Source organism: Galbitalea soli (genome assembly GCF_010686725.1).
In the GTDB taxonomy this organism is placed as follows: domain Bacteria; phylum Actinomycetota; class Actinomycetes; order Actinomycetales; family Microbacteriaceae; genus Galbitalea; species Galbitalea soli.
On record NZ_JAAGWZ010000005.1, the window covers coordinates 1 to 190,208 of the forward strand.

The window sequence follows — 190,208 nt, forward strand, 5'->3', positions numbered from 1 at the left end:
CTGGGTGCGGCCCTCGAGGATAACGGCGGTGATAACCAGTCGGGCGATCGTCATCCGTCATCGTGACCGGTGCAGGGTTTCCTATGTCCTGACACACCGGTTTCCTATGTCCTGAACCCAGACACCCCCTCGCGCACCGCATCCTTCTAGGGAAGTCAGGCTCCAACCTAAGGTTGGGGCCTTTCCTCTTTCTCAGAGCGGGTGGTGCAAGCGGGCCGCCGGCCTAGGCCTCGGGGACGAGCTTGCCGCCGGCGACAACGACCACCTCGTCGCTGAGTCGATCAACGTGGGACCGGTCGTGGCTGGTGAAGATGATGGTGGTGCCCGATCGTTTCTGATCGAGGAGTAGATCCATCGCCCGATCGACGCTGGGCGTGTCGAGTGCGTTGAAGGGTTCGTCGAGAAGCAGCACCTTTGGACGCTCCATCAGCGCCTGAGCGAGTGCGAGCTTCTGTTTCATGCCGAGCGAGTATCGACGCACGCGCTCGCGCAGATCGGGGTCGAGACCGACGGCGCGCATCGTCTCGCGCACGTCGATGTCGCTCACCAACTTCCTGATGGCAGTGAGCCGCAGCAGATTCTCCAGCCCGGTCTCGAAAGGAAGATAGGCGGGTCCATCGATGATGACGCCGAAATCGGCTGGGAAGGTGCGTTTCTCGGAGAGGAATCGGCGATCGATTCGTATTTCTCCGAGGTCCGGCCGCTGGAACCCGCAGATCATCTTGAAAAGGACGGATTTGCCCGATCCGTTCGGTCCGACGATCGCGTACGTGCGCCCCTCGGCGATGCTGAGAGAGGCGGAGTCGAAGAGCACGTTCCCGTGGAACCGCTTCGATACGTCGATAAGTTCAACGACTGCCATTGGCATTCCTTTCAGAGGGCCGTCCGCACAAGACGGGTGTGGGCCGCGAAGACAGCGGTGATCGCGGCGGCGCAGAGCACCAGACCGATGGTGACGGCAAGGACGTCGTCGATGCCCCCTGCGGCGACCGACAGTCCCGCGTGTCCAAAGGGAACGACGGGCGGAAGCGGAGTGGCGTCACACAGCACCAGCACCCCGAGGGTGATGAGGCCCCCGAGGCTCGATCCCACGATCCACACGACAGCTCCACACAGCATGATCACGACGAGCGATTGCAGAAACCCGTTCACGAGCAAGTGGTAGATGATGAGCAAGGGCTCGGCTCGCGCGGGGCCCGGGCCAGAACGCCCGACGACAGCCATTGTGGTGACGCTCGCGCTGAGAACGACGACGAAGAGGGCCGTCGCCCGGGCGGCGTGCCGTACCTGCGCGATGGCCCAGCGGCCGGTCGAACCATGTCGCACCAGTTCCAGCAGGGCGACACCACTTCTTGTGCCTCCGTCTAGCTGCCAGGAGAGCGCGAACCCGAGGAAGACCGTCGAGATCACGGCGCTCTGCAGGGCGGTTCCCCCGCTTCCCCAGAGCACGAACGAGACGACATCACTCACAGCCGCTCGCGGTGCCATCGCACAGCTGAGGACGAGGGCCCCCGCGGACACTGCGATGTACCAATACCAATGCGGTGCGAGTTTCGGTCCCCGGAACCCTCCATCGCGTCCGAGGGCGACGAGAGCCGCGATGAGCAGCGTGAATGCGTTGGCAAGGAGCGCTGCGGCACCGGCGCCGGGGCTCTCGGCGATGAATGCGATGTTGAGGAATGCGCCCGCGCTCAGTGGGTCACCGGCCGGCATCAGCCCGAGACACGAGACCTCGGCGTACAGCCAGATCGCGCAGACGACGGTGGCGACGACCCACCGCCGCCCCGTCAGCATCTCCACCGCGACGGCAAGGGCGTTCAGGGCCGTGAAGGTGAAGACGAGGAGCGCGAGCTGAGCGAGTAGTGCAACACCGGGCATCCACCCCGCAGCAGTCAGCGCGGAGATCCCCTCGGGCATGTGCGGCCCAGGTGTCGAGGGCAGGCCGACCGCAGTCGCGACGCTGGCGAGAAGCGTGACGACCGCGCCGACTCCGCTCCACTGCAGGCCCCCAGCCAGAGAGTGGCGGAGAGTGGCGCGGTAGCTGCCGTGCCTCAGCAGCGCCGCCAGGTCGGCCGTGAGAGGGCGGCGGGCGACGAGGTACAGGCTCCACAGAGTCAGCAGGGTGAAGCTGACAAAGTACGGATCGCAGAGGTCGACGAGTACGACCTGCCAGAAGGATGGCGTTAGGCGACTGCGCTGCAACTCGAGGGATCGGGTCTGCCAGCCGTATCCGACCTCGATCGCTGCGAGCAACACCATTTGCGGCGTCGCGAAGCGGGCGAGCAACGCGCTCACGACAACCTCTCCAGCGTCGGCGCTCGCACGAGGAGGATGGCGACGGCTCCGGCCGTGGCGAGGGTGAAGAGACCCATCGGAGCAAGTCCGACGAGGGGGAGTTGAGTCGCCAGACCAGTTGGGAAGAACGAGTATTGGAGGCCGTACTCGGGGTGGCCAGCCAGCGCCGCCACCAGCGTCTCGAGAAAGCTGATGAGGAATGGAGCCGCGAGCGCAAGAATCCGGTTGCGCACCACGAGAAGGGCCGTGACCCCGGCGACCGCGAATGCCGCACCGCCGACTCCCGTTCCGATCGCAAGCGCGCCCACGAAGGCCGGCCAGCCGTAACGGAGCAGGAAAGAGTAGGTCAGCTGATGGTAGGAGTACTCGGCGACTGCGGCCGCTGTGACAGGGGTGTCGCTCGGGAAGTAGGTGGCGAAATCGACACCCGGGTCGCCAACGAGCGGCCAGAGCCAGAACGCGACGATGCCGCTGACCGCGACCAGAAGAAAACCGGTGACAAAGGCCGCTCCCGCGGCACGCACGAGGGTGCGCGCGAGGTAGGAGCGCGCACCCTCGCGGATGCGGATGGTGGAGGAGTACCGGTGTGACAACTCCTGATCGAACCGAAGGCAGCTCAGGAGCACGAGAACGACCGGGGTGAGGATCAGTGCTGGCGAGGAGAATCCGAGCGCGAAGACGCTCGCGTTGTTCTCGAACTGGACGCTGCCGCGCGCACCCACCATCGCCGCGACCGGAATGCCCACCAGCGCCGAGGCGAGCAGGTACTGGTAAGGGCGGGTTGCTCTTCTCAGTTGCTTCGCCACTTGCCGATGGCTTCGACGCGGACGAGCGTCCAGATCGATGTGTGGAGTTGCAGGTGAACGCTCGTCCCGGCCAGGAATCCCGCGCTCAGCGACCCCGACCAGCCATCCCCGAGCCCGGTCTTCTCAGCCGCGCACGTTTCGGCCTGATTGCAGATGCGTGCGTTCACTTTGTAGGTCGACCCCACGTTCGAGAGCACCAGATTTGCAGCGGCGTTCGTCCCCGACTTGGACTGGTTCGAGGAATCCCACTGCTGTTGCGCACCGGGCACGATGGCGTCGAACGAGGAGTAGCTGGTTCCTGCGAACGCGGCGCCGCCGACGAAACACAGACCGGCGGTCAGGGCGGTCGCTGATGCGACCTTCGTGATCAACTTCATGAAATCTTCCTTCATAGAGTGAATATGTCTTGTTGGGCAGAGACACGCTAACCGGAGCCGGGTATCGAAGTCGAGTAATAATTTGCAAATTCTCTGCGAGAGCGACACTCCCGTGACTGGATACGCTGGCCGGGTGCCTCACACCGTCGTCATCGCGCCCGATTCGTTCAAGGGATCACTCGCCGCGGGGGAGGTGGCAGAGGCGCTCGCCGACGGGTGGCGTTCGGTGCGGTCATCCGACCGGCTCGTTCTGCTGCCGCAGGCGGATGGCGGCGAGGGCACCCTCGACGCGGTCGAGGCGTCGTCGCCGGGTGCCGAGCGGGTCGCGGTCGGGCTGGTGACCGGGCCGGACGGACGCCCGACGCAGGGGGAGTGGCTGCGACTGGCGGACGGCACCGCGGTGGTGGAGCTCGCGCAGATGAGCGGCCTCCCGCTCATGCAGCGCCTGGACGCGGCGGGCGCGACGACCGTCGGACTCGGGCAGGTGCTGCGCGCAGCGGTCGCGGCCGGCGCGCCCCGCGTGGTGGTCGCGCTCGGTGGCTCCGCCTCGACCGACGGTGGCGCGGGAGCACTCGTGGCACTCGGCGCGCGGCTGCTCGATGCGCGCCACGCCGAGCTCGATCGCGGGGGCGCCTCCCTCGCGCGGCTGGCCAGCATCGACCTGACCGCGCTCGTCGCCGCGCCCGCGGGGGGCGTCGTGCTGCTCACCGACGTGACCTCGCCGCTCCTCGGACCGGACGGCGCGGCGGCCGTCTTCGGGCCCCAGAAGGGCGCCTCCCCCGACGACGTCGATCGGCTCGACGCGGCACTCGGCCGCTTCGCGACGGTGTTGGGCGGTCATCCGGAGGCGCCGGGTGCGGGAGCCGCGGGAGGGACCGCCTTCGGTCTGGCCTCTGCCTGGGGAGCCGGGATGCGGGCCGGGGCAGACTATGTCGCCGAGCTCACCGGGCTCCCCGCGGCACTGCACGACGCATCGATCGTGATCACCGGGGAGGGCCGCTTCGACAGCCAGTCCTTCGCGGGGAAGGTCGTCGGTCGCGTGCTCGCCCGGGCGGCCGAGCGGGCTGTCCCCGTGGCGGTCGTCGCGGGTCAGGACTCGGTGCGTGACTGGCCCTCGGCGCTCCCGATCGCGGCGCGACTCGACCTCGTCACGCTCGCCGGCAGCACAGAGGCGGCGATGGCGGATGCCCGCCGCTGGCTGCACGCAGCCGGCGCCCGCCTCGCACGCGAGCACACCCCCGACTGACGACGATGCGGCAGGCTGGACCCATGCAGATCATCGGGGTTCACCACATCGCCGTCATCGCGAGCGACTACGAGCGGTCGAAGGCGTTCTACACGGGAATCCTCGGGTTCGCGCTCGACGCCGAGTACTACCGGGCGGAGCGGCTCTCGTGGATGGGCAAGCTGTCGCTGGGCGGGCAGTACATCCTCGAGCTGTTCACGTTCCCCGACACGCCGCCCCGTGCATCCGGCCCGGAGGCGCTGGGTCTCCGCCACCTCGCGTTCGCCGTCGCGGACGTGCCCGCCGCGCGGGATGAGCTCATCGCCCGCGGGGTTCCCTGCGAGGAGCTGCGCACCGACCCCAACACCCACAAGGCGATGTTCTTCTTCCGCGACCCCGATGGCCTCCCGCTCGAGGTCTACGAGGCCTGAGGCCACGACGGCACACGGTGCGGAACGGGCGACGCCGACCCGGGCGTGAACCCGGGCCGGCGTCGATGGGACAGGATGATCAGCTCTCGAGTGCCGCATCCAGCGTGATCGTCACACCGGTGAGCGCCTTGCTGATCGGGCAGCCGGCCTTCGCCTCGTTGGCCGCCGCGAGGAAGCCCTCGCTGTCGACGCCATCGACCTCGCCGCGCACGGTGAGGAGGATCCCGGTGAGGTGGAAGCCACCGGCCGGGTCGGGACCGAGGGTCACGTCGGCCTGCACGTCCAGCGCGTGGATCGTGCCGCCCGCGGCGCCGAGCAGAGCCGAGAGCTGCATGGCGTAGCAGGACGAGTGCGCGGCACCGAGCAGTTCCTCGGGGCTCGTGAATCCGTCGGCGGAGTCCGCCGCGCGACGGGGGAAGGAGACGTCATAGGTGCCGAGCTGCGAGCTGGTGAGCTCGACTTGGCCGGAGCCGGTCTCGAGCGATCCGGCCCAGGCGGTGCGAGAGGTACGTGTTGGCATGGTGCTTCACTTTCTGTCGTTCGGAGGCAGCGGAGTGCCGTCTCTCTGGGGAGGGGTAAGCGGAGTGGGGGTCAGGAGGCGGCGCGCACCGCGCCGGCGAGCAGGGAGAGTTCGTCGCGCAGACGCACGATCGCGTCGAGATCGAGCCCGGTGGATGCGCACAGCAGTTCGGGAATCCCCGTCGCCTTCTCGCGGAGCGCGCCGCCCGCCGCGGTGAGCGAGATCTCCACCGAGCGCTCGTCACTCGGCACGCGGTGGCGGTCGACGAGGCCCGCGAGCTCCAGTCGCTTGAGCAGCGGCGACAGCGTGCCCGAGTCGAGGTGCAGGCGGTCGCCCAGCTCCGACACGGTGACGGGCTCGCGCTCCCAGAGCGCGAGCATCACGAGATATTGCGGGTAGGTCAGCTGCAGCGGCTCCAGCAGGGCGCGGTACCGGCCGGTGATCGCGCGCGACGCGGAGTAGAGCGCGAAGCAGATCTGCTCGTCGAGCAGCGGCGCGGGGGCGTCGATCGTGGGCATGGGATCACGCTATCACAGTGTGCGCGATTGAATTGTGTGCAATTTATCTGACAGCCCTCGCGCGCCGGGCTCACGAGTGCGTCGGCCCCAGGTGCAGCGGGTGAGCGCGGTAGTCGACGATCGTGTAGCGACCGCACGAGATCGTCGGTGGGCGAATGGGTGCCAGGTCGAGGGGGTGCGGGATGGTCGACTGCGCGTCGATGACCAGGAAGGAGATCGCCCCGGCGGGGTAGTCGGCGCGGTCGACGAGCCAGGCATAGCCATTGAGGTCGGCATCGATCTGCACGAGCATCCTCGGGTCGCTCGCGTAGGCCTTGGGGGCGCGCACCGTCCAGTAGGTGCCGGCCCCGCGCACCCCGGCCTGGTTCACCCAGTCGTCGACGCACCGCACGGAGGAATCCGCGTCGCGCACCGATGCGACGATGCGGGGCACTGCTCCGCTGCCGGCGCCGAGTGCCGCGACGGCAGCGACCGAGGCGAGGGCGGCGACAGCGACGCGAAGAGCGCGGGCACCCGCCCCGCCGGCACGCCCGACGCGGCGCCGGGTCGAGTGACGACGAGCTGAACCGAGCGCGGGGAGGGCCGCAATCAGCAGCACGGGCGCGGCGACCACCGGCTGCAGGTAGCGCGCGGCCAGAGTGCCGAGCAGGATCGCCCCCACGATCGATCCGAGCGGCGCGATGACGCCGAGGCCCGCGACGAGGGCGAGTTCGGAGCGAGTGCCTGCCGCGGTCATCCCCCCGCCCCGGCGGAGGGCGATCACGAACACCACCGCGCACGTCGCGACGAGGCCCGCGACGATCGCCGCCTCCACCGCCCCGGCGGGAGTGGCGAACCTGGCCGCGAGCAGCGCGCCGTAGTAGGCCGCCGACTCGCCGGCGTGGCCCCAGCGCACGGCGTCGGAGGCACTCTCGGTGATGTAGTGCGCGAGCGGGATCCGCAGCAGCAGCCCCGAGGCGACCCCCGAGGCGAGCCCCGCGAGCGCGCGGCCGAGGGATTCCCAGCGCACGATGCGCGCCGCCCCGAGAATCCCCAGCACGACCACCACGGGCACGACCGCCCACGCGATCACGATCGGATTGCTGAGCGTGGCGAATCCGGTGACCGCCGCGAGTGCTCCGGTCACGGCGGAGCGATGTCGGCGGCCCCCGCCGCGCAGGGTGCGGAGCACGAGCCCGACGATGACGACGAGAGCGATCACGGTGGCGCTGTAGTACGTGGAGGTGGTGAGGAGTGAGGCGAGTTCGAGGGCGTTGCGATCGGCGCTCGTCTCGGTGAGCGCGAGGCCGGCGAAGACCGCGAAGGCGGCGAGGGTGGCAGCGATGCGGGGGAGGCGCCGCGCGAGGCCGTGGGTCGCGGCGGCGAGGGTGTGACCGCCCGCACCCGCGGCGAACCGCGCGCGTGGCAAGTGGGGAGTGCCACTCTCCATGTAGCGGAGCGCCGCATACAGCGCGGCGAGGTTCACGACCGCACCCGCGGCGAAGGCCGCCTTCACGCCCAGCCCGACGGCCGACAGCGCGAGGTACACGGTGAGCTCCGGCAGGAACAGCACCGTCGACATCGCCCAGTCCTGCGGCTGCCCCGCCGCCAGAGAACCGCGCACGAGAGCCGGGAGCACCGAGTCGCCGTCGTAATAGAGGAGAAACGCGCGCGGCGAGTCGGCGACGTTCGCCACGACCACCGCCGCGATCGCGAGGGCGACCAGCAGGCCCGCGGCCTCGGCGAGGATCACCGGCAGCCGTCGCGCAAACGCCCGGGCACGGGCATCCGCCCCCCGCGCCCGCGATGTCGGCCCCATGGTGTCCGATGCTAGGCGACGCGGGGGCGATCAGAGATCGCTGCCGTCGTACCGCATCCAGTCGACATCGAGCGTGGCGGGGGAGTCGCTCCCGTTGCCGCTCGCGAATGCCCCCATCCACACCCCCAGAAAGCCCCCGGCGTGCTCGGAGGACAGGGCCAGGGTCGAGCAGCGCGCGAGGTCGACGCCGTCGACGACGAAGGTCGCGTCGAAACCATCGAGGCGAATCGAGAGCGTCGCCGCGAAGCTCGCGTCGAGTCGGTCGGCGCGCACACTGCCCAGTAGCGTGTCGCGGTCGTCGGCACGGATGACCGCCCGCACGCTGCCCCTGGCATCGAGCTCGAGGCGCAGCTGCGCGCTCTCTGACTGGCGAACGGCGAGCCCGGCGGTCGCGCCCGCCCCCGCATCCGCTCCGGCTCCCGCCCCCGCGCCGCCCGGGGCGAACTCGACGCGCGCCGTGAGGGTTGCGCGAAGGTGCTGCTGGCGGCGACCCACGAACGCCGGCGCGCCGACCGCGGTGAGTGTCGCGGCGCGCGCGGGCAATCGCAGGAAGCCGGGCCGCGCGCCGAGGTCGTAGCGGGACTCGGTGCTCGTGCGCACGAGGGTCCACTCGGGGGCGAGCGTCGCGTCATCGAAGTCGTCGTGCACCGCGACGTCGGGCGAGGGCTCGGCCACGACGAGGCCGACGCCGGGGGCGAACACCGGCCAGCCGTCTTCCCAGGCGACCGCGACGCGGACGGTCTCGCGGCCGAGCGTGGAGCCCGTGCGCTCGGCGGGTGAGCCCTGCACAACGGCCGCGCCCCTCGGTGCCGGGGCAGCGACCTCCGGCGCAGGCGCAGCGTCCCCGGGCGCGACCCGCGCATCGCTCGTCGGTACCGCCCGTGTCGCGAGCAGGAACGCCGCCCACCCTCCGGCGGGCGTCTCCACGAGCTCGGCGTGACCGACCCCGACGATTCCTGCGGAGCGGCCCAGGTGGCGGTGGGTGAGCACCGGGTTCGCCGGGTCGCCGCGGTAGGGGCCGGTGACCGTCTCGGCGACGGCGATGCAGACGGCGTGGTTGCGCTCGGTGCCGCCCTCGGCGGCGAGCAGGTAGTAGCGGTCATCCACACGGTAGAGGTGAGGCCCCTCGGCCCAGACCGCACCGTGCAGCGCGCCGTGCCAGATGGGGTGCCGGGGCCCGATGAGCCGGAGAGCCACGGGGTCGAACTCGCTCAGCCAGACCTCGGTCTGGCCCTCCCAGAGACCGGGGCTCGCGAGCTCCGTGCCGCAGATCCAGGCTCGCCCGTCGTCGTCGAAGAACAGCGAGGGGTCGATGCCGGGTGCGTCGTCGAGCCAGACCGGATCCGACCAGTCGCCCGCGGGGTCGGTCGCCGTGATGACAAAAGTGCCCTGGCGACCGCTGCCCGCCACCAGTGTGTTCACGATGAAGAAGGTGCCGTCGTGGTGACGGATGGTCGGCGCGAACAGCCCACCGGAGGCGGGAACGGTCGACAGGTCGAGCTGGTCGGCCCGGTCGATGGCGTGGCCGATCGGCGCCCACCGCTCGAGGTCGGTGCTGTGGAAGAGTGGCAGGCCCGGGAAGTACTCGAACGTCGAGGTGACGAGGTAGTAATCCGCGCCCACGCGCACGACACTCGGATCCGGGTGGCAGCCCGGCAGCACCGGGTTCACTCGAATCGCGCGTGCAGCTCGCGGCGGTGGTCGACCACACGCTCCGCACCGGTCAGGATGACCCGCGCCTCCCACTCGATCGCCGCACTCGACCGCCCGAACCCCAGCACGACCGCGCCCGGCTCCACGACGCGGCGCCCGTCGCGCCCGGTGAAGGCCGCGAGGTCTGCGGCGACGGTGACGCGGATCCGCCGACGCTCCCCGGCGGCCAGCTCCACCCGCTGGTACCCGATGAGACGTCGGACGGGGCGCACCACGCTCGCCACCGGGTCGGAGAGGTACAGCTGCACGACCTCCACCGTGGCACGATCGCTCTCGTTGCGCACGGTGAGGGCGAGCTCGACCCGTCCGTCCGTTGCGATCTCCTCGGCGGAGACCGCGAGATCCGACCACTCGACCGCGCTGTACGACAGCCCGTGGCCGAAGGCGAAGGCGGCCGTCGGATCGATGTTGGAGACGCCGCTGCGCGAGGCGAGCGGGGAGGCCAGGTAGGTGGAGGGCTGAGCACCGGGATGACCCGGAACGCTGACCGGGAGCCGGCCGCTCGGGTTCACCCGTCCGCTCAGCACGCCGGCGATCGCTCCGGTACCCTCCTCGCCGGGGAAGAAGGTCTGCACGATCGCGGCCGCATCGCTGGCGGCACGGCCCAGGGCGTAGGGGCGGCCGGAGAGCAGGGTCACGATCACGGGCGTGGGGGTGGTGAGGAGGGCATCCAGCAGCTGCTGCTGCGCACCGGGCAGGGCCAGCGACTCGGCGTCGCAGCCCTCTCCGCTCGTTCCGCGCCCGAAGAGTCCCGCGCGGTCGCCGAGCGCGAGGAGCACGACGTCGGCCGCGGCTGCCGCGGCACGGGCCGGCCCGAAGTCGGTCTCGCCCCCGTCCACAGTCGTGCCCTGCTCGACGGTGACGGTCGCGTGGGGGAATTCGGCGCGCACGGCGTCCGCAAGAGTGGGCAGCACGATCCCCAGCGGAACTCCCGGATGCTGCACGCCGACGTGCGCCGGAAACGAGTAGCAGCCCAGCACGGCCATCGGCTCGTCCGCGTTGGGGCCGATGAGGGCGATGCGCAGTGCGCGCTCGGGAGCGAGCGGAAGGGTGCCATCGTTCGACAGCAGCACGATCGACTGCTCGGCGAGCGTGCGGGCGATGGCGCGTCCGGCGGCACTGTCGAGGTCGACGCTGCCGCGCACGCTCTCATCGTCGCTGGCCTCGCCCAGCGCGGCCGGCCGCGGGCTCCAGTCCGGATCGAGCAGCCCGAGCTCCACCTTCTGTGCCAGCACGCGGCGAAGTGCGCGATCCACGAGGGCCTCGTCGAGGCGACCGTCGCGCACCGCCGCCAGGAGCGGAGCGCCGAAGGTCTTGACCGTCGGCAGCTCGACGTCGACGCCGGCGCCGAGCGCCGCCGCGGCCGCGCCTCCCCAGTCCTCGGCGATGCGGTGCAGGGTGTGCAGGAAGGCGATCCCGAAGTAGTCGGCGACGACCGTGCCCTCGAAGCCCCAGGTGTCGCGCAGCAGCGTGGTCAGCAGCGAGGCATCCGCCGCGGAGGGCACGCCATCCAGGTCGGTGTACGCGTGCATGACCGAGCGGACGCCGCTCTCGCGCACCGCCATCTCGAAGGGCGGGAGGATGACGTCGGCCAGCTCGCGCGGCCCGATCGAGACCGGGGCGAGATTGCGACCCGCGCGGGAGGCCGAGTATCCGGCGAAGTGCTTGAGGGTGGCGACGATTCCGGCCTCCTCGAGGCCCTGGACATAGGCGGTCGCGACAGTTCCGACGAGATAGGGGTCCTCGCCGATGGTCTCCTCCACCCGTCCCCAGCGCGCGTCGCGCACGACGTCGAGCACGGGTGCGAGTCCCTGATGCACGCCCACCGCCCGCATGTCCTCGCCGATCAGCTGCGCCATGCGTTTCACGAGCGTGGGGTTGAAGGACGCTCCCCAGGCGAGCGGAACGGGGTACGCGGTCGCGCCCCAGGCCGCGAAACCCGCGAGGCACTCCTCATGAGCGATCGCGGGGATTCCGAATCGGCTGCCGGCCACGATCCGCTCCTGCGTGCGCATGAGGGAGAGCGCACCCAGCGCAGGGTCGACGGGCGCGCTGCCGAAGGGGCGGGTCAGCTGGCCCAGACCCCTCGGCAGCAGTTCGTCGAGGTCGATCTCGTCGTCCATCTCGTGCTGGTGCGGGGCGACCTCGCCGCCGTCGCCATCGGCGCCCACCCACACTCCGTAGAGCTGGGCGACCTTCTCCTCGAGTGTCATCGCGGCAACGAGAGCGTCGACTCGCGTCGCGACCGGGAGGGCGGGGTCACGCCAGGGGAGCACGCGGACGGGTTCTGTGGTGGTCATGGATCACTTGCCTCCGACGCCCATGAGGCCCTGCACCAGCGACCGTCGGGCGAATAGGTAGACCAGGAGCACGGGCACCATGGACATCACGACCGCGGCCAGCAGGCCGGGGATGTTGACGCCGTACTGCGTCTGGAAGTTGAAGAGCCCGAGCGTGATGACACGGTTCGAGTCGGACTGCGTGAGGATGAGCGGGAAGAGGAAGCCGTTCCAGGCCTGCAGCGCCGAGAACACGATGATGGTCGACAGGCCGCCCTTCGACAGCGGGATGGCGAGGCGGAAGAACGCCCGCGCGGGGCTCGCGCCATCCACCGCCATCGCCTCGTACAGCTCCGGGGTGATGTCGCGCATGGATCCGCTGAGGATCAGCGTGCAGATCGGGAGCGCGAAGGCCGCGGTCGGCAGGATCACCCCGATGAGGTTGTCGTAGAGACCCGCAAGGCTGATCAGATAGAAGATCGGCACGATGACCGCCTGCGCCGGGATCGCGAGTCCGAGCAGGAACAGCCGGAACACGAGCGATGTCGCCCGGTTCTGGTTGCGCACGACCGCGTAGCTCAGTGGTGGCACGAGCACCACGACGATCGCGACCACGCTGACCGTGACGATCACGGTGTTCACGAAGTAGTGCCCGAATCCGACCGAGAAGGCGTTCACGTAGTTCTCGAACGTGAAGGTGTTCGGGATGCCCAGGGCGCCGGTCTTCCCATACCCGGCCTGTGTCTCGAAGGTGGCCTGGAGCATGACGTAGAGCGGGATGGCGATGATGGCCAGCCAGATGACCGCGCCGACGCCCGCCGCGTAGTTGGGACGTGCCTTCATCACAGGCCTTCCTGGGTGCTGCGCATCTTGTCGTACCCCGTGGCGCGCACGACGACGAGCGAGATCGTGGTCGCGACGACCGCGAGCACGAGGGCGATCGCGCTGGCCGTTCCGAAGTCGAACCCGAGGAACGCCTTCTGATACATGTAATAGGCGGTGTTGGTGCTCGCGGTGCCCGGTCCGCCGGCGGTGAGGATCAGCACCGTGTCGAACGCGGTCAGCCCGCCCACGAGCATGAGCACGAGCGAGGTGATCATGCTGTTGCGCAGCTGCGGGATCGTGACGTTGAAGAAGCTGCGCACGGTTCCCGCCCCGTCGATCTGGGCCGCCTGATAGAGCACGGGTGGGATCGCCCGGGCGGCGCCCTGATAGATGAGCGTGTGGAACGGGATGAACTGCCATCCGCCCACGAAGGTGAGAACCCCGATCGCCCCCGCCTGGCTGCCCAGCAGGTTGCCGTTGCCGAAGAGCCATGGCAGCTCGCCCGGGATGCCGAAGTTCGGGTCGATGAGCGCCCGCCAGAGCACCGAGATGGCGGCGCTCGACAGGAGGAGCGGCACGAAGCAGATCGCCGACAGCACCGCGCGGTTCTTCTGGTGCCCGGCTGCCCAGACCCCGAGCAGGATGCTGAGCGGGGTCTGGGTGACGATGCCGAGCACCACGAGCACGACCGTGATCCCCAGGCTCTGAATCATCACCGGGTCTTTGGCGAGCGCGACCCAGTTATCCACCCCGTTGAACTGCGGCGTGCCGAGCCCGTTCCAACTGGTGAAGGAGAGGATCGCGACGAAGACGAGCGGAACGATGGCGAAGAGCCCGAAGAAGACGGTGGCGGGCACGGCCCAGGCGAATCCCGGGCGACCCACGGAGGGGCCGCCCGGGCGACGCGAGGTCCGCTTGCCCTGAGCAAGCGTGGTCATGGCGTGTCGTTTCTGTTGCGGTGGGGCGAGCTACTTGATGGGCAGGGCCTGCATGGCCGCGGCGAATCCCGCGGCATCCAGCCGTCCCGCGAAGTAGCCCTCGACCGCGGTGTGCATCGCGGTGGATGCGGTCTGCGGGTAGGCCTGATCCCACGACAGCTGGAACGAGTTGGCGTCCTTCACCAGGTTGTACTGGAAGGTCGCGTAGTCGGGGCTGGCCGCCGTGCTGAGGAAGTTCACGGTGTTGGTCGTGGTCGGCAGGTTGCCGATCGCGAGCTGCGCCTTCACGAACTCGTCGGAGTACATGAGCTTCAGGAAGTCGCGCACCGTGTTCGGGTACCGGGTCGCCTTGATCACCGAGTAGAAGTTGTTCGTGTTGCCCGCGAGGTCGGTCTGGTTGCCCGCGCCGCCGGCGATGGACGGGAAGGCGCTGTAGCCCAGGTCCTTGGCGGCGAAGGCGGGGTCGGCCGCCTGCTGGGTGGAGTAGTTCCACGAGCCCATCAGCTCGAACGCGGCCTTGCCGGTGCGCAGGAGCTTGGGGCTGCCGCCATCGGTGAACTTGACGGAATCGAAGTTGGTGCCGAAGGCGCCCGCGTCGATGAGCTGCTTGATGTCTTTGAGCGCGGTCATGCTCGCGTCGCTCGTCCACTGCGACTTGTCGCCCGCGAGGGCCTTGTCGAACAGCTGGGGGCCGGCGACGCGGTCGTAGACGTACTCGTACCACATGAGGGTCGGCCACTGGTCGGCGCCACCGAGGGCGATCGGGGTGATGCCCGCGGCCTTCAGCGTCGTCACATCGGCGAGCAGTTCATCCCAGGTGGTGGGCGGGGTGATGTTGTACTTCGCGAGCACCTGCTTGTTGCTGAAGAGCATGACCGGCTGGGTTCCGCGCATCGGGATGCCGTAGTCGTGACCGCCCATCGAGGCGGAGTTGAAGACCGAGGGCAGGAAGGAGCTCTTGAGCTTCGGGTCCTGCGCGATGAAGCCGTCGAGCGGCAGGAGCAGTCCCGCGTTCACGAACTGGGCGATGCTGCCGCCGCCCCAGTTGAAGAACACATCGGGAGCCGACTTGGTGCTGATGATCGTCTGGAGCTTCTGCTGGTAGTTCGCGCCGGGGATCTTGTCGAGGACGACCTTGATCTTCGAGGTCTTGTTGAAGGTGTCGGCGATCTGCTGCTCGACCTTGTTGGCGGTGTCACCGTAGATCGCGACGTGGATGACGCCGGCCGGGCGGTCGGATGCGGCGCCCGCTCCGCTCGACGAGCATCCGCTCAGGGCGACTCCCACCGCCAGAATCGCGGTCGCAGCGAGGGCTCGGGTGAGCCGTGCGCTTCGTTTGTTCATCTTTGAACGCCTCTCGAAAGTTTCGACGTCATCGCCGAAAGTGATTAGGATGGTTGGAGCTTACGTTCTCCCCTATTTGGTGTCAAGAACAACAAATAGAACTTTCCCGTGCAAGGATTGGCGATCATGACCGACGTGACCCGCAGCGCCGACCCCGCGGACCGGGTCACCCTCTCCGCTGTGGCTGAGGAGGCTGGAGTCTCCATCGCGACCATCTCCAAGGTGCTCAACGGCAGGCGGGATGTGGCCTCGGGCACGCGGGCGCGCGTGGAGGGCATCCTCGAGAAGAACGGATACCGACGGCGCGGAACCGAGCGGCGCACCTCCACGCTCATCGAGGTCGTGTTCCACGAGCTCGACAGCGCCTGGTCGATGGAGATCATCAAGGGCGTCGAAAATATCGCTCGGGCGAACGACATGAGCGTCGTCCTGACGGAGAGCGGCAGCCGTCACGCTCCCGGCCCGGAGTGGATCGCCGGGGTTCTCCAGCGCCGCCCCGCCGGCGTGGTCCTCGTCTTCTCCGACCTCGCCCCCGCGCACAAGGAGCAGCTGCGCTCCCGCGACATCCCGTTCGTGATCGTCGATCCCGCGGGCGACCCCTCGCCGGGCGTGCCCTCGGTGGGCTCGGCCAACTGGGCGGGCGGCCTCGCGGCGACCCGGCACCTTCTCGAACTCGGTCACACCCGCATCGCGGCGATCACCGGGCCCGACGACATGATGTGCTCGCTGGCCCGCCTCGACGGCTTCCGCTCCGCGATGAACTCGGCGGGCGTCGCGGTCGACCCCGCGTTCGTCCGCTTCGGCGACTTCCACGTCGAGGGCGGCCGACAGCAGGCGGATGACCTCCTCGACCTCCCCGAGCGGCCGACCGCGATCTTCGCCGGCAGCGACCTGCAGGCCCTGGGCGTGCTGGAGGCGGCTCGGGCACGCGGAATCCGCGTGCCCGAGGACCTCTCGGTCGTGGGCTACGACGACGTGCCGCTCGCGCGGTGGTCGAGCCCGAGCCTCACGACCATCCACCAGCCGCTGCAGAAGATGGCCGAGGAGGCCGCGCGACTCGTGCTGCGCCTGCGTGAGGGCGCCGACGTGCTCGACCGCCGGATCGATCTCGCCACGCACCTCGTGGTGCGGGGCAGCACGTCCCGACTGGCCGGGCCCGCCGCCTGACCGCTACGCGGCGTACTGCGCGCGGATGACCGGCCGATAGTCGACCGGGGGCTGAGCCACGACCCCCACCGGCCACTCCGGACGCGCACCCGTCAGTGCCCACGCGGCCTGCACGGCGGCTCCGGCGGCCACGAACTCGCCGGGCTCCGGAACCACCACGGGGATATCGAACACCTGCGCCGCGATCGCGGACACGGCCTCGTTCTGGGCCGCGCCGCCGATCAGCAGCAGTCGGTCGGCGCGGACGCCGAGCCGGGTGACGGCGTCGAGTCCGTCGGCGAGGGCGCAGAGCATCCCCTCGATCGCCGCCCGGGCGAGGCGTGGCCGGGTGGTCGAGGCGAGCGTCATACCCGTGAGCGTCGCCGTCGCGTCGGGCAGGTTGGGGGTGCGCTCGCCTTCGAAGTAGGGGTGCAGCACGAGGCCGCCGGAGCCGGGCTCCGCCTGGAGCGCGAGCCGCCCCAGCTCCTCGTGGTCGACCCCGAGCAGACCGGCGATCGAGTCGAGGATCCGCGCCGCGTTGAGGGTGGCGACGAGCGGCAGGTAGAGGCCTGAGGCGTCGGCGAAGCCCGCGACGGTGCCCGACTCGTCGGCGATCGGGGCGTCGGTCACGGCGAACACAGTGCCGCTCGTGCCGATCGAGATCACGACGTCGCCCTGGGCCGCGCCGAGCCCGAGCGCGCCGCCCGCGTTGTCACCCGCGCCGGCGGCCACCGGGGTTCCCACGGGGATCAGCGGTGTGTCGGCGACGACGGGGCGAGACTCCCCGGGCGCGAGGATGACCGGCAGCACGATGCCCGCCACGTCCTCCGCCGTGCGGCGCAGGCCGATCGCGAGCAGCTCCCGGTCGTACTCGTTCGTCGCGGGGTTGAAGTACACCGTGCCGCTCGCGTCGGAGCGGTCGGTGAACAATTCGTCGAGCGCGGGGTTCTCGGGCCCGAATCCGCGCAGTCGCCAGCTCAGCCAGTCGTGCGGGAGCGCGACCGCCGCGATGCGCGCCGCGTTGTCGGGCTCCGTGTCGGCGAGCCAGCGCAGCTTCGTCAGTGTGAAGGAGGCGACCGGCACCGAACCGGTGCGTCGCGCGAACTCGCCCGCGCCCACCTCCTCGATCAGCTGCTGCGCCGCGGCCGCCGAGCGTGTGTCGTTCCAGAGCAGGGCATCCCGGATCACCGTGCCGGCGGAGTCGAGCACCACCATGCCGTGCTGCTGGCCCGCGATCGACACCGCGGCGACGTCGTCGAAGCCCCCCGCGTCGGTGATCGCGGTCTGGAGCGCGCTCCACCAGGCCTCGGGATCGACGGCGGTGCCCGTGGGGTGGGTGGCGCGGCCGGTGCGCACGGTGGCCCCGGTGTGCGCATCCCGGATGACGACCTTGCAGCTCTGGGTGGACGAGTCGACGCCGGCGACGAGGGTCATCGAGCGATCAGCCCCGAGCGCCCATGAGGTGCTCCGTGGCCAGCTGCTGGAGCCGCACGAAGCCGAAACCGCGGCCGTTGAAGTAGGCGCCGGAGTCGAATTCCTCGTAGGAGGCGGGGTCGGCGAGGAGGGCGTCGTAGCTCTCGCCCTCGCCCAGGGTCGGCTGCGCGAGCTCGAACACACGGGAGGCCTCGAGCGCCTCCTGCACCTCCGGGTCGGCGCGGAAGGCCGCGGTCCGCTCCTTGAGCAGCAGGTAGGTGCTCATGTTGGCGGAGGCGGAGTCCCACACGCCCGTCTCGTCCTCGGTGCGCGACGGCTTGTAGTCGAAGTGGCGCGGTCCGTCATAGCTCGGGCCGCCCGCCGGGCCGCCGTTCTCGAGCAGGTCGACGAGCGCGAAGGCGTTGTGCAGGTCACCGTGACCGAAGACGAGGTCCTGGTCGTACTTGATGCCGCGCTGCCCGTTGAGGTCGATGTGGTAGAGCTTGCCCTGGTAGAGCGCCTGCGCGATGCCGGAGGCGAAGTTGAGCCCGGCCATCTGCTCGTGCCCGACCTCGGGGTTGACGCCGACCAGCTCGGGGCGCTCGAGGGTCTCGATGAAGGCCATCGCGTGGCCGACCGTGGGGAGCAGGATGTCACCGCGCGGCTCGTTGGGCTTCGGCTCGATGGCGAAGCGGATGTCATAGCCCTTGTCGGTCACGTAGTCGCCCAGCAGGTTGACCGCCTCGCGGTAGCGCTCGAGCGCCTGGCGGATGTCCTTCGCGGCGTCGTACTCGGCGCCCTCGCGGCCGCCCCACATGACGAAGGTCTTCGCGCCCAGCTCGGCGGCGAGGTCGAGGTTGCGCAGCACCTTGCGCAGCGCGAAGCGGCGCACCCCGCGGTCGTTGGAGGTGAAGCCGCCGTCTTTGAAGACGGGCGCGCTGAACAGGTTCGTCGTGACCATCGGGATGATGAGACCCGTGTCGGCGAGCGCCTGCTTCAGGCGGTCGATCTGGGTCTGGCGCTCCGCATCCGTCGATCCGAAGGCGAACAGGTCGTCATCATGGAAGGTGAGGCCGTAGGCGCCGAGCTCGGAGAGCTTCTCCACCGCGTGCACCACGTCGAGGGGAGCGCGGGTGGGTCCGCCGAAGGGGTCGGCCCCGTTGTAGCCGATCGTCCAGAGTCCGAACGAGAACTTGTCCGCGCGAGTGGGGGTGGGAGCCATGGGAGTCATCCTTCAGCGTCATTGATGATTTGTTGTTCCGACAAACATATCACTCGAAATCCTCCCGCGCACCCCCTCGTGTCGGGTAACCTCGGCAGCTATGACGTCTGGAAGCCGCGACCGAGCGAGTCGCCCGTGACCCCGGCAGAGGCGGCGAAGACGCTCGGCAACAGCAACGATCGCGTGCGCGTGCATAATCTGTCGGTCGTGCTGCGGCTCGTGCACCGCACCGGCGGCGTGCCGCGCTCCTCGCTCACCCGGCAGACGGGGCTCAACCGCTCGACCGTCGCCGCCCTGGTGGGCGAGCTCGTCGAGCGCCAGCTCGTCGTCGAGGGCGAGCCGGATGCCCGCAATCAGGTGGGGCGCCCCAGCCCGATGACCCTCCCCGGCGACCGCCCCGTCGGCATCGCGGTGAACCCCGAGATCGATGCGATCACGGTCGGCGTGGTCGGCCTCGGTGGTCGCGTCCTCCGACGGGTGCGACGCGCGACCGCGGTGATCCCCACCGCCGAACAGGCCGCCGAGATCACGGCTGACATCGTCGCGGAGCTGCGGGCCGAACTGGAGCCGGCCCACCGCGTGTTCGGCATCGGGGTCGCCGTTCCCGGGCTCGTGCGCGTCGCCGACGGGCTCGTGCGCCTGGCCCCGCACCTCGGCTGGGAGAACCAGCCCTTCGCCGCGATGCTCGCCCGGGCGACGGGCCTGCCCGTGCGCGCGGCCAATGACGCGAATCTCGGCACGCTCGCCGAGAGCACCTTCGGGGCGGGGCGGGGCGTCTCCGACTTCATCTACCTCAACGGCGGCGCGAGCGGCATCGGTGGCGGAATCCTCGCGGGCGGGGAGCTTCTCTTCGGCGCGGACGGCTACGCGGGCGAGCTCGGCCACACGATCGTGACGCGCAACGGCATCCGCTGTCACTGCGGCGGCGCCGGCTGTCTGGAGACGGAGGTTCGGCGGGAGCCGCTCCTCGAGCTGCTGGGTCTCGACGATGCCGACGCGGATGAGCTCGAAGCCGCGCTGCTCGCCTCCGACGACCGCGCCGTGCTCGCGGAGGTGCATCGCCAGCTCGACCACCTCGGATTCGCGCTCGGCAACGCCATCAACGCGCTCAACCCGCGACTCATCGTGCTCGGCGGCTTCCTCGGATCGATCTCGGCGGCCGAGCCAGACCACCTCGACCGCGTCGTCGCCGCGGGACCGCTCAGCGCCGCGCGGGGCCAGCCGTCGATCGTGCCGACCGAGCTCGGAGCCTCGCTCCTCATGATCGGCGCCGCCGAGCTCGCGCTGGAAGCCGTATTGGAAGATCCGACCCTGGGCTGAGGCCGCGTACAGGAACGGCGGCACGGCCCTGCCGCACGCCTCGGCCTCGGTAGCCTGCTGGGATGACCACACCCCTGAGCTATCCCGAGGCCATCATCATGGGGGCCGTGCAGGGCATCAGCGAGCTCTTCCCCATCTCCAGCCTCGGCCACGCGGTGATCATCCCCGCCCTCGTCGGCGGACAGTGGGCGAGCGACCTCTCCGTGTCGGCGCCCGAGTCGCCCTATCTCGCCTTCATCGTCGGCCTGCACGTGGCCACCGCCCTCGCGCTGCTCCTCTTCTTCTGGCGCGACTGGGTGCGGATCATCGGCGGATTCGTGACGTCGATCCGGTACCGGAGGCTGTCGAACAGCTCGGAGCGGCTCGCCTGGCTGATCATCCTCGCCACCATCCCGGTGGGAATCATCGGGCTTCTTCTCGAGCACACCTTCCGGACGGTACTCGGCACGCCGCTGCCCGCCGCCGCGTTCCTCGCCGCCAACGGCGTCGTGCTCCTCGTGGGCGAGCTGGTGCGCCGCCGCGGACTGCGCACCGCGGAGATCGCTGAGCGAACCCGCGCCGAGAGCGGCGACGAGCGGGACGAAGACGTGATCCTCGGCACGATGAGCATCCGGCGCGGTGTGCTGATCGGAACGGTGCAGAGCGTGGCACTCCTCCCCGGCATCAGCCGCTCGGGCGTGACGATGGTCGCCGGCATGGCGGCCGGCCTCACGCACCGGGAGGCGGCCCGCTTCTCCTTCCTGCTCGCGACCCCGGTCATCTTCGCCGCCGGACTGCTCAAGCTGCCCGACCTGTTCGGGCCGCTCGGTGCGGGCATTCACGGTCAGGTGCTCGCTGGGAGCGCCGCCGCCTTCGTCTGCGCCCTGTTCGCGGTCGCCTTCCTCGACCGCTACTTCCGCACGCGCACGCTCATCCCCTTCGCCGTCTACTCCCTCGTCGCGGGCGTCGCGTCGTTCCTGGTGCTGCTGTTCCGCTGACTCCGCGGGGGCGGGTGGTGTGACCCGCCCGCGGGCTCGTGTCGCTCCGCGGGCGTGATTCGTTTCGCGCCGCGAGCGTGGTTCGTTGTGGAACCGTTGTGGCAGCGGGCCTGGGCGTCGCACGGCTCGCAGTAGGTTGGGGTGCATGGTGGTTTTCGCGTGAGGCGTGCGTTCCTCAGGCGCTTCCGACAGATCACCCGGGCGCTGCAGTACGAGCTCGTCGCGGTCACCCGGCGGGGCGCCCTCCGACCGCGCGCGGTGCTGTACGAGTCGTTCGCCGGCAACGGCGCCCTGTGCAATCCCGAGGCGATCTTCCGCGAGTTGCTGCGCGCCCCCGACCTCGACGACCTCCTGCACATCTGGGCGCTCGACCCCGCCTCCAGCCATGACCCGATCCTGCGCGAGTTCGCCGACGATCCGCGGGTGCGATTCGTGCGGCGGCGCTCCGTCGCCTACTTCCGCGCGCTCTCCACGAGCGGCTACCTGATCAACAACGCGACCTTCCCGCCCGAGTTCGGCAAGCGGCCGGGCCAGGTCTACCTCAACACCTGGCACGGCACCCCGCTCAAGCTCATGGGCTACGACATGCCCAACGGCGCGATGGAGGCGGCCAACACGCTCCGCAACTTCGTCGCGGCCGACTACCTGCTGTCGCAGAACCCGTGGATGACCGACACCATGTACGCCTCGGCCTACAAGCTCGACGGCCTCTACCGCGGGCTCGTCATCGAGGAGGGCTACCCCCGCGTGGACCGGCAGGTCATGGACGATGGGGGCGTCGCCGCCGCCCGCGCCGCGCTCGAGGCCCGCGGACTCAGCATCGGCGACCGCCGCATCGTGCTCTACGCGCCCACCTGGCGCGGCACGACCTTCAACCGGGCCGCCGACAACGTCGAGGAGCTGCTCTCGACGGTGCGCGAGGTGCAGGGTCGGCTGGGATCCGATCGCCACGTCGTGCTGCTCAAGACCCACCAGATCGTGAGCCGGTTCGCGGGCCGGATCCCCGAGCTCGCGCGAATCCTCGTTCCCAACGACATCCCCACCAACGTCGTGCTCGGTCTGACCGACACCCTCGTGACCGACTACTCCTCCATCTTCTTCGACTTCCTCGGCACCGGTCGCCGGATCCTGTTCTACGCGCCCGACATGGGCGACTACTCCGATGTGCGCGGCACCTACTTCCCGCCGCAGGAGTGGCCGGGCGAGGTGTGCACGACGGCGGCGCAACTGGCCGACGGGGTGCTGGCCGAGGCGGAGGACGCCGCCGTCGCCGCGCGGCGGGCGGACTGGTCATCCCGGTTCGAGGACGGCTCGCGCAGCGACAGCGCCCGACGAGTCGTCGACATCGTCTTCCGCGGGCAGCGAGACGGCTACCGGGTGCGATCCCTCGCCTCGGATGACCGGCCCTCCGTGCTCATCCACCTGGGCGGCATGCGTTCCAACGGCATCACCTCCTCCGCCCTCAACCTGCTGTCCGCACTCGGCGAGGAGAACGTCGACGTCTCCGCCACCTTCGCCTCCCCGCGCAGCGCGCAGCAGATCGCGAACCAGGCGCTCATCCCCGCTCATGTGCGGCAGTTCCCGCGCCAGGGCGGAATGAACGGCAGCAAGCTGACGGCCGTGCGGCGCAAGGCGGGGGAGTGGTCGGCGGGGACGAGCATCCATCGCACGATCCCGGCGCAGAGCGCGATGTGGGACGCCGAGTGGATGCGCTGCTACGGCGACTCGCACTTCGACGCCGTCGTCGACTTCTCGGGGTACTCGCCCTTCTGGGCGACCCTGCTGCTGCACTCCCCGGACGCGGTGCACGCGATCTGGCTGCACAACGACATGTCGGCGGAGGTGGGCCGGGCGCGCGCGATGAAGCGCAACCTCCCCGCGGTGTTCGGCTTGTACCCCGACTTCGACGCGCTGGTCTCCGTCTCCCCCTCCCTCTCCGACATCAACCGTGAGGCGCTCGCCGGCTCGCACATTCCGGCCAGCCACTTCCGATCGGCGCGCAACCCGCTCGACGCGAGCCGCGTGCTCGCGGGGGCGGGGGAGCGGATCATCGACTTCCCCGAGTTCGTCGAGCCGGCGCTGGGTGCTGCGGCCGCGTCGGGCGCGGGAGCCGGGACGGCGACCGGGACCGGGTCAGGCGTCGCGGCGGCAGGCGTGTCGGAGCCCGACGCCGGCGTGCGGGTCGTGCCGGCGTGGGCGCACGAGCTCTCCGACCCCGCCCGCGAGACTGTCTGGTTCGTCACCGTCGGGCGTTACTCGCCCGAGAAGAACCAGGCTCGCCTGCTTCGAGCCTTCGCCGCGGTGCACGCCGAGCAACCGCACACGCGCCTGCTGCTCGTCGGCTACGGGCCGCTCGAGGCGGAGCTCGACGCGCTCATCGAGAGCCTCGGCATCGAGAACGCGGCCTGGACGGTGGGGCCGTTCGCCAACCCGTTCGCGATCATGGCCGCGGCCGACTGCTTCGTGATGTCGAGTGATTACGAGGGGCAGCCGATGGTCATTCTCGAGGCGGCCGCCCTCGGCAAACCGATCGTCTCGGTCGAGTTCGCCTCGGTGCGCGATGCCCTTCCCGACTCCGACGGCGCACCGCCCTGGGTCGTGGAGCAGACGGATGCGGCGCTCGCCGACGGCCTGCGGGCCTACCTTCGCGGCGAGGTGCTGCCCACCCATCTCGACCCGGCCACCTACAACCACACCGTGATGGGCGAGTTCCTGCGCGCGGTCGGGGCGCTCGGCGAGCGGTGACGCGTGGCGCCCGCGAGGGCGCGCTGCGGGCGTCTCGGCCGGAACCCCGCTGCCGCACCTGCCGCCGCACTCCCAGCGGGCTCACATACCCCCTGGGGTATCCTGAAGGTATGAACGTGCCCCTCACCGTCGTCATCGTCGGGGGTGTTGCGGGCGGGATGTCCGCCGCGACCCGCCTCCGACGCCTCGACGAGAACGCCCACATCATCGTCGTCGAACGCGGCGACTACGTGTCGTACGCCAACTGCGGCCTGCCGTACTACGTCGGCGGTGTCATCGAGGATCGCGACTCCCTCCTCCTGCAGACCCCGGAGGGGCTCGCGGCGCGCTTCCGCCTCGACGTGCGCACCGGCCACGAGGTCGTCGCGATCGACCGCGACGCGCAGACGGTCACCATCCGCCCCACCGGCACGTCGCAGACCGCGGAGCAGCACTACGACCGGCTCATCCTCGCCGGAGGGGCGACCAGTACCGAGCCCCGCACGGGCGGCATCCCCTCGTTCTCGCTCCGCACCGTCGACGACGTCGACCACATCACCCGCGTGCTCGGGTCGCTCCCCACCGCTCCCTCCGCGGTCGTCATCGGCGGCGGCTTCATCGGGGTCGAGGCGGTGGAGAACCTCGTGCGGCGCGGCGTGAGCGTCACCGTCGTGCAGCGCGGGCCGCATATCCTCTCGCCGCTCGACGTCGAGCTCGCCGCTCTCGTGCAGGAGCGCGTGGCCGCGGCCGGGGTCGAGATCCGCACGTCCACGACCGTGACCGGGGTCGAGGATGACCGGCTGCAGCTGAGCGATGGCACGAGCATCCGCGCCGACGTCGTCATCGACGCGACCGGCGTGCACCCCGACACCTCCCTCGCCCGCGCCGCCGGCCTGCGGATCGGCGAGAGCGGCGGCATCTGGGTCGATGCTCAGCAGCGCACGAGCGACCCGCTCATCTACGCCGTCGGCGACGGCACCGAGAAGACCGATGCGGTCGGCGGCGGGGGCAGCCTCATCGCCATGGCGGGGCTCGCCAACCGCCACGGACGCGCCGCAGCGGACAGCATCGCCGGCACCGCGACCCCGGCTGCGCCCGCGCTCGGAACCGCGATCGTGGGACTCTTCGGCCAGACCATCGCGAGCGTCGGCTGGAGCGAGTCGCGCCTCGTGGCCGCGGGCCGAGCGCACCGAGTCGTGCACACGCATCCCGCGTCGCACGCCACGTACTACCCCGACGCCGAGACCATGCACATGAAACTTCTCGTCGACCCCGGCACCGACGCCATCCTGGGCGCGCAGATCGTGGGCGGGGAGGGTGTCGACAAGCGCATCGACGTGATCGCGACCGCCATGTCGGCGGGACTCACCGCCTCCGCGCTCAGTCGGCTGGAACTCGCCTACGCTCCCCAGTACGGCTCGGCGAAGGACGCGATCAACCAGCTGGGGTACGTGGCCGAGAACGTGGCGACCGGCGTGACGGAGACCGTGCAGTGGCACGAGGTCGACCTCGCCCAGGAGCTCGGCGAGCTGATCGTGGATGTCCGGCGCGAGGACGAGTACGACGCCGGGCACATCCCCGGCGCGCTGAACATCCCGCTCGACGAGCTGCGCGACCGCCTCTTCGAACTGCCCGACACGCCGTTCATCGTGCACTGCCAGGTCGGGCAGCGCGGCCACACGGCGGCCCGGCTTCTCACCCAGCACGGCTTCAGCGTGCGCAACCTCGACGGCGGCTACCTCACGTGGCGCGCCGGCACCTCCCTCACCCATCCCCACCCCCGCATCCAGAGGAGCACCGTATGAACCAGATCACCGTCACCGAGCTCGCCGCAGCGCCCGGCGCGACCGTCATCGACGTGCGCGAGCCGTTCGAGTTCGTGAGCGGCCACGTGCCGCAGGCCGTCAACATCCCGCTCGGCAGCCTCATCGAGCGCATCGGCGAGCTTCCCGCCGATGAGACCCTGTACATCATCTGCGAGGCGGGCGGGCGCAGCGCGCAGGCGGCGCAGTACCTCGGCGGACTCGACTACGACGCCGTGAACGTCGTGGGCGGCACGGGCGCGTGGCGAGCCGCGCAGCTGCCGGTGTCGACGGAGGCCTGAGCCATGGGCATCCTGAATCGCCTCTTCGGTTCGCGCCCGGCCTCCATCGATGGTGCCCGTGCGCGCAGCATCGTCGACGCCGGGGGCATCCTGGTGGATGTCCGTACCGACGCCGAGTGGGCCGCGGGCCACGCGCCCGGCGCCCGGCACATTCCGCTCGACCAGGTCGACCGCGCGGCCAGCAGCCTGCCCGACGGTGTGCGGATCGTCACCATCTGCAAGTCGGGAGTGCGGTCGGCGTTCGCCGCGCGCACCCTCGCCGCGAAGGGCTTCGACGTGTCGTCGGTGCGCGGCGGAATGCGTGCGTGGAGCGCCGCCGGTGGCCCGGTCGTGACGGGTCGGGCGCGCGGGGTGGCGGCCGGCGCGCCGCGACGGGAGCGGTCGTGAGCGGCGAGGGGCCGGCGGCTGCGGCGGGCTCGACTGCGGGATCGACTGCGGTGGGCGCGGTGGCGGGCTCGACTGCGGGCTCGACTGCGGTGGGCTCGGCGGCGGCCACGCCGGATCGCGCGGCGGAACAGCGCGTGGTTCTCAACCGCCTGAGGCGTGCCCAGGGGCAACTCGCGGCCGTGATCGCGGCGGTCGAGTCGGGCGCCGGGTGCAAGGATGTCGTCACCCAGCTCTCCGCGGTGTCGAGTGCCGTCGACCGTGCCGGCTTCGTCATCGTGTCGAGCGCCATGAAGCGGTGCCTCGGCGACGGCGACGAGGAGCTCACCGTCGACGAGCTCGAAAAGCTGTTCATGTCGCTCGCGTAGGGGCGCGCCCATTCTTGTCCCCGCGAGTTGGCACTTTTTGTCCAACTTGCGGCGCCCGCAGGGGAAAATCGCCAACTCATCGCGCCCCGCGCGACGAGTTGCGCCCCTTTGTGCAGCGAAACGAGGGTGCTGGCGGTAGTCGAGCCGCGCGGCGGAGTGCCGAGCGGCCACGGCCGCGCGGTCTCCGCAGTGGCCTGCGCGCGATCATCCGACCGGTCGCCTGCCTCCGCCGCGCACGCCTGCACCGGCCGCGCGGCCCTCCCAGCGGGACAAATTTGTGCAACATGCGGCGGAGGCGGGCTCTGGTTGCCGATTTGGCTGCTCGCGCACACGTTGTGCGACAAAAAGTGCCAACTCGCGGGGTCTCGCTGAGTGCCAACTCGCGGGGTCGCACGAGGGACCAATGGCACTGTCCGCGCCCGCGCGGGGCGGGCAGGCTCGCACCGTGAACACTTCGAGTGACATCTTCCTGACCTGGGGCGTATTCGGCATCCAACTCGGCAACCTGATCGTGATCGTCGCGATGCTCGCCGTCTTCGTGCTCGCCCTCGTGCTGCCGTTCCCGGGAAGCCGGGGCCGTAAGTGACCGCCGTAACGCCGGGCCAGGAGCGCGCCGCCGCGCCGACCGCGACCTCAGCCGCGACCGCCACCCCAACCCCAACCGCCACCGCCACCGCAACCCCAAGCCCAACCGCAACCCCGACCCAGCCCCCCGCCGCCGAGGAAGACCGCACCTGGACCGGCCGCACCCGCCGCTGGCTGCTCGGCAAGCTGCCGCCCGACAAGCTGCTGCCCAACACGCAGCCGAGCTACGTCGCCTCCTGGATCTACGTGCTCGGCATGGGCGCGATCGGCTCGCTGCTCTTCATCATCGCCTCCGGCGTCGTGCTCTCCTTCAACGGGCCCACCTGGTACCACGTCTCGGCACTCGGTCACTTCGTGAACAGCGTGCACCTCTGGTCGGTCGAGCTGTTCTTCTTCTTCATGGTCGTGCACCTGTGGGGCAAGTTCTGGATGGCCGCCTGGCGCGGCAAGCGCGTGCTCACCTGGATCACCGGCGTCGTCTCCTTCGCGGTTTCCATCGTGGCGGGCTTCACCGGGTACCTCGTGCAGACCAACTTCGACTCCGAGTGGATCTCCTTCCAGGCCAAGGATGCCCTCAACGCGACCGGCATCGGTGCGTGGTTCAACGTCACCAACTTCGGCCAGATGTTCATGTGGCACATCCTGATCCTGCCGATCGGCGTTCTGGCGATCGTCGCCTTCCACGTGGTGCTCGTGCGCGTGCACGGCGTCGTTCCGCCACTCGAGGCGAGCGAGACGGATGCCCAGCTCACCCACCCCGACACGACCGGAGAGTGACATGACCAAGCACGACAGCACGCACCGCGACGACCTCGACGCTCGCCCCTGGGCCGGCCGGGTGCGCGAGTACGACCTCTTCAAGGAGCTCGCCATCGGCGTCGGCGTGGTGGGAGTGCTCGTCCTCGCGCTCGCCGCGATCGTGGGATCCCCCGACGACAAGACGATCACCCTCAAGACGTGGGCGACGGCGGCCCCCGCCGACTTCATCGCGACCGCGACCGGTGAGCTCGCCGGCACGACCGACACCGCGGGCTACGGGCCGCCCTACACGACGACCGCGGGCGCGACCCAGACGCTCGGGCCGATCGACCTCCAGTCGATGTCGGGTACCCGCCTGCCCATCGACACGGCGAAGGATCTCGTGATCACGCCGCTCACCACGCTGGGCGCTGCAGCGGATGCGCGGGCCACCTGGGCCGCGGCATCCGACACCCAGCGCACCGACTGGGCCACCGCGTACGGCGAGGCGCTCGCGAAGGCCCCGAAGGGCGACCCCGCGAAGGTCGCCGCGGGCGACTACGGGCCGGTGCCCGAGTTGACCGCGACCCTCCAGGCGGAGGCGGTCACGGGCGGCGTCGACGGCGCGATCCAGCAGGAGGGCGGCGTATTCAACTTCGACTACACGCGCACGATCCTGTTCCTCGGCGACGGGCAGTACTTCCCGGGCCTGGCCGCGGGGATGCACCTGACGGGCGACCAGTGGGGGATGATGAACGAAACGGGCAACTACCCCGGGCAGTCCTGGCTCTGGTTGTTCTCGTTCTGGTACCAGCTGCCGGTCATCGGCGACCTGCCGAATGCCGACCTGGTCGTGGTGGGGCTGATGGGGCTGCTGACTCTCGCGCTCGCGCTCGTGTCGGTCATCCCGGGTCTGCGCGACCTGCCGCGGCTCATTCCGCTGCACCGGCTCGTCTGGCGGAGCTACTACCGCCAGCGCTAGCGGGCGGGCGCCGGCTCACTCACGGTCGGCGAGCAACGAGGAGGGTGTCCACCGAGGCGCCCTCCTCGTCCGGCTTCTCGGGGTCGGCGGCGGCGTCGCGGAGCAGCGACTCGCAGCGCTCCACCACGAGCCCCGCGCCGAGGGCCGCGTCGCGCAGCAGCGCCGGCGTCCAGAGCACGGCGGGATCGGCGGGGCCGTGCCCGCCCGCGGCGACGTTGTCGACGTCGTGGCCGATCATGACCACCGTGCCACCGGGCGCCAACCAGCCCGCGATTCGCTGCAGCAGGGCGCGGATCGGCTCGTCCCCGAGGTGCAGGTAGGTGACGGTCACGAGGTCGAAGCGGTCATCGGTCGCCCAGTCGAGGATGCTCGCGCACACGAACTCGGGCGCGACACCCGCCTCCTCCGCATGCTCGCGCGCGATGGCGAGCGCCTGCGCCGAGAAGTCGACCGCGGTGGTCTGCCACCCGTGCCGCGCGAGCCAGATGGCGTTGCGTCCGTCACCGGTCGCGATGTCGAGGGCGCGCCGCGGCGCCGCTCCCGCGGGCGGCAGGCCGGTCACGATCGCGCGCAACTCGGCGTGCGGGTGGCTGACCCAGAGCGAGCCGTGGTGGCCGCCGTGCGCCTCGCGGTACCGTTCATCCCACTCGGCACGGACGTCGCTCACCGGCACTCCCTCGTCAACACTCGCAGTCTCGCCAATCTACGCGGTCTCGCGGCGGGTGGTCGCGCGGTCGGTCGCGGGGTCGGTCGTCTCGCGATCAGGGGCATCGCGCATGACGCCCCCTGCGGTCGCGGCGCGTTCCCGCAGGTACGACTCGACGATGAGGTCGCCGGCGATCTCGCGCATTCGATCGATCACCTCCTCGATCACCCGCTTCGTCACCCCCGACGCCAGCACGTCGTACGGCCCCAGCGCCTGCAGCTTGCCGCAGCGCACCCGGATGACCTCCCACCCGGCCGCGCGCAGCAACCTGTCTTTGCGCCGGTCCGTCTCCTCGCGCCGCCCTACGTGTTCGAGTCCGTGCCGACCCGTCGTGTCGTATTCGATCGCGATCCGAAGCTCGGGAAACACGATGTCGGGCCACACCTCGAGATGCTCGAAGAAGGGCCGGGCGACGCGCACCGCGTTGACCTCTGAGGGAATGGGGAGGCGCTCGCCGAGGCGCTGCCGAAGCTCGCCCTCGGCCGCCGACGCCGGCTTCGGCGCCCAGACGCTCTCGAAGGCCTCCCCGACGGCGACCCGGTCGGCGCCCGCGCGCGCGTGGCGGCAGATCGGGCACCCGCCGGCCCGCCGACGCCCGCTGCCCCGCGGGTGACCGCAGGGGTAGGGCGCCACCCGGTCGCGCGCGACCGCCGCCGGCCCCGCCGGCGACGCCTGCCCCGCCGTCGCCGTCCGCTCCGCCGCGCCACCTGCGGGCGTCACTGCGACCGCCGCCCCGCCCGCAGCACCGTCGCCGCCGGTCTCGACGCCGGCCGCCGGTCGCCGGATCCGCGGCGGCGACGCCAGGATCGCGCACTCCGGGCACCAGGTCGAGCGCCGCCGCTCGCCGCCGGGTCGCCCGCGCTGCTCCTCCGGCGTCGCCACGAACAGGTGCCCCACATCGCACTGCCAGGTGAGATACACGTCGGCGGCGGGCGGCACCTGCGTGAGGGTGATGCCGCGGTTGAACTCGGGGTGGTACTGCCTGATGAGCACGGGGTAGCGCTGCCAGTCGTCGCGGTACCGGCCGACGGGGTAGGGCACGAGCATCCCCTTCGATCGCTGGCGGCGCGCCCACCATCGCTCGACGTTCTCGGTCACGGCCCCTCCCTCGCCCCGCAGGCTACGCCGCGCCACCGTCACGCGCGGCACCCTCCCATCCGGCGGTCGTAGGCTGGCGGCGATGCGACTGCTACTGATCAGACACGGCCAGACGATCGACAACGTGCGCGGGGAGCTCGGCACGGTCATCCCCGGGCCGCCCCTCACCGATCTCGGCCACGCGCAGGCGGAGGCCCTGCCCGCGGCGCTCGCCGAGGAGCGCATCGAGGCGATCTACACCTCCGTGATGCAGCGCACCCAGCTGACCGCGCGCCCGCTCTCGCGGGCCACCGGCGTGCCCACGACCGTCATCGAGGGCATCCACGAGATCTCGGCGGGGGAGTACGAGGCGCGGGCCGACCGCGAGGCGATCCACGCCTATCTCGCGACGATCTTCTCCTGGTGGGAGAGCCTCGAGGGGCGGCTCCCTGGCGGTGAGAGCGGCGCCGAGTTCTCCGAGCGGTACACCCGCGCGATCGACACCATCGCGTCGCGCCACAGCGGCACGGTCGCCGTCGTCAGCCATGGTGCCGCGATCCGCACCTGGGCCTCGTGGATCGCCCACAACGTCGACGCCGAGTTCAGCCGCGCCCACGACCTCGCCAACACGGGCGTCGTCGCCCTCGAGGGATCGCCCGCCGCCGGCTGGGTCGTCACCGAGTGGGCCGGCGAGCCGGTGGGCGGCCCGCAGTGGGATGACCGTCTCGCCGCCGACCCGATCGGCCACTGATCCCCGGCCGAGCTAGGTCTACTTTTCGGTCTACCCCTCTTGTGGTGACAATGTCTCGGGGTTAGCGTCGAGGAAGTGCGGCCACGACGCCGCATTTCTCCGTTCGGAAGGGTCATCACATGACAACTGCTCCACGCCGCACGCGGGCCACACGACGGGCCGCCGCGGTCATCGCGATCGCGGCCTCCGTCGTGGGCCTCTCTCTGACGGGGGCGTTGCCCGCCTCCGCCGCCTCCTCGCGCGTCTCGTATCACGACTCGGTTCCGAGCTGGGCGAAGAGCGCGAACGACTCCGGCACCCCGGCCGCCGACACCTCCGTCGAGGGCGAGATCTACCTCCCCCTGCGCAAGGCGACCGTCGCCAAGGCCCTCGCGATCGCGATCTCCACGCCGGGCACGAGCAGCTACCGCAAGACGCTGAGCCCCTCCGACTTCTTCTCCCGCTTCTCGCCGAGGCAGTCCGATCTGGATGCCGTGGTCACCTACCTGAAGAACGCGGGCCTCACGATCACCGCCGTGCCGAAGAGCCGGCTGTACGTCGTGTTCCGTGGCTCCGCGGATGCGGTGAACGCCGCCCTGGCGACCTCCCTGCACAACTACCGCTACGCCGGCCACACCCTCCTCGGACCGTCGAAGGCCCCGTCGCTGCCCGCCTCCGTGGCGAGCAAGGTCTCGGGCATCAGCGTGGACCAGTCCCGCCTGCTCACGCGGCCCGATCTGGTGAAGCGCGGTGGATCGGCGAGCGCGACGGCGAGTTCCGTTCAGGCGAAGACCGCGGCTCCGAAGGCGACGCCGGTGGTGGATGCCCCCTGCTCGACGTACATCGGTGAGCACACGGTGACCGTCCCCGAGGCCTACGGCTCGACCTCGTTCCCCACCTTCAACTGCGGCTACACGCCCGCGCAGCTGCGCTCGGCCTACGGCCTGAAGGCGCTCAGCGCGGCCGGAGTCAACGGCACGGGACAGACCGTCGCGATCACCGACGCCTACGCGTCGCCCTCGATCGTGCGCGACGTGAACACCTACTCGAAGGCGCTCGGCGAGCCAACCCTCCGCCCGGGTCAGTACACGCAGATCGTGCCGAAGTCGAGCGACTTCAAGGACCAGGCGGCCTGCGGGTTCCCGAGCGGATGGCAGGGTGAGCAGACGCTGGATGTGGAGGCCGTGCACGGACTCGCACCGGGGGCGAACATCCTCTATGTCGGCGGCTTCAACTGCGGCGGCGGCCTCGATGTCGCCACCTCGACGATCCTCGACAACAAGCTCGCCACCATCGTGAGCAACAGCTGGGGCAACATCGGCGAGGCCGTTCCGCAGGACGTGCTGGAGGGCGAGACCAACCTGCACATCCAGGCGGCCGCGGAGGGCATCGGCCTCTACTTCTCGAGCGGTGACAACGGCGACGAGGTGGCCGATCTCGGCATCGTGTCGCCCGACTACCCGGCCTCCTCGCCCTTCGTCACCTCGGTGGGCGGCACGAGCCTCGGCATCGACAAGAACGGCAAGATCTCCTTCGAGACCGGCTGGGGCGACGCGCTCGACAAGATCGTGAAGGACAGCACGGGTGCCCTGAGCTACTCGACCCCGCTGCCCGGAGCCCTGTTCGGCGGCGGCGCGGGTGGCGGTGCGAGTGCCTACTTCACCGAGCCCACCTACCAGAAGGGCGTCGTTCCCTCGTCGCTCTCGGGCGGGTTCCGGGTGTCGCCCGACATCTCAGCGCTCGCCGACCCGTACACCGGCTTCTCGATCGGGATCCGGCCCATCGTCGACGACACGACGCTGCGCACGGGTGCGTTCGAGAACGACACCTACGGCGGCACCTCGCTCGCCTCGCCGCTCGTCGCGGCGCAGATGGCGATCGTGCAGCAGGCGACGCACCACACGATCGGGTTCGCCAACCCGACGCTGTACGGGCTCGACAAGGTGGCGCCGTCACTGTTCCGCGACGTGGTTCCGAACACGCAGGCCCTCGTCTACACGAGCGCCTACAGCGGTAACAGCTACCTGGTGAGCCTCGGCAACGATACGAGTCTCACGACGACGAAGGGGTACGACGATGTCACCGGCATCGGCGGCCTGACCTTCGGTGCGCTCACGGCGATGGCGACCGGCAGGCACTGATCGACGCGCGGGTGGGGTCGTCCGCGACCCCGCCCCCGCTCACTCCGCGGCGGCGCCCGTTCCTCTGGTTCGGGTGCCGCCGTTCGTCGTCTGCACGGGGATCCGCCGGGGCAGCACGAGGATGCTCGTCGCAAGGGTGACCGCCGACGCCACGATCACGACCAGCGGCAGCGCGCCGACCCCCGCGGCTCCGACCACGAGCCCCGCGAGGGCGGTCCCGCTCGCGATGCCGACGTTGATGGCGCTGATCGCCCACGCGTTCGCCTCGGTGAGGTGCCGCGGATCACTCGCCGCCTGCACCCAGCCGAACACGCGACCGAGCGCGGGAGGCAGCAGGAGGCCGGCGACGAGGGCCGCGACGAGCACCACGGCCGCGGGCATCCCGGTGGCCGCGAGCGGCAGGTAGAGCACGCCGAGCAACCCCGCGAGGAGGGCGATGCGGCGCTCGGGCGACGCGGTGCCCGGGCGCAGGGCGCTGACGGTCGCGCCGATGAGGGCGCCGAGCGCGTTGGCGGCGAGGGCCCAGCCGGCGAAGTCGGGGAGCCCCGCGCGCTCGCCGTAGGCGGTGACGACGATGGTGAGCACGCCGACCGGCAGCCCGATGCCCACGAGCACGGCGACGACGCGCCGGAAGCGGGCGTCCCGCAGGGGCGAGCGGCGGGGGATCGCCGCGAGGGCCGGTCGCTCGGGGCGGTACTCGCGCGACAGCCGGTGCGCCGCGAAAGCGACCGTGCCGAGGAGCCCGAGCGCGGCGGCGAAGAACACGTTCCCCGTCGACCCGAAGGCGGCGATGCCCGCGACCGTGAGCAGCGGACCCGCGATGAAGACGAGTTCCTGTGCGCCGGCATCCAGGCTGAACGCGGAGGCGAGCGCTCGCGGCTCGCGCACCATCACCGGCCAGAGCGTGCGCAGGGCGGGTTCGAGCGGCGGGGTGAACGCCCCCGCGAGCACGGCGCCCACGACGGCGACGGCGGGAGCCGCCGGCGTGGCGACGGCCATGACGACGAAGCCGCCGGTGGCCACCACCGCGGCGGTCGCGAGCACGACGGTCTGCCCGGACCGGTCGATCCAGCGGCCGAGCGCGGGCTGGCCGACCGCACCCGCCACGATGTACGCGGCGGTGAGGATGCCCGCCAGCCCGAACGCGCCCTCCTGAAGCCGCACGAGCTGCACGATCGCGAGCGCCGCCATCGCGGTCGGCAGGCGCCCGACGAGCGAGCTCAGCAGCAGAGGGACCGCACCGCGGGCGCGCAGCACGGAGGCGAGCGGACTCACGCGGTCAGCTGACGTGCACGGAGGGTCGGCGCTTCACGTCGCGCTCCGACTCGCGCAGCACCTCGCGGGTCACGGGGGCGACCTCGCCGCCGCCGGTCACGAGGAAGCGCAGCATGTTGGAGATCGGGTTGCCCTCGGTCCACTCGAAGTAGATGGTCGGCACGACCCCGGTCTCGTCGCGGATCGCCAGCAGTACGGCGGCCAGGGTGTTGGGGATGTTGCCGCTGCGCACCTTGAGAATGCGGTAGCCGTGCTTCTCCACACCGTGCACCAGCAGGTCCTCCTCGAAGTCGGAGGAGTCGGCGGGCCAGACCTCGAGGAAGATGGTGCGCGACTTCTGCGGGATGTGGCTGTAGCGCCGTTCATCCATGTTCTTCTTGCGGTACTCCTCCAGGGTGCCGTCGTCGGGCTCATTGGCGATCAGCCGGATCGCGCCGTGGGCGGCGTCGGAGTGGATGAACTCGAGCGCCTTCTCGTCGAGCTCGACGGATGTCGCCCGCAGCTGGAACGAGCGCTGCACCCGCGAGATGAGCGAGACGCCGACGATGCCGATGATGAACAGCGTCGCGATGCGGATGCCCTCGGGCTTCTCGTAGATGTTGACGACCGTCGTATAGATGAACACGAGCGAGACGGCGGCGAAGGCGATCATGAGGCCGCGCTGGCGTCGGCGGCGGGCCGACAGCGTCACGGCGACGGAGGCCGAGGTGATGAGCACGAGCACGCCGGTGGCGTAGGCACCGCCCTGAGCATCCACGCTGGCCCGGAAGGCGAGGGTCACGATGAAGGCGATGGCGGTGAAGACGAGCACGAGCGGTCGCACCGCGCGCACCCAGTTGGGCGCCATGCCGTAGCGCGGAAGGTAGCGGGGCACCAGGTTGAGCAGCCCGGCCATCGCGGAGGCGCCCGCGAACCAGAGGATCGCGATCGTGCTCACGTCATACGCGGTGCCGAACGCCGGGCCGAGGTACTGGTGGGCGAGGTAGGCGAGGGCGCGGCCGTTCGCCTGACCGCCCGCACGGAACTCGGACTGCGGGATGACGAACGTCGTCACCAGGCTCGAGGTCACCAGGAACACGCTCATGATGATGGCCGCCGTGGTGAGGAGCTTCTTCGCGCCCCGGATGCGGCCGGTCGGGTTGTCGTCGGTGTCGCCCGGCTTGCCCGTGATCTGCGGCATGACCGCGACACCCGTCTCGAAGCCGGAGAGGCCGAGGGCGAGTTTCGGGAAGACGAGCAGCGCGAACCCGACCACGAGCAGGGGATTGGAGTGGTTCGCGCTGAGGGCGGACCACCAGTCGGTGACCACCACCGGGTGCTGGAACACCTGCACGAAGGAGACGGCGATGACCACCACGTTGAGGGCCAGGTAGAGGCCCACGAGCACGATCGCGATGCCGACCGCCTCGCGGAACCCGCGCAGGAACACAGCGCCGAGCAGCGCGATGAGAAAGAGGGTGATGCCGATCTCGTTGCCGTGGAACCAGCTCGGCGCGAAGGGATTCTCGATCGCGTGCGCGGAGGCGTCCGCCGCCGACAGCGTGATCGTGATCATGTAGTCGGTGGCCGCGAAGCCCAGCAGCACGAGCACGAACAGCTTGCCCGCCCACCACGGCAGCAGGCGCTCCAGCATCGCGATCGAGCCGGACCCCTTGAAGCTCTCGGCGGCCACGCGGCGGTAGACCGGCAGGGCGCCGATGAGGGTGAGGATGACCAGCACGATGGTCGCGAACGGCGAGAGCAGCCCCGCCGCCAGCGCCGCGATCGCCGGCTGGTAGCCGAGGGTGGAGAAGTAGTCCACGCCCGTCAGGCACATGACCTGCCACCACGACGAGGTCTTCTCGGTCTCCTTCACGTGCGGGCCGGAGTGCACCCCCGTGCTGTGCACGAGTCCCTCGAGCAGCCAGCTCCGTACGCGGCCGGCCTTCGTCGACGCCATTCGAGTCCCTTGTTCCGTGCGCCTGGGCGCGTTCACGACTTCCATTGTGGCTGCTCGCGCTGTGAGTGGTGTACCGGCGGGGCGGCGAGGCACGGGTATCCACCCCGTCGACCGCCCACCGCGCACCCCCGAACGGGCGACTTGTTCGCGAGGGACCCTCGGCTAGTGTGAGGGGAACATGCGCGCGACGCCTGTGCGCGCCACTCGAGGGGACCAGACCGTGACCGACTCCTACGCTCCCGTGCACCAGTCCGACACGGTCGTGCGCGGCGCGCTGTTCGCCGCCATCATCATCCCCGTCGGGGTCGTGGTCTGGACCATCGTCTGGAGCTGGGGCATCGTCGCGTCGATCGTCGCGCTCGGCATCGCCGTCGCGGCCGGCTGGCTCTACCGCAAGGGGGCGGGTCGGATGACCACCGCCGGTGCCGCCGTCATCGCTGGTGTCGTCATCGTCACGCTCCTCCTCTCCTTCTTCGCCGGCGTCGTCTGGGATTTCGCGGGGGCGGTCGCCCGCGAGACGGGCACCTCCACCTGGGCCGCCTTCACCTCCCCGCAGTTCTGGCCGCTCTTCTCCCTCAACCTGCCGCTCGTGCTCAAGGCGGATGGCACGAGCCTGCTGCTGGCCGCCGCCTTCGGCGCCCTCGGATCGTTCCGCACGATCAGCGCCGGGTTCAAGGCGGCGCGCGCCGAGGCCACCTCGACCGCGATGTTCGGCGAGGCCCCCGCGGCCCCGCAGCCGACCGGCTCCGAGGACGTTCCGCCGTCCGCCTCGCACTGACCGCGGGCGCGTCACCCCGTGCTACGTTCGGGAAATGACGCGCATCGCAGCGGTCGCACCGGCGCTGCCGGTGCATCGCTACACCCAGGCGGAGATCACCGCCGAACTCACCCCGCTGCTCGCGCACAGTGACGGCCACCGCGCCGTGCTGGCGCGGACGCACGGCAACACCCGCATCGACACGCGTCACACCGCGCTCCCGCTGGAGCGCTACCGCGGCCTCGGATCGTTCGGCGAGACGAACGCGCTGTTCATCCAGCTCGCGACCGAGCTGTGTGCGGAGGCGCTGACCACGGCCCTCGACTCGGCGGGGATCGCGCCCGCCGAGGTCGACTTCATCCTCTTCACCTCGGTCACCGGCATCTCGGCGCCGTCCATCGACGCACTGCTGGTGGCGCGGCTGGGGCTGCGTCCCGACGTGAAGCGCCTGCCGTCGTACGGGCTCGGCTGCGTGGCGGGGGCGGCGGGCATCGCCCGCGTGAGCGACTACCTGGTCGGGCATCCCACGGAGGTCGGCGTTCTGGTGGCGGTCGAGCTCTGCTCGCTCACGCTGCAGCGCGGCGACGCGAGCATGGCGAACTTCGTGGCGACGGGGCTCTTCGGCGACGGGGCCGCCGCCGTCGTGCTGGTCGGGGATGACCGTCCCGAGCCCGGCCCGACCGTGCGCGACACCCGCAGCGTCACCTATCCCGACAGCGAGGGGGTGATCGGCTTCGTCGTGGGCGAGACGGGGTTCGAGATCATCCTCACCGCGGAGGTCGCGGAGGTGATCGGGCGGCACTTCCCGAGTAACGTGGCCTCGTTCCTCGCCGACAACGGTCTCGGCATCCACGACGTCGACGAGTGGTTCGCGCATCCCGGCGGACCGCGCGTGCTGGAGGCCTTCGCCGACGCGCTGCGGCTCGGCGACGACGCCCTCGCGCGCAGCTACCGCTCGCTCGCCGCGGTCGGCAACCTCTCCTCGGTCGCCGTGCTGCACGTGCTCGCCGACGGCTTCGCCGAGCCCCCGGGCACGACCGGCCTGCTCTTCGCCGTCGGCCCCGGTGTGAGCGCGGAGTTCGTGCTGCTGGAGTGGCCGCGGTGATCGCCTTTCTCGTGCTCATCCTGGCGACGGGCGCGGAGCGGATCGTCGAGATGGCGGTGTCGGCCCGCAACGCGCGCTGGGCCTTCGCGCACGGGGGTCGTGAGTACGGTCAGCGGCACTTCCCGTGGATGGTCGCTCTTCACACCGGGATGCTCGTGGGCGCGCTCGCCGAGGTGTTCGGGTTGCACCGGCCGTTCATCCCGGTTCTGGGCTGGCCCATGCTCGCGATCGCTCTCGCCTGTCAGGCCGCCCGCTGGTGGATCATCGGCACCCTCGGCCGCCAGTGGAACACGCGGGTGATCGTCGTGCCCGGGCTCGGTCGTGTCACGCGCGGACCGTACCGCTGGCCGTGGCTGCGCCACCCCAACTACATCGTCGTCGCGGTGGAGGGGGTGGCCCTTCCCCTCGTTCACGGCGCGTGGATGACCGCCCTCAGCTTCACCATCCTCAACGCGGTGCTCCTGCTCGCGTTCCGCATCCCCACCGAGGAGCGCGCGCTCGCGGCGCTCACGCTGCCCCCGGCGGGATCCGCCGGCCCCACGCGACTCGTGGTCATCGGTGCCGGTCCGGTCGGACTCGCGGCGGCGATCGAGGCGCGGCTCGCGGGCCTCGACGTCGTGGTCGTCGACCCGCGCCGGGACGCGATCGACAAGGCCTGCGGCGAGGGGCTCATGCCGGGGGCGCTGCCGCTGCTGGAGCGGCTGGGGGTGCGGGTGGGCGGTCATCCGCTCGCCGGGATCACCTATCGGCAGGGCGCGCGCTCGGTCGTGCACCGATTCGCGGGGGCGGGCGGCAGGGGTGTGCGACGCACCGAGCTGCAGTCCGCGCTGGCCGCGCGCGCCGACGCGCTGGGCGCGGAGCGGGTGACGGCGACGGTCACGACAGTCGAGCAGACGGTGAACGGTGTGGAGCTGGGGCTGCGGGTCGGCGCGACGGTGCTGAGTCACCTCGCGGACGGCACCGCAGTGCGCACCGACCCGCCGGCCGTGCTGCACGCCGACTACGTGCTCGCCTGCGACGGTCTGCACTCGCCCACGGCGCGGATCCTCGGCCTCACCCTCCCGAACGAGCGCGGCGGCGGTGCGTTCGGTCGCTACGGCATCCGTGAGCACTATGCGATGCCCCCGTGGGGTGACACCGTCGAGGTGTACTGGGGCGCCGACGCGGAGTTCTACGTGACTCCGGTCGACGACAGCACGGTCGGGGTCGCGATGCTGGGGGCGCGCGGCATCGAGTTCGAGGAGGCTCTCGCGGGCATCCCGGAACTGGCCGATCGGCTGCGCGGCGCACTGGTGGCGAGCACGCGACGCGGTGCCGGACCGTTCCGCCAGCGCACCCGGGCTCGCACGGCCGGGCGGGTGCTGCTCGTCGGGGATGCCGCCGGGTACGTCGACGCGATCACGGGGGAGGGGCTCCGGCTCGGCTTCGCCCAGGCGGGGGCCGCGGTGCGGTGCGTCGCGGCGGGTCGACCCCGCGATTACGAGCGGGAGTGGCGGGCGGCGACGCGCGACTTCCGGGTGCTCACGAGCGCCCTCGTCGCGCTGGCCTCCGGCCCGCTCCGGGGGATGATCGTGCCGCTCGCCGAGCGACTACCCCGCGTCTTCGGAGCCGTCGTCGAGCGTCTCGCTCGCTGACACCTCGCGCTGTTCCGGCCCCACGTACTCGCTGAGGGGGCGGATGAGCGCGTTCGACTCGAGCTGCTCCATGATGTGCGCGGTCCAGCCGGTGATGCGGGCGGCCACGAACAGCGGCGTGAAGAACTGCGTGTCGAAGCCCATCAGGTGATAGGCGGGGCCGCTCGGGTAGTCGAGGTTCGGTTTGAGGTTCTTGGCGGCGAGCATCCCTGCCTCGAGCCGGTCGTAGATCGCGAGGAGGTCCGGTCGGTCGTACTCGGTGATGAGGGTGTCGAGTGCCGCCTTCATGGTGGGCACGCGTGAGTCGCCGTTCTTGTAGACGCGGTGGCCGAAGCCCATGATCTTTCGCTTCTGGCCGAGTGCGACCTCGAGCCAGGGGTCGACCGCGTCGACGCCGCCGATCTCGTCGAAAATGTGCATGACCGCCTCGTTCGCACCGCCGTGGAGGGGGCCTTTCAGCGCGCCGATCGCTCCGGTGACGGCCGAGTACAGGTCGCTGAGCGTGCTCGTGATCACGCGCGCGGTGAAGGTGGAGGCGTTGAAGGAGTGCTCGGCGTACAGGATCATCGACACGTCGAAGGCGTTCACGACGACCAGGTCGGGCAGCTCGCCGAAGGTCATGTGCAGGAAGTTGGCCGAGTAGCCGAGGTCGTCGCGGGGTTCGACGAGGTCTTCGTCGCGGCGACGCCGCTGGTCGTAGGCGATGATCGACGGGATCTGCGCGAGAAGCGCGGTCGACTTGCGCAGGTTGCCGTCGCGGCTGGAGTCGTCGGCGTGCGGGTCGGCCGCGCCGATCGCGCTGACGGCGGTTCGCAGCACGTCCATGGGGTGCGCGGTGGTCGGCAGCTCGTCGACGATTCGCTTGACGACGGGGTCGAGGTGGCGCAGCGAGCGCTCGAGCGTCTCGAACTCGGCACGCTGCTCGGGCGTCGGCAGCTCCCCGTACCAGAGGAGGTACGCGACCTCCTCGAACGAGCATCGCGCCGCCAGCTCCTGCACGGGATACCCCCGGTAGAGCAGGGAGTTGGTCTCGGGATTGACCTTGGATATCGTCGTCGTGTCGACGACCACACCAGCAAGGCCCTTGTGGATTTCGCTCATGTCGCTCCTCATCGTGCGCGCGGGATTGCCGCGACTCTCACCGTAGCGCGCGGGTGCGTCGGGGCGTACCCCGGGGCCGGCCGCGCCGCGCGCCCCCGCCCGGCCCGCGCCGCCCCTCCCTCGCGCCGCCCTCACCCCGCGCGCCCTTACCCCGCGAGTTGGCACTTTTTGTGCAACTTCGCGCGGCTCGGGCCGCTAATCGACAACCGAACGGGCTCGGCCCGTTTCCTTGCACGTTTTCGTCGCACAAAACGAGGGTGCTGGCAAAGCGCGGGCCGCGCGGGCGCGGGCGCGCGGCGGCGGGCCGTTCGCTCAGCGGGGGCAGTGCATCCGACTGGGTGCGTGGCCCTGCAGGCGGTCGAAAGTGTGCGCATCCATCGGATTCCCGCACACCGGACACGGCTTCGCACCCGTCGGCGGCAAGGGCGCTTCGTCGTAGGGCCCGAGCGGCGGCGGGCCGATGTAGGGCAGCAGCCTCGCGTTCAGCTTGTCGATGAGCTGGGCCCAGCTGGTCACGATCACTCCAATGGTTAGTGTACTAACTATTAGTGTAAGCGATAAAGTCGACGGATGACCGACCCTCTCGCCCTCGACCGCCAGGTGTGCTTCGCGCTCGCGGCGGCATCCCGCAGCGTGATCGGCGTGTATCGTCCGGTACTCGCGCCGCTGGGACTGACGCACCCGCAGTACCTCGTAATGCTCGCGCTCTGGGAGCGCAGCCCGCGAACAGTCCGGGACATCGGCGAGGCGCTCGCGCTGGAGCCCGCGACCCTGTCGCCGCTGCTCAAGCGGCTCGAGGCCATCGGGTACGTGACGCGAACCCGGCAGCGCGGGAACGAGCGCGCGCTCGACGTCGAGCTGACCGACTCGGGACGCGCGTTGCGCGCGGAGGCCGAGCGGGTGCCGGGCCAAGTGGTCGAGCGACTCGGGATGGACGTGGCCGAGTTGGAGGGCATCCGCGACTCGCTCACCCGGCTACTCGAGGCGGCGCGGGGGTAGGCCGGGCGCGCCCCGCACGGGCCGCGCTATGCCAGCGCCCTCGTTTTGTGCGACAAAAACGTGCAAGGAAACGGGCCGAGCCCGTTCGGTTGCCGATTAGCGGCCCGAGCCGCGCGAAGTTGCACAAAAAGTGCCAACTCGCGGGTTAGAGGAGCCGCGGGGAGAGGAGCCGCGCGCCCCCGCCCCTAGCCGAGCAGCAGCCGCTCGAGCTCCGCGGGGGTCGACGCCACGTCGACCGCGCCGAGGGTCTCGGCGGGGGCGCCATAGCCCCACTCGACGAAGATCGTGGGGACCCCGTTGGTCGCGGCCCCGTGCACGTCGTGCTCGCGGTCGCCCACCATGATCGGCGTGGCCAGGTCGGCGCCGATGCCCTTGAGGCGCACCAGGGCCTCGGCCACGACATCCGCCTTCGCACTGCGCACCTCGTCGTCGGAGGCGCCCGTGATCACATCGAAGAGCTCGAGAATTCCGAAGTGCTGAAGCACGACCGTCGCCGGGGTCTCGGGCTTCGAGGTCGCGAGCGAGAGCGGCAACCCCGCGGTGCGGATCGCCTGCAGCACCTCGGGCACGCCCGCGTAGAGGGTGGCGTTGAAGACGCCCTCCTCCAGGTACTTGGGCCGGTAGATCGCGAGGGCCTCGGCCGCCTCGCCCAGGCTGAGCCCCGCCAGGTCGCGGAACGAGTCCAGGATGGGCGGCCCCACGTAGGCGAGCAGCTCCTGCTGTGTCGGCACAGGCCGACCCATCTGCGCGAAGGTCCACGCGAGGGTCGCGGTGATGCCGGGCGCGGAGTCGACGATCGTGCCGTCGAGGTCGAAGAGCACCGCCGTGTAGTGGTCAGTCATTTGGCTCAAGCCTATTTACTGCGGGGGATGCCCGGCGCCAGGCTCTCAGAACAGCCGCTGGTGAGCGTCGTCCATGCCCCGCATCGCGTCGTAGTCGAGCACGACGCAGCGGATGCCGCGGTCGGTCGCGAGCGTGCGCGCCTGCGGCTTGATCTCCTGCGCGGCGAACACCCCGGAGACCGGTGCCAGCCGGGGGTCGCGGTTCATGAGTTCGAGGTAGCGGGTCAGCTGCTCCACCCCGTCGATGTCGCCACGGCGTTTGATCTCGACGGCGACCGAGCCCCCCGCCGCGTCGGTCGCGAGGATATCCACCGGTCCGATCGCCGTCATGTACTCGCGGCGCACCAGCCGATAGCCCTCGCCGAGCAGTTCGATCTGTTCGGCCAGCAGCTTCTGCAGGTCGGCCTCCACCCCGTCCTTCTGCAGCCCCGGATCGTGCCCGAGCTCGTGGCTGCTGTCGTGAAGCACCTCGTGGATCGAGATGACCAGCAGGTCGGCGGTCTTCGCCTGCGCGACCTTCCAGAGCTCGGTGACCCCCGCATCCCGCTGGGCCTCATCCGGTTCGAGCACCGTGAGCACGCAGGGCGGGCTCATCCAATTGAGCGGCTTGTAGGAGAGGGAGTCGGAGTGCACGAGCACGCTGCCGTCGCTCTTGAGCAGGAGCAGCCGGTTGGCGAGGGGGAGGTGGGCACTGAGCCTGCCGGCATAGTCGACGGAGCACCGGGCAACAACGAGACGCACGAGGGAGAGGTTAGCGCGGCCCGAGCTCGGCGACGCGCCGCAGGTCATCGGCGTCGAGGGCGATCCAGGGGCCGGCCGGGTTGATGACGAGCCCGGCGTAGGGCTCGGCGAGGGCGTCCTTGATCACCTCGCTCACGGGCACCGCCGCGAAGCCGTCGGTCGAGTTGCGCGCGGTCACCTCGAGGCCGGAGGTGAAGGCGAGCAGCACGGGGTCGCCCGCCGGGCTGACCGTCGTGCGCACGTTGACGCCGCCGCCCGCGGGCCGGGCTGCCGCCCCCTCGCTCGCCCCCTCGCCCTCCGGGGCGGCAGAAGCGCGATCTCCAACCGGCTCCCCCGCCGGTGCGCCGCCGGGCAGCGAGTCCGGGCTGATGGCGAGCAGGAGCGACCCGCCTTGGGCGAGGGCGAGGAGCACGGCATCGCGGCGCGCGGCGTCGACGTCGGTGACGGTCGTCGCGGAGTCGTCGTCGGGGGCGAGGTCGTCGGGCGCGGTCATCCGGGTCTCGAGCGCTTCCTTGACCGCGTCGTTGCGCTCGCCGTGGAGGGCGAAGTCGATGTCGGCGCGGGAGATCGCGCAGCTCGGGCCGACCGGGTCGATGTACAGCCAGGCGTAGTCGCCGGTCTGCACGAGGCCCAGCAGCTCGACCGAGCGCTGCACGAGCGACTGCACGTCGTCGGGAGTCGCCGGGTGCATCCGCACGATCTCCTCCTGTCGCGTGTAGGCGAAGAGCGCGGGCTGGCCGTCCGGCCCGGCACCCGAGCCGACGGTGAGCGTGGCGCCCTCCGCGAAGACGGCGCCCGACTCCCGCAGCTCGGGCCGGTCGGAGCCGGTCAGGTCGAGGAGCAGATCGCCCTGCAGGCAGTGCCGCAGCACCTCGACGTAACCGGACTGGTCGGGGGCGTCGGCGAACGCCGCGACGGCGCTGCGGAGGGCATGGTGGTCGACGGGGTCAGTCATCCTTCGACACTACGACGGGTTCCGCCGCGGGGGGATGCCCGGCGGAGGTGATTGCCACCCCCGGCGCGCCCGCCCCGGCCCCGGCAGCGCCGTTGCCGACCGGTGCCCCGGGCGCCCTGGCCGCCGACGACACCGCCCCCGCGACGCCGGTGAGCACGAGCACGAGCAGCAGGCCGTTCAGGATGCCGAACTGGTTGCCGAGGAATCCGATCGCGGGCGGACCCACGAGGAACGCGAGATAGCCGATGGTCGCCACCGCGCTCACCCGCGCGGCCGCGGTGCGGGGGTCGTCGGCGGCGGCCGACATTCCGACGGGGAAGCCGAGCGAGGCGCCGAGGCCCCACAGCACCGTGCCGATCACGCTCACCCAGACGTTCGGCACGACGATCACGAGCAGCAGTCCGACCGCCGCGAGCACAGCCGTCGCGCGCAGTACCGGCACCCGTCCGAAGCGGTCGAGGAGGCGCACCCCGGCGAGCCGGCCGACCGTCATCGCGGTCACGAAGAGGGCGAAGACGGCGGCGCCGGTCGGGCGGTCCGTGCCGTGCCCGTGCACCATCGCGTACGACAGCCAGTCGTTGGCAGACCCCTCGGCGAACGCCATGCCGAGCACGATGAGTCCGATCAGCAGGGTGCGCGGGTCGCGCCAGATGCTGAGGCGGGATCGCCAGGTGCTCGGCTCGGCGGCGGCGTGGTCATCCGCGGGGTCGTCGTCGACCTCGGGGAGCAGGAACCGCACGACGATCTGCGTCACCACGAGCGACAGCACGGCGAGGACGCCGATGTGAATCACCAGCGGCACCCTGAGCGCCTCGGCGAGGGCCCCGAGGCCCGCGCCGATGATCGTTCCGAAGCTGAAGAACGCGTGGAACACCGGCATGATGCTGCGGCCGAGCGCGCGCTCGTTGGCCGCACCGGAGACGTTCATCGCCACATCGCAGGTGCCCATTGCGGCGCCGAAGAGAATCAGGCTGCCGAAACTGAAGGCGAACGACGACAGCACCGTGACACCGAACGCCGTGCCCGTGACGGCGACCGCGCCGAGGGTCAGCGCCCAGCGCATGATGGCGCGAGCCCCGAAGGTGGCGACGAGGTGGCCGGAGGCGATGAGCCCCGCGATCGAGCCGATGGCGGCCGCGAACAGCAGCACGCCGACCTGCGCGGTCGAGAGCTGCAGGGTCTGGCTCACCGCGGGGATGCGGGCGGCCCAGCTCGCCATGCTGATGCCGCACAGGGCGAAGACGGCGAAGAGGGCGTTGCGCCAGGCGCGCAGCGATCCCGGCGTGGAGCTCAGGTGCGTGCGCGGGAGGGTGGTGTGGGTCATGGTGGTGTCCTGGTTGTGCGGCGGTGGGAGGGATCCCCGCCGTCCGAGCGCGTAGTCGAATCGATTCGACACGGGCAGTTCGCCTAAGCTATCAACTCGTGACTTCCGAGGCAAGCACCGGCGAGAAGGGCGGCGTGCGCCCGCGCCCGACTCTCGCCGCAGTCGCTCGGCTCGCCGGGGTCTCGGTCTCGACCGCATCCCTCGCCTTCAGCGGCGCCGGGCCCGTCTCCGACGCGACCAAGGCCCGCGTCGCGGCCGCCGCCGACGAACTCGGTTACGCCGGACCCGACCCCCGCGCCCAGTCGCTGCGGCGCGGTCGCTCGGGCATCATCGGCGTCGTCATCGAGGAGCGCCTGAGCGATGCCTTCCGCGATCCCATGAACATCGCCCTCCTCGACGGCATCGCCGACGTGACCGGGGCGGCGGGCAGCGGGCTCCTGCTGCTGACCGAGACGGGGGATGACCGTGCCGGGATCTCGTCCGCGCCGATGGACGCGATCATCCTCATCGGGTGCAGCACGAGCCTGGAGGAGGCCGTGGCGATCGTGCGCCAGCGCGGCCTCCCGATCGTCGCGGTCGAGGCTCGCGAGCTCGAGGGCGTGCTCCCGATCGGCCTCGACAATCGCGCGGCCTCGGCGACGGGGGCGCGGCACCTCCGCTCGCTCGGGCACAGCGACATCGGCGTCGTCACGCTGCCCCTCGAACGCTCGCACGTGCCCCGACCGCTGCCCGCGGACTGGGAGCGCGTCGCCACCGCGCACACCTCCGCGGAGCGACTGCGCGGTGTGCTCGACGTCTACCCCGAGGCGCGCGGATTCGCGGCCTCGGCCAGCACGATCGAGGCGGGCCGTGAGGCCGGGCTCGCGCTGCTGGCGGGCGACCGCGCGACCGTTCCGACCGCGATCGTGGCGCAGAGCGACCTCCTCGCGATCGGCGTCATCCGCGCCGCCGACGAGGTGGGGATGATCGTGCCCGGCGACCTCAGCGTCGTGGGCTTCGACGGCATCCGCGGCGAAGTGCTCGGCGGCATCGATCTCACCACCCTCGTTCAGCCGGCGGTCGAGAAGGGGCGCGCAGCGGGGCGGGCGGCGCTCCAGCTCCTCGACGGCGGACCCGCCGAGCCCGCCGACTTCACGAGCGTGTTCCATCCCGGCGGCACGACCGCGCCGCCGCGCACGCGCTGAGCCGCACTCCGTCGCCCCTGAGCGCGGGCCGTACCCGAATCCGCGCGCGCTGACCCGCACAGCGTCACCGGCGCTGACCCGCACCAGCGCCGGGGTCCGCGCCTACGCCCCCGGTGCGCGACGCGCCCAGGCGACGAGCCCGTCGATCGCGGCGTCGACGTCGGCGTCGACCACCCGGCGCGAGGCATCCTCGTCGTACCACTCCACGATCTCCCGGGCCCCGGCCGCGAACGGGATCGACGCGACGTAGTCGGGCACCAGGCGCTTCACCTTGCTGTTGTCGAAGACGACCGAGTGCGCCTTGTCGCCGAGCAGGCCCGGGCCCCAGTCCGGGATCGCGGCGGCGATCGTCTCCGAGGCGACGTGCACGAGCTCCGGTTCGGCCACTCCGGCCGCGCGCGCCATCGTCCGGTAGATGGCATCCCAGGTGAGCACGTCATCGGAGGTGATCTGGAAGGTGTCGCCGACGGCGGCCGGATGCCCGAGCAGTCCGATGAACGCCTTCGCGAAGTCGCGCGTGTGGGTGAGCGTCCAGAGTGACGTTCCGTCGCCGTGCACGACGACGGGCAGCCCCCGCCGCATGCGGTCGATGATCGTCCACCCGCCGTCCATGGGGATGAGCGTGCGGTCGTAGGTGTGCGAGGGGCGCACGATCGTCGCGGGGAAGCCGCGCTCGCGATAGGCCTGAACGAGCAGGTCCTCGCTCGCGATCTTGTCGCGCGAGTACTGCCACCACGGATTCCTGAGCGGCGTCGACTCGGTGATCGGGAGGTGCGCGACCGGCTTCTGGTAGGCCGAGGCGGAGGAGATGAACACGTACTGACCGACCCGGCCGGAGAAGAGATCGATGTCGGCGACCGTCTGCGAGGGCAGGAAGTTGCGGAAGTTGACGACGACGTCGTACTCGGCGCTCCCGATCGCGGCGGCGAGCGATTCCGCGTCGCCGGCGTCACCGACGAGCGATCGCGCGCCGTCGATGGGCGGGCGGGAGCTCTCCACCCCGCGATTGAGCAGGGTGAGGTCGACGCCGCGTTCCACCGCCAATCGGCTGATCGATGAGCTGATGATGCCGTTGCCGCCGATAAATAGCGCCCGGAGTGAGTTCACACGGAAAGCCTAGGCTCGCATCCGCCCGTGCCGCCTTAGGCTGAAGCCCTATGAGTGATTCGACCCCCTCGGTTTCCGGTATCGACCTCGACGAACTCGACCCGAGCATCCGTCCGCAGGACGACCTCTTCCGCCACGTCAACGGCAAGTGGATCGCACGCACCGAGATCCCCTCCGACAAGGCCCGTTACGGCTCGTTCTATGTGCTCGCGGAGGAGGCCGAGAAGGCGGTCCGCGAGATCATCGAGGAGGCGCAGTCGGCCGAACCCGGTTCCGAGGAGCGCAAGTTCGGCGACGTCTACGCGAGCTTCATGGACGAGAAGCGCATCGAGGAGCTGGGCGCCGCACCGCTCCAGCCGCTGCTCGCCGAGGTCGCGGCCATCGACTCGATCCCCGAGCTGCTCGAGACCCTCGGCGGACTCGAGCGCAAGGGCACGAGCGGCTTCTTCCAGCTCTTCGTCGACAACGACCCGGGCGACCCCGAGCGCTACCTCGTCTTCGTCGAACAGGGCGGCATCGGACTCCCCGACGAGTCCTACTTCCGCGAGGAGAAGTTCGCCGAGATCCGCACGAAGTACGTCGAGTACCTGGAGCGCATCCTCGCGCTCGCGGGTCTCGACGCCGCCGCCGCGCGCGCCGCCCGCATCTTCGCGCTCGAGACCCGGCTCGCCTCGCACCACTGGGACAACGTGCGCTCCCGCGACAGCGAGGCCACCTACAACCTGCAGTCCTGGGCCGAATTCACGGAGGTGGTCTCCGGCCCCGAGATCGACCTCAACGTCTGGCTGCACGCGGTCGACGCGCCCCACCACGCGTTCGACAGTCTGGTCGTCCGCCAGCCGAGCTTCGCGGCGGCCCTGCCCTCGCTGCTGACGGCCGAGCAGCTGGACTCGTGGAAGGACTGGCTGGCCTGGCAGGTCATCCGGTCGAACGCCGGTTATCTCAGCAGCGACTTCGTCGACGCCAACTTCGACTTCTACGGCAAGACGCTCACCGGAACCCCCGAGCTGCGCGCCCGCTGGAAGCGCGGCGTCTCGATGGTGGAGGGATCGCTGGGCGAAGCGGTCGGTCGCGTGTACGTCGAACGGCACTTCCTGCCCGAGGCGAAGACCGCGATGGACGACCTCGTCGCCAACCTCATCGAGGCTTACCGTCAGTCGATCACGAGCCTCGACTGGATGACCGACGAGACCCGCGCGCGGGCCCTCGAAAAGCTGCAGCGCTTCACCCCCAAGATCGGCTACCCGGCGAAGTGGCGCGACTACTCGGCGCTGCTGGTCTCCGCCGACGACCTGCTCGGCAACGTCGCCGCCGTGAACGAGTTCGAGTTCCAGCGCGAGCTCGGCAAGATCGGCAAGCCCCTCGACCGCGACGAGTGGTTCATGACTCCGCAGACGATCAACGCCTACTACAACCCGGGCTTCAACGAGATCGTGTTCCCGGCGGCGATCCTGCAGTACCCCTTCTTCGACGCGCACCGCGACGCCGCGGCCAACTACGGCGCGATCGGCGCCGTGATCGGCCACGAGATCGGTCACGGCTTCGACGATCAGGGCTCCAAGTTCGACGGCGACGGCCGGCTCACCGACTGGTGGACCGCCGAGGACCGCGCCGCCTTCGAGCAGCGCACCGCCTCGCTCATCGCCCAGTACGACGCGCTCGCGCCGCGCCAGGTTCCCGAGCACCACGTCAACGGCGCCCTCACCATCGGCGAGAACATCGGTGACCTCGGCGGGCTCAGCATCGCCTGGAAGGCCTACCTGATCTCGCTCGACGGCGCCGAGCCGCCCGTCATCGACGGATTGACCGGTGCCGAACGATTCTTCCTCTCCTGGGCCCAGGCCTGGCAGATGAAGGGCCGTGACGAGGAGGTCATCCGCCTCCTCTCGATCGACCCGCACTCCCCGAACGAGTTCCGCTGCAACCAGATCGTGCGCAACATCGACGATTTCTACACCACATTCGGAGTCACCCCCTCCGACGAGCTCTGGCTCGACCCGAAGGACCGCGTCACCATCTGGTGACACCCCACCCGCAACGCTCACCGAGGACCCGTCTTGGTCGACATCGCACAGAACCGGGAAGCCGCCCCCTCCCGTGAACGCTGGGATCGCATGCACGATCCCCGCGTGCCCCGTCACCGCAGCCTGGAGACGGTCGAGAACTTCGCCGGAACCTTCACGGCGCTCGGCCAGCTCGCCTACGACGGCGCTCAGGTCTCCGCCAATGTCATCGACCTGCGCACGAGCCGGGTTCTCGTCTCCATCGACGACCGCATCGTGCTGCCCACCGCGAGCGTCGGCAAGATCCTGCTGCTCATCGAGGTGTCGGCACGGCTCACCGCCCGCGAGTTCTCCGGCTACGGCATCCTCGACAAGACGCCGAGGGATGCGGTCGGCGACTCGGGCGTGTGGCAGCACCTTCAGGCACCGGCCCTGCCCGTCTCCGACCTTGCCACGATGGTCGGCGCGACGAGCGACAACCTCGCCACGAACGTGCTGCTCCGTCAGGTCGGACTCGCGGCCGTGCGCGCGCGCACCGAGTCGCTCGGCCTCATGCGCACCGCACTGCTCGACCTCGTGCGCGACACCCGCGGGCCGGATGACGCACCGCAGCTCTCCGTCGGATCCACCGCCGAGCTCGCCTGGCTCTTCGGCGCCCTCGCCCGCAGCGAGATCGTCGACCCGCTCACCAGCCAGCGCGTGATGGGCTGGCTGTCGCTCAACTCCGACCTCTCCATGGTCGCGAGCGCGTTCGGGCTCGACCCCCTGTCGCACCGCGGCGTGGACCACGGCACTCTGCTCGTCAACAAGACGGGCAGCGACGTCGGGGTGCGATCGGAGGCGGGGGCGCTCAGGGGCACCCGGTCATCCCTCGCCTACGCCGTCTCGGTGCAGTTCGACGACGACAGCCTCTCGAAGCGGCTGCGGGTCATGGATGCGATGCGCACCATCGGCCTCGACCTCCTGGAGTACGTGCACTAGGCCCGGGCGGCCCACTCCGAGTCGAGGATCGCGTACATGCCGGTGTCGGCCCAGGCGCCCTTGAACCAGAGATCCTTCGCGAAGAACGCCTCCTCTCGCATGCCGAGCCGACGGCAGAGCGCGATGGAGGCGTCATTGCGGGGGTCGAGCTCGGCCACCACCCGGTGCAGGCGCATCCGGCCGAACGCGAGGTCGAGCACCGCGCGCGCCGCCTCGGCGGCGTAGCCCTGGCCGTGGAAGTCCGGGTGGAGGGTCCAGCCGATCTCGGCCTTCGAGTTCTCCACCGAGGCGATCGTGAAGTAGAGGTCGCCGATGACGCGCGGCCGCTGGGGGTCGCCGAGCGAGGGCGTGCCCGGCAGCTCCATGGCGAGCTGCACGTAGTCGCCGTCGACGGCGAGGATGACCGACGCCTCGTGCGCGGTCAGCTTCTCTGTGAGCTGCTCACGCGTGCGCGGCTCGTAGAGCAGGTAGCGACAGACGTCGTCGCGCGACTGGTAGGCATGGACATCCTCGAGGTCGCCCGGGTTCTGCGGCCGCAGGCGCAACCGCTCGGTCACGAGTGGAGCGGCGAACTCGTAGGGCAGGGCGAGGTCGGTGGGGAGTGCCATGTCCTGCACAGTAGCGCGCGGATCAGGCGCTGTGCAGGCCCGGTTCCTCGGTGCCGAGCTCCGCGGGGGTCGCCGCTTCGACGCCGTACACGGCCTCGATGCCCGCCGTGAACTCGTCGCCGCGCCCCTCGAGGGCGAGTTCCCGTGCCCGCACGGAGGGGCCGTGCAGCAGCACGCTCGCCAGGTGGCGGAGCGCCGCCTGCGTCTCCTCGCTCGCGCCGCGATCGCGCGCGCGGCCGAGCTCCGCGTCGAGCACCTGGAAGATGTGACCGCGCAGGGCGACGATCGCGGGCTCGACACTGCGTTCCGCGACGAATCGGGCGGCCGCGTCGCCCACGAGTGCGCGCGCATCGGAGGCCGCGTTGAGCTCCTCGATGGGGGCGTGCAGCGAGATCGTCTCGAGGTCGAGGAGTTCGACGCCGGCGAGCGAGCCGACCACGGGGTCGACGTTGCGGGGCAGCCCCAGGTCGATCACCATCCGGCGCTGCGCGTCGCGGAACGCGCTCGCGTCCACCGCCATCGCCGAGGTGCAGGTGATGAGCAGGTCGGCGTCGGTCACGCCATCGGCGAGATGAGTCTCGAGCCGGAGTCCGTACTTGGCGGCGAAGGCTTCGCCGCGGCCGGACGGGGAGTAGACCCGAAGGTCGACCGCGCCGCGATCCCGCAGGGCGGCCACGGTCGTCGCCGCGTACTGCCCGGTGCCGACGATGAGCACGCGCGTCGCGCTCCAGTCGAGGATCCGGCTCGCCGCCATCTCGAGGGCCAGACGCACGAGCGAGCGGCCCGCACCCCCGAGCGCCGTTCCCGCCTTGACTCCGCGGCTCGTCTGGGTGGCCCGCTGGAAGAGCCGCTCGAGGTCGGACGAGCTGGTGCCGACCGCACGGGCGTGCTCGAGCGAGCGCCGCACCTGGCCGGAGATCTCGTCCTCGCCGACGACCACGGACTCGAGCCCGCTGGTCACGGCGAAGAGGTGGCCGACGACATCCTCGCCGGTGAGGAGGGTGACCGCGGAGCGGAGCTCGGTCGCGTCCACACCACTCGCCGCCGACATGGAAGCGACCGTGGCATCCACGGCACCGGAGGCGGAGGAGGCGTCGACGTCGAGGTAGGCCTCGAAGCGATTGCAGGTCGCGAGGACGACGGCCCCGTCGATCAGGGTGTTCTCGCTGACGAGTGCGCTGGCCGCCTGAGGTGCGCCGAAGGAGAGCTTCTCGAGGAGATCGAAGCTCGCATTCTGATGGTTGGCGGTGAGGCACAGGAGCACCTTCTAATGTTAGGTGCGTGCCCCTCCCCGATTCTCATCCTTTGCTGAGCGCCGATACAGCGAACTCCCCCCTGATCCGGGCCTACCGCGGTCAGCGCGGCGACCGGCTCCCGATCTGGTTCATGCGCCAGGCCGGCCGCTCCCTGCCCGAGTACCGCGAGCTGCGCGTCGGCAACGCGATGCTCGACGCCTGCCTCACCCCGGAGCTGGCGAGCGAGATCACCCTGCAGCCCGTGCGCCGGCACGCGGTGGATGCTGCGATCTTCTTCAGCGACATCGTGATCCCGGTCAAGCTCGCGGGCGTGGGAGTGGAGATCGTTCCGGGCCGCGGGCCGGTGATCGAGCACCCGATCCGCACCGCCGCCGACGTGGCGGCGCTTCGCCCGCTCGACCCCGCGGCGCTCGCGCCCATCCGGGAGGCTGTCGCCGCGACGGTCGCGCAGCTCGGCAGCACTCCGCTCATCGGCTTCGCCGGTGCTCCGTTCACTCTCGCCTCCTACCTCGTGGAGGGCGGTCCGTCGAAGGACCAGATCCGCGCGCGCACCCTCGTGTACTCGGATCCGCACACCTGGGCGGCGCTGCTCAACTGGTGCGCCGACGTGACCGGCGAGTTCCTGCGGGCGCAGGTCGAGGCCGGTGCCTCCGCGGCCCAGCTGTTCGACTCCTGGGTCGGTTCGCTCAGCGAGGCGAACTACGTGCGCCGCGTGGCTCCCCACTCGAAGCGCGCGCTCGATCACCTCCGCGGCTACGACGTGCCGAAGGTGCACTTCGGAGTCGGCTCGGGCGAGGTGCTGCGGGCGATGCACTCGATCGGCGCCGACGCGATGGGCGTCGACTGGCGGATCCCCCTCGACGAGGCGGATCGCCGACTCGGCGGCGGCGTTCCCCTGCAGGGCAACATCGACCCCGCGCTGCTCGCCGCGCCGTGGTCGGTGCTCGAGTCGCACGTGCGCGATGTCGTCGACCGCGGGCGTGCCGCCCCGGCCCACGTCGTGAACCTGGGCCACGGTGTGCCGCCCGAGACGGATCCTGACGTGCTCACCCGAATCGTGGAGCTCGTCCACTCCCTTGGCTGATTTCGTCGTCATCGGTGGGGGGATCGGCGGCCTCGTGCTCGCCCGGCGCCTCGCGCTGAACGGCGCGACGGTCACCCTTGTGGAGGCGTCTGACCGGCTCGGCGGCTCGGTCTCCCGCCACGAGGTCGCCGGAATCGTGCTCGACGCCGGCGCGGAGAGCTTCGCCACCAGAGGTGGGACCGTGGCCGCGCTCGCGACCTCGCTCGGCCTGGGCGAGGATCTGGTCGAACCCAATCCTGACGGCGGCTGGGTGCAGCCCGTCGACCGCCCGGCCTTCCGGCTGCCCGAGCTGAGCCTGCTCGGCATTCCCGGCGCGCCGCTCGCCCGCGACGTCATCGCCGTCATCGGCGTTCGGGCCGCGCTGCGCGCCTTCGCCGACACGGTGCTCCCGGCCACCTACGGCACGAAGGCGGAGACGGTCGGCGAGCTCGTGCGCCGGCGCATGGGCGACGCGGTCGTGGAGCAACTGGTGACCCCGATCGTTCGCGGCGTCTACACGCAGTCGCCCGACGAGCTGCTCCTCACGAAGGCGGCACCCGAGCTGCGCAATCGCATGGCGCGACTCGGCTCACTCGCCGGCGCGGTGCGCGCGCTGCGCGGCGGCTCCGCCCGCGCGGGATCGGCGGTCGGCGGAATCCGTGGCGGCGTCGCGCGACTCGTGGACGCCCTCGCCGCGGAGCTCGACCGCTTCGGCGTCGAGATTCACCTGAACACCCGGGTCGACTCCTTCGACGAGCACCGCGCGATCGCGGGCGGGCAGCGCTTGGACGGGCGCGTCATCGTGGCGGCCCCCGGGATGCTCGGCGACAGCGATCCCGGTCGCCGCGTGGTGCTCGCCACCCTCGTCGTCGACGTGCCCGCACTGGATGCGGCGCCGCGGGGCACCGGCGTGCTCGTCGCGCCCGGTGCGCCGGGCATCCACGCGAAGGCGCTCACCCACGCGAGCGCCAAGTGGGACTGGGTGCGGGAGGCGGCCGGCGGTCGCCACGTGCTGCGGCTCTCGTACGACGACGATCGCGACGATCTGGCCGAGATCGCCCGCGCCGACGCGGAAGCCCTGACCGGCGTCGCCATTCCCGCCTCTGCGGTACTCGGCTTCGATCGCGTGGCATGGTATCGCCCGACCACGCACTCGCATACCCCTGACGGAATACTCGCCGTCGGTGAGACCATTGCGGGGACGGGTCTTGCGGCGATCATCGCGCAGGCGGAGGAGACGGCGAGTCAGTTGGCCCTCCGCCCGTAACAGCCCGAGGGCTACGCTGGACCCAGCACGAACCGCGAACGATAGGGAGAAACCATGAAAGGCAAGATCCTTCTGGTGGTCGGTCTGGGAGTCGGCTACGTTCTCGGCGCCCGCGCCGGACGCGAACGGTACGAGGACATCAAGCGCATGACCGAGAGGTTCTGGGGTGACCCGCGCGTGCAGAAGCAGGTGCATCACGCCGAGGACTTCGTGAAGGACAAGGCGCCTGATGTTGCCGAGTTCCTGGTCGACGGCGCCAAGAAGGTGGTCTCGCAGGTCTCGGGCAGCAAGCCCGCCGCGAAGCGCACCACCCGCACGACCAAGGCTTCGGGATCCGCCGCATCAGGGAGCTAGTCATGACCGACACCCGGCGTGAGAAGAAGCCGTCGCTGCTGAAGCTGGTGAGCGACGTTCCCCAGCTCGTCCGCGAGTTGGTGATGGGCGAGATCGAGCTCCTCAAGAGCGAGATGATCACCAAGATCAAGGCGCTGGGGATCGGTGCCGGACTCATCGCGGCGGCGGCGGTCATCCTGCTGTTCATGGTCGGGGTGCTGCTCACCGCGGCGATCCTCGCGCTCGCGCTCGTGATGCCCGGCTGGCTCGCGGCGCTGCTCGTGGCGCTCCTGCTCCTCATCGTCGCGGCCATCATCGGGCTCATCGGGTACCGGCATCTGAAGAAGGGCATCCCGCCCGTGCCGACCGACACCATTGCCAGCCTTCAGAAAGACCTCGACACCATCAAGGGTGTCGGAAAGCGAGAGACGCCATGAGCGAATCAGAGATCCAGGCCCGCGTCGCGCACACCCGCGCGACCCTCGAGAACACGCTCGACGCGATCGAGGACAAGCTCAACCTGCCCAAGCGCGCGGCCGAGCTCGGGCAGCGCGCCCAGGCCTCCTACGAGAAGAACCCGACACCGTGGCTGGTGGGCGCGATCGGCGTCGTCGGGGCGGCGGTCGGCCTGGTCATCTGGGCCCTCAGCAACGACGACTGACGCCAAGCTGAGAGAGGGATGCATGCCACCCCTCTGAATTAGACGCACGGTCTCCCGCGGGGGAGGATAGTCACATGAATTCCAGCGCCGACACGAGCGCCGAAGCACCCGAGACCGAAGAGCTGGGCTACACGCTCTGGACCGTGCTTCGCCGCGACCCCACCCACCCCGTCTCCGGCGGAAATCTGGCTCCCGCGATCGCGGCGGTCGAGGCCGCGGGCGTGACCATCCGGGGCTTCTACGACGTGTCGGCCATGAGGGCCGACGCCGACCTGCTCATCTGGCTGCACGGGCCGGATCCGGCCAAGCTGCAGCACGCCCTGCGCGACCTGCGCCGCAATCACCTGCTCAAGTTCCTGCTGCCCACCTGGAGCGCGATGGGCGTGCACCGCGACGCCGAGTTCTCCAAAGACCACCTGCCCTCCTTCATGCGCGGCAAGGCGCCCGAGAAGTGGCTGACCGTCTACCCCTTCGTGCGCAGCTACGAGTGGTACCTCCTGCCCGACGAGGAGCGGCGCGAGATGCTCGCGAACCACGGCCGCAAGGGCTCCAAGTTCCGTCAGGTGCTCCCCAACACGGTCGCCTCCTTCGCGCTGGGCGACTACGAGTGGATCCTCGCCCTCGAGGCCCCCGAGCTCGTCGACCTGGTCGACCTCATGCGCGACCTGCGACAGACGGATGCCCGGCGCCACGTGCGCGAAGAGGTGCCGTTCTTCACCGGTCGCCGCATCGAGGTGGACGAGATCGAAGAGGTTCTGTCGTGACCATCACCAACGGAGCGATGGTTCGCGGCGCGACCCCCGCTGCGGCTGCGGGACCGGAGCACGTCGAGGAGCCCGTCGCCTATGACGCGATCCTCCTCGCGAGCTTCGGTGGGCCGGAGGGTCAGGACGACGTGATCCCGTTCCTCCGCAACGTCACGCGCGGGCGCGGCATCCCGGATGAGCGGCTCGAGGAGGTTGCGCACCACTACCGTGCCTTCGGCGGGGTGAGCCCCATCAACCAGCAGAACCGCGAGCTGAAGGTCGCGCTCGAGGCCGAGCTCGCCCGGCGGGGAATCGAGCTGCCGGTGCTCTGGGGCAACCGCAACTGGGCCCCCTTCATCAGCGACGCGGTCGCGGAGGCGGGAGAGCGCGGGTACACCTCGCTCATCGCGATCGGCACGAGCGCCTACAGCTCCTACTCCAGCTGCCGCCAGTACCGCGAGGACTACGCGGCCGCCCTCGAGACCACCGGCCTCGAGGGAACAGTGCGAATCGACAAGGTCCGCCAGTTCTTCGACCACCCCGGGTTCGTGGAACCGTTCATCGAGGGCGTGCGGGCGGGACTCGCGGAGGCCGTCGCCGCCGGCCACGCGCCCGCGGCCACCCGCGTGCTGTTCTCCACCCACAGCATCCCCTCGACGGATGCGGCCAAGAGCGGACCGGCCGCGCGCGGTTTCGGCGAGGATGGCGCCTACGCCGCGCAGCACCGCGCCGTCGCGGAGGTCGTCATGGCGGCGGCGTCCGACTCGGAGGTCTCCGTGCCGTGGGAGCTGGTGTTCCAGTCGCGCTCCGGCCCGCCCACGCAGCCGTGGCTCGAACCGGACGTGAACGACCGGATGCGCGAACTCGCCGCCGAGGGAGTCACGGCCTTCGTGATCGTGCCGCTCGGTTTCGTGAGCGACCACATGGAGGTCAAGTGGGACCTCGACACGGAGGCGATGGAGACGGCGGAGGAGCTCGGCGTGTTCGCCGTGCGCACACCGACGCCGGGCATCCACCCCGCCTACGTGACCGGCCTCGTCGACCTCGTCATGGAGCGCGTGCTCGGCCTGCCGACCGCGGAGCGACCCGCGCTCACCGAGCTCGGCCCGTGGTACGACGTGTGCCGCTCCGGCTGTTGCGAGAACGTGCGCCTCGGGTTCAAACCAGCGCTCGCGGGGCTGCTCCCGTGAGGATCGGCACGCGCGGCAGCGCCCTCGCCCTCGCCCAGACCCGCGTGGTCGCGGCGGCGCTCGAGAAGTCGGGCGTGCCGGTCGAACTCGTCACCATCAGCACCGAGGGCGATCGCTCCACGGAGTCCCTCGCGAGCCTCGGCGGAACGGGCGTCTTCGCGAGCGCCCTGCGCGAGGCGCTCGTGCAGGGCAAGTGCGACGCGATCGTGCACTCGCTCAAAGACCTGCCGACGCAGCCGCACCCCGGGCTCGTGATCGCGGCCACGCCCAAGCGCGAGGACGTGCGCGACGCGCTCTGCGCCCGCGACGGCCTGACCCTGGACTCGCTTCCGGAGGGAGCGCGGATCGGGACCGGGTCCCCGCGCAGGCGCGCCCAGCTCTCGGCGCGGCGACCCGACGTGGAGGTCGTGGACATCCGCGGGAACGTGGACACGCGACTGGGGAGGGTCGGGGTCGACCTGGACGCGGTCATCCTCGCCGCCGCCGGCCTCAGCCGACTCGGCCGTCTGGACGCGATCACGGAGTACTTAGGCATCGACGGTTGGCCGACGGCGCCTGGTCAGGGTGCGGTCGCCATCGAGGTGCGCGCGGGCGAGGAGAAGAGCGTGTCGTCGCTCGACCATCGCCCGACCCGGGTGACCGTCGACGCCGAGCGCCAGGTTCTCGCCCTGCTCGAAGCCGGCTGCGCCGCTCCGATCGGTGCGCACGCCCTCATCGACGACGGGCTGCTGTTTCTGAGCGCGCGGGTGTACTCGGCCGACGGGGCCGAGCGACTCACCAGCTCGCACGCCCTGTATCTTTCAGACGTGACGAATCCGGCGACCGAGCTCGCAACCCGCGTCGCCCGCGAACTCCTCGACGCCGGCGCGGCGACCCTCGCGCCGCTCGGAGGTGGCGTGTGACGGTGGAGAAGCCCCTCGCCGGCTGGCGCGTGCTCGTGCCGCGCGGCGGCAAGTGGGGCGACGGCGTGGCGGCGATCCTGCGCGGGTACGGCGCGACGCCCGTGATCGCGCCGATGATCAACTTCGCGGCCACCGACGATCAGGCCGCCCTCGGCACCGCCCTGCACGAGCTGCAGGAGGGGGCGTACGACTGGATCGTCATCACCTCGGCGACGACCGTCGACGTGCTGATGAGCCAGTGGGTGAGCATTCCCGAGACGACCAAGATCGCCGCCGTCGGCGAGACGACCGCGGCGGCGCTGAGCCTCGCCGGCTACCGGGTCGACTACGTTCCGGAGCTCGACAACTCGGCACGCGGACTCGTGAAGGAGTGGCCGCAGGCCGCGATCAGCGGGCGCGTGCTTATTCCCCAGTCCGACATCGCCGAACCGACCCTCGTGAGCGGGCTGACCGCGCTCGGTCTCACCGCGGAGTTCGTCGCCGCGTACCGCACCGTCGGGGTGCCGGTCGCCGAGCACATCCAGGCCGACGTCGCCTCCGGCCGCATCGGCGCGATCCTCGTCACCTCGGGCAGTGTGGCCCGGCAGATCGCCGCGCAGCTCGCGCCGCTGCCCGCCACCACCCTCGTCGCCTGCATCGGCCCGCGCACCGCGTACGACGCGCGCGCGGCCGGCCTCGCGGTCGACATCATCGCGGAGTCCCGCTCCGCAGCCGCCCTCGTCGAGGCCCTCGCCGAGCACGTGGCCAGCCCCACCGAACCCTCCGCGGAGAACTAGTGTCAGACCTGCTCCACCCCGTCATCCGTCCGCGCCGCCTTCGGGCGACCCCCGCCCTGCGGGCGCTCACCGCCGAGACCCGACTGCACCCCTCGCAGCTCGTGCTGCCGATGTTCGTGCGCGAGGGCGCGAGCGAGCCGGTCGCCATCGAGTCGATGCCGGGCGTCGTGCAGCACAGCCTCGAGAGCCTCCGGGTCGCGGTCGCGGAGGCGGCCGAGGTCGGCGTCGGAGGAGTCATGCTCTTCGGCGTGCCGGAGCACAAGGATGCGCGCGGCAGCGGCGCGGTCGATCCCGACGGCATCCTCAATGTCGCCACGCGTGTCGCGGTGGAGGCCGCGGGTGACTCCCTCATCGTGCAGACCGACCTCTGTCTCGACGAGTTCACCGACCACGGCCACTGCGGGGTTCTGGATGACCGGGGCCGCGTCGACAACGACGCGACGCTGCTCGTCTACCGCGAGATGGCGCTCGCCCAGGCCGCCGCCGGCTCCCAACTGATCGGACTGAGCGGCATGATGGACGGCCAGACCGCCGCCGTGCGCGAGGCGCTCGACGAGGCCGGTTACCACGACGTTCCGCTTCTCGCCTACTCGGCCAAGTACGCCTCCGCCTTCTACGGGCCGTTCCGTGAGGCGGTGCAGTCCTCCCTCGTCGGCGACCGGCGCAGCTATCAGCTGGAGCCGGGCAACCGACGCGAGGGGCTGCGCGAGGTCGAACTCGACATCGCCGAGGGCGCCGACATCGTCATGGTCAAGCCGGCGATGAGCTACCTCGACGTGCTGGCCGACACCGCCGCCGTCTCCTCCGTTCCCGTCTGGGCGTACCAGGTGAGCGGGGAGTACGCGATGATCGAGGCCGCGGCCGCGAACGGCTGGATCGACCGCGACCGCGCCATTCTCGAGAGCGTCATCAGCATCCGGCGCGCGGGTGCCGACGTCGTGCTCAGCTACTTCGCCATCGAACTCGCGCGCTCGCTGCGGGTCGGCCGCCGATCCGGGCGGCGGGCGAAGTGATCGGCAACGACCGCCAGTTCGCGCGGGCGCGACAGTCCATCCCGGGCGGCGTGAACTCGCCGGTGCGAGCCTACGGTTCGGTCGGCGGCACCCCGCGCTTCCTCGTCTCGGCGAAGGGCGCCTTCGTCACCGACGTGGAGGGGCGCGAGTACGTCGATCTGGTCAGCTCGTGGGGTCCCGCGATCCTGGGGCACGCGCATCCGGCCGTCGTGACCGCGGTGCAGCAGGCGGCGGCCCGCGGGCTCTCGTTCGGCGCCTCGACCCCGGGCGAGACCGAGCTGGCCGAGCTGGTGCGCGAGCGCGTGTCGGTCGCCGGCCGGCGGGAGGGCGAGCAGTCGAGGGCGCCGATCGAGAAGATCCGCATGGTCTCGACGGGCACCGAGGCCACGATGACCGCCATCCGGCTCGCGCGCGGGTTCACCGGCCGGGAACTGCTGGTGAAGTTCGCGGGGCACTACCACGGGCACTCCGACGGATTGCTCGCCGAGGCGGGCTCCGGCGTCGCGACCCTGGCCATGCCCGGTTCGGCGGGGGTCACCGCGGCGACCGCCGCCCAGACCCTCGTGCTCCCCTACAACGATCTCGACGCGGTGCGTGCCGTGTTCAACGCGCGCGGTCGCAGCATCGCCGCCGTCATCGTCGAGGCCGCATCGGCCAATATGGGCGTCGTCGCGCCGCAGCGCGGATTCAACCGGGAGCTCTCTCGGATCGCGCGCGAGAACGGCGCGCTGCTCATCCTCGACGAGGTGCTCACGGGCTTCCGCGTGGGGCCGGCCGGCTGGTGGGGGCTCGAAGCGGGTCTCGTCGTGCCCGATGGAGCCGGGTGGATGCCCGACCTCGTGACCTTCGGAAAAGTCATCGGCGGCGGCCTCCCGCTCGCCGCCCTCGGTGGTCGCGCCGACGTCATGGACTACCTCGCCCCGCTCGGCCCCGTCTACCAGGCGGGCACCCTCAGCGGCAACCCGGTCGCGGTCGCGGCCGGCATCGCGACGCTGCGTGCTGCCGACGCCGCGGTGTACTCGGCCCTCGACGCCACGGCCAACACGCTCGCCGCAGAGGTCTCGTCGGCGCTCAGCGCCCAGGGCGTCGCGCACTCCGTGCAGCGTGCGGGCAACCTGTTCTCCTTCGCGTTCCGCGAGACCGCGCCCGTCGACTACGAGCAGGTGAAGGCGCAGGACGCGTACCGTTACCCGCCGTTCTTCCACGCGATGCTCGACGCGGGGGTCTCCCTGCCCCCCTCGGTCTACGAGGCGTGGTTCGTGTCGGCGGCGATGGACGACACGGTCGTCGAGCGGATCGTCTCGGCGCTGCCGGCCGCCGCCGCTGCCGCGGCCGCCGCGCGCCCCTAGCGCTCTCGCGAACGAGCCTGTAGCCCCGCCGGCGCGCGCAGAGAGCGCTATCGCGTGAGAGCTCCGACCGTGACCAGCAGCACGGCGATCAGGGGCAGGGTTCCCTGCGTCGCGGCGGCCCGCGCCAGCCGCGGGTTCGAGATCACCAGCACGAGCGCCGCGGCGAGCATGCTCCCCACCGACAGCAGTGTCATCGCGAGCCCGGCACCGAGCAGCGAGCCGCCCGCGGCCAGGAACGCGACACCGAGAAGGGCGCCGACCGCGAGAAACAGGTTGTAGAAGCCCTGGTTGAGCGCCATCGGCCGGAGTACCTCCGCGTCGGCCTGACTCGTGACCCCGAACCGCCGCCAGATCGCGGGCTGCCGCCAGCGGATGCTCTCGAAGCTGAAGATGAGTACGTGGAGGAGACCGGCGAGCACGGCGAACACGGCGCCGATCGTGAGGAAGACGCTACCCATGGGGCAAGTGTCGCACGGAAGCGTCGCGGGCTCAGGCGCGCACGTCGACCACGGTGCGCCCGCGGAGTTCGCCGCGCAGGATGGCGGCGCCGGCATCGATCGCTCCCTCGAGCGGCACGACGGTGGTCATCCGGTCGAGCAGTTCGTAGTCGAGGTCGCGCGCGAGACGGGCCCACGCGGCGTGACGCGGGGCGGGCGGGCACTCGACCGAGTTGATGCCCACGAGGCTGACCCCCCGCAGGATGAACGGCAGCACCGTGAGCGGAACGTCGACGCCCCCCACCAAGCCGCAGGCCGTGACCGTTCCGCCGTAGTTCGTCTCGGCGATCGCGGTGGCGAGGGTCTGCCCGCCCACGGAGTCGATGACCCCGGCCCAGCGCTGCCGCAGGAGTGGGCGCCCGGCGGACTCGAACTCGGCCCGATCCACGGTCTCCGCGGCGCCCAGCGAGAGCAGGTACTCGCGGTGCTCGGGCCGGCCGGTCGAGGCGACCACGCGGTAGCCCGCGGCCGCGAGGAGGGCGACGGCGATCGAGCCGACCCCGCCCGAGGCGCCGGTCACGAGGATGTCGCCGTCGCCGGGTCGCACCCCGCCCGAACCGGGCACGGCGGGGGAGCGGTCGGCGCCCTCGAGCGCGAGCACGGAGAGCGCGGCGGTGAACCCTGCCGTTCCGATCGCGGCGGCACGTGCGGGCGACATCCCCGCCGGAAGCGCGACGAGGGAGGAGGAGTCGACGGATGCCCGCTCCGCCAGCCCGCCGTTGCGGGTCTCGCCGATGCCCCAGCCGTTCACGATCACCTGGTCGCCGACCGACCAGTCCGCCGAGGTGGAGGAGGCGACGCGACCGACGAGGTCGATGCCGGGGATGAGCGGGGAGACCCGGGCGACGCCGGGGTTGCCGGCGAGGGCCATGCCGTCTTTGTAGTTGATGCCGGAGTGGGAGATGTCGACGAGCACGTCGCCGTCGCCGAGCTGGTCATCCGTCAGCCCGGTCTCGAGCACAGTCGAGACGGAGCCATCGTCGGCTCGGGTGACGCGAATGGCCCGGGTCATGGCTCAGCCGAACAGGACCTTCGCCTCGAGGTAGCGATCCTCGGGGACGGTCTTGAGCCTGCCGAGGGCGTCCTCGAAGGGGACGTGCACGATCTCGGTGCCCTGCAGCGCCACCATGCGCCCCCAGTGACCGTCGAGCACGGAGCGCAGCGCCGCCATGCCGAGTCGCGTCGCGAGCACCCGGTCGAACGCGGAGGGGGTTCCGCCGCGCTGGATGTGGCCGAGGGTCGTCGCCCGGGTCTCGATGCCGGTGCGCTCCTCGATGATGGGCGCGAGCAGTTCGCCGATGCCGCCCAGCCGGGGCCGCCCGAAGGCGTCGAGGCCGCGCTCGGAGTGGGCGTCGTCCATCGTGTCGAGGGAGAACCCCTCGGCGACGACGACCAGCGGGGCGCGACCGCGGTCGTGCGCGTGCGTGACCCACTCCACGATCTGGTCGACGGAGGTCTTCTGCTCGGGGATGAGGATCGCGTGAGCGCCGGCCGCCATGCCGGAGTGCAGTGCGATCCAGCCGACGTGCCGGCCCATGACCTCGGCCACCATGCAGCGGTCGTGCGCGTCGCCGGTCGTGCGCAGCCGGTCCATCGCGTCGGTGGCGATGCCCACCGCGGTGTCGAAGCCGAAGGAGTAGTCGGTCGCGGAGAGGTCGTTGTCGACGGTCTTCGGCACGCCGACGATTCGGATGCCCGCATCCGTCAACCGCTTCGCCGCCGCCAGCGTGCCCTCGCCGCCGATCGCGATCATCGCGTCGATGCCGTTCTCCTGCATCACCTGGTTGACGCGGTCCACGCCGCCGATGCCCTCGAAGGGGTTGGTGCGCGAGGTGCCGAGGATCGTGCCGCCCTGCTTGCTGATGCCCTTCACCTCGGGCATGCCGAGGGGCACGATGTCACCCTCGACGACGCCGCGCCAGCCGTTGCGGAAGCCCACGAACTCGCAGTTGTGCACCTGGATTCCGGTGAAGACAGCGCCGCGGATGACGGCGTTGAGCCCGGGCGCGTCGCCACCGCTCGTGAGGATACCGATTCTCATGAACACCATTGTGGTGCATGACCCCGTTTCACCCGCACACGGCGGTGGCGGCCTCGGCCCGGGGCACCGGTACGGCGTGCGTCACGCAGCGGGTGCCCGCGGCGTGCTCGTCGCAGACCACGAGCTGCACCCGGCAGCTGGGGTCGCCGCAGTTCTCCATGCGGCTGGTGGATGACCCGCACTCGTAGCACGCGCCGATCACCGCGGCGTGGTCGCTGAACTCGATCGACTTGCGCTCGTCGAAGACGTACAGCGAGCCATCCCAGAGACCGTCGTCGCCGAAGCGCTCGCCGTAGCGGACGATGCCGCCGTCCAGTTGGTACACCTCGGTGAAGCCTCGACTGAGCATGAGCGAGCTGAGCACCTCGCAGCGCACACCCCCGGTGCAATAGGTGACGATGGGCTGGTCTTTGAGGTGATCGTAGGCACCGCGGTCGAGCTCGGCGACGAAATCGCGGGTGGCGTCGACGGATGGGACCACCGCATCCCGGAACCGGCCGATCTGCGCCTCGAAGCGGTTGCGCCCGTCGAAGAAGGTGACCGGGCGCTGCTCGACGAGGGCGTGCAGCTCGTCGGGGCTGAGTCGGGTGCCGCCCCCGACGACGCCGCCCTCGTCGACCCGCAACTCGCCGGCGGCACCGAAGCTGACGAGCTCGTCGCGCACCCGCACGCTCAGGCGGGGGAAGTCGTTGCCGGTGCCCTCGCTCCACTTGAGGTCGATATCGCGGAACGGCGCGAACTCGCGCAGCCGCCGGGCGTACCGCTTCACCGCCGAGAGCTCGCCGCCGATGGTGCCGTTGATGCCGTCCTTCGACAGCAGGATGCGCCCGCGGATGCCCAGCCGCTCGCCGAGCTCACGCTGCCAGAGCCGCACGGCCTCGGGGTCGGCGAGCGGCGTGAACCGGTAGAAGAGGAGGATCTTGGAGACGGGCATCCATCGAGTGTAAAGACGGCGCGCGGGGCTAACCTCTCTGTCGACTCACCCGTCGCCGCGATGGCGCGGCTTTATGAACGTCGGTACACCGCGACGTAGTCGACGACGAGTTGCGCAGGGAACACCGTCGAGGTGGCGGGCGAGCCCGGCCACGTGCCGCCGACGGCGAGGTTGAGGATGAGCGAAAACGGCCGATCGAAGACCCAGCGGTTGCCCCGTGTGGTGTCGGGCGTCTGAATCGCGTACACCTCGCCGTCGACCAGATACTCGATAGACGACCGGGACCAGATGATCGCGTAGGTGTGGAATCGGGACGACAGCGGTTCTCCGCTCGGCGTCGTGAACGTCGCGGTGAGGGAATCGAGTCCGGCGTACCCGGGGCCGTGCAAGGAGCCGTGAACCGTCGCCGGTTCGGACCCGATGTTCTCGGCGATGTCGATCTCGCCGTCGTTCGGCCAGTTGTTGGGTGCTGTCGGCGCGCCGAGCATCCAGAAAGCCGACCATAATCCAGCACCGACCGGCACTTTCATTCGTGCTTCGATGCGGCCGTACCTCACGGTGGAGGACGGGGCGGTGGTCAATCGAGCGGAGGTGAATTCGCAGCGCCCATACCAGCAGGCAAGATCCTGATTCGACTTGTCGGCGGTCAGGACGAGGTGGCCGCGCCCATCCAGCGAGGCGTTCTGCGATCCCGGCGTGTAATACTCCAGCTCCCGGTTTCCCCACCCGTCGCCGCCCGTATCGGCCGACCATCGGGCAGGGGGCGGCAGGCCGGCAGCTCCGTCGAAGGTGTCAATCCACACCCGCTTCCAGGTCGGAGCGGTGTGCGAGGGCGTTGTGGCGGGCGCCGCACACCCGGCGAGGCCGATGGCGGCGAGCAGCACGAACAGGAGCTTCCGGATGGGAAATCTCCTTCCTCAGGGCAACGAATGCTGGCCCCGAGGATGGCCCATCAACGCGTGGGCACGCAAGTCGACGGTGACTCGTCAGGAGTGCAGAGCGAACTCCGACACCGAGTTTCGTGCCTCCTCAAGGAGCGCACGATCTCGCCTCGACGGCAACCAGCCGAGAGGCTCGCCGTACTCCGTCTCGATGGTGTGGCGAGCGTCCTCGCGAGCGACAAAGCGCGCCCCGAGCAGACTGACCGCTACCAAAACGAGTAACGATCCTATAAACAGCGTTGTTTCCAGCATCATTGATGGACCCCAATCTGGGGTCAAGACTAGCGGCCAATGCGGGCCCGCGACACCCCCGAGTAGCGAACTCCACGCTCCGTCAACGAACACGAAATGTGCTGATCAACGCCGATTCCTGGAAACTCGCAACGAGTTGCATTCGACGATGTCGAATTTCTGTGTCGCCGCAGTCACGTGCGATGCGGCTCATTTTGCGATTTACACGCTCGACACAAAGACGTAACTTGCGGCGTCGAAGCGCGTCGCTATATTGACGACAACCACCCGCCGTGTCGACTCACCTCGCACGGTTGCACCTCCGCATTACGAACGCCGGATTCCCAACGACGCGCATACGGTGACAGTCCCGAACCACCTGCGATCCCCCCAAGAACAGGCGTAAAAATGCTGACCCGAGGCGTTATTTGTCGTGCCCGAAACCACTCGCTCGTCGCCCTCTGCGGTGAAGGTGGGGTGCGTTCATGAGCACTGTCATCGACCCGAGCACCGTTGCCCCAGCGGGCGAACTGCTTCAGTTCCACGCCTCCACCGCGGCGCCCACCGTGGAGCCGGGGGCCGGACAATCCCCGTCGACCGAACTCGTCACGCCGCCGACGGACGCGGAACTCACCTGGTATCTCGGATCGCAGCGCCGCTGGGTGCAAATCATCACCCTGAGCTCTTTTCTGCTGGCGGCGATCAGCCTCGTGCGGTTCGTCGCGACATCCGTCTGGTTGTATCCGCTCCTGCTGGTGCTTGCGGTGAACATTGCTGGAGTTGTGCTCTCGCTCATTTCTGGGATGAACAAGGGCCGTGACACGAAGGCATCGCATTTCCGCCTCATTCGCGAGTGGGAAGCTGACACTCCGACGTCGCTGTATCCGACCGTCGATGTGTTCCTGCCGTCCGCGGGCGAGGACCTCGCGGTGCTGCGCAACACGTATACCCACGTCAGCCGAATGGAATGGGCGGGGCGACTGCAGGTGTGGGTGCTGGACGATGCCGACAAGAGCGAGGTGCGCCAACTGGCGACCGACTTCGGCTTCAACTACCGCGTGCGCCCCAATCGCGGCTACATGAAGAAGGCGGGCAACCTCCAGGCCGGATTCGGGCAGTCGGACGGCGACTTCATCGTCATCTTCGACGCCGATTTCTGCCCCAGGCCGGATTTCCTTCGTCACACGATTCCGTACATGCGCGACCCCGAGATCGCGATCGTTCAGACCCCGCAGTTCTTCGACACGCGGGGCGAGATGACCTGGCTCGAGCGCACTGCGGGGGCGACCCAAGAACTGTTCTACCGGTGGGTGCAACCGTCACGTGACCGAGCTGGTGCCGCCATTTGCGTGGGAACCTGTGCCGTCTATCGGCGTTCCGCGCTGAAGGAGACCGGCGGGTTCGCACAGATCGAGCACAGCGAGGACGTCCACACCGGCATGATGCTCATGCGAGCGGGCTTCTCGGTTCGTTATGTGCCCATCCTTGTATCCAAGGGGCTCTGCCCGTCGGACCTGGCCGGATTCCTGAACCAGCAATACCGCTGGTGCAACGGATCCATCACCCTCCTCCGAAGTGGGCAGGCGTCCCGTCGCCCCCTGAGCCTCCGCCAGCGGATGGCCTTCTGGTCCGGCTTCATGTACTACATCAGCACTGCGGTCAACGTGTTCTTTCTCCACGTTCCCGGCATGATCATGGCTGTCCTCTTCGCCTCTGACGTGCGAGCTTCCAACTTCATACCGTTCCTCGCTGGCGCGTGGGTCTATCTCGTGCTGATGCCACGCGTCTCCAAGTCCCGCTGGCGATTCGAGGTGATGAGAGTCCAGATGGCCTACAGCTTCAGCCACGCGTTGGCGATCACTCACAAGCTGACGGGTCGCACAAAGGGTTGGGTCGCCACTGGCGCAGTCGGAAAGAAGAGCAGCCTCGCCCGCACGATCGCCGTCATCGGTTCGCTGACGATCGGTCTGACGCTCGGCATCTCGTGGGGAGCTCTCGCGTTCGATGTCAGCCTGCTCGGGTGGCACCAGTTCTGGCCGATGGCGATCTTCCTGGCGGCCTACAGCTACGTCGGCCTCCCGCTGCTGCGCGACTTCCTCCGCGTGATCTGGCCGAAGCGAGCTCGTTCGAAGCACACGACCACGAACGCGCTTGCGCCGGTAACTCCATTCAACGTCCACGAGGGCCCTCACGCACTCGAGCCGATCTCCGAAGGTGCCATCTGATGTCTGAACTGCACGAGTCCTCCTCCGGCGAGCCCAAAACCGCCTTCGCGAATCACCTGAGTCTGATCGAGGCGATCAGCTACACCTCTGTGATCGGATTCATCGCCGCGATGGCCGCGGGCCTCTTCGACGGGATGGTGCCCTGGAAATGAGCGCGCCCACGATTATTCGACCCACCGATGGCCGGATGCCCTCCGCGGCGGTGCCCTCGCGTCCTCGCCGAGCATTCCAGACCGATATCGAGGGTCTCCGCGCGATCGCCGTGATCGCGGTGGTCGCATTCCATGCGACGATCCCCGGGTTCGGCGGCGGCTTCGCCGGCGTCGATGTCTTCTTCGTCATCTCTGGATACCTCATCACCGGTCAATTGATGCGAGAGTTTCTCTCCACCGGAACCGTCAAGCTCTTCGGGTTCTACGCTCGTCGCGCGAAGCGACTTCTCCCGGCCGCAACCGTCGTGCTTGTCGCGATCGCGGTGGCCACCGTTCTCTTGGAGCCGCTGCTGGGCGTCTACCGATCGATGCAGGACCTGCTTGCTGCGGCGCTCTATGCCACCAACTGGCACTTCATCGGCTTGGGAACGGACTACCTCGCGCAGTCGACGGCGGACAGCCCGGTCTTGCACTTCTGGTCGCTTGCGGTCGAAGAGCAGTTCTATCTCGCGTGGCCGATGCTGATCATCGCGGCTGGGTACGTCGCCCGTCGCCGGGGCATGGCGGCTGTGGGCGCTGTCGCGTCAGCTGTTGCGGCGGTGACCGTCGCATCCTTCATCGTGGGCGCCATTCTCACCGTGAGCGACCCCAAGCTCGCCTACATGGCAACCCAGGCGCGTGCGTGGGAATTCGGTGTCGGAGCGCTGATCGCACTGGCGGCGGGCAAGCTCCAGTCGGTCGCCGCCCGAGGCCCGGCACGAGGAGTTGGCTATGTGCTGGGTTGGGCGGGTCTCGCGGCCATCCTGTTCTCGGTCCTCACGTTCGACAGCGCGACTCCGTTCCCCGGCTACGCCGCACTCGTGCCGACCCTGGGAACGGGAGCGATCATTGCTGCGGGACTTCTCGTCGGCACCCGCATGGGCGGCGTCGGGTCGGTTCTGTCCCTCAGGCCGATTCGCTATATCGGGCGCCTCTCCTACGCCTGGTATCTGTGGCACTGGCCGGTGATGGTTCTCGTCGAGATCAAGACGAGCACCCTCTCCTGGCAGATGCGTTCCGTGCTCATGGTGGTGGCGCTTCTCTTGGCCGCCGCAACACTTCACCTGATCGAGATGCCCATCTCCCGGTGGAAAACGGTCGCCCGAAACGTCGGCCCCGCATTCGCGCTCGGTGTGCTGTGCATGGTGACGGCATCCGCGTTGGTGCTGGGAATCGGGGCGACGGCGGTCAATGCCCTAGGTACCGCGGGTGCTCAAGTCTCTGCGGCCCAGATTCGCGCCGCATTCGGGTCGGGCAAGGAATCCACGTCTGGCGCCGTCGTTCCGAGCGCGCTCGACGCTGTCAAAGATGTCCCAAAACCAGATGGATGCCTCTTCGACCATGAAAAGGGTTTGACTGCCGCTTGCACGATCGGGCCCGTGGGCGGGCTTCCGGTAGTGCTCTTCGGCGATAGCCATGCTCACCAGTGGCTTCCGGCGATCGAGCAAATGGCTATCCCTCGGGGATGGCGGCTCACAGTGTTCGCTAAGTCAGGGTGCCCAGTTCCGAATATCGCGCCACGAACCGACGGCAGTCGATTCTCCGAGCCCGAATGCATCGCATGGCGTCAGGCCGCGATCACGGAAATCACTCGAACAATTCACCCCTCGTTGATCATCGTTTCGTCTCTCGACAACTACATTCCCGACAAGGGAGAAGTGCTGACAGCCTGGAACAACTCTCTGGACAAACTGCGGACGGCCGGCGTGCCCATTGCGTACATTCGCGACACCCCTATTCCGCCGCGGGATGTGCCGACCTGCATCTCTGGGTCATTGACCAACTGGTCCAAGTGCTCGTTCGCTCCGAGAAATGAAGTTGAGCCCGTTATCCAGCAGGCACTGATCGGCAACGAAGACAAGGTCACAGTTATCGATCTGTACAAGTACTTCTGCGACGCAACGACCTGCCCAGCGGTCAAGAACGGGGTGCTGCTGTACCGCGACAGCTCGCACATCACCGCTACGGCGGCTAAAGCCCTCTCTCAGCCCTTTGAACAGGCGTTTGTCGACGCGGGGCTCATTCCGAAGGCGAAGTCGACCGCTCAAGGGTGACCTCCCTGCTGCGTGACATCCGCCTCATCGGCAGCTACCACTGGCTGCTTGCACCAAGATTCTGTGCCGCTCTAAATGAGAAGGAGAACCACGATGACCACCGAAATCGGCTCTTCGCTGCCGCCCATTGTCGAGAATCCGCGCATGACGGTGATCGGCACTGGATACCTGGGCGCGACGCACGCCATCTGCATGGCGTTGCTCGGGTTCGACGTGCTCGGCGTCGATGTGGACTCGTCGAAGATCGCAGCGCTTCAATCGGGACGAGTTCCGTTTTACGAGCCCGGTCTGTCCGATGCACTGTCGGAGGCGCTCGCGAGCGGGCGGCTGCGCTTCAGCACCGACTTCGCCGAGGCCGCCGAGTGGGGTGACGTACATTTCCTGTGCGTCGGCACACCGCAGTCCAAGGGATCCGATGCGGCAGACCTGACCTATGTCGATCTCGCCTTCACGGAACTGGCGAGCCGAATCACTCGGCGCGCCTTGTTGGTGGGCAAGTCGACGGTGCCGATCGGCACGGCCGCACGTCTCACCTCGCTCGTGCAGGCCGTCTCGCCGGCGGGCACCGAACTCGAGCTCGCGTGGAACCCGGAGTTTCTCCGCGAGGGCTACGCGGTCAAGGACACACTGCATCCCGACCGTCTGGTGTTCGGGGTGCAATCCGTGTGGGCCGAGCGCCAGCTGGCGGCAGCCTTCCGACCGATCCTGGAGGAGGGCACTCCGTTGGTGGTCGCTGACCTCGCGACCGCTGAACTGGTCAAGGTCGCCGCCAACTCCTTCCTGGCCACCAAGATCTCCTATATCAATGCAATGGCGGAGGTGTGCGAGGCCACCGGCGCAGACGTCAACTTGTTGGCGACGGCGCTGGGCCACGACTCGCGGATCGGATCGCGGTTTCTCAAGCCTGGACTCGGTTTCGGTGGGGGATGCCTGCCGAAGGACATCCGCGCGTTCGCTCACCGCGCCGACGAACTCGGTGTGGGCCAGGCAGTGGCGTTCCTCAGGGAGGTGGACTCAATCAACCAGCGCCGCCGCGTTCGCACCGTCAATCTCGTGGAAGAGCTCGCGGGCGGATCAGTGCGTGGGCTCCGGGTCGCGGCGCTCGGGGCAGCCTTCAAGCCGAACTCCGACGACATTCGCGACGCCCCAGCGCTCGACGTCGCACGGATGCTGCATGAGGCGGGCGCGATCGTCACGGTCTATGACCCCGAGGCGATGGAAAACGCGAAGCGCTCCTACCCTGAATTGAACTACGCGGACTCGCTCGCGCAGGCGGTGGAGGAGGCGGACGTCGTCGCGCTGTTGACGGAGTGGCAGGAGTTCCGCGACGCAGACCCGGACGATTTGGCCGAGCTGGTCGCGCATCGCCGCATCGTCGACGGGAGGCACGCGCTCGATGCCGCCGACTTTCGGGCGAAGGGATGGGAGTTCCGCGCGCTCGGACGCCCAGCAAACCCGTCAACCGTGTCGCTCGAGGCGGATGCGCGCGAGGGCCTTCTCGCCTTCGCGTAGCCGAGCCCGGCGGGCTCCTGGAGCGGAACCGCGGAGACGGGCATCCATCGAGTGTAAAGACGGCGCGCGGGGCTAACCTCTCTGCATGGGTGCGACGGATGTTCGGGAGACGGTCTATCGTCCCGAGCATCCGGTCTCGCTGCGGCACGTGCTCGGCCCGCTGGTGCGCGGCGCCGCCGACCCCACCCACCGCTGGGAGGGCGCGGCGCTCTGGCGCACGGTGCTCACGCCGGACGGCCCCGCGACGCTGCACCTCGCCGTGAGCGGAGCCGCCGTGCACGCGACCGCCTGGGGGCCGGGTGCCGAGCGCGCGATCGCGGGTGTGCCCGAGCTGTGTGGGGCGGGGGACGACTGGGACGGGCTCGATGTGAGCGACCGCCCCTTCCTCGCCGAGGCGCGACGACGCGTTCCCGGGCTGCGGTTGACCCGCACGAACGCCGTGTTCGAGGCGCTCGTCGCCGGGATTCTGGAGCAGAAGGTGACGGGGCTCGAGGCGCGACGCGCCTGGCGCTGGCTCGTGACGGCGTATGGTGCGGTGGCACCCGGTCCCGCACCCGAGGGGATGCGGGTGATTCCGGCCCCGGAGGTCTGGCGCCGCATCCCGTCGTGGGACTGGCATCGTGCGGGGGTCGGCCCGAACCGCTCGGAGACCGCGGTGCGCGCGGCGACCGTCGCGAGCTCGCTCGAGCGCACCCTCGAACTCGGCCGGGGAGGCGAGGAGGTCGCCCGGCGATTGCGGTCGCTCCCCGGCATTGGCGTCTGGACGGCGGCCGAGACCACGCAGCGCGCACACGGCGACCCCGACTCGCCGAGCGTCGGCGACTACCACCTGGCCTCCCTCGTGGGCTGGGCGCTCGTCGGCGCGCCCGTGGACGACGACGGCATGCTCGAACTGCTCGCGCCCTACGCGGGCCACCGCCACCGGGTGGTGCGGCTGATCGAGGCGAGCGGCTTCCGCAAGCCCGCCTTCGGCCCCCGGATGACCGTGCAGGACCACCGCCGCCACTGAGGGTTGGCCGGCGCGGGTGCGCGCGCCGCGCGCCTCCACCCGCGCCTTCAGGCGCGCCTCCTCCCGCACGCACCACGCGCGCCTCCCGCGCGTCTCCACCCGCACCACCCGCGCGCCTGCACCCGCACACTTTGCAGGATGAGTCGGCGCGCGGCGCCGCCCTCTTCTCGGCGAGCCCAGCAGGGAGGCGGGCCGGCGGTGCCAGGCTCCCTCTTACGGCGGCGCGGCTCCTGCAATGTGTGACGCTCGTGCTCGTGCTCGTGCTCGTGCTCGTGCTCGTGCTCGTGCTTGTGCTTGTGCTTGCGCGGGCGCGGGCGCGGGCGCGGGCGCGGGTGCGGCGCGACGGCCGGCGCGGGCGCCGGCGGCGGGTTCGTTGGCGCCCTCAACAAACTGTAAATATTTCTGTAAAAAATTATTAGTAAAGTAAGTTGACAGATAAATCCAGCTGAGTAGAGTGTTCTTCATCAAGCCGCGAGGCGAACAAATCGGGGGGTTTGGTTCTCGCGCAAGGGCTGGCCGGTGCCGCGTACAACGCCGCCGCACAGCCGCCAGGGGAGGAGCGCCGGTATCGGGGGGTTCGGCGCTCCTTCCCCCTTCCCCTCATCACAGACCCCGGCAGGTCGGCGTCTTTTCGGGTGTGCGTCGACCTGCCGGTCTCCCGCGCGGGCCAGTGCCCGCGGTGACGATCAGCGCGCCGCTGCTGAGCGCGGGCGCGCCGCAGGGCGGTCCGGCACAGGCGAGCGCGCCGGTCCAGCGGGCCCGGTCGGGTCGCGGGCGCGGGTCGCAGGGCAAGCGGGCTCAGCGACCGCCGCCGACGCCCGTTGCCTCGAGCACCGCCATCGCCGCGTTGTGCCCGCCGAGCCCACTGACCGCGCCACCGCGCTGCGCGCCCGATCCGCAGAGCAGGATCCGCGGGTGCGCCGTCGCGACGCCCCAGCGCTCCGCCGCGGTGGCGAGCGGAGCGTCGTCCTCCAGGAACGGCCACGACAGCGGCCCGTGGAAGATGTTTCCGCCCGGCATGGCGAGCGCGTGTTCGAGGTCGAGGGTGGTCTTCGTCTCGATCGTCGGGCGCCCCGCGGCGTCTGCGAGCAGCAGCTCCTCGATCGGCTCGGCGAGCACCGAGTCGAGCGAGCGGATGACCGCCGCCTGATACTCGTCCCGTCGGGCGTCGTTCGTCTCTTCGGTCACCAGCCGGTCCGGCGCGTGCAGGGCGAAGACGGTGAGCGTCTGGGCGCCCGAGGCGCGCAACTCGGGCGACAGGATGCTCGGGTCGGTGAGCGAGTGGCAGTAGATCTCGCAGGGCAGCGGATCCGGCACCGACCCCGCGCTCGCACTCGCGTAGGCGGCGTCGAGCTGTGCCCAGCCCTCGTTGATGTGGAAGGTGCCGCCGAAGGCGGCGGCCGGGTCCACCGCGGGGTCGCGCAGTCGCGGCAGTCGCTTCAGCAGGAGGTTGACCTTCACTTGCGCGCCCTCGGGTCGGGCGACCGCGGGGCCGCCCCCGGCCCCGCCCGCCTCGAGCAGGCGCGCGAGCACGGCGGGCGCGACGCCGGAGAGCACGACCTCCGCGTGGAGTGGCCGCTCGCGGTCATCCAGCCGATAGCGCACCTCGCCGTCGGGCGTCACCGCGGTGACCTCGGCGCCGGTCACGAGCGTGGCGCCGGCGCGTCGCGCGGCGTTCAGCAACTCGCCCGAGACGCTGCCCATGCCGCCGATCGGCACGTCCCAGTCGCCCGTTCCGCCGCCGATCACGTGGTAGAGGAAGCAGCGGTTGGCGGCGAGCGTCTCGTCGACGTTGGGGGCGAAGGTGCCGATGAGGGCGTCGGTGAGCACGACTCCGCGCACGAGGTCGTCGCCGAAGGTCTCGCGGATACCCGACCCCACCGGCTGCTCGATGAAGCGGTGCCACAGGGCGTCGTCGCCGACCGCGGCCCGCGCCTCCGAGCGGCGCAGCAGCGGCTCGGTGACCGTGGGGAACAGGGCGCGCGCGAGCGTGGCCGTGCCCGCGTAGAACTCCGACCACGCGCCGGCGTCGGCACCGAGCGCCCGCGCCGTCGCGGCGGGGTCGCCGCCATCGACGAGAACGCCCGTCTCCGTGCCGGGGCGGGGGGTGTAGGAGGAGTAGCGGCGACGCGCGAGCCGGATATCGAGGCCGAGGTCGTGGATGATGCGGGAGGGGAGGAGTGACACCAGGTAGGAGTAGCGCGAGAGCCGGGCATCCACCCCCTCGAAGGCCTGTGCCGAGACCGCTGCGCCGCCGAGATGATCCTGTCGTTCGAGCAGGATGACCGACTTGCCGGCCCGCGCCAGATACGCCGCCGCCACCAGCGCGTTGTGCCCGCCGCCGACGATGGCGACGTCGTAGCGGCCGGTCACGCCATGGCCTCGAGGTGCTCCGGGTCGGCGGGGTCGGACTCCTCGTCGCAGGCGGGGGTGCCGACGGCGGCGAGCACGCGCGCGGAGATGTCGGCGACGGTCTCGAGCTCCTCCGGCGTCAGCACGTCGAGGAAGTACCGACGGATGTTCGCCGCGTGCTCGCGCATCGTGCCGAGTACGGCGCGCGTGCCGGCGGGGGTCAGCTCGACCCAGCTGCCGCGCAGGTCGGTGTCGCACTCGCTCCGGGCGACGAGGCCGCGCCGATCCATGCGGGTGACCTGGTGAGAGACGCGGCTCTTCTCCCAGCCGAGGCGTTCGGCGAGTTCACGGGCGCGGATCCGGCGGCCGGGCACGGCGAACACCGTCATGAGCAGGTCGTACTCGGGGCGGGAGATGTCGCCGGCCGCGTGGAGCTCGCGCTCGAGCACCTGGTCGAGGCGGCGCCGCATCTCGACGAAGGTGCGCCAGGCGCGCCACTCCTCCTCGCTGATCTCCGAGGACGACTCCATGCCGACAACAGTAGTTCGTCGCGGCCTCAGGCCGGGGACTGCGGCGCGACGAGCCCGAGCTGCTCCACCGCGCGCCCCAGAATGTCGCGGCAGGCCGTGATGGCGGCGCTCGTGCCGCTCGACCGCCGCGCCGAGGTGAAGATGGTGCGCCGGGGGAGACCCGCCAGCTCGACCAGCCGCACGCTCGGCGGGCGTCCCGCCCAGACGAGATCGGGCAGCAGGGCGACCGCGTGCCCCGACTCGACGAGGCGGATGTGCGCCTGCAGGTCGGCCGTCTCGAACCGCACGTCGGGTTCGAAGCCCGCCGTGCGACAGGCCTGCTCCGCCCAGTGCCGGGACGCGGTGCCCCTCGGCTCCATCACCCAGGCGCTGTCGCGCGCGTCGGCGATCCCGGTGATGCGGGCCGAGCTGGCCCCCAGCCGGATCGCGTCGGTGCACAGCGGCTGCCGGTCGAGCTCGGCGATCCGCGGGGCCGCGTGCCCCGGGTACTGCTCGGCGATGACGAGGTCGAACTCCCGCGCCCAGACGGCCGCGAGGGCGCTCTCCGGTTCCCGCTGGGTGATCTCGACCCGCAGCGAGGGATGCTCGGCCGCCAGCATCGTGAGGGCGAGCGGCACCACGCTCAGCGCCGCCGACTGGAAGACGGCCAGCCGCACCGTCCCGCTCGCGACGCTGCGGGTGCGGGCGAGGTCGGCCTCCAGCTGCTCCATCCGTTCGAGCAGCGCGTGGGTGTGCTCGACGAGGAGTTCGGCCTCCGCCGTCAGTCGCACGCGGCGCCCGGACTTGACGAGCAGCGGCACCCCGACCTCCTCCTCGAGGGCGGAGAGCTGCTGGGAGACGGAGGACGCGCTGTAGGAGAGCGCCTCGGCGACGGCGGCGATCGTGCCGCGCAGCTGGAGCTCGCGAAGGAGGGCGAGGCGGCGGAGCTCGAGCACGGTCATCCCCCATTCGTCAGGTATTCCGATCAGTATCGTGCACAAACCATCGCTTTTCACGATGGATTGACGCGCGCACACTGGAACCGGAACCCCCGCCGAGTGAGAGGCATAGTCTCGTGAGCATGTCGAGCATCGATCCGCAGCCCGTCCACCACCCCGCGGACCTCGCGGACGAGGCGATCGCCACCGTGCGCCGCTGGCTGCAGGAATCGGCGAGCGTCGCGCCGGATGTGAGCGCCCAGCGACTGGCCGGCGTGCTCAAGGATCCGCGCGGTCTGCAATTCACCCTCGGCTTCGTCGACACGGTCGTGCGGCCGGAGGACGTGCACGTGGCCGGGGCCAATCTCGCGCGACTGGGGCGGATCATCCCGCGATTCCTGCCCTGGTACCTGCGCGCGGCGATCGCGGTCGGGGGCATCCTCGGCCCCGTGCTGCCGTGGATCGTGGTGCCCGTCGCGCGGCGCGTGCTGCGCTCGATGGTCAGCCACCTCGTGATCGACGCGCGCCCGGCCGAACTCGACAAGACCCTCGCCACCCTGCGCCGCCAGCGGGTGCGGCTCAACCTCAATCTTCTGGGCGAGGCGGTGCTCGGAGACGAGGAGTCGGACCGTCGACTGCGCGGAACCCGCGAACTCCTCGAGCGCGATGACGTCGACTACGTCTCGATCAAGGTCTCATCGGTCGTGGCGCACATGTCGATGTGGGGTTTCGAGCAGACGGTGCAGCGCGTGGTGGAGCGACTGACCCCGCTCTACGAGTACGCGGCCGTCTCCCCGACGCCCAAGTTCATCAACCTCGACATGGAGGAGTACCACGATCTCGACCTGACGATCGCGGTCTTCACGGCCCTGCTCGACCAGCCGCGCCTCGCGAAGCTCGAGGCGGGAATCGTGCTGCAGGCCTACCTGCCCGACGCGCTCGGCGCGCTCAAGAAGCTCACCGCGTGGGCGATCGAACGGCGGGCGCGGGGCGGGGCGGGCATCAAGGTGCGCGTCGTCAAGGGCGCGAACCTGGCGATGGAGCGGGTCGATGCCGCCCTGCACGGCTGGCCGCTCGCGACCCTGCCGAGCAAGCAGGAGACCGACACGAACTACAAGCGGGTACTCGACTGGGCGTTCACCCCGGAGCACACGGATGCGGTGCGCATCGGCGTCGCCGGCCACAACCTCTTCGACGTGGCGTTCGCCTGGCTCCTGGCCCGCCAGCGCCACGTCGACACCCGTGTCGAGTTCGAGATGCTGCTGGGCATGGCGACGGGGCAGGCCGACGCGGTCAAGCGAGCCGTCGGCGGACTCCTCCTGTACACGCCCGTCGTGCAGCCGCACGACTTCGACACCGCCATCGGCTACCTCGTGCGCCGGCTGGAGGAGAACGCCGACCCCGAGAACTTCATGAGCGGCGTCTTCGAGCTCGCGAGCAGCGAGGCGATCTTCGAGCGCGAGGCCGGCCGATTCCGCGCCTCGCTGGCCGGGCTGGATGACCCCCTCCCGACCCCCAATCGCACCCAGGATCGCTCCCACCCGAGCGTCGCGCCCTCCACCGTGGGCGCCTTCCGCAACGAGCCGGACACGGACTCCGCGCTCGCGGGCAACCGGGCCTGGGCGCTGCGCGTGCTCGAACGCAGTGCGGACTCCACCCTCGGCGTCGACACGATCGCGGCCGCCGCCGTGACCGATGCGGCCGCTCTGGAGACGATCGTCGCGGGTGCCGTCGCGGCCGGAACGGGCTGGGGAGCGACCCCGGCTCACGATCGCGCGCGCATCCTGCACGACGCCGGCGACGTGCTCGCTGCGTTCCGCGGGCGACTCGTCGAGGTGATGGCGAGCGAGACCGGCAAGACCATCGGCGAGGCCGACGTGGAGGTGAGCGAGGCGGTCGACTTCGCGCACTACTACGCGGAGCGGGCGCTCGACCTCGACCACGTCACCGGTGCACGGTTCGTGCCCTCCACACTCATCGTCGTCACCCCGCCGTGGAACTTCCCGGTGGCGATCCCGGCGGGCTCGGTGCTGTCGGCGCTCGCCTCCGGAGCCGCGGTCATCATCAAGCCGGCTCCGCAGGCGCGCCGCTGCGCGGCCGTCATGATCGAGGCACTGTGGGAGGCGGGCGTGCCGCGCGAGGTGCTCCAGCTCGTCGACATCGAGGAGGGCGAGCTCGGGCGGGCGCTCATCGCCGACCCCCGCGTCGACCGCGTCATCCTCACCGGCGCCTGGGAGACGGCGGCACTGTTCCGCAGCTGGCGGCCGGAGCTTCCGCTGCTCGCCGAGACGAGCGGCAAGAACGCGATCATCGTCACTCCGTCGGCCGATCTCGACCTCGCCGTCGCCGATGTCGTGCGCAGCGCCTTCGGGCACGCCGGGCAGAAGTGCTCCGCCGCCTCGCTCGTCATTCTGGTCGGTTCGGTCGCGTCGTCGGAGCGCTTCCGTCGTCAGCTCGTGGGGTCGGCACGGGCCGTGCGGGTCGGCTACCCGCAGGACCCGACCGTCGAGATGGGGCCGATCGTGGAACCCGCGCACGGCAAGCTGCTCTCCGCATTGACGGAGCTGGCGCCGGGCGAGGAGTGGCTCGTGAAGCCGCGCCAGCTCGACGAGACGCAGCGGCTGTGGTCGCCCGGCGTGAAGGCGGGGGTCGCGCCGGGGAGCGCGTTCCACCTCACCGAGTACTTCGGTCCCGTGCTCGGCATCATGACCGCGCGCACGCTCGACGAGGCGATCGCCCTGCAGAACGCGAGCGACTACGGGCTCACCGCGGGCCTCCACTCCCTCGACCCCGACGAGGTGGCCCACTGGATCGACACCGTCGACGCGGGCAACCTCTACGTGAACCGCGGCATCACCGGCGCGATCGTGCGCCGACAGCCCTTCGGCGGCTGGAAGCGCTCGGCGGTCGGGACCGGGGCGAAGGCGGGCGGGCCCAACTACCTGCTGACCCTCGGCAGCTGGGTCGCGGTTGCGGAGGAGACGGCGGATGACCTGCTCCTCGACGGCATCAGCGCACCGGTCGCGACCGTCATCACGCGCGCCCAGGCCGGCATGGAGTTCGAGGAGTTCGAGCGGGTGCGGCTGGCCGCCCTGCACGACCAGGAGGCGTGGGCGGCGGAGTTCGGCGTCGCGCGCGACGTGAGCGCGCTCGGCGTGGAGCGGAACGTCTTCCGCTACCGACCCGCCCCGATCACGCTGCGGCTCGCCGAGAACGGCGGCATGGGCGACCTCGTGCGGCTCATCGCGGCGGCGACCCTCACCCGCTCGCCCCTGTGGATCAGCAGCGCGACGCCACTGCCGACCGCCCTCGTCGAACTGTTCCGCACGCTCACCTCGCCCACATCCGTGCGCTCCGTCGTCATCGAGACCGACGCGCGATTCGCCGCCCGCGCTCAGTCGGGCGAACTCGACACGACCCGGGTGCGATTGGTGGGCGGGGATGCGGTGGCGCTCGCCGCGGCGGCGGGCGGGCATCCCGATCTCGCCATCTGGGGCGCGCCCGTCACGACCGCGGGGCGCATCGAACTCCTGCCCTTCCTGCACGAGCAGGCGGTGAGTGTGACGGCGCACCGCTTCGGCAACCCCGACCCGGGGATGGCCGAGCTCGTCATCTAGCGCGGGCGACGCCGTTCGGTGGAGAACTCTGACGGGCGCGCGGGGCGAACGACTATGCTCCACGCGTGCGAGAGCCGAGCGCGACGGCCGGGGCCGCGTGGCCCCCTCTGCAGGATGCCCAGCGCAGCGTCCTCCTCGATCTCCTCGTGCACGGCTCGCGCTCCCGCGCCGAGCTCGCGCGCCGCACCGGGCTGTCGCGGCCGACGCTCACGCGCCTGACCCGGGGCCTCATCGATCTGGGGCTCGTGGCCGAGGGCGAGATCCTGCCGCTCCCCGGGAGGGGACGCCCCTCCGAGATGCTGGAACTCCGGCCCGGCGCCGCGCACTTCCTCGGGGTGCTGCTGGCCGGCGACACCGTCCGCGCCGCCGTCACCGATCTCAGCGGAACGGTCGTGCACCGCGAGCAGCATCGACTCGACTCCCGTGACCTCACCGCCCTGGCCACCCTGCTCACGCGGGTGTCAGTGCGGCTCACGCCGCAGTTCAACCGGCTCTCCGCCCTCGGCGTCTGCGTGATCGGCGAGGCGCCGCGGCCCGATCCAATGGGGGATGACCGGCACTCGCTCCGCGACGCACTCCGTCAGGCGACCCGGCTCCCCAGCGCGATCAGGAGCCCGGTGCAGGCGCTCGCCTCCGCCCACCACTGGTTCGGCGCCGGGCTCGGGCGGTCGTCGCTCGCGCTCCTCGACGTGGGCGGCGGCATCGACTGCGGCCTCGTGCTCCGCGACGAGGTGATCGAGGGATCGCGCGGGCAGGCCGGGCGGGTCGGTCACCTCGCGGTCGACACGACCGGGCCCCGCTGCGACCGGGGGCACGCGGGCTGCGTCGCGGCGTACGCGACGGCCCGATCCCTCGTCGCCGGCTCCGGCATGCCCGACGCCAGCGTGGCGACCGTCGTCGCCGCGGCGCGCGAGGGCGATCAGCGCGCCCTGGCCGCGGTCCGCCTCGCGGGTACCGCGCTCGGGGTCGCGATCGCCCACATCGTGAACCTGCTCGACGTCGAGGTGGTCATCGTCGCGGGCCTCGGCGGGGCAGTGGTCGACCTCGCGCGCGACGAGGTGGGCGCCGCGATCGATTCCCGCCGCGACCCGCCGGGTGCCGCACCGCCGCTCGTCGTCTCCGCACCGGGGCCCGTCGACTACGCGCGGGCGGCCGCGATGAGCGCGGTGCGTCTCGTCGTCTAGGTGCGCGGCATGAGCAGCATGCGCGGAGTGACGGAATTGGCGTCTTTTTGGCCCGACAAAGTGGCCGAAAAAATGGCTAGAATGGATCCCATGCACACGGTCTCAGTCAGCGAAGCGAAGGACAAGCTCTCGACGTTGGTCGAGAGTGTCGAATCCACCCACGACGCAGTGGTGATCACTCGCCACGGCAAGGCCGCCGCGGTGCTCATCTCGCCCGACGATCTGGATGCGCTGCAGGAGACGCTCGCCTGGCTGTCCGACCCGGCTCACGCCGCGGAGATGGCTGAAGCCGAGGGTGACATCGCGAGCGGCCGCATGCTCTCTCTGGAGGAAGTGCGTGCTCAACTGGCACAGCGGTGACGGCCGCGCCGTATGAGGTCAGGCTCTCCCGGCCCGCGACGCGGGCGCTCGGCCGCCTCGATCCCAAGCTGGTCGACGCGGTCCTGAGATTTCTCGGAGGACCGCTCACTGAGAACCCGATGAGAGTGACGAAGCCCCTCGCCGCCGAGCTCGAAGGACTGCGGGCGGGCTACGTCGGCATCGCCTATCGCGTACTCGTTCGCATCGACGAGGACGCCCGCGTGGTGAACGTGCTGCGCATCGCGCACCGCTCCGACGTGTACGGCATTCGGTAGTCGCCCCGGGCGTCAGTCGCGCAGCGCGGCTCGGGCGTAGTCGAGCCCGAGTGCCGGATCGACGCCGAGGGCGCGGATGCGGTCGGCGTACACCCGCGCCGCCTCTTTCGCCTGTCGCTCGCGCGGGTCGCCCTGCGCCGCGACGAAGGAGCCGCTGCGCCCCCGGGTCTCGATGAAGCCGTCGGCCTCCAGCTCGCGGTAGCTGCGGGCGACCGTGCCGGGGGCGAGGCCGAGGGCCTCGGCGAGCCCCCGCACGGTCGGCAAGCGGATGCCCGCCGCGAGTTCCCCTGAGGCGATCCGCTCCACGAACTGTTCGCGCAGTTGCTCGAAGGGGGGCACGCTCGACCCGGGGTCGATGCGGAAGGAGGCGGGGTCGATCATCCGGCGGCTCAGTCGTGTGTGCGGTGGATCAGCCGGGAGAGCACGATCGCGCTGCGGGTGTGGTCGACGTTGGGCGCGATGCGCACCTTCTCGAGCGCCATCTCGAGGGAGGGGATGTCGCGCGAGCGCATGTGCACGATCGCGTCGGCGGAGCCCGTGACGGTGCCGGCGTCGACGACCTCGGGAACGCCGGAGAGGATGCGCTTGAGCTCGTCGGGCGCGACCGTGCCGCGGCAGAACAGCTCGACGTAGGCCTCGGTCGCCATTCCGTCGACGGCGGGGTCGACCTGGATGGTGAAGCTGCGGATGACCCCGTCGGCGACGAGCCGGTCGACGCGCCGCTTCACCGCGGAGGCGGAGAGCCCGATGACCTCGCCGATGTCGCCGTAGCCGGCCCGGGAGTTCTGTCGGAGAAGATCGATGATGCCGTAGTCGAGATTGTCCATGAGAGCAGCATATGGCGAATAACTGTGTCAAGACAGTCATTTGCGCTGATTTCTTGCGCTTCAAGCTCTGACATTGCGGATAGGTGCGTGAAACACTGGCATTATGACGATGACCGACACCACCTCCGCGACGCCGACGCGTATCGCCACCAAACGTACCGTTCTCATGTGCCGCCCTGACTACTTCACCGTCAGCTACCGCATCAACCCCTGGATGCACCCCGAGGCTCCCACCGACACGAGCCTCGCGGTGACGCAGTGGGAGGTGCTGTACAACACCTACCTCGAGCTCGGCTTCGACGTGCAGCTCATCGACCCGATCCCGGGCCTGCCCGACATGGTCTACGCGGCCAACGGCGGCTTCGTCATCGACAACATCGCCTACGGTGCGAGCTTCACCTACCCCGAGCGCCAGCCCGAGGGGCCGGCCTACATGGACTGGTTCTGCTCGCAGGGCTTCGACGTGCGCGTGCCCGAGAACGTCAACGAGGGCGAAGGCGACTTCCTGCTCGTGGGCGGGGTCATCCTCGCCGGCACCGGATTCCGCAGCGCCTCCGACAGCCACGCGGAGGTCGCGCGCATCTACGGACGCGAGGTCGTGAGCCTCGAACTCATCAACCCGAGCTTCTACCACCTCGACACGGCGGTGGCCGTGCTCGACGACAGCAACATCGCCTACCTGCCGAGCGCCTTCACCGAGGAGGGAAACCGCGTGCTGCGCGAGCTGTTCCCCGACGCGATCATCGTGAACGAGGAAGACGCCGCGGTGCTCGGGCTCAACTCCTTCAGCGACGGCTACAACGTCGTGATCGCCTCCCGGGCGAAGGACTTCGAGCGGCAGCTGCGCGAGCGCGGCTACAACCCGATCGGCGTCGACCTGAGCGAGCTGCTGCTCGGTGGAGGAGGGGTGAAATGCTGCACGCTGGAACTGCGTCGATGAGCGAGGCCGTCGAGGCGGCCGAACGCAATCTGGCCCACAACTACCACCCGCTCGAGGTGGTCGTCGAGACCGGCGAGGGCGCGTGGGTCACCGATGTGACGGGCCGCAAGTACCTGGACTGCCTGGCAGCGTACTCGGCGGTCAACTTCGGGCACGGGCATCCGGTGCTCGTCGCCGCCGCGAAGGCGCAACTCGACCGCATCACGCTCACCAGCCGGGCCTTCCACAACGACCGACTGGCGCCGTTCGCGACGGCGCTCGCCGCACTCGCCGGCAAAGACATGGTGCTGCCGATGAACACGGGGGCCGAGGCGGTCGAGTCGGGCATCAAGGTCGCTCGCGCCTGGGGCTACCGGGTGAAGGGCGTGCCGCACGACCGCGCGACGATCATCGTGGCCGACGGCAACTTCCACGGGCGCACCACCACGATCATCAGCTTCTCGAACGACCCGGATGCGCGGGCCGACTTCGGACCGTACACGCCGGGCTTCGTGAGCGTTCCCTACGGCGACGCGGCGGCGCTCGAGGCGGCCATCGACGAGAACACCGTCGCCGTGCTGCTCGAGCCGATCCAGGGCGAGGCCGGCATCGTGGTGCCGCCCGCCGACTACCTGCCCGCGGTGCGCGAGATCACCAGCCGCCGCAATGTGTTGTTCATCGCCGACGAGATCCAGTCCGGACTCGGGCGCACCGGTGCCACCTTCCAGTGCGACAACGTGGGCGTCGTGCCCGACCTGTACCTGCTGGGCAAGGCGCTCGGCGGCGGCATCGTGCCCGTGAGCGCGGTCGTGGGCAACCACGACGTGCTCGGCGTGCTCCAGCCCGGCCAGCACGGCTCGACCTTCGGCGGCAACCCGCTGGCCGCCGCGGTGGGGCTCGCCGTCGTGGAATTGCTCGCGACCGGTGAGTACCAGGAGCGCGCGCGACTGCTCGGCGCCCGGCTGCGGGCCTCGCTCGACCGTCTGGTGGGATTCGGCATCGTCGAGGTGCGCGGTGCCGGCCTGTGGGCGGGCATCGACATCGACCCCGCCCTCGGTACCGGACGACAGGTCTGCGAGCTGCTCATGGAGCGCGGTGTGCTGGCCAAGGACACGCACGGATCGACGATCCGCCTCGCGCCCCCGATCGTGGTGGAGGCGGCGGAGCTCGACTGGGCGGTCGAGCAGTTGGAGGCGGTGCTCGCGGAACTCCGCGGCTGAGCGGTGCGCCGGCCGTGTGGTGCCTCGGCCGGGCGGTGCGTCAGCCGGGCGGTGCGTCAGTCGGGCGTCAGGAGCGCTTACCCAGCACGAAGCGCTGGATCGCGATGACCGCGGCCCCGCGGCACCACTCCACGTTGTCGCCGGAGGTCGCCACGAGCGGAACGCGGCGCGCCCGCGGGTCGCGGTCGGCGGCGATGCCCTCCTGGATCGCGTCGGCGGCGACCTCGACGAGGCGCACGCCCTCTCCGCCCAGGATCACGAGCTCCGGGGCCGTGAGGTTGGCGATGGCCGCGATCATGCGCCCGAGCCCGCGGCCCGCGTCGTCGACCACGCGGCGGGCGGCGGGCTCCCCGGCGGCGGCGCGATCGAGCGCCTCGTCATAGTCGACCTCCTGCCCGAGGACCGCCGAGACGGCGGTGCTGATCGCCGTGCTCGTGAGCACGCTGCGCGCGCATCCGCGATGCCCGGCCGGGCACAGCGGACCGAAGGGGTCGAGGGGCCAGTGACCGACGAGGCCGATCCCGGAGTCGGCGTCCACGACGATCTCGTCGTGGATGACCGTGCCGTAGCCGATCCCCGCGCCGAGAGTGAGCACGGCGAACCGGTCGAGCCCGCGCCCCGCGCCGAACCAGTGCTCGGCCTCGGTGAACGCCACGACGTCATTCTCGATGACGGTGGGGATGCCCGTCGCGGTCTCGAGCAGCGTACCGAGCGGCACCTCCGACCACTCCAGGAAGGGCGCGGCGGTGACGACGGCGTGGTCGGCGATGAGGGCACCCATCCCGACCCCGAGCGCGGAGACGGTGTCGACCTTGCCGCGCAGGCGACCGACGACCTCGACGAGGGTCGCGATGACGGCGTCGGGGTCGCGGCTCGGCAGCACGGCGTGCTCGGAGGCGATGACGGCGGCGCGGAGGTCGGTGAGCACGCCGAGCACGTCCACTCCGGTGAGTTTGATGCCGATGAAGTGCTGGGACTCGGGCACGATGTCGAGCGGCCGGGAGGGGCGTCCGGCACGGCCATCCGTCTTCTCCTCCACCTCGACGAGCAGGCCGCTCTCGATGAGCGGGGTGCTGAGGCGGGTGAGCGATCCGGCGGAGAGGTCGAGCCGGCGGGCGATGTCGCTGCGCGAGATGGGACCGTGGATGAGCACCTCGAGGGCGACGGAGCGGGAGGCGCCGGTGTCGGGGGTCCACGGGGAGGTGGAGATGCGCATCCGACTCCCTTCCCTGACGGCCCACCGCGTCGTGCGAGTGCTCGCCTCAGCGTGCCACACGGAGAATACTTTCGTCAATGAAGATATATCGGGGAGAAACACGCCTGAAATCGACGCTTGACACCGAATTACTTTTGACATAGAAATAACTCCACCGCACGACGACAGCGCTGCGGATGCACAACGTGTCTTCACATCACGACAGGAGAATCGCAATGAAGCGTTCACAGAGGATCGGTCTGGCGGTGGCGACGGCGGCAGCGATCTCGCTCGTCATCGCCGGCTGCTCGGGCAGCTCGACCGACTCGGCCACCGGTACCAAGGCCAGCCCGATCACCCTCACCTTCTGGGGCAGCTACGGCAACGGTGGCAACTCCACCCAGCAGGATGCCCTCAACAAGACGTTGATCCCGGCCTTCGAGAAGGCGAACCCGGGCATCACCGTCAAGTACGTCGACATCGCCTACGACTCCCTGCTGCAGAAGCTCACCACGAGCGCCGCGGGCGGCCAGCTGCCCGACCTCGTGCGGGCCGACCTCGGCTGGGTGCCGCAGTTCGCGCAGCTGGGCGTGCTGGCCCCGCTCTCCGACACCATGTCGGACTACAAGACGCTCGCGGCCGCCGACTATCCCGGCAGCGTCGCCACCAACCTCTACAAGGGCAAGTACTACGGGCTGCCGCTCGACACCAACACGCGCGTGCTCATCACGAGCCAGGCGGCGCTCGACAAGGCGGGCGTCTCGGCCCCGCCCAAGACCTTCGCCGACCTCGAGGCGATGGGCGCGAAGCTCAAGGGAACCGGCGTCGATCTCTTCGCCGACAGCGGCCTCGGCGCCTGGAACATCTCGCCCTGGATCTGGTCGGGCGGTGGCGACATCACGAACGCCGACGAGACGAAGGCGACCGGCTACCTCAACAGCCCGCAGAACGTGCAGACGATCCAGATGCTCGTCGACCTGTACAAGGAGAAGCTGATCCCGAATCTGATCACCGGCAACCAGGGCGCCACGGGAACCTCCGACGGCCTGCCCAAGACGCAGTACGCCACAATCTTCGACGGACCATGGATGGCCGGCATCTGGGGTGGTCAGTACCCCGCCTTCAAGCCGATCTACTCGCCGATCCCCGCGGGTGCGGGCGGATCGATCAGCGTCGTCGGCGGCGAGGACATCGTGCAGACGGCGAGCTCGACGCACGCGGCGGCCGCGCAGAAGTTCATCCGCTTCACGCAGAGCGAGCAGTTCCAGATCGCGATGGCGAAGACGGGGCAGATGACCGTGCAGCCGGCGCTCGCCGACCAGCAGGCCCAGATCGCCGCGTACTACTCCGTGTACTCCGACCAGCTCAAGACGGCGAAGTCTCGCGTCGCGAGCCCCAACCAGAGCAAGATTGACACCGTGCTGTCGACGTCGCTCACGCCCGCCTTCCTCGGCAAGACCTCGGTCAGTGCCGCACTCGACGGCGCCGCATCGCAGATCGACGCACTGCTGGCGGGAAGCTAGCACTTGGCTCTCCTCACCTCGGATCAGCCCCGGGTGGACCGCGCGACAGGACCCGTTCCTGTCGCGCGGTCGCGCCGCCCGCGCTCCTCCGCCACGCCCTACCTCTTCCTTCTCCCCGGAGTCGCGATCTTCGTCATCGCGATCATCTGGCCGGCGCTGCAGGCCTTCCGCATGAGCTTCTACCACTGGCAGATCATGGCCGGCGCGATCAGCCAGTGGATCGGCGTCGACAACTACGTGCGGGCCTTCCGCGACCCGGCGTTCTGGCTCAGCCTGAGCAACAGCGGCATCTACATGCTCGCGACGGTGATCCCCCAGATGGCGATCGGGCTGTTCATCGCCGTGCTGCTGAAGCGCCGCAGCCCCAGCCAGCCGCTCTTCCGCGTGCTGTACTACCTGCCCGTGATCACGAGCTGGGTCGTCGTCTCGCTCCTCTTCAAGTACCTCTTCGCCGACCGCGGGCTCGTCAACTTCACGCTGCACGACTTCCTGCACCTCATGCACAGCGACGTCTCGTGGCTGTCCGAGCGGGGAACGGCCCTCATCGTCATCTGTCTCCTCGGAATCTGGAAGGGCGTCGGCTGGTCGATGATGATCTACCTCGCGGCGCTTCAGGGCGTGCCCGAATCCCTCGAGGAGGCGGCGCTCGTCGACGGCGCGGGTCCCTGGCAGCGGTTCCGCGCGGTCACCCTGCCGGCGATCAATCCGGCCACCGTCTTCCTCTCCGTCATGCTCGTGATCGGCGGGCTCAACGTCTTCGCGAGCGTCGAGCTCGTGACCGGGGGCGGCCCCGTCGGGCAGACGGATGTCGTGCTCAGCTACATGTACACGCAGGCGTTCCGCTACCTCGACTTCGGATACGGGTCGGCGATCGCGGTCATCCTCGCCGTTCTCGTGTTCGTGCTCGCCGTGCTGCAGCTGCGCATCACGCGCGACCGCGGGGAGGAGCTCGCATGACCGCGCTCGCCCCCCGCCTGCGCGCCCGGCCCCGCGCCGCCGCCGGCGCCGCCACCACCTTCCGCTACGTCGTGCTGATCGCGGGCGCGATCGTGATGGTCACGCCCTTCGCCTACATGGTGGCGACGAGCTTCCAGGGCCAGGCCTACGTGCTCACGCTGCCGCCGCAGTTCATTCCGAGTCACCCCACCACCGCGAACTACACGACCGCGCTGGGTGCCCAGAACTTCGCGCTCTACTTCCTCAACTCCGCGATCGTCACGATCATCTCGACCGCGCTCTCGGTGCTGCTCAGCTCGATGATGGCGTTCGCCTTCGCCCGCTTCCGGTTCCGGGGCAGGGAGGTCATCTTCCGGATCCTGCTCGCCGGGCTCACGATTCCCGCGGTGATGCTCCTGATCCCGCAGTACATCCTGGCCCGCGACCTGCACCTGCTCGACTCGCTCACCGGCCTCATCTTCTTCTACGTCGCCGGCTCGCTCTCGCTCAACACCTTCCTGCTGCGCGGCTTCCTCGCCTCCGTGCCCGCAGAACTCGATCAGGCGATGCAGGTCGACGGCGCCACCGCGTGGACGCGCTACTGGCGACTCGCCCTGCCCCTCGCGAAGCCGGCGATCGCGACGGCGACCATCTTCACCTTCCTGAACGGCTGGGACGAGTACCCGATCGCGCTGACCCTCATCAACAACCCCGACCACAGCACCCTGCCGCTCGCGATCGCCAACTATCAGGGGCAGAACGCGACGCAGTGGGGGCTCGTGTTCGCGGCGTCGCTCATCGCGGTCATCCCGGTCATCATCGTGTTCCTCGTCTTTCAGCGCTACTTCGTGCAGGGGCTCACCGCCGGGGCGGTGAAGGGATGACCGGCCCCGAGCTCCTCCCCACCCGCGCCCGCTACGCGGCCGACGAGCCCATCGTGCTCGAGGTGCGCGGCACCGATCGCCCGGGCACGGTCATCGTGCGCCACCTCGGCGACGAGGTGCTGCGCGCGCGGCACGGCGGTGGAGACACGATCGTGCTCGGCTGGCTGCCGATCGGCGGCTACGGCGTGGACTTCGTGGCCGACGACGGCACCGCGCTCCGCACCGCCGTCGACGTCGCCGGCTACGCCGGTGCGCGGCTGCGGTACGGCTTCGTGGTCGACTACTCGCCGGGCCGCGACCTCGCCGGGGTCGCCGACACGGTGCGGCGACTGCACCTCGACGGTGTGCAGTTCTACGACTGGGCCTACCGCCACGCCGACCTCATGGGCGGCGGCGCGGAGTACCGCGACGCGCTCGACCAGCCCATCTCGCTCGCCACCGTGCGGGCGCTCGTGCAGACGGTGCAGAACGCCGGCTCGCGGGCACTCGGGTACGCGGCCGTGTACGCCGTCGGCCCGGCGGAGTGGGGCGACTGGTCGCATCGCGCCCTGCTCACCGCGAGCGGGGCGCCCTACGGACTCGGCGACTTCCTGTTCCTGGTCGACCCGGCCGCGCCCGACTGGCGCGAGAGCTTCACGGGGCAGCTGGCGCGGGCGACCGCCGAGCTCGGCTTCGACGGCTTCCATCTCGACCAGTACGGGTATCCCAAGCGGGCGGTGCGGCCGGACGGCGAGGTGGTCGATGTCGCGGAGTCGTTCGGGGCGGTCATCCGCTCGGTGCGCGATCGCCTTCCGGAGTCGACGCTCGTGTTCAACAACGTCAACGACTTCCCGACGTGGCTGACCGCGACCGCGCCGCAGGACGCCGTCTACATCGAGGTGTGGGATCCGCAGCTCACGCTCGGTTCGCTGGCGCGGGTCGTCTCGCGGGCGCGGGATCTCGCGGGGGACACCCCCGTCGCGATCGCGGCCTATCAGCACGTCTACGACTCCGCCCCCGCCGAGGCGGCCGACCGCGCGACCGCGCTCACGATGGCCACGCTCTACTCGCACGGTGCCACGCAACTGCTCGCGGGCGAGGCCGACCGAATTCTCGTCGACCCCTATTACGTGCGCAACCACGTGGTCGAGGCGTCGACGGCGGCTCTGCTGAAGCGCTGGTACGACTTCTTGGTCGAGCACGACGAGGTGCTGCTCGATCCGGCGATCGTCGACGTCACCGGCTCCTACGCGGGCGCCTACAACGACGATTGCGACGTCTCCTTCCGCGGCGTCGCGGTCACCGAGGAGGCGCGTGCGGGTTCGGTCTGGCGGCGCATCACGGCGGCGGGCGACCGGCTCGTCGTGCACCTCATCAACCTCCGCGGCCAGGACGACGAGCTGTGGGATGCCCCGCGCCGCGACCCCGTGCCGCCCGGGCCGGGCACGCTCAGGTTCCGTCGCGTGGGCGTCGGAGTACCCCGGGTGCGCGCGGCCGACCCGGACGCGGCCGGGCGCCTCATCGAGCTGCCCGTCGAGCTCGACGGCGACTGGGCGACCGCGACCCTCCCCGACTTCACCCTCTGGCTCATGGTCGTCATCGACCCCGTGCCCGAACCGACAGAAATGCGAGAACTCCCATGACCGACGTCGCGACTACCCCCGCTCGCCTGGCGCACGACGCGGACTGGTGGAAGAGCGCGGTGATCTACCAGGTGTACCCGCGCAGTTTCGCGGACTCGAACGGCGACGGAATCGGCGACCTGCCGGGCGTGCTCGCCCACCTCGACTACCTGCACACCCTCGGTGTCGACGCGATCTGGCTCTCGCCGATCTACGCCTCGCCGCAGGACGACAACGGCTACGACATCAGCGACTACCGGGCGATCGACCCCGCCTTCGGCACCCTGGACGACGTCGACGAGCTCATCGCGCAGGCGCACGCCCGCGGCATCAAGATCGTGATGGATCTGGTGGTGAACCACACCTCCGACGAGCACGCGTGGTTCCGCGAGTCCGCCGGCGGCCGGGAGAGCGCGCGGCGCGACTGGTACATCTGGCGGCCGCCGCGGCCCGGGTTCGAGGGCGGCACCCCCGGCGCGGAGCCCAACAACTGGTCATCCTTCTTCTCGGGCTCGGCCTGGCAGTGGGATGCGGCCTCGGGCGAGTACTACCTGCACCTGTTCTCGCGCAAGCAGCCCGACCTCAACTGGGAGAACCCGGAGGTGCGAACGGCGATCTTCGAGATGATGACGTGGTGGCTCGACCGCGGCGTCGACGGCTTCCGGATGGACGTCATCAACCTCATCTCCAAGGTGCCGGGTCTGCCCGACGGAGTCGTCGCGCCCGGTGCCGTGTACGGCGACGGCACCCCGTTCTGCATCAACGGCCCCCGGCTGCACGAGTTTCTGCAGGAGATGCACGCGCGCGTCTTCGCGGGGCGGGTCGGGCAGCTGGTGACGGTCGGCGAGATGCCGGGGGTGACGGTCGAGGATGCCCGGCTCTTCACCGATCCCGCGCGCAACGAGCTCAACATGGTGTTCCAGTTCGAGCACGTCGACCTCGATCACGGCGCCCACAAGTTCGACCCGCTGCCCCTCGACCTGCGCGCGCTGAAGGGCTCGCTCGGCCGCTGGCAGGAGGGCCTGCACGAGACCGGGTGGAACAGCCTGTACTGGAACAACCACGATCAGCCGCGGGCGGTGAGCCGCTTCGGCGACGACGGCGCGTATTGGTCGCAGTCGGCGCGCGCCCTCGGCGCGGTGCTGCACCTCATGCGCGGCACCCCCTACATCTATCAGGGCGAGGAGCTCGGCATGACCAACGTGCCCTTCGCCTCCATCGACGAGGTGCGCGACATCGAGTCGCTCAACTTCTTCGCCGATGCGGTGGGGAACCGGGGGGAGAGCGCCGAGGTCGTGCTCGCGGGCATCCGTCACAGCGGTCGCGACAACGCGCGCACACCGATGCAGTGGTCGGCCGCGCCGCACGGCGGCTTCACGACCGGGCAACCGTGGATCGAGGCGAACCCGAACGCCGACCGCATCAACGCCGAGAGTCAGGTGGGCAGGGCGGGCTCGGTGTTCGAGTTCTATCGCGCGCTCGTGCGGATGCGTCACGACGACCCGGTGGTGGGCTACGGCGACATCAGGATGCTCGCGCTCGAGCATCCCGCCCTCGTCGCGTACTCGCGCGCCCTCGGTGACGCGCGCCTGCTGGTCGTCGCCAACTTCGGGGTCGAGCCCATCGACCCGGCGGGTGTCGACGAGCTCGACCCGTCCTGGGCGCGAGCCACGCTCGTGCTCTCGAACTATCCGGCGGCCGAGTTCGGCGAGCCGTTGCGCCCCTGGGAGGTGCGAGTGTTCCGGGAGCCCGGGTTAGCGGTAATCTCAAGCTGATCCGCGAGCGGGAGGTGATGGGTGACCACAGGGACATCGGTCGATACGCCCGCGCCCCGGAAGCCGCCGACTCTGTACGACGTGGCGACGCTCGCGGGAGTCTCGCACCAGACCGTCTCGCGGTTGGTGAAGGGGCACACGAACATCCGGCCCGAGATCCGCAGCCGGGTGGAGGCCGCGATCGCCGAGCTCAACTACCGCCCCAACCGCGCCGCCCGTTCGCTCGCGACCGCCACCTCGCGGCGCATCGCGGCCCTCTTCTTCGACCGACTCGACGAGGTGGGGCCGACCCGGATCGTGCAGGGGGCGAGCGACCGCGCGCGGGAGGCCGGCTACGTGCTCGACATCGTGGGCCTCGACCCGCGCCAGCACAGCGACATCGAGCGCGCCGTGGCGCTCATCGACGAGTCGGACACCGCGGGCATCATGGTCTTCGCCCCCACTGAGGCCGTGCGCGACGAGATCGCGCGGGTCTCCTTCGGCGTGCCCGTCTTTCTGGAGGCCGGCGTGCTGCCCGCGTCGGGGCTCCGCAACGGCGACGTGACCGGCACCGCGCTGCTCACCGACCACCTGCTCGAGCTGGGGCACCGGCGTTTCTTCACCATCACCGGCCCGCTCGAGTGGTTCGCCGCACAGACCCGACTGCGCTCGCTGCAGGAGTCGGTGGCGCGCGGCGGGGGCAAACTCGTGGGGCAGCTGGAGGGCGACTGGAGTCCCGCATCGGGCTACGAGGCGGGTCTGCGCCTGCCGCTCGATCAGGGCGTGACCGCGCTCGTGGTCTCCAACGACCAGATGGCGCTCGGGGCGCTCAGCGCGCTGCGCGAGCGCGGAGTGCGGGTGCCAAACGACATGAGCGTGGTGGGCTTCGACGGAATCCCCGAGTCGAGATTCTTCGAGCCGCCGCTGACCACGGTCGGCGTGGAGTTCGACGACCAGGGGCGCTCCTCGATGAACGCGCTCCTGCACATGATCGACCCGGGGCTGCACCCGGAGGCGGCGGAGCTCAAGCTGCCCGCGCTGTTCGCGCGGGAGTCGACCGCGCCCGCCCTGCGGTGACGCGCGCACAAAGCGCCGGGGTGACGCGCGCACCACGCGCCCGTCCCGCGGTGACGCGCGCACGACGCGCTGGGGTGATGCCTCCGGCGGCGCAGGGGAGCCGCGGCGCGCGCGGCGGCCCGCGCTCGCTCGGCGCCCGCCGGTAACGGCTGGGTAACAAAGCGGCCCGCGGCAGAATTGCCTCTTGTTAGCGCTAACTCACCTCCGCTAGTCTGACCGGACCGCGTTGCGTTAGCGCTAACTCGGCTGAGTCACCCGCCCCCTGACACTGGAGTCATCGCTGTGAGCACCCCCGAGCAGTCCGCGCCCGTCCTTCCCGGCATCCGGTTCGGGGCGGCCTACTACCCCGAGTACGAGCCGGGGAAGGACATCGAGGGGGATCTCGACCTGATGGCGGCGGCCGGGTTCACGGTCATCCGGGTCGGCGAGTCGGTGTGGTCGACCTGGGAGCCGCGCGACGGCGAGTTCGACCTCGACTGGCTGCAGCCCACTCTCGACGGCGCCCACGCGCGCGGCATCGCGGTGATCCTCGGCACGCCCACCTACGCGATCCCGCCGTGGCTGCAGGTGAAGCACCCGGAGCTCGCGAGCGACGTCGCCACGGGCACCCCCAAGCACTGGGGAGCCCGGCAGGAGGTCGACTACTCGAGCCCGCTGTTCTGGACCTACTGCGAGCGCATCATCCGGGTCATCCTCGAGCGCTACGCGGCACACCCCGCCGTCATCGGCTTCCAGGTCGACAACGAGCCCGGCATGGAGCTCTTCCACAACGCGCACACCTTCGAGCGCTTCGTCGCCGAACTCGCCGAGAAGTACGGCGACGTCGAGACGCTCAACCGCGAGTGGGGCCTCGTCTACTGGTCGCACCGCATCACCGACTGGGGCCAGCTCTGGGTGCCCGACGGCAACACCCTTCCGCAGTACGACCTCGCCTGGCGCGCCTTCCAGGCGCGGCTCACCACGGAGTTCATCTCGAAGCAGGCCGATCTCGTGCGCGAGTACAGCGCGCCGACTCAGTTCATCACCACCTGCTTCCAGTACGGACGGCCCGCCACGCACGAGCCGCAGACCGCGCTCGCGCTCGACGTCACCGCCTCCAACCCCTACTACGGCATGCAGGATCACCTCGCCAAGGGTGTCGACCTGCCCGCACTGGCCGAGTGGAACACGACCGGACCGTGGGGCCTCATGTTCCAGGGCGACCGCGCCTGGGCATCCAAGCAGGCCCGCTTCCTGGTCACCGAGACCGACGTGCAGACCATCAGCGGCAGCGACCACAACTACCCGCCCTACCCCGGGCAGCTGAAGCAGGCCGCGCTCGCGCTCGTCGCCCGCGGCGCCGCGATGATCGAGTACTGGCACTGGCAGTCGCTGCGCTACGGCACCGAGACGTACTGGGGCGGCGTGCTCCCGCACAGCCAGAAGCCCGGGCGCATCTACCGCGAGGTCGCCGCGCTCGGTGAGACGCTGCGCTCCCTCGGCGGCACGCTCGACGGCTTCGTTCCCGACTCCGACATCGCCGTGCTGTTCTCGCACGAGAGCCTGTGGGCCTTCAACTTCTTCCCGCCGCTGCACACGGCCGACCACCGGCCCGACCGCTTCGCGTACCGCCGCATCTTCGACGCCTTCTACCGCGGGGTCATCGACGCGGGCGCGCAGGCCAACATCGTGCACCCCGAGCAGCTGGGCGACGACCCCGCTGCCTTCGCGGCTGCGCACCCGGTGTTCCTGGTTCCGGCCTTCTACACGGCGACGGATGACCAGCTCGCCTTCCTGCGCGACTACGCCCTCGCGGGCGGGCACCTCATCGCGGGCATCCGCACCGGCTACGGTGACGACGAGGCGCGCGCGCGGCTCGCGGTGGCGCCGGCGGTGCTGAGCGAGGTGGCCGGCGTCTGGTACGACGAGTTCTCCAATCTCGATGCACCGCTCGCGGTCATCCCGGAGGGCGGGTTCACCGTCTCGCCCGAGGCCCGCGCCACCGCCTGGGCCGATGGCCTCGTCGTCGACGGCGCCACCGTGCTCGCCGGCTATCAGCACTCCGAGCTCGGGCGGTTCCCCGCGATCACCACGCGAGAGGTCGGCGCCGGCCGCGTCACCTACGTGGGCACCGTGCCCAACGCGGCGCTCGCGGCCGACATCATCCACTGGGCCGTGCCCCTGCCGACCGCCGGCGAGTGGATGATCGCCCCCACCGTCACCGTCACCTCCGGTACCACCGGCGCGGGTCGCCGCGCCTGGTTCGTGCACAACTGGAGCTCCCTTCCCGCAACGGCCACCAGCCCGGTCGCGGTCACCGACGCGACCGACGGCAGCGAGTTCGCCGCCGGCCACGAATTCTCGCTCGAGCCCTGGGCCGCCCTGGTCCTCACGAGCGAGTAGACGCTTCGTCGACGCTGACGAAGCCCACCACGAAAAAGGAAAGGCACATGAGAAAACGCGCACCAAGAACAGCTTTGGCGCTGGGCGTCGGCCTGCTGACCACTGCACTGCTCCTCACCGGGTGCACCCCGGGTACCTCCACCGGTGGAACCACCACCACGGGCACCGTCAGCCAGGCCGACATCGACAAGGCCATGAAGACGCCCACGACGCTGACCTTCTGGACCTGGGTGCCCGACATCCAGAACGAGGTCGACCTCTTCGAGAAGGCCTACCCGGCCATCAAGGTGAAGGTCGAGAACGTCGGACAGGGTGCCCCGCACTACACGAAGATCCGCACGGCACTCAAGGCCGGCACCGGCGCTCCCGATGTCGCCCAGATCGAGTACCAGTACATCTCGTCGTTCAACGTGACCAAGTCGCTCGCCGACCTCACGCCCTACGGCGGCGCGAAGCTCAAGAGCGACTACGTGCCGTGGGTGTGGAACCAGGTCGTGCAGAACGGGCAGGTTCTGGCGATCCCGCAGGACTCCGGCCCCATGGGTAACCTCTACCGCACCGACATCCTGAAGAAGGCGGGCATCACCACGCCGCCCGCCACCTGGGACGAGTACGCGACCGACGCGGCCCTCGTCAAGCAGAAGACCGGCTCGTACATCTCCGATGTCGCGTCGAGCCAGGCGGGCCAGTGGCTCGGGCTCCTGTGGCAGGCCGGCGCCAAGCCGTTCGGCTACGACGGCAAGAAGGGCGTCACGGTCGACGTGAACAGCGCGAAGGCCAAGCAGGTCGTGAGCTACTGGGAGAAGCTGATCAAGGCCGACCTGGTCTCGACCGACCCCGACTTCACGGATGCCTGGTACCAGGGTCTCGCGAAGGGCAAGTACGCCGGCTGGCTGACCGCGGCCTGGGGCCCGATCTTCCTGCAGGGCACGGCCAAGAACACCTCCGGCCTCTGGGCCGCCGCGCCGCTGCCGCAGTGGGACGCGAGCGCTCCCGCCTCCGGCAACTGGGGTGGATCGTCGGACGCGGTGCTCGCCACCTCGAAGAACAAGATCGCCGCGTACGAGTTCGCCAAGTGGATCAACAACGACAAGTCGTCCACCTCGCTGTTCGCGTCGAAGCAGTTCCTCTGGCCGACCGCGAACAACGTGCTCACCGACTCCGCCTTCACCGACACCAAGTCGGCGTTCTACGGCGGCCAGCAGGTGAACAAGACGTTCTCCGACATCTCCAACACCGTCGACACGAAGTTCGAGTGGCTGCCCTACATGGACTTCGCCTACTCGAGCTTCACCGACACCATCGGTAAGCAGATCGCATCGAAGGGCGACCTCTCGGCCGGCCTCGACGCGTGGCAGAAGGCGCTCGTCGACTACGGAACCCAGCAGGGCTTCACGGTCAACAAGTAACGCCTCACGGGGTGGTTCCGCTCCTCGGAGCGGGACCACCCCCGTCCCCGTTCTTCCCCGCCATCACCACAAAGGAGTACCGATGAGCACACAGGCCGTCGCCGGCACGGCGACGAGGCGTCCCCGCCCCGGGGGCGCATCCACGACGAAGAAGAAGCAGTGGCGCGCCGCCTATCTCTTCGTCATCCCGTTCTTCCTCGTCTTCGTCACGATGCTGATCGTGCCGCTGTTCTACTCGGGGTACCTCAGCTTCTTCGCCACCCGCCTCGTGGGCGGCACGAGCTTCGCCGGCGTCGAGAACTACGTGAAGACATTCACCGACCCGCTGTTCCTGGCGGGGCTCGGACGCACGGCGCTGTTCCTGGTCATCCAGGTGCCCATCATGCTCGGCCTCGCGCTGTTCTTCGCGCTGGCCCTCGACAGCGGGCGCGTTCGCGGCGCGAAGGTGCTCCGGCTGCTGTTCTTCGTGCCCTACGCCATTCCCGGAGTGGTCGCCACGCTCATGTGGGGCTACCTCTACGGCCAGGACTTCGGCCCGATCGATCAGGTGCTCGGCTTCCTCGGGCTCGGCCAGCCCAACCTGCTGTCCGACAGCAACGTGCTCGGTTCGATGATGAACATCGTCACGTGGGAGTTCGTCGGCTACAACATGATCATCATGTACTCGGCCCTGAGGTCGATCCCCGCCGAGCTCTTCGAGGCGGCCGAGATCGACGGGGCCTCGCAGTTCCGGGTGGCGTGGAGCATCAAGATCCCGGCGATCCGTCCGGCGATCCTGCTCACGGTCATCTTCTCGATCATCGGCAGCTTCCAGCTCTTCAACGAGCCGAGCCTGCTGCGCAACATCGCCCCCAACGCGATCAACTCGTCGTACACACCCAACTTCTACGCGTACAACCTTGCTTTCGTGAACCAGGACGTCAACTACGCGGCCGCGGTCGCCTTCATCCTCGGCATCGTGATCATGATCGTCTCCTACGTCGTTCAGCTCACCACCCAGCGAAGGGAGCGCCTCGGATGAGCGCCCTCAGCACCGCCGCACCCGCGGCCGCCTCCACCGCCCGTCGGCCGAAGGCGTACTCACCCGAGAAGCGCCGGAGCAACCTGCTCACGGTGATCCTCTGGGTCATCGCGCTGTACTTCGTGATCCCCCTGTTCTGGCTCGTCATCGCGTCGACGAAGGACAACGCCGACCTGTTCTCGAGCTTCGGGCTCTGGTTCGGCGCGCACTTCAGCCTGTTCCAGAACATCGGCGACGTCTTCAGCGCGCAGGGCGGCATCTTCCTGCGCTGGGCGCTCAACACCGTGCTCTACGCGGGGGTCTCGGCGGTCGGCGCCTCCCTGCTCGCCACGATGGCCGGGTACGCCTTCGCGAAGTACCAGTTCCCGGGCGGCAAGGCGCTGTTCAGCGTCACCCTCGGCGCGATCATGATCCCGCTCACCGCGCTCGCCATCCCGACTTACCTGCTGTTCTCGTCGGCGGGGCTCACAAACACGCCCTTCGCGGTCATCCTGCCCTCGCTCGTCAGCCCCTTCGGGGTCTTCCTCATGCGGGTGTACGCGGCCGATGCCGTGCCCGACTCGCTCATCGAGGCGGCCCGGGTGGATGGCGCGGGGGAGTTTCGCATCTTCTGGCAGGTGAGCCTGCGGCTGCTCGGCCCCGGGGTCGTGACGGTGTTCCTGTTCGCGCTCGTTGCGACGTGGAACAACTACTTCCTGCCCCTCATCATGCTGAACACGCAGGAGCTCTACCCGCTCACGGTGGGGCTCGCACAGCAGCAGGCGGCCAGCGCGGCGGGCGGCGGCGCCCAGGCGCTGTTCTCGACGGTCATCACGGGGTCGCTCGTATCGGTCATCCCGCTGGTCGTCGCCTTCCTCTACCTCCAGCGCTACTGGCAGACCGGTCTCGCGACCGGTGGTGTCAAGGGCTGACCTCCCGACCACGATCACGAAAGACAGCTGACGAATGAACGACACCACCCCCGCGATCTGGTACGGCGGCGACTACAACCCCGAGCAGTGGCCCGAGGAGATCTGGGATGAGGATGTGCGCCTCATGCAGCAGGGCGGCATCAGCCTGGTGAGCCTCGGCATCTTCTCCTGGGCGAAGCTGGAGCCGCGCGAGGGCGACTTCGACTTCGCCTGGCTGGACCGCATCATGGCGAAGCTTCACGAGGGCGGGGTGCGCATCGACCTCGCCACGGCGACCGCATCACCGCCCCCGTGGCTCTCGCACGCCTACCCCGAGGTGCTTCCCGTCACCGAGACGGGCGTGCGCCTGCAGCTGGGCAGCCGGCAGCAGTACTGCCCGAGCTCCCCGGTGTTCCGGCGGCTCGCGGCGAGGCTCGTGCAGAAGATCGCCGAGCGCTACAGCGACCACCCCGGACTCGAGCTGTGGCACATCGGCAACGAGTACGGCTGCCACGTGAGCCACTGCTACTGCGAGGTCTCGGCGGAGGCGTTCCGGGGCTGGCTGCGCGCCCGGTACGGCACGGTCGAGGCGGTCAACGCGGCATGGGGCACCGCGTTCTGGTCGCAGAACTACGGAACCTTCGACGAGATCCACCCGCCCAGCGCCGCGCCCACCTTCCGCAACCCGGGCCAGCTCCTCGACTTCGACCGGTTCAGCTCGGATGAACTGCTCGAGTGCTACCGGACCGAGCTCGCCGTGCTGCGCGCCGCGACGCCCGCCGTGCCCATCACCACGAACTTCATGGGCTTGTTCGGCGCCGCCGACTACTGGAAGTGGGCGCAGGAGGTCGACGTCGTCTCCGACGACTCCTACCCCGACCCGGCCGACCCGGAGTCACCCGCCTACGCGGCGATGACGCGCGACCTCATGCGCTCGCTGCGCGGCGGTCAGCCCTGGCTGCTCATGGAGCAGGCGCCCAGTGCCGTCAACTGGCGGCGACGCAACGCGCCCAAGCGACCGGGGCAGATGCGGGCGTGGTCGTTGCAGGCGGTCGCGCGGGGTGCCGACGGCATCCTCTTCTTCCAGTGGCGCCAGTCGGTGTCGGGGGCCGAGAAGTTCCACTCCGGGCTCGTTCCCCACGCCGGAACGGACACCCGCGTGTGGCGCGAGGTCGAGGCGCTCGGCGCCGAACTGAAGTCGCTGTCGTCGATCGCGGGGTCGCGGGTCGAGGCCCGGGTCGCGATCGTGATGGAGTGGGACAGCTGGTGGAGCCTGAACCAGGATGCCCTGCCCGCCCACCTCTCCTACGTGCAGTCGATCTACTCCTGGTACCGCGAGCTCTGGGCGCGGACAGTGACCGTCGACTTCGTGCGGGCCACGAGCGACCTCTCCGGCTACGCGGTCGTCGTGGTTCCCACCCTGTTCACGGCCTCCGCCGCGGCGCTCGGCAACCTGGCGGCGTTCGCCGAGGCGGGCGGCCACCTCGTGGTCGGCTACCAGAGCGGCATCACCGACGAGACCACCCGCATCACCGCGGGCGGCTACCTCGGGGCGCTGCAGGAGACCCTCGGCGTGCGGGTGGAGGAGTTCGCGCCGTTCGCCACGGCTGACCTCGCGGCCTCCGCTCCGGCCTCGGTCGAGCTGCCGACCGGCGTGCTGGTGGGACTCGCGTCGGGCGAGACGCCCGCGACCGTCTGGGCCGAGTACCTGCACGCCACCGATGCCGAAGTGGTGGCGACGTTCGGACACGGGGACCTCGCGGGCTGGCCGGCGATCACCCGGCGGGCCACCGCATCCGGTGCCGCCTGGTACGTCGCGACCCAGCCGGTCGGCTCGGGCATGGATGACCTGCTCGACCGCGTGCTCGGCGACGCGGGCGTCACCGGGGTGCTGGCGGCGCCGGTCGCGGGCGTCGAGGCCGTGAGACGTGGCGGTCGCCTGTTCCTCATCAACCACGGGGACACGACGGTGGCGGTCGAGGGCATCACCGTCGAACCGCGCGGCGTGCACATCGGCGAGGCGTGATCGTGGGCGGGCAAAAGCGTCCGCCCACCCTGCCCGGCTGGGAGGACGCGTAGTGGCGGGGTGAGCTGTCGCTCGCGGCGCTGCTCATCGACCGCCCCGGCGACGTGATGCTGTCGGCACGGGTGACGGTCGACTTCGCGGGTACCTTCGATGCGGGCGTGCTGTGCCTGTGGGAGTCGGAGGAGTGCTGGGCGAAGCTGTGCTTCGAGTACTCCCCGCGGGGCCAGCCGATGGTCGTGTCGGTGGTGACCCGCGGGCACTCCGACGACGCCAACGCGATCGCGATCGACTCGCCGAGGGTTTGGTTGCGCGTCGCGCGCATCTGCGTGGCCTACGCGTTCCACTACTCGACCGACGGGGTGTACTGGCATTTCGTGCGCCTGTTCCGACTGGGTGACGACGGCCGGGCCCGACTCGGGATGCTCGCTCAAGCTCCCGTGGGCGAGGGGTGCACGCGCGCTTCGACCACGTGCGGCTCGCCCGCGAGACCGCCGGGAACCTCCGCGACGGGAGCTGACCGCGCCCTGCGGCCGACTGCGCCCTGCGGCTGACCGCGCCCTGCGGCTGACTGCGCCCCGCGGCTGACCGCGCCCTGCGGCGCTCGCTTTGCTGAGAATCCTCCCGATGCCGTGATGTCGGTTTGCGTTCATACGTGACTATATGTCTAGGATGTACGCCCATTGGACGTTATCCACAGGCGACGCACTCGTGGTGCACCCCTCGCACCTCCCTGTGATATTGATTGTTCCTCAATAACCCGCGAGTTACGAAGGAGACAACCAGATGATTCACACGAAACGGAGCCGGCGGCGGCGCGCAGTGATGGCGGTGGCGGCCACGGCGGCCATCGCGGTCGGAGTGGTGACGGGGCCGGCGGTTGCGGCGTATGCGGAAACTCTGAGTCTTGGGCCAAGCCACGTCTATTGGTCGAAGACGTTTTACACCAAGGCCCACTACAAGCACGTGACTGGCCATGCCGCGATTTCGAATGTCCGGGTGCACGAGACGTGCGGGGCGGGGGGATACGTCAACATCGGATTTCGCACGCATATCGAGCAGTACGGTGAATCCACGCAGTTCCCGTCGATTCGGAACGGAAGCGGAGCGACCTTCCGAAACGTTGATGGCCCGGCGGGCTACCGCTACACCTTCAGCTCCGGCTTCTATTACTTCAACGCCAAGCTCGGGTGTGAGGCAGGCACGTGGTCCGGAACGGTCCACTGGTGATGGGTCGTTCGTCGCTAGCGTTCGCGGCCTCAATCGGTCTGGTGTTGGCCCTCGTGGGCTGCACGTCCTCGCCCCATTCAGCAAAGAGTCCAGGCGTGGAATCGCCTACGTCCATTCCAACGTCTCAGTCCGGTTTCGTCGCGGCGACGGAATCGAGTGCGAACGCTGAATACAAGCGAAGCATCGCGAAAATGCCTGCTCCGCTTCCCTCTGGCACGTCATTTCCAGCGAGTATCTCAGCGGCAGAACTCCCTCCCGCAGGCGAGGGAATCGTCGAGGAAGGCATCGGCCGGAACAAGGCATGGTTCACGTGGCTCTGCGCCTGGGAAGCCTCGTACCTCGATGCGTACGCGGCTGGTGATGCCAAGCAGTCGAAGTTGGCCGCGTCGATGATCGAGCTCTGGTCTCGCTCCGACTTCTATCGCGACTCGGTCGACGATCCTAGTCACGGTTGGGTCGACAACGTGATCGCCCCGATGAAGCTCGACGATCCATCCGGTGTCAAGCAGGATCACGAGTCGATGTGCGCCGACTACCCCACGGTGCCGACGAAATGAGGGCGAACTGGGCCCGCCGCAATGTGAGCGTCCGCGGCAGGGGACTCTTCGCTCCCCTCATCGGTGGTGCGGTGATGATGGTCTTGACCGCATGCTCGGGATCGCCCCACGCGACACCGTCTCATCAGGCGAACGTGCCCGGCAAGACCGTGCCCTCGGCGGAGCCGTCCTTCGTCGCGCTGACGAAGGGCAGCGCGGCTGAGGAGTACAAGCGGAATATCGCCGCCGTTCCCGAGCCGCTACCTTCGGGTCGCGCTTACCCGCCGGGACTCCCTGCTGACTTCGTGCCCGACCCGGAGGATGGCCTTCTGGAGGCGGGCGGCGCGCGGAACGTCGTCTGGTACACGTGGCTCTGCGCGTGGGAGTCGTCGTACCTCGATTCCTTCGCCGCCGGTGACAAGGCGAAGACGGCACTCGCGGAGTCCATGCTCGAGCGGTGGGCAACGATGGACTTCTATCAAAACGTGGAAGACGACCCGGAGAAGGGCTTCATCACCCACGTACTCGACCCCATGAAGTTGGGCGATCCGTCCGGAGTTAAACAGGATTACCAGTCACTTTGCGGCGAACTCCCCACGGTGGCGGCGAAATGAGCGAGCGACAGAGCCGCCCCGCCGGCGCGGTGACGGGCCGCGCGATTACCGTCGTGATCGTGGGCGGGCTGATCGGCGCAATCCTTACGGGGTGCGAGAGTGCGCCCGGTACGTCGTCGGCGTCGGGTGGGGGAACGCCCGGGTTCGCCGAGCCCACGGCACCGCCTCTGATTCCCGAGACGCAGAGAAACGCCGATCGTGAGTACCGGCGCGTCAGCCGGCTCATCCCGGAGCCGCTCCCACCCGGCCGCGCCTACCCTCCGGCGCTGCCCGACCGCATGATCCCAGCCTCCTCGGATGGCGTCATGGAACAGGGTTTGGGGCGCTACGTCGCGTGGTACACCTGGCTCTGCGCCTGGGAGTCCGCCTATCTGACCGCTTCCGCATCAGACGACAAGCCGGCGCTCGCCGCGGCAGAGGCGAAGCTCAACCAATGGCCCTCGATGGAGTTCCATCGCGACGACGAGGACGACCCCGACCACGTCTGGACCACGAACGTGCTCGACAAGATGAACCTCGATGACCCATCCGGGGTGAAGAGCGACTACGACTCGCTCTGCTCGGACTTTCCCACGGTGGCGGCGAAATGAGGCGGGCACTCCTCGCGGCGACGGTCGCCGTCGCCGCACTGCTGCTCGCGGGGTGCACGCCCGCCGCGGTGCACCCCGCCGACCCGGAGCCCAGCTATGCGGGGCCGGCGAAGGTCACCGTGAAACGGAAGACGATCATCCCCGTGCTGTCGCTCGGCGCCGAGGTGCGCAGCGACGTCGAGTACCAGGTGACCGCACCCGTGGCCGGCACCATCCGGCGCGGAGCGCATGATCAACCGGTCATCACCGCCCCGGACGGCACGACCCACGCGGTCGACCTCCCGACCGGCGCGCGCATCACCGACATCCTGGTGGCCGACGGGCAGCGCGTCGCCAAGGGGCTGCCGATCGCGCTCGCGACCGAGACCGGCTTCGCCCTCGTCGCCGCGGTGGAGGGCGCCGACCTGCTGCGCTTCGCCGTGACGCCGCTCTCGGCGAAGGCGCAGATCGTGGCGAGCGGGTCGCCGTTCGACTGCCGGTTCCTCGACCCGAGGCCCACCACCCTGCCCGACTCGAAAGACGAGCACCTCATGGCCTGCCAGATTCCGGATGACCAGCCCGTCGTACTCGGAATGACCGGCACGATCGCCTTCCGCTTCCCCGGCGCGACCGACGTGCTGACCCTCCCCACGCTCGCCGTCGCCGGAACGCTCGACAACGGGGCGGTCACCCTCGTGCGCGGCGGCAGCCGCTCGACCGTGAAGGTCGGCCTCGGCATCACCGACGGCTTCGACGTGCAGATCACCTCGGGCCTGCACGAGGGCGACACCGTGGAAGTGCCGAGCCCCTCGCTGTTCAATGGCTGAGCCGGTAATCCAACTGCGGGGCGTCGGCAAGGCGGTACCCGGCCTCCCGCACCTGCTCAGCGACGTCAGCCTGTCGGTCGAGCGCGGCAGCTCGGTGGCGATCATGGGCCGGTCGGGATCGGGCAAGAGCACCATGCTGTCGGTGCTCGGCCTGCTCGACCCCGACTTCGCGGGCGAGTACCTGCTGAACGGGCAGCGCGTCGATCGGCTGTCGTCGCGGGCGTGCGACCGCCTGCGCGGCACCGAGATCGGATTCGTCTTCCAGCGCTTCGCCCTGTTCGCCCACCTCAGCGCCCTCGAGAACGTCATGGTGCCGCTGCGACACCGGGGCGGGTCGACGGAGCGCGCGATGCGACACCGCGCGCACGCCGCACTCGACAGCGTCGACATGGGGCACGCCGCCCGCCGGCGCCCCCGCCACCTCTCCGGCGGGGAGCAGCAGAGGGTCGCGATCGCCCGGGCGCTCATCAACGACCCGGCGCTCATCCTCGCCGACGAGCCCACCGGATCGCTCGACGCCGACACCGGCCGCACCATCGTCAGCCTGCTGCTCGGCCGGGTCGCCGAACAGGGCGCCGCGCTCGTCGTCGTCACCCACGAGCACGACGTCGCGGCCGAGATGGATGACCTGCTGCGGCTCACCCGCGGCACCCTCGCCCCGGGTTCCGAGGTGCCCGCGCCCGCCGCCGACCACCGCCCGCCCGCCCTCGCGGAGGCCGGCGCATGAACCTCCTCCGGATCGCCCTGCAGTCCATCGCGGTCAACTGGGTGCGGACCCTGCTCGCGATCATCGCCCTCTCCTCCTCGGTCGTGGGGGTCGTCACCGTCGCCTCCGCCGCCGCGACCATCGAGACGACCGTCACCCACCGGGCCCTCATGGCCGACGGCTCGCCCTCCACCCTTCTCGTGAGCGGGCTGAACGGCGCGGAGGGCCTCACCGAGAGCGTCGAGTGGAAGGCGCAGCTCCAGCCCTACGTCGGTGGGGGCTCGGTCGCGCGGATCGCCCAACTCGAGTCGGCGACGATCGTGAGCGAGGGCCGGTCCGATTCGGTCGACATCTCCTTCACCGAGCCGGAGCTCACCCGCAACCACCCCTTCGAGGTGCTGGGCGGGCGATGGCTGGGCGGCCGTCGCGACACCGTCGCGGTGCCCGTTGTCGTGAACCGGCTGGAGGCGAACGCGCTCGACCTCCGCCTCGGCGGGGCGATCGAGCTGCGGGCGTCCACGGCCGAGACCACCCTGCAGGCGCTCGTCGTCGGAGTCGTCGAGGACGGGGCCCACGATCAGCGCGCCTACGTCGCGCTCGCCGACGCCGACGCCTTCCTGCGCGGCAATCAGGCGCAGCTCACGACCTCGCTGGAGGTGGCGGCGCCCGGACTCGCCACCGAAGACCTGACACGCCGCCTCAACGGGCTCTCCTCGCTGCGCGGAGTCCGGGTCGATTGGGCGGTGCAGCGGGTCGACACCGTGGGCGGGCTCCGGCAGGAGGTCGAGGCGACACGGTCCGCGTTCCTCGTCGTGGGGATCCTGGGCCTCGTGGCGGGGGCGGTCGCGGTGGCCAACATCGGCCTCAGCGCGGTGCGGGAGCGGTCATCCGAGCTGTCGCTCCGACGCGCGCTCGGTGCCCGCCGCTGGCACCTCCCCGCGGTGATGGTGCTCGAATCGCAGCTCATCGCCGTGGTCGCCGGCGTCGTCGCGATCGCGATGTCGTGGGCGATCTACCCGACGCTCGCTCAGCAGTTCGGCGCGCCCTACGGGATCGCCGCGCCGCCGTACCCGACCGCGGTCGCCGCCGCGGGGATCCTCGTCGGCATGGGGACCGCGCTGCTCGGGGGCCTCGTGCCCGCCGTGCACTCGATGCGCGCCCCCATCGCGAGCATCATGCGGGCGTAGGGGCGCCGACGGCTGACCCTCGGCCGCCTCGTCGGCCGCCCTCGGCTCAGCGCCGTTGCGGCGCCCGACCGCTCCGTCGGCCGCCGTCCGCTCACCGCCGTTGCGGCGCCCCCGGCCGAGTGCGCCACCGCCGTGCCGCGACCCCGAAGGTGTACGCCCAGATCGGGATGACTGACGCCACGCCAATCCCCTCCGTGTGGGCCGAGCCCGAGATGTAGAGCACGTTGAGCGTCACGCTCCAAGCGACCGCGGCCACCAGCCACACCGTGCGCCACCACGGCCGGAACAGGTAGAACACCAGGTCGGCGCGAACGCCTCCGCGTTCGTGTGAATCGGTCATCGACAGAATCCCTTCCCCGTGAGCCGGCAACGCAGAGACTATAGATCGAGGACGCGCCGTCTCTCCGCGCGTGTCCACAGCTCCTCCCGCCGCCCCGCTCCTGCCCTGCCCACCGCGACCTCCGGCCCTCTTGCCCGCCCCCACCCTCCGACCCGCCCACCCCACCGCGCTTCGTGCTGCTCGCCCCTCGGCCCGCTCGCGCCACCCCACCGCGCACGCAATGCAGGAGCCACACCGCCGCGAGGGGGAGCCTGCCGTCGCCGGCCCGCCTATTTACTGGCTGCGCGGGGGAGGCGGCGGCGCGGTGCGCCGTCTGATCCTGCAATCCGTGCCGCAGGGCCCTGCGTGCGGCGGCGGACGAGAGCTCGCGTCGCCGCCGGCCGGCCGGCCCGCGCGCAGCACGCGCCGCGCGCCCCGGTGCGGCAGGATGGGCGCGTGACTTCGCCCGCCTTCCGCCTCCGCACCCGGATGACCGCTCGCGCCACCGACGAGGCCCACCGCGTCTCCTCGCCCCTCGAGCTGCTGTTCGACCTCACCTTCGTGGTCGCGGTCGGCAAGCTTGCGGCCGAGCTCGCCGCCCACCTCGAGTCCGGTACCGCCGTCGCGTACCTCGCGCCCTACGTGATGGTCTTCTTCGCGATCTGGTGGGCGTGGATGAACTTCACCTGGTTCGCCTCGGCCTATGACACCGATGACGTGCCGTACCGCATCCTGACCCTCGTTCAGATGGCCGGGGTGCTCGTGCTCGCGGCGGGAGTGCCGGCCGCTTTCGCCGGCAACGACTACCTTCTCATCACCATCGGCTACCTCGTGATGCGGATCGGGCTCGTGGCGCAGTGGGTGCGGGCCGCCGTCGAGCACCCGGAGGGGAGACCGACCGCGGTGCGGTACGCGGTGGGGATCTCGGTGGTGCAGCTCGCGTGGGCGATCCGGGCGTTCCTGCTCCCCGTGAGCTGGGGCGCGTGGACCTTCATCGTGCTCGCGGTGGCGGAACTGTGCGTGCCGTTCCTTGCCGAGCGCACGGGGCGCACCAATTGGCACGCGCATCACGTGGCCGAGCGCTACGGACTGTTCACGATCATCGTGCTGGGCGAGAGCGTGCTCGCCATCTCGAACGGGGTCGCGACGGGCCTCGGCCACGGCGTGAGCTGGCCGCTCGTGATCGTCGCCCTCGCCGGCCTCGTGATCCTGTTCGCGCTCTGGTGGCTCTACTACCTGGAGCCCGCGGGCGAGGCGCTCGAGAACAACCGCGCGCGCTCCTACCTGTGGGGGTACAGCCACTACGCCGTCTTCGTGGCGCTCGCCGCACTCGGGGCGGGGCTCGAGGCGGCGGTCGCGAGCGCGGGAGGACACTCAGAGCTCGAGCCGACCGCCGCCGGATTCGCGATCGGCATTCCCGTGGCGGTGTTCCTCATCGTGCTCTGGGCGGCGCACGCGCCCATCGTGGAGCGACCCGTCGTGCGGGCCGACGTGGTGATCCCGGCCGCCGTCGTCGTGCTCCTCCTCCCTCTCGTCGCCCCCGGGGTCGGCGTCGCCGGTGTCGCCGCGCTCATCGCGCTCGCCTGCGTCGCCGTCATCGCGGTGACCGTGCTCGTGAAGCTGCGGCGCACCCGAATTAGGCTGGCACCGTGACCATCCTGAGCCCCGAGCTGCTGGAGCGGATCCGTTCCCGCGCGGCCGGCTACGACCGCGACAACGCCTTCTTCAGCGACGACCTCGACGAGCTGCGCGCCGCCGGCTACCTCGCGCCGCGCCCCCTCCTCGACCTCGTCCGCGACCAGCGCGCCCTCGCGGCCGCAGCGCCCGCGACCGCCCTCGGCATCAACATGCACCTCGTCTGGGTGGGCGTCGCGCGCGTGCTGGCCGAGCGCGGCGATCACAGCCTCGACTGGCTCCTGGAGGAGGCCGCCGCGGGGGAGCTCTTCGCCTTCGGCAACAGCGAGGCGGGCAACGACCTCGTGCTCTTCGATTCGACCACCCGCGCCGAGCCGCGAGGCGACGGCTCCTACGCCTTCACTGGCACCAAGATCTTCACCTCGCTGGCCCCCGCCTGGACGCGACTGGGCATCTTCGGGCGGGATGACAGCGACCCGGATACCCCGCGCCTGGTGCACGGATTCATCACGCGCGACACCCCGGGCTGGTCGATGGTCGAGGACTGGGACACCCTCGGGATGCGCGCGACGCAGAGCCACACGACGCGACTCGAGGGCGCGATCGTGCCCGCGGACCGGGTGGTGCGCATCCTGCCGGTGGGACCGAGCCCCGACCCCTTCATCTTCGGGATCTTCTCGGGCTTCCTGCTGCTCATCGGCTCGGTGTACGCGGGGCTCGCCGACCGCGCGCTGGAGCTGGGCGTCGCCGCGGCCCAGCGGCGCACCTCGCTGCTGAACGGCGGGGCGAGCTACGCCCTCGACCCCGATATCCGCTGGCAGCTCGCCGACGCCGCGATCGCGCTCGACGCCCTCCGGCCGCAGTTGGAGGGACTGGCCGCCGACGTCGACGGTCTCGTGAACCACGGTGCCAATTGGTTCCGCTACCTGACCGGAACCAAGCTGCGGGCGATCGACACCGCGCGCAGCGTCGTCGACCACGCGGTGCGGGTCTCGGGCGGTCGCTCCTACGGCGCCGACTCCGAGCTCGCACGGCTCTACCGGGACGTGCTCGCGGGGGTGTTCCACCCCTCCGACGCCGAATCCGTGCATCGCACGATCGCCGCGAACCTGCTCGGCCCGCTGCCCTGACCCCGAGGCGCCCGCCGCGCCGCACCCCTCGCCCGCACACCGTGACCCCGCACACCCTGACCCCGCACACGAACGAGCCCGGGGGCGGTGACCACCACGACACCGCCCCCGGGCTGTTCTCTCGCGCATCCGCGCCCCGTGGGGCGACCGATGCGACGGTCTATCGCGCCCTCGGCACCAGCCTCTCGAGCTGGGTGACGTGGCCCGGTTCGAGCTCGGCGAGGCTCTTCACACCCAGCAGGCGCATGGTGCGCGCGATCTGGTCGCCGAGGATGCCGATGGTGCGGTCGACGCCCTCGCGCCCGCCCGCCATCAGCCCGTAGAGGTAAGCGCGGCCGATGAGCGTGAACTTCGCGCCGAGCGCGATCGCGGCGACGATGTCGGCGCCCGACATGATGCCGGTGTCGAGGTGGACTTCGGTGTCTTTGCCGACCTCGCGCACGACCTCCGGGAGGAGGTGGAAGGGGATGGGCGCGCGGTCGAGCTGGCGGCCGCCGTGGTTGGAGAGCGTGATGCCGTCGACCCCCATCGAGGCGAGGGTACGGGCATCCGCCACGCTCTGCACGCCCTTCACGACGAGCTTGCCGGGCCACTGCTCCTTGATCCACGCGAGGTCGTCGAAGGTGACGGTGGGATCGAACATGCTGTCGAGCAGCTCGCCGACGGTGCCCGACCAGCGGTCGAGCGAGGCGAAGGCGAGCGGCTCGGTGGTGAGGAAGTTGATCCACCACTCCGGGCGGGGCAGGGCGTTCAGCACCGTTCCCGGCGTGAGCTGCGGGGGGATGGAGAAGCCGTTGCGCTTGTCGCGCAGGCGGGCTCCGGCGACCGGCACGTCGACGGTCACCAGCAGCGTGTCGAAGCCGGCCTTCGCGGCGCGATCGACGAGCGCCATCGAGCGGTCGCGGTCCTTCCACATGTAGAGCTGGAACCAGTTGCGCCCGGTGGGGTTGGCCGCCTTGACGTCTTCGATCGCGGTCGTGCCCATGGTCGACAGCGAGAAGGGGATGCCCGCCGCCCCGGCCGCGGACGCCCCCGCGATCTCGCCCTCGGTCTGCATCATGCGGGTGAAGCCGGTCGGTGCGATGCCGAACGGCATGGCCACGGGAGCGCCGAGCACCTCGCTGGACAGGTCGACCACCGAGACATCGCGCAGGATCGCCGGGTTGAACTGGATGTCCTCGAAGGCCTGCCGCGCACGGGCGAGCGAGATCTCCGCCTCGGCCGCGCCCTCGGTGTAGTCGAAGGCGGCCTTGGGGGTGCGTCGCTGGGCGATGTCGCGGAGGTCGTAGATGGTGAGCGCCGAGGCGAGTCGGCGCTTCTTCGCGTTCAGCTCCGGCTTCTTGAACTGCATGAGCGGCGCGAGGTCGCGCGGCTTCGGGAAACGTCTCTTCATCGGTGATTCTCTCTGCTCGGGGAGTCGGCGGTGCCGCTCGCGTCGACGTGGGCGAGGAGTCGTTCGCGCGACGCCTCGACGTGGCTGCGGGTGAGGCGCGCAGCGAGTTCGGGGTCGGCGGCGCCGACGGCATCGAGGATGGCCTGGTGCTCGGCCGAGACCTCGGCGGCGGTGCGCAGATGGTTGGCCTGCACCTGCCCGATGCACAGCTCGATCTCGCCCATGATGAGCGAGTGCATACGCACGAGGCGGGTGCTGGGCTGACCGGTGACGAGCGCGCGGTGGAACGCGATGTCGAGCGGCGCGTAGGCGAGGTCGCCGTCGGCCCCGGCCTGGATCCGGCGGTGCGCGTCGAGCGCCTCCCGCGGCACGGTGCCCTCGCTCGCGAGCTTGGCGGCGGCGGCGGACTCGACAACCGCCCGGGTGTCGAAGAGGTCGACGATGTCGGCCCGGCTCAGCTCCGGCACGCGGGCCGCCTGATGCACCTCGCGGTGCAGCAGCCCCTCGCTCACGAGTCGCTCGATGGCCATCTTCGCGGTGGGGCGGGAGACGCCGAACTGCAGGGCGACCGCCGACTCGGTGAACGTCGTCCCGGGAGCGGCGACCTGGCTGAGGATGCTCGCGCGCAGCTCGTCGTAGATCGCGCTGGGCAGGATGGTGGAGATGCTCGGGCCGGGCATGGGCATCCTCTCTGCCGTCGACGGTGGCGGTTCCGGGGCGCTGAAGGTGCCACCGGATTGTCAATCAATGTAGCAGATTGTTTAGCAATCTGGAACGGCTCAGCCGAAGTGGATCCGGTGCTCGCCGGCCGCGAGGGAGTGCTCGTCGCCGGCCGCATCCACGACGATCACCGGCACGGGGCTCGAGATCGTGAGCACGCCGCCCGCGAGATGCGCCGACACGGGGCCGTGCGGGGTGGGCACGCGACCCTCCAGCTCGGCGACACCGCCGGGCGCCGGCGCGATCCGCACGCGACTGTAGCCGGGCGCGTCGGGGCGGATTCCGAGCACGTAGCTCACGAGGTCGCGCGTGGGGGTGCTGCTCCAGCCGTGCACGGGAGTGCCCCAGCCCCAGCACTCTCCGAAGGTGTCGTAGCCGTCGACCAGGAACACCGACCATCGACGCACCAGGCGCGTGAGATCGCCCGCGCGGCCCGCCGCCGCCACCGCGTCGTGCACGAGGTAGCTGTAGAACGGTTCGGTGAGCACGACCTCGGTCTCGGCGTCCCAGTCGATGCGCTGGATGCCCTGCGACTGCTCGATCATCTTCTGCACGTCGTAGCCGCCGTCGTTGCCGCCGATCCAGGAGCGGACCACGAGCGTGCGGTCATCCGTGATCGCGTCGATGATGCGCGACCAGCGCTCGCGGGGAGCCAGCCCGGAGACGATCGCCGTCGCTCCCGCCGCCTGCGACGCGGCCGCCATCGGCACACCGCCCAGCAGGTGATCGATGTAGGTGCCCCGGCGCTCGTCCCAGAAGTCCTCGAACCCGGCCCGCGCGGCATCCCAGCGGGTGCGCGCCCAGCGGGCGGAGGCCGCGTTGCCGATGACCTCGCTGATCTCGCCGAACTCCGCCAGGCCGCGAGCCCACAGTGCGGTGAGGATGGAGCTGCGCCCGGTCGAGAACACGCTCGCCCAGTCGACCAGGTTCCACTCCGGCACATCGCTGATCGTGCCGTGCTCGTCGACGTAGGGCTCGTACCAGCGCAGCACCTTCTCCACGGTCGGCAGCACCGCCAGCAGCTGATCGGTGACCCCCTCGAACATCATGAGGTTGTACACCCCGTGCACCCAGTGCAGCGCCCAGTCGGGGATGGTCATGGCGCCGTGCAGTTCTATCTCGCCGACCACGCTCATCGGCAGCATGTGGTCAGGGCGCGGAGAGTCGCCGAGCGCGATGTAGTTGCGGGCGAGCGCCCAGTCGCTGTTCGTGGTGAGGTGCACGAGCTGGTGCACGACACCGTCGCCGACCCACGCCCGCTGCTCGCGGGTGGGGCAGTCGGTGAACGAGTCGAAGGAGTTGAGTTGCACGGTGCGCCGACCCGCCGTGTACAGCGCGTTCAGCTCCTCGTCGCTCGACCGGAAGAACGCGTCGCCCGTCCACTGATACGTGTACTCGTGCACCCGTGCGGCGGCCACCGTCACCTCGGCGGCGACCGGTGCGTGCAGCACGATGTGCAGGTAGCGCAGGCCGTTGAGTTCGAGCCCCGTGTAGCGGTCGTCGTGGCCGCGGGTGATGTAGGCGCCGCCCGTGTTCGGCGCCGACATCGGGGCGTCCGGGGCGTAGGCGAGCTCGCGATAGTGCAGCTCCACCTCGACCCCCGCGGGTGCCGTGAGCTCGAGCTCCACGTAGCCCGCGACGATGCGGCCGAAGTCGACCGAGAGATGGTGCACGGTCTCGGGGGTGAGCTGGGCGGTGACCGGCAGGATGCCCGGCGCCGCCTCCCCGCCCGCCTCGAGCACCTCGACCACCCGCTTCGACGGGTGCGTGCTCGACCAGGTCGGCTTCGCCCGGCGGGAGCTGTCGCTCAGGCCGGGGGCCTCGATCGTGACACCGCCGAGGGCCGCGATCCCGCGCGGCAGGAGGGCGCCATAGGGGTCGGTGGGCGGCTGCGATCGGGCGAAGCCGCCGATGTGGCTCGTGCGCACGATCGTCGCGGGCGCCCACTCGCTGTCGTCGAACGCGGTCGTCGCCCAGCGCGGGTCGAGCAGTCGCGCGTCGAGACGCTCCACCGGCACCCCGTCGATGGACTCTCCCGCGAAGGTGGTCCAGGCGGGGGAGCGCAGGACGCGCCAGGAGGCGTCGGAGGTGAGGACGGTGTCGCCGAGCGCCGCCTCGAACACGAGCAGGGCATCCGTGCCCAGCCCGCCGATGGCCGGAGCCGGCTGCCAGAAGGCGTTCGGTCGACCGTAGTAGGTGACGAGCACCGCGATCGTGTTGATTCCGACGCGGAGGAAGGGCGCGAGGTCGTACTGGTCGTAGCGGAGTCGGCGCGGTTGCGAGCGGATGGGGCCGCGACCGACCTCCACGCCGTTCACGTGCAGCACGTAGCGCGAGTCGGCGGTCAGCCGGGCGGGCACCGTCTCGGGCACCGCGTCGACCTCGATCGAGCGGCGGTAGTGCACCCGCGAGAACGCGTGGGGCGTGAGCTCGCCGCCGAAGCTGATCTGCCCCTCGGGCTCAGGGGGCAGCTCCGGGCCGATCCAGTGGCCGCTCCAGGCGACCCCGGGGAACGCGGCCGAGGTCACGCCGTCGCCCCCGTGCCCGCGCCGCGGCCGGCGTTGAGCGCGTCGAGCGCCGCGCCGATCTCGGCCTGCATGCTCGGCGACAGCTGGAAGAACGCCTCGCCCAGCGCGCGACCCTCCGTCCACTTGGTGTGGCGCCGGAAGATCTGCGCCTGCTCCGGGCTGTGCGCCGCGATCGCCTGCCAGACCGCCGCGTACGCTTCCGGGTCGTCGATCACCGCGGCGAGCGAACTCTCCGTGGTGACAGCGCCGGGCGCGACCGGCGCGGCGGCCGCGCCGACCGTCCACTGGTGCTCGCCCGAGCCCACCTCGTGCACGTCGTCGGTGCCCGGCAGCGTCACGACGGCCGTCGTGTTCGCCGGGATCACCACCGAGACGGTCACGGTGTCGCCGTCGCGCACCCACCCCGCGGTCGCGATCCCGTAGGGGGTGTCGTGCGTCGCCGTCGCGTGGTCGAAGCCGTCGAGCAGGTGCGGCTGGATGCGCAGGGTGCGGTACCCCGGCTCGGCGGGCGCGAGACCCGCGACCGAGCGGTGCAGCCAGTCGGCGACGGCGCCGAGCGCGTAGTGGTTGAACGAGGTCATCTCGCCGGGGTTGATGGTGCCGTCCTCGAGCATGCTGTCCCAGCGCTCCCAGATCGTCGTCGCCCCCATCGTCACGGGGTAGAGCCACGACGGGTTCTCGGTCTGGGTGAGCAGCCGCGCGGCGGTGTCGGCGTGGCCGGTGTCGGTCAGCGCGTCGGTGATGAGCGGCGTGCCGACGAACCCCGTTCCGATCCGGTAGCCCGCCGACCGCACGAGTACCGCGAGTCGTGCGCCCATCGCGAGGCGCTGCGCCTCGTCGCGGTAGAGGCCGAACATGATGGCCGTGGCGTAGCCGGTCTGCGCATCCGACATCATGCGCCCGCTCTCGGCGACGTACTCGGCGAGGAAGGCGGCGTGGATGCGCGACCGCAACTCGCCGTACCGGGCCGCGTCGGCGGCGTTGCCGAGCAGCTCCGCGGCGCGCACCACGAAGTCGACCGAGCGGTAGAGGTAGGCGCTCGCCACGATGTCGGCATCGGTCTTCGCGTCGGCCGGGAAGTCGGGCGAGGCGTCGGGGTCGAGCCAGTCGCCGAACTGGAAGTGGTCCTCCCACAGCATCCGGTCGCCCGCCATGCCGAGAAGCGTGTCGGCCCAGGCCTTCATGCTCTCGTACTGGTCGGCCACGACGCCCAGGTTGCCGAAGCGCTCGTGCAGCACGGTGGGCACGACGGTGGCGGCGTCGCCCCAGGCGGCGGCGGCGCCGGGGCGCCCCGGGAGCACACTCGGAATGATGAACGGCACCACGCCGTCGGCCGCCTTCTGCTCCAGCGCCAGGTCGACCAGCCAGCCGGTGAGGAAGGCGTCGGCCTCGTACAGGAAGCTCGCGGTCGGGGAGAAGACCTGGATGTCGCCCGTCCAGCCGAGCCGTTCATCCCGCTGCGGGCAGTCGGTCGGCAGGTACAGGAAGTTGCCGCGCATGCCCCAGACCACGTTCTCGTGCAGGCGGTTGACGAGCGCGTGCGAGCTGTCGAACCAGCCGGTGCGCGCCATGTCGCTGTGGATGACCACCGCGGTGACGTCGGAGGCGTCGAGCTCCCCGGCCAGCCCATCGAGCTGCGCATAGCGGAAGCCGTGGAAGGTGAAGCGCGGCTCCCACGTCTCCTCGCCCGTTCCGGCGAGCGTGAAGTGATCGGTCGCCGCCGCGTTGCGCAGCGGCCGGATACCCAGCTCACCGTGCTCGAGCACTTCCGCGTGGCGCAGCGTGAGGGTGGTGCCGCGCTCGCCGCGGACCGTGATGCGGAGCCGGCCGACCAGGTTCTGGCCGAAGTCGAGGATGCGCGCGCCGCTCGGCGAGGTGATCACCTCGCGCACCGCCACCTCCTCGATCGCCCGCACGGCGGGGGCGATGCGCGGCTGCGGGGTGGGCACGGTGTCGCCCTGCACGGCGGCGGCCGACCAGGCGGAGTCGTCGAAGCCGGGCTCGGTCCAGCCCGCCTGCTCGCGGGTCGCGTCGTAGCTCTCGCCCGCGTAGATGCCGCTCGCGACGACCGGGCCGTCACCCGTGGCACGCCAGTCGGCGCCGGTGAGCACGGTCTCGGTACGGCCATCCGTGTACTCGATGACCAGCTGGGCGGCGACGGCGGGCTGCTCGCCGTAGAAGCGGCTGGCGCTGTCGCGGAAGCCGAAGTTCTCGGTGTACCACGCCCCGGCGAGGCTCACGCCGATCGCGTTGTCGCCCTGCCGCAGCAGCGCGGTGACATCGGTGGTCTCGTGCACGAGGTGCCACTGGTAGCTGGTCCAGCCCGGCTTGAGGATCTGGTTGTCGACCTCGGCGCCGTTGATCCAGACCTGGTACGCGCCGTGCGCGGTCGCGTACAGGGTCGCGCGGGATACCTCGGCTTCGGTCGCGAACTCGTGGCGGAGCAGCGCGGGCTGCGCCGCCGCCGCGGGTTCGGCGAGGCCGACGAGCGGGGCGCTCCACTCGCCCTCGGCGAGGAACGCGGCGACGACCTCGATCGGCTCGCTCCACTCGGAGGTGGAGCCGTCGACGCCCGTGACGCGCACGCTGACCGTGCGGCGCTCGCGCGGAGCGAGCGGGGTGAACGGCCACTCCACGAGCACGGAATCGCGCCCCTCCACGGTGACCGTGTCGCCGGAGCCGTCGCGCAGTTCGGCGCTCGCCTGCAGCCAGGCCGGGGTGGTCGCGGCCGACTTCCAGCTCAGGCGGGGCGCGGGGACGGCCACGTCGGTGCTGTCGGTGCGCAGCTCGGCGCGCACGGAAGCGACGCGCACGGTGGTGGTGTCGGTGCTCATGATTCTCCTTTGAATGATGGTCGCGGGTGCGGCCGGCGGTGCGGGTCGATCAGCGTGGGGTGCGGGGCCTCACGAGTACTCGGGGGTCTTGGTGCGGTAGCGCCAGGCCAGTTCGTTGTCGAGGATGAACGTCGACAGCGTCTGCTCCTCGCTCAGCGGCCACGCCCGGAAGCTCTCCAGCGCGGTCATGAGCGCGCCCGCCGTCGCGGGCGAGGGATCGTCGAGCACCGCGGCCACGAGCGCCTCCCAGCCGTCGGGCTTCTCGGCCAGTGCGTGGACCGTCGTGCTCAGGTACTTCGGGCCCTGGAACAGCACCCGGTTGTGCGCGAGCAGGAGCCGGGAGGCAGCGAGCACGAGGTGCACGGCGGCGTGCTGGAGCAGGAAGCGGTCGCCGGAGGCGTGGGCCTGCGCGAGGAAATACCCGCCGTGCAGGCGAAGCTGCGCGAGGAACGACGCGACCCGGGCGTCCCAGTCGGCGGCGGGGAGGGCGGCTCGGGCGAGACGGGTGGGGAGGTCATCCACCCGGCTGAAGGCGATGCGGGAGGTGGCGAACGACTCGCGCACCGCGTCGTCGCCGCGATCGGCCGCATCGTCGAGGTAGCTGAGCGTCGCGAGCTTGATGTCGTAATAGCCGCCCTCGTAGCCGATGCCCTCGGTCTCGGTGACCATGAGCAGGCCGTCGCGCCAGGCCCGCTCCCACCGCTCCTCGGTCACGACGAGGTAGAGGTCGACGTCGGAGTCGGCCCGCTCGGTGCCGCGCGCGAGCGATCCGGTGATCACCACGCCGAGGGTGTCGTCGTCCGCGGCCACCCGCTCGACGTACCGGGCGATCGCCTCCTCGTGATGGATCATGCGACGCGCACCCTCGGGGCGTAGCGCACGGGCGGGAACGCCGCGGCGACCACCGCCCGCAGACTCTCCAGGTCGCCCGCGACGACGCCGAGTGCCCGCGCCTGCACGAGCACGTTCCCGATGGCGGTCGCCTCGACGGGCCCGGCCAGCACGGGCAGTCCGGTGCGATCGGCGGTGAGCTGGCAGAGCAGCGCGTTGAGCGACCCGCCGCCCACGATGTGCACCACGCCGACCCGCGTGCCCGAGAGCTCGGCGGCCGTGTGCACGGCGTGGGCGAAGGCCTCGGCGAGGCTCTCGATGATGCAGCGCACGAACTCCGCGCGCGACGCCGGAACCGGCAGCCCGTGCGAGCGGAGCCAGCCCGCGATGCGGCCGGGCATGTCGCCAGGGGCCAGGAACACGGGGTCGTCGGCGTCGAAGACCGGCACGGCCGCGGTGACGGCGGCCGCCTCGGCGAGCAGGGACGGCAGGTGGATGCTCGATCCCTCGGCCTCCCACTCGCGCACCGTCTCGCTCAGCAGCCAGAGCCCCATCACGTTGTGCAGGAACCGCACCCGGCCGTCGACGCCGCCCTCGTTGGTGAAGTTCGCCGCGCGGCTGGCCTCCGTGAGCACCGGATGATCGAGCTCGACCCCCACGAGCCCCCAGGTTCCGCACGAGATGTACGCGAAGTCCGCGCCCGTCGCCGGAACCGCCACGACCGCGGAGGCGGTGTCGTGCGAGCCGACCGCCGTGACCGGCACCCCGGCGAAGGCCGCGCGGTCGCCGCCCGCGAGCACGACCGCGTCGCGCTCGCCCGGCTGCACGAGTCGGGGGAAGAGCGTGCGGGCGAGGCCCAGACGGTCGGCGAGCTCGAGGTCCCAGCCGTGCGAGGAGACGTCGAGCAGGCCGGTGGTCGAGGCGTTCGTGGCCTCGGCGCGCAGCTCGCCGGTGAGCCAGAAGCGCAGCAGGTCGGGCACGAGCAGGAAGCTGTCCGCCTCCTCCAGGCGACCGGCGACGCGGTCCGCCGTCAGCTGGTAGAGGGTGTTGAAGCTGAGGAACTGGAGGCCGTTGCGCGCGTAGAGCTCCGCCGGCGGCACGATCGCGTGCACGGCCCGGGCGGCCGGGACGGTGCGCTCGTCGCGGTAGTGGAACGGCTCGCCGAGCATCCGGCCGTCGCGCAGGAGGCCGTAGTCGACCGCCCAGGCGTCGATGCCGATGCTCGCCAGCCCGCCCTCCACGGCTGCGGCGGCGGTGAGACCGCCGAGCACGTGCCGGTACAGCCCGCTCACATCCCAGTGCAGGCCCTCGTCGCGCGGCAGGCCGGTGCCGCCGGTGCCCGCGACCGGACCGTTGGGGAATCGCGCGAGTTGCTCGAGGTGGAGCTCGTTCGCCGAGACGCGGCCGAGCATCACGCGGCCACTGGTGGCCCCGAGGTCGACGGCGGCGACGGTCGTGGTCATCGCAGGAAGGCGGCGGCGACGCCCGCGTCGACCGGGATGTGCAGACCGGTGGTGTGGGAGAGGTCGGAGGCGCACAGGACGAAGACCGCGTTCGCGACGTTCTCGGGCAGCACCTCGCGCTTGAGGAGGGTGCGCTGGGCGTAGTACTTGCCCAGCTCCTCCTCGGGCACGCCGTAGACGGCGGCGCGCTTGGCGCCCCAGCCGCCGGCGAAGATGCCGGACCCGCGCACGACGCCGTCGGGGTTGATGCCGTTGACCTTCACGCCGTACTCGCCCAGCTCGGCCGCGAGCAGCCGCACCTGGTGCGCCTGGTCGGCCTTCGTGGCGGAGTAGGCGATGTTGTTGGGGCCGGCGAACACGGAGTTCTTCGACGAGATGTAGACGATGTCGCCGCCGAGCTTCTGGTCGATGAGCACGCGGGCCGCGGCGCGGGAGACGAGGAACGAGCCCTTCGCCATCACGTTGTGCTGCAGATCCCAGTCGGCCACCGTGGTCTCGAGGAGCGACTTCGAGAGCGAGAGTCCCGCGTTGTTGATCACGATGTCGAGGCCGCCGAAGGCGAGCAGCGCGGCGTCGACCGCCGCCTGAACCTGCGCCTCATCGGTGACGTTCGCCTGGATCCCCACCGCCACGTCGGTCCCGCCGAGCTCGGCCGCCGCGGCCTGCGCCTTCTCCAGGTCGAGGTCGGCGATCACGACGCACGAGCCCTCCGCTGCGAGGCGCGTGGCGATCGCCTTGCCGATGCCGGACGCGGCCCCCGTGACGAGGGCGATGCGGCCCGCGAGCGGCTTGGGGGCGGGCATCCGCCGCAGCTTCGCCTCCTCGAGCGCCCAGTACTCGATGCGGAACTTCTCGCTCTCATCGATGGGCGCGTAGCTCGAGATCGCCTCCGCACCGCGCATGACGTTGATCGCGTTGATGTAGAACTCGCCCGCGACGCGGGCGGTCTGCTTGTTGGCGCCGTAGCTGAACATGCCGACGCCGGGGACGAGGATGATCGCCGGGTCGGCACCGCGCATCGCGGGCAGTTCTTCCGCCGGGGTTCCCGCAGCCACGGCCGCGTCGACACCCCGCTGGTAGTACCCGGCGTAGTCGGCCCGGTACTGCTCGTGCAGTTCGTCGAGGCGGGCGAGTTGTTCCTCGAGGCTCGCCGTCGTCGGGAGGTCGAGCACGAGCGGGGTGACCTTGGTGCGCAGGAAGTGGTCGGGGCAGCTGGTGCCGAGCGCGGTCAGCCGGGGGTGTTCGGCGCGCGAGAGGAAGTCGAGGACCACCTCGGCGTCGGTGAAGTGCCCCACCTGGGCGCGGTCGGTCGAGGCGATCGCCCGCAGGTGCGGGGCGAGCGCCGCGGCCCGGGCGGCGCGCTCCTCGGCGGGCAGGGCGGTGTAGCCGTCGAGCACCGCGCCGAAGGAGTCGGGGCGACCATGCTCGGCGATGTAGCTCTCGGCGGTGCGGATGATCCACAGACTGTTGGCCTCGGCCTCCTCGGAGGTCTCCCCCCACGCCGTGATGCCGTGGCCGCCCAGGATGCAGCCGATGGCCGCCGGGTTGGCCCGCTTGATCGCCGCGATGTCGAGACCGAGCTGGAAGCCGGGGCGGCGCCACGGCACCCACACGACCTTCCCGCCGAAGGCCGCCGCGGTCAGCGCCTCTCCGTCGGCCGCGGTCGCGAACGCGATGCCGGAATCCGGGTGCAGGTGGTCGACGTGCGCCGCATCGACGAGCCCGTGCATCGCCGTGTCGATCGAGGGTGCCGCTCCGCCCTTGCCGTGCAGGGTGTAGTCGAAGGCCGCGACCATGTCGTCCTCGTGGTCGACACCGGTGTAGGCGCCGACGAGGGCGCGCATCCGGTCGAGGCGGAGCACGGCGAGCCCGGACTCGGTGAGGGTGCCCAGGTCGCCGCCGGATCCCTTGACCCACAGCAGCTCGACCGGCTCACCCGTGACCGGGTCGGTGTCGGTGCCCTTGGCGGAGGTGTTGCCGCCCGCGTAGTTGGTGTTGCGCGGGTCGGCGCCCAGGCGATTGCTCCGGGCGATGAGGGCGGCCGCGGTGGGGTTCGTCATGGTCGGTGTGCCTTGTCTGTGTCAGTGGTCGAGGGTGGCGACGGCGCGCAGTTGCTCGCCGAGGTCGAAGACGCGGGGGAGGTGGGTCGCGGCGAGATCGGCACGGTCATCCGCCTCGGCGAAGAAGGGCTGCATGCTCTCCTCCCAGCGGGTCGCGACGGCCGAGTCGCGCAGGTAGGCCGCGGAGGCCTCGTCGGAGTCGGTCTCGTAGTAGCCCACGAGGAGGCCGTCGGGGGAGAGGAAGAGCGAGTAGTTGCGCCGCCCCGAGCGCGCGATCTCCTGCAGCATCTCGGGCCACACCGGAGAGTGGCGCTCGAGGTACTCGGGGATGCGCTCCGGCTTCACCCGGAGGGTGAAGCAGACCTTCTCCGACATGGGATCAGGCGCCCCAGCCGGCCTGGGTGCCGCCGACGCGGTCGGCCGCGATCTGCTGCTGGTAGCCGCTCGCGAGGTAGGCCTTCATGGGGTTGGCCGGCAGGCCGCGGGTCTCGCGCCAGGCGGCGAGGTCGGCCCGCGGGTCGGTGTAGAAGGCATCCATGAGGATCTCGTTGGCGAGCAGCACGTCGTGGTCGCGCTGTGCCGCCTCGAGCGCGGCCGTGTCGACACTGAGTGCGCGCGCGGTCATCTCCTGCACGTTCAGCACCGAGCGGATCTGCCCGGGGATCTTGTCCTCGACGTTGTGGCACTGGTCGAGCATGAAGGCGACGGGCGAGCCCGGTCCGTAGCCGCCGCCCCGGATGACCTCGTAGAGGATGCGGAACAGCTGGAACGGGTCGGCGGCGCCCACGATGAGGTCGTCGTCGGCGTAGAACCGCGAGTTGAAGTCGAAGCTGCCCAGTTTTCCGAGGCGCAGCAGCTGCGCGACGATGAACTCGATGTTCGTGCCGGGGGCGTGGTGGCCGGTGTCGAGGCAGACCATGGCGCGCTCACCGAGGGCGGCCACCTGCACGTAGCTGGTTCCCCAGTCGGGGACGTCGGTGTGGTAGAACGCCGGCTCGAAGAACTTGTATTCGAGGACCAGGCGCTGGTCATCCCCGATGTTGGCGTAGATCTCGGCGAGCGAGGCGGCGAGGTTGTCCTGGCGGCGACGGATGTCGTCCTGGCCGGGGTAGTTGGTGCCGTCGGCCAGCCAGATCTTGAGGTCGCGCGATCCGGTCTCGTTCATGATCTCGATGCACTCGAGGTGGTGGTCGATCGCCTTGCGCCGGGCCGACTCGCTCGTGGCCGCGAGGCTGCCGAACTTGTAGTCGTCGTCCTGGAAGGTGTTGGAGTTGATGGTGCCGAGGTCGACGCCGTGGTCGCGCGCGAAGCGGCGGAGGGCGGCGTAGTCGTCGACCTTGTCCCACGGGATGTGCAGCGCGACGGTCGGCGCCAGCCCGGTGTACTTGTGCACCTGCGCGGCGTCGGCGATCTTCTCCTCCGGCGTGCGCGGGGTGCCCGGCGTGCCGAAGACCTTGAAGCGGGTGCCCGAGTTTCCGAATGCCCAGGACGGCAGTTCGATGGCCTGGTCGGCCAGTGCGGCGAGGGTTGTGGCGTCGATGCTCACGGTTGGTTCCTTATCCCTTGTGCTGGGGGTGAGGGGCCGTCACCGTCGTGGTGTCGGTCTCTCTGCGGTGCGAATGAATCGTTTCAATGACTAGTGACGATAGTAGGTTGCGAGAGCGATCACGTCAATCGGGGCGTCCCGACGGAGTGATCACGGGCGCGGTGACGCTGACCTGGTGGGTGCCATGCGACAGTTCGAAGTCCGCCGCGGCGGGGGCGCCGTCGAGCGTGATTGTGGAATCGGCACCGGCCGGGAGCGACACCGCGGCGGTGACGCCGAAGGGCACCTCGATCTCGGCGGCGAAGCCGTCGGGCCCGGTGGACCACTCCACCGCGACGGAGCCGAAGCCCGTCTCGACGGATGCCCGTACCCGGTCGATCCCGGCCACGGGGCGTGGCGCGACCACCGTGCGCCGGTAACCCGGCGCACTCGCGTCCGGCGCGATGCCGCCCAGATTGCGATAGACCCAGTCGATGACCGCGCCGTAGGCGTAGTGGTTGAAGGAGAGCATCTGCGCGCCCTCGCTGTTGGCCATGTCGCCGGGATGGATCGTGCCATCCGCCTGCAGCGCGTCCCATCGCTCCCACACGGTCGTGGCGCCCATCTCCACCTGGTACAGCCAGGAGGGGATATCCCGACAGAGCAGCATCTCGTACGCCTCGGCGAATCGCCCGGCGTTCGACAGCGCGTGCAGCACGAGCGGTGTGCCGAGGAACCCGGTCGAGATGCGACCGCCGTGCTCCCGCACACTTTCGGCGAGCGCAGCGGCGAGGCGCTCGCGCTCGCCCTCGGGGGCGATGCGGAACTCGAGGGCGATGGCGCAGCCGGATTGGGTGCTCGCGGCGCTCGCCCCCTCCGCGGCCCACAGCAGTCCCGCGACCTCGTCGGCGAGCCGCGCGGCCCTCTCGGCGGCGCCCGGATCGCCCACGAGCCGTTCGGCCCACGACAGGATCCGCGCGCTGTGCACGAAGAACGCGTTCGCCACGAGGGTGCGCGACACCTTCGCCGCCCACGGCATGTTGCCGGGTGCATCCGGGTCGAGCCAGTCGCTGTACTGGAAGTCGTCGCGGGGCAGCAGCCCGTCGGCCTGCCGTCGGCCCTCGAGGTAGCCGACCCAGCGCCGCATGCTGTCGAGCTGGGTGCGCAGCACGCTCGCGTCACCGTACGACTCGTACACCGACCACGGCACGATCGTGGCGGCGTCGGCCCAGCCGGCCCGCCCCATGATGTCCTGCCCGCGGCCGTCGACCCGGAACGACTCCATGCCCAGGATATTCGGCACCACGGAGGCGACCCCGCCGTCGTCGGCCTGATCGATCTCGAGGTCGCGCAGCCACGACTCCCAGAACGCGCGGGTGTCGAAGAGCGTGGATGCGGTGGTCGCGAAGGCCTGCGCGTCACCGGTCCAGCCCAGGCGCTCGTCGCGCTGCGGGCAGTCGGTCGGCACCGAGACGAAGTTGTCGCGCTGAGACCACTGCACATTCGCGTGCAGGCGGTTGAGGACGGGGTCGGAGCTCTCGAACGCACCGCGCGGAGCGACCGCGCTGCTGATCGCGATCGCCGTCGCGGAGACGATCGTCTCGGCGCCCACCACGTCCGCGTAGCGGAAGCCGTGGAAGGTGAAGTTCGGCTCGAGCGTCGACTCGCCGTCGACCGCGAGAACGTAGCTGTCGGCGGCGCGCGCCGAGCGCAGCGAGCGCGTGTGCAGGGTGCCGTCCGGCTCCAGCACCTCCGCGTGCCGCACCGTGACGACGTCTCCCCGGCGGCCCGTGACCACGAGTCGCACCCACCCCGCGACGTTCTGACCCGCGTCGAGTACGGGGCCGAGCGGCGTCATCGGGAACGCGGCGATCTCGCGCACGCCGGTGGTGAGGGGGGCGGCGAGGATGCCGCGGTCGAGGGCGACCTCGGTGACGGGCATCCACCCCGTTGCGTCGAAGCCGGCGGATGCCCAGCCGGGCTGAGCGCGTCGCAGGTCGTAATCGCTGCCGTCGTAGATGCCCGAGGCGATCACCTCGCCCGTGCTCGCCGACCAGTCCGGGCCGGTGACGATGCGGCGCGTGCTGCCGTCCGCGAACTCGAGTTCGAGCTGCGCGAGCGCGGCGAGCTCCGAACCGTAGTAGGAGTCGCGGCCCTCCCAGCCGAGCCGGCCGCGGTACCAGCCGTCGGCGAGGGTCACGCCGAGCGCGTTCTCACCCGCGCGCAGCAGGCCGGTGACGTCGGCGGTGCTGACGATCAACCGCTCCTGGTAGGCGGTCCAGCCCGGCGCCAGCAGGTCGGGGGAGACGAGCTCGCCGTTGAGGCGGTACTCGCCGAGCCCGAGCGAGGTCGAGTAGAGCCGCGCCCGAACCGGAGCGGCGTCGAGCGTGAATCCGGTGCGCAGCAGCGGGGACCCGCCGCCCACCGGCGAGGGTGAGCCGATCGCGATCGCCGTCCAGTCCTCGGCGGCGAGGCCGGTCTCGACGCGGGCGGTGGGGCTCCACTCGGTCCAGCCCGCGGCGGTCTCGATGCGCACCCGGAAGTGGCGCACCTCGCGGCTCGCGGTCGGTGCCCCCGGAGCCGGGATCGCGAGCGCCTCCGGCGCCCGCACCGCTCCGCTCGAGACGACTCCGATCGAGAAGTCCGCGTCGGCGGCGGACTCGATCTCGTAGGCGAGCTGACGCGCCGACGGATCGCTCGCGCTCACCCGCCAGCTGAGGCGCACCTCGCCGACGGGGACGCCGAGCAGGTCATCCGGGTACTGGGTGCTGAGCGCGGTGACCGTGGTCGCCCGATCGACCGCCGTCATCCCTTCACCGCGCCGCTCGTGAGCCCGGCGACGATCTGGCGGTTGAAGAAGATGTAGGCGACGAGCGGGGGGATCGTGATCAGCAGGATGTCCATGAAAAGCAGGTTGTAGAAGCTGAGGTTCTGGCCCTGGAACTGATAGAGCGTGAGCTGCACGGTCGCGTTCTCATCACCCGGCAGGAAGTACAGCGGGCCGGCGAAGTCGTTGAACACGGCGACCGCCTGCACCACGATCACCGTCACGATGACGGGGCGCAGCAGGGGCAGGATCACCCGGAAGAACAGTCGGATCGGGCCGGCGCCGTCGAGCACCGCCGCCTCGTCGAGCTCGCGCGGGATCGTGCCGACGAAGGCGCGGAACAGGAGGATGCAGAAGGAGAGCCCGAAGGTGGCCTCGACGAGGATCATCCCGAACATCGTCTTGAAGAGGCCGACGCCCTGCAGCAGCCAGATGGTCGGCACGACCGCGGGCGGCACGATGAGGCCGGCGAGCACGAAGAAGTTGATGACCGGGTTGAGGCGCGAAGCCTTGCGCTGCAGCACGTAGCCGACCATCGCCGCGAGGATCACCATGATCGTGACCGAGCCGACGGTCAGGATCGCGCTGTTCGCGAACGCCCGCCAGATGAGGCCGTCGTTCGTGGCGAGCACGTCGCGCAGGTTCTGGAAGAACTGCCAGTGCGTCGGCCATGAGAAGGTGAGGTTGGAGGCGTCGTCCGGCGTCTTCGCGGCCTGCAGGAGGACGAAGGCGAACGGCACGAGGAAGACGACCGCGGTGACGACGATCGCCACGAGTCCCTTGATCCAGGCGATGGTGCGTGCGCGCTTCACAGTTCGACCGTCTTTCGGTTGAGGAAGGAGGAGAGCGGCACCATGATCGCCGTGACCACGACGAAGAGCACGACGTTGCCGGCGGTCGAGAGGCCGTAGAACCCCGCCTGGTACTGCTTGTAGATGACGGAGGCGATCACGTCGCTCGTGAAGCCGGGGCCACCGCCGGTGGTCGCCCAGATGAGGTCGAAGGAGCGGAGGCCGCCGATGAGGGAGAGGATGATCACGGTCGCCATCGCCGGGCGCGAGAGCGGGATCGTGATGGTGCGCAGGATCGCCCAGGAGCTCGCGCCGTCCATGCGGGCGGCCTCGAAGTACTCGTTCGGAATGGCCACGATGCCCGCCATGAAGATGAGGGTCGCGATGCCGACCCCCTTCCAGATGTCGACCGCGGCGATCGTGCCGAGTGCGAGGGCCGGGTCGGTGAACCACCCGGGCTGGGGGAGGTGCAGGAAGCCGAGGACGGCGTTGACCATGCCGTGGAACGGGTCGAGCAGCGACTTGAACATGATGCCGACGCCGATGGTCGAGATCAGCACGGGGAAGAAGATGATGGCGCGGAGGTAGCCACGGGCCAGGATCGGCCCGGTGAGGATCACCGCGAGAGCGAAACCGAGAACGACCTTCGCGGCGGAGGTGGCGAAGCCGTACTCGAAGGTGTGGATGAAGCCGTTCCACAGCTGCGGGTCCTGGAAGAACTGCACGAAGTTGCCGAGCCCGATGAACTGGGAGTCGAACAGCGACCACCGGGTGAGGGAGAAGTAGAAGGAGGCGAAGGTCGGAATGGCGAAGAACACCACGTACATGACCACGGCCGGGATGAAGAACCACGAGGGGTAGAACGACTTCATCTTCTTGCGTGGGCCGGTGCCCTTGCCGCCGGAGGTGGCGCCCACGGGGAGGGTGGGGGCCAGGTTGGTTGTCGCCATTGCTACTCCTCATCGAGTTGGCGGGTGGGGGAGGGAAACGGGGCCGGCGGTGGTGTGCTGCCGGCCCCGCGGCGTCTCGTTCAGTCGAACGCTACGTCAGGGTTGCGGCTAGTTCCAGCCCGGGAGGCCGAGCTGCTGAGCCTGGGCCTTCACGTCCTGGTCGTAGAGCGCGGCGCCCTGAGCGGCGGTCGAGATGCCGGATCCGACCTGGATGAGGATCTTCTCGAGGTTCGGTCCCTTGATGGGGGAGATGAACTCGAGCGCGAGGCCCGTCTTGCCCGCGTCCTGGTACTTCTGCTCGTCGGCGACGAGGGCAGGGGCGTTGGACGGAACGGTGCAGGCGGTCGTCGCGTAGGGTCCGGCCGGAAGCTGTGCGGCGTTCTGCACGGCGCAGCCCTCGGGCGAGTTGAGGAACGCGACGAGCTTCTTCGCGGACGCCAGCTTCGCTCCCGTGGTCGACAACGGGATGTAAGCGCCGTTCGCCTCCCACACTGTGGCGTGCGAGTTGCCGTTCGCCGTCGGCATCGCGAAGTAACCGATGTCGTTGACCTGGTCGGGGTTGCTCTGGATCACGTTGCCGATGACCACGGTGATCATCGGGTACTGAGCCGCCTGGCCGGTCGCGAGCATCTTCAGCGCGTTCACGTTGGTGAGCGAGGCGAAGTCCTTGTTCAGGAGACCGAGCTTGTGAACCTCTTCCGTGTCCTGGAAGCCGGCGAGTGCCGGCGGGTTCACGTACTTGGCCTTGTTCGCGGTGTAGTTCGCGGCCCAGTTCGGGTCCTGCGCGCTGACGTTGGCGAAGTCGGCGAGCACGAACAGCTGGCTGGTCCAGGTGTCACCGTACGACTGCACGACGGGGACGATGCCCGCGGCCTTGATCTTCTGGCTGTTGCTGATGAACTCGGCCCAGGTGTCGGGAACCGAGAGGCCCAGCTTGGCGTAGACCTTCTTGTTGTACATGACGCCGCCGTCGAAGGTGCTGCCGAACGGTGCGCCGTACATCCCCTTCGAGGTGCTGACCGCGGCCTTGAAGTCCTTCGAGACCGAGGCGGCCCACGGCTCGTTGCCGAGCGGCTGCAGGGTCTGGTCGGGGTGCAGCGCCTGGAGGAGCGATCCCGAGTTGTAGAAGAAGACGTCGTCCATGGTCTTGGTGGAGAGGCGGGTCTTGATGAGGTTGTCGCCGTCGGTTCCACCCGGGCGGGTGTCGACCTTGACCTTGATCGACGGGTACTTCTTCATGAACGCGGCCGCGATGTCCTTGGCCGTCTTCGTGGCAAGCGGGTCGTTGCCACCGGCGAGGAGCGAGATCGAGTTGCCATCGCTCGATGAACCGCCGCCCCCTCCGACGGAACAGCCGGTGAGGGCGAGTCCCACGAGTGCCGTCGCGCCTAGCACGGCCAATGCGCGCGTCGCGGATCGACGAAGAATCATTTATACCTCCTTGTATAAGAGCGCTGCGTTCCCGCTGTGCAGGGGGTGCATTGAAACGCTTCAGGAAGAAGCATGGATCAGAGACGGGCATCCCGTCAATGACCCTTTGTAACGATGGGGTAACAGAAAAGCGCTTCAATCCTCCCCAACTGGACAATTTTGTCGCACTTTGCGTGCGACGGCCCCCACAGTGACAACTCGCGAACCACGCCGGCTCACGCCCCCACCCCACAAGATTTACTCGTTTCATTCCGCTCAGCCGCCCCGCTGTCCTAGACTTCAGCCGGAAAGGGGGCTGGCATGGCCGCGGCGAACGTCAAAGATGTCGCTGCCCTCGCCCGCGTCTCCATCGGCACCGTCTCCAACGTGCTCAACCGCCCCGAGATCGTCTCTCCCGAGACCGCCGAGCGCGTCATGCAGGCGATCGAGAAGCTCGGCTTCGTGCGCAACGACGCCGCCCGCCAGCTGAAGGCGGGCCGCAGCAATGCGATCGGGCTCGTGCTCCTCGACGGCGCCAACCCCTTCTTCACCGAGATGGCGACGGCCGCCGAAGACGGCGCCGCGCGCGCCGGGTTCTCCGTCATCGTCGGCAACAGCAACGAGAAGAAGGACCGCGAGTCGGGCTACCTCAACCTCTTCGAGGAGCAGCGCGTGCGGGGCATCCTCATCTCGCCCGTCGGCAATGTGGCACCCCGGCTGCGGCGGATCCGCGATCACGGCATCCCCGTCGTGCTCGTCGACCGCACGAGCCCCGACTCCTCGTTCAGCTCCGTCTCGGTCGACGACGTCACCGGTGGGGCGGTCGCGGTGACGCACCTGATCGACTCGGGGCGCCGGCGCATCGCGTTCGTGGGCGGCGCGATGAGCATCCGCCAGGTCAGCGACCGCCTCCAGGGCGCGCGCATCGCGGTCGGGATGCGCGCCGACGTGAGCCTCGAAGTCATCACCACCGCGGCCCTCGTCGTGTCGGAGGGCCGCGAGGCGGGCCGCGCGATCGCTCGTCGCCCGGCGTCCGAGCGCCCGGACGCCATCTTCGCCGCGAACGACCTCGTGGCGATCGGCCTGCTGCAGGGACTGCTGATGGAGGGGCGGATCGCGATCCCCGACCAGATCGCCGTCATCGGCTACGACGACATCCCCTTCGCCGACGCCTCGGTCGTCGCGCTCAGCTCGATCCGCCAGCCGACCCGGCTCATCGGCGAGACCGCGGTCGAGATCCTGCTGGAGGAGGCCGACGACCCCACGCTCGAGCCGCGGCACGTCGTGTACCAGCCGGAGCTGGTCATCCGCGACAGCAGCGGCGGCCCCGCCGCCTGAGCGGCGAAATCCCCGGTCGCGGCGAAACATCGTCGCAACACCACCGCACTAGGCTCACACCATGGGTGACCTGTTCGACGGATACAGCTCCACCGTCACGCGCTCGAAGGGTGCACCGGCGTTCGATGAGATGTTCGCGAAGCCGGGGGCGGCGAGAAAGTCGTACAAGGAGATCCACGCGACGCTCGCGCGGATGACCCAGGAGGAGCTGCGCGGCCGCACCGAGGCCCTCGGTGCCAGCTACCTCGCGCAGGGCGTCACCTTCGACTTCGCCGGCGAGGAGCGCCCGTTCCCGCTCGACGCCGTTCCCCGGGTGATCGACCAGGCCGAGTGGCTCCACATGGAGGCCGGCATCAAGCAGCGCGTGCAGGCGCTCGAGCGGTTCCTCGCCGATATCTACGGCCCGCAGCTCGCCGTGCGCGACGGGGTGATCCCGGCCGCGCTCATCACCTCCTCCAGCCACTTCCACCGCGAGGCGGCGGGCATCGTGAGCGCGAACGGGGTGCGCATCCAGGTCAGCGGCATCGACCTCATCCGCGATGAGGCCGGCACCTGGCGCGTGCTCGAAGACAACGTGCGGGTGCCCTCCGGCGTCAGCTACGTCATCTCCAACCGCCGGGTCATGGCGCAGACCCTCCCCGAGCTCTTCGTCTCCATGCGGGTGCGCCCGGTGGGCGACTACCCGAACCGCCTTCTGCAGGCGCTGCGGGCCTCCGCCCCCGAGGGCGTGGATGATCCCACCGTCGTCGTGCTCACGCCCGGTGTCTTCAACTCCGCCTACTTCGAGCACACGCTGCTCGCCCGCCTGATGGGCGTCGAGCTCGTCGAGGGTCGCGACCTGTTCTGCTCCGGTGGCCGGGTGTGGATGCGCACGACGGCCGGTCCCACGCGGGTCGATGTGATCTACCGTCGCGTCGACGACGAGTTCCTCGATCCGCTGCAGTTCCGGGCCGACTCCATGCTCGGCAGCCCTGGACTCCTCCTGGCCGCCCGTCTCGGCAATGTGACCATCGCGAACGCGGTCGGCAACGGCGTCGCCGACGACAAGCTCGTCTACACCTACCTGCCCGACCTCATCCGTTACTACCTCGCCGAGGACCCGATCATCCCGAACGTGCACACCTGGCGGCTCGAGGAGCCGGGGGCGCTCGAGGAGGTGCTCGACCGCCTGGACGAGCTCGTCGTCAAGCCGGTCGACGGCTCGGGCGGCAAGGGTCTCGTCGTCGGCCCGGCCGCGTCGAAGGATGAGCTCGCGACCCTGCGCACCCGGCTGCTCGCCGACCCCCGAGGGTGGATCGCGCAGCCCGTCGTTCAGCTGTCGACGATCCCCACCCTCGTCGACGACGGGATGCGCGCCCGCCACGCCGATCTCCGTCCCTTCGCCGTCAACGACGGCAAAGACGTCTGGGTGCTGCCGGGCGGGCTGACCCGGGTCGCACTGCCGGAGGGGGAACTCGTCGTCAACAGTTCCCAGGGCGGTGGCTCGAAGGACACCTGGGTCGTGGGGCTCGACCCGTTGCAGACGCCGCGGCACGACATCCAGGGGCTGGTCGCGGATCAGGCCGCGCCGACGTCGTCGATTCCGATCATCCTCAGCGGCGATCACACGCAGGATCACTCGCCGCTGGACGGCCCCAAGTCGAACGACCAGGAGCAACAGCAACAGCAGCAGATCGGGGAAGACGCATGCTGAGCCGCATCGCAGAGAGCCTGTTCTGGATCGGGCGGTACATCGAGCGCTCCGACGGCACGGCCCGCATCCTCGATGTGCACCTCCAGCTGCTGCTCGAAGACCCGTGGATCGAAGAGAACCTCGCCTGCCGCTCGCTGCTGAGCGTGATGGGCAGCACCATCCCCGACACCGATCTCACCCGGGCCGACGTGCTGCAGCTGCTCGCCGTGGACCGCACGCAGCCCGCCTCGATCGCCTACTCCCTCAATGCCGCGCGCGAGAACGCCCGGCGCGCGCGCGAGGTCATCTCCACCGAGCTGTGGGAGGTGCTGAACACGACGCGCGCCCGCATGCCGCGCAAGGTGTCGAGCGACAAGGTGCACGAGTTCTTCGGCTGGGTGCGCGAGCGGTCGGCGCTCGCCGTGGGCATCATCGAGTCGGCGACCAGCCGCGACGAGGCCTGGAGCTTCTTCACCCTGGGTCGCAGCATCGAGCGCGCCGACATGACCGCGCGACTGCTGGCGACCCGCTCGCTCACCGAGGCGAGCGGGCCCTCCTGGACCACCATCCTGCGCAGCGTCGGCGCCTACGAGGCCTACCTCCGCACCTATCGCGGCATGCCGAGCGCCCGCAACGCGGCCGAGTTCCTGCTGCTCGACCGCCTCTTCCCGCGCAGCATCCTGTTCTCGGTCACGCGCGCAGAGCAGTGCATGCGCGACATCGAGCCGCGCACCGACCGGGTCGGCGTCAGCGATCAGGCCCTCCGCCTGCTCGGTCAGATCCGCAGCGAACTGGAGTTCCGGCCCATCGTCGAGATCCTCGACGACCTCACCCGGCACATGGACAACGTGCAGCTGGCCACGAGCGCCGCCTCGGAGGCGATCCGCCAGCGCTACTTCCCGACCAACGCCGCGCCGAGCTGGGTGCGTGAGAACTCGTGAACCGACTCAGAATCAAGCACACCACCGGCTTCCACTACGAGGGCGACGTCACCGCCTCCTACAACGAGGCGAGGATGCTCCCCGCCTCCAGCGACGGACAACTCGTGTTGTTCTCCCACCTCGACATCCTCCCCATCTCGAGCCAGCACTCCTACGTCGACTACTGGGGCACCCGGGTGTCCTCCTTCGACATCCTCACGCCGCACCGCGAGCTCGCGCTGACGGCGACGAGTCTCGTCGAGGTGCGCCCGCGCGAGCATCCGAGTCACGACCTCAGCTGGGACGACCTGGCCGTGGCCGCCGCGACCTCCACCGAGTACGTGGAGCAGTTGAAGCAGACGCGTCGCACCGAACCGCCCTCGGAGGTCGCCGAGCAGGCGGCCGAGATCGCGGCGACGGCGTCCGGTCCCTGCGACGCCGGACTGAAGATCTGCACCATGATCGGCGAGGCCGTGGAGTACATGCAGGGCGTGACCGGGGTGCACACGACGGCCACCGAGGCGTGGGCCGTGCGCAAGGGCGTCTGCCAGGACATCGCGCACCTCGCCCTGGGCGCACTGCGGTCGGTGGGCATCCCCGCCCGCTATGTCTCCGGCTACCTGCACCCCCGACCGAACGCGGCCATCGGCGAGACCGTGGTCGGCGAGTCGCACGCCTGGGTGGAGTGGTTCTGCGGGAGCTGGCGCGGTTTCGACCCTACGAACCTCATCGACATCGGCGACCGGCACGTCACCGTCGGCCACGGTCGCGACTACAACGACGTCGCCCCGCTGCGCGGGGTGTACGCCGGGCCGCATGCCTCGCAGTTGTTCGTCACGGTGCAGATCACGCGCGAGGCCTGAGCCCCGCGCGTCACGCCTTCGCGGCCGCCGCCTCGCGTTCCTTCGCCCGGAGGTCCTTGCGCAGGATCTTGCCCGAGGTGGTCTTCGGCACGACGTCGATGAACTCGACGCGGCGCACCTTCTCGTGCGGCGCGACGCGCTCTGCGACGTAGGCGATGACGTCGTCGGCCGTGAGCGCCGCGCCCGCCTGCACCACCACGAAGGCCTTCGGGATCTCCTGCGCGTCGTCGTCGGGCACCCCGATCACGGCCGCGTCTGCGATCTCCGGGTGCCCCAGCAGCACGGCCTCGAGCACGGCGGGCGCCACCTGGTAGCCCTTGTATTTGATGAGTTCCTTCAGCCGGTCGACGACGTAGTAGGTTCCGTCGGCGGCGACGGTCGCGATGTCGCCCGTGTGCAGCCAGCCGTCCGGCTCGAGGGTCGCGGTCGTCGCCTCCGCGTTGTGCAGGTAGCCGAGCATCACGTTCGGCCCGCGCACGAGCAGCTCGCCCGGAGCGCTCACCCCCTCCTCCGGCATCGGGATGTCGGCGCCCGTCTCCACATCGACGAGCCGGCACTCCACGTTGGGGAGCGGCACGCCGATGCTGTCGAGCGAGATGTCGTCGCGCTCGACGGGGATGGCGTGCGAGACGGGGCTGAGCTCGGTCATCCCGTAGCCCTGCCGCACCCGGCAGCGCAGCCGGTCGGCGACGAGTCCGGCGAGGGTCGCGTCGAGCGGGGCGGCCCCCGAGAAGATCACGTCGATCGAGGAGACGTCGTATTGGTCGACGATGGGGTGCTTCGCGAGCGCCACCGCGATGGGCGGGGCGATGAAGACCCAGGTGCAGCGCTGCTCGCTGATGTTGCGCAGAAACTCCGGCAGGTCGAAGCGCGGCATCGTGACGAGACTCGCCCGCTGCTTGATCGCGTAGTTGAGCAGCACGGTCAGTCCGTAGATGTGGAAGAAGGGCAGCACCGCGAGCACGCGGTCGGATCGCGTGAGGCCGATTACCATGCCCGACTGCACGACGTTGGCGACGAGGTTGCGATGGCTGAGCATGACGCCCTTCGGGCGACCCGTGGTGCCGGAGGAGTAGGGCAGCACGGCGATCTGGGTGGCCGGATCGAGGTGCACCTCCGGGGCGGGCGCGCCCTGCGCGATGAGGTCGCGAAGCGAGGGATGACCGTCCGCCCCGTCCATCACCACCAGGTGCTCCGCATCCAGGCCGACCGCCGCTGCGGCCTCCGCTGCGTGGCCCAGCAGGGGTGACACGGTGAACAGCCAGTGGGCATCCGCATCGCGCAGCTGGTTCGCGATCTCGTCGGCGGTGTACAGCGAGTTGATGGTGGTGACGATGCACCCGGCCCGGAGGATTCCGTGGAAGACGATCGCGAAGGCGGGGGCGTTCGGGCAGAGCAGGCCGACGACGGTGCCGGGGGTCGCCCCCCGCGCGGCGAGGGCGCCCGCGACCGCGTCGATCTGGGCGACGAACTGGCGGTAGGAGACCTGATTCCCCGTCGGGCCGTCGATGAGGACGACTCGATCGAGGTCCTCCTCGGCGAGGTCGCCGAACAGGAAGTCGTAGACGCTCTGGTCGGGGATGGTTGCGTCGGGGTAGGTCGTGCTCGGCATGATCGGCTATCTCCTTTGACAGACGGGGCTCTCACTCACCTTCTCACCCCGGCGGAGTTTTGCGGTCAACTCGGGGCAACTCGGAAGGAATGGCGGCGAATTCCGGTGCCGCGTCGCACGTCCGAGGTGCGTCATAAGTGCGAATAGCGATCGCTCTTATTTGCACTTAGCGCCGTAAGTGAAAGTAAGCGGCGCCTGTTCTTCTACGCCGCGGCCTCCGCGACGCTCACGAGCGGCAGCCCGAGCGCCTCGGCGACGCCCGCGTTGGTCACGGCACCGGCGTGCACGTTGAGGCCCTTCGCGAGGGCGGCATCGTCGGCGACGGCCTTCTTCCAGCCCTTGTCGGCGATGGCGAGCACGTAGGGCAGGGTCGCGTTGGTGAGCGCGGCCGTCGAGGTCTCCGGCACGGCGCCGGGCATGTTGGCGACGCAGTAGTACAGCGAGTCGTGCACGGCGAAGGTGGGGTCGTCGTGGGTGGTCGCGCGGCTGCCCTCGAAGCATCCGCCCTGGTCGATCGCGATGTCGACGAGCACGGAGCCCGGCTTCATGCCCGCGACCATCTCGTCGGTGACGAGCTTGGGCGCCTTCTCGCCGGGGATCAGCACCGAGCCGATCACGAGGTCGGCGTCGCGCACCTGGGCGGCCACCTCGTAGGGGGAGGAGTGGCGCGTCTGGATCGCACCGTTCCACCGCGCCTCGAGGGTGCGCAGGCGGGCGAGAGAGACGTCGATGACGGTCACGTCGGCGCCCATGCCGAGGGCGTTCGCGGCGGCGTGCTCCCCGGCGACCCCGCCGCCGATCACGACGACCTTCGCCTTGCGCGTACCGGCGACGCCGCCCAGCAGAACGCCGCGGCCACCGGATGCCCGCATCAGGTGATACGCACCGACCTGGATCGACAACCGCCCGGCGACCTCGCTCATGGGCGAGAGCAGCGGCAGGCTGCGGTCGGCGAGCTGAACCGTCTCGTAGGCGATCGCCGTGGTGCCCGAGGCCAGCAGGGCGTCGGTGCACTCGCGCGAGGCGGCGAGGTGGAGGTAGGTGAAGAGCACCTGCCCGGCGCGCATGCGCGAGTACTCGGCGGCGATCGGCTCCTTCACCTTGAGGAGGAGGTCGGCGGAGGCCCATACCTCGTCGGCCGTCGGCAGCACGGTCGCGCCGGCGGCGGTGTAATCGTCGTCGGAGATGCGGGATCCGACTCCGGCGCCCGCCTCGACGACGACCTCGTGACCGCGCACGACGAGCGCGTGAACACCCGCCGGGGTGATCGCGACCCGGTTCTCGTTGTTCTTGATCTCGGTGGGGATTCCGACGCGCATGGCGACTCCTCGGTGACGGCGGTGCTGACGGTGGCGGACGGGCCGGGCTCGTGGTCGGGCCGCACCCCTAGATGCGGCCCGATTGCTGCAATGGTCGCAGAACATCCGAACGATGCCCAGATCGGGCGAAGAACCTTCGGTAAGGTCATCCCAGTACGAAGGTTCTTCTGCGAGAGGCGGTATTTCGGTGGCACAGGCACACGATCTTCGCGAGGGGGCGGTGCTCGACGATATCGACCGCCGGATTCTGGCCGCGCTGGCCGACGACGCGCGGCTGTCGAACGCCCAGCTGGCCGCCGCGGTGGGCATCGCCCAGTCGACCGCCTGGGGTCGCGCGAAATGCCCGCCGGGATGCTTCGCAAATACGGGCGCAGTCCTCGCTGGGCCCGTCGTGATGGCCCGAGGGTCGCGGGCTATCAGCAGTCACTAGAACGAGATTCCGCCGTTGCCGATAGTTGGCAGAAATGGGATGAGAGAGGGTGCGTTGCCCCATCCGAAGACGTACGCATCAACAAGCGCCAATGCGAGCGCGACGCCCCAGCGAATCCACCACGGCCTAACCCAGGGCGGGACCGCAACAGCCGCGAACACAAGCCCTGAACAAGCCACCGCCAAGACGACCCCGAGCGCGTATCCGAGTTCCAGAGAACTCGCGGTCGGCCCCCAGCATCCGCCGAATCCGCACCACCCCAGCCGGGCGGCAAACCACAGCGGATAGCCGATCAGCAGTGCCACGGGGACAGTCCAGAACAGATTGACGGCGGCAATGCTGAAGCCCCGTGGTTTGCTTTCCCGAGCGGTCGAATCAGCCAAGGTTCACGGCTCCCGATGTTGCGAATGAGCCGGCCTGTATCGATGCGCCGAGCGAGGAGGTGCCATTCACTATGACCTTTCCCGGGGTTTGAAGCAGCACCTTGACCTTCGGGTCGATTGTCGTCGCCGCGGAGAAGGCCAAGTCCTTATTGGTTGAGCCGCCCCCCTCGACCTTGATGGTCAGGGTGTGGGTCGCGCCGTCCCCTGAGGCAACATTGAGCCCACTTGCAGTCGAGAACTTGCCCACGATGAGTGTCAGGTCCCCCCTGAGGGATAGCGTCATTCCTTGAAGAGTAACTCCCGCGCATGAGCTGGCAGATGGTCGTGCATCTACGAAGAGATCACTCATTATGGATGCAGTGGATCCGTTCACGCTGGAGCTCCACGGCGCCATGGTGCAGCCCGGGTTGCTGGTGAGGCCTTGGGACCAGGAGGGGGCGGCGTTGGCCGACGCGGTCCTGTTCATCCATTGCTTCCAGGTGATCGCCGATGAGGGGAGGGAGCCGACCGTGAACGAGGGGTACGGCCCGACAAGTGGCCTTGGCACCGGCACTCTCGCCGAGATGGTTCCGGTGACCGAGCCATTCGCTGCCAGTGCCTCCTGCTGCAAACCGTCGATCACCGTGAATGTTCCGTTCGTCGAGACAGATCCCCCAATCTTCGCGGTGGATTGGAATCGAACATTGCCAGCTGCGAAGACAGAGCCCAGCACTTGAGGTCTTGCATCCATGACTATCGTCCCGCCGGCGTAGATGTCCCCAGCAATGCGGCAATTGTTGGTGAGGTGGATGTTGCCGGCGGCGAATACCGAACCGGCGACGCGCACATCTGAGTTGCACTCGAAGTCTCCACCGGTCACGACATTGCCGTTATTCACATGTAGCTGATTGGTGAGAGAGACCGATGCAGCGGAACTGACTGCCGTCTGCCAACCATCGATGACAGTATCAACGCCGCCAGTCCCATAGCACCGATCGCGCTCACCCGTAAAACCTTCAGCTTCCTCACCTTTCCCTCAAGCAATTTCCGAGAGATTATTAGGAAAGAATCACGTTCGCAATCACCCGGTTGGGGGGACGACGCCATGGCGATTGTTGATGTGGAATGAGCCACGCTGGCCAGGATCCACCTCGGCGGTGCCGAGACTCTGCATCGCTCCAATCGTTCGTGTCGGGCGACAAGAGTGTCACCGGCCCATGGGCGCGGCCGCATCCGAACGATGCCCAGATCGAGCGAAGAACCTTCGGTAAGGTCATCCTAGTACGAAGGTTCTTCTGTGAGAGGCGGTATTTCGGTGGCACAGGCACACGATCTTCGCGAGGGGGCGGTGCTCGACGACATCGACCGCCGGATTCTGGCCGCGCTGGCCGACGACGCGCGGCTGTCGAACGCCCAGCTGGCCGCCGCGGTGGGCATCGCCCAGTCGACCGCGCACGTGCGGTTGCGCTCGCTCATCGACCGCGGTGTGATCACGGGGTTTCTCACGAGCATCGACCAGCGCAAGCTGGGCCTCACCCTGCAGGCCCTCATCGGCGTGACGCTGCGCTCCGGGTCGCGCCAGTCGAGCATCACCGCCTTCAGCGAGGACGTGCGTCGCCTGCCCGAGGTGCTGCAGGTGTTCTTCCTCGGCGGTCTCGACGACTTCATGGTGCACATCGCTGTGGCCGAGTCGGCGGATGTCCGGCGCTTCGTCGTCGAGCACCTGTCGGCGCACGCGAGCGTGGCCTCCACCCGCACCAGCCTCATCTTCGACTACCACCGCAACGGCGTCGCGGCGTCGTTCGACTAGCGCGAGGCTACCCGCGCTGGACCGCGATCTCCTGAGTCTCGAGGCTGGCGGCGGCGTCGGCACGACGCTGGGCGGCCGACAGGAGTGAACCGGCGTAGCGGGCGCGGACACCGAAGCGAGCCTCGGGCGAGCGCTCCAGCCGCAGACGCTTCGCGCCGATCATCCACCCCACCGCGACGGCGGCGGCCGCGAGCCCGGAGGCGGCCGCGACGCCGAGCGCCCAGCGCGGGCCGAAGACGTTGGCCACCCAGCCCACGACGGGCGCCCCGATCGGGGTGCCGCCCGCGAAGATCGCCATGTACAGCGCCATGACCCGGCCGCGCATCGCGGGCTCGGTCGTCGTCTGCACGTAGGCGTTCGCGCTCGTCATCATGGTGAGCGAGCTCACGCCGACCACGATGAGGGAGATCGCGAAGCTCCAGTAGCTCGGCATCGTGGCGGCGACGATGCAGGCGAAGCCGAAGGCGACCGCGGCGAGGGTCACCACCCGCAGCCGCGGCTTCTCGCGGCGGGCCGCGAGAAGAGCTCCGGCCACCGAGCCGATCGCCATGATCGACGACAGGATTCCGAACTCGCTCGCGCCCTTGTGGAACGCGACGGTCGCCATGGTGGAGGTGAAGATGGGGAAGTTGAAGCCGAAGGTGCCCACGAGGAACACCATGACGAGCACGACGACGATGTCGGGACGACCCCAGACGTAGACCCAGCCCGCCCTGATCTGACCCCGCGCGCGCGGCGGCCGCACGGGCGCGCGCAGTTCCTCGCGCCGCATCAGCCGGAGGGCGCCCATCGTCGCGGCGAAGGTCGTCGCGTTCAGCAGGAACACCCAGCCGCTCCCGATCGTGGCGATCAGCACGCCCGCGACGGCGGGGCCGATCAGCCGGGCGCCGTTGAAGGAGGCCGAGTTGAGCGCCACGGCGTTGGGGATGCTCGACTCCGGCACGAGCTCCGAGACGAAGCTCTGGCGCACCGGCGCGTCGATCGCCGCAACCACCCCGAGCAGGAATGCGAACACGTAGACCTCCCACAGCGTGGCGACACCGAACACGGTGATGAGGCCGAGGGCGAGTCCGAGCGCCCCCATGAGCAGCTGGGTCAGCATGAGTAGCCGGCGCTTGTCGGCGCGATCGGCGATGAGGCCGGAGACCGGCATGAGCAGCAGGATGGGCCCGAACTGCAGCGCCATCGTGATGCCCACGGCGGCGGCGTCGTGGTTCGTCAGGTCGGTGAGAACGATCCAATCCTGGGCGGTGCGCTGCATCCAGGTGCCGATGTTGGAGACGAGCGCGCCCGCGAACCAGAGGCGGTAGTTGACGATGCTGAGGCTGCGGAAGATCGCGTTCACGAGTCGGCGAGCTTCCGCAGAATATCGGCGGCAGCGGCGACGGTCGCCCGCTCCTCCTCGCTGAGCGAGGCGAGCCGGGTGGTGAACCACGCGTCGCGCTTGCGCTTGGTGTCGCGGATGAAGGTGCGCCCCGCATCCGACAGCTCGAGCACCACGCGGCGTCCGTCGTCGCGCGCGGCCTCCCGCGTGACGAGACCGGCGGCGACGAGGCTGTTGATGGTGCGGTTCATGCTCGGGGGCGTGACGCGCTCGTGCTCGCTCAGCGAACTGAGGCTCTGCGGACCGAGCGTGTACAGCGCGAAGAGCACCGCGCGCTGCCCCTCGGTGACGTTCTCGTCGCCCTGCATCGAGCGGATGCGGCGGGCGAGACGCTGGATCGTCAGTCGGATGTCCTGGTCGTCGGTCGGCATGATAGTTAACCTAACAAATTAGCCTCGCTAAGTATTTCCCGCGACCGCGACCACGGCGACCTCCCGCCGCGCGTCGCGCCCCGAGCGCCGGGCGGATGACCTCGCGCACGCATTACGCTGAACCCAGCAAGGAGGCTCCCGTGCCCACATCCGTCCGCACCGACCACAGCTACGTCGACGCCGAGGGCGTCACCATCCACTACCACCGGTGGGACGCGCAGAACCCGGTCGGCGTCGTGCAGATCGCCCACGGGCTCGGCGAGTACGCGGCACGGTACGAGTACCTCGCCCAGGCGCTCACCGCGGCGGGCTTCACCGTCTACGCCGACGACCACCGCGGGCACGGGCAGACCGGTCTCGGCCAGTACGGCGGCGACCGCAGCAGACTCGGCCGACTCGGGCCGGGCGGGCTGCGGGCCACGATCGCCGCGCTGCGGATGCTGACCGCGATCGCGCGCGACGAGCATCCCGATCTCCCGCTCGCCATCATCGGTCACAGCTGGGGCTCGCTCATGGTGCAGATCATCCTCAACCGGCACGCCTCCGACTACGACGCCGTGATCCTCACCGGCACCGCCCACCGCCTGCCCGGCAGCATGAACGCCGGGCAGTTGAACGCGCGCCACAAGCACCTGGGCGACACCGGGTTCGAGTGGCTGAGCCGCGACCCCGCGGTCGCCGCCGCCTTCCTCGCCGACCCTCTCACCTTCTACGCCGACGTGCTGAAGCTCTTCGGCCTCGCCGATGGCCTGCGGCTCTTCGGGGTGCCCTCGCGTCACCTCGACCACGACGTGCCGCTCCTCATCGCGATCGGCAGCGAGGATCCGCTCGGCGGCGAGCGCAGCGTGCGCCACCTCGGTGCCGCCTACGGCAAGCGCTCGCGCCTCAGCGACGTCGAGCTCGCCGTGTTCCCGGGCGCGCGTCACGAGATCTTCAACGAGACCAACCGCGATGAGGTGAACGCTTTCGTCATCGACTGGCTCACCTCGCGTCTCGTTCCCCGCGGATGACCGCCGCCAGCTAGCGCGGCACCCGCTCGATTACGCTGGGCAGCGAGCAGAAAAGAGGCATCGTGCACGGCGAATTCAAGGTTCCCGGGGGCAAGCTCGTCGTCGTCGACCTGGAGGTGGTCGACGGCACGATCCGCGAATTCCGGCTGGCCGGCGACTTCTTCCTCGAACCCGATTGGGCGCTCGGTGCCATCAACGACGCCGTGGTGGGCCTCCCCGCCGACTCCGAGGCGAGCACCTTCACTCAGGCGATCCAACGGGCGCTCCCCGCCGACGCCGTTCTGCTGGGCTTCTCGGCCGAGGCCGTCGCGACCACGATCCGCCGGGCGCTCGCCGAGGCCACCAGCTTTCGCGATTACGACTGGCAGATCATCCACGGCCGCTCGGAGCGCCCGCAGCTGCAGATGGCCCTCGATCAGGTTCTGGCCGAGGAGGTCGGCGCGGGTCGCCGCGGCCCCACGTTGCGCATCTGGGAGTGGGATGACCCGGCCGTCGTGATCGGCAGCTTCCAGTCCGTGCGCAACGAGGTCGACCTCGAGAACGCCGCGAAGTACGGCTTCGAGGTGGTGCGGCGCATCAGCGGCGGCGGCGCGATGTTCATGGACTCCGGATCGGTCGTCACCTACTCGATCTACGCCCCCTCGGCTCTCGTGCAGGGCATGAGCTTCGCCGACTCGTACGCCTTCCTCGACGAGTGGGTGATCGTGGCGCTGAAGACGCTCGGCATCGACGCCTGGTACCAGCCGCTCAACGACATCACGAGCGCGAAGGGCAAGATCGGCGGCGCCGCCCAGAAGCGCCTCGGCACGGGCGCGGTGCTGCACCACGTGACGATGAGCTACGACATGGACGGCGACAAGATGGTGGAGGTGCTCCGCATCGGTCGCGAGAAGATGAGCGACAAGGGCACCCGCAGCGCGAACAAGCGGGTGGACCCGCTGCGCAGCCAGACCGGGTTGCCCCGGGCGGCGGTCATCGAGCAGCTCATCACCACCTTCGACTCGCTGTACGGCTCGACCCGCGGCGAGATCACGCCCGAGGAGTACGCCAAGGCCGAGCAGCTGGTGCGCGAGAAGTTCGGTACGCCGGAGTGGATCCATAGGGTGCCGTAATCTCTGTGACACATTCTCGACATAGGCTGAGCGCATGAACGGGTGGGTGGTGCCGGCGATCGTCGTGGTCGCGATCGCGATGGCGGTCGTCGCCGCCGCGCTGGGCTGGATCGACCTCTCCGACAAGACCCAGCGCACGAGAGGCTCCGGGGGCTCATCGGGGTCGGGGTTCTTCGGCATCGGCGACGAGGTGTTCAACCCGAGCCGCTACGAGGCGCAGGTTGAGCTCGACCGCCAGACCACGCTCCCCGCGCCCGCCCCCATTCCCGGCGACGGGCCGTTCCTGCGGGATTCGCCCCGCGGCGAGGAGCGACCCCGGGCCGAGAGCTACGCGGGCAAGGTCACGATCGAGCTGCCGACCGCGCCCCGGTAGTCGCGGCCCCGCCCGGCGCCGCCGAATCCGCTCCGCGGCCGCTCCCCGCCGACGCCACCGCGGGGCAGCTGCCCCGCCCGACTACACCGACTCGCGCTCGACCAGCTGTGTCGGGATGATCGTGAGCCGTTCCACGGTCTCACCCTCGATCAGCCGCACGAGAGTCTCCGCGATCTTCGCGCCCTGCGTCGTCGACGGCTGGTCGATCGTGGTGAGCGGCGGCGTCGCGTTCTGCGCGTAGTAGTCGTTGTCGATCGTGGTGACCGACACGTCGCGCGGAACGACGAGTCCGTGCTCGCGGAGCACGCCCAGCGCACCGGACGCCATCTGGGCGGAGGCCGCGAACAGGGCGTCGAAGGGGGTGCCGCGGTCGATCATCCGCTGCATCGCCTCGGCGCCGCCCTGCGGGGTGAAGTCGCCGTACTCGACGAGGTCGTCGTGGATGCCCGCCGCCCCGAGTGCGCGCCGCCACCCCTCCAAGCGGTCGATGCCGGCCGACATGTTCTGCGGCCCCGCGATGGTGGCCACGCGGGAGCGTCCGTGCGAGAGCAGGTAGGCGGTCGCGCGCTCGGCCGCCGCGACGTTGTCGACGTCGACCACGTAGGTGTCCGGGCCGGCCTCGCTCGTGGGCCGTCCGCCGAACACGACCGGCAGGGAGCGGGCCAACTGCACGTACGACTGATCGTCGCTGTGATGCGAGAGGATCAGCGCGCCGTCGACATTGCCGCCCTGCAGGTAGCGCCGGGTCTTCGAGGGGTCGGTCTCCGAGGAGATCAGGAGGGTGAGCGTGTACTCCGTGGAGCTCAGATACATGGCGACGCCCTGGATCACCGAGGCGAAGTACGGGTCGGCGAAGAACCGCGCGGTGTTCTCAGGGATGACGAGCGCGATCGTGTGGGTGCGCCGGCTCGCGAGGGAGCGGGCGGCCCGGTTCGGCACGTAGCCCAGCGCCTCGATCGCGTCGTTGACGGCCGAGATCACGTCAGGGGTGACCTTGGGCGACGCGTTGACGACGCGCGAAACGGTCGACCGCGAGACTCCGGCGAGTGCGGCGACCATTTCGAGCGTCGGCGTGGGCCGGCTGCCGGAGGAGGAGAGCGTCGTCACGGCTACAGTCTAGGGAGCGGGCGCCAGCGCGCCCGCGATCATGCGGGCGTACTCGAGCCCGCTGTCCTTGACGATCCGCTCCTGCGTGTCGTAGTCGACGCGCACGATGCCGAACCGCTTGTTGTAGCCCCACGCCCACTCGAAGTTGTCGAGGAACGACCAGACGAAGTAGCCGCGCACGTCGGCTCCCGCCGCGATCGCCCGCGACACGGCCTCGACGTGCTGGCGGATGTACTGGGTGCGCTCCGGGTCGTGCACCGCGCCGTCCTCGCTCACGACGTCGTCGTAGGCGGCCCCGTTCTCGGTGACGTACAGGGGCGGAAGCGTCGGGTAGTCGTGACCCAGCCTCTCGAGCAGCACGCGCAGGCCATCCGGGTTGACCTCCCAGCCCATCGCGGTGTGCGGCAGGGCCCGCGGCGGGAAGGTCACGTACTCGGAGCCGACGAAGGGCGACGACTTGGGGCGGTCGGTCGGTACGAGCCCGGTGGCCGTGCCGGCGGGCAGGGGATGACCGCTCACATTGTCGTCGTGGTAGTAGTTGACCCCCAAGAAGTCGAGCGGTGCCGCGATGGTCTCGAGATCGCCCGGCTGGATTCGCTCGGCGAGACCGAGCCCCGCGACGTCGCGCAGCACGTCGGCCGGGTAGGCGCCGAGCAGCAGGGGCTCGAGGAACGCGCGGTTCCAGATGCCGTCGATGCGCCGCGCGGCCTCGATGTCGACCGGGTCGCCCGGGTCGTTCGGCACCGCGGTGGTCAGGTTGAGCGTGATCCCGATCTTCTCCGCGCCGAGCTCGCGCAGTGCCCGCGAGGCGAGGCCGTGGGCGAGGTGCTGGTGGTGGAGTGCGGCCAGCGCGGCCTCGGGTTCGCGGCGCCCGGGCGCGTGCTCGCCCGCGGCGTAGCTGATGAGCGAGGAGCAGAAGGGCTCGTTGAAGGTCGTCCAGTGGGTCACGCGGTCACCGAGCACCTCGTGCACGAGCGCCGCGTAGTCGCGGAAGCGGTAGGCCGTGTCGCGGTTCGCCCAGCCGCCGCGCTCCTCGAGAGCCTGCGGAAGGTCCCAGTGGTACAGGGTCAGCCAGGGCAGGATCCCCGCCTCGAGCAACTCGTCGACGAGCCGGCTGTAGAACTCGAGTCCCGCCCGGTTGGGCTCGCGGTCGCCCGGTTTGATGCGGGCCCAGCTGGTCGAGAAGCGGTACGACTGGATGCCCAGCTCGCGCATGAGCGCGACGTCGGCGGGCATCCGGTGGTAGTGATCCACCGCGACCTCGGGGGTGTCGAACCCCGCGACGGCCCCGGGGATGCGCGCGAAGGCGTCCCAGATCGAATCCTCTTTGCCCCCCTCGTGGGCGGCGCCCTCGATCTGCGCGGCGGCGGTCGCCGAGCCCCAGAGGAACCCGGCCGGGAACTCCATGCCCATCAGCCCTTCACCGCGCCCTGCATGATCCCGGCGACGAGGTGCCGACCGGCGACGACGAACAGGGCGATGAGCGGAAGGGTCGCGAGCAGCACCCCCGCCAGCACCACGGAGTAGTCGACGAAGTAGTTCGCCTGCAGCGTGGCGAGCGCGACCGGCAGGGTGGGGTTCGCCGAGCCGAGCACGATGAACGGCCAGAAGAAGTTTGTCCAGGTCATGATGAAGGTGAAGAGGGCGAGCATCGCGGCCGCGGGTCGGGCCGAGGGCAGGCCGATGTACCAGAAGGTCTTGAACATGTTGGCGCCGTCGATGCGCCCGGCCTCGATGAGCTCGTCGGGCAGCGCCTGACCGATGTACTGGGTCATCCAGAACACCCCGAAGGCGGTGACGAGGGCCGGCACGATCACGGCGCCGAGCGTGCCCGTCCAGCCGAAGTTCGACATCGCGATGAAGAGCGGCACCACGCCCAGTTGCGTGGGAACCGCCATCGTCGCGATGACGAAGGCGAGCAGCCCGCGCTTGCCGCGGAAGCGCAGCTTGGCGAAGGCGTACCCCGCGAGCGTGGAGAAGAAGACGACGGATGCCGACACCACCGTCGAGACGATGAGGCTGTTGCCCAGCGACTTCCAGAACGCGACGCTCTCGTTGTTGATGACCGAGAGCGCGTTCTTCACGAAGTTGCCGCCCGGGATCCACGACATGGTCGGGTCGTTGATCGTGCTGGAGTCGCCGGAGCCGATGAGGATCGTCCAGTAGATGGGGAACAGCGCGCCGAGCAGGATCGCGGCGAGGAAGGCGTAAGCGAGGAAGCCGGGTCGCTGCGCGACGATCGCACGCCCGCGCCGACTGCCGGAGCGTCCGCGGCGCGGGGTGGCCGCGAGGGACATCGGCTGCTTCTGGCTGGTGGCGGTCATCGCTGCACCCCTCCGTTGCTCGAGATGCGCCGGGTGATGGCGAGGTTGATGAGGCCGATGACCACGATGATCAGGAACAGCAGCCAGGCGACGGCGGCCGCGCGACCGAAGTCGAGCTGGCCCCAGCCGAGGTTGTAGAGGTACAGGGTGAGGGTCATCCACTGCTGGTTCGCCCCGCCGGTGCCGTTCTGGTCGAACAGTCGCGGCTCGTCGAAGATCTGCAGTCCGCCGATCGTGGCGGTGATGATGACGAAGATGAGGGTGGGCCGCAGCTGCGGAATCGTGATCGAGAAGAAGCGGCGCACGCGGCCGGCGCCGTCGATCGCCGCGGACTCGTACAGGTCGCGGGGGATCGCCTGCATGCCGGCGAGGAGGATGAGCGCGTTGTAGCCGGTCCAGCGGAAGTTGACCATGGTCGCGATGGCGAACTGGCTCGCGAACGGGTCGCTGTGCCACTGGATGGCGGGGATGCCGAGGTGGCCGAGGGTGGTGTTCACGAGGCCGTAGCGGTCGCCGAACATGTTGCTGAAGATGAGGGCGACGGCGACCGGCATGACGATGTAGGGGAGCAGGACGCTCATCCGCCAGAAAGTACGGCCGCGCAGATTGGTGTCGAGCACCGCGGCGATGAGCAGCGCGAAGACGATCTGCGGTACCGCGGAGAGCAGGAAGATGCTCAGGGTGTTGCGGAGGGCGATCCAGAACTGGCGCTGCTGGAGAACCCAGGTGAAGTTGTCGAACCAGACCATCGGGCCCTGCCCGGCGATGAGGTCCCAGCGGTGCAGCGAGACCCAGCCGGTGTAGAGCAGGGGGAACAGCCCCACCAGCGCGAACAGCAGGAAGAACGGCGAGATGTAGAGGTACGGCGAGAACTTGATGTCCCACCGGCCCAGCTTCTGGCTGAACGCGATGCGCCGGGGGGTCCGCTCCCGGAGGGGCAGTGTCGACGAGGTCATGGAGGAGTCCTTCGGATGCGAGGGAGCGGGGTCTCTCGACGAGAAGAGACCCCGCTCCGGTGTCGGGTGCTAGCCGAGTGCCTTGATGTCGGTCACGACCTGCGCCCACGAGGCGTCGATCGTCTGCTGCTTCTGCTCCACCCGGGTGAGCCCGTTCTGCACGGCCGTCATGATGGCGCCGTACTTCACGCCCTTGAAGGGGGTGACGGTGACCGCGTTGGCGCGATCGATGAAGATCTTGCCGATGGGTGCGTTGTTGAAGAAGGTGTTCGTCGCTCCGGTCAGGGTCGGGTCGGTGTAGGCCTCGACCTGGCTCGGGAAGTTGCCGGCCACCTTGAACGCGGCGATCTGCTGCGCGGGGGCGGTCAGCCAGTCGACGAACTGCTTCGCCTCGGCGGTGTGCTTGCCCTGGGTCGGAACGAGGAGGTAGGAACCGCCCCAGTTTCCGCCACCGTTCGGGAACACGCTCGCGATCTTCCAGTCGGTCACCTTCGGGCTGTCGCCCTGGATCACGCCGAGCATCCACGGCGGGCAGAGCATCGTGGCGAAGGCGCCGTTGGCCATGCCGGCTGCCCAGTCGGCGGTCCACTCCTGGAGGTGGGATGACTCGGTGGCGCTCGCCGTGAGCACCGAGGTGAAGGCGGCCTTCACGTCGGGGTTCGTGGTGGCGATGACCGTACCGTCGTTCTTCTCGTAGAAGTTCTGGTACTGGTTCGCGAGACCCTGGAAGGTGGCTCCCGCCGAGTCGAACCAGGCGGCGCCGGTCTTCTTGGCCGCGAACTGGGCACCGATGTCGTAGTAGTGCTGCCAGTCGCCCTGCAGCAGAGCGGCGACCTTGTCGGGGTCGGTCGGCAGGCCGGCCTTGGCGAACAGGTCGGAGCGGTAGCAGATCGCCTCCGGTCCGATGTCGGTGCCGAGTCCGATCTCCTTGCCGTTCGCCGTTCCGCCGGCCGTCTTCCACGAGGAGTAGCGACCCTTGTTGTCGGCCGAGGCGAGATCGACGAACTTGGAGGCGTACTGCTTGACCTTGGGCATCCAGTCGCCGTCGACCGCCTCGACGTCGCCGAGGCCGGAGCCGGCGGCGAGCTTGGTGAAGAGGTTGGTCTGGGCGGCATCCGAGGTGGCGGCCTTGTTCTGCACGACCGTGATGTTCGGGTGCAGTGCGTGGTACTGGGCCAGCAACGCGTCGGAGTACCCGAAGTTGTTGAACGTGGCGAGGGTGAGGGTGATCTTGGTCTTGGTGTCGGGCGTCGTGCTCGCGGTACCGCTGGAAGAACATCCGGTGATGACGACCGCGAAGACGGATGCCCCGGCGATCACCGCCCCGATTTTGCTGCGTCGTGAAAGCTTCACGGTCACTCCTTTGTGTGCGTCGATAGGGGTGATCCAGAGAGTCCCTGCTGAGTACCGGGCGAATGCCCCTGCTGAGCGTGGGAGCGCTCTCACTGGATCGCGCCAAGACTAAGTTTGCGGCATCCCCCGTGTCAAGAACTTTTTGAGAGCGCTCCCACGGCGCGTCGTCCGCAGCCTGCCCGATGCGGTGGCCCGCCGCTGCCGCCGGGCCCCCGCCGTCGCCGGACCCCCGCCGCTGCCGCCGGCATGGCAAAGGCCGGGGCCGCGCGCGCAGCGCTGCCCCGGCCTCTGTCGAACTACTTGCCGTCGGTCTCCGCTGCGGGTGAGCCCGCCGTGCCCACGACCTCGAGCTCGGTCGTGTCGAGGTTCGGTTCGAGCGGCGCGCCCATCTGCACGGCGGCGCGGGTGGCGAGGATCGCCTCGTCGGCATCCGCGACCTCCTGCAGCGCAGACTTCTCGCGCAGCGGCGTCGACTTGAGGAAGAACGCCAGGATGAACGCCGCAGCGATCACAATGAGGCTCACCCAGAACCCGGTCACCATCGCCGCCGAGAACCCGTGCAGGAACGGCGCCGCGAGCGCGTGGTTGGCGCCGTTGAGGAAGGAGGTGTCGCCGTCGAGCGAGGAGGTCGCGTTGCTCGACCCGGTCACGCTCGGCGTCTTGCCGGCCTTGATGGCGTCGACGATCGGCTGGTAGATCTTCATGATCCCGGCGTTCTGCTTGGCGCCCGCGATGGCGGGGTCGAGCGCGGCCTTGATCGCCGCGTTCGCCAGGGAGGTGTCTTTGAAGGCCGCCGCGATCTTGTCGCCGACCGTCGAGAAGACGACCGAGAAGATGACCGCGACGCCCAGCGTTCCACCCACCTGACGGAAGAACGTCGACGACGAGGTCGCCACACCGATGTCACGCGGACCCACCGAGTTCTGGCTGGCGATCACGAGGGTCTGCATGAGCTGGCCCAGGCCGAGGCCCAGCAGCAGCATGGCTCCGGCGAGCACCCAGTAGTTGGTGTCCGCGGTGATGGTGACCATCACGAGGAAGCCGAGACCCATGAGCGCGGTGCCCAGAATCGGGAAGATGCGGTACCGCCCAGTGCGCGAGATCAGCTGACCGCTCACGATCGAGGCGATCATGAGGCCCAGGATCATCGGCAGCAACTGGATTCCGCTCTCGGTGGGGGTCGAACCCTTCACGAGCTGCAGGTAGAGCGGCACGGTCGACAGCGCCCCGAACATCCCGAAGCCGACCATGACGCCGAGGATGGTCGCCATGCTGAAAGTGGAGCTCGTGAAGAGCTTCAGTGGGATCAGCGCGTCGTCGCCCATGAGCCGCTCGGCGACGATGAAGGCGATGATGCCCGCGCCACCGATCAGGTAGCAGGCGATCGACCCGCCCGAGCCCCAGCCCCAGGTGCGACCCTGCTCGGCGACGAGCAGGAGGGGTGCGACGGCGACGATGACGGTGGATGCGCCCCACCAGTCGATGCGCACGCTGCGGTGGATGCTGCGCTTGGGCAGGTGCAGGAACCGCAGCACCATGAACAGCGCGACAACGCCGATCGGGATGTTGATCAGGAACACCCAGCGCCAGCCCGTGATGAACAGGATCTGGTCGGCACCGGCGAACAGCCCGCCGATGAGCGGGCCGATGACGCTCGAGATGCCGAAGACGGCGAGGAAGTAGCCCTGGTACTTGGCGCGCTCGCGCGGGGCGAGCATGTCGCCCATGATCGCGAGCGGGAGAGCCATGAGGCCGCCCGCGCCGATGCCCTGGATGGCACGGAATGCTGCGAGTTCGTACATGGTCGACGCGAGGGCGCCGGAGAGCACCGAGCCGAGCAGGAACACCGAGATCGCGAAGATGAACAGCGGCCGGCGCCCGAAGATGTCCGAGAGCTTGCCGTAGATCGGGGTCGCGATGGTGGAGACGATGAGGTAGGCGGTGGTGACCCAGGCCTGCTCGCTGAGGCCGTGCAGGTCATCCGCGATGGTGCGGATCGACGTTCCGACGATGGTCTGGTCGAGCGCGGAGAGGAACATCCCGGCCATGAGGCCGTAGATGACGAGGAGGATCTGGCGGTGCGACATCACACCGCCGCCCGTGCTCTCTCCGGGTGTTGCGTCGCGCCGAGGCGCCGTACCCCGCGCGGAATTCGGGGCAGCTGTGTCAGACATGGATCCCAATCTGGTGATGGTGCTTAAAGGAGAGTTGCCACCGCGGCGCGCGGCCACCGGTGGCGAGAAAATTGCGTGGACTGCAAACTTACACCCATCGCAAGATGAACGCAACGCGGGTCGCCGCCCCGGCGTGCGGGCAGCCGCGGGTTCCCGGCATCCCCAGAACTCGCGGTTACACTCGAAGCCGTGTCCAGACCAGTGCGCCCCCTCCTCGCGACGGTGATCACGCTCGCCGTTCTCGCCGCCACCGCCGGCTGCTCATCGAGCACGACCACCACCGCTGCATCGCCCGCCCCGGCCTCCAGCTCGCAGGCGCCCCTGCCCGTGCCGAGCGAGTCGACGAGCAGCTCGGCCACGGCATCCGCCACGCCGTCGGCGACGGCCACCGCATCCCCGTCGCCCCGGCCGACCGACGACACGACCGTCGTCGCGGGCACCTTCAACAAGACCCTGCTCTCCATCACCGACCCCGCCAGCAGCTGGGTCGTCGTCGACAAGCTGCGCCCGCTCAACCCGATCAACTACGCGCCCTCCGACCTCGTGACCGTGCCGGTCGCGCACGCCAATCCGCCCCGCCTGCGCAAGCGCGCGAGCGACGCGCTCGTCGCCATGTTCGCGGCCGCGAAGGCGAGCGGCGGCGGCGCGATGCAGATCCAGAGCGGCTACCGGTCATACTCCACCCAGGTCAGCGTGTACTCGGGCTGGGTGAACTCGCTCGGCAAGAAGCAGGCCGACATCCAGAGCGCAAGGCCCGGCTACAGCGAGCACCAGACGGGCCTCGCGGTCGACATCTCGGCCCTGCCCGCGAACTGCTCGCTCGCGGCGTGCTTCGGCGCGACGCCGCAGGGCAAGTGGCTCGCCGCCAACGCGTGGAAGTACGGCTTCCTGCTGCGCTACCCGAAAGACAAGACGGCGATCACGGGCTTCACCTACGAGCCCTGGCACTTCCGCTACATCGGGGTCGCGCTGTCGACTGAGATGCACAAGGAGAACATCCGCACCCTCGAGGAGTTCTTCGGGCTGAAGGCGGCTCCCAGCTACGCGAACTGAGAGCGGCGGATGACCGTGCGCCGGTCATCCGCCCCCACTCAGCCGCCCAGCGCGGCGTCGACGATCGCCTTGGCCTCCGCCTGCACGAGCGTCAGGTGCTCGGGGCCCTCGAACGACTCGGCATAGATCTTGTAGACGTCTTCGGTTCCGCTGGGGCGCGCCGCGAACCACGCGACGTCGGTCACGACCTTGACGCCGCCGACCGCCGCACCGTTGCCCGGGGCCTCGCTCAGCTTCGCAGTGATCGGATGACCGGCTAGCGTCTCGGCGGTGATCGCACTCCCGTTCAGCTTCCCCAGTCGCGCCTTCTGCTCCTTGCTGGCGGGCGCGTCCACGCGCTCGTACACGGGGTCGCCGAACTGCGCAGTGAGCTCGCTGTACAGCTGCGAGGGCGTCTTGCCGGTGACCGCGATGATCTCGCTCGCGAGGAGGGCGAGCAGGATCCCGTCCTTGTCGGTGGTCCAGGCGGTGCCGTCCTTGCGGAGGAAGCTCGCTCCCGCGCTCTCCTCGCCGCCGAAGGCGACGGATCCGTCGATCAGACCGGGCACGAACCACTTGAAGCCGACCGGCACCTCCCAGAGGCGGCGGCCGAGGGACTCGGCGACCCGGTCGATCATGGTGCTGGAGACCAGCGTCTTGCCGATCGCCGCGTCGTCGCGCCACTGCGGCCGATGCGTGTAGAGGTACTGGATCGCGACGGCGAGGTAGTGGTTGGGGTTCATCAGCCCGCCGTCGGGCGTGACGATGCCGTGCCGGTCGGCGTCGGCGTCGTTGCCGGTGAGCACGTCGAAGTCGTCCCGGTGGGTGAGTACGGAGGCCATGGCCGAGGGGCTCGACGGGTCCATCCGGATCTTGCCGTCCCAGTCCAGCGTCATGAAGCCCCACTGCGGGTCGACGAGCGGGTTCACGACCGTCAGGTCGAGTCCGTACTTCTCGCCGATGAGCTGCCAGTAGTGCACGCTCGCACCGCCCAGCGGGTCGGCTCCGATGCGGACGCCCGCGCGGCGGATCGCCTCGACGTCGATGATGTTCTCGAGGTCATCCACGTAGTGCCCGCGGAAGTCGTAGGTCTCGACCTCGGTGGGCTCGGCGCGCTTCACGTCGTGGCTGCCGGCCGCGATGATCTCGTTCGCGCGGTTCGCGATCCACCCGGTGGCGTCGCTGTCGGCGGGCCCGCCGTGCGGCGGGTTGTACTTGAAGCCCCCGTCGCGGGGCGGGTTGTGGCTCGGCGTGATCACGATGCCGTCGGCCTGGTCGTCGTGGCCGGCGCGGTTGTAGGCGATGATCGCGTGACTGAGGGCGGGGGTCGGCACGTAGTCGTCGTACTCGTCGACGAGCACGCGCACCCCGTTGGCGGTGAGCACCTCGAGCGCGGTCGTCTCCGCGGGCCGGCTGAGCCCGTGGGTGTCGCGCCCCACGAACAGCGGGCCCGTGATGCCCTGCCCCGTGCGGTACTCCACGATCGCCTGCGTGATGGCCGCGATGTGGGTCTCATTGAAGGCGGCGTCGAGGGATGACCCCCGGTGCCCGCTCGTGCCGAACACCACCTTCTGCTCCGGTTTGCTCACGTCCGGCACCAGCTTGTAGTACGCGGCGACGAGCTCGTGCACGTCGATCAGATCGGATTCGTGGGCGGGGGTTCCGGCGCGGTCGTTCATGCTCACAGTCTGGCACCAGGGGTGGGTGCCGCGCCTCAGCGATCTTCAGCGGGAGCGGGCCGGGCCGGTAGGCTCGCAGCCATGCCAGAGTCACCCGCCGCCGCCCCCGAGAGCTACTCCTACCTGGGCCCGGCGGGCACCTTCACCGAGGCGGCGCTCGCGCAGGTGCCGCAGGCGGTCGGCAAGACCTGGCGGCCCGTCACGAATGTCGGTCAGGCGCTCGACGACGTGATCGAGGGGCGCAGTGTGGCCGCCATGATCGCGATCGAGAACACCGTCGAGGGCGGCGTGAGCGCGAGCCAGGATGCTCTCGCGACGATCCCCGGTCTGCGCATCGTGGGCGAGTACCTCGTGAACGTGAACTTCGTGCTCGTGGCCCGGCCGGGCACCGCGCTCGCCGACGTGCGGGTGGTGAGCGCGCATCCGGTCGCCTACGCCCAGACGCACCTCTGGATGGACGCGACGCTGCCCGACCACGAGCATCTGCCCGCCACCTCGAACGTGGCCGCCGCCGCCGGTCTCTTCACCTCAGACCTGGCGGATGCCGCGATCGCGCCCCCCACGATCACCCAGCACCACGACGTGGTCGTGCTCGCCGAGAACATCGGCGACAACCCCAATGCGCAGACGCGCTTCGTGCTCGTGAGCCGCGTCGCCGAGCTGCCGGCGCCGACCGGTTCAGACAAGACGAGCATCATCGCGGAGCTGCCCGACGACACCGCCGGTCGCCTGCTCGAGATGCTCGAACAGTTCGCCACCCGCGGCGTGAACATGAGCCTGCTCGCCTCCCGCCCCATCGGCGACGAGCTCGGCCGCTACCGCTTCGTCATCGACCTCGACGGCCACGTGCGCGACGAGCGGGTGGCGGATGCCCTGCTCGGGCTCAAACGCTTCAGCCCCAACGTCATCTTCCTCGGCTCGTACCCGCGGGCCGACCGCCGGGCGATCACCGTGACCGAGCGCTACGACAACGACGCGTTCATCGACGCGCGCGACTGGCTGCGCGGGATCCTCTCGGGCGAGCCGGAGTAGGCGCGGGCGGTCGGTCGCGCGCCGGCAGCGTGCGCGGCTCAGCCTCGCGACCCAGCCGCGCGGCTCAGCCCCGCGGCACCCGCACGCGCAGGGCGAGGTGCTCGACGTGCGCCTTGAGCGCGATCGCCTCGCCGAAGGCGTCCCCGTCGAGCTCGAATTCCTCCGGGTGCTCCAGCCGCATCACGACCTCGGTGCCCTTGAGGTAGCGCAGCGCGCGCACCTCGCGCGACATGCTGATGATCTTGCGGCCCACCGTGCTGTGGCGCAGCACCCCGTTTTCCCAGAAGATCTTGACCCAGATCTGCGCCCAGCCGAACAGCCCCTTGGGCCGGAAGGCGACGATGTCGAGCACGCCGTCGTCGATCGCCGCATCCGGCAGCAGGGTGATGCCGGCGGTCAGGGTGCCGCAGTTGCCGATGAGCACGGTGTTCACCGTCGCGGTGCGGGTGGCACGGCCATCCACCTGGTACCGCACGCGCACGCTGTTGTTGTCGCGCAGGGCGCGCATGATCGGGTCGACGTAGGCCAGCCACCCCACCCGCGCCTTGAGCAGCTCGTTGGTGTTCGCGGCCATCTGGGCGTCGAGGCCCAGCCCGGCCATCACGAGGAAGGCGTGGGTGTCGCGCGTGCCGTCGACGCGCTCGGCCTCGACCACGCCGACGTCGATGAGCCGGTCGCTGCCCGCGAAGGCCGTGCGCAGCGCGAGGGCGAGGTTGTCGAGGGGGAGGCCCAGGTTGCGGGCGAGCAGGTTGCCCGTTCCCGCGGGTACGAGCGCGAGGGGCACGGCGGAGCCGCGGAGTTCCTGCGCCACGGCCCGGAGGGTGCCGTCACCGCCGGCGACGACCACGACGTCGACGCCGCGGTCGAGCGCGGTGCGAGCCGCGCCGCTGCCCGGATCCTCGACCGAAGTCTCGAACCAGATGCTCGACGACCAGCCGGCCGCTCGCTCGGCGCGGCGGACCGCGGCGTGCAGAGCCTTGCGGTCGACCTTCACCGGGTTGACGATGATCGCGGCGACCCTCTCCGGCGGGGAAGAGGGGGTCGGCATGGTCCCCACCGTACGGCATGAGCACTGATGCCCTCCACGGCCGTCGGTAGACTTGGCGGGTGATCGATCCCCAGCTGTTGCGCGAGAATCCGGATGTCGTACGGCGGTCGCAGGCGGCTCGAGGGTCGTCGGTCGAGCTGGTCGACGAGGCCGTCGCCGCCGACACCGCGCGGCGCACCGCGATCGGCGAATTCGAGACCCTTCGCGCCGAGCAGAACGCTTTCGGCAAGACGGTGGCGCAGGCTCCCAAAGACCAGAAGCAGGCGCTCGTCGCCCAGGCCCAGGAGCTCGCGGCCCGCGTGAAGGCGGCCCAGCAGGCGGCGGCGGATGCCGAGACCGAGTTCACCCGGCTCGCCGGAGCCCTGCAGAATCCGGTCATCGAGGGCGTCCCCGCGGGCGGCGAAGACAACTTCATCACGCTGCGCGAGGTCGGCGAGAAGGCGAGCTTCGACTTCGAACCGCGCGACCACGTCGAGCTCGGCGAGCTGCTGCAGGCCATCGACATCACCCGCGGAACGAAGGTGAGCGGCAGCCGCTTCTACTTCCTCAAGGGCATCGGCGCCCGGCTCGAACTCGCCCTCATGAACCTGGCGCTCGACAAAGCGCTCAGCGAGGGCTTCACGCCGCTCATCACGCCCACGCTCGTGCGCCCGGAGATCATGGCGGGCACCGGATTCCTCGGCGAGCACTCGGACGAGATCTACTACCTGCCCGCCGACGACCTCTACCTCACGGGCACGAGCGAGGTCGCGCTCGCCGGATTCCACAGCGACGAGATCCTCGACCTGGAGGGCGGCCCGCTGCGCTACGCGGGCTGGTCGACCTGCTACCGCCGCGAGGCGGGCTCCGCGGGCAAAGACAACCGCGGCATCCTGCGCGTGCACCAGTTCAACAAGCTCGAGATGTTCAGCTACGTGCTGCCCGACGATGCGGAGGCCGAGCACGCGCGACTCGTCGCGTACCAGGAGTCGATGCTTCAGGCCTGCGAGCTCGCCTACCGCGTGATCGATGTCGCGGCAGGCGACCTCGGATCGAGTGCCGCTCGCAAGTACGACATCGAGGCCTGGGTGCCGACGCAGGGCACATATCGCGAGCTCACCTCCACGAGCAACTGCACGACGTACCAGGCCCGGCGGCTGGATATCCGCTATCGCACCGAATCGGGCAAGACCACCCCCGTCGCCACCCTCAACGGCACCCTCGCGACGACGCGTTGGCTGGTCGCGATCCTCGAGACCCACCAGCGGGCGGATGGCTCGGTGCACGTGCCGCTCGCCCTGCGCCCGTACCTGGGCGGCCTCGAGGTACTCGAGCCCGCGAAGTGACCGCCCACCCGCACCGACTGCTCATCGCCCTCGATATCGACGGGACGGTGCTGCGCGAGGACGGCTCCCTGGGCGACGACACGGCCCGGGAGGTCACGCGACTGGCCGGGCTGGGTCACGAGATCATGCTCGCCACCGGGCGGTCGGAGGCCATGACGCTGCCGGTGGTCGAGAGGCTGGGCATCCGGCCCCGCTACCTCGTGTGCTCGAACGGCGCGATCACGCTCAAGCGCGACCCTCGTGCCGAGCTCGGGTACTCGCGCGACCGGGTGGAGACCTTCGACCCCACGGAGGTGCTGTCGACGATCCGCGCGAATCTGCCCGACGCCAACTACGCCGTCGAAGACCAGCACGGCGTTTACCGCTACACGGGCTTCTTTCCCGAGGGCGCACTGGGGGCGGACAGCCTCAAGGTCGACTTCATGGAACTGCTCGGCTCGACCTCGACGCGCGTCGTCGTGATCTCGCCGGAGCACGCGATCGAAGACTTCCTCAGCGTGGTCGGCCGCATGGGACTGCACAAAGTGAGCTACAACGTGGGCTGGACGGCCTGGCTCGACATCGCGCCGGACGGGGTCAACAAGTCGACGGCGCTCGACCGCGTGCGGCGCATCATGCGGATCCCGCGCAAGCGCGTCATCGCGATCGGCGACGGCCGCAACGACATCGACATGCTCGAGTGGGCCGCGACCCACGGCCGCGGTATCGCGATGGGCCAGGCGCCCGACGAGGTGAAGGCCGCCGCCAACGAGGTCACGGCGAGCGCACTCGACGACGGCGTCGCCCGGGTCTTCGAAGCGATCGGATGACCGGCCGCGCCTGACGCGCGCCGCCCCGGACTGCTCCGCCCGGTGTGACGCGCGCCGCCGCTGACTGCTCCGCCCGGTGTAACCCGCGCCGCCCCCCGCGCGGTGGTTCAGGCTCGACCTGAGGTCGTGGGTTACAATCGGGGCTGGCATCCGGGAGGGCTGTCCGAGCGGCCGATGGAGCCAGTCTTGAAAACTGGTGGGCAGAAATGTCTCGTGGGTTCGAATCCCACGCCCTCCGCACTACTGGCACCGGCGAACGCGGAATCGAGGGGAAGGGAGGGGAGATGACCGATCCGTCGTCCCGCCCCGGCCCGAACGGCATCGCGGGGTTCGCGCGGCACGGCCGCCTGCGCACGAGCGGGCCCGCGGCGGCGATCCTGAGGTTTCTCGCGGCCGCCATCGCGGTCATCCTGGTCTCGGCCCTCTGCGTCGTGGCGATCACCGCGAATCAGCTGGTGAGCAGCGAGAAGACGATCAACATCCACCCCGGTGAGGCGGTGGCTCCGCCGCCGTCGATCGGCGCCTACCCGGGCGGGTTCAACATCCTCATCGTGGGCAGCGACACCCGGGCCGGCCAGGGCGGGATCGGCGCGGGTGCGGGATCCGGCGGCGCCCTCAACGACGTCACGATGCTGCTGCACGTCTCGGGCGACCACACCTCGGCGACGGCCGTCAGCATCCCCCGCGACATGGTCGTGCCGATGCCCGCCTGCCCGCTCGGCGGACCGGCGACGGGCCTGCCGATCAATAACACGCTCTCCTACGGTGGACTGCCGTGCGTCGTCTCGACGGTCGAGGATCTGACCGGGCTGAAGATCCAGTTCGCCGGCATGATCACCTTCCGCGGCGTGATCGAGATGTCGAACGCGGTCGGTGGGGTGCCGGTCTGTGTGAAGGGCAACCTCAACGACTCCGAGGTGGGGCTGCACCTGACCTCGGGCACGCACGTGTTGAAGGGCTACACGGCCCTCAAGTTCCTCCGTTCGCGGCACGGTGTCGGCGACGGCAGCGACCTCGGGCGCATCAGTTCGCAGCAGGTGTATCTCTCCTCGCTCGTCCGCACCCTGAAAAGTTCGGGAACTCTCAGTAATCTCGGCACCCTGTACAAGATCGCCTCCGCCGCCACCCGCAACATGCAGTTGTCGACGAGCCTCAAGCCGCTCGACACGCAGATCGCCATCGCGCAGGCGCTCAAGAACATCCAGCTCGACAAGGTGACCTTCCTGCAGTACCCCGGAACCCTTGGCGGCACTGGCATCTTCGCCGGCAAGGTGCAGCCCGAGACGGCGAAGGCGGATGCCCTCTTCGCGCTCATCAAGGCCGACAAGCCCTTCACCCTCGGCACCACGGCGACCAGCATCGGCTCCGTTCCCGACAAGTCGAAGCCGAGCACGACGCCGACGCCGTCAGCCTCTTCAACGGATTCGCCCAGCAACACCGTCTTGAATGGTTACCTCGGCCAGACGGCCGGTCAGTACACGTGTTCCAAGGCCAACAGCCAGTGACACCCCGCCTGCGTGAAATGAGCGAGATGCCCGACACCTCTTCGCGCCGCCACGGCGTTCCCGGTTTCGCCCGACACGGGCGCCTGCCGAAGCGCGGTCCGTGGGGTGGGGTGCTGCGCATCCTGGGCGGTGCGGTGGCGGTGATCGTCGCGTCGGCGCTGTGCGTGAGCGCGGTGACCGTCTCGCAGCTCGCGGGCGCGGTGGCGAAGAACTCGGTGGCGATCAACAAGAACGAGCCGGTCGCGGTGCCCCCGACCGTCGGCGCCTACCCGGGCGGCTTCAACGTGCTCATCGTCGGCAGCGACACCCGCGCCGGGCAGGGTGGCATCGGCGGCTCCGACGGCGGCGGCGACCTCAACGACGTGACCATGCTCCTGCACGTCTCGGGCGACCACACGAACGCGACGGTGGTCAGCTTCCCGCGCGACATGGTCGTGCCGATCGCCTCCTGCGCCGCGGGCGGCGGGGTGTACGCCCCCATCAACACGGCTCTCTCCTACGGCGGCAGTGGCGCCGACAACCCGGGCAAGGGCCTGCCGTGCGTGGTCAACACCGTCGAGCAGCTGACGGGGCTGAAGATCCAGTTCGCCGGGCTCATCACCTTCCGGGGCGTCATCGAGATGTCGAACGCGGTCGGCGGCGTGCCGGTGTGCGTCGTCGGTGACATCAACGACACCGAGGTGGGCCTGCACCTCAAGGCCGGAACCCACACGATCATGGGCTACACGGCGCTGAAGTTCCTCCGCTCGCGTCACGGCGTCGGCGACGGCAGCGACCTCGGCCGCATCAGCTCGCAGCAGGTCTTCCTGTCGTCGCTCGTGCGCAAGCTCAAGAGCAACGACACCCTCGGCAACCCGGCCACGATGTTCAAGATCGCCCAGGCGGCGACCCGCAACATGGATCTCTCGACCAGCATGGCGACCCCGGATGCGATGCTCGCGATCGCGCAATCACTCCGTAACGTCGACCTCAACCGCATGATCTTCGCCCAGTACCCGGGCACCACCGGCGGCACCGGCATCTACGCGGGCAAGGTGCAGCCGCTCACTTATGCGGCCGAGAAGCTCATGTCGCTCATCCGTGCCGACAAGCCGTTCACCCTCGCGGCTCAGGGCAACAGCGTGGCGTCGACGAAGGACACCTCGAACCACTCGACGACGCCGACGGCGACCCCGACGCCGACCGCGAGCGGCACGGCGACACCCACCCCGACCTCGACGTCGACCGCGTCACCGTCGAAGGTCGCTGTCGTGGACGGCGTGCTCGGCCAGTCCGCCTCGGAGTACACCTGCTCGGTGGCCTACCACTTCTGATCAGAAGTGGGGTGGTGGGTCTCCCGCCGCGTACCCAGTGCGCGGAAGACCCACCGTCTCACTCAGCTACGACCCGAACTGTCTGCTGCGTGAGAGCTGTGGGTGGTCTGCGTCGCGTGCGCGGAAGCAGACCGGAGAGAGGGTGCGCCCGTACCTGTGCGGAGGCGAGCGGCGGGGTCCGCAGATGCGCTCGGGTTGCAGGTACGGGGCATAGCAAGAAGCCTCTGACAATTGCGGGCGCAGGGTTCGGGTCCTTCAGCTGTTCCCCTCGGGTAAGGGAAGCGTGTAGCGCCAGTCATGACTGTACATGGCCTCCGAACAGGGGACAAGTGACCCGACCTGTCTGCTCGGATCCCGACCGATTCGGCGCGGGGGCCGTGCGCGGATATGATTGCCTGCGAACACTGGAGACGTCGCATAGTTCGGCCTAGTGCACCACCCTGCTAAGGTGGAGAGGGGTTTAAACTCCTCCGTGGGTTCAAATCCCACCGTCTCCGCAGCCGGCTTGATCTATTCAGAGGCCATTCTTCTCGTTCATCGCTAGATGACGATTTGCGCACGGAGCTCGCTGAGTGCACTACGCATCCGACTCGTTTGTAGCTAGCGCGATATCTCATACTGGCCGCCCCCTTCGTTATGACTTAAGCTTCTAGTTCAGACGAACGGAGTGATGTCGTATGGGATCTTGGCCCGCCGTTACCTCCGAAGTACTGCGATGGCAGCCCGTCCCCGGTAGTGACATCGGCCCGGGCTTGTCGACCTACTTCGGCGGACCGCAGCCGTACACCGCGTCGATTCCGGCTCTGATCGCCGACGTTGACGTGACGTTGCCGGGGGCGCTGCTCGCGGCTGCGGAGGAGGCGGCTCGAGAGTTGAGCCGATTCGATGCTGAGGTGGGTCATCGCGTCGCGGCGTTCGCGCCGGTGCTGTTGCGGAGCGAGGCGGCCGCGTCGTCGCAGATCGAGCAGCTCACCGCGAGTGCCCGCGCGATCTTCTCGGCAGAGCTCGGCGTCCGAGGTACTCGCAACGCGTTGTTGATCGCCGCGAACACGTCAGCGCTCCAGGCTGCGGTGGATCTCGCGGGGGAGCTGGGCCCATCCGCAATCCGCCAGATGCATGCTGTCTTGATGGCGGATCAGCCTCGGCACACACCTGGTCGGTGGCGTGAGGAGGCGGTCTGGATCGGTATTTCGTCTCAGTCACCGGTGGGTGCCGAGTTCGTCGCTCCGCCGTGGCAGCTTGTCCCGGACCTGATTGACGATCTCATCGCGTTCGCCGGGCGGGTGGATGTACCGGCATTGGTATCGACGGCGCTCACGCACGCACAGTTCGAGACGATCCACCCGTTTACGGACGGAAACGGCCGGACGGGCCGGGCGTTGGCCCAGGCGATGCTGCGGCACCGCGCGGTTACCCGCAACGTCGCCATCCCAGTGTCCGCCGGTCTGCTCGCCGATCTGGAGGGCTATCACCAGGCGTTGAACGCCTTCCGCGCCGGTGATGGCGAGCCGATCGTCGCCAGGTTCACGGAAGCGAGCGTGCGTGCCGTGGTCAACGCACGAGAACTGGTCACCGACATCGACGCGATCTACGCCGGATGGCGCGAGCGCGTGCGGGCGCGGTCGGACAGCGGCGTGTGGCGGGTTCTGGATGTCGTGGCTCGAACTCCGGTAGTGGACGCCGGGCTGATCGCCCGCGAGCTCGGCATCCGTCCCCAGAACGCGTACCCGCTTCTGCGTGACCTCACTGAGAAGGGAGTGCTGACGGCGAAGAACGAATACCAGATTGGCACCCTCTGGCGCAGCGAAGAGGTACTCCACGCAGTCGACCGTTTCGCGAAGCGCGCCGGACGTCGACAACGCACCTAACGTGGAGCTAGACGCTGAGCGTGGTGGCCGGCTTCGAGTCACGCTCCCTATGTGCCCGCACGGCCTTTCTGTCAGCTCGTGATGCGTGGCGGCCCCGACGACCTGTGCGCCAGGGCCCCCGCGAGCGCGAACCCCACCGCGAGGAGGGCCGCGACGAGCCAGAGGGCGTTCAGGAGTCCGACGGATTCGGCGAGGAATCCGATGACGGGCGGGCCGCCCAGGTTCGCAAGGTAGCCGATCGAGGCGACGACGCTGACCCGCGCGGCAGGGTTCGGTCCGCTATCGGCTGCGGCGGACATCCCGAGGGGGAAGCCCATCGAGACGCCGACCGACCACAGCACCACCCCGACGAGCGCGACCCAGGCGGGGCCGCCGAGGATGAACAGCACGAGCCCCACCACCCCGAGCGCCGTGGTGCCGCGCACTGCCCGCACCCGCCCGACGCGGTCGACGAGCGGGCCGCCCAGAATGCGGGCCGTCGACTCGCCGACGGCGAAGGCGGTGAAGAAGAGAGCGGCGATGGTGTCGGTCTGGTGGTGGTCATCACGCACCGCGAGGGTCAGCCAGCTGTTCGCGCCGCCCTCGCCGAGTTCGACACCCAGCATGACCACGCCGATGAGCAGCAGGCGAAGGTCGGTCCAGCCCCTGAACCACTCGCGCATGCGCTGGCGCACGGGCGCGCGGCCGGCGGGGTCCTCGACGGGCACCGCCACGGGCAGATAGCGCACGGCGACGACACCGGCGAGGATGATCACCGCGGCCTCCCCGACGAACTGGTACTGGAACGCGATGCCGAGCGCCGACGCCGCGGCCCCGATGCCCGATCCGAGCACCGCGCCGACCGACCAGCCCGCGTGCATGAGGGGCATGAGGGTCTTGCCCGCGCGGCGCTCAACCCCGGATCCCTCGACGTTGATCATCACGTCGAGCGCGCCGATGCCGAATCCCACGAGCACGAAACCGACGACGGTGAACGGCAGCGACCCGAAGGCGCCGGCGGCGACACCGACGAGCGCGAGTCCCACGCCGACGAGCGCGACATCGCCCGCGATCGCCCGCCGCGCACCCAGCGCGGAGAGGATGGCGGAGGAGGCGGCGAGGCCCGCGATCGAGCCGACCGTCACGCCCGCGAGCACGAGGCCGATCATCCCGTCGCTGAGGTGAAGTTCGGTGCGGATGCTCGGCAGCCGTGGCCCCCACGCGGAGATCGTGATGCCCCCGAGGCCGAACAGCACCACCACGGCATTGCGCCAGGCGGTCAGCAAGGGGGCATCGAGGGAGCGGGCACTGCTCTGCGGGCTGCGCTCTGCTGTCACAAGGGGAGACGCTAACAGACTGGCCGGGTGAGCGCTAACACATGCCCGGGCCACCCACGCGAGTCGCCCGCCCGAACTGCCCGCGCAGCCCGCCCGAGCCGCCCGAATCGCCTACCCGAGCCGCCCGACCCGCCTACCCGAGCGGTCCGCGCCGGGCGACAATGCCCGCGAGCAGGGCGTGCAGCAGCGGCAGCGCCGAGACCGCCATGACGACCGTGCCGAAGACCGCGTCCTCACCGCGCAGGATGATCCCGCCGATGAACAGCGCGGCGAACAGCACGGCCGAGATGACCCGGCGACCCGTGCGTTCCAGGCCGGTGAGACGGCGCTCGATGCGGGGCGACTGCACGGAGAGTCGGCCCTCCTCGATCTGGGTGACCAGCGAATCCAGTCGGCCGGGAAGGCGGGCGACGAGCCCCGCGTACGACATCGCCTGCTTGGCGGCGGCCTGCACGACGTTGCCGCCCTCCGTGCGGAGGAGTCGATCTGAGTACGGTTCGACGGCGTTCCAGATGTTGAAGGCGGGATCGAGCGAACTGCACATTCCGGAGGTCAGGGACATCGCGCGAACGACGAGCAGGAAGTTCTCCGGCAGCTGGAAGGGGAGCGTGCGCACGACGTCACCGAACTCGATGGCGAAGGCGCGGAACTCGGCGGGGTCCACCGTCTGCAGTTCGGCGAAGCCCATGCCGCCGAAGCGCGAGAAGAGCTTCGTCATCGCCCGCTCGAGGTCGACGGTGTCGGCGGAGGGAAGCAGGATCCCGACTCCGCGGATTCCCTCGACCATGCCCTTGCCGTCGCGGGAGGCCGCGGCGATGAGCACCTTCTGCAGCCCCTTGCGAAGGTTGTCGGGCACGCGGCCCATCATCCCGAAGTCGACGAAGGTGAACGCCCAGGCGCGACCGGCGTCAGCGGTGCCCGGCGCCGCGGGCGCGCGCGGCGTCACGAAGATGTTGCCGGGGTGCGGATCGGCGTGGAAGTAGCCGCCCACGAAGAGCTGATCGAACATGACGGCCGCGAACTCGTTGGCGACCTCCGAGGGGTCGATGCCGGCGGCGCGCAGGGCGTCGACGTCGTTGATCTTGATCGCGGTCACGTCCTGCAGGGTCAGCACCCGACGCGTCGTGCGCTCCCACACGAGCTCCGGCACCGCCACCCGGTCGTCGCCCTCGAAGTTGTGGGCGAAGCGCTCCGCATTGCTCGCCTCGTGCAGGTAGTCGATCTCCTCGAGGCTCGTCAGCGCGAACTCCTCGACCAGCGTGGGCATGTCGACGCGGTCGGAGACGAGGCGCACCCGGCTGAGCCAGTCGGCGACCTTGCGCAGCGCCCGCAGGTCGACGTCGACGATGACGTCGATGCCGGGTCGCTGCACCTTCACCACGACGTCGAGCAGCCCCGACTGCGCGGCATCCTGCTCAGACAGCCGCGCGCGGTGCACCTGGCCGAGGGATGCGGCTGCCAGCGGCGTCTCGTCGATGAACGAGTAGGCGCGCTCGAGCGCGACCCCCAGCTCGCTCTCCGCGAGCGCCCGGATGGCCGCGAACGGAACCGCGGGCACCTCGTCCTGCAGCCCCTCGAGTTCCTTGGTGATCTCGGGCGGGAGCACATCCAGGCGCGACGACATGAACTGTCCCACCTTGATCATGAGACCGCCGAGGTCGACCGCCAGCACGTGGAACCGCCGTGCGATGGTGACGAGCCGCGCCGAGCGACCGCGCGCGGCGAGCCGTGCGAGTCCGATTCGCGGCAGGAAGAGCTCGTACCACCACGCTTGGAGCAGGTATCGGGCGGCGAACCGCAGAATCCTGCGGTAGCGGGCGCGCATCGTCCCGGCGTCGGTCATCTGTTCTCCTTGACGCCGACGTGCTGGGGGCACTCGGTCAGTCCTGAGCGAGGATGAGGTAGAGCTTACGGCGTGCCTCGTCGAGCACCGCGACCGCCTCCTTGACCTGGTCCGCCGTGCCGGAGCGGCCGAGCTGCGCCGCCGCCTGGGCGAGGGCGAGTCCGGCTTTCGGCAGGGCGCCCGTGCGGCCGCCGTCGCGAGCGCCGGGGGCCTCCCACGGAGCCGAGCGGTCGGAGGCCTCCGCCTCGGCGCGCCCCGCCTCGGTGAGCGAGTAGGTCTTGCGGCCGTTGGACTCCTCGACGCTGATCATTCCCTCGTCGGCGAGCAGCTGCAGCGTGGGGTACACCGATCCGGGGCTCGGCTTCCAGGCTCCGTTGCTGCGCTCCTCGATCTCCTGGATGATCTGGTACCCGTGCATCGGACGCTCAGCGAGCAGCGCCAGCACGGCCGCGCGCACGTCACCGCGACCGACGCGCGTTCCCACCTTCTGCTCGAACTGGCCGCGCAGCTGCTCCATCGCATCCCACACCGCCCCGCCGGCCCAGTTGCCCGCCGCGAACCCTTCGCCCATGAATGGCTTTGCCATGATGTCCTCCTCCGTGTCGCCCCCGGTTCGGGTTCGACGATACCCAACGATATATCGCGAAGCTGACCGTTCGTCGACCGTCGTCGCCAGCGCGACCCCGGCGCCGTGACTACCATCGAAGTGTCACGAAATTCGAGGTCCCCCGCTATGACCGCCATCTCTCCCGCCCCGATCGCGCCCGCGTTCACCAACGCCGAGCTCGCCGCCGTGCGCGCGGACTTCCCCCTGCTCGGGGTGGCGGTGAACGGTCATCCGCTCGTCTATCTCGACTCGGGGGCGACCTCGCAGAAGCCCCGCTCTGTGATCGACGTGGAGCGCGACTACTACGAGACCGAGAACGCGGCCGTGCACCGGGGCGCCCACACGCTCGCGGCGCTCGCGACCGAGCGATTCGAGGATGCCCGTGCCACGGTCGCCCGCTTCGTGGGGGCCCGCGCCGACGAGATCGTCTGGACCTCCAACGCGACCGAGGCGATCAACCTCGTCGCGTACGCGATCGGCAACGCGACCGCGGGCCGGGGCGGCACGGCGGCCGAGCGGTTCCGGCTGGCTCCGGGTGACGAGATCGTCGTCACCGAGCTGGAGCACCACGCCAATCTGATCCCCTGGCAGGAGCTCGCCGCGCGCACGGGCGCCGTGCTGCGGTTCATTCCCGTCGACGACGCGGGAGCGCTGCGCATGGACGAGGCCGCGCGCCTGATCGGCCCGCGCACGCGCATCCTCGCCTTCACCCACGTCTCGAACGTGCTCGGCTCCGTCACTCCGGTGGGCGAGCTCGTCGAGCTGGCCCGCGAGGTGGGCGCGCTGACCGTGCTCGACGCGTGCCAGTCCGCGCCGCACCTGAGCCTCGATCTCGCCGCCCTCGGTGTCGACTTCGCCGCCTTCTCGGGTCACAAGATGCTCGGGCCCACGGGAATCGGCGTGCTCTACGGTCGACGCGAGCTGTTGAACGCGCTCCCGCCCTTCCTCACCGGCGGCTCGATGATCACGACCGTGACGATGGAGTCGGCCGAGTACCTCCCGGCCCCGCAGCGCTTCGAGGCGGGCACCCAGCGGGTCTCCCAGGCGATCGCGCTGGCGACGGCGGTCGACTACCTCCAGTCGGTCGGCGTGGAGCGGATCGCGCAGCACGAGGCCCGACTCGGCGCCCGGCTAGTCGAGGGACTCGCCCGGATCCCCGGAGTGACCGTGCTCGGGCCCGCCGTCGGCGAGCACCGCGTCGGCCTCGCGACCTTCGACGTGGCGGGCGTGCACTCGCACGACGTCGGCCAGTTTCTGGATGACCGCGGCATCGCCGTGCGCGTCGGCCACCACTGCGCGCAGCCGCTGCACCGTCGGCTCGGCAGGGTCTCCTCCACCCGGGCGAGCGCCTATCTCTACACGACCGACGACGAGGTCGACGCGTTCCTGGCGGGCGTGGTCGCCGCCACCGCGTTCTTCGGGGTGAGCGCATGAGCTCGGGCATGGAGTCGCTGTACCAGGAGGTCATCCTCGACCTCTCGCGCAGCCCGCACGGGCGCGGGCTGGAGGAGCACGCGGCGGCCGAGTCGCATCAGCTCAACCCGACGTGCGGCGACGAGATCACGCTGCAGCTCCACCTCGACGCCGACGGCGAGCACATTCGCGCCGTGCGCTGGGAGGGTCACGGCTGCGCGATCTCGCAGGCCTCCGCGTCGCTGTTCTCCGACCTCGCACCCGGGCTCACCACGGCGGAACTGGCCGAGCGCATCGAGCTGTTCCGGGTGGCGATGCGGTCGCGCGGCACGATCGAGCCCGATGAGGAGCTTCTGGGCGACGCCGTCGCCCTCTCGGGCGTCTCGCGCTACGTGGCGCGGGTGAAGTGCGCGATGCTCGCCTGGGTCGCGGGCGAGGACGCCATCCAGCAGGTCGCCGCAGCTCACTGAGCCATCAGCTCGCCGGGGCCGCCTCGACCTTGTCGCCGACGTCGCGCGCGACCGCGAAGGCGGCGGGCGGGGTGCCGTTGAGTTCGTGGTCCCCGAGCACGCGCGCGCGGAACGGGTACGGGTTGTGCGAGGCGAGCGCCCGCGCGTTGCGCCAGTGCCGGTCGAGTGCGAGCCCGCGATCGAGCGACGACGCCCCGAGCACGTCGAGCAGGTGGGCGGTGGTGTCGAGCGCGAGCTCCGAGAGAGTGACCTGCACCGACCCGACGATCAGCTCGACGGCGACGAAGGCCTCGTCGGCGCGGGCCGCGGGCACGGCGGGGTCGTTCCAGAGCACCCAGGCGTCTTCGAGCGCCCGCGCGATTCCGTCGACGAGGAGGGCCGCGGTGTCGGCGGCGGCCCGGGCCCGGCCCACGTGCTCCTGCACCACTGCGTCGTCCTTGGGCAACTCGCCCGTGCCGGTGAAGAACACCCGGCGCTTCGCGCGCAGAATCGCGGTGATGTCGCGCGCGCCGGCCTCGAGCACGCCTGCGAGCGCGCTGAACAGCACCGCCTGGTGCAGCCCGGCCGCGGCGCGGCTCGCCCCCTCCGTGTCCCAGGCGAACACCTCGTCGTCGTCGATCACGACGTCGTCGAAGACGCTCGAGCCGGTCGCGGTCGTGCGCTGCCCGAAGCCGTTCCAGTCGTTGGTGATGGTGACGCCGGCGCGATCGACCGCCACGATGGGCGATACCGGGATGCCCCGCTCATCGACCGCGGCGACCGGCACCCACTGCGCGTAGGAGTTGCCGGTGCCGTAGATCTTGCGGCCGTTGAGCCGCAGCCGGCCGTCCTCGTGCCGGCTCAGCACCGTTCCGATGTGACCGAGCGCCGAGCCCAGGGGCTCGGTCGTCCCGTTGCCGAACAGTTCGCCGGCGGCGACGTGACGAACCCACGCGGCGTTACCGGGTGCATCCGGCCGGTGCAGCAGCAGTTCGACCCAGTAGATGTGCTGGCGCAGTGCCTGCGGAATGTTGGAGTCGGCGGCCCCGAGCGTGCGCAGGAGGAGGAACAGCTGTCGGAGCGAGGCGCCCGAGCCACCCCATTCCCGAGGGAGGCGCACCGCCCCGAAGCCGGCGAGGCGGAGGGCCTCCACCTCGGCGAGGGGCAGCTCGCCGCTCGCCTCGCGCGCGGCTGCCCCCTCGGCGATCGCGGCGAAGTACGGCGCGAAGCGGTCGAGGAGTTCCTGATCGGTGGGCGGGGGCGTGCTCATGACGCGTTCTCCTGGGAGGTCGAGGGGGTGGCGCGGTGTCGTCGGGCGGGATGCTCGATCGGGAGGTACGGCGAGCCGGTCAGCTTCTCGCGCAGGGTTCCGGGGCTGTACTCGCGACGCATCGTGCCGCGTTCGACGAGGAGCGGGCGCACGTGGTCGACGAAGTCCTCGTAGGTTCCCGGGGCGACGAGGTACTGCAGATTGAGCCCGTCGACGCCCGCGTCCTGCCAGGCGTCGATCTCGTCGGCGATCTGCTCCGGCGTTCCCACGACGTGCTGGTTGGCGATGCCGCGCATGGCCGCCTCGAAGGTGATGGAGGGGTCCGCCACCGCGCCGAGCGCCTGCCGGGTGACGATGCCGGTGTCGGGGGCCGCGAGGATCGCGCCGACGGGGGAGTCGACGGGGTAGCGCCCCAGGTCATCCGCCCAGAAACCGCTGAACTTGACGAGGATGGACTCGAGCGACTGCCACTCGCGCAGCTCGGCGTCGAGGCGCCGGGCCTCCTCCTCGGTGCTGCCGAGCACCATGCCCAGCCCGCCGAGGATCTTCACGTCTCCGGCTCGGCGACCGAATGAGACGGCGGATGCCCGCAGCCGCTGCACGCCCGCCGCCGCCGTCCGCGCGTCGCCCGAGGTGAACAGCACCTCGGCGTGACGCCCCGCGAAATCGATGCCCGTGCCCGACGCCGCGGCGTTGAACAGGAAGGGCGTGCGCTGCGGGGTGGGGGCGGTGAGGTGGGGTCCGTAGACCGTGTAATAGGGACCGACGTGGTCGATCTCGTGCACCTTCGCGGGGTCGGCGTAGATTCCGCGCTCGCGGTCGACGACCACCGCGTCGTCCTCCCAGCTGCGCTCCCACAGCCCGTAGACCGCGTTCACGTAGTCCTCGGCGCGCCCGTAGCGCTCCTCGTGGCTCGGCAGCCCGTGGTGCCCGAGGTTGCGACCGGCACCGGGCAGGAAGCTCGTCACGATGTTCCACGCGACCCGTCCGCCCGTGAGCTGGTCGAGCGTCGACATCTTGCGGGCGAAGGTGTACGGCGGCTCCTGGAGGATGTTTTCGGTGAGCGCGAAGCCGAGGTGCTCGGTCTCGTGGGCGAGGATCGGGATGATCACCGCCGGGTCGTACACGGGCGACTGCATCCCGGTGGCGATCGCGCTGTCGCGCGAGCCGCGGTAGATGTCGTACGGCGCGAGCACGTCGGCGAAGAAGAGAACGTCGAAGCGGCCCCGCTCGAGGAGGCGCGCGAGGTCGATCCAGTAGGCGGAGGTCGTGAACTCGGTCTGCCGGCTCTCGGGGTGTCGCCACGCGCCGTGGTCGTGGTGCGAGAGCACGAACTCGTTGAAGGCGCTGAAGATCAGGGGTGGTCGTCGGCTCACTCGGTCACCTCCGGGCTCCTGGCGGGCACCACCCGCAACTTGTCAACATGTTGACCCTAGAGGCCGCGCGAGGCCGGGTTCGGCGTGTTGCCGCGTGTTACGGGGCGGTGCCCGCCGCTCTGGAGCCGAGCCCATCGGCGAACTCGCGCAGGAACACCTGCACCGCCTCGTCGCCGCTGAGCTCGATCGCGCGGTCCGCAGCGGCACGGGCCTCGGCGGGGTGACCGGTCGCCGCGAGCAGGTGTGCGCGCGTGGCCCAGTAGGGCTGGAAGCAGGCGACGGCGGTGGCGGGCAGCGCGTCGAGCTCGCGGAGGCCGGCGGCGGGGTCATCCGCCCCGCCGAGCGCAGCAGCCAGCGCGACGTGCGCGCCGAGGCTGGGCGCGGTCGCGACCAGGGCGCGGTGCAGGAGCACGAGCGCGGGCCAGTCGGTGAGCCCGGTGCGAGCGCGGTCGCAGTGCACGGCCTGGATCGCGGCCTCCAGCTGGAACCGTCCGGGTGCCTCGGTGCCGGATGCCCGCCGAAGGTACCGCTCGCCCTCGGCGATGAGCCGCGCATCCCACTCGCGCGGGTCCTGTCGGTCGAGCGGCAGGTACGCCGCGCCGGGCGGGCGGAGACGTGCGCTCGACAGGGTGATGAGGGCCGCGAGCGCCCAGGCCTCCGGTTCGGTGCCGAGCAGCGTCGCGAGGGTCACCGCGAGGAACGCCGCCTCGCCGGTGAGCGAGGTCGACCAGTCCGGCGTCGGCAGGCCGCGGTCGATCGCGAAGCAGCCGTAGATGGCCTCGAGCACGGCGGGCGGGCGCTCGGGCAGCTCGGCGCGGGTGGGCACGGCGAAGCGGAGCCGGGCATCCCTGATCCGCCGCTTCGCCCGCACGAGACGCTGGGCCATGGTGGCCGCGGGCATCGCGAAGGCGGCGGCGATGCGCGCCGCGTCGATGCCGAGCACCGCCTGCAGCATTAGCGGGGTGCGCACCGCCGGGTCGAGGGCGGGGTGCGCGCAGACGAAGAGCAGCTCGAGTCGGCGGTCGGGAATCCGATCGGGGTCGACCTCGTCGAGAACGGTCACGGCCCCGGCTCCTTCCTCATCGAGCTCGACCGAGCTGCGGGTCGCCGCCGACTTCCAGTGGTCGCGCTGGCGGTTGCGCGCGACCGTGAGCAGCCACGCGTCCGGGTTGGCGGGCACACCGCCGCGCGGCCACGAGTCGAGCGCGGCCTCGAACGCGGCCGAGAGGGCGTCCTCGGCGAGCGCGACGTCTCCCGTCGGCGCGGCCAGAAGGGCGACCAGGCGACCATAGGATGCCCGCGCCGCACGCTCGGCGGCGGCCCGGGCATCCTCGTGGCTCAGTCGTTCGGCACCCACGCGCCGTCCCGCACGAACACGGCGCCGGGACGCACCTCGACGGTGCCCCACGCGACGGAGGGAGCCTGCTTGGCCCACTCGAGCGCCGCGTCGAGGTCGGGCACGTCGATCACGAAGGTGCCGCCGAGCTGCTCCTTGCTCGCCGCGAACGGGCCGTCCTGGATGACCAGGCTCCCGCCGCGCATCGCCACCGTGGTCGAGGCGCTCGACGGTCGCAGCACCTCCCCGGAGACGAGCACGCCGGCCCGCGTGAGCACCTCGGCGTAACTCGCGAAGGCTCGCTGGCCCTCCGCGAGTGCCTCCGGGCTGAGCGCCTCGTCGCCGGTCGCTTCCGTGACCTCGGGGTAGTGGAGGAGGAGTGTGTAGCGCATGTCCGTTTCCTTACTGTCTGAGTCGATGCTGACACGGTGATGACGAATCAGCACCGACTCGATCGACAGCGGGTCAGTGGACGAGCACCGGGTCGTCGGCCGGGGCCGGCGCGGCGGCCGGGGTGTGGCTGAGCGAGAGGCCCTGGCCGCGGCGGCGGAACAGGATCGCGGCGAGCACGGCACCGAAGGCGAAGAACGAGGCGTCGACCCAGTACACCGTCGCGTAGCTGTGCACGGCGGCGTCGGCGAGGACGCTCGGCGTGGGCGGGGTGTGCGAGGTGACGTAGTCGGTGATCGCGGTGGCGGCGATCGTGTTCAGCAGCGCGGTGCCGATCGACCCGCCCACCTGCTGGCTCGTGTTGACGAGCGCGGAGGCGACTCCGGCGAACTGGCGGTCGACCCCCAGCGTCGAGGTCTGCATCGAGGCGGGCATGATCGAGCCCATCGCGAAGCCGAGCATCATGAGCGGCGGGAGGATATCGGCGGCGTAGCTGCTCGTCGCGGTGAGGTGGGTGAGGTAGATCATCCCCGCCGAGGCGAGGGCCATGCCGAACGGCACCATGATCTTCGGGCCGAGGCGCGGCACGAGGAAGTTGGTGCCCAGCTGGGCGGCGAGCACGAGCATGCCGATCATCGGCAGGAACGACAGGCCGGTCTGGATCGGCGTGTACTTCAGCGTGACCTCGAGGTAGTAGGTCACGAAGAGGAAGATGCCGAACATGCCGGCCCCCGCGATGAGGATGGAGATGTACGCGGCCCCGCGGTTGCGGTCGAGCACGATCGAGAGCGGGAGCAGCGGGTGCTTCGCCCGCAGCTGCCACAGCACGAAGGCGATCACGAGGACGCCCGCGGCGGTCAGCATGCCCCACGACCAGGCGGAGTCCCAGCCGTCGGTCTCGGCGTTGGAGAATCCGTAGACGAGAGCGAAGAGGGCGCCGGAGACGAGGACCGTGCCGGGCACGTCGAGCTTCGGGCGGGGTCCGGTGCGCACGACGTGGTCGACGAAGACGACCGCGCCGATCACCGCGACGATGGCGATGAACACGTTGATGTAGAGGTTCCAGCGCCAGTTCAGGTCCTGGGTGAGGAACCCGCCGAGCAGGAGGCCGATGGCGCCGCCCGCTCCCGCGATCGCGCCGAAGACGCCGAACGCGCGGGCGCGCTCCTTCGGAATCGTGAAGGTGGTGGTGAGCACCGCGAGGGCGGTGGGGGCGAGGATCGCGCCGAAGGCGCCCTGCAGGGCGCGGGCGGCGACGAGCATCCCGAACGTCGTCGCCGCACCGCCGATGGCGGAGGCGGCGGCGAAGCCGATGAGCCCGATGATGAAGGTGCGCTTGCGACCGATGAGGTCGGAGAGGCGGCCGCCCAGCAGCAGCAGGCTGCCGAAGGCGAGGGAGTAGGCGGTGACGACCCACTGCCGGTCGGCGTTGGTGAAGCCGAGATCGGCCTGGGCGGCGGGGAGGGCGATGTTCACGACGGTGGAGTCGAGAACGACCATGAGCTGGGCGAGACCCACCGTGGTGAGGGTCAGCCAGCGCCGGCGACCGGCCGGCGGAGCGTCGGGAGTTGCGGAGGTGAGAGAAGACATGGTGGACACTATATACGGAACTGGAGAGTTTCGGATACACTAAGTACCGGAATTAACCGCGAGGTAACATCGCAGGGACAACACGTGAACGAGAGAAGGGAAGGCCAGCAGTGACGCTCGCCGATTCCGCTCCCAAACTGGGCCGCAAGCGCGATCTCAGCCGTGACGGCGAGATCCTGCTCGCCGCCCTCGACGTGCTCGCCGAGACCGGGTACGACGGCATGACCATCGACATGGTCGCCGCGCGCGCCAAGGCGGGCAAGGCCACGGTCTACCGGCGCTGGGCATCCAAGGGCGAACTCGTCATCGACGCCGTGGCGTGCATGAAGAACGCCAACCTCGACGTCGACGCGCTGCCCGACACCGGGACGCTCCGCGGCGACCTCATCGCGATGATCAAACCGCACGCCATCGAAGACAGCGAGCGCAAGCTGCAGGTCATGGCCGGCCTCATGTCGATGCTGCAGAAGACGCCCGAACTCGTCGACGCCGCGCACGCCGCGATCATCGAGCCGCGTGCCCGCATCAACCGCATCCTCATGAATCGCGCCAAGGAGCGCGGCGAGATCCCGGCCGACGCCGACACCGAGACGCTCTCGCTCGTCGGGCCCGCCATGGCCGCCTACCGCACCCTCATGCTGCGCAAGCCGGTCGACCGCGACTACCTCATCAGCGTCATCGACGGGGTCGTGCTTCCCGCGCTCGGCCTGCCCCGGCCGCCCCAGCGGTAGGGTCTCCCGCCGTTGAAAAGCGGCCGCGGAGCGACTAGCGTCCTTCGCAACCAGTCCCTCGGCGCCCCGGGAGCACCTCATCACCCTCCTCGCCCCAGGTCCGGCGGCAGCGCGGTCGCCCGACACAGCACCCGCCCTCGACGTGCGCGACCTCCGCGTCGCGCGCGGGGCGCGCATCGCCGTCGAGAACATCAGCTTTCAACTGAGTCCCGGTGAGTTCGTCGGCCTGCTCGGCGAGAACGGGGCTGGCAAGTCCACGGTGCTGGAGGCGATCTGCGGCCTGCAGAGCAACAGCTCGGGGTCATCCCTGTCGTTCGGGCGACCGAGTGCGGCGGCCTTCGACGCCCGGCGCATCGGCGTGGTCTGGCAGCACCTCGGGCTGTGCGACAACCTCACCGCGGCGCAGAACGTGTTCCTCGGTCGGGAAGCCGGTCGCCCGCTGCTCGAGAGGCGACGGATGCGCCGCGCCACGCTCGACGCCCTCGCGCACCTGAACGCCGCCGAGATCGATCCGAACCGCGTCGTCTCCGAGCTCTCCGGCGGGCAACGGCAGATCATCGCGATCGCCCGCGCGCTGCTCAGCGATCCGCCGCTGATCCTGCTCGACGAGCCCACCTCCGCCCTCAGCCCCCGCGAGACGGAGTACGTCCTCGGCCTCCTGCGCGGCCTGTGCGAACAGGGGCGCGCGGTGCTTCTGGTCACCCACCAGGTCGACGAGATCATGCGCACCGCCGACCGGCTCATCGTGATGCGGCAGGGGCGGATGGTCGCCGTGAGCTCGCCCGTCGGCCTCCAGCCGGGCGATGTGCTCGAACTCATGTCGGGCGTGGCCGTCGAGTCGGTGGCGCGGCAGAACCTCTCCCAGCTGAGCAGCCTGCTCGAACAGATGGCCGCGTCCAAGCCCTTCGCCTCGCTTCCGGCGATCGTCTCGGGCTACGCGGCCGCGGCCGATCAGCGCCAACTGAGCGTCCACCTCAAGGATGACCAGAAGGGCGTGCTCACCCTCGCCGCGAGCGTCTCGCTGCCGCGCGGCCTCCGCTCGCAGCTCGGCGCGTTCCCCCTCGCGCGCGACAACGCGATCGCGGAGGCGGCCCGCACCGGGCATCCCCAGGTGGTCGAGGACCTGAGCTCGGCGGGCGGCTTCGACCCGGTCGCGGGTGGCCCGATGAGCATGTGGGCGGTTCCCATCCAGGGCAACGGCCATCTGTTCGGGGTGCTCTCCGGGTTCGCCGACGTGCCCGGGCGCCCCCGCGACGACCAGCTCCAGCTCGCGGGCCTCTACGCGGGCCTCGCGGCCTCCGCCATCGAGCGCGACGACATCCTCCGCCGCTACCAGCGTCGTAATCACGCGCTCGAGATCCTGCGCGAGCTGCGCGACGTGCTGGCCGACCCCGACGATCTGGATGTCCAGCAGGGGTTCCCCCGCGTGCTCCCCACCCTCCTCGACGGGCTCTCGGCGCGCGCGGTCGTGATCGCCGGCGACGACCGGGGTGCGGAGCAGCTGTCGGCGGAGTCGTCGCGCTTCGAGGTGAAGGCCGAGGCGGGCGACCCCGATGCGGCCGAGGAGCTCGTGCTCGCCGCGGAGTCGCACGAGTGGACTCCCGCGCGCTCGCGCGGCATCATCCCCGCGGACGAGGACTCGCTCCTCGTGCCCTTCGTCGCCCGCGATCGGCGGTACGTGCTCGCGGCGCGCTGGGATCAGCCGACCGAGTCGCTCGAACCGGAGACCCTCGAACTGCTCGAGGGCGCGGCCTGGTCGCTGCGTCTCGCGCTCGAACGCACGCTCGCCGAGGCGAGTCGGGCCGAGAGCGCCGCGGCGACCAGAACCGCCGACCTGCAGCGCGAGTTCATCTACCGGCTCAGCCACGAGCTGCGCACGCCGCTCACCGCCATCCGCGGCTACGCCTCGAGCCTGCGCTCGACCGACGTGGAGTGGGACCGCGGCTCGCAAGAGCGGTTCCTCGGCGCGATCGCCGCGGAGGCGAGCCGCATGCAGCGGCTCGTCGGGGATCTGCTCGACATCGCGGCGATCGAGTCCGGGGGCATGACGATCCGGCCCGACTGGTGCGAGGTGGAGGCGGTGGTGAGCGCGGCCGTCGCCGTGTCGTCGCCCGACCCGGGCGACACGAGCGTGGAGGTGGAGCCGGGCATCCCGACCATCTGGGCCGACCACGACCGCATCGAGCAGGTGCTCGTGAACCTCCTCGACAACGCCTTCAAGCACGGCCGCGCGCCCATCAGCGTGCGGGTGCGGGTGGCGGGCGAGAGCGTGGTCTTCGATGTGATCGACTCGGGCTCGGGGATTCCGGCCGACCGCAGCGACGACGTGTTCGAGCCGTATGTGCGCCGCCCCGCCTCGCCCGGCGCGGGGCTGGGCCTCGCGATCTGCCGCAACATCGTGCTCGCGCACGGCGGTACGCTGTCGGCCGTCGCGGGCGCGCGCACCGGCCACGTGCGCCTCACGCTTCCGCTCTCAGCGGCCCCCAGCACTGAAGGAGAGCCCCATGTCTGATCAGACCTCCGTGCTCCTGGTCGAGGATGATCGCAACATCGTCGACCTCGTGCAGTCCAACCTGCTCATCCGCGGCTACCGCGTCTACGTCTCCCGCGACGGTCGCGACGTCATGGAGCTCGTCGACGACATGCAGCCCGACCTCGCCCTCGTCGACCTCATGCTGCCCGCGGCCGACGGCTTCGAGGTGTGCCGGAAGATCCGCGAGAAGGGCTCGATGGGCATCATCGTGCTCTCGGCGCGCGGGGCGGAGACCGACAAGGTGCGCGCCCTCAACCTGGGCGCCGACGACTACCTCACCAAGCCCTTCGGCGTGGACGAGCTGCTCGCCCGCATCAACGCGACGCTGCGCCGCAGCCGCCCGCCGGAGTCGGCCCCCGATGCGAGCGAGCCGCCGCTCCAGATCGGCAGCGTGCGGATCGACTTCGACGCCAAGTCGGTCACGCGGGCGGGGGAGCGCGTGAAGCTCACGCCCACCGAGTACGCGCTGCTCGCCGAGCTGGCGCGCGGCCGCGGCAAGGTGCTCTCGCACTCGGTGCTGCTGCACAAGGTCTGGGGCGTGGGGTACGCCACGAACACCGAGTACGTGCGCGTGTACGTGGGCCGCCTGCGCGCGAAGCTGGAGGAGCCGGGGGACCCGCCGCTCATCGTCACCGAGCCGCGCACGGGCTACCGGATGCTCGCCGACTGAGTATTGCGGGCTTGTTGCTGCCTTTGCTCCCAATGTTTACGACCCGTTTATGGGCACGCTCCTAGCATCGTCAGCACAGACGTCGTGGGCGCCGCTGATCACCAGGGTCGCTGAGCGCTCACCACACGGACCAAGGATGTGACGTGAACCTCAGGCGCTTCAGATGGCCAGACGAGACGGGGATCTTCGTCGTACTGCTCATCGTGCTCGGCGTATTCGCCGCCCTCTCCGAGTCGTTCCGCTCGGCTTCGAACGGTGGCATTCTGCTGCTCAACGGATCGGTCGTCGGGTTCCTCGCCCTCGGTCAGACCTTCGTGCTCCTCACCGGGGGAATCGACCTCTCCACCGGCGCGATGATCGCCACGACGGGCGTGCTCGCCCCGATCATGCTCAAGGCGGGGATCCCCTGGCCCATCGCCGCGCTGCTCACCCTGGGCATCGGTGCCGGGGCCGGCGCGATCAGCGGCATCGTCGTGCACTACGTCAAGGTGCCACCGTTCATCGCCACCTTCGCGGCGCAGGGCGTGCTCTCCTCGATTCCGCTCATCATCACGGGCGCGAACTCCGTCACGGTCACCGACCAGGGCTTCGCCTTCATCGGTCAGGGCTACCTCGCCGGCATCCCGGTCCCCGTCGTGCTCCTCATCCTCGCCGCCATCCTCGGCGCGCTGTTCCTCCGCTGGACCAAGGCGGGCGTGCACCTCTACGCCGTCGGTGGCAACCGGGCGGCCGCTCGGCTCGCGGGCGTCAACATCGCGAGAACGACCATCCTCGCGTATGCCCTGAGCGGCATGTGCGGCGCGTTCGGTGGGCTCATCGCCACCTCGCGGCTCATGGTCGGCTTCCCCAACACGGGTCTCGGCAACGAGCTCTTCTTCTCCATCGCGGCGGCAGTGGTCGGCGGTGTGAGCCTCTTCGGCGGCATCGGCTCCATTCCCGGCGCGATGATCGGCGCGGTGCTCATCGCCACCGTCAGCGACGGCATGAACGTCACCAACGTGAACAGCTACTGGCAGCCGCTCGTCATCGGCGTGATCATCCTGCTCGGTGTCGCCATCGACACCTACCGGCGCTCGCGACGTGGCAATCCGATCCGCCTCTCGCGCTGGAACGCCATCAGATCGGGCAGGCGCGCCGCCGTCGGCACCCCCGCCAAATCCTAGGAAGGGCCTCCGCCCTCTCCTCCCTAGACGTGCCGCGCCACCACGGCGGCACAGCGGGCGCGCCCTCGCGCGCCCGGGCATCACAGAAATGCACCATCACCACCACAGAAAGTAGAGGCAAACATGATGCTACGAAGAAGTGCAGTCATCGTTGCGGTCGCCGCAGCGGGGCTGCTGCTGGCGGGCTGTTCCGGCCCGGGAGCCAGTACCGGCTCCGGGGGCGCCAGCGGCGGGGCATCCGCCCTCCCGGCCAACTGCAAGTCCGACAAGCCGACCCTCGCGGTCTCCCTGCCCAACACGGTCAACCCGTACTACGTCGCGATGCGCCAGAGCTTCATCGACAACGGTGCGAAGGCCGGCTTCACCGTCAAGGTCGCCATCGCCAACGACAGCGACTCGAGCCAGCTCGCTCAGGTGCAGTCCTTCATCCAGCAGAACGTCTGCGTCGTCGCGCTCAACCCGGTCACCTCGGGCCCGGGCGCCGCCGAGGTCAACCTGCTCACCAAGGCCCACATCCCGGTCTTCACCGTCAACATCGACGCCGACCGCGACCAGGTCAAGTCGGGTGGCGGCAGCATCGTCGAGTACGTCGGTGCCGACCAGAAGGAGGGCGGCAAGGTCATGGCCGACGCCGCGCTCGAAGACCTCGGCTCCAAGCCCGCGGTCGTCGGCATCGCCGGCGAGCCCAACGAGACGGTCACGGTCGACCGCGACAAGGCCTTCGAGGCCGAGATCACGGCGAAGTCGAGCACCTCGAAGGTCGTCGCGAGCGTCGACACGAAGGTCGACCCGCAGGTGAGCCTCCAGGTCGTGACCGAGATGCTCCAGGGCCACCCCGAGATCAACACCGTCTTCGCCGACACCGGGCCCGCCGCGGTCGGCTCGATCCAGGCGATCAAGCAGCTCGGCCTCAGCGGCAAGGTGACGCTCTACGCGTTCTGCGCCGCCAACACCAAGCTCGACAGCGTGCTCTACCGCGGCTGCGCCGCGCAGCAGCCCTCGCTGTACGCCCAGATCGTGGCCGACAACGCCGCCAAGTTCATCAAGGGCGAGACGGTTCCCGAGATGGTGTTCCAGCCGGTGAAGGTGTTCACGGAGGGCCAGCAGCCCGCCGAGGACGAACTCGGTTGATTCACCGCTGACACGAGGAGAAGGAAGAGAAGGATGACCGGCGAACTGGCCGCCCGCGCCCTCAGCAGGCGCTACGGCAACACCCTCGCACTCGACGGCGTCGACGCCACCATTCGACGCGGTGAAGTGCACGGCCTCATGGGCCACAACGGGGCCGGAAAGTCGACCCTCCTCCGCCTCCTCACCGGTGCCGACCGGCCGGACTCCGGCGCCATCACCATCGATGGCTCCGAAGTCCGGCTGGCCCGGCCCGCCGACGCCCACGCCGCGGGGATCATCGCGGTGTACCAAGAGCTCTCGCTCATCGAGAACCTCACGGTCTCAGAGAACCTGTTCCTCGCCGGCGAGCTCACCACCGCGGGTCGCCTCGATCGGGCGGCCATGAACCGGGTGGCGGATGACCTGCTCGCCAAGTACCGCATCGACGCCACCGCGACCACCGTGCTCCGCGACCTGCCGGTGGCCAGTCGCCAGCTGATCGAGGTCGCCTCGGCGCTGCGCCGCAACGTCAAATACCTCCTCCTCGACGAGCCGACCACCGCGCTGTCGCCGACGCAGATCGAGGAGCTCCTGCAACAGCTGAAGCGCATCGCCACCGAGGAGAACGTCGGCGTCGTGCTCGTCGACCATCGGCTCGACGAGGTGTTCTCCGTCGCCGACCGCATCACCGCCCTCACCGATGGGCGCGTGCTCCTGAGCGGCTCGACGGCGCAGGTCACCCGCGCAGACGTCGAGCGCGCGATCATCGGCCACGAGAGCGAGCCGACCGCGCGCGCCGCCCGCTCGGCGGCTCCCGCGTCGACGGGCGAGACCCTCCTCAGCGTTCGCGACATCCGCTCCGCGCGACTTCGCGGCGTGAGCCTGGAGGCGAGCGCGGGCCGGGTGCTCGGCATCTACGGTCTCGTCGGGTCGGGGCGCAGCCGGGTGCTGCGCGCGATCTTCGGCGAGGAGAGACTGAGCGGCGGGGAGATGGTGCTGGGCGGTCATCCCTACGCACCGGCATCGCCCGCCGACGCGATCCGTTCCGGTATCGCCTTCGTCAGCGAGGAGAGGAAGTCGGACGGGTTCATCCCCGAGTTCCACCCTCGCGAGAACGTCACGCTTCCCGTGCTGGACCGGTTCCAGTCCGCCGGCATCCTCCGCCTGGGAAGGGCGCGCGCGGCCGCAGAGGAGGCACTCGGCCGCGTGCGCATCCACGGGGATCTGCAGCAACCGATCGCCCGGCTGTCCGGGGGCAACCAGCAGAAGGTGCTGCTCAGCCGGGCGATGCTGCAGAGTCCGCGCGTGCTCCTCCTGGATGAGCCCACGAAGGGCATCGACATCGGCACGAAGGCTGAGATCCACGACCTCATTCGCGAGCTCGCGCACGGCGGTGACCGGGCGGTCGTGCTCGTGTCGACGGAGGAGGAGGAACTGCTCGGGGTCGCGGACGACATTCTGGTCATCCGCAACGGGCGGTCGGCGGGGCGCCTGCACCGCGCGGAGGATCTGACCGTCGCCGAGCTGCGGCGGCTGGCGCTGGAGTCACCGGAAGCGGCGCTCGCCGGGGTGTAGCAGAATTGTGGGGGCGGCCGTTGTCGCCGCCACCCACACTCCCCGAACCACGAAGGTGCCCCCATGAGCAGCCAGCCCATCGAGCTCTCCGACGCCGAACTGCGCGAGCGGCTCACGCCCGCCGAGTACGCGGTACTGCGCGAGGCCGACACGGAGCGCCCGTGGACGGGCGAGCTGCTCGACGAGGAGCGCGCCGGGCTCTACACCTGCAAGGCCTGCGGTAACGAGCTATTCGCGGCGGGCACCAAGTTCGACTCCGGCTGCGGCTGGCCCAGCTTTTACGAGTCGGTCAACCCCGAGGCCGTCACGCTGCTGCCCGACCTCAGCCTCGGCATCGAGCGCACCGAGGTGCGCTGCGCGCGCTGCGACTCGCACCTCGGGCACGTCTTCCCCGACGGCGTGGGCACGCCGACCGGCGACCGCTACTGCATGAACTCGCTCGCGCTGAACTTCACGGCCGACGACGAGGCCTGAGTAGAGGGCTCGCTCGCCCTCCGCATCGGCCCCCTTGGCGCGCACCGGCCCGAGTTGCGGGCCCGCGAGCTGCTCAGGCGGGCACCGGGACGGTCGCGACGACGCTGTGCTCCGGGTGCAGCTGGAACACGATCCGCGCGGGGATATCGCCGGCGAGCACCTGCGTCACCGCGTTGTTGACCTCCTCGAGATCCCTGAACTGGGCGATCACGCGGGTGCGGCCCGCCGCGTGCAGGGCGAAGACCTCCGCGAGGTCCTGGCGCGTGCCCACGATAGAGCCGATGATCGAGATGCCCTTCAGCACGGTGTCGAAGATCGGGATGCTCATCGTGCCGTCCGCGGGCAGCGCCACGCACACGAGCCGACCCCCGCGCCGCAGCGAGGCGAAGGCCTGCTCGAACACGCGGGGTGACGCCGCGAGCACGATCGCCACATCCGCGCCGCCCAGGTCCTGGATGGCGACCGCCGGGTCGACCTCCCTCGCGTTGATCACGAAGCCGGCGCCGAGCGAGCGCGCCAACTCGAGCTTCTCGTGCTCGACGTCGACGGCGACGACGCTCGCGCCCATGATCTCGGCGTACTGGATGGCGAGGTGACCGAGCCCGCCCACGCCGAAGACGGCGACGCGCTCCGTCGGCTGCACGTGCGCCACCTTGAGCGCCTTGTAGGTGGTCACGCCCGCGCAGGTGAGGGGAGCGGCATCCAGCGGGCTGACCCCGGCCGGCACCGGCACGACGAAGCGCGCGCTCGCGACCGCGTACTCGGCGAACGCGCCATCGACCGAGTAGCCGCTGTTGTGCTGGCGCTCGCACAGCGTCTCGCGTCCGTCGATGCAGTACTGGCACTCGCCGCAGGCGTAGCCGAGCCACGGGATGGCGACGCGCTCGCCGAGCACGCGCCCGGTCACCCCGTCGCCCAGCTTCTCGATGATGCCGACGCCCTCGTGACCCGGCACGAAGGGGAGTGACGGCTTCACCGGCCAGTCGCCGTGGGCGGCGTGGATGTCGGTGTGGCAGAGTCCGCAGGTCTCGATCCGCACGAGCACTTCGCCCGGCCCGGGAGCGGGGATATCTCGGTCGACGATGGTGAGAGGGGCGTCGAAACGGGTGACGAGCGCAGCTCGCATGGTGTTCTCCTTCGGTGATGGGGGTCGCGGAGAGTGCTCCCACTCTCGCGACCTCCCGCGACACGCGTCAGAGTCGAAGGTCCCCCTGTTTGCACCCGCCACTCGCGCCCCTCAGGATGGACACGTGAAGTTCTTCGGGCGGGCCAGGAAGCAGAACGACGACTCACCGGTTCGGATCGAGATCACGGGCGTGACGCCCGACCGGATCCTGTTCGTCGGGTCGGGAGCCGTGCTCGAGCCGTCGCGGCAGGCGACCCCCGTCGACATCCCCGGCCTCGCGGAGGCCTCGGACTCGCCCGTGCGCGTCTCCCCGGCGATCGCGCGGGCCGTGCCGATCATCGCCGAGCAGACCGGCCGTGGGCTCGACGCCTGGGTCGTGCGACTGGATGATCCGACGCTCGCCACCGGCGCCGACACCATCGGGCGGCTCGGCCCCGCCCGCTTCGACGCCGTCGTGCTCGCGGTCGACCCGGTCGCCGCCGCCGACAGCCTGCCGGTGATCCTCGGCGTGCTCGCGGTGTACCTCGCGCCGACCGCGCACGTGTTCCTCGTGCCGTCCACCGTCGCGGTCCGCGGGCGTCGGGGGAGCCGAGCGGCGATCCCCGCCACCGACCCGGATGACCTCCTCAGCCACCTCTCCCGCACGAGTCCGCGCGACTCCGCCTCCGTCACCGTGCTGCGGCTGGTGCCGCCCACGAGCGATCCGGGGACCGTGCTCAGCGCTGAGGACGTGGCAGCGAAGTGGGGAGCGCAGTTGGCCGCGCCGCTCGTGGCCGCCGTGCAGCGCGGGGGCGAGGGGCGCGACGCGACGTCCAGGCACCCGCTGAGTGCGGAGGAGGGGCGTCAGGCGGCGGTGGAGGCGCTGGGCATCCTCGACACGGAGCGGGAGGAGCGCTTCGACACGATCGTGCGCATGGCCCAGAAGCTGCTCGGCACCGAGTCGGCCACGTTCACCCTGATCGACCGCGAGCGGGAGTGGTTGAAGTCGAGCTTCGGCGTGCCGTTCCGGGAGGCACCGCGGGCGGCGAGCCTGTGCAACACGACGATCCAGATGCGCGAGGGCCTCACGGTGGAGGACGCGTCGACCGACCCGCGGTTCGCCGACAGTCCGCTCGTGACGGGTGACCCGAACATCCGGTTCTATCTCGGGTTCCCGGTCGAGTCGCCGGACGGCCACCCGGTGGGCGCGATCTGCGTGTTCGACCCGAAGCCGCGCGAGCCTGACCCCGAGCGAATGGCGATTCTGCGCGACCTCGCCCTGCTCGTCGAGCGGGAACTCGCTCGCTAGTTCAGTAGTTCAGGCGAGCGCGCCAGACGCCCGGTCGCTGTGCCGGTTCGAGGGGATGCCCAGGCCCAGGTTCTCGCGAAGCGTCGCGCCGGCGCGCGGCGGTTGCACGATCCCGCGACGCAGCAGCTCGGGCACCACCGAGTCGGTGAAGGCGCGCAGCTGCGGGGCGTGGCTCGCGAGCAGGGTGAAGCCGTCGGTCGCGCGCTCGCGGTACCAGTGCTCGAGGTGGTCGGCGATGTCGCGGTGGGATCCGACGAGCACGGGCAAGCCGACCGAGTGGGCGACGAGCAGGTGCCGGAACGTGATCGGGCGGGCACCGCCGAAGCTGCGGCCCGAGCGCTCCTGGGCTGTCGCGGCGAGGGCGCGGCCGAGCGGGCTGAAGCGTTGCGCGACCCGCAGCGGTACCGCCTCATCGATGTGGATGCCCGACAGGCTCACCCCGACCGCGCTCGCGAGGGAGCGGATCGTGCGGTTGCCCGGCAGTCCGGGCGGCACCGGTCCGCCCGCGACCGGCTCGACGGCGACGGCGTCGACGAGTTCGTCGTAGGCCGCCCAGGCGCCCTCCCGCGTCGGCGCGGTGATGGGCAGCAGCGAGGTGATCAGCACGAGGTCGCGCGGGTCACGACCGTGGTCGGCGGCGCGGCGCAACGCCTCCGCGTAGCCGAGACGCGCGTCGTCGAGCGAGCGCGGGGAGACGAAGCAGAGTTCGGCCTCCTGGGCGGCGAGCTCGCGCGCGGCGGGGGATCCGCCGACCATCGCGACCGGTGGGTGGCCCTGCGGCGGTCGGGCAACGCCCAGCGGGCCGGCGATCGAGAAGAAGCGACCGCTGTGCGCGAGCGGGTGCAGCCGGCTTCGATCGATCAATTGGCCGGATGACCGGTCCGCGACGAACGCGTCGTCCTCCCAGCTGTCCCAGAGCCCTCGAAGCACGCGCACGAACTCGGCAGCCGCCGCGATGCGGTCGTCGTCGCCGCGCACGAGGCCGATCCCGAAGTTCGAGGCGGATGCCGCCTCCGACCCGCTCGTCACCGCCACCCCCACGCGGCCACCGCTCAGCAGGTCGACCGAGGCGACCGTGCGGGCCACCGCGTAGGCCTCCGCGAACGAGGAGCTGGCGGTCGCGACCAGCCCGATCGTGCGGGTCACCCCGGCGAGGAAGCTCACCGCCGCGAAGGGATCCACGCGCGAAAGGAGGTAGGGGTCGGTGTGCTCGAACTCCGCCGAGGTCGACAGCCAGTCGCCGAAGTAGAGGAAATGGATGCCCGCCCGCTCCGCACCCGATGCCGTCTCGTACAGCGCCGCGGCGTCGGCGCGCGGGTCGCGGTGCGCGCCGTCGAGCCGCCACGCGCCCGGCCAGGCGCCGAGCGTGCGGACGGTCATCCCCAGAACAAGCCCGCGGTCGTCGCGGGGGTCGGATTCTGTGCGCACGGTCTCGACGGTAGGCGCGGGGCGGGCGCGACGCGCAAGCGGGGCGTCACGCACGGTAAGACGAGGTCAAATCCAGACACATTCGCTCGCCCACCTTGCGCAGTGGTGGCGATTGCCCATTCGTCAAGCCCCTCCTGACTCCGGGCTCTCCACCGTAGCGTCGAGGGATGCCGTGGCAACGCGCCCGGCGACGCGCGGCACCCACGGGTGCGCGGTAAGGAGATCACAATGCCCCAGGTCATCGAGACCATCGACGTTCACGTTCCGGTGAGCGTCGCCTACAACCAGTGGACCCAGTTCGAGGAGTTCCCGAAGTTTCTGAGCTTCGTGGAGTCGATCGAGCAGAAGAGTGACACCCTCACCAGCTGGACCGTGCGCATCAACGGTGTCGAGCGTCACTTCGACGCCGTCGTCACCGAGCAGCACCCCGACGAGCGGGTCGCCTGGAACAGCACGGGCGGCGACGCCGACCACGCGGGTGTCGTCACGTTCCACAAGCTGAGCGACGCGGATATCCGCGTCACCGTGCAGCTCGACTGGGAGGCGAAGGGCCTGCTCGAGCACCTCGGCGCCGCGCTCGGTGTCGACAACCACGCGATCAAGAAGAACCTCAACGACTTCAAGGAGTACATCGAGGCCAAGGGCTCGCCGGATGGTGCGTGGCGCGGCGACGTCAACGCGTGACCCGCACCGTCTGAGTGAGAAGGGTGCCCGGTCTCCGCGGGCCGGGCACCAGCGCTGGGCGGGGCGACGACTCGCAAAATCATTGGTATAGTCGTCAGGTTGGCTTTTTGGGCCGGCATGCGCCCGTAGCTCAGCGGATAGAGCAATTGACTACGGATCAATAGGCCGGGGGTTCAAATCCCTCCGGGCGCACCAATGTCCTGTCTCGGGACATAGGAAACCGTTGAACCCCTGGGTTCAGCGGTTTTCTTTGTTTTGGGGTTGGTAGTCCTTGGTGGGGTCGAGGGTGAGTTCGCGGATCAGTTCGCCGGTGGTGGCGTTG

Annotated in this window: 168 protein-coding genes, 3 tRNA genes and 1 pseudogene; 96 read left to right on the forward strand and 76 right to left on the reverse strand. The window is 70.0% G+C overall.

Annotated features, from left to right (window positions below):
• Positions 1–223 precede the first annotated feature (223 nt).
• From G3T37_RS13675 to G3T37_RS13690, 4 genes are read right to left on the reverse strand one after another with little or no spacing between them, the layout of a single operon-like run.
• Positions 224–862 carry an ABC transporter ATP-binding protein gene (locus G3T37_RS13675; protein ID WP_163474469.1) on the reverse strand — a complete coding sequence of 213 codons (639 nt, stop codon included), beginning with the start codon at positions 860–862 and terminating at the stop codon, positions 224–226.
• Between the two features lie 11 nt (positions 863–873).
• Positions 874–2,295: a hypothetical protein gene (locus G3T37_RS13680; protein WP_163474470.1), complete on the reverse strand. Its 1,422-nt coding sequence runs from the start codon at positions 2,293–2,295 to the stop codon at positions 874–876.
• A complete protein-coding gene (locus G3T37_RS13685) occupies positions 2,292–3,101 on the reverse strand; it encodes a hypothetical protein (protein WP_163474471.1) in 810 nt (269 codons plus the stop codon). Before G3T37_RS13685 ends, G3T37_RS13680 begins: the two co-directional genes overlap by 4 nt.
• Positions 3,086–3,478, reverse strand: coding sequence for a hypothetical protein (locus G3T37_RS13690; RefSeq protein WP_163474472.1), 393 nt, complete (start codon positions 3,476–3,478; stop codon positions 3,086–3,088). Before G3T37_RS13690 ends, G3T37_RS13685 begins: the two co-directional genes overlap by 16 nt.
• A 133-nt stretch (positions 3,479–3,611) precedes the next feature.
• Between G3T37_RS13690 and G3T37_RS13695 the strand changes: the two genes are divergently transcribed.
• Together G3T37_RS13695 and G3T37_RS13700 are read left to right on the forward strand one after the other, a co-directional pair.
• Complete coding sequence (locus G3T37_RS13695) at positions 3,612–4,724, forward strand: glycerate kinase (protein WP_163474473.1); 1,113 nt, start codon at positions 3,612–3,614, stop codon at positions 4,722–4,724.
• Positions 4,725–4,747: 23 nt separating this feature from the next.
• Entirely contained in the window at positions 4,748–5,134 is a 387-nt protein-coding gene (locus G3T37_RS13700) for a VOC family protein (RefSeq protein ID WP_163474474.1), read from the forward strand.
• A gap of 79 nt (positions 5,135–5,213) precedes the next feature.
• Here the strand turns inward: G3T37_RS13700 and G3T37_RS13705 are convergent, their stop codons facing one another.
• From G3T37_RS13705 to G3T37_RS13740, 8 genes are all read right to left on the reverse strand, one after another.
• Entirely contained in the window at positions 5,214–5,654 is a 441-nt protein-coding gene (locus G3T37_RS13705) for an OsmC family peroxiredoxin (protein ID WP_163474475.1), read from the reverse strand.
• Positions 5,655–5,725: 71 nt separating this feature from the next.
• Positions 5,726–6,172 (reverse strand): MarR family winged helix-turn-helix transcriptional regulator, encoded by a 447-nt coding sequence (locus G3T37_RS13710; protein ID WP_163474476.1) that lies wholly within the window; start codon positions 6,170–6,172, stop codon positions 5,726–5,728.
• 70 nt (positions 6,173–6,242) lie between these two features.
• Positions 6,243–7,970 carry a hypothetical protein gene (locus G3T37_RS13715; protein WP_163474477.1) on the reverse strand — a complete coding sequence of 576 codons (1,728 nt, stop codon included), beginning with the start codon at positions 7,968–7,970 and terminating at the stop codon, positions 6,243–6,245.
• A 30-nt stretch (positions 7,971–8,000) separates the two neighbouring features.
• Positions 8,001–9,716: a glycoside hydrolase family 43 protein gene (locus G3T37_RS13720; protein WP_422110989.1), complete on the reverse strand. Its 1,716-nt coding sequence runs from the start codon at positions 9,714–9,716 to the stop codon at positions 8,001–8,003.
• Positions 9,638–11,983: a beta-xylosidase/alpha-l-arabinosidase gene (locus G3T37_RS13725; protein ID WP_163474478.1), complete on the reverse strand. Its 2,346-nt coding sequence runs from the start codon at positions 11,981–11,983 to the stop codon at positions 9,638–9,640. Before G3T37_RS13725 ends, G3T37_RS13720 begins: the two co-directional genes overlap by 79 nt.
• Before the next feature lie 3 nt (positions 11,984–11,986).
• The gene (locus G3T37_RS13730) at positions 11,987–12,805 is read right to left on the reverse strand and encodes a carbohydrate ABC transporter permease (protein ID WP_163474479.1); all 819 of its coding nucleotides are present in this window, start codon (positions 12,803–12,805) and stop codon (positions 11,987–11,989) included.
• Complete coding sequence (locus G3T37_RS13735) at positions 12,805–13,725, reverse strand: carbohydrate ABC transporter permease (RefSeq protein WP_163474480.1); 921 nt, start codon at positions 13,723–13,725, stop codon at positions 12,805–12,807. The genes G3T37_RS13730 and G3T37_RS13735 overlap by 1 nt, the downstream gene beginning before the upstream one ends.
• Before the next feature lie 30 nt (positions 13,726–13,755).
• The gene (locus G3T37_RS13740; RefSeq protein ID WP_163474481.1) at positions 13,756–15,069 is read right to left on the reverse strand and encodes an ABC transporter substrate-binding protein; all 1,314 of its coding nucleotides are present in this window, start codon (positions 15,067–15,069) and stop codon (positions 13,756–13,758) included.
• 126 nt (positions 15,070–15,195) lie between these two features.
• Here G3T37_RS13740 and G3T37_RS13745 point away from each other — a divergent pair, with 126 nt between their 5' ends.
• On the forward strand, positions 15,196–16,236 hold the full coding sequence (locus G3T37_RS13745) for a LacI family DNA-binding transcriptional regulator (RefSeq protein WP_163474482.1): 1,041 nt from the start codon (positions 15,196–15,198) through the stop codon (positions 16,234–16,236).
• Between the two features lie 3 nt (positions 16,237–16,239).
• Here the strand turns inward: G3T37_RS13745 and xylB are convergent, their stop codons facing one another.
• Both xylB and xylA read right to left on the reverse strand, forming a co-directional pair.
• The gene (gene xylB / locus G3T37_RS13750; RefSeq protein WP_163474483.1) at positions 16,240–17,649 is read right to left on the reverse strand and encodes a xylulokinase; all 1,410 of its coding nucleotides are present in this window, start codon (positions 17,647–17,649) and stop codon (positions 16,240–16,242) included.
• Positions 17,650–17,656: 7 nt separating this feature from the next.
• Positions 17,657–18,850 carry a xylose isomerase gene (gene xylA, locus G3T37_RS13755; protein ID WP_163474484.1) on the reverse strand — a complete coding sequence of 398 codons (1,194 nt, stop codon included), beginning with the start codon at positions 18,848–18,850 and terminating at the stop codon, positions 17,657–17,659.
• 78 nt (positions 18,851–18,928) lie between these two features.
• Here xylA and G3T37_RS13760 point away from each other — a divergent pair, with 78 nt between their 5' ends.
• From G3T37_RS13760 to G3T37_RS13805, 10 genes are all read left to right on the forward strand, one after another.
• Positions 18,929–20,170: an ROK family protein gene (locus G3T37_RS13760; protein ID WP_338401274.1), complete on the forward strand. Its 1,242-nt coding sequence runs from the start codon at positions 18,929–18,931 to the stop codon at positions 20,168–20,170.
• Positions 20,171–20,232: 62 nt separating this feature from the next.
• Positions 20,233–21,147, forward strand: a complete 915-nt coding sequence (locus G3T37_RS13765) for an undecaprenyl-diphosphate phosphatase (protein WP_163474486.1) — start codon at positions 20,233–20,235, stop codon at positions 21,145–21,147.
• 159 nt (positions 21,148–21,306) lie between these two features.
• A complete protein-coding gene (locus G3T37_RS13770) occupies positions 21,307–23,892 on the forward strand; it encodes a CDP-glycerol glycerophosphotransferase family protein (protein ID WP_163474487.1) in 2,586 nt (861 codons plus the stop codon).
• A 110-nt stretch (positions 23,893–24,002) separates the two neighbouring features.
• On the forward strand, positions 24,003–25,676 hold the full coding sequence (locus tag G3T37_RS13775; protein ID WP_163474488.1) for an FAD-dependent oxidoreductase: 1,674 nt from the start codon (positions 24,003–24,005) through the stop codon (positions 25,674–25,676).
• Positions 25,673–25,975, forward strand: a complete 303-nt coding sequence (locus G3T37_RS13780) for a rhodanese-like domain-containing protein (protein ID WP_163474489.1) — start codon at positions 25,673–25,675, stop codon at positions 25,973–25,975. Before G3T37_RS13775 ends, G3T37_RS13780 begins: the two co-directional genes overlap by 4 nt.
• Positions 25,976–25,978: 3 nt before the next feature.
• Positions 25,979–26,362: a rhodanese-like domain-containing protein gene (locus G3T37_RS13785; RefSeq protein WP_163474490.1), complete on the forward strand. Its 384-nt coding sequence runs from the start codon at positions 25,979–25,981 to the stop codon at positions 26,360–26,362.
• 89 nt (positions 26,363–26,451) lie between these two features.
• Positions 26,452–26,727: a metal-sensing transcriptional repressor gene (locus G3T37_RS15040; protein WP_163474612.1), complete on the forward strand. Its 276-nt coding sequence runs from the start codon at positions 26,452–26,454 to the stop codon at positions 26,725–26,727.
• 445 nt (positions 26,728–27,172) lie between these two features.
• Positions 27,173–27,313 (forward strand): hypothetical protein, encoded by a 141-nt coding sequence (locus tag G3T37_RS13795; RefSeq protein ID WP_163474491.1) that lies wholly within the window; start codon positions 27,173–27,175, stop codon positions 27,311–27,313.
• Entirely contained in the window at positions 27,310–28,089 is a 780-nt protein-coding gene (locus G3T37_RS13800; RefSeq protein ID WP_338401275.1) for a cytochrome b N-terminal domain-containing protein, read from the forward strand. The genes G3T37_RS13795 and G3T37_RS13800 overlap by 4 nt, the downstream gene beginning before the upstream one ends.
• Before the next feature lies 1 nt (position 28,090).
• A complete protein-coding gene (locus G3T37_RS13805; RefSeq protein ID WP_194241659.1) occupies positions 28,091–29,032 on the forward strand; it encodes a hypothetical protein in 942 nt (313 codons plus the stop codon).
• A 19-nt stretch (positions 29,033–29,051) separates the two neighbouring features.
• Here the strand turns inward: G3T37_RS13805 and G3T37_RS13810 are convergent, their stop codons facing one another.
• Positions 29,052–29,699: a methyltransferase domain-containing protein gene (locus tag G3T37_RS13810; protein WP_163474492.1), complete on the reverse strand. Its 648-nt coding sequence runs from the start codon at positions 29,697–29,699 to the stop codon at positions 29,052–29,054.
• 36 nt (positions 29,700–29,735) lie between these two features.
• Positions 29,736–30,836, reverse strand: coding sequence for a zinc-ribbon domain-containing protein (locus tag G3T37_RS13815; protein ID WP_338401276.1), 1,101 nt, complete (start codon positions 30,834–30,836; stop codon positions 29,736–29,738).
• 82 nt (positions 30,837–30,918) lie between these two features.
• Here G3T37_RS13815 and G3T37_RS13820 point away from each other — a divergent pair, with 82 nt between their 5' ends.
• Together G3T37_RS13820 and G3T37_RS13825 are read left to right on the forward strand one after the other, a co-directional pair.
• Complete coding sequence (locus G3T37_RS13820) at positions 30,919–31,566, forward strand: histidine phosphatase family protein (protein WP_163474493.1); 648 nt, start codon at positions 30,919–30,921, stop codon at positions 31,564–31,566.
• A gap of 119 nt (positions 31,567–31,685) precedes the next feature.
• The gene (locus G3T37_RS13825) at positions 31,686–33,686 is read left to right on the forward strand and encodes a S53 family peptidase (RefSeq protein ID WP_163474494.1); all 2,001 of its coding nucleotides are present in this window, start codon (positions 31,686–31,688) and stop codon (positions 33,684–33,686) included.
• A 39-nt stretch (positions 33,687–33,725) separates the two neighbouring features.
• On the opposite strand, the gene G3T37_RS13830 is transcribed toward G3T37_RS13825, so the two are convergent.
• Entirely contained in the window at positions 33,726–34,961 is a 1,236-nt protein-coding gene (locus G3T37_RS13830) for an MFS transporter (RefSeq protein ID WP_163474495.1), read from the reverse strand.
• 4 nt (positions 34,962–34,965) lie between these two features.
• Positions 34,966–36,900, reverse strand: a complete 1,935-nt coding sequence (locus tag G3T37_RS13835; RefSeq protein WP_163474496.1) for an APC family permease — start codon at positions 36,898–36,900, stop codon at positions 34,966–34,968.
• A 220-nt stretch (positions 36,901–37,120) separates the two neighbouring features.
• Here G3T37_RS13835 and G3T37_RS13840 point away from each other — a divergent pair, with 220 nt between their 5' ends.
• The 4 genes and pseudogenes from G3T37_RS13840 to G3T37_RS13850 all read left to right on the forward strand — a co-directional run bounded on the left by G3T37_RS13840 (position 37,121) and on the right by G3T37_RS13850 (position 40,396).
• Positions 37,121–37,678 (forward strand): hypothetical protein, encoded by a 558-nt coding sequence (locus tag G3T37_RS13840; RefSeq protein WP_163474497.1) that lies wholly within the window; start codon positions 37,121–37,123, stop codon positions 37,676–37,678.
• Positions 37,679–37,712: 34 nt separating this feature from the next.
• Positions 37,713–38,762: a type III polyketide synthase gene (locus G3T37_RS13845; RefSeq protein ID WP_163474498.1), complete on the forward strand. Its 1,050-nt coding sequence runs from the start codon at positions 37,713–37,715 to the stop codon at positions 38,760–38,762.
• Between the two features lie 50 nt (positions 38,763–38,812).
• Positions 38,813–39,271 (forward strand): annotated as a pseudogene (locus G3T37_RS15045) (isoprenylcysteine carboxyl methyltransferase family protein); the annotation flags it as partial.
• Positions 39,272–39,310: 39 nt separating this feature from the next.
• Entirely contained in the window at positions 39,311–40,396 is a 1,086-nt protein-coding gene (locus G3T37_RS13850) for an NAD(P)/FAD-dependent oxidoreductase (RefSeq protein WP_338401286.1), read from the forward strand.
• On the opposite strand, the gene G3T37_RS13855 is transcribed toward G3T37_RS13850, so the two are convergent.
• Both G3T37_RS13855 and G3T37_RS13860 read right to left on the reverse strand, forming a co-directional pair.
• On the reverse strand, positions 40,352–41,497 hold the full coding sequence (locus tag G3T37_RS13855) for a bifunctional 2-methylcitrate synthase/citrate synthase (RefSeq protein ID WP_163474499.1): 1,146 nt from the start codon (positions 41,495–41,497) through the stop codon (positions 40,352–40,354). The two genes, G3T37_RS13850 and G3T37_RS13855, sit on opposite strands and share 45 nt — an antisense overlap.
• 312 nt (positions 41,498–41,809) lie before the next feature.
• On the reverse strand, positions 41,810–42,013 hold the full coding sequence (locus G3T37_RS13860; RefSeq protein ID WP_163474468.1) for a hypothetical protein: 204 nt from the start codon (positions 42,011–42,013) through the stop codon (positions 41,810–41,812).
• A gap of 54 nt (positions 42,014–42,067) precedes the next feature.
• Between G3T37_RS13860 and G3T37_RS13865 the strand changes: the two genes are divergently transcribed.
• Positions 42,068–42,496 carry a MarR family winged helix-turn-helix transcriptional regulator gene (locus tag G3T37_RS13865; RefSeq protein WP_163474500.1) on the forward strand — a complete coding sequence of 143 codons (429 nt, stop codon included), beginning with the start codon at positions 42,068–42,070 and terminating at the stop codon, positions 42,494–42,496.
• Positions 42,497–42,681: 185 nt separating this feature from the next.
• Here G3T37_RS13865 and G3T37_RS13870 read toward each other — a convergent pair whose 3' ends face one another.
• Genes G3T37_RS13870 through G3T37_RS13885 form a run of 4 tightly spaced genes read right to left on the reverse strand, consistent with a single transcriptional unit; the run spans position 42,682 to position 46,430 of the window.
• Positions 42,682–43,338 carry an HAD hydrolase-like protein gene (locus G3T37_RS13870; RefSeq protein ID WP_163474501.1) on the reverse strand — a complete coding sequence of 219 codons (657 nt, stop codon included), beginning with the start codon at positions 43,336–43,338 and terminating at the stop codon, positions 42,682–42,684.
• A 45-nt stretch (positions 43,339–43,383) separates the two neighbouring features.
• Positions 43,384–44,079, reverse strand: a complete 696-nt coding sequence (nucS, locus tag G3T37_RS13875) for an endonuclease NucS (RefSeq protein ID WP_163474502.1) — start codon at positions 44,077–44,079, stop codon at positions 43,384–43,386.
• Between the two features lie 10 nt (positions 44,080–44,089).
• A complete protein-coding gene (locus G3T37_RS13880) occupies positions 44,090–45,034 on the reverse strand; it encodes an SseB family protein (RefSeq protein ID WP_163474503.1) in 945 nt (314 codons plus the stop codon).
• The gene (locus tag G3T37_RS13885; protein ID WP_338401277.1) at positions 45,027–46,430 is read right to left on the reverse strand and encodes an MFS transporter; all 1,404 of its coding nucleotides are present in this window, start codon (positions 46,428–46,430) and stop codon (positions 45,027–45,029) included. The genes G3T37_RS13880 and G3T37_RS13885 overlap by 8 nt, the downstream gene beginning before the upstream one ends.
• 26 nt (positions 46,431–46,456) lie before the next feature.
• Between G3T37_RS13885 and G3T37_RS15360 the strand changes: the two genes are divergently transcribed.
• Complete coding sequence (locus G3T37_RS15360) at positions 46,457–47,542, forward strand: LacI family DNA-binding transcriptional regulator (RefSeq protein ID WP_338401278.1); 1,086 nt, start codon at positions 46,457–46,459, stop codon at positions 47,540–47,542.
• Positions 47,543–47,644: 102 nt separating this feature from the next.
• Here G3T37_RS15360 and G3T37_RS13895 read toward each other — a convergent pair whose 3' ends face one another.
• The gene (locus tag G3T37_RS13895) at positions 47,645–48,649 is read right to left on the reverse strand and encodes an NAD-dependent epimerase/dehydratase family protein (protein ID WP_163474504.1); all 1,005 of its coding nucleotides are present in this window, start codon (positions 48,647–48,649) and stop codon (positions 47,645–47,647) included.
• A 50-nt stretch (positions 48,650–48,699) separates the two neighbouring features.
• Here G3T37_RS13895 and G3T37_RS13900 point away from each other — a divergent pair, with 50 nt between their 5' ends.
• Together G3T37_RS13900 and G3T37_RS13905 are read left to right on the forward strand one after the other, a co-directional pair.
• Complete coding sequence (locus tag G3T37_RS13900; protein WP_163474505.1) at positions 48,700–50,673, forward strand: M13 family metallopeptidase; 1,974 nt, start codon at positions 48,700–48,702, stop codon at positions 50,671–50,673.
• A 90-nt stretch (positions 50,674–50,763) separates the two neighbouring features.
• Entirely contained in the window at positions 50,764–51,633 is an 870-nt protein-coding gene (locus G3T37_RS13905) for a serine hydrolase (RefSeq protein ID WP_163474506.1), read from the forward strand.
• On the opposite strand, the gene G3T37_RS13910 is transcribed toward G3T37_RS13905, so the two are convergent.
• A complete protein-coding gene (locus G3T37_RS13910; protein ID WP_163474507.1) occupies positions 51,630–52,241 on the reverse strand; it encodes a GNAT family N-acetyltransferase in 612 nt (203 codons plus the stop codon). The two genes, G3T37_RS13905 and G3T37_RS13910, sit on opposite strands and share 4 nt — an antisense overlap.
• A gap of 22 nt (positions 52,242–52,263) precedes the next feature.
• Complete coding sequence (locus tag G3T37_RS13915; RefSeq protein WP_163474508.1) at positions 52,264–53,505, reverse strand: glutamyl-tRNA reductase; 1,242 nt, start codon at positions 53,503–53,505, stop codon at positions 52,264–52,266.
• A 17-nt stretch (positions 53,506–53,522) separates the two neighbouring features.
• On the opposite strand from G3T37_RS13915, the gene hemE reads away from it, so the two are divergent.
• The 11 genes from hemE (at position 53,523) to hemL (ending at position 62,797) form a co-directional block, all read left to right on the forward strand.
• A complete protein-coding gene (hemE, locus tag G3T37_RS13920; protein WP_163474509.1) occupies positions 53,523–54,581 on the forward strand; it encodes a uroporphyrinogen decarboxylase in 1,059 nt (352 codons plus the stop codon).
• Complete coding sequence (locus G3T37_RS13925) at positions 54,574–55,827, forward strand: protoporphyrinogen/coproporphyrinogen oxidase (protein ID WP_163474510.1); 1,254 nt, start codon at positions 54,574–54,576, stop codon at positions 55,825–55,827. Before hemE ends, G3T37_RS13925 begins: the two co-directional genes overlap by 8 nt.
• Before the next feature lie 54 nt (positions 55,828–55,881).
• A complete protein-coding gene (locus G3T37_RS13930; protein WP_163474511.1) occupies positions 55,882–56,181 on the forward strand; it encodes a YtxH domain-containing protein in 300 nt (99 codons plus the stop codon).
• Between the two features lie 2 nt (positions 56,182–56,183).
• Positions 56,184–56,597 carry a phage holin family protein gene (locus G3T37_RS13935; protein WP_163474512.1) on the forward strand — a complete coding sequence of 138 codons (414 nt, stop codon included), beginning with the start codon at positions 56,184–56,186 and terminating at the stop codon, positions 56,595–56,597.
• Positions 56,594–56,821 (forward strand): DUF3618 domain-containing protein, encoded by a 228-nt coding sequence (locus G3T37_RS13940; RefSeq protein ID WP_163474513.1) that lies wholly within the window; start codon positions 56,594–56,596, stop codon positions 56,819–56,821. Before G3T37_RS13935 ends, G3T37_RS13940 begins: the two co-directional genes overlap by 4 nt.
• 74 nt (positions 56,822–56,895) lie before the next feature.
• Complete coding sequence (hemQ, locus tag G3T37_RS13945) at positions 56,896–57,585, forward strand: hydrogen peroxide-dependent heme synthase (RefSeq protein ID WP_163474514.1); 690 nt, start codon at positions 56,896–56,898, stop codon at positions 57,583–57,585.
• Positions 57,586–57,602: 17 nt separating this feature from the next.
• Positions 57,603–58,757: a ferrochelatase gene (locus tag G3T37_RS13950; RefSeq protein ID WP_163474618.1), complete on the forward strand. Its 1,155-nt coding sequence runs from the start codon at positions 57,603–57,605 to the stop codon at positions 58,755–58,757.
• Positions 58,754–59,659, forward strand: a complete 906-nt coding sequence (hemC, locus tag G3T37_RS13955; protein WP_338401279.1) for a hydroxymethylbilane synthase — start codon at positions 58,754–58,756, stop codon at positions 59,657–59,659. The genes G3T37_RS13950 and hemC overlap by 4 nt, the downstream gene beginning before the upstream one ends.
• Before the next feature lie 2 nt (positions 59,660–59,661).
• The gene (locus tag G3T37_RS13960; RefSeq protein WP_422110990.1) at positions 59,662–60,435 is read left to right on the forward strand and encodes a uroporphyrinogen-III synthase; all 774 of its coding nucleotides are present in this window, start codon (positions 59,662–59,664) and stop codon (positions 60,433–60,435) included.
• A gap of 8 nt (positions 60,436–60,443) precedes the next feature.
• A complete protein-coding gene (gene hemB, locus G3T37_RS13965) occupies positions 60,444–61,448 on the forward strand; it encodes a porphobilinogen synthase (RefSeq protein WP_163474620.1) in 1,005 nt (334 codons plus the stop codon).
• On the forward strand, positions 61,445–62,797 hold the full coding sequence (hemL, locus tag G3T37_RS13970; RefSeq protein WP_163474516.1) for a glutamate-1-semialdehyde 2,1-aminomutase: 1,353 nt from the start codon (positions 61,445–61,447) through the stop codon (positions 62,795–62,797). The genes hemB and hemL overlap by 4 nt, the downstream gene beginning before the upstream one ends.
• Positions 62,798–62,844: 47 nt before the next feature.
• Here the strand turns inward: hemL and G3T37_RS13975 are convergent, their stop codons facing one another.
• From G3T37_RS13975 to G3T37_RS13995, 5 genes are all read right to left on the reverse strand, one after another.
• Complete coding sequence (locus G3T37_RS13975) at positions 62,845–63,255, reverse strand: DUF1304 domain-containing protein (RefSeq protein WP_163474517.1); 411 nt, start codon at positions 63,253–63,255, stop codon at positions 62,845–62,847.
• Between the two features lie 31 nt (positions 63,256–63,286).
• The gene (locus G3T37_RS13980) at positions 63,287–64,306 is read right to left on the reverse strand and encodes an MDR family oxidoreductase (RefSeq protein WP_163474518.1); all 1,020 of its coding nucleotides are present in this window, start codon (positions 64,304–64,306) and stop codon (positions 63,287–63,289) included.
• 3 nt (positions 64,307–64,309) lie between these two features.
• A complete protein-coding gene (locus G3T37_RS13985) occupies positions 64,310–65,335 on the reverse strand; it encodes a 6-phosphofructokinase (RefSeq protein WP_163474519.1) in 1,026 nt (341 codons plus the stop codon).
• 28 nt (positions 65,336–65,363) lie between these two features.
• Complete coding sequence (trhO, locus tag G3T37_RS13990; RefSeq protein ID WP_163474520.1) at positions 65,364–66,269, reverse strand: oxygen-dependent tRNA uridine(34) hydroxylase TrhO; 906 nt, start codon at positions 66,267–66,269, stop codon at positions 65,364–65,366.
• Positions 66,270–66,340: 71 nt separating this feature from the next.
• The gene (locus G3T37_RS13995; protein ID WP_163474521.1) at positions 66,341–67,153 is read right to left on the reverse strand and encodes a family 16 glycosylhydrolase; all 813 of its coding nucleotides are present in this window, start codon (positions 67,151–67,153) and stop codon (positions 66,341–66,343) included.
• 773 nt (positions 67,154–67,926) lie between these two features.
• On the opposite strand from G3T37_RS13995, the gene G3T37_RS14000 reads away from it, so the two are divergent.
• From G3T37_RS14000 to G3T37_RS14020, 5 genes are all read left to right on the forward strand, one after another.
• Positions 67,927–69,666, forward strand: coding sequence for a glycosyltransferase family 2 protein (locus G3T37_RS14000; protein WP_163474522.1), 1,740 nt, complete (start codon positions 67,927–67,929; stop codon positions 69,664–69,666).
• Positions 69,666–69,818, forward strand: a complete 153-nt coding sequence (locus G3T37_RS14005) for a cellulose synthase (UDP-forming), glycosyl transferase family 2 (protein WP_163474523.1) — start codon at positions 69,666–69,668, stop codon at positions 69,816–69,818. The genes G3T37_RS14000 and G3T37_RS14005 overlap by 1 nt, the downstream gene beginning before the upstream one ends.
• Complete coding sequence (locus G3T37_RS14010; RefSeq protein WP_163474524.1) at positions 69,815–71,911, forward strand: acyltransferase family protein; 2,097 nt, start codon at positions 69,815–69,817, stop codon at positions 71,909–71,911. The genes G3T37_RS14005 and G3T37_RS14010 overlap by 4 nt, the downstream gene beginning before the upstream one ends.
• A 93-nt stretch (positions 71,912–72,004) precedes the next feature.
• Positions 72,005–73,423, forward strand: coding sequence for a UDP-glucose dehydrogenase family protein (locus G3T37_RS14015; protein WP_163474525.1), 1,419 nt, complete (start codon positions 72,005–72,007; stop codon positions 73,421–73,423).
• Between the two features lie 85 nt (positions 73,424–73,508).
• Complete coding sequence (locus tag G3T37_RS14020; protein ID WP_163474526.1) at positions 73,509–74,432, forward strand: DNA-3-methyladenine glycosylase family protein; 924 nt, start codon at positions 73,509–73,511, stop codon at positions 74,430–74,432.
• A 798-nt stretch (positions 74,433–75,230) separates the two neighbouring features.
• Here G3T37_RS14020 and G3T37_RS14025 read toward each other — a convergent pair.
• Genes G3T37_RS14025 through G3T37_RS14035 form a run of 3 tightly spaced genes read right to left on the reverse strand, consistent with a single transcriptional unit; the run spans position 75,231 to position 78,249 of the window.
• Positions 75,231–76,805, reverse strand: a complete 1,575-nt coding sequence (locus G3T37_RS14025; protein ID WP_163474527.1) for an NAD(P)-binding protein — start codon at positions 76,803–76,805, stop codon at positions 75,231–75,233.
• Positions 76,802–77,314, reverse strand: coding sequence for a MarR family winged helix-turn-helix transcriptional regulator (locus G3T37_RS14030; RefSeq protein WP_163474528.1), 513 nt, complete (start codon positions 77,312–77,314; stop codon positions 76,802–76,804). The genes G3T37_RS14025 and G3T37_RS14030 overlap by 4 nt, the downstream gene beginning before the upstream one ends.
• Positions 77,315–77,340: 26 nt before the next feature.
• Positions 77,341–78,249 carry a LysR substrate-binding domain-containing protein gene (locus G3T37_RS14035; RefSeq protein ID WP_163474621.1) on the reverse strand — a complete coding sequence of 303 codons (909 nt, stop codon included), beginning with the start codon at positions 78,247–78,249 and terminating at the stop codon, positions 77,341–77,343.
• A 125-nt stretch (positions 78,250–78,374) separates the two neighbouring features.
• On the opposite strand from G3T37_RS14035, the gene G3T37_RS14040 reads away from it, so the two are divergent.
• The 4 genes from G3T37_RS14040 to G3T37_RS14055 all read left to right on the forward strand — a co-directional run bounded on the left by G3T37_RS14040 (position 78,375) and on the right by G3T37_RS14055 (position 83,667).
• Entirely contained in the window at positions 78,375–81,848 is a 3,474-nt protein-coding gene (locus G3T37_RS14040) for a bifunctional proline dehydrogenase/L-glutamate gamma-semialdehyde dehydrogenase (RefSeq protein WP_163474529.1), read from the forward strand.
• Positions 81,849–81,913: 65 nt separating this feature from the next.
• Positions 81,914–83,032, forward strand: a complete 1,119-nt coding sequence (locus tag G3T37_RS14045; protein ID WP_163474530.1) for an ROK family protein — start codon at positions 81,914–81,916, stop codon at positions 83,030–83,032.
• A 9-nt stretch (positions 83,033–83,041) separates the two neighbouring features.
• Positions 83,042–83,392, forward strand: a complete 351-nt coding sequence (locus G3T37_RS14050) for a type II toxin-antitoxin system Phd/YefM family antitoxin (protein ID WP_241732470.1) — start codon at positions 83,042–83,044, stop codon at positions 83,390–83,392.
• The gene (locus G3T37_RS14055; protein WP_163474531.1) at positions 83,389–83,667 is read left to right on the forward strand and encodes a type II toxin-antitoxin system RelE/ParE family toxin; all 279 of its coding nucleotides are present in this window, start codon (positions 83,389–83,391) and stop codon (positions 83,665–83,667) included. The genes G3T37_RS14050 and G3T37_RS14055 overlap by 4 nt, the downstream gene beginning before the upstream one ends.
• A 12-nt stretch (positions 83,668–83,679) precedes the next feature.
• Here G3T37_RS14055 and G3T37_RS14060 read toward each other — a convergent pair whose 3' ends face one another.
• Positions 83,680–84,048, reverse strand: a complete 369-nt coding sequence (locus G3T37_RS14060; RefSeq protein ID WP_163474532.1) for a GntR family transcriptional regulator — start codon at positions 84,046–84,048, stop codon at positions 83,680–83,682.
• Positions 84,049–84,056: 8 nt separating this feature from the next.
• Positions 84,057–84,494, reverse strand: coding sequence for an Lrp/AsnC family transcriptional regulator (locus G3T37_RS14065; RefSeq protein ID WP_163474533.1), 438 nt, complete (start codon positions 84,492–84,494; stop codon positions 84,057–84,059).
• 103 nt (positions 84,495–84,597) lie between these two features.
• Between G3T37_RS14065 and ddaH the strand changes: the two genes are divergently transcribed.
• Positions 84,598–85,434 (forward strand): dimethylargininase, encoded by an 837-nt coding sequence (ddaH, locus tag G3T37_RS14070; protein ID WP_163474534.1) that lies wholly within the window; start codon positions 84,598–84,600, stop codon positions 85,432–85,434.
• A complete protein-coding gene (rocD, locus tag G3T37_RS14075) occupies positions 85,431–86,633 on the forward strand; it encodes an ornithine--oxo-acid transaminase (RefSeq protein ID WP_174247791.1) in 1,203 nt (400 codons plus the stop codon). The genes ddaH and rocD overlap by 4 nt, the downstream gene beginning before the upstream one ends.
• A 67-nt stretch (positions 86,634–86,700) precedes the next feature.
• On the opposite strand, the gene G3T37_RS14080 is transcribed toward rocD, so the two are convergent.
• A complete protein-coding gene (locus tag G3T37_RS14080) occupies positions 86,701–87,849 on the reverse strand; it encodes an ROK family transcriptional regulator (protein ID WP_163474536.1) in 1,149 nt (382 codons plus the stop codon).
• A gap of 215 nt (positions 87,850–88,064) precedes the next feature.
• Between G3T37_RS14080 and G3T37_RS14085 the strand changes: the two genes are divergently transcribed.
• The 19 genes from G3T37_RS14085 (at position 88,065) to G3T37_RS14175 (ending at position 108,997) form a co-directional block, all read left to right on the forward strand.
• Positions 88,065–89,351, forward strand: coding sequence for an extracellular solute-binding protein (locus G3T37_RS14085; RefSeq protein ID WP_163474537.1), 1,287 nt, complete (start codon positions 88,065–88,067; stop codon positions 89,349–89,351).
• A gap of 3 nt (positions 89,352–89,354) precedes the next feature.
• On the forward strand, positions 89,355–90,308 hold the full coding sequence (locus tag G3T37_RS14090) for a carbohydrate ABC transporter permease (RefSeq protein ID WP_194241663.1): 954 nt from the start codon (positions 89,355–89,357) through the stop codon (positions 90,306–90,308).
• Positions 90,305–91,171, forward strand: a complete 867-nt coding sequence (locus G3T37_RS14095) for a carbohydrate ABC transporter permease (RefSeq protein ID WP_163474538.1) — start codon at positions 90,305–90,307, stop codon at positions 91,169–91,171. The genes G3T37_RS14090 and G3T37_RS14095 overlap by 4 nt, the downstream gene beginning before the upstream one ends.
• On the forward strand, positions 91,168–92,793 hold the full coding sequence (locus tag G3T37_RS14100) for a glycoside hydrolase family 66 protein (RefSeq protein WP_163474539.1): 1,626 nt from the start codon (positions 91,168–91,170) through the stop codon (positions 92,791–92,793). Before G3T37_RS14095 ends, G3T37_RS14100 begins: the two co-directional genes overlap by 4 nt.
• Positions 92,790–94,547 (forward strand): alpha-glucosidase, encoded by a 1,758-nt coding sequence (locus G3T37_RS14105; protein ID WP_163474540.1) that lies wholly within the window; start codon positions 92,790–92,792, stop codon positions 94,545–94,547. The genes G3T37_RS14100 and G3T37_RS14105 overlap by 4 nt, the downstream gene beginning before the upstream one ends.
• A 21-nt stretch (positions 94,548–94,568) precedes the next feature.
• Positions 94,569–95,603: a substrate-binding domain-containing protein gene (locus tag G3T37_RS14110; protein WP_163474541.1), complete on the forward strand. Its 1,035-nt coding sequence runs from the start codon at positions 94,569–94,571 to the stop codon at positions 95,601–95,603.
• Positions 95,604–95,885: 282 nt separating this feature from the next.
• Complete coding sequence (locus G3T37_RS14115; protein ID WP_338401280.1) at positions 95,886–97,985, forward strand: beta-galactosidase; 2,100 nt, start codon at positions 95,886–95,888, stop codon at positions 97,983–97,985.
• A 47-nt stretch (positions 97,986–98,032) separates the two neighbouring features.
• Complete coding sequence (locus tag G3T37_RS14120) at positions 98,033–99,394, forward strand: ABC transporter substrate-binding protein (protein WP_241732471.1); 1,362 nt, start codon at positions 98,033–98,035, stop codon at positions 99,392–99,394.
• Positions 99,395–99,476: 82 nt separating this feature from the next.
• Positions 99,477–100,415, forward strand: coding sequence for a carbohydrate ABC transporter permease (locus tag G3T37_RS14125; RefSeq protein ID WP_163474542.1), 939 nt, complete (start codon positions 99,477–99,479; stop codon positions 100,413–100,415).
• Complete coding sequence (locus tag G3T37_RS14130; protein WP_163474543.1) at positions 100,412–101,326, forward strand: carbohydrate ABC transporter permease; 915 nt, start codon at positions 100,412–100,414, stop codon at positions 101,324–101,326. The genes G3T37_RS14125 and G3T37_RS14130 overlap by 4 nt, the downstream gene beginning before the upstream one ends.
• A 34-nt stretch (positions 101,327–101,360) precedes the next feature.
• Complete coding sequence (locus G3T37_RS14135; protein ID WP_163474544.1) at positions 101,361–103,331, forward strand: beta-galactosidase; 1,971 nt, start codon at positions 101,361–101,363, stop codon at positions 103,329–103,331.
• Positions 103,332–103,417: 86 nt separating this feature from the next.
• The gene (locus tag G3T37_RS14140) at positions 103,418–103,882 is read left to right on the forward strand and encodes a DUF1349 domain-containing protein (protein WP_422110993.1); all 465 of its coding nucleotides are present in this window, start codon (positions 103,418–103,420) and stop codon (positions 103,880–103,882) included.
• Between the two features lie 232 nt (positions 103,883–104,114).
• Complete coding sequence (locus G3T37_RS14145) at positions 104,115–104,558, forward strand: hypothetical protein (protein ID WP_163474545.1); 444 nt, start codon at positions 104,115–104,117, stop codon at positions 104,556–104,558.
• Between the two features lie 95 nt (positions 104,559–104,653).
• Positions 104,654–105,115, forward strand: a complete 462-nt coding sequence (locus tag G3T37_RS14150; protein ID WP_163474546.1) for a hypothetical protein — start codon at positions 104,654–104,656, stop codon at positions 105,113–105,115.
• A 134-nt stretch (positions 105,116–105,249) separates the two neighbouring features.
• Positions 105,250–105,708: a hypothetical protein gene (locus tag G3T37_RS14155; protein WP_163474547.1), complete on the forward strand. Its 459-nt coding sequence runs from the start codon at positions 105,250–105,252 to the stop codon at positions 105,706–105,708.
• Positions 105,705–106,298 carry a hypothetical protein gene (locus tag G3T37_RS14160; RefSeq protein ID WP_163474548.1) on the forward strand — a complete coding sequence of 198 codons (594 nt, stop codon included), beginning with the start codon at positions 105,705–105,707 and terminating at the stop codon, positions 106,296–106,298. The genes G3T37_RS14155 and G3T37_RS14160 overlap by 4 nt, the downstream gene beginning before the upstream one ends.
• The gene (locus G3T37_RS14165) at positions 106,295–107,104 is read left to right on the forward strand and encodes an efflux RND transporter periplasmic adaptor subunit (RefSeq protein ID WP_163474549.1); all 810 of its coding nucleotides are present in this window, start codon (positions 106,295–106,297) and stop codon (positions 107,102–107,104) included. Before G3T37_RS14160 ends, G3T37_RS14165 begins: the two co-directional genes overlap by 4 nt.
• The gene (locus G3T37_RS14170) at positions 107,097–107,831 is read left to right on the forward strand and encodes an ABC transporter ATP-binding protein (RefSeq protein WP_163474550.1); all 735 of its coding nucleotides are present in this window, start codon (positions 107,097–107,099) and stop codon (positions 107,829–107,831) included. Before G3T37_RS14165 ends, G3T37_RS14170 begins: the two co-directional genes overlap by 8 nt.
• Positions 107,828–108,997, forward strand: a complete 1,170-nt coding sequence (locus tag G3T37_RS14175) for an ABC transporter permease (RefSeq protein ID WP_163474551.1) — start codon at positions 107,828–107,830, stop codon at positions 108,995–108,997. Before G3T37_RS14170 ends, G3T37_RS14175 begins: the two co-directional genes overlap by 4 nt.
• 91 nt (positions 108,998–109,088) lie before the next feature.
• On the opposite strand, the gene G3T37_RS14180 is transcribed toward G3T37_RS14175, so the two are convergent.
• Positions 109,089–109,337 (reverse strand): hypothetical protein, encoded by a 249-nt coding sequence (locus G3T37_RS14180; RefSeq protein WP_163474552.1) that lies wholly within the window; start codon positions 109,335–109,337, stop codon positions 109,089–109,091.
• Between the two features lie 435 nt (positions 109,338–109,772).
• On the opposite strand from G3T37_RS14180, the gene G3T37_RS14185 reads away from it, so the two are divergent.
• Complete coding sequence (locus tag G3T37_RS14185; protein WP_338401282.1) at positions 109,773–110,969, forward strand: low temperature requirement protein A; 1,197 nt, start codon at positions 109,773–109,775, stop codon at positions 110,967–110,969.
• Positions 110,966–112,081, forward strand: a complete 1,116-nt coding sequence (locus G3T37_RS14190) for an acyl-CoA dehydrogenase family protein (RefSeq protein WP_163474553.1) — start codon at positions 110,966–110,968, stop codon at positions 112,079–112,081. The genes G3T37_RS14185 and G3T37_RS14190 overlap by 4 nt, the downstream gene beginning before the upstream one ends.
• A gap of 160 nt (positions 112,082–112,241) precedes the next feature.
• Here the strand turns inward: G3T37_RS14190 and G3T37_RS14195 are convergent, their stop codons facing one another.
• The 13 genes from G3T37_RS14195 to G3T37_RS14255 all read right to left on the reverse strand — a co-directional run bounded on the left by G3T37_RS14195 (position 112,242) and on the right by G3T37_RS14255 (position 131,434).
• Positions 112,242–113,474, reverse strand: a complete 1,233-nt coding sequence (locus G3T37_RS14195; RefSeq protein WP_163474554.1) for an alpha-hydroxy acid oxidase — start codon at positions 113,472–113,474, stop codon at positions 112,242–112,244.
• Positions 113,471–114,154 (reverse strand): GntR family transcriptional regulator, encoded by a 684-nt coding sequence (locus tag G3T37_RS14200; RefSeq protein WP_206673841.1) that lies wholly within the window; start codon positions 114,152–114,154, stop codon positions 113,471–113,473. The genes G3T37_RS14195 and G3T37_RS14200 overlap by 4 nt, the downstream gene beginning before the upstream one ends.
• 99 nt (positions 114,155–114,253) lie before the next feature.
• The gene (locus G3T37_RS14205; RefSeq protein ID WP_163474556.1) at positions 114,254–116,722 is read right to left on the reverse strand and encodes a family 78 glycoside hydrolase catalytic domain; all 2,469 of its coding nucleotides are present in this window, start codon (positions 116,720–116,722) and stop codon (positions 114,254–114,256) included.
• The gene (locus G3T37_RS14210) at positions 116,719–119,556 is read right to left on the reverse strand and encodes an alpha-L-rhamnosidase (RefSeq protein ID WP_163474557.1); all 2,838 of its coding nucleotides are present in this window, start codon (positions 119,554–119,556) and stop codon (positions 116,719–116,721) included. Before G3T37_RS14210 ends, G3T37_RS14205 begins: the two co-directional genes overlap by 4 nt.
• Positions 119,557–119,625: 69 nt before the next feature.
• Positions 119,626–120,408, reverse strand: a complete 783-nt coding sequence (locus tag G3T37_RS14215) for a nucleotidyltransferase domain-containing protein (protein WP_163474558.1) — start codon at positions 120,406–120,408, stop codon at positions 119,626–119,628.
• Positions 120,405–121,850, reverse strand: coding sequence for a rhamnulokinase (locus tag G3T37_RS14220; RefSeq protein WP_163474559.1), 1,446 nt, complete (start codon positions 121,848–121,850; stop codon positions 120,405–120,407). Before G3T37_RS14220 ends, G3T37_RS14215 begins: the two co-directional genes overlap by 4 nt.
• A complete protein-coding gene (locus tag G3T37_RS14225) occupies positions 121,847–123,910 on the reverse strand; it encodes a bifunctional aldolase/short-chain dehydrogenase (protein WP_163474560.1) in 2,064 nt (687 codons plus the stop codon). Before G3T37_RS14225 ends, G3T37_RS14220 begins: the two co-directional genes overlap by 4 nt.
• A 21-nt stretch (positions 123,911–123,931) precedes the next feature.
• Positions 123,932–124,285: an L-rhamnose mutarotase gene (locus G3T37_RS14230; RefSeq protein WP_163474561.1), complete on the reverse strand. Its 354-nt coding sequence runs from the start codon at positions 124,283–124,285 to the stop codon at positions 123,932–123,934.
• A gap of 4 nt (positions 124,286–124,289) precedes the next feature.
• Positions 124,290–125,456 (reverse strand): L-rhamnose isomerase, encoded by a 1,167-nt coding sequence (gene rhaI / locus G3T37_RS14235; RefSeq protein ID WP_163474562.1) that lies wholly within the window; start codon positions 125,454–125,456, stop codon positions 124,290–124,292.
• 124 nt (positions 125,457–125,580) lie between these two features.
• Positions 125,581–128,244, reverse strand: a complete 2,664-nt coding sequence (locus tag G3T37_RS14240) for an alpha-L-rhamnosidase (protein WP_163474563.1) — start codon at positions 128,242–128,244, stop codon at positions 125,581–125,583.
• A complete protein-coding gene (locus G3T37_RS14245) occupies positions 128,241–129,074 on the reverse strand; it encodes an ABC transporter permease subunit (RefSeq protein ID WP_163474564.1) in 834 nt (277 codons plus the stop codon). Before G3T37_RS14245 ends, G3T37_RS14240 begins: the two co-directional genes overlap by 4 nt.
• Positions 129,071–130,003 carry a carbohydrate ABC transporter permease gene (locus G3T37_RS14250; RefSeq protein WP_174247792.1) on the reverse strand — a complete coding sequence of 311 codons (933 nt, stop codon included), beginning with the start codon at positions 130,001–130,003 and terminating at the stop codon, positions 129,071–129,073. The genes G3T37_RS14245 and G3T37_RS14250 overlap by 4 nt, the downstream gene beginning before the upstream one ends.
• Positions 130,004–130,111: 108 nt before the next feature.
• Positions 130,112–131,434, reverse strand: coding sequence for an ABC transporter substrate-binding protein (locus G3T37_RS14255; protein WP_163474565.1), 1,323 nt, complete (start codon positions 131,432–131,434; stop codon positions 130,112–130,114).
• A 300-nt stretch (positions 131,435–131,734) separates the two neighbouring features.
• Here G3T37_RS14255 and G3T37_RS14260 point away from each other — a divergent pair, with 300 nt between their 5' ends.
• The 4 genes from G3T37_RS14260 (at position 131,735) to G3T37_RS14275 (ending at position 136,206) form a co-directional block, all read left to right on the forward strand.
• Positions 131,735–132,751 carry a LacI family DNA-binding transcriptional regulator gene (locus tag G3T37_RS14260; RefSeq protein ID WP_163474566.1) on the forward strand — a complete coding sequence of 339 codons (1,017 nt, stop codon included), beginning with the start codon at positions 131,735–131,737 and terminating at the stop codon, positions 132,749–132,751.
• Positions 132,752–132,812: 61 nt separating this feature from the next.
• Positions 132,813–134,444, forward strand: coding sequence for a circularly permuted type 2 ATP-grasp protein (locus G3T37_RS14265; protein ID WP_163474567.1), 1,632 nt, complete (start codon positions 132,813–132,815; stop codon positions 134,442–134,444).
• Entirely contained in the window at positions 134,438–135,364 is a 927-nt protein-coding gene (locus tag G3T37_RS14270) for an alpha-E domain-containing protein (protein WP_163474568.1), read from the forward strand. Before G3T37_RS14265 ends, G3T37_RS14270 begins: the two co-directional genes overlap by 7 nt.
• On the forward strand, positions 135,361–136,206 hold the full coding sequence (locus tag G3T37_RS14275; RefSeq protein WP_163474569.1) for a transglutaminase N-terminal domain-containing protein: 846 nt from the start codon (positions 135,361–135,363) through the stop codon (positions 136,204–136,206). Before G3T37_RS14270 ends, G3T37_RS14275 begins: the two co-directional genes overlap by 4 nt.
• A 10-nt stretch (positions 136,207–136,216) precedes the next feature.
• Here G3T37_RS14275 and G3T37_RS14280 read toward each other — a convergent pair whose 3' ends face one another.
• On the reverse strand, positions 136,217–137,818 hold the full coding sequence (locus G3T37_RS14280) for an AMP-binding protein (RefSeq protein ID WP_163474570.1): 1,602 nt from the start codon (positions 137,816–137,818) through the stop codon (positions 136,217–136,219).
• 203 nt (positions 137,819–138,021) lie between these two features.
• Positions 138,022–139,137, reverse strand: a complete 1,116-nt coding sequence (gene ald, locus G3T37_RS14285) for an alanine dehydrogenase (RefSeq protein ID WP_163474571.1) — start codon at positions 139,135–139,137, stop codon at positions 138,022–138,024.
• 187 nt (positions 139,138–139,324) lie between these two features.
• Between ald and G3T37_RS15430 the strand changes: the two genes are divergently transcribed.
• Positions 139,325–139,567 (forward strand): AsnC family protein, encoded by a 243-nt coding sequence (locus G3T37_RS15430; protein ID WP_422110991.1) that lies wholly within the window; start codon positions 139,325–139,327, stop codon positions 139,565–139,567.
• On the opposite strand, the gene G3T37_RS14295 is transcribed toward G3T37_RS15430, so the two are convergent.
• Positions 139,564–139,950 carry a hypothetical protein gene (locus tag G3T37_RS14295; RefSeq protein ID WP_163474573.1) on the reverse strand — a complete coding sequence of 129 codons (387 nt, stop codon included), beginning with the start codon at positions 139,948–139,950 and terminating at the stop codon, positions 139,564–139,566. The two genes, G3T37_RS15430 and G3T37_RS14295, sit on opposite strands and share 4 nt — an antisense overlap.
• A complete protein-coding gene (locus G3T37_RS14300) occupies positions 139,943–140,827 on the reverse strand; it encodes a polymer-forming cytoskeletal protein (protein ID WP_163474574.1) in 885 nt (294 codons plus the stop codon). Before G3T37_RS14300 ends, G3T37_RS14295 begins: the two co-directional genes overlap by 8 nt.
• 417 nt (positions 140,828–141,244) lie before the next feature.
• Here G3T37_RS14300 and G3T37_RS14305 point away from each other — a divergent pair, with 417 nt between their 5' ends.
• Positions 141,245–141,739 (forward strand): Lrp/AsnC family transcriptional regulator, encoded by a 495-nt coding sequence (locus tag G3T37_RS14305; protein ID WP_338401283.1) that lies wholly within the window; start codon positions 141,245–141,247, stop codon positions 141,737–141,739.
• Between the two features lie 7 nt (positions 141,740–141,746).
• On the opposite strand, the gene G3T37_RS14310 is transcribed toward G3T37_RS14305, so the two are convergent.
• Positions 141,747–143,084, reverse strand: coding sequence for an MFS transporter (locus G3T37_RS14310; RefSeq protein WP_163474575.1), 1,338 nt, complete (start codon positions 143,082–143,084; stop codon positions 141,747–141,749).
• Complete coding sequence (locus G3T37_RS14315) at positions 143,081–143,494, reverse strand: MarR family transcriptional regulator (protein WP_163474576.1); 414 nt, start codon at positions 143,492–143,494, stop codon at positions 143,081–143,083. The genes G3T37_RS14310 and G3T37_RS14315 overlap by 4 nt, the downstream gene beginning before the upstream one ends.
• 140 nt (positions 143,495–143,634) lie before the next feature.
• Between G3T37_RS14315 and G3T37_RS14320 the strand changes: the two genes are divergently transcribed.
• From G3T37_RS14320 to G3T37_RS14330, 3 genes are all read left to right on the forward strand, one after another.
• Positions 143,635–144,504 (forward strand): alpha/beta fold hydrolase, encoded by an 870-nt coding sequence (locus tag G3T37_RS14320; RefSeq protein ID WP_338401284.1) that lies wholly within the window; start codon positions 143,635–143,637, stop codon positions 144,502–144,504.
• 62 nt (positions 144,505–144,566) lie between these two features.
• Positions 144,567–145,616 (forward strand): lipoate-protein ligase LplAB, encoded by a 1,050-nt coding sequence (locus G3T37_RS14325; RefSeq protein WP_163474578.1) that lies wholly within the window; start codon positions 144,567–144,569, stop codon positions 145,614–145,616.
• A 34-nt stretch (positions 145,617–145,650) separates the two neighbouring features.
• Positions 145,651–145,989, forward strand: coding sequence for a hypothetical protein (locus G3T37_RS14330; RefSeq protein WP_163474579.1), 339 nt, complete (start codon positions 145,651–145,653; stop codon positions 145,987–145,989).
• Between the two features lie 81 nt (positions 145,990–146,070).
• Here the strand turns inward: G3T37_RS14330 and G3T37_RS14335 are convergent, their stop codons facing one another.
• The 6 genes from G3T37_RS14335 to G3T37_RS14360 all read right to left on the reverse strand — a co-directional run bounded on the left by G3T37_RS14335 (position 146,071) and on the right by G3T37_RS14360 (position 153,816).
• Positions 146,071–147,096 (reverse strand): LacI family DNA-binding transcriptional regulator, encoded by a 1,026-nt coding sequence (locus G3T37_RS14335; RefSeq protein ID WP_422110992.1) that lies wholly within the window; start codon positions 147,094–147,096, stop codon positions 146,071–146,073.
• Positions 147,097–147,105: 9 nt separating this feature from the next.
• Positions 147,106–148,509, reverse strand: a complete 1,404-nt coding sequence (locus G3T37_RS14340) for a GH1 family beta-glucosidase (protein WP_163474580.1) — start codon at positions 148,507–148,509, stop codon at positions 147,106–147,108.
• Complete coding sequence (locus tag G3T37_RS14345) at positions 148,509–149,420, reverse strand: carbohydrate ABC transporter permease (RefSeq protein ID WP_163474581.1); 912 nt, start codon at positions 149,418–149,420, stop codon at positions 148,509–148,511. The genes G3T37_RS14340 and G3T37_RS14345 overlap by 1 nt, the downstream gene beginning before the upstream one ends.
• Positions 149,417–150,376: a carbohydrate ABC transporter permease gene (locus tag G3T37_RS14350; RefSeq protein WP_163474582.1), complete on the reverse strand. Its 960-nt coding sequence runs from the start codon at positions 150,374–150,376 to the stop codon at positions 149,417–149,419. The genes G3T37_RS14345 and G3T37_RS14350 overlap by 4 nt, the downstream gene beginning before the upstream one ends.
• Before the next feature lie 69 nt (positions 150,377–150,445).
• On the reverse strand, positions 150,446–151,729 hold the full coding sequence (locus tag G3T37_RS14355; protein WP_163474583.1) for an extracellular solute-binding protein: 1,284 nt from the start codon (positions 151,727–151,729) through the stop codon (positions 150,446–150,448).
• Positions 151,730–152,025: 296 nt separating this feature from the next.
• Positions 152,026–153,816, reverse strand: a complete 1,791-nt coding sequence (locus tag G3T37_RS14360) for an MDR family MFS transporter (RefSeq protein WP_163474629.1) — start codon at positions 153,814–153,816, stop codon at positions 152,026–152,028.
• Between the two features lie 276 nt (positions 153,817–154,092).
• Between G3T37_RS14360 and G3T37_RS15365 the strand changes: the two genes are divergently transcribed.
• Entirely contained in the window at positions 154,093–154,956 is an 864-nt protein-coding gene (locus tag G3T37_RS15365) for a D-alanyl-D-alanine carboxypeptidase family protein (RefSeq protein ID WP_163474584.1), read from the forward strand.
• 38 nt (positions 154,957–154,994) lie between these two features.
• Here the strand turns inward: G3T37_RS15365 and pgm are convergent, their stop codons facing one another.
• Entirely contained in the window at positions 154,995–156,614 is a 1,620-nt protein-coding gene (gene pgm, locus G3T37_RS14370; RefSeq protein ID WP_163474585.1) for a phosphoglucomutase (alpha-D-glucose-1,6-bisphosphate-dependent), read from the reverse strand.
• Between the two features lie 81 nt (positions 156,615–156,695).
• Between pgm and pheA the strand changes: the two genes are divergently transcribed.
• Complete coding sequence (pheA, locus tag G3T37_RS14375; protein ID WP_163474586.1) at positions 156,696–157,646, forward strand: prephenate dehydratase; 951 nt, start codon at positions 156,696–156,698, stop codon at positions 157,644–157,646.
• 64 nt (positions 157,647–157,710) lie between these two features.
• Here the strand turns inward: pheA and G3T37_RS14380 are convergent, their stop codons facing one another.
• Positions 157,711–158,694: a diacylglycerol/lipid kinase family protein gene (locus G3T37_RS14380; RefSeq protein ID WP_163474587.1), complete on the reverse strand. Its 984-nt coding sequence runs from the start codon at positions 158,692–158,694 to the stop codon at positions 157,711–157,713.
• Between the two features lie 59 nt (positions 158,695–158,753).
• Between G3T37_RS14380 and serS the strand changes: the two genes are divergently transcribed.
• The 7 genes from serS to G3T37_RS14415 all read left to right on the forward strand — a co-directional run bounded on the left by serS (position 158,754) and on the right by G3T37_RS14415 (position 165,514).
• Complete coding sequence (serS, locus tag G3T37_RS14385) at positions 158,754–160,019, forward strand: serine--tRNA ligase (RefSeq protein WP_163474588.1); 1,266 nt, start codon at positions 158,754–158,756, stop codon at positions 160,017–160,019.
• Positions 160,016–160,828 (forward strand): HAD hydrolase family protein, encoded by an 813-nt coding sequence (locus G3T37_RS14390; protein WP_163474589.1) that lies wholly within the window; start codon positions 160,016–160,018, stop codon positions 160,826–160,828. Before serS ends, G3T37_RS14390 begins: the two co-directional genes overlap by 4 nt.
• Positions 160,829–160,981: 153 nt before the next feature.
• Positions 160,982–161,066: transfer RNA gene (locus tag G3T37_RS14395), tRNA-Ser, on the forward strand.
• A gap of 46 nt (positions 161,067–161,112) precedes the next feature.
• Positions 161,113–162,333, forward strand: coding sequence for an LCP family protein (locus G3T37_RS14400; protein WP_163474590.1), 1,221 nt, complete (start codon positions 161,113–161,115; stop codon positions 162,331–162,333).
• Positions 162,334–162,350: 17 nt separating this feature from the next.
• Positions 162,351–163,646 (forward strand): LCP family protein, encoded by a 1,296-nt coding sequence (locus tag G3T37_RS14405; protein ID WP_163474591.1) that lies wholly within the window; start codon positions 162,351–162,353, stop codon positions 163,644–163,646.
• 406 nt (positions 163,647–164,052) lie between these two features.
• Positions 164,053–164,143 (forward strand) — tRNA-Ser (locus G3T37_RS14410).
• Positions 164,144–164,398: 255 nt separating this feature from the next.
• The gene (locus tag G3T37_RS14415) at positions 164,399–165,514 is read left to right on the forward strand and encodes a Fic family protein (RefSeq protein WP_241732472.1); all 1,116 of its coding nucleotides are present in this window, start codon (positions 164,399–164,401) and stop codon (positions 165,512–165,514) included.
• A gap of 71 nt (positions 165,515–165,585) precedes the next feature.
• Here the strand turns inward: G3T37_RS14415 and G3T37_RS15370 are convergent, their stop codons facing one another.
• From G3T37_RS15370 to G3T37_RS14430, 3 genes are all read right to left on the reverse strand, one after another.
• Positions 165,586–166,830 carry an MFS transporter gene (locus G3T37_RS15370; protein ID WP_163474593.1) on the reverse strand — a complete coding sequence of 415 codons (1,245 nt, stop codon included), beginning with the start codon at positions 166,828–166,830 and terminating at the stop codon, positions 165,586–165,588.
• Between the two features lie 133 nt (positions 166,831–166,963).
• Complete coding sequence (locus G3T37_RS14425) at positions 166,964–168,673, reverse strand: ABC1 kinase family protein (protein WP_163474594.1); 1,710 nt, start codon at positions 168,671–168,673, stop codon at positions 166,964–166,966.
• A gap of 37 nt (positions 168,674–168,710) precedes the next feature.
• A complete protein-coding gene (locus tag G3T37_RS14430) occupies positions 168,711–169,259 on the reverse strand; it encodes a PadR family transcriptional regulator (RefSeq protein ID WP_241732473.1) in 549 nt (182 codons plus the stop codon).
• Positions 169,260–169,406: 147 nt separating this feature from the next.
• Here G3T37_RS14430 and G3T37_RS14435 point away from each other — a divergent pair, with 147 nt between their 5' ends.
• Positions 169,407–170,714 carry an aminotransferase class V-fold PLP-dependent enzyme gene (locus G3T37_RS14435; protein WP_163474595.1) on the forward strand — a complete coding sequence of 436 codons (1,308 nt, stop codon included), beginning with the start codon at positions 169,407–169,409 and terminating at the stop codon, positions 170,712–170,714.
• Positions 170,711–171,163: a Fe-S cluster assembly sulfur transfer protein SufU gene (gene sufU / locus G3T37_RS14440; RefSeq protein WP_163474596.1), complete on the forward strand. Its 453-nt coding sequence runs from the start codon at positions 170,711–170,713 to the stop codon at positions 171,161–171,163. The genes G3T37_RS14435 and sufU overlap by 4 nt, the downstream gene beginning before the upstream one ends.
• A gap of 4 nt (positions 171,164–171,167) precedes the next feature.
• On the opposite strand, the gene G3T37_RS14445 is transcribed toward sufU, so the two are convergent.
• From G3T37_RS14445 to G3T37_RS14465, 5 genes are all read right to left on the reverse strand, one after another.
• A complete protein-coding gene (locus G3T37_RS14445) occupies positions 171,168–172,412 on the reverse strand; it encodes an acyl-CoA dehydrogenase family protein (protein WP_163474597.1) in 1,245 nt (414 codons plus the stop codon).
• Entirely contained in the window at positions 172,409–173,788 is a 1,380-nt protein-coding gene (locus tag G3T37_RS14450) for an NtaA/DmoA family FMN-dependent monooxygenase (RefSeq protein ID WP_163474598.1), read from the reverse strand. The genes G3T37_RS14445 and G3T37_RS14450 overlap by 4 nt, the downstream gene beginning before the upstream one ends.
• A gap of 97 nt (positions 173,789–173,885) precedes the next feature.
• Positions 173,886–175,145 (reverse strand): RNA polymerase sigma factor, encoded by a 1,260-nt coding sequence (locus tag G3T37_RS14455; protein ID WP_338401285.1) that lies wholly within the window; start codon positions 175,143–175,145, stop codon positions 173,886–173,888.
• Positions 175,127–175,516 carry a YciI family protein gene (locus tag G3T37_RS14460; RefSeq protein WP_163474599.1) on the reverse strand — a complete coding sequence of 130 codons (390 nt, stop codon included), beginning with the start codon at positions 175,514–175,516 and terminating at the stop codon, positions 175,127–175,129. The genes G3T37_RS14455 and G3T37_RS14460 overlap by 19 nt, the downstream gene beginning before the upstream one ends.
• A gap of 73 nt (positions 175,517–175,589) precedes the next feature.
• A complete protein-coding gene (locus tag G3T37_RS14465) occupies positions 175,590–177,104 on the reverse strand; it encodes an MFS transporter (RefSeq protein WP_163474600.1) in 1,515 nt (504 codons plus the stop codon).
• Between the two features lie 110 nt (positions 177,105–177,214).
• Between G3T37_RS14465 and G3T37_RS14470 the strand changes: the two genes are divergently transcribed.
• The 7 genes from G3T37_RS14470 (at position 177,215) to msrB (ending at position 185,360) form a co-directional block, all read left to right on the forward strand.
• Positions 177,215–177,835: a TetR/AcrR family transcriptional regulator C-terminal ligand-binding domain-containing protein gene (locus G3T37_RS14470; RefSeq protein ID WP_163474601.1), complete on the forward strand. Its 621-nt coding sequence runs from the start codon at positions 177,215–177,217 to the stop codon at positions 177,833–177,835.
• A gap of 142 nt (positions 177,836–177,977) precedes the next feature.
• Positions 177,978–180,347 carry an ATP-binding cassette domain-containing protein gene (locus G3T37_RS14475; RefSeq protein WP_163474602.1) on the forward strand — a complete coding sequence of 790 codons (2,370 nt, stop codon included), beginning with the start codon at positions 177,978–177,980 and terminating at the stop codon, positions 180,345–180,347.
• Positions 180,340–181,038, forward strand: coding sequence for a response regulator transcription factor (locus G3T37_RS14480; protein WP_163474603.1), 699 nt, complete (start codon positions 180,340–180,342; stop codon positions 181,036–181,038). The genes G3T37_RS14475 and G3T37_RS14480 overlap by 8 nt, the downstream gene beginning before the upstream one ends.
• A gap of 143 nt (positions 181,039–181,181) precedes the next feature.
• The gene (locus G3T37_RS14485) at positions 181,182–182,201 is read left to right on the forward strand and encodes an ABC transporter permease subunit (protein WP_206673842.1); all 1,020 of its coding nucleotides are present in this window, start codon (positions 181,182–181,184) and stop codon (positions 182,199–182,201) included.
• 123 nt (positions 182,202–182,324) lie between these two features.
• The gene (locus G3T37_RS14490) at positions 182,325–183,332 is read left to right on the forward strand and encodes a substrate-binding domain-containing protein (protein WP_163474604.1); all 1,008 of its coding nucleotides are present in this window, start codon (positions 182,325–182,327) and stop codon (positions 183,330–183,332) included.
• A 33-nt stretch (positions 183,333–183,365) separates the two neighbouring features.
• Positions 183,366–184,886 (forward strand): sugar ABC transporter ATP-binding protein, encoded by a 1,521-nt coding sequence (locus G3T37_RS14495; protein WP_163474605.1) that lies wholly within the window; start codon positions 183,366–183,368, stop codon positions 184,884–184,886.
• A 63-nt stretch (positions 184,887–184,949) separates the two neighbouring features.
• Positions 184,950–185,360, forward strand: coding sequence for a peptide-methionine (R)-S-oxide reductase MsrB (gene msrB / locus G3T37_RS14500; protein ID WP_163474606.1), 411 nt, complete (start codon positions 184,950–184,952; stop codon positions 185,358–185,360).
• Positions 185,361–185,433: 73 nt separating this feature from the next.
• Here msrB and adhP read toward each other — a convergent pair whose 3' ends face one another.
• The gene (gene adhP, locus G3T37_RS14505) at positions 185,434–186,486 is read right to left on the reverse strand and encodes an alcohol dehydrogenase AdhP (protein WP_163474607.1); all 1,053 of its coding nucleotides are present in this window, start codon (positions 186,484–186,486) and stop codon (positions 185,434–185,436) included.
• Positions 186,487–186,610: 124 nt separating this feature from the next.
• Here adhP and G3T37_RS15220 point away from each other — a divergent pair, with 124 nt between their 5' ends.
• Positions 186,611–187,774 carry a GAF domain-containing protein gene (locus G3T37_RS15220; RefSeq protein ID WP_163474608.1) on the forward strand — a complete coding sequence of 388 codons (1,164 nt, stop codon included), beginning with the start codon at positions 186,611–186,613 and terminating at the stop codon, positions 187,772–187,774.
• Positions 187,775–187,783: 9 nt separating this feature from the next.
• Here G3T37_RS15220 and G3T37_RS14515 read toward each other — a convergent pair whose 3' ends face one another.
• Entirely contained in the window at positions 187,784–189,202 is a 1,419-nt protein-coding gene (locus G3T37_RS14515) for an NtaA/DmoA family FMN-dependent monooxygenase (RefSeq protein ID WP_163474609.1), read from the reverse strand.
• A gap of 228 nt (positions 189,203–189,430) precedes the next feature.
• On the opposite strand from G3T37_RS14515, the gene G3T37_RS14520 reads away from it, so the two are divergent.
• Positions 189,431–189,886, forward strand: a complete 456-nt coding sequence (locus G3T37_RS14520) for an SRPBCC family protein (protein ID WP_163474610.1) — start codon at positions 189,431–189,433, stop codon at positions 189,884–189,886.
• Positions 189,887–190,005: 119 nt separating this feature from the next.
• Positions 190,006–190,081: transfer RNA gene (locus G3T37_RS14525), tRNA-Arg, on the forward strand.
• Positions 190,082–190,208 lie beyond the last annotated feature (127 nt).

Coding starts and splice junctions, on each gene's coding strand:
- G3T37_RS13675 (WP_163474469.1), bottom strand. CDS start 862: ATGGCAGTCGTTGAACTTATCGACGTATCGAAGCGGTTCCACGGGAAC.
- G3T37_RS13690 (WP_163474472.1), bottom strand. CDS start 3,478: ATGAAGTTGATCACGAAGGTCGCATCAGCGACCGCCCTGACCGCCGGT.
- G3T37_RS13700 (WP_163474474.1), top strand. CDS start 4,748: ATGCAGATCATCGGGGTTCACCACATCGCCGTCATCGCGAGCGACTAC.
- G3T37_RS13705 (WP_163474475.1), bottom strand. CDS start 5,654: ATGCCAACACGTACCTCTCGCACCGCCTGGGCCGGATCGCTCGAGACC.
- G3T37_RS13710 (WP_163474476.1), bottom strand. CDS start 6,172: ATGCCCACGATCGACGCCCCCGCGCCGCTGCTCGACGAGCAGATCTGC.
- G3T37_RS13715 (WP_163474477.1), bottom strand. CDS start 7,970: ATGGGGCCGACATCGCGGGCGCGGGGGGCGGATGCCCGTGCCCGGGCG.
- G3T37_RS13725 (WP_163474478.1), bottom strand. CDS start 11,983: ATGACCACCACAGAACCCGTCCGCGTGCTCCCCTGGCGTGACCCCGCC.
- G3T37_RS13730 (WP_163474479.1), bottom strand. CDS start 12,805: ATGAAGGCACGTCCCAACTACGCGGCGGGCGTCGGCGCGGTCATCTGG.
- G3T37_RS13735 (WP_163474480.1), bottom strand. CDS start 13,725: ATGACCACGCTTGCTCAGGGCAAGCGGACCTCGCGTCGCCCGGGCGGC.
- G3T37_RS13740 (WP_163474481.1), bottom strand. CDS start 15,069: ATGAACAAACGAAGCGCACGGCTCACCCGAGCCCTCGCTGCGACCGCG.
- G3T37_RS13745 (WP_163474482.1), top strand. CDS start 15,196: ATGACCGACGTGACCCGCAGCGCCGACCCCGCGGACCGGGTCACCCTC.
- xylB (WP_163474483.1), bottom strand. CDS start 17,649: ATGACCCTCGTCGCCGGCGTCGACTCGTCCACCCAGAGCTGCAAGGTC.
- xylA (WP_163474484.1), bottom strand. CDS start 18,850: ATGGCTCCCACCCCCACTCGCGCGGACAAGTTCTCGTTCGGACTCTGG.
- G3T37_RS13765 (WP_163474486.1), top strand. CDS start 20,233: ATGACCACACCCCTGAGCTATCCCGAGGCCATCATCATGGGGGCCGTG.
- G3T37_RS13775 (WP_163474488.1), top strand. CDS start 24,003: ATGAACGTGCCCCTCACCGTCGTCATCGTCGGGGGTGTTGCGGGCGGG.
- G3T37_RS13780 (WP_163474489.1), top strand. CDS start 25,673: ATGAACCAGATCACCGTCACCGAGCTCGCCGCAGCGCCCGGCGCGACC.
- G3T37_RS13785 (WP_163474490.1), top strand. CDS start 25,979: ATGGGCATCCTGAATCGCCTCTTCGGTTCGCGCCCGGCCTCCATCGAT.
- G3T37_RS13805 (WP_194241659.1), top strand. CDS start 28,091: ATGACCAAGCACGACAGCACGCACCGCGACGACCTCGACGCTCGCCCC.
- G3T37_RS13820 (WP_163474493.1), top strand. CDS start 30,919: ATGCGACTGCTACTGATCAGACACGGCCAGACGATCGACAACGTGCGC.
- G3T37_RS13825 (WP_163474494.1), top strand. CDS start 31,686: ATGACAACTGCTCCACGCCGCACGCGGGCCACACGACGGGCCGCCGCG.
- G3T37_RS13835 (WP_163474496.1), bottom strand. CDS start 36,900: ATGGCGTCGACGAAGGCCGGCCGCGTACGGAGCTGGCTGCTCGAGGGA.
- G3T37_RS13845 (WP_163474498.1), top strand. CDS start 37,713: ATGACGCGCATCGCAGCGGTCGCACCGGCGCTGCCGGTGCATCGCTAC.
- G3T37_RS13855 (WP_163474499.1), bottom strand. CDS start 41,497: ATGAGCGAAATCCACAAGGGCCTTGCTGGTGTGGTCGTCGACACGACG.
- G3T37_RS13865 (WP_163474500.1), top strand. CDS start 42,068: ATGACCGACCCTCTCGCCCTCGACCGCCAGGTGTGCTTCGCGCTCGCG.
- G3T37_RS13870 (WP_163474501.1), bottom strand. CDS start 43,338: ATGACTGACCACTACACGGCGGTGCTCTTCGACCTCGACGGCACGATC.
- G3T37_RS13880 (WP_163474503.1), bottom strand. CDS start 45,034: ATGACTGACCCCGTCGACCACCATGCCCTCCGCAGCGCCGTCGCGGCG.
- G3T37_RS13900 (WP_163474505.1), top strand. CDS start 48,700: ATGAGTGATTCGACCCCCTCGGTTTCCGGTATCGACCTCGACGAACTC.
- G3T37_RS13905 (WP_163474506.1), top strand. CDS start 50,764: ATGCACGATCCCCGCGTGCCCCGTCACCGCAGCCTGGAGACGGTCGAG.
- G3T37_RS13910 (WP_163474507.1), bottom strand. CDS start 52,241: ATGGCACTCCCCACCGACCTCGCCCTGCCCTACGAGTTCGCCGCTCCA.
- G3T37_RS13930 (WP_163474511.1), top strand. CDS start 55,882: ATGAAAGGCAAGATCCTTCTGGTGGTCGGTCTGGGAGTCGGCTACGTT.
- G3T37_RS13935 (WP_163474512.1), top strand. CDS start 56,184: ATGACCGACACCCGGCGTGAGAAGAAGCCGTCGCTGCTGAAGCTGGTG.
- G3T37_RS13940 (WP_163474513.1), top strand. CDS start 56,594: ATGAGCGAATCAGAGATCCAGGCCCGCGTCGCGCACACCCGCGCGACC.
- hemQ (WP_163474514.1), top strand. CDS start 56,896: ATGAATTCCAGCGCCGACACGAGCGCCGAAGCACCCGAGACCGAAGAG.
- G3T37_RS13950 (WP_163474618.1), top strand. CDS start 57,603: ATGGTTCGCGGCGCGACCCCCGCTGCGGCTGCGGGACCGGAGCACGTC.
- G3T37_RS13975 (WP_163474517.1), bottom strand. CDS start 63,255: ATGGGTAGCGTCTTCCTCACGATCGGCGCCGTGTTCGCCGTGCTCGCC.
- G3T37_RS13980 (WP_163474518.1), bottom strand. CDS start 64,306: ATGACCCGGGCCATTCGCGTCACCCGAGCCGACGATGGCTCCGTCTCG.
- G3T37_RS13985 (WP_163474519.1), bottom strand. CDS start 65,335: ATGAGAATCGGTATCCTCACGAGCGGTGGCGACGCGCCCGGGCTCAAC.
- trhO (WP_163474520.1), bottom strand. CDS start 66,269: ATGCCCGTCTCCAAGATCCTCCTCTTCTACCGGTTCACGCCGCTCGCC.
- G3T37_RS14000 (WP_163474522.1), top strand. CDS start 67,927: ATGAGCACTGTCATCGACCCGAGCACCGTTGCCCCAGCGGGCGAACTG.
- G3T37_RS14005 (WP_163474523.1), top strand. CDS start 69,666: ATGTCTGAACTGCACGAGTCCTCCTCCGGCGAGCCCAAAACCGCCTTC.
- G3T37_RS14010 (WP_163474524.1), top strand. CDS start 69,815: ATGAGCGCGCCCACGATTATTCGACCCACCGATGGCCGGATGCCCTCC.
- G3T37_RS14015 (WP_163474525.1), top strand. CDS start 72,005: ATGACCACCGAAATCGGCTCTTCGCTGCCGCCCATTGTCGAGAATCCG.
- G3T37_RS14020 (WP_163474526.1), top strand. CDS start 73,509: ATGGGTGCGACGGATGTTCGGGAGACGGTCTATCGTCCCGAGCATCCG.
- G3T37_RS14030 (WP_163474528.1), bottom strand. CDS start 77,314: ATGGAGTCGTCCTCGGAGATCAGCGAGGAGGAGTGGCGCGCCTGGCGC.
- G3T37_RS14040 (WP_163474529.1), top strand. CDS start 78,375: ATGTCGAGCATCGATCCGCAGCCCGTCCACCACCCCGCGGACCTCGCG.
- G3T37_RS14050 (WP_241732470.1), top strand. CDS start 83,042: ATGAGCAGCATGCGCGGAGTGACGGAATTGGCGTCTTTTTGGCCCGAC.
- G3T37_RS14060 (WP_163474532.1), bottom strand. CDS start 84,048: ATGATCGACCCCGCCTCCTTCCGCATCGACCCCGGGTCGAGCGTGCCC.
- G3T37_RS14065 (WP_163474533.1), bottom strand. CDS start 84,494: ATGGACAATCTCGACTACGGCATCATCGATCTTCTCCGACAGAACTCC.
- ddaH (WP_163474534.1), top strand. CDS start 84,598: ATGACGATGACCGACACCACCTCCGCGACGCCGACGCGTATCGCCACC.
- rocD (WP_174247791.1), top strand. CDS start 85,431: ATGAGCGAGGCCGTCGAGGCGGCCGAACGCAATCTGGCCCACAACTAC.
- G3T37_RS14080 (WP_163474536.1), bottom strand. CDS start 87,849: ATGCGCATCTCCACCTCCCCGTGGACCCCCGACACCGGCGCCTCCCGC.
- G3T37_RS14085 (WP_163474537.1), top strand. CDS start 88,065: ATGAAGCGTTCACAGAGGATCGGTCTGGCGGTGGCGACGGCGGCAGCG.
- G3T37_RS14095 (WP_163474538.1), top strand. CDS start 90,305: ATGACCGCGCTCGCCCCCCGCCTGCGCGCCCGGCCCCGCGCCGCCGCC.
- G3T37_RS14100 (WP_163474539.1), top strand. CDS start 91,168: ATGACCGGCCCCGAGCTCCTCCCCACCCGCGCCCGCTACGCGGCCGAC.
- G3T37_RS14105 (WP_163474540.1), top strand. CDS start 92,790: ATGACCGACGTCGCGACTACCCCCGCTCGCCTGGCGCACGACGCGGAC.
- G3T37_RS14120 (WP_241732471.1), top strand. CDS start 98,033: ATGAGAAAACGCGCACCAAGAACAGCTTTGGCGCTGGGCGTCGGCCTG.
- G3T37_RS14125 (WP_163474542.1), top strand. CDS start 99,477: ATGAGCACACAGGCCGTCGCCGGCACGGCGACGAGGCGTCCCCGCCCC.
- G3T37_RS14130 (WP_163474543.1), top strand. CDS start 100,412: ATGAGCGCCCTCAGCACCGCCGCACCCGCGGCCGCCTCCACCGCCCGT.
- G3T37_RS14135 (WP_163474544.1), top strand. CDS start 101,361: ATGAACGACACCACCCCCGCGATCTGGTACGGCGGCGACTACAACCCC.
- G3T37_RS14145 (WP_163474545.1), top strand. CDS start 104,115: ATGATTCACACGAAACGGAGCCGGCGGCGGCGCGCAGTGATGGCGGTG.
- G3T37_RS14160 (WP_163474548.1), top strand. CDS start 105,705: ATGAGCGAGCGACAGAGCCGCCCCGCCGGCGCGGTGACGGGCCGCGCG.
- G3T37_RS14165 (WP_163474549.1), top strand. CDS start 106,295: ATGAGGCGGGCACTCCTCGCGGCGACGGTCGCCGTCGCCGCACTGCTG.
- G3T37_RS14170 (WP_163474550.1), top strand. CDS start 107,097: ATGGCTGAGCCGGTAATCCAACTGCGGGGCGTCGGCAAGGCGGTACCC.
- G3T37_RS14175 (WP_163474551.1), top strand. CDS start 107,828: ATGAACCTCCTCCGGATCGCCCTGCAGTCCATCGCGGTCAACTGGGTG.
- G3T37_RS14180 (WP_163474552.1), bottom strand. CDS start 109,337: ATGACCGATTCACACGAACGCGGAGGCGTTCGCGCCGACCTGGTGTTC.
- G3T37_RS14195 (WP_163474554.1), bottom strand. CDS start 113,474: ATGAAGAGACGTTTCCCGAAGCCGCGCGACCTCGCGCCGCTCATGCAG.
- G3T37_RS14200 (WP_206673841.1), bottom strand. CDS start 114,154: ATGCCCGGCCCGAGCATCTCCACCATCCTGCCCAGCGCGATCTACGAC.
- G3T37_RS14210 (WP_163474557.1), bottom strand. CDS start 119,556: ATGAGCACCGACACCACCACCGTGCGCGTCGCTTCCGTGCGCGCCGAG.
- G3T37_RS14215 (WP_163474558.1), bottom strand. CDS start 120,408: ATGATCCATCACGAGGAGGCGATCGCCCGGTACGTCGAGCGGGTGGCC.
- G3T37_RS14220 (WP_163474559.1), bottom strand. CDS start 121,850: ATGACCACGACCGTCGCCGCCGTCGACCTCGGGGCCACCAGTGGCCGC.
- G3T37_RS14225 (WP_163474560.1), bottom strand. CDS start 123,910: ATGACGAACCCCACCGCGGCCGCCCTCATCGCCCGGAGCAATCGCCTG.
- G3T37_RS14230 (WP_163474561.1), bottom strand. CDS start 124,285: ATGTCGGAGAAGGTCTGCTTCACCCTCCGGGTGAAGCCGGAGCGCATC.
- G3T37_RS14240 (WP_163474563.1), bottom strand. CDS start 128,244: ATGACGGCGGTCGATCGGGCGACCACGGTCACCGCGCTCAGCACCCAG.
- G3T37_RS14250 (WP_174247792.1), bottom strand. CDS start 130,003: ATGGCGACAACCAACCTGGCCCCCACCCTCCCCGTGGGCGCCACCTCC.
- G3T37_RS14255 (WP_163474565.1), bottom strand. CDS start 131,434: ATGATTCTTCGTCGATCCGCGACGCGCGCATTGGCCGTGCTAGGCGCG.
- G3T37_RS14260 (WP_163474566.1), top strand. CDS start 131,735: ATGGCCGCGGCGAACGTCAAAGATGTCGCTGCCCTCGCCCGCGTCTCC.
- G3T37_RS14265 (WP_163474567.1), top strand. CDS start 132,813: ATGGGTGACCTGTTCGACGGATACAGCTCCACCGTCACGCGCTCGAAG.
- G3T37_RS14270 (WP_163474568.1), top strand. CDS start 134,438: ATGCTGAGCCGCATCGCAGAGAGCCTGTTCTGGATCGGGCGGTACATC.
- G3T37_RS14280 (WP_163474570.1), bottom strand. CDS start 137,818: ATGCCGAGCACGACCTACCCCGACGCAACCATCCCCGACCAGAGCGTC.
- ald (WP_163474571.1), bottom strand. CDS start 139,137: ATGCGCGTCGGAATCCCCACCGAGATCAAGAACAACGAGAACCGGGTC.
- G3T37_RS14315 (WP_163474576.1), bottom strand. CDS start 143,494: ATGCCGACCGACGACCAGGACATCCGACTGACGATCCAGCGTCTCGCC.
- G3T37_RS14330 (WP_163474579.1), top strand. CDS start 145,651: ATGAACGGGTGGGTGGTGCCGGCGATCGTCGTGGTCGCGATCGCGATG.
- G3T37_RS14340 (WP_163474580.1), bottom strand. CDS start 148,509: ATGGGCATGGAGTTCCCGGCCGGGTTCCTCTGGGGCTCGGCGACCGCC.
- G3T37_RS14345 (WP_163474581.1), bottom strand. CDS start 149,420: ATGACCGCCACCAGCCAGAAGCAGCCGATGTCCCTCGCGGCCACCCCG.
- G3T37_RS14350 (WP_163474582.1), bottom strand. CDS start 150,376: ATGACCTCGTCGACACTGCCCCTCCGGGAGCGGACCCCCCGGCGCATC.
- G3T37_RS14360 (WP_163474629.1), bottom strand. CDS start 153,816: ATGTCGCACCGCCAGATCCTCCTCGTCATCTACGGCCTCATGGCCGGG.
- pgm (WP_163474585.1), bottom strand. CDS start 156,614: ATGAACGACCGCGCCGGAACCCCCGCCCACGAATCCGATCTGATCGAC.
- pheA (WP_163474586.1), top strand. CDS start 156,696: ATGCCAGAGTCACCCGCCGCCGCCCCCGAGAGCTACTCCTACCTGGGC.
- G3T37_RS14380 (WP_163474587.1), bottom strand. CDS start 158,694: ATGCCGACCCCCTCTTCCCCGCCGGAGAGGGTCGCCGCGATCATCGTC.
- G3T37_RS14400 (WP_163474590.1), top strand. CDS start 161,113: ATGACCGATCCGTCGTCCCGCCCCGGCCCGAACGGCATCGCGGGGTTC.
- G3T37_RS14405 (WP_163474591.1), top strand. CDS start 162,351: ATGAGCGAGATGCCCGACACCTCTTCGCGCCGCCACGGCGTTCCCGGT.
- G3T37_RS14425 (WP_163474594.1), bottom strand. CDS start 168,673: ATGACCGACGCCGGGACGATGCGCGCCCGCTACCGCAGGATTCTGCGG.
- G3T37_RS14430 (WP_241732473.1), bottom strand. CDS start 169,259: ATGGCAAAGCCATTCATGGGCGAAGGGTTCGCGGCGGGCAACTGGGCC.
- G3T37_RS14435 (WP_163474595.1), top strand. CDS start 169,407: ATGACCGCCATCTCTCCCGCCCCGATCGCGCCCGCGTTCACCAACGCC.
- sufU (WP_163474596.1), top strand. CDS start 170,711: ATGAGCTCGGGCATGGAGTCGCTGTACCAGGAGGTCATCCTCGACCTC.
- G3T37_RS14445 (WP_163474597.1), bottom strand. CDS start 172,412: ATGAGCACGCCCCCGCCCACCGATCAGGAACTCCTCGACCGCTTCGCG.
- G3T37_RS14460 (WP_163474599.1), bottom strand. CDS start 175,516: ATGCGCTACACACTCCTCCTCCACTACCCCGAGGTCACGGAAGCGACC.
- G3T37_RS14465 (WP_163474600.1), bottom strand. CDS start 177,104: ATGTCTTCTCTCACCTCCGCAACTCCCGACGCTCCGCCGGCCGGTCGC.
- G3T37_RS14480 (WP_163474603.1), top strand. CDS start 180,340: ATGTCTGATCAGACCTCCGTGCTCCTGGTCGAGGATGATCGCAACATC.
- G3T37_RS14490 (WP_163474604.1), top strand. CDS start 182,325: ATGATGCTACGAAGAAGTGCAGTCATCGTTGCGGTCGCCGCAGCGGGG.
- G3T37_RS14495 (WP_163474605.1), top strand. CDS start 183,366: ATGACCGGCGAACTGGCCGCCCGCGCCCTCAGCAGGCGCTACGGCAAC.
- msrB (WP_163474606.1), top strand. CDS start 184,950: ATGAGCAGCCAGCCCATCGAGCTCTCCGACGCCGAACTGCGCGAGCGG.
- adhP (WP_163474607.1), bottom strand. CDS start 186,486: ATGCGAGCTGCGCTCGTCACCCGTTTCGACGCCCCTCTCACCATCGTC.
- G3T37_RS14520 (WP_163474610.1), top strand. CDS start 189,431: ATGCCCCAGGTCATCGAGACCATCGACGTTCACGTTCCGGTGAGCGTC.